A 230,686-nucleotide genomic window follows, 5' to 3' on the forward strand; every position below is an offset into this window, starting at 1 on the left:
ACCAGTTGTCGGTACTCTGCGTCCCTCTGACAACGTTATAGGCATAGAGACCAGCTTTGACCGAATTCGTTGGAGCCCAGAAGTCGGCACCAGCAGCGATAGTTGAGTTTGTGGTCTGTACGATCAGAATACCATCGCCCGTCGTCTGTGCACCCAGCCCACCGTCGTTATGAAGGCTGACCTGTGTCTTGCCAGAAACTGTTCCGTCAATGGTTTTGGGCAGCTTTGCGATCTTCTTATCAGATAGGAATTCTGGCTGTTTGAAAAAAGATTCAAAAAAAGTGAATTTCTTTGGAACCAATTTTCTGGTCATACGTTATCCATGCAACCCGACCTATTTCTGCCCCCACGGGTCGGCAACTTTTTATAAGCGTGATCCATAGTGATCACGCTTTTTTTTATACCCAGGATATTAAAAAAGGGAGCTTAGCTCCCTTTTTATGTCATATTATTTGAAGGTAATGTTTTCAGGATCCACATTCTCTTTGAGCTTGCGCAAGTCAAAGTAGATTATGGAGATTGAGATACAGAGTAATATCTGCGGAACAATTGAAAGAATAAGGGTAACAAACATGGCAAGCATGTAAAGGCCGATCATACCTAAAATTGCAGAGATCAGATAAATAATGAATGACGGGATAATCACCGCAAGCAACATGATGATGAAGACAGAAAGTCTGTTGCCTTCTGTCAGTTTAAAGCTACGTTTCAAAGCTGAGATTGCATTGATCTTTTCGACGACGATCACAGGTACGCTAAGCATCAAAACTGAAAAGACACCCATTACCACTATACCGACAATAGGTATGGAAATGGATTCGGGTATGCGAATGATGTTGAGAGGCAAGGCAATGATCACTATCAGGACAATAATAGTTACAAGTAATATCACGAGAGTAACCATCAGTTGTCCAAAATGATTGGACATTCCTGCAAAGGCTTCTTTGTAACTTACTTCTTTGCCTGTTAGTGAAGCGTGAACAGCATATGTACTTGCGGCGATAGCCATAAACATAATTGCAAAAATCAAGACAAAAACTGACTGACGCAAAAATATAGACATAATAATGCCTAGAACTGCAACAGAGAGCGCTAGTCCCGCAAATATAAATGGATTGGATTTAAAAATATTTATTGTTTTTTCGATAACTGATTTTGGATTTAGGCCTGGGTTTGAATTTATATTGAATTGTAGATCGTTCATAATTTCCCCTGAATGTGCTTTTGATAGATTTAAATCTATTTATTGTGCATATTAGGAGTGGGAATATGATTGTTGTATGTAAATATAGCAATAGTATATTTGATTTGTTCCCCGACTAATCCTGTCTAAATTGTTTTTTTTATTTTCTCAAATAAAAAAGGGGTGCCTTAGGCACCCCTTATATTAAAGTAATTTGTAACCTTGCTATTAGTAGCAGCCCCAACCGCGGCAGCGGTAGTAGTATGGGCGTGAGTAGTAAGGACGTGAGTTCGCACCCAGAACGGCCCCACCAACAACACCAGCGGCACCAGCAAGAACAGCAGCATTTGTTGCTTGCTCAGACTGACGGCGGCTATTGTTGTAGTTGGCGTCAACACAACGCTGGAAAGCATTTGTACCAGTCTTCAGACCTGCCTGACGGCATGCTGATTCTGCATTGTACATGGATTCAGAAGCAGACTGGCAACCAGCCAGCAATACAGATGCAACACCTGCAATAAGAACAAGACGCATAATTAGCCCCATAAATTAATGTGATGGCAGTTTTAATATACACCCTTTATATGCAAATCAATAAGGATAAAGATTAATGCCGTGGGTAACATGCATGATTTAGGAAAAAATTCCTATAATTTAATGATTTATTTACTATTTATTTTTTTTCGTGTTTCATTTTTTATGAATTTATTAACCGTAACATTAAAAAGCGCTCTATATTATGTGGAGATTGTTTCAGGTTTATAAGGCATGAAAGCCTGCTGTTTCTCCTTATTTTAAACAAAAATTTGCCAAAAAAAGAGGCCTTTGAATTAAGAGTTCCCATTCCCAGTTCAAAGTCTGGTGTTAAATCTTATTAAGTCCATGTCCGACATAGTCCAAAGTAATTGAATGGAGAGAAAGAGAGAGTTAGTGGCGGCAGTTGTTAAGAAATACGGGAAAGTCTTGGCTGCTTCCCTCTTTGCCTTGGCATGTACGTCACCGGTTATTTCTCAACCGGCGATGGCTTTTGACTTTTTTGGACTGTTTGGCTCATCCGATAACCCGCCGGATCCAAGTCCCAAGATCATATCCTATAAACCTGAAATTAAGGGCACTGATGACAAGAGCCTGAAACAGAGTATCAGTGATACCTCTTCTATATTCCGTCTGAAAAAGGAAGCACCTCCAGACGGAGAAGGCCTTGCCCGTCGTGCCAGTGCAGATATAGCCGCTCTGACCGATACATTATGGGGCTCTGGGTACTATGATGGCATTGCAACCGTTCTGATCGACGGTGTTGACATTAGCAAAGGTGATGGAGCGATCCGTCAGGCAGCGGCACGAGCAGAATATTATCGTAACAGATCAGCTGTCCCTGTCAGTATTGTTGTGACACCGGGAGAGCAGTTTAAACTGCGTGATGTTGTTGTAAAAGACACAAAGACAGGCAGGGCTTTTCCGGCAGATATCCTTCCTGAGAAGGTCATTAGCCTCAAAAATGGAGATGCCGCACCGACAGCTGGTATTCTGGCTGCAGAGGCCCGCATTGTTGACCGTTTCAGAAGTCTTGGGCACCCCTTTGCAAAGGTGGTTGGCCGACAGCCTGTTGTTGATCATCCCGCGCATGCGGTTGATATGACATTTGTCATTGATCCAGGCCCGAAGGCAGGGTTGGGAACTATCAGCATCAAGGGGTCATCAAGTGTTGATCCTGCTGTTATACGGTCATTTGTCTATACAGAAGAAGGTGATCCCTATTCACCTCAGGCTGTTAGCGAGATCAAGAAAACGGTCAGTAATATTTCTGCGCTTGGCTCTGTCCGGGTTCGGGAGAGCAAGCAGCTTGATGAGAACGGTAATCTGCCAATTGATGTCGAAGTTGCAGATCGTCCACCTAATCTGATCGGTTTTTCAACCAAATATTCAACGACGGATGGCCCGGGTGTCAAAGCCTATTGGGCAAACCGCAACCTGTTTGGTGGCGGCGAAGTGCTGCGTATTGATACCGATCTGTCATTCCTGACCTTGCCAAAAAGCTCTCCTAAGCGGGATGAGCTGGATTGGGCGCGTCTTGGCGGGAAGGTTTCTGTCAGTTTTGTAAAACCCGCCTTGTGGGGAACGCGTAATGACCTCTTGGCATCTATTACAGGTGCACGTGAGGCAACGGATGGTTATACCAGTCGCTGGGTTAATGGTACTGTTGCCATCAAACATAGATTTTCAGATAAGTTTTATGCGCAGGCTGGTATTGAGGTTGAGCGTGGGCAAACAAGTGATGCTTATGGTCGCCTTGATTATACACTTGTTGGAACACCCATATCCGTCAATTATGACAGTACGGATAATGCGCTGGATCCAACCAAGGGTATCAAGCTGAGCGCTTCTATTGCTCCGTATCCCACATTCCTGGGATCAAGCTCAGGCTTCGTTGTCGCTAAGGCACAAGGCTCTACGTATTACGCTCTTGATGAAGATGCCCGTTATATTCTGGCCGCCCGCCTTGGAATTGGCTCTATTATGGGCTCGGGTTTAATGAATATCCCGGCTAATAGGCGGTTCTACGCTGGTGGAGGCGGCTCTGTTCGCGGATACTCATATCGCTCGCTGAGCCCGAAGGGTGATAACGGCGATCCAGTTGGTGGGAAGAGCTTGTTGGAAGGCTCTGTTGAAGCCCGTATCAAAGTAACGGATACGATTGGTGTTGTACCGTTCTTTGATTTCGGAACCGCCTTTGCCGATAGTTATCCTGATTTTGGCGAGAACATGCAGTACGCTGCGGGTGTTGGCTTACGATATTACACGGCCATTGGGCCAATTCGTGCCGATGTCGCATTTCCTTTGAATAAGCGTCAGGGAGATAAGCCTGTCGTTTTCTATTTAAGTCTGGGGCAGGCTTTCTGATGATACAGCAACCAAAACGCAAGCCAAGGCGTAAACTGAAAATTACACTCTACAGCCTGCTCGTGCTTGTTGTGGCCATTGCTGGTGGTGCCTATATCTTTGCATCATGGCAGGGGAAGGACGGCTCGACCTATCTGAGTAATCTTATTGCATCAACATTGTCCGGCAATGGCAATAAGGTTGAGATTGGTTCCGTTGAAGGTGCGCTTTCATCCCGGATTGTCTTGCGCAATTTGAAGATGACGGACAAAGATGGTGTCTGGCTTAATCTTGATCAGGCTGAATTGAGGTGGAACCGTTCAACCCTGTTGACGGGGAAACTAAGCGTTGACGTGCTTGAGATCGGTAATCTTGAGGTTTTACGTAAACCTATTCTTGAAGCCTCTCACGAGGTGAAGGAAGAAGAGGAAACAACTTCTTCTTCAGGGTTCCCTGAGCTACCCGTTAAAGTTGTCGTAAAGAAATTTCGCCTTGCTGAGGCTGCGTTAGGCGAACCGGTTTTAGGGACTGAAGCACGGTTAACAATGGATGGTTTGGCCGAGCTTGGTGATCCATCAGAGGGCTTGTCACTGAGTCTGGCAATTCGCAGACTTGATGCGCCTGGTGTTATTGGCGCAGCTCTTTCCTATGTTCCGAATTCACAGACCCTTTCAATTGATCTGAGACATGATGAACCTGCCGGGGGGCTTGCTGCCCGATTGATGAACCTGGAGGGATTGCCGCCTGTAAAGCTGACTCTGCAAGGGCAGGGTGCGCTCGATAACTTCAAGGCAGACTTGAACTATGTTGCAGGAGATAAGCTCGGTGCAACCGGTGTTGCCACATTATTGCGAGCAGGTGCAGGAAGAAATCTTGCTATCCACTCAGAGGCCCGTATTGAGGCCCTCATGCCCCTGCCTGCATCTCTGCTGGTGGCTGGAACGACAAAAATTGATGGTGGTATTTTCTTTGGCGATGATAAATCTGTTTCTATCAACGGGTTTGATATTGTCTCGGACTTAGCAAGGTTTCAGCTTACTGGGCGTATTTCTCCGGAAAAAACTCTTGATCTGAAACTGACAGCTGGTGCTATCGTCGGAGCAGATGGAAAAACCAAAGCTGAGGGTGGTGAGCTTGAACGGCTGACTCTTGATACGACGATCAAAGGAGCGCTCACTGCTCCGGTTATTCAGACGCAGCTTGATATGGCAGGTCTGAAAACACCTGATGCCACGCTTGATAAGGGTCATCTGACGGTTGCCGCAGCTCCTGTTGGTGAGGCTGCAGCAGAACGATGGGCAATTAAGGCTGATATCGGGCTTGATGGCTTTGCAACGACACAGAAGCAATGGGCATCTGCAACTGGCTCATCGCTGAAACTGACCCTTGATGCAGAGCGCAATGAGAAGGGAATTTTTGACGTCAAAGTCTTTGATGTCACGACGCCTACCGTTAATGCCAATTATCTTGGGCGGGTTTCACCGAATGGTGCGAATGGAACGCTCAAAGTTAATGCATCCGACATGTCGGCCTTTTCTGGCGTAACGGGTAATCCCATGCGCGGGCAGGCCCAGCTTAATACGAAAATTTCAGGTCGATTTGCGAAAGGCATGACCATTGAAACAGATGGAAGCCTGAAAGATATATCTTTTGGTATTCCGGCAGTGGATGGTTTGCTGCTCGGTCAGGCAAGCCTGCGCGGGACAACGCATGTCGCTGGTCATAATATTGACGTCAGGGATATGCGTTTAGAGACGGCCAATCTGAAGACCGTTTTAAATGGTTTGATCTCCGAAGAAAAAGCAGATGCAAAGCTACAGCTTTCAATCGCCAATCTTGCAAAGGTTGACAGTAACCTTGCGGGTAGTTTGAAAGCCGAGGGAACTCTGACAGGAAAGGGTGAAAGCCCTGATCTGAAGCTCGTTGTCTCGACAGATAAAGCATTAGCAATGGGTCAGCCGGTTCGTGGATTGATGCTGGAGGCCAATGCGCTTGATCTTCTGGGAGCGTTGGATGCCAATCTGAAAATGAGTGGTGAAATCGGGCCGCGTAAGCTGAATGGTTATGCGAGCCTGAAACGTCCATCACCTGATACAATTAAGCTTGATGATATTAATTTCAGCTTTGGAAGCGCTTTGATTAATGGGGCTCTTTCTGCTGACAAAGGATTGGCTCAAGGGAAGATTAAAGTCCAGGCTGATAATCTTGATGAGCTGTCAACACTGGCTTTGACGAAGCTCTCTGGTTCGTTCAATGCAGATATTGAGCTAACGGCTGATAACGGCCAGCAAAGTGGACGTTTTATCGCTAAAGGCCGTGGAATTGATGCTGCAGGTATAAATATCAAAGTTCTTGATGCGGATATTTCCGCCAGTGATCTTTACAAGAAGCCGGTACTTAATGGTTATCTCACAGGTAATAACTGGTTGCTTAATGGTCAAAGTGTAGAGACTGTTTCGCTCAAGGCGACGGGTGATGCCAGTGCGAGTATTATTAATCTGCAAGCCAATGCACAGGGGCTGAATATCAGCAGTCAGGCCAAGGTAGAACCGGGTGAGGCGATTGATATTACGCTTGCAAATCTTGCTGTCAAAAGAGGCTCCAGAGCGATTACTCTTGCCAAGCCTGCAAAAATCTCAGTTGCGAACGATAATCTGAGTATCGCAGGACTGACCATTGCCAGTAACGGCGGACAGGTGGATGTTGATGGTGTGGTTGGCACAGCAAATAACAAAGCCAGTAATCTCAAGATTGATTTCAGAAAGTTGCCGCTTTCAATTGCAGGTTTAGCTGTCCCATCACTTGAACTTTCTGGTGCGATTGATGGGCAGGTGCAGATTACAGGGCCAATAGCCAAGCCGCAGGGGCACTATAACCTGAAGGTCAGTGGTGTAATGACCCCTGAAATTCGTCAGGCAGGGCTATCTGCGATTGATACAACCCTCAAAGGTCAGCTCAAAGGTAATGAAACGGCCTTTGATGCACTGGTTTCCATGGGGCGTGCAGGACAACTCTCTATTAACGGAACGGCACCTATCGACCCTGCCGCCAAAATGGCTATCAAGGTCAAAGGCCAGCTAAATGCTGCGGCTGCAAATTCAATGCTGTCTGCTTCCGGCCAGCAGGTGAATGGCAAGGTTGATGTTGATGCCTCCATTACTGGCACGGCCAGTAAGCCATCAATTGCCGGTCAGGCCGTTCTCTCAGGTGCCAGTTTTACGGATAACCTGAACGGTGTGAAGCTCAATAATATTCAGGGACGGATAACCGGGCAGGGAGATACCGTTGTTATTGAGCGTTTGACAGCCCAGACGCGTAACAATGGTTCTATTGATATCAGCGGTCGTGTTGAGGTTGCGCCGGCCAAGGGGTTCCCTGGAGCCTTCAAAATTAAAGCTAACCGTGCAGAGCTGGTATCCAGTGAGCTGGTGACCGCTGTCAGTAATATGGCGCTCGATATGAGCGGCCCGCTGGCGGAGAAGCCACAGATTACAGGGCGGCTGGATATTGTGAAGATGGAAGTAACGCTTCCAAACCGCCTTCCAGCAACGGCTCAGCCGTTACCGAATGCCAAACATATTGCACCGCCACCAAAGGTAAAAGCTCGTCTGGATGCTGAACGTAAGGCACGTGAGAAGGCAAAGAAGAGTGCTCCTTTTGATGCGCGTCTCGACCTGCTGGTTTCGGCACCAAACCAGATATTTATTCGTGGGCAGGGTGTTGATGCAGAAGTGGGTGGTGAATTACGTATCAGTGGTACATCACGCGACCCAAAGACACTGGGTGGTTTTGAGATGCGGCGTGGTAAGCTGACAATTATTGGCCAGCGACTTGATTTCACACGTGGGAAATTGACATTCTCGGGCGATCTGACTCCTGAACTTGATTTTCTTGCTCAGACACAGGCTGGTGAGGTGACGGCAAAGGTTGCTGTAACGGGGCCGGCCAATCAGCCGGAGTTTGATCTTTCTTCGACACCAGAGCTGCCAAGAGATGAAGTCTTATCTCGCTTGCTTTTTGCCAAATCCTCTGGCTCGCTTTCACCCTTTCAGGCACTCCAGCTTGCACAGGCTATTGCTCAGCTTTCAGGAGCCGGAGGCCCGGATGTCTTTGATGAAACCCGTAAGGCTCTGGGGCTGGACAGTCTTGATATTACGGCAGGGAGTAGCGGTGGCCCAGCAGTTGGGGCGTCCCGCTATATCAACGACCGCATCAGTGTTGGTGTTCGTGCTGGTGCTAAGCCAGAAGATAATGCTGCAACCATCAATGTTGATATTACTAAGCGCCTGAAGTTCCAGGGCGAGGTCGGTGCATCCGGGGATACATCGGTTGGTGTCGGTGCTGAGTGGGAATATTGATTCTCAATAGAACTGAAAGCGGCGTGTTTATCGCCGCTTTTTTTGTGCGCTGATCTATTTTTACTAAGTTTAAATGTATATGATCTGCAAATAATATTTTGATAAATCACGTTAATTTTAAAATCGGTTAGTAATTTCATTTTGCAATAGTAATATGGTTAATATGAAATTAAGTTCATCCGATTTTTTGTTTTTCTCAAACATTGCGAGGTGACTATGAGTAACGGTTTCTGGCCGCGCTGGACCCTGAAGACCGAAGGCGCAATCATGCCTGATGAGAGATTGCCCCTTGGACAGTCTTTAGTAGTTGGCTTGCAGCATGTGGTTGCCATGTTTGGCTCCACTGTCCTGGCTCCTATCATTATGGGGTTCAATCCGAATGTCGCGATACTGTTCTCTGGTATTGCAACACTGATTTTCTTTGTGATCGTCAAGGGTAAGGTTCCAAGTTATCTGGGCTCAAGCTTTGCTTTCATTGGGCCAGTAGCCGCGGCGGCGGGGTCTGGTCCGGAGGTTAATATTCCTCTGGCCCTTGGTGGCATTATTGCAGCCGGTGTTGTTTACGCAATCATCGGCTTTATTGTGCAGATTGTTGGCCATCGCTGGGTTGAAAAGGTTATGCCACCCATCGTGACCGGCTCAATTGTTGCTGCGATTGGTCTTGTTCTCGCTCCGCTTGCCGTACAGAGTGCTTCCGGGATTTCTGCGGCTAACCCGGGTGGAGATGCTTTCTCACGCTGGATTGCTCTGGCAACCGTTTTGGCCATCGGCTTAATCACGGTGTATGCGCCGGGCTCGCTTCGCCGGATTCCAATTCTTCTCGGGGGGGCTTTCGGGTATCTGTTTTATTATCTCCTGACCAATGTTGGTGGCTATGGCCCTGCAATTGATTTTACTGGTGTGCAAGCAGCACCCTGGTTTGGACTTCCAGCCTTCACCACACCCGAGTTTTCATGGAAGTCGGTTTCACTGATTGCACCTGTCGCAATTATTCTTGTGGCTGAAAATCTTGGACACATCAAAGCGATTGGAGCGATGACCGGACGCAGCTATGACTCGTATCTGGGACGTGCATTTATTGGTGATGGTATTGCAACCATTATTTCGGGCTCATTTGGCGGTACGGGTGTAACGACTTATGCCGAGAATATGGGCGTTATGGCCGTTACGCGCATCTACTCAACACTCATCTTCGTTATTGCTGCTTTCTTTGCCCTTATTCTTGGGTTCTCGCCAAAATTTGGTGCGGTTATTCAGACAATCCCGGGGCCGGTCTTAGGTGGTTTGGCAATTGTTGTATTCGGTCTGATTGCAGCAACAGCCGGACGTATATGGGTTGAAAATAACGTGAGTTTTGCGAACCCACGCAACCTGATTACAGCAGCCGTTACGCTCATTCTTGGTGCAGGTAACTTTAAACTTGATGTTTTCGGGTTTGAGCTGGAAGGAATTGGTACTGCAACTTTTGGTGCAATCATCCTTTATCATATCTTGAATGGCTTCCAGAATAAAAAGGAAGAGCCGATTTTATAAGGTATTGTTTTTAAATGATATTCAGTAAATCGTGTGTGGCTTTTAGGCTTTAGCCGGTGACGCACGCTAATATCTGAAAAGCCTGCTCCTTGTGTGGGGCAGGCTTTTTTATTAACACTGTCTGATAAAGGTTGGCGAAAAAACTACTATTGTACTTGCGGTTACGGCGCATACCGTGACAATAATAACCTATAGTAGATGCTGCTGATTTAAGTTTTGGTAGTAAACTCTGTTTAAGAGCCTATAAAAGGGTTCACTTGAGGAGACGTACGCATGTCAACGGCAGATTTGGTTGTCCAACAGTTGCCATACCTCCGGCGTTATGCCAGAGCCCTGACCGGCAACCAGACGGCAGGCGATGCCTATGTTGCGGCGACGCTTGAAGCTCTGGTCAATGAACCACGCATCATTCATGAGAATGATACCGCGCAGGTGAAAGTAGAGCTGTTTCAGGTTTTCACACGCATCTGGAATTCTCTGGCTGTTAATGGCCATAGTGAACTTGCAGAGCGTGGTATTCCTGCTGAAGCACGCATTGCACAGATCACGCCACTTCCACGACAGGCTTTTCTGTTGTCATGCCTTGAAGGTTTTATGGAGCAGGATATTGCAACCATCCTTGCTCTCAGCAAGCAGGAAGTACGCCAGCTGGTTGATGAGGCGGGGCGCGAGCTTGCAGCTGATATGGCAACCGAGATTCTGATTATTGAAGATGAATCCGTTATTGCCATGGATCTTGAGCATCTGGTTGAAAGTCTCGGACACAGCGTTATCGGCGTTGCACGTACCAGAACAGAGGCCCTGAAGATTGTTGATCAAAAGCGCCCTGGGCTTATTCTTGCAGATATCCAGCTTGCCGATGGTTCTTCTGGCCTAGATGCTGTCAATGATATGCTGAAGACTTTTTCGGTTCCTGTTATATTCATTACAGCTTATCCAGAGCGCTTCCTGACAGGTGAGCGCCCTGAGCCAGCCTTCCTGATTGCCAAGCCATTCCAGCCGGTTAATGTGTCTGCTGTTATCAGTCAGGCTCTGTTCTTCCAGCAGGCAGCCAGACAGAAGAAGTCTGCTACTGCCTGAATTTAAAAGACATTTCATGCTCAAAGCCGTCGGATTTTCTGACGGCTTTTTTATTTGTCTGTTTGTATTGATGTCTACCTATTGACGTTTTTGTGGGTCGATATACTATATTTTGTGTTCGAGGTTCTTTCGATTCGAAATCGGGAGCTAAGAGGGAATATGGTGCATCTGCTTGCAGATAATGCCATAACTGCCCCCGCAACTGTGAACGGAGAGTTGTTATCCGCTTAAGCCACTGGGAAACCGGGAAGGCCGGATGATAGCAAAGACCCGTAAGTCAGGAGACCTGCCTTGAATGAAACTGTCCACGGGCGGGGTGTCCGGTGCGCTGTTCATTCAGGTGTTGATCACCTTTGAACGCTCCCCGAATTTTCGCCTTTCTTTAACTTCGGGGTGAAGTCGTATGCATGTATCATTTCTATCTTTTCTGAGCTGATCTGAAAGGCTGCTTCAAGGCGGTCTGGTAATATTAATCTCAGTCGACACCTTCATTAGCTGTCGAAACGGGTAGTCGTGTCTTCATGCCTTCATTCCCTTCCGGGAATACTAAAGTGACGATTACAATCTATTCAAAGCCTGCATGCGTACAGTGCACTGCAACAATCCGTGCTGTTGAACGTAAAGGGATCAATTATCAGGTCGTAGACATTTCTGAAGATGCAGATGCCTATGCCTATGTGCGCCAGCTTGGATATATGCAGGTCCCGGTTGTTGTTGCCGGACAGGATCATTGGGCTGGTTTCCAGCCAGACCGGATTGGGGCTCTCGCTTGAGGGGGCTGTGATGGGTCTTATTGTCTATTTTTCTTCTTCAACGCGAAATACCGAGCGTTTTGTCGAGCGACTGGGTCTGCCTGCACAGCGTATCCCTGTAAGCCCTGATGAGCCCATGCTCAAAGCCTCTGAACCCTATGTTCTTTTTGCCCCGACATATGCGGGTGGAGATGGGGAAGGGGCTGTTCACAAGCAGGTTATCCGTTTTCTGAATAATACGGAAAACCGGAGCCTGATCCGTGGGGTCATTTCATCGGGAAATACTAATTTTGGGAAGTACTACGCAGTTGCGGGAGATGTTGTCGCGGCCAAATGTAAGGTGCCGCTTCTCTATAGATTTGAGCTTCTGGGTACTGCCGAAGACGTCGTAAATGTCAGATCAGGATTGGAAAGATTTTGGCTACAATAGAATTAGAAAAGCCGCAGCAGGATGCGGAAGATAGCGCCTATGATTATCATGCGCTCAATGCCATGCTTAATCTCTATGGTGAGGATGGCAGCATTCAGTTTGATAAGGATGTTCTGGCAGCGCGGCAGTTTTTTCTGCAGCATGTTAATCAGAATACCGTTTTCTTTCATAATCTGAAAGAGAAGATCGGTTATCTGGTTGAGAAGGGATATTATGAAGCTGAAGTTCTCGACCAGTATTCTTTCAACTTTGTAAAAAGCCTGTTTGAAGAAGCTTATGAACGTAAGTTCCGTTTTCCGACATTCCTGGGCGCTTTCAAATATTACACCAGTTACACGCTGAAAACCTTTGACGGAAAGCGTTATCTTGAACGTTATGAAGATCGGGTTTGTATGGTTGCTCTGGCCTTGGCTCAGGGAAATGAGGGACTTGCACGCTCTATCATGAATGAGGTGATCTCCGGGCGTTTTCAGCCTGCAACGCCAACGTTCCTCAATGCCGGCAAGAAACAAAGAGGTGAACTGGTTTCATGCTTCCTGCTTCGTATTGAAGACAACATGGAATCCATCGGCCGGTCAATCAACTCCGCTCTACAGCTTTCCAAGCGTGGCGGTGGTGTTGCATTCATGCTGACAAATATTCGCGAAGCAGGGGCACCGATCAAGCAGATCGAAAACCAGTCTTCAGGTGTCCTCCCCATTATGAAGCTGCTGGAAGATGCTTTCTCATATGCAAACCAGCTTGGTGCGCGTCAGGGAGCCGGAGCTGTTTACCTGCATGCGCATCACCCGGATATTATGCGTTTTCTCGATACAAAGCGTGAAAATGCTGATGAGAAGATACGTATCAAAACGTTGTCCCTTGGTGTCGTCGTTCCGGATATCACGTTTGAACTCGCCAAGAACAATGAGGATATGTATCTGTTCTCGCCGTATGACGTAGAGCGGGTATATGGCGTGCCTTTCTCTGAGATTTCGATCAGTGAGAAATATCGTGAGATGGCGGATGATCCGCATATACGGAAGAAGAAAATCAAGGCCCGTGAGTTCTTTCAGGTTCTGGCCGAAATCCAGTTTGAATCCGGCTACCCTTACATCATGTTTGAAGACACGGTGAACCGCTCCAACCCGATTGAGGGGCGCGTTACAATGAGTAATCTCTGCTCGGAAATTCTTCAGGTCAATGAGGCCTCAACCTATAATGCTGATCTTTCCTATCAGGATATGGGAAGTGATATCTCGTGTAATCTGGGATCGTTGAACATAGCCAAGGCCATGGATTCATCTGATTTTGGCTTAACGGTTGAGACCTCAATCCGGGCGCTGACAGCTGTATCTGATATGAGCCATATCAGCTCGGTTCCTTCCATTGAAAAAGGCAATGATGAATCTCATGCCATTGGTCTTGGGCAGATGAACCTGCACGGATATCTTGCTCGGGAGCGGATATTCTATGGCTCTGAGGAAGGTATCGATTTTACCAATATCTACTTCTATACGGTTGCTTACCACGCCATTCGGGCTTCAAACCTGATTGCTCGTGAGCGTGGTCAGACGTTCAAGGATTTTGAGAAATCAAAATATGCCTCTGGTGAGTTCTTCGACAAATATACGGAACAGGTTTGGGAACCATCAACGGAGCGTGTTCGTGAGCTTTTCGTGAATTCTGGAATAGCAATTCCAACGCAGGAAGATTGGCGTAAACTTAAAGATGATGTTGTAAAATATGGTCTTTATAACCGTTATCTGCAGGCTGTTCCGCCAACTGGCTCAATCTCCTACATCAATCATGCCACATCATCCATTCATCCGATTGTCTCCAAAATTGAGATACGGAAAGAAGGTAAGATCGGGCGTGTCTATTACCCTGCGCCCTTCATGACGAACGACAATCTTGAGTATTATCAGGATGCTTATGAGATTGGTCCGGAAAAGATCATTGATACCTATGCCGCTGCGACCCAACACGTCGATCAAGGGCTGTCTTTGACATTGTTCTTCCGTGATACGGCTACAACCCGTGATGTGAACCGTGCCCAGATCTATGCATGGAAAAAGGGCATCAAGACAATCTACTACATCCGCCTGCGCCAGATGGCACTGGAAGGCACCGAAGTACAGGGCTGCGTCTCCTGCAGTCTGTAATGTTTATGAAATTCAGGATAAGAAAATGAAAACACCTGTAAAGAAAACGGTATCAACAATCAGTGCCATTAACTGGAACCGGATTATTGATGATAAAGATCTGGAAGTTTGGAACCGGTTGACCGGCAACTTCTGGCTTCCGGAAAAAGTACCGCTTTCAAATGATATTCCGTCATGGGGAACATTGACCGCGGAAGAACAGCAACTGACAATTCGTGTGTTCACTGGTCTGACATTGCTCGATACCATCCAGAATACAGTTGGGGCTGTCAGCCTGATGGAAGATGCAGTGACACCACATGAAGAGGCGGTGCTCTCAAACATCAGCTTCATGGAAGCCGTTCATGCGCGTTCTTACTCATCAATCTTTTCAACATTGTGCCTGACACCGGATGTTGATGATGCCTATCGCTGGAGTGAAGAGAATGCGCACCTGCAAAAGAAGGCAGAGCTTATTCTTGAGCACTATCGTGGCAAGGATCCGTTAAAGCGCAAAATTGCCAGTGTGTTTCTTGAAAGCTTCCTGTTCTACTCGGGCTTCTATCTGCCCATGTACTGGTCAAGCCGAGCCAAACTGACCAATACGGCAGATCTTATTCGCCTCATCATCCGTGATGAAGCAGTGCACGGTTATTACATTGGCTACAAATTCCAGCGTGCCTTGGAAAAGCTCGGAGCAAAAGAACAGGAAGAATTAAAGGAATTTACCTTTGATCTTCTTCTTGAGCTTTATGATGTCGAGGCAAAATATACCGAGGAGCTTTATGATGGTGTGGGCTTGAGTGAAGACGTTAAAAAGTTTCTTCACTACAATGCAAACAAGGCTCTGATGAACTTGGGATTTGAAGCATTGTTCCCGGCCAGTGTCACCAATGTGAACCCGGCTATCCTGTCTGCATTGTCACCAAATGCCGATGAGAACCATGACTTCTTCTCAGGTTCTGGTTCATCCTATGTAATCGGCACTGCTCTGGCGACAGAGGATGAAGACTGGGATTTCTAAGTGATATAAGAGAGTGGCATACTCGTTATGCCACTCTTAACCGGCAAAGATTTCCTTCTGCCGTTCTTCCAGCTGTTGCTGGTACATTTTCAAAGCGTATTCTTCCGAGATTATCCCGAGCACGCGACGGTGTTCTTCAGTGTCCACCACAACCAGTATTTCGGTTGTGAGGCGTTCAAATTTTGGCATGACGCGGCTTAAAGATTCATGCGCTCCAATATAGGCGCTGGCATTTGTCAAAATATCACTGACATATTGTTCTGCGCCGCCTTCCTCTCTTGAACGGGCATGGGCCAGAGCAACGTCAATAATTCCAGAGAAGGCCTGTTCCTGATCAATCCCGATAACATAACGGGCAGAGGCTAGCGGAAACTGCTCGCAGAATTCGGCAATCGTTTGATCACTGCGCGCAACTGGCGGGCCACGACGCATGAGTTCCTGTGCTGATGTTTTATAGAGCCAGCCAATATCCTGCCCACCGAGTATCGCTTCACCACGTAAATGAAAACGCCATGTTGCGAAGGAGTAACCGAAGATACGGCGCACTGTCAGCATCGCTGCAATCACACCTATCATTGACGGGACAAGTGCACTCATCTGGCCGCTCATACCAACAGCCAGAGCAACCATTGTCATGGGTGCACCAACCACAGCAGCAGCAAAGCTTGCCATTCCAATAAGGGTATAGAGGCCGAAATCAGCATCAGACAAAACGCCTGCCCAGGTTCCGATCTGTGTAAAGGCGGCGCCTGCTAAGACACCTAAAAACAGTGATGCGGAAAACAGGCCACCACGAAAACCCGCGCCGATTGAAACCGCGCAGGCAATAATTTTAAGAAGCAAAACAGCCAGAATAATGGTCAGGGCAGGTGGGGTGCTCAGAATGATTTCCATACCACCATGGCCGGATGCCAGAATATTGGGACTGACGAGCGCAAATGTTGCCACAACCAGACCACCCAGCATTGGCCGCGACCAGATGGGAAAGTTGCTGGAGCGGAAGAATGATTCAATGCGCGTAACGCCACGCATGAGGAGAACAGCGAGCAGGGCAGACAAGACACCAAGAAAAATAATCCAGAACAGATTTGAAGACTGAATGGAAGGCAATGACTCAATAGGGAAACGATAGCCGTGACCTGCCAGAAGGCTTGCTGCAAAAACACCGCATATGGCAGCGGTCGTGATCGGAGCAAGGGTTGCAACGGTATAGCTGCCGATGATCAACTCGAAGCCATATGCGGCCCCTGCAAATGTTGAATCAAAGGCTCCTGCTATGGCACCCGCTGCTCCTGCACCAACCAGCATGCGTATGTCATTTCGACGGCGGTGAAGAAATATGCCGATCTTTGAACCGAGTGCCCCACCAGCCTGTGAGAAACCACCTTCAAGCCCGACAGATGCACCAACACCATCTGACATAATGCTCTGGAACATAACAAAGAGGCTGTCTCTGAAAGACATGCGCCCTCCGTGGAGGGCATTGGCTTCGACAGGGTCAACGATGTCGCCCGTTTTGCGCCACCAGCGCCACAGGGCCGTACTGATACCAACCAGCAGGCCTCCTAATATAAGGACAAGGAAGGTGCGTTTGATATCCAGTTCTGTTGCTGAACTGAGGCGCGTATTATGTTCGACGCCTAAGAGTATCTCATGTAAATACTGAGTGATTGCGCCCATCAGTGACGCAATGCTGCCGCCAAGAAAGCCCGCAATCCCAGCCGCAAATATCAGCAGCAGTCGACTTTCGCGTAAGATCGTCCGGTATGACGCCCGCGACTTGGCTAGAAAGCGCACAATTTTATTATCAAGGCGTGGCATATTTTCGATCAGCTATCGTGGCGAACTCAGTTTAACTTCGTTGTATTATGGCAGGCTTAGTACAACTGATAGGTTAACAATAGTACGATAAGCCTATCGCGTGACATATGTATACGTTTTACATATTATGCATTCGTTGAATTCAGGCGCTAAAAGGAGCGGAAAATGCCGGGTAGTTGGCGGTTAATGCGTAACAGTGACATGCAGGATGTCAGCCGTATTGCAGCTATCGTTCACCCTGATTTTCCTGAGGATGATGCAATATTCGCCGAGCGTCTGGAGCTGGCCCCGGAGGGATGCTTTATTCTTGAACTCGAGGGCGAGGCTTGTGGTTATATGTTCAGCCATCCATGGCTTGATTCAGATATTCCACCGCTGAATACTTTGCTGGGAAAGTTGCCAGCATCTCCGCAAACTTGGTATTTGCATGATATCGCCCTGATGCCTCAGGCGCGATCCCGCGGACAGACGTCACCTATTATTCGCCATTTATTCAGCATAGGGCAGGCTGCTGATCTGCCCACAGTCTCACTGGTTGCCGTCAATGGATCGCAAGGCTTTTGGCAGCATATGGGTTTTGAAGATGTTAGTTCTGAGAAGCTTAAAGAAAAGCTTCTCAGTTATGATGATGCCGCGCGTTATATGGTGCATCGCTAATTTTAAAGTGATGCCAGCTGTTGCAGGTGAGCGCTCATGTCAGATGAGGCACCTGCGGCATTGATAGTATCAAAGTAATCATGCCAACCAGTTGCGGCGATGCCCGCAAGCAAACTGTCAGCAGCTTCTTCATTGGGAAATTTCCAGAAAGCATAGAATTGCTGCGGTGCGGGATGAAGTTTATTCGATGCTACTTCACCAAAGGCAATTGGCTCTATACCAAAATCTGCAAGCTGCTGCATACCTGCGCCAATAGTTGCAAAGAACTGCTGGCGTTGCTGAGCTGACAGGGCAAGCCAGGCTGGTTTGGGGCTATAGAGCTCACTTAAGTAATAAGACATGATTTCCTCTTGGATTTGTGTGTCAGACTGTTTTGCCGCTATCCGTTTTCAGCCAGATACGATGAAGCAACTGGCTGAGAAGGGCTTTTTCCTCTTCGTCAAAACTACTGAGCAGATTTGAAATCCAGCTTGTGTGTTCATCAAACAGACGGTTTGCCAGCATCCATCCCTCAGGTGTGAGGTGAATAGTCACCATGCGTCTGTCATGGCCGGCATGAGTGCGTGTAATCAGAGACATTTTCTCAAGGCCATCGAGTAAGCCTGTGACTGTTGCTCTTGTTACGCCTGCCTGCTCCGCTATTTCAAAAGGCTGAAGGCCATTTTTAGATTTTTGGAGAAGGAAGAGCACAATGAAGCGTCCTTCAGAAAGATCATATTTGCTCAAACGTGTGGCGCAATCTCTGTCAATTGCCGATGCCAGAGAGAGAACCTCGAAACAAAGCCGAATATTATCTGCCTCTTCAGATAATGGCAGTGCTTCAAGCAGCGCTTTATGTTTCTGTTCTATATTCATAATAGGCGCCATATAATATGGTGCCTAACTAAATGTCAATATCCTGTGGGTTTTGTGCTGGGAATACGTATTTGCCGCTTTCTCACCTTAACTTCAGTGATTGTTTGAGATAGTACTAAAGTAGTCAAATGGCTGTTTTGTTGCCATTTGCTAAACTCAAGGAAGCTTTGAAATGTCAGATCAGAATGTTTCGCTAATCCCTAGTTTAAAAGGAAAAAAGGGATTGATCGTCGGTATTGCCAACGAACAATCCATCGCATGGGGATGTGCTAAAGCCTATAAAGCACTCGGTGCGGAGCTTGCTGTAACTTACCTGAACGAGAAGGCTGAGCGTTTTGTGCGCCCTCTGGCCGAGCAGATTGATGCATCCATCATATGTCAGGCAGACGTGACACGTCCGGGTGAAATGGAAGCTGTATTCGCAGAAGTTGAAAAAAAGTGGGGTAAGCTCGACTTCCTTCTGCATGCCATTGCTTTTGCCCCAATGGATGATCTGCATGGCCGTGTTGTTGACAGCTCCCGCGATGGCTTCCTGCTGGCAATGGATGTTTCCTGTCACTCGGTCATTCGTATGGCAAAAATGGCAGAGCCTCTGATGAAAGATGGCGGTGCTATTCAGACTGTCAGTTATCTTGGCTCTGAAAAGGTCGTCGATAACTACAACATGATGGGCCCGGTTAAGGCTGCCCTTGAAAGTGTCGTCCGTTACCTTGCCGCCGAGCTCGGCCCAAAGAGCATTCGCGTCAATACCATTTCACCCGGCCCACTCAAGACCCGTGCCGCAAGTGGTATTGGCAAGTTCGATGAACTGATCGAAAAGGTCATCGCCCGTACGCCAACACATAACCTGACAACCATCGAAGAAGTCGGCGCCATGTCAGCCTTCCTGATGACAGACCTCGCCCGTTCCGTAAACGGTGAGCTAATCTACATCGATGGTGGTTACAATATGATGGGCTGATGCCCAGCCATATCCGATGCTGTTGTCCTTGCTCTTGCAATGAGAGCAAGGATTAGAAAAATGGTGAGATCAGTACGAAAAACCACCTATCAAAATCATTTTTTCTAAAGTTGAAACGGGTGTTTTCTTTTTAACCGTAATGGGTTAATAGAGGGTCGGTTGAGGCGAGCACCCAAATGAGGGGTGACCAAACCTCCACTGAGATACTGCACCAAAACTCAACTGTTGAGGCGAGCACCCAAATGAGGGGTGACCAAACCCAAAAGCTTGAAAAAGAGCTGGCCGATCTGGTTGAGGCGAGCACCCAAATGAGGGGTGACCAAACCAGCCTCTAAACGCGGGTCGAGTTCATTGGGTTGAGGTGAGCACCCAAATGAGTTTTTGGCATCTTGATGCGTCGGGTTGGCAGAACTTTACGGTGTTGATCTGTTCGGAATGGCGATAAACATGGTTGCGTCGTGAGGAAAAATTGCTAGCATTCTCTTCGCTGTCTGGAGAGAGTGAATGCGCATAATCAAGCCTTATGGAAACTCTGATACTCACGTTGCAGGCCATGCCAGGACTGGCCCGCTCAAACGTTATCTCCATCAGCGCAAGCGTGACAGTAATGCCGGAAACCAGCCGGAAGAGGTTGAGGTTTACAGGTTTGCGCTTAATCATGATGAGCTGGTTATTGCGCAATGGATATCGGTTATTGATACGGTTTTCCGTAAACCCGCGATTGGCAAAATTCCATCACAAAAACAATATGATGATCGACTGGCTTTGGGAGATGCCTGCTGGGAGCTGATGCATCAAAAATCAGTTTTGAAGTGCTTTCGTGAGCGAGGAGAGCAAACCCAAATGAAAGCACTGTGGGATTGGAAAATCTCACCCTATAAAAAACCATTTCCTGCAAAGAAAAAACAACAGGGTTTCCGTGGGAAGCCTATTGCCGGTTATAAGGGACGATGGCACCATGTTTTTGTTGGTCAGTATGAAAAGCCAGTTGGAAGAGCGGGCCCGCATAATCGGCAACAGGATTCTCAGGTAAATTATTCCGCTGTCGCCCTCCGTATTTATCGGCATTTATACGAAGCAGAAATGCGTATCTGCAACAAGGGGAGTTACACGACCCGTAAACAGGGGCGTATTGAAGCGCGTGCAAAAAGCATTGAAAGCAATTACCTGAAGCAGGCAGACAGGGTTCATAATGACATTGGTAATACTCTGGCAGATGAGCAGCGTAGAAATCAGTTAAAAGCTGACTATCTTGGTGCGAGTAGTATGGATGTTGCACAAGAGATTGTCATACTCGCACAGGAAATTGTGAATGGCACTTCTGATAAAGCTCTGGATGCCCCGCGCCGTTTGAACATGCAGGTTGCGGCTATCATCTTGCGTCGCAAGTATGCCGAGCTCTTTGGCTCATGCAGCATTGCAGAGGCCAGAGCTCAATCTGAAGAGCTGCTGCTTCTACATATGGCAATACGGGATTATTACAGCCGCCTGCTAAAAAAACACTATCCGCGTGGAGGCAATGCCGATGCCGTGAAGAAAAATGAACTTCACTGGATTGCTACGGTTTTGCCGCAGGATATGGACAGCCTGTTGCGGCGTGTGGGTGGGCGTAGCCGTAACCGTGATCTGAACAGCCTGGTCAGATTGGGGCGCGTGGTTCACTATACTGCTCTCGCTCTAGGGGATACGGAGATTAGCCCTGATGTACTTGAGAGGGATGCAGGCTGGTGGACAAGTCAGGGGCAGGCACGCATCAAGCGGAGTGAAGCTTTCATCCGTATCTGGCGCCATACAATAACACTGGCAAGCCGTACCCTGACCGATTGGGCAGATCCTGAAAGGAAGGTAACAAGGGATATTCTAGGAAGTAACCAGCAGGCACAGGCCCTGAGCCATTTTCAGTCAGCAAACTTCAGGCAAAAGCTTCAGGCTCTGTTTGGGGTGCAGGCTGGTCTTTTCTTAGATGAACATAGGTCTGAATTTGAGCGCTGCGTTCTGAGCTTTGCATTGCAGGCTGTTGCCGGGCTTCGGAATACTGTTTTCCATTTCAGGGATTTGAAGAGTTTTACACAAAGCCTGAGAGAGCTCGAAAAAATAATTTGCAAGAATGAGAAAAAGGAAAAGATAACGCTTGAAACGTCACGGGTGAAACAGGCTGTTCTGACGCTGTGGCAACAGGATAATGCCGCCTACCATGCACGTACCCGCCAGCTTATGGAAGCTGCGGACATGCACTTCTTCTTTAACGGAAAGCAGCTTAACAAATTTGCGGCAGAGCTTGCCAGTTGGCGTGATGCCGAAGAGCATCCGGAATTATCTATTCCACTGCCTCGGTTTAGCGCAATTCTGTCCCGTTACAGTAATGCATGGTGCGGAAAAGGATCTGTTACACTTCCAGAAAAGCCAAATGCCAATGACCTTACCCAGCCATGGAGAAAATGCCAGTTTCATGCGCTGAAACTTTTATATGAGCGTCCATTTCGCTGCTGGTTTCAAAAGCTTGATAGAGATATCATCAATGAGTTGATCACCAAAGCTGTTGAACGCAGCACACATGATGCACGGGCCGCGAATAAACAAGCCCACGCCCTTAACCCCATCGAAGCACGTGCCTCTCGCCTGCCGGGTTTAGGAGTGAATGATACGATTGAAGATTTTTTCGCTACGCTTTCCCGGGAAACCGCATCAGATATTGGTGTGCAGAAGGGCTATGAAAGCGATGGTGCTAATGCCAGAAAACAGGCAAACTATCTGGAGAAATTGAAACAGGATATCGTTCTTCAGGCTTTCCAGCGATATATTAAAGAGCAGGCGTTTGGTTTTATTCTTGCCCTGTCAAACCGTGATGAAAAACCGGAACGACCATTAACTGAGCTGCCGGAAATAGCACCTCCGTCAGCATCAGGAGCTGCCTCCCTATGGCAGGCTATTCTATATTTTGTGCTACACCTTGTGCCCGTTGACGAGGCCGGGCAGCTTTTACACCAGATACGAAAATGGCAGGTGCTGGTTAATAAGGCCAATGATGGGCATATCTCCGAGCCTGCAAGTGATGCCATTGAAATAGCCAATGTGCTTGAGCTTTATCTTGCAATGCATGATGCAAAATCTGAAGGTGGTATTAGCCTTGAGAATGCGAAAAAGTACGCAGGGTTATATGTGCTGGACTCAGACTTCAGCCGGATATTTACCCATGCTGATGTTGAGGCAAAACTACTGGCACCGAAGAGGGGCTTGCGGGAAATTATCCGTTATGGTGACTTGGGCTTGCTGCTGCATCTGTCAGGCAATGCGAAAATAAAAACGGATGCGGTAGATACATTCCTCGATGAAACACGACAGAAGCAGGTTATCTCGTTGAGTGAGCAACGTGAGAAGCTACACGACACGTGGGTCAAGAGCGGAAGCCAGTTTTCTGAAGAGCAAAGGGTGGATTATGCCAAAGCCCTGCATGCTATTATTGCTCATCGTAATCTCTCTGCTCAGGTCACCTTGAGTGAGCATATTCGTGCGCACAGGCTTGTATTGAAAGTTCTTGGCAGGCTTGTTGATTTCTCTGGTTTGTGGGAGCGCGATCTTTACTTTGTCATGGTTGCGCTGGCGTATGAGGATGGTGTTTCGGTATATAGTTTGTTTAAAAAGGATGGAAAGAAAGCTCTAAGAAACGGCCAAATTATCAAAGCGTTGGAAAATATGGAGTCTCAAAAAGAAAAAAGTATTCACCAAAGACTGGCGCTTTATTTTGGAGATTCTTGGGATACAAACTCAAAGAATGCACGGAATGATTTTGCACATTTTAATATGCTTCAACCTGCCGCTATTAATCAGCTGAACCTGACACTCTGTGTGCAGAACGCCCGTCGACTGATGTTTTATGATCGCAAGCTTAAAAATGCGGTTGCCCATTCAATCATTAAACTTCTGCGTCGTGAAAATTTAGAGATTGAGTGGAAGGTGGCTGCCGATGGCGCTCTCACAGATGCAAAGGTTTCTGCCGTGCAGATAAGGCATTTGGAAAAGCAGAATAGCAGCACAAAGAAGGAAACGGTAAATCACGCGTTACACCTTAGCGAAAATCTGCATGGAGACAGTTTTATCAATATGATTGCCTGCGCTTTTGGCGGGAGGGCAGAAATGAAATCAAGTATTCTGGATAGTGATATCAATAATATCAGATTGCCGCGTGTGAAGCCGTATAATAAGGTGAACGGATTCAAAAAAAATGCTCAAAAACCTGCTGTGGAGGTATGAAAAATCTCATTTTTTCTGAAGTTGAATCGGGTGTTTTCTTTTTAATCAGAATGGGTTAATAGAGGGTCGGTTGAGGTAAGCACCCAAATGAGGGGTGACCAAACCATTATTAACCTGTTCTAAAGGAGTATTAGCGTTGAGGTAAGCACCCAAATGAGGGGTGACCAAACCATCAAGCCTAAATGGCCTTGCATCACGCCCGTTGAGGTAAGCACCCAAATGAGGGGTGACCAAACCACGGTTTGATCGGTTATGCGACAAGGTGAAGTTGAGGTAAGCACCCAAATGAGGGGTGACCAAACCCCCATACAGGACATTACGTGAGCCAAGTGGTTGAGGTAAGCACCCAAATGAGGTGGGTATGCTTTAGCTTCTGTTAGAGAAATTATGTTCGTTCCATAAGTCTTTGAAGTCTCTTTCAGAATGCATGAGTTTGTTGTTGTAAATTTCTGCATGCGTAATAGTGTTGAGGTTTATACAAAAAGGGGATTTCATTATGATTGGTTATATTACCTTAGGGACGAATGATTTTGATGGTGCGGTTGCGTTTTACGATAAACTGCTGGAGCAGGTTGGTGCGAAGCGTGTCATGGAAACGGATAGCTTTGTTGCCTGGGGGCCTGATTTCAATGTAACCAGTCTCTCCATCATCAAGCCATATGACAAGCAGCCCGCAACGGTTGGTAATGGTGTCATGGTTGCCCTGAATGTCGATAGCCCGGCGAAGGTTGATGCTGTTTACAAGAAGGCTCTGGAGCTTGGCGGTAGCGACGAGGGTAAGCCCGGTGATCGTGGTGGTGGATTCTATGCAGCCTATTTCCGTGATCTTGATGGTAACAAGCTGAACGTATTTCATTTCCCGCAGGGGTGAGACGGTTAAACAAGTAGATGGCATATGTAAAAGGCACTCAATGGAGTGCCTTTTTTAGTCTTAGTTCAACAGTTCCCTATATAACGAGAAATAAGTCGCTAAACATAAGGTGAATACAACGAACCAATAGGCCCTGGTATAGATAAAGTAGACATAATTTCTTCGTCGTTGGTGACAGGTCTTGTTTGCTATTTGAACCGATTTTGCGTTGATGGTATTCCTAATAAATATTTTGCTTGCTGGTGGAAAAATATTCCCTGATACTAAGTTTTATTTATGAGGGAAAATTCATGACAACTTGGCAATTTTTTGGATTGATTGCTCTTATTATCTGCGCATACAAATTTTGCCGTAATTATCCGATAAAAGCGGCGTAAAGAATTAATAGACAAATACGAAGATGCAGAAATTGTTGAACTAATAATGGCGCAACAAATATGGCAAGGCATGACTTTCGAAATGCTCCTTGACAGCCTAGGGATTCCTGAAGATTGCGACCATAAAGTTTATAAGACAAAAGAAACTTATGTCTTCAAATACCATAGGTTTGGCAAAGGCCGATATAAAACAAGAGTAAAATTTGAAAATAATATGGTAGTGGGCTGGGATTTAAAGTAATTAAGCCTCACTGCAGCAAGACTTAATTATTATTCTCATCGGTGACAGTGGTAACCACCTGTCTTACGATTATTGTGGCAACCCTCGCTATTCAAGCCTCCAGGGTGTGCGGCTGCTATTGAAGTAAGGGCTATCAGTGAGAGGATAATTGCTGCAATCTGCTTCATGATATCCCTATCAGCGACGACGATAATGGGAACGGACGCGCGTCTTTCCACCTGACTTCGTGCGACGGTAATGACTGCGAACATGTGTACGCGCCTCTTGATAGGATCCCTTATCAGAGCTTACGGTAATATTATTGGGTGCACTCTTTTCTGTGAAGAGAGCGCTATTGCCAGCTACTGTAGAAGCTAAAACTAACCCACCAGCTACAATCAATGATTTCCACATATTTCCCTCCTGCGATTATGCTGGAGAAATATATTCTATTTGAAAGAGTCTTTCAATATACGATTATGAAAATATATTATACAATTAAGTATGGTGTATTTTGCTAAAGCGCTCTTACGAGGAATTCCATGAAATAGACCGCTGTATGCGCTCTTGTTGATTCCAGTTATAGTTTTTACTGGGAAGGAATTAATGAGGAAGGAAACTCTGTAATTATAGAGTCTGAATAGACGCTTTGTTGTGGCGGTTTAGTTAATTAATATTAAGTCAGTAATTATGCCGTGGGCGCTGTCTATGTTATGAGTAGATATGTTTGTTTTACGAGTGATTACTTAAGCCTTCCAGTATCGGGCAATCCGGTCTGTCATCGCCGTGGCAGTGGCAGGAGAGGTGTTCGAGGGTGTCGACCATTTCCTGCATGGCCTGAATGCGTTGTTTCAGGTCATGGATATGTGTCTCGGTAATTGCCTTGACCTCCCGACTTGAGCGCTCACGATTGCGCCACAGGCTAATAAGTTTACCTATTTCCTCAATGGAGAAACCAAGCGACCGTGCACGGTGGATGAAACGTAAGGTGTGGATGTCTGACATATCGAAATCACGATAGTCATTTGTATGTCGCTGTGCTGGTGTGAGGAGACCAATGGACTCATAATAACGGATCATTTTGGCACTGACGCCACTTTGTTTGGAAGCTTCTCCGATACGCATGGTTATTCTCCCTGCTCAGGTTTCCAGCGCCGTAAGAGCAGGGCATTGGAAACAACACAGACACTTGATGCAGCCATGGCAGCGCCAGCAAAAACCGGGTTGAGCAGGCCGAGGGCTGCAAGTGGAATGCCGGCGACATTATAGATGAATGCCCAGAACAGGTTCTGACGGATTTTACTGCGTGTCCGGCTGGCAATATCCAGAGCATCTGCAACACTTGAAGGGTCTGAACGCATCAAGGTTATGCCAGCTGCTGCAATGGCGACATCCGTGCCGGAACCCATAGCAATTCCGAGGTCGGCTGTTGCAAGGGCGGGGGCATCATTGATGCCATCACCGACCATTGCAACCTGTCCGTATTGCTGCTTCAGGCTATCAATAATCTCTGCCTTTTCTTCTGGCAGAACATTGGCTTTGACCTGATCAATGCCAAGGTCATCTGCAATGTTGCGGGCGCTGTCAGGATTATCACCTGTGACCATGACCGCCGAAATATGTTTACGATGTAACTTGGCAATTGCGCTCTTTGCTGATGGGCGTGGTGTATCGGCAAAAGCCATGAGAGCAATGACTTCCGGCTGGGTTGTATTTGCAATCAGATATGAAACGGTGCGCCCCTGTTTCGTTTCATTATCCGTTACCTTTTCCAGATTAGCGAATGGGATACTGTTCTCTTCCAGATACCTCTGATTGCCAATGATATAAGTTTGGCCGTTAATGGTGCCAGAGACACCGCGGCCAGCTATGGCTTTCACATTCTCTGCTTTTTCGGCTGAAATGTTTTCTGCCTCTGCTGTTGCGAGAACGGCGCGGGCTAAAGGATGCTCAGAGCCAGATTGCAGGGCAGCCATGAGGCCAAGGTTTTGAGCCCTGTCACCTGTGAAGGATGTCAGGGTGACAAGCTCGGGCTTGCCAAGGGTCAATGTGCCTGTTTTGTCAAACGCAACGGCTTTGACTTCTGTTGCGCGTTCAAGCGTTTCAGCATCCTTGATCAGAATGCCAGCCCGTGCGGCAGCTCCCGTACCGGCAATGATTGCAGTTGGTGTCGCAAGTCCGAGCGCACAGGGGCAGGCGATAACCAAAACGGCAACAGCTGGCATCAAGGCCTGTGTTACATCACCTGTCAGGAAGAACCAGATTGCAAATGTCAAAACGGCAATCGCAACAACAACGGGTACAAATATTGCGGCGATCTGATCAACCAGCTTCTGAATTGGAGCCTTTGAACTCTGAGCGCCTTCGACCAGTTTAATGATTTTGGCGAGCGTTGTGTCAGAACCAATCGCTGCAGCTTTAGCCTGAATAAAACCGGAGCCGTTTAAGGAACCGCCGATGATCTTTTCACCAATATCACGATAGACTGGCAGGCTTTCACCCGTCAGCATGGATTCATCGAATTCAGAGGCGCCTTCCTGAATGATGGCATCTGTCGGGACGCGCTCTCCCGGGCGGATGAGCAGGATATCGCCAAGGATAACCTCTGATGCAGGGATTTCGATTTCCTGCCCGTTACGGCTGACGCGTACGGTTTCCGGTTTGAGATCAAGGAGAGCGCGTACCGCATCGGCTGTCTTACGCTTGGCGCGTGCTTCAAGATATTTGCCAAGCAGAACAAGCGTGATGACCACAGCTGAAGATTCAAAATAAAGATGTCCATGATCTCCATGGCTTGAAAGCAATGTATAGAGAGACAGGAAGTAGGCGGCACTTGTTCCGAGTGCCACTAGGAGATCCATGTTGCCAACACCATTGCGCAGCGCTTTCCAGCCACCACGGTAGAACCTGTAACCAAGCCAGAACTGAACAGGTGTTGCGAGCACAAATTGCAACCATCCAGGTAGCATCCAATCAATACCAAAAGGCATTGCCAGCATAGGAGCGACTAAAGGCAGACTGAGAATAGCACCAATAATCAGATGGTTTTGCTCATGACTGTCTGTTGGCAGGGGAGGAGAACCCGTTTGATCTGCAGGCTTTTCTCGTGCTTCAAACCCCGCTGCCTCAACAGCATCAATGAGTTGCGGCAGGAGGTTTTCGCCGAAATAGGATATCGTAGCTGTTTCATTTGCCAGATTAACACTGGCTTTTGTAACACCGGAAACGCGGGAAAGAACTTTTTCAAGACGTGAAACGCAGGCGGCGCACGTCATCCCGGTGATAAGTAAAACTGTCTGGTTTTCAACCGGTGTATAACCTGAATCACTCACTGCCTGAGCGATTTGGTCAGCAGAAACTTTGCCGGTTTCAGTTGTGATGTCTGCCTTCTCCAATGCCAGATTAACACTGACATCCACAACGCCTGGAACTGTTGCAATTGCTTTTTCAACATGGCGTACACAAGAGGCGCAAGTCATACCCTCAATATTGAGGGAGAGGTGATCTGTTGCAGCTTCTGTTTGAGACATGACATGACCTTTCGGGATATTTCCCCTCCTTAATAAACCTTCCCATTGTGTCAAGGTCAAGGCATCTCTGGGTGGAAATGTCACAGGAGGTCATAAAGGCCAACAGCCAAGATCGTGCTGACCGACACAGACATGATACGCTTAAAGACTAATCTGTAATATAAGTTATTGAACTTAGGTGTTTTAAAGTGTCATAAAAGGCATACGAATTTGCTTAAGTTGCTTTGGGCCGGAGGTTGTTTATGGGCTTTAAATACCGTTCTTATCTGATGGCCGTTACGCTATTGAGCACAGGCTTACTTTTCAGTACAGATTATCTGATCGCGTCAACACCTGCCCAAGCTCAGTCCAGACTTGAAACACTGATCAATCGACTTCGGAAAAAAGACCCGGAAGCCGGGATTGCCAAATCCAATGGGCGTATTGAAGCACAGCAGATTGATGTGTCGGCAAAATACGCAGGTAAGCTCCTCTCCGTTGATATTGAAGAGGGAGATACTGTTGAAGCCGGTCAGGTTATCGCTCGCCTTGATGATACGGAATATGTCGCCCAGTTAAGGGGAGCTGAGGCCAAGGTTCAGCAGGCAAAAGCATCCAAGGCTCAGGCTGAGGCAACCATCGCTCAGCGTGAGAGTGATCAGTCTTTCGCCAAGGCAGAACTCGATCGTGGTGAAGAGCTTTACAAGAATGGCCATTTTACTGGCCAGCAGCTTGATCTGCGGCGCAACAATATGAAGGTTGCAACGGCCGCACTTGAAGCTGCTCAGGCAAGCCAGAGGCAGGCTATTTCAGCGATCATTGCGGCAGAAGCGGATGTGGCCCGTTTGAAAGCTGTTGTAAATGATATGGTTCTGGTGGCCCCACGTCATGGACGTATCCAGTATAAACTGGCTCGGACAGGCGAGGTTATTGGCGCAGGCCAGCGTGTTGCAACACTGCTTGATCTTACAGATGTGTATCTGACAATCTTTCTACCTGCAAAGGATGCAGGGCGTCTGGCAATTGGTCAGGAGGCCCGGATTATTCTTGACCCGGCACCTGAGTACGTCATCCCGGCCAAGGTCAGTTTCGTTGCGGCTGATGCACAGTTCACGCCGAAGTCTGTTGAGACTCAGGAAGAGCGTGAGAAGCTGATGTTCCGGGTCAAGATACAGATCGATTCTGGCCTGCTGAAGGAATATGAGAAATACGTCAAAACAGGTGTCCGTGGACTTGGCTACGTTATGGTTGAGCGTAACGCTGACTGGCCAACTGACCTTGCTATAAAGCTGCCGAAATGAAGCAGGCTGCGATCGCTCATATCACGGGGCTCTCGCATAATTTCGGCAAGACGGGAGCGCTCAAGGATATCACCATTGATATTCCTGCCGGATGCATGACAGGGCTGATTGGGCCGGATGGTGTCGGAAAGTCGACCCTCCTGTCAATTTTGGCGGGTGTAAGAACTATTCAGACGGGTGATGTATCTGTTCTGGATGGTGACATGAAATCATCTGAGCACCGCCGGGTATGTTATGAGCGCGTTGCCTATATGCCTCAGGGTTTGGGCCGTAATCTTTACCCAACCTTGAGTGTTTATGAGAATGTTGATTTCTTTGGCCGCTTGTTTGGTCAGGGTGATGAAGAGCGTCGTGCGCGTATTTCTGAACTTTTAAAGGCAACGGATCTTGAGGCGTTCGCAGATCGACCGGCAGGTAAACTGTCTGGTGGTATGAAGCAGAAGCTCAGTTTGTGCTGTTCTTTGATACATGACCCGGATTTTCTCATTCTCGATGAGCCAACCACAGGCGTTGACCCGCTATCACGACGCCAGTTTTGGGATTTGATTGATACAATCCGCTCCCGTCGCCCGGGTATGAGTGTGATTGTTGCGACAGCCTATATGGAAGAGGCTGAGAACTTTGATTGGCTCTCTGCAATGAATGATGGCGAGATCATCGCCCATGGATCTCCTGATGATGTGCGGAAGCAGGCAAACTGTAAAACGCTGGAAGAAGCCTTTATCGCCATGTTGCCTGAAAAGGAACGGGCTGGGTATGAACCGGTTGTCGTTACACCGCGCACCGGTAATGATCGTATTGCCATTGAAGCGGAAGGGCTGACATGTCGGTTCGGCAGTTTCACCGCAGTTGATCATGTCAGCTTCAAAATTCCAGAAGGCGAAATTTTCGGATTTCTCGGCTCCAATGGCTGCGGTAAATCCACAACCATGAAAATGCTGACGGGCCTTTTGCCTGCAACAGAGGGCGAAGCTCGTCTGTTCGGTGAAGTGCTGGATGCCCGAAATATGAAAACGCGTTATCGCGTCGGCTATATGTCTCAGGCATTCTCTCTTTATGGTGAGCTGACAGTCTTTCAGAATCTCGAGCTCCACGCGCAGCTCTTCCATCTGCCGAAAGAAGATGCACCTCAGCGTATTAAAGAGCTGATGGAACGCTTCGATCTGGCCCATGTCGCCAATGAAGTGCCGGATGCCTTGCCACTTGGTATCCGTCAGCGTCTCCAGTTGGCTGTTGCCATTATTCACCGTCCGGAAGTTCTTATCCTTGATGAGCCGACTTCTGGTGTTGACCCGGTCGCACGGGATTCTTTCTGGCGTTATCTCATTCAGATGTCTCGTGAGGAAAATGTTACGATCTTCATTTCCACTCACTTTATGAATGAGGCTGAACGGTGTGATCGCATCTCCTTGATGCATGCGGGTAAGGTATTGGCAGTTGGGTCGCCAGAAGAATTATCGCAACAGAATGGCGGCAAGCCCTTAGAAGAAGTCTTTATCTCTTATCTGGCCGATGCTGCCGGTATTTCCCTTGCTGCCGATAAGGCCCACACAGAACAGAATGTCTCTGCCATCTCGACTGAAGAAGTAGAGAATACCCATACCGGGAAATCAAAGTATTTTGATTTCGGCAGATTATGGGCCTATGCCCGCCGGGAAACAATGGAGCTGATCCGTGACCCGATCCGTCTGGTATTTGCTCTGCTTGGCCCTGTTCTTTTGATGGTAACCTTTGGCTATGGCATTTCATTCGATGTCGAGAATCTGCCATTTGCCGTTTATGATCAGGACCAGTCTCTTGAGAGCCGGAATATTGTCGAGAGTTTTGAAGGCTCTCGATATTTTGTCAGGCGTCCAGACATCCGTTCAACCGACGAGATGGAGCGGCGGTTACGAAGTGGTGAGCTGAGTGTTGTCATAGAAATTCCACCGGATTTCGGCAGGAATCTGATCACTAACAACAAACCTGAAATTAATGTTTCAGTCGATGGTGCAATGCCTTTCAGAGCGGAAACGACAAAGGGTTATGTTACCGGTCTGGCACAGGAATATATCCAGAATATATCTCAGGAAAGTAAGGTTAAGCCCTCAGCTCAGGCCATCGATATCGAAGCCCGTTTTCGATATAATCAGGCATTCAAGAGTGTGTTTGCAATTGTTCCAAGCGTGATCATGTTGATGCTTGTCTTGATACCGGCCATCATGTCAGCGGTGAGTGTTGGCCGAGAGAAGGAAAGCGGTTCTATTGCCAACTTCCAGTCTACACCCGTAACCCGCCTTGAGTTCTTGCTCGGCAAGCAGGTACCCTATGCAACTGTTGCTTTCATGAGCTTTATCCTGTTGCTGATTTTGTCGATCTATTTGTTTGGTGTTCCGGTTAAGGGCTCATTCCTGTTGCTGCTGCTCGGCAGTATATTTTATATTCTGGCAACAACGGCATTTGGTCTGTTTGTCTCCTCTTTCACAAAGACACAGGTAGCGGCCATCTTCGCGACATCAATCATTACGATCATTCCTGCAGTTAATTTCTCTGGGTTGCTTGTGCCGGTTGCATCGCTCTCAGGTGGCGGTCGTCTGATTGGATTAGCATTTCCAGCAGCCTGGTATCAGCCAATCAGTATTGGGACTTTCACAAAAGGATTGGGCTTTATGGACCTGTGGCCCAATCTTTTTGTTCTGATACTATTTGCCATTGGCTTCATTACTGCCTCTGCTCTTGTTCTAAAGAAACAGGAGGCATGATGTCAGCACCGCTAAAACAGCCCAAATCACGCTGGCAGGAATTTAAAGAGCAGATTGCCAATATCTTGTGGCTGTCCATCAAGGAGCTGCGTAGTATCAAGGCAGATCCGATCCTGCTTATCTTGATCATCTATACCTTTACCTATGCAATCTATGCGGTCGCCAATGGTGCCAAGACGGAAGCGGTCGATATGGCGATTGGTATCGTCGATGAAGACCAGTCCATTCTTTCCAACCGGATTAAAGGTGCTTTTCTTCAGCCGCTGTTTAAGGAGCCTGTCGAGATTAGCGCGACGGAAATAGACGATGCGCTGGATACAAACCGTTTTGTATTTGTGCTTGATATTCCGAGTAACTTTGAGGCCGATGTTCTTTCTGGCAATCAGCCGACCGTCCAGCTGAATATTGATGCAACGGCAATGACACAGGCCGGTAATGGCTCCAATTATGCCGTGTCAATCATCAGTACGGAAGTCAGCAAGTTTCTCAGTCGTGATGAAGCGACAATGGCTATGCCAGTACAGGTTGTTGTCCGAACGAAATTTAATCCCAACCTGACATCATCATGGTTTACGTCTGCGATGCAGGTGATCAATAACATCACGATGCTGGCTATTATCCTGACAGGTGCAGCACTGATTAGAGAGCGCGAACATGGGACTATCGAACATCTGCTCGTGATGCCCGTTCTGCCAACAGAAATCATGCTTGCCAAAGTACTGGCTAATGGCTTGGTTATTGTAACGGCTGCGACTTTATCGCTGAATTTTGTTGTAAAATGGTGGATGGGCGTGCCTGTGGCCGGATCAATTCCCTTATTCGTTTTTGGCTCGTCTATTTACCTGTTTTCCATTGCCTCACTTGGCATATTACTGGCAACATTCTCGACATCCATGGCTCAGTTCGGTCTGTTGATTATGCCGGTTTTAGTGGTTCTCAATCTCCTCTCTGGTTCAACAACACCTCTGGAAAGTATGCCAGAATGGTTGCAGTATGCGGTACAGGTTTCGCCAACGACACAATTCGTCGCCTTTGCCCAAGGTGTCCTTTACCGAGGGGCTGACCTGTCAATTCTTTGGCCACGTTTAACTGCTCTCGTTGCCATTGGTGTGTTTTGTTTTGCTGTTTCGCTGATGCGTTTCAGGAAAGTTCTGTCCAGCTCTTAGTGGTCTTGACCTTACTATCGTTGGAAGGTTTATAGTCGATACACTCAATTTTGGAGTTTGGTTATGTCTATGCAATTTACCGTTCCTGACATGTGCTGCAATGGCTGTGTTAAATCGATTACAAAGATCGTGCAGTCTCTTGATAGTGATGCCAAGGTCGAAGCTGATCTGAGTATTAAAAAGCTTTCCATTGAAACGCAGGCTTCCAAGGATAAAGTTGTTGCGGCTCTGGAAAAAGGTGGCTTTCCGCCAGAATAGCTCGTTCATCTGTTCGCTTCTACTTGACAGGGCAGGGTAAAGCACGTCATCACCCTTTGAGATTTTCCTGCTCAAGCAGAGACTGAACGGATCCCATGAGTGAACAGAATAATCGGCCCGTGTCTGACCCGGTCGCGCGCCGCAGAACATTTGCCATCATCTCCCACCCGGACGCCGGTAAGACAACGCTTACCGAGAAGTTCCTGCTGTTTGGAGGTGCCATTCAGCTGGCAGGTGAAGTTAAGGCCAAACGCAACCGCGTCTCAACCCGTTCTGACTGGATGGGCATTGAAAAAGACCGTGGTATCTCTGTTGTCACATCGGTGATGACATTTGAGTACGGTGATTGCGTTTTTAATCTTCTTGATACCCCGGGCCACGAAGACTTTTCTGAAGATACCTATCGCACCTTAACAGCTGTTGATTCCGCGATCATGGTTATCGATGCTGCTAAGGGTATCGAAGATCGTACGCGCAAACTGTTCGAGGTTTGCCGGATGCGAGACATCCCGATCATTACCTTCATCAATAAGCTGGATCGTGAAAGCCAGAATCCGTTTGAGCTGCTTGATGAGATTGAAAAGACTCTTGCTCTTGATACATCACCTGTGACCTGGCCAATCGGGCAGGGTAAAAGCTTTGCCGGAACGTACTCCCTTCAGGACAAGAAAGTCCGCCACTTTAACGAAGGTGAAGCGGATGTGGTTGTCAGTGGTCCGGAAGACGCGCTGTTTGATAAACTTCTGCCAGCCAGTGATGTCGCCACATGGCGTGAAGAAACCGAGCTTGCAGCAGAAGCTCTCCAGCCTTTTGACTATAAAGCTTTTCTTGAAGGGCATTTGACACCGGTTTATTTCGGCAGTGCTTTGAAAAACTTCGGTGTTCGCGATCTGATGGATGCTATTGCAGCTCTTGCTCCGCCTCCAAGAGATCAGGAAGCTGATAGCCGTATGATCTCGGCCCGCGAAAAGAACATGTCTGGCTTCGTCTTCAAAATTCAGGCGAATATGGATCCAAACCACCGTGACCGTATTGCCTTTATGCGTGTCTGCTCAGGCAAGCTGTCTCGTGGCATGAAGGTAAAACTGGTTCGCACTGGCAAACAGATGAGTTTGAGTGCCCCCCAGTTCTTCTTTGCGCAGGACAGGGCCTTGGCTGATGAAGCCTATGCTGGTGATGTTGTTGGTATTCCAAACCACGGAACATTGCGTATTGGTGACACACTGACAGAAGGTGAAGAGATACTGTTCCGCGGTGTGCCAAGCTTTGCCCCTGAAATTCTGCGCCGCATTAAGTTGCAGGATGCCATGAAGGCTAAAAAGCTTCGTGAAGCCTTGCAGCAGATGGCTGAAGAAGGCGTTGTGCAGGTCTTTATTCCTCAGGATGGTTCTGCAGCAATTGTAGGTGTTGTTGGTGCACTTCAGCTCGACGTACTGGCCGAGCGTATGCGTATTGAATATTCACTGCCGATTGCTTTCGAGCCTGTGCGCTTCACTGTCTGCCGTTGGGTGACATGTAGTGAGAGTGCAGAGCTTGATAAATTCATGGCTGCTCACAGGTCATCGCTTTCATCTGATCTGGATGGCGCTCCGGTCTTCATGGCGACAAGCCCGTTCTCATTGCAGTATGAGGCCGAACGGTTCCCCAAAATTGAGTTCTCAGACGTGAAGGATTATCAAAAACGGGCTGAGAAGTAACAAATAGTGACTGGTTAAGTCTGGAATATTACTTCTCATTCAGAGAACAGGCTTGCCGATACACCCTATATGAAGCTAAAAGGCGTCAACGATAAGTTGCTGTTTCGGGCCAAAGCCCGCTTTATGCTTCTGATTTAACAAAGAACGTGCATTCTGCTATAATAGTGCCGTTCATGTCAGGCACCGGTTTGGTGCGAAAGGTTGTTTATGGCAAAAGAAGAGCTGATTACGTTTGAAGGTCTGGTAACAGAAATTCTCCCTGATGCCCGTTATCGCGTCGAACTGGAGAATGGCCACGAGGTTATTGCCTACACAGCAGGCAAGATGAAGAAGAACCGCATCAAGACCCTCGCAGGTGACCGCGTGACCGTTGAGATGTCTCCCTATGATCTTGAAAAGGGTCGTCTGATCTTCCGTCATAAGGATGACCGTGGGCCAACAGGGCCTCGTCCTCCTCAGCGTGGTGGCCCTCAGCGCCGTCGCTAATACCCAGTTCAGCTTGAGTTGTTTGCGTCTGTAGGAAACTTCAGGCGCAAAATCTTATATAAAAGCTGCTAAGGCTTTTCGCTTAAGTTTATCTATAAAAGATATCGGCGAACATCTGTTGGAAGTAAAATGAAAGACGTAATGAAGGGGCGCGATATCATTGCCCTTGGTTTCATGACGCTGTCGCTGTTTGTCGGGGCAGGGAATATTATTTATCCGCCAATTGTTGGTCTGCAAGCCGGAGCAAATGTCTGGATAACAGCGTTTGGCTTTCTCATTACCGCGGTCGGTCTGCCAATTTTAACAGTGATCGCTCTCGCCAAGGTTGGTGGAGAGATGACGGCTCTCAGCGCACCTATTGGTAAAGTTGCAAGTACAGTTCTGGCGGTTGTTTGCTACCTCTCGGTTGGCCCACTTTTCGCGGTGCCAAGAACTGCAACAGTCTCTTATGAAATTGGTGTTTTACCGTTTATGGGTGAGGGCTCAGGTGGCCATTCACTGATCATTTACAGCACATGCTATTTTCTCTTCACTATTCTGATCTCCCTTTACCCTACAAAACTGCTGGATGTTCTGGGTAATCTGTTGTCGCCATTGAAAATTCTGGCGCTGGCACTGCTTGGTGTTGCAGCCTTCCTATATCCAGCCGGGCCGGTTGGTGATATTGCAGCAAGCTATTCCAGCATGCCGATGGCAAAGGGATTTTCTGACGGCTATCTGACAATGGACACTCTGGGTGCCCTTGTTTTTGGTATTGTTATTGTGAACGCAATCCGTTCTCGTGATATTACAGATACACGGCAGATTATCCGTTATGCGTCTATTGCCGGGATGATGGCTTTTGTCGGTTTTGTCCTGATTTATATCAGTCTCTTCAAACTCGGGAATAACAGCTATTCATTGGCCCCGAATGCTGAAAATGGTGCTGTCATTCTGCATATGTATGTGCGTCATACATTTGGTGTCTACGGTGATATGTTCTTGGCCGGGTTGATTACATTGGCCTGTGTCGTAACAGCGATTGGCCTGACGACAGCATGTGCCACTTACTTTTCACAGTTGTGTCATATTCCCTATAAGCTGATGGTTGTTATCTTGGCTGTCTGTGGCTTCATGGTCTCCAACCTCGGGTTGACCAAGATTATTGAACTTTCAGTCTTTGCCCTGACAGCTATTTATCCGCCCTGTATTGCGCTAGTTGTTTTGAGTTTCATTTTGCGTTTCTTCCGTAATGCATCATTGGTATTCTCATCCGTTATGCTGACAGCACTTGTTTTTGGTATCTTTGATGCTCTCAAGCCTCTCAAGCTTACGGGCCTCTTCTGGTACGATACGTTACCTCTCGCGGCTTCAGGGCTGGCATGGCTTCTGCCGACATTACTGGTCTTTGTTTGTGCCGTTGTGTTTGACAGATTAGTACTCAAGCCACGTATGATTTGAGAAATAAAAAAGCCCTGCATCATTGCAGGGCTTTTTCTTATTTCTGTTCACGTGCAATCGCCCGCCATCCGATATCTTTACGACAGAAGCCCTTGGGCCAGTCTATCTTGCTGATCGCGGCATAGGCGTTTTTCTGGGCTTCCGAGACACTGTTTCCAATACCTGTCACGTTAAGGACACGACCGCCGGTTGCGACGAGCTTATCGCCTTGAAGGGCTGTTCCGGCATGGAAGACGAGCACATCAGGAAGGGCTTCTGCGGCTTCAATGTTTTTGATCTCTGAACCTTTCTCGACAGGCCCCGGATAACCTTCATTGGCGAGAACAACTGTTAAGGCTACCTTGTCACTCCATGTGATTTTGACCTTATCAAGATGACCATTTGCTGCTGCTGCCAGTACTGTGACGATATCGCTCTCCAGACGCGGCATAAGCACCTGACATTCAGGATCACCAAGGCGCGCGTTATACTCAATCAATTTGGGTGCGCCATCAGTATTGATCATCAAACCGGCATAGAGGATGCCAACATAAGGTGTGCCGCGGGATTTCATGCCTTCAACTGTTGGCATGATGATTTCACTCATGACACGAGCCTGTAAGGCGCTATCCAGAACAGGTGCAGGGGAATATGCGCCCATGCCACCAGTATTTGGGCCCTTGTCTCCATCAAATACGCGTTTGTGATCCTGCGCTGTACCGAAGGGTAGGGCGGTAGTGCCATCACAGATTGCAAAGAAGCTGGCTTCTTCACCATCAAGAAACTCTTCAATGACGATGGATGCGCCTGCAGAACCCAATCCACCACCAAGGATATCATTCACGGCAGCTTCTGCTTCTGGCAGAGACATGGCGACGACGACGCCTTTCCCAGCAGCAAGGCCGTCAGCTTTGATAACAATCGGAGCGCCCTGTTTGCGGACATAGGCAAGAGCACTTTCACGTTCTTCTGCTTCAAACCGGGCATAGGCTGCGGTTGGGATATTAAACTCAGTGCAGAGTTCTTTGGTAAAAGCTTTGGAGCCTTCGAGCTGGGCCGGAATCTTTGATGGACCAAATGCACGGATATGCGCTGAATTCAGGCTGTCAACGAGGCCATCAACAAGTGGGGCTTCAGGGCCGATCACCACCAGATCAATCTGGTAATCCCGGCAGAAAATGATAACGGCTTTATGATTGGTGATATCAAGATCAACGTTCTCGCCGCACTGGGCTGTGCCGGGATTGCCGGGAGAAATAAAAAGCCTGTCGCATTGAGCTGAACGCTGGATTGCCCAGGCAAGTGCGTGTTCACGACCACCAGAACCAATAAGCAGAATATTCATGAGTTCCCCTCTAATAGCTTCCTGAGGTCTTAAAGCATTTTCAAACCGACGTGTAGCCCCATAGTTCTAAGAAATAATACAAAGTCATATGGGAATGTTTCTCTCCAGCCATAGATAGGAATGTATCAACGTATAACACTGACTAGAGGGATGGAAGATGAAGTCACGTATTGCACTTTCCCTAAGCTTGGCAATCCTGCTTGCTGCCTGTTCTCAGGAACAGCAACTTGGAATCAGCGTATCTGAGGCAGAACAGGTGATTGCTGCGGCCGCTCGCCAGCATGGCAGTTCATTCTCAATTACTGAAAATGGTCAGACAAAACGTTCTGCTGAGACTATGGCTGAATGGTTGAGAAGTAATCCGCAACCGCCGGTTCCTTCAAAGAATAGTATTCCGAAAGAGGGACGCGGCTGTGAAGTGCTGACCGGACCGACACGTTTTGTAAATTATGTGCCACCATCCGTTAAAGCTGCCATTGAGGCAACGAACAGCAAACCTTGGGCCCTTGTACGCTATGACATCGACAAGATGGGCCATACCTATAATATCAGACCACTGAGAAACAGCGGTTATAAGGAGTTTGCAGATACTGCTCTGATTACCGTTGCCTTATGGAGCTACTCTGGACAATCAAAAGCCTATGGCTTGAAGAATTGTGTGGGTTGGCTGCGTGCGAACTGAATTTAGCAAGTCAGGTTGCCAGCTTATTTTAAAGGCTGGCAACTGGTGAGTTTTAGAAAATAATTCCAATTTTAGTTTATCTAATTTATATCGCCCCTGTGATTCAATTGTTATGGGGGAAGGTCTTATGAAGACATATGTTATTGTTTGCGCTGCTCTTGCCGTTTTGATTTCTGGCTGTTCGGGGAGCCACAGCGCTCGACGTCAAATTTCGACTAATGAAATGGTTGAGGCTTTCACTACTGTTATCCAGAAGCAAGGAAGTTCTTTCTCGCTTGATGCAGCTGCAAAACCAAAACGCACTTCCATTGAAATGGCTAAGTGGCTTAATAACCACCCACAACCACGAGTTCCTGCAAAAGCTAACCATCCTAAGGGTGGCCCTGGATGTGATTCATTGAAAAATCCAACACGGTTTATCAATTATATTCCGCGTGATGTTAAGGCGGCAATTATTATCTCCCAGAGTAAGCCTTGGGCTTTTGCTCGGTATGATATTGATGACCGCGGTAAGGCTTATAATATTCGACCAATTAAAAGTAGTGGTTACAAGGAATTTGCTGATGCAAGCTTACTGACCGTTGCTTTATGGAGCTACGCAGGGCAACCAGAAGCTTATGGTTTGAAAAATTGTGTTGGATTGGTACAGGTTGCGGACTGAAATATTTTTGAAGTCCTTTGCATTGTGAACCGAGACTGGCTACTTTCAGGGTATGAATCAGGATAGCCCGCAAACGAATGCCATTGAATGGTCAGTCTCGGAACTCTCCGGAGCGCTTAAACGCACTCTGGAGGATTCTTTTGGCTATGTGCGGTTGCGTGGTGAAATCTCCGGGTATCGCGGGCCGCATTCTTCCGGGCATGTTTATTTCAGCCTGAAAGACCAATCTGCCAAAATTGATGCTGTCATCTGGAAGGGCTCTTTCAGTCGTATGCGGTTTAAGCCTGAAGAGGGGCTTGAGGTTATTGCTACGGGAAAGATCACAACCTTCCCAGGGAAATCTTCTTACCAGATTATTATCGACTCCCTTGAACCTGCCGGTGTCGGTGCTCTTATGGCGCTTCTGGAAGAGCGTAAACAGAAGCTCGCGGCAGAAGGGTTGTTTGCGGCGGAACGTAAACAGGCTCTGCCTTATCTGCCGGAAGTCGTTGGTGTTGTAACGTCACCCACAGGGGCTGTTATTCGCGATATCCTCCATCGTCTTCAGGATCGTTTCCCGCGGCGGGTACTTGTCTGGCCGGTTCGGGTTCAGGGCGAAGGTTCGGCGGAAGAAGTAGCAGCTGCTATTCGTGGCTTTAATTCGATTTCCGGAATGGATGGCATTCCACGCCCCGATGTTTTGATTGTTGCCCGTGGTGGTGGATCTATTGAAGATCTCTGGGGCTTTAATGAAGAGATTGTTGTCAGGGCAGCTTCTGAAAGCGCTATCCCGCTGATTTCAGCAGTTGGTCATGAGACTGACTGGACGTTAATTGATTATGTGGCCGATGTACGTGCACCAACACCAACAGGGGCAGCTGAAATGGCAGTCCCTGTCAGAAGTGAGCTTCTGGCAACCGTCAATAATCTCTCTGCCCGCCATGGTGAAACGCTGCTGCGACTGGTAGATCGTCGACGTACAGAGTTACGCTCTGCTGCCCGTGCCTTGCCGCAACCGGATATGTTCCTGGCAATCCCGCGGCAGCGGCTTGATCTGGCAACGGCGAAACTGAAGCCTGCCTTGGCTACCAATCTGCGTAGTTTTGAAACGAAGCTGTCCCAGCTGCAAAATGTTTTGCAACGGTTTTCACCTGCCGCTCAGATTTCAAAAATTGCCGGGCAGTTTGATGCTATCGGAGATCGTCCGCATGATGCTCTGCTCAGGTTGTTTGAGCAGAAGAAGAGAGCACTGACTCAGAGCGTTGAGCGGCTCAATGCTGCACGCGGAACACTGCTGCGGGCCGAAAGCCAGCGCATTTCTCAACAGGGAGATATTCTTCGTAAAACTGCTGAGCGTGTGCCCGCTGCAATGGCGCAGCTCCTCACACGTAAAGCGGAACGTCTGGCGTCTTTGGTACAGCTGTTTGACAGTCTGAACTATAAGTCAGTGCTGTCACGGGGATACGCTCTTGTCAGGGATGCTTCTGGCGTACCTGTTCGGTTTGCTGCCAACACAATGTCAGGGCAGGGGCTTCAGCTTGAATTTGCAGATGGGGCGGTTGCCGTTACTGTGAATGGTGATCATGCAGATGAACCTCAGGTGGAACCAGTGCCTGTTGTACCAAAGCCATCTGTTGCAGATGTTCCGCCGCCACCGCGTAAAGTAACACCAACAAAAACATCAGGCGGCAACAGCAGTCAGGGAAGTCTTTTTTAAAGACGTATCTGTTTAGTTGAAGGTACCAAGGTACTCGTAAATATCTTTAATGATTTGTTCATTTGCGACATGTGGATTGAACTTTTTTGTTCCGGGAAACTTCTGCTTTGGATTTTTCAGATAAGCGGAAAATTCGGCTTCATTCCAAATAATATCTGCGTTCTTCAGCGCATCAGAGTACTTGTATCCTTCAACACTTCCTGCTTTCCTACCATGCAGATTATTAAGCTGTGGGCCAACACGGTTTTTGGCGTTCGGACCAACCGCATGGCATGCCTTGCATTGTACATTGAAAGTACGTTCTCCCGACGATAGGGGCTGCGCTCCTGACGGATGAGTTGCGAGAAACAGGCACAGTGCCATGAAAACCCGTATCATAACTGGCGGGCGGTCTCTGCAAAGAGTTCATCAAGGCGTTCTGCTGGAGGAGAGCCTATGAATTTCTTCACAAGCTTGCCATTGGCATCAATCATGTAAGATGTGGGTGTCCCCACAACCAGATAGCGCTCCTTCGTCATACCGAGAGAGTCGCGTAGCATGGCGTAGGTAACGCCCTGTTTTTCGATTACCCCTTCAAGTGGGGTGAACTCAGGGTCAATGTTGACTGCAACGACAGTTATCTTGTCAGCGTATTGTTTGCTCAATGCTTCCAGATGCGGCATCTCTGCAAGGCAGACGCCACAACTGAGAGACCAGAAGTTGAGATAAACGCTTTTGCCTTTCCAGCGATCAAGTTTGACAGGCTCTCCCTGAAGATCAACGGCTGCAATTTCGGGGGCTGCTTGTCCCACCTTTGCAAGTTCCTCTTTACAGGCTACCGCCAGTAGGGAAAAAGCCATAACAAACAGAAGTTTTCTCATGACACGATCTTCCCATGCTGCAACCTGATGATCCGCTCTGCACAGCCACCAAGAACCGGGTTATGGGTAACCATAATGATTGTCCGGCCCTCATCATGAAGGTGCTGGAATGTTTCGAGAACCTTCCTCTCATTCTCTTCATCCAGATTGCCGGTTGGCTCATCCGCGAATATGAGCGGTGGTTCATTCACAAGGGCACGCGCGATACAGACACGCTGTTGCTCGCCACCTGAAAGTTGATTAGGAAGATGCTCAAGCCTATGCCCCATTCCGACAAGCTCCAGTGCATGGCGTGCAGAGGGTTCATCAGGCACACTATGGTAGTATTGGGCTAACATCACATTCTCAAGAGCTGTGAGATAGGGAATGAGATGAAATTGCTGGAAGACCAGACCGATGTGCCTGGCGCGAAATTCCCGGCGCTCTTCTTCATTGAACGCAGTTGCATTGACCCCATCCAGCCAGACTTCACCAGAGCTTGCTGAATCAAGGCAGGTCAGAATATTCATCAGCGTTGTCTTGCCGGAACCAGAGGCCCCCATCAGGGCAACAAACTCGCCTTTTCTAACCGATATATTCGCATCATCAAGCGCAACAATATCACCGAATTTCCGGGTAAGATGCCGTGTTTCGATTGCAATTTTCGGTTGTGTCATTTTATTCGCCTTTCAACACAACAGCCGGCTGTATCTGTACGATACGTCGTAATGGAATGATTGCAGCAACTAGGGCCGCAAAAAGAGACATCGCAAAGGTTATAGGTACAACAACCAGGCGCGGGGTAATGCTGGAAGAGAAAACAGTCTGTCCCAATATCTGAGCCAGAAAAATACCTAAAATACAGCCCGCCAGAGTTGCCAAAACTGCGATGACCACTGTTTCTGAGAGAACCTGTGTAATGATGGAACGGTTGCTGGCACCCAGTGATTTTTGTAGCGCAAATTCCTTCTGGCGTTCGCGGATAATCGCTGTCAGTGAGGTATTAACGCACAGTGTTGAAAGCAGAAGGATGATAACCGATACGAGGCCCATCAGCCCTTGTATCTTAGAGAGGACTTCGCCTTCATTGGATGAAACTTTTCGGATGGGACGCACAGTCCATTCCGGGTGCTTTTCCTTAAGATCATGAGCGTAGTTTTCAACTTCGCCTTCCATGTTATTCATGCTGAAAAGTGCATGGGACATGGTATCCGGCTTCTCAAGCCACTCCTGAGCCAGATCAAGATTAACGAAAACCATATTGTCACTGGCATCTCCGGCATCAATGATGCCTTTTATTTTAAGAGCTTTCCTCTCTCTGTCTTTGACAAGATTGAGTGTGTCGCCGAGTTTAATGTTCAGACGGTTCGCCAGGGTTCGGCCGATCATCGCATTACGATTATCAAAGTCTACGCTGATCCAGTCGCCCTCAACCTGCCAATAGGGGACGAGTAACCCTATTGCAGAGAAGTTGACCCCAACCAGAACGACCTTTTCCAGCTCGCTTCTTGCCGTACCAAAGAGATAGGGACTTCCCGTTTCAATGAGATTATCAGGAGCGTTTGCCATAACGTCATTAAAAGCACTTATCGGCATTTCCTGACTGACGGTTGGGCCAATATAAAAATTGGCGCCAAAGGTCCGCAGTTCGCGGCTCATCTTGATATTGATGTCAAAGTATACGGAAGCCAGAGAATTGATAATGGCTGCACCCGTCATGAGAGCCAAAAAGACAACAATCAATCTTTGGTTACGACGTGACAGTGCCCGATAGAGCAGGCGCCATCTCATATTAACTGCGGCCATACAAAGCCTCCACTGGGTAGAGACGTGTAATGCGGCGTGCGGGGAACCATGTTCCGATAACAGCGATGATGATTGAGATTACCAGAACGCTTGGCACAACAATCCATGAGAACTGAAGAGGCTCACCAAAAAGCTGCCAGCCAATGAACTGGGCAATACTCCATCCGGCAAGGCAGCCAACAAGGCCACCAATCAGGCTGCTCAGAACAGCTTCGGCATAGAACAGAAGACCAATCATCCAGTTATGGGCGCCCAGAGCTTTCATCAGGCCGATCTCTTTAGAACGCTCCATAAAGATACTGGTCATCAGTGAGGCAACGCCCATGGCCGCAGCTAACAGTGCAGCCAGAGTTGCCATGACGAGCAGCCACTGGATCTTATCAATAATGACACCCTCGGATGCTGCAACCTGCCAGATTGGACGGGCAACAATACCGGGAATAGATTCTTCCAGCTGGTGGGAAATAGAAGAGACATAGGCCGTGCAATACCAGCGGTCGTAAGTCTCTGCGTCCAAAGCGTCCGGATTTTGGATCGCTTTTTTTGAAAGCTCATTTTCCGGAACTGTCAGCGCAGATACTTTTGCAGCGTGAACCTTACCTTCAAGGCCCAACCACTGCTGCGCCAGTTTAAGAGGTGCAATGATGGCATTTTCTTCATCACTGCCAGAACTGAGAATACCAGTGATGGTTACTGCCTGCCCGGAAATCGTCAGGTTTGTTCCCGGCTGCCAGTTATTCTGTTTTGCGAGTTGTGCTCCGGCAAGAAGTTCCGGCTTAGTATCATCTGGCCACGTGCCTGTGACCTGCCAGTAAGGGCTGATTGTCTTCTGACCAGTACGGTATTCCGGTTCATCCGGGACAGGAATATTCTGATCGAAGAATGTTCCGATCAGATGGACATTGTGCCCATCAAGCTGAATTTTGCCATCAAGGAGGGGCGCAAAGCCAAGGATATTATTGCGCCAGAAAATACCCATGATGGCGGGTAAGTCTTTTTCGTCCAGCGTACTCTTTACCGCGAGAGGATTATCATCATCGCCCATGAGGGCAGGCATGGCGGCCTGCTCTGCGGGCTCGATCAGGATGTTGGCTCCGTATGATTTCATTTCGCGTGCCATCTTGTCTCCGATGTCGATGGACACGGTCATCAGAGCAGAGAGCAGGCTGGCAGCCAGAAAGACGGTCAGAACTGTCAGGAGTTTCTGACGTGGGTTCCGCCTCCAGGACTGGCTGATCATACGGGTAATCATTGGGCAATCCCTTTGATGTATTTATCGGGATCATCACGGAAGGCATCGAGTGCCTGCTCATTGGCAAAGAAGTATGTCTTGCCGGCATAAGTGTAACGGTGTGGGGCACTGCTGTTGGTGAGTTTCTGCCCGGTAACCGGATCTGTGACATCAATGGTCAGAATAGTGTTGAACAGAGGAAGGCCAGCCTCAAGAGTTGATTTTGGAATAATGATGTCATCACCTTCAACCGTCCATCCCTCCATCGGTACAGGATTACAGCCCCCGGCCTTGCCAATTGTCGGTTTGAACAGGGAAACATCACAGGCAATACAAACAACCTGATCACCGCGCTGAATATAACCCTTGTCGCCACACAGAGTGCAGGCATCAAATACGACGGCAGGGGAGACACGTTCGTTAAGACGATTGATCACGAAAAAACGAACGACCTTGCCGTCATCTGCAACCCAGGCAAACCGATGCAGCTTTCCATCCATCAGGGGAGGCATCTGCAAACGTATTTTACCTTCAGCCATTTCAACGCGTTTTGCTTCTGAAAGCTGAGGAGGCTGGGATGCAACGGCATCCCAGTACCCCTGGCCTGCAAGCATGACCAGCAGAATACATAAGCCAGCCAGCTGAGGCGTGAGTGCCTGCTTATAAGATGCAAAGGCAATGCGCTTCTCGATGAGTTCGGATGTATTCTTCCAGACGGTTTTTCGGCTGCGAACAACTGTGACAAGTGCGGTAATGATCAGAAGAGCTGTAAGGAACAGAACGGCATAAGTGATCTGGTTCTCGAAGAATGTGCTTTTGGCGGCATAGGATAAACGAATTTTTGTCAGCTCAATAAGCTGCAGTTTCATCAACGATAGCAGGAACTTGCCACTCAGTGGGATAAGAACGAGAAGCCACGTGATAATCAGCAGAGGCCAGCGCCACTTTGGGAGTAGTTTGAGCGTATTATAAATCAGCCAGCCGAGAACCATACAGGCTGCAAATACAATAATCAGGTTTCCAAGATTGAGCAGAAGATCAGTATTGATGACATGAGTCGAGCTAATAGCCATCAGTGCCGGAGTTTTACCCCACTGCAAACCAGCTAAAAAAATCAGAATAATGTGCCAGAAGAAATCACGGACATGCGTGAATTGCCAGAGCATGAAGATAATTAAAACAGCCGTATTGATGGCCGTAATCGAAAAAACGAAGCTCTGTGTCTGAGGGGTGAGAAGTGCGAAGGTGATACCAGCCAGTAAAGCACCAAGACTGGAGAGAATATAGAACCAAAAACTATAGACAGGGCGCCCAGACCAGTGACTCGCTAATAAAAGAGTGACTGGTAGAAAAATGGAAAGGATGGAGGCCCAAAAATAGCTTAACACGGTATTCTATCGCTCTTTCTCAGATGCTCAGAACCTAACAGGTAAAAAGCATAAAGAAGGGTGTTGGCACACCCTTCTCGTTATCATGATGAAGGCTGAAGATTTATTTCTTCTTTTCGATGCCTGTGTATTTGAATTCAAAGGAAACATCAAAAGGCTTCCACCAGCGACCAACACCGGTGGATTCGTCTGTGTGACGATGCAGTCCAGCCTTGGATGGTGGTTCAATGTGGTAGGTAACCTTGTAGTTGCCAACACCCATCATCTTGACGTTCTGGCCGTAGTGTGGGCCGTCGCCCGCAACCATAGGCATGAAAGTGCCTTCCTGCTTTTCACCCGTGTCTGTATTGACCAGTGTGTAGCTGATTGTCAGGTATGGCATCCATTCGCCTGCGCCAAAGCCATTTTTATTACCTTCAATGGCGTGAATATCGGCTTCAAGATGGATATCTGCCTGTGCGGCGGAAAGGCCCATACCGCGCGGTTCCATATCAATTGGCTCAAGATAAACAGCCGCAATTTCCATTTCATTCATCTTAACCGGCTCACCGGCAGGATATTCCTGAAATGCATTGGCATTGGTGATAAATGCGCAGGCCCCCAAGGCGGCAAGCATCAAACGTAATTTCATAATCGGCTCCTATACGATTTTATGGTGCTTTTATGCTGTGACGGCTGCGATACTGGGGCGCTGGCGGTGCATGACCAGCCAGGCAACAATAGCTGCAACAATCAGAATGATTTGTGGAATGGTTGTTTCCATATACGGGTGGATACCCAGTACCGTTATTTCAGGCACCCAGGACCAGAGTGTTGGCTGGAACAGTTTGCCTTCGATCAGTTCCATCATGCTCTTGCCAGCAAAAATGAAGGCCATGAGATACATGAATGAACCTGTGAAAATGAAGAATGGCTTAAGCGGTAGTCTGACAATCGAGAAGCGCATGATGAAATAGGCGATTGCAAGAATAATGACGCCAATACCAATACCAGCCAGAAGGGCCAGATTATCAGCATAACCTTTCGAATCCGCGAGTAGAGCCTGATAGAAGAGCACTGTCTCTGCGCCTTCCCGGTAAACAGCAAGAAAGCTTGCAGACCAGAGCCCAAACATTGAGCCTTTGCTTAATGAGTTGGATATCTTTCCTTCAAGATAGGCTTTCCAATGTGAGGCTTCTGCCTTTGAAAGCAACCAGTAACTCATTGAGAACAGGAAGAAGACTGCGACCATCATCGTAAAGCCTTCCAGCAATTCACGCTGGGCACCTGCATTGGCAAAGATAAAGTAGAAGGCACCGGCTGTCGCAAAACTTGCAACCAGCGCTGCTACAACAGACTGACGAATGAGTGGGAGTTTGTCGTTATGATTATTCTTAACGAGATAGGCAACGATTGCCGCAACAATAAGGAGAGCTTCTAGACCTTCACGCAGGATGATGATCAGGCTCATCACGAACATGCTCCAGATGCTCTGCGAACCTGTTCCGAGTTGATCTGCAGCTATTGCAAGTTCTGCTGAGAGCTTGGCAGCCTGCTGCTCAAGTTCATCTACCGGATGACCGGCTTTCATGAGGCTGGAGAGCTTCGTGAAGTAACCTTCGATGGTCAGTTTTGCCGAGCTGTTACGTGCTCCGACCCGGTTTTCCATTCCGGTTGCTTCAAACAGATCAAAATACGTGTCCTGAATGGCAGCAATACCGGCCTGCGTATTTCCGTCTTTGTAAGAGCTGATGGCTTTTGCAACAGACGCATCAATATCGCTTACAACCTGTTTCCAGTCAGCTGATGAGGTATCGACACCATCATCGGCCATAACATTGACCTGTGCACTTGTTGGAATTGGTAAGTCCTCCAGCTGCTCTTCAATATCTTGTAGCAGGGTTGTAATGCGATAGCCCAGTTCAGTAATCTGCCCGGGGTTTTCGGTGAGACGCATAATTTCAGAAAACTGCTGATTGAGAACCTGTGTATTTTTCGCAGAACGGTTCTGACGGATCAGAATTTCCATTTCGGAATTTTTAAAGGCCTCATATTGTGCCTTCTGAATTGTCGAGCGGGCTTCCGCAAATTTGCCGTTCTGATAAAGGGTAATGCTTTCGGCAAGCATGTCATCCAGCAGCCGGAAGTAATCATGCCAGTAACGGTCAACCTTATCATTGTCATAGGTTCCGTGAGCACCTTGACCCTTGAGCACATGTCCGGCTTCAATTGCTGGCTGTACTTCTCTCAGCTGACCTTTCAGCCAGCCTATGCGGGCGTTGACCTCATCAAGGGATTTTCCCTGGATGATCATCCGACGGATTTCGCCAAAAGCGGCTTCCATTTCAGCGCTTTTCTGGGCTGAAATATTGATACGGATTGGGCCTTCAAGATTCTCAAAGACCTCAAAATAGGCCATCTGAACAGCCTTTTTGGCCTCTTCAATGTTGGCGTCCCGATATGTTTCGCTGGTTCGGTCAAGACGATTTTCGATATCCTTGATATAGCTTTCATAATCGCCCGGTGCAGCAGAAGCTGCGAAGGAAATTGTGCTAAAAAGGAAAGCAAAAACGAGACGTCTAAACATAATCAAACCGCTCCTGACAGGGCGGTGTAACGCTTTGAAAATAAAGTGTAAAGCAAAAACCAGTATCTTTTAATTGTTCTAAATTGGAATGATTAAAAGAACCAAATCTATGTCTCTAATATTACGACAATAAAGTGAAAATTACTATTGTGAGGTGTAAATAATAAAGTATTCAGGCAGTCATCATTTCTGCCTGCCAAGCTGATTTCCCAAGCATCATGTTTGTCATCCAGAGTTGCAGCGAGTGATTTTGTAGCGTATGTCGCTAAATATGTATTGATAGGTGCAGAGTGATGGCAGCTATCTGGAGAAGGTTATGAATTTTTTTGAGAATAAAGGCGAAGCGGTTGTGAAATTTTTTAGCGGTGACTTTCAGGTTATCCGCCCCGGCGCCTATGTAAAATGTGCGATATCAGGTGCTCACATCCCTTTAGATCATCTGCAGTATTGGGATGCAGACAAACAGGAAGCCTATGCCTCTTTTGAAGAATCTGCGAAAGCCCTGAGTATTAAGCTTCATAGCTCTGACAAAAAATAATGCCTGTCAGCTTTCTGGATGTGATTTTCGTAAGATGAAATCCAGTATTAGCGGGTCTGGTTTATGACCCGTGAAGCTAAGACTAACCGGAAGCATGGTAATTTTTGCTTTCAGATCAGCAGATTTGAGACGGATATAATCTTTCTCTGTGGTCACAAGCAGAACATCAAGCTTTTGTGCTTCGGAAAGTAATTCATTCAGTTCTGCATCCGTGAAGTCGTGGTGGTCAGGGAAGGGAATACCCTTTATGAGCCTGACACCATTATCACGTAATGTATTGAAGAATTTTTCAGGGCGGCCAATACCGGCAAACGCAAGAGCGGGGCGCTGTTGCAGCTGTTCAATAGTATTTTGATCTGGTTTCACTGTTGCTGCGTAAACAGGTTTGCCTTTGGCTATTGCAGTTTCTGCAATCTGCTGTCCTGCTTTGCCCTCTCCAAGAATGAATATTATGTCTGCTAATGGCCACTGATGTTTCATTGCCATGCGTAAGGGGCCGGCAGGTATGGACAGGCCATTGCCCAGACCTGTTTGCCCATCAATAACGGCAATAGTCAGATCCTTGGCAAGATATGGGTTCTGCATACCATCATCCATGATGATAACAGTTGCTCCATGAGCCTCAGCAAATTCGGCACCTTTAATGCGGTCTTGTGAGATGATGACCGGTGCATGCTTTGCCAGTATCAACGGCTCATCACCAACCATCTGTGACGTATGGTGCTCAGGCTTAACCAGAGTAGGGCCGGTTTCAGTGCCACCATAGCCACGGGAGAGAAAGAAAGGCTTCTCACCTTTCGCCTTCAGCATTTCGCAGATCGCGATGGTGGTTGGGGTTTTGCCAGCACCGCCTGCCGTGAAGTTGCCGATACAGATAACCGGAACAGAAACTTGTGTTGGGTGTTTTTTTAAACGGCGTGCTGCAATGGAGGAATAGAGCCATGCGACTGGAGACAACAGTCGGGAGAGTAAAGTTCTCTCTTGAGTAAGCCAGAAACCCGGCGTGCGCATTATTGTCTCGTTTCCAGTTTCAGTTGGGTGATGAATGGTTCGATCGTCATCATCGTCCGATCTACCGCTCCGCCCAGCTTATTCACCGTATCGCCCGCAGTGCGCGACATTTCACGCATCAATCCTGTGTCAGATAGAAGGTCTGCAACAACAGGTGCCAGATTTTCAGCAGATGCGAGTTTCAAGGCGCCGCCATCCTCATCCAGTGCGGTGTAGATATCTTTGAAGTTATGGACGTGTGGGCCATGAATGATTGCGGAACCCAGCTTGGCTGGTTCAATTGGGTTCTGTCCGCCATGGGGGACCAGAGAACCTCCAATATAGGCCAGAGGTGCAAGTCTGTAGAATAGTCCAAGTTCGCCGACTGTATCAGCAATATAGATGTCCGTTGCTCGGTCCGGATGTAAACCTTGGGAACGCAGGGCTGCTTTCAGTCCTGCCTGCTGGCAGAGTAACTGGATATCGGCGCCACGGCGTGGGTGGCGCGGAACGATAATCGTTAAAAGCTGCGGATGTCTTGCGAGAATAGCCTTGTGAGCTTGCAGGATGATCTCTTCTTCACCCGGATGCGTGCTGGCGGCAACCCAGACAGGCCGACCAGAAATCAGCCCTGTAAGCTGGGCAAATACATGTGGGTCGGCAGGTGGTGGCGGAGCATCAAATTTCAGGTTTCCGGCAACGGAAACCCGAGGTGCTCCAAGCATGGACATGCGCTCCGCATCACCAAGAGTCTGCGTCATGCATAAGGCAATTCGTTCCAGCAGGGCTGAAATGAATCCAGGAATTTTCTGCCAGCGTTTGAATGATCGCTCTGACATACGCCCATTAACAAGAATGAGTGGAATATTTCGGTCTGCCAGTTCCACAATCGTGTTAGGCCATAGTTCAGATTCCGCGACCAGAACAATATCAGGGCGCCAGTAATCCAGAAAACGTCGCGTATAGCGCGGTACATCAAGCGGAACAAATTGATGAAGAGCCCCCGGCGGGAGGCGGCGTGCTACCAATACGGCCGAAGTTTTTGTACCTGTCGTTACAAGTACGTGCAGCCCACGCTGGGTCAGGCGCTCAATGATCGGTAGAAGTGATAGAGCCTCACCGTTGGATGCGCCATGGACCCATGCCAGATGTCCAGCAGGTCTTGCTTTCCCCGGATACCCCTGCCGTTCGGCAAGCCGTGTCCTGTCTTCCAGACCACGCTTCCTTCTCCAGAGCAGGAGACTGAAGGCCATTGGTTCGAGAACTGATAAACCGCGTCGGTAGAGTTTAAGAAGGGGAGGAAGACGTTTTTTCATTACGCCTCTCCGGGGAGTTTCTGCACCAGGTGGGCCTTTGCTCCGGGGTCTTTGGAGCCAACGAGCTCATAGGCGCGTAGATGGATGGCATCAAGGCTGTCTTCAACCTGCTTGCGAAGGGTCTCCATGGTCTCAGAGTCAGCATCTTCCGGTACATAAACCGTAGGGCCCATGACAATGGCACCTTTGCCAAATGGCAAGCCGATGCTGGCATGATCCCAGCTGTTGAAATCAATCCGGCGGCTGGTTACAACGGCAACAGGAACGATCGGGCGTCCAGACATCTGTGCAAGTGTTATAATTCCCATTCCGCACACACGGGATTTCTTGGGCACATCAGCCGTCAGAACTACCATTTCATTACGTTTCAGGGCACGCAGCATTTTGCGCATTGCAGAAACGCCACCTTTGGCACGAATATCCCTGCCGCGTGCACCGGAGCCGCGGATACCCCTGACACCAAGATGTTTTAATGCAATCGCATTCAGCTCACCGTCACGTGAGCGGGAGATAAGACTGGCGGCTTTATCTTCCGGACGTTTCGCAAAATGAATCATGAAATGCTGCCCGTGCCACATGGCGGCAATAACAGGCATCATCGGCCCGATGCTGTCATAAGCATTCGGGGGCTCCATAACGAATTTATTCGTCCTGCGAACAAGGCCCAGATAACGCGCAATAATGTAGCCAACGGTTTCCTGAAAGGCCCTTGAGCGCGTAATTTTCTTCATCAATCCCATGTCGCTTCCTTTAGAGACTTTTGCTCATAGACGAAAGACTCTAAATTTTTCGTATTCGTTTTCTAAGCCTGACCCCAAACAGGTGAGATTCCCGTTTACAGCCTAGTTTATGAATGGGCTTGGATTTATGTCAATTGTAAGTCCGCAGACGCTTACGCTTCGGGGTTGAGCAGGCGGTGCAGATGCACAATAAAATAGCGCATGTGTGCATTATCTACTGAGCTTTGGGCCTTGGCTTTCCAGGCTGCATGGGCGGATTGATAATTGGGGTAGATGCCAACAATATCGAGGTCTGACAGATCTTTAAAGTGAACATCACTGAGATCAGTCAACTCACCACCAAAAACAAGATGTAAAAGTTGATTGTCTTTTTGATCGCTCATCGTGCTTTCTCTCATTCTTCAGAGTGGCAAAATCCGGCAGTCGTATCGACCGGCATTAGTCGAATATCCGGATGAGGGATGAATGCAACAGTTTTGAGGAAGCGGCAAGCTCTTCATGGGTTGTATCGGAGTTATTATAACGTATGACTTCACCTTTTATAGAAGTCATGATACCGCCAGCTTCCCGCAAGATAATATCAGCTGCCGCAATATCCCAGTCATGGGAATTGTCTGAGACAAGGCCCACATCAATTTCTCCCTCTGCAACGCGGGCAATGCGCAGTGCAAGTGAGGGAATACGCGGAACGGATATGAGCTGACCTGCAACTTCAGAAACTTCTCCAACCATAAATTTAGGACCGGATATCCGGCTTTCTTTGAGTGCTGCGTGTGGAGACACATGGATGATCTGATCGTTGCAATATGCGTTCTGATGCTCGGCTGCCCAATAGTGTTTATCGTGAACCGGAGCAAAGACATTTCCAAGAACAGGCTGGCCGTTTGCTAACAGAGCTACGGAAATACACCAGTCTGGATGGCCGGATAAAAATGCACGTGTCCCATCAATCGGGTCTACAACCCAGACGAGTTCGCGCGTCAAACGCTGGTTGTCATCGGCTGTTTCTTCAGAAAGCCAGCCTGCATCAGGAAGTAATTGGGTCAGTCTGGCCTGTAAAAAATTATTGGTTGCGATGTCTGTTTCTGTGACAGGGGAGTGACCGTTTTTGTACCAGATTTTTGAAGTCGTCTGTTCCCCGTATCTGAATTGCTTGGCCGCCAGTCGACCCGCTTCTTCAACAATGGCGGAGACTTTTGGCGCAAGATCACCGAAGTTCATTTTCCAAACCCTTAAAACCGTTTTTCTTTCTATAGACGTATTTTATTCTCAATTAATGAAGACATTCAGCAACATCCCGCACAAGAGCAGCAGGCCTGCATCTCTATTGGAGCGGAATAGTTTCAGGCAGGTAGCGCCATCATCGGTTTTGATATTAAACGTCTGAATACCCAGATGTGCAGCAAAGCCGATCAGGCCAATGTAACTGAACCAGCTGACACCGGCTAAATAAAAGCTGCCTGCTGCGCACAGAATGGCAATCAGGTAGCAGCCTGCAATTGAAGGGATGACCTGTTTCCCAAAGAAACGGGCGGAGGATTTAATACCGACGATTTCATCATCTTCAATATCCTGCAGAGCATAGATCGTATCATAGCCGATGGTCCAGAATATGCCGCAGATATAGAGCAGGATTGGGGCGGCAGAGAGAGAGCCTGTAACAGCTGTCCAACCAACAAGAGCGCCCCAGTTGAAGGCAAGACCGAGCACCAGTTGCGGAACCCAGAAAAAACGCTTCATCAATGGATAAATCAGCACAAGAAGAACAGATGCAAAGCCTGTAAAAATTGTGAAGCTGTTGAAAGAGAGCAAAACAGCAAGGCCGATCAGGCAAAGTAAGCCAGTGAAAAGTACAGCCTGCCAGACCTTGACCTGTCCAGAGGCTAGGGGGCGCATCTTTGTGCGCTCCACACTGGCATCAAGCTTTCTGTCTAAAATATCGTTATAGGTGCAGCCAGCACCGCGCATGACAACGGCCCCAATGAGAAACAGGGCCATGTATAGAAAATTTAATGATTGCGCGGTGGCTATAGCAGCAAGGGTCGCGGCCCACCAGCATGGTAAAAGAAGAAGCCACCAGCCGATTGGTCTGTCAAACCGGGCCATACGAGCGTATGGCCGCAGTTTTACGGGAATGACAGTATCGGCCCAGTGGTTTCTGACGGCATCCGGTAAATGTTCCGGGAGCCGTTCAGATGTCATTAGAGAGCGCCCTTAGGCATTCTGTATTGGCCGGAAATGCCACCACCCCATGCAGGGTTACCGCCGCCTTCCTGAGCCTGTTTACGGGCAGCTTCCATCTGGGCTGCAGCCTTACATGCCTGAACGCGAAGCTTGCTGACCTGATCATGGTCTTTCTTGAAGCCCTGAATAAAATCATCAGGAATCTGACACCATGCCTGATTTGCTTCAAACCATTTGGAAGTGGTTGTGCCGTTTGTTTCAAGCTTTTTGAAAACATTACAGGCAACTTGAGGATCGAGCTGCTTCTTCTTGGCGCTAGCCTTGTTCAGCTGTTCAACCAGTCCCTTACGCTCATCAAGCATCTTCTGGATGTCCTGACAGGATGATTGCTGCGCAGAAGCATTTGCAACAGCCCCGACAAGTGAAAAGACGGTGAAACCAGCCAAAAGGAATTGTTTGGCAAAACGCGACATTGAAAGAGTTCCTTTCCTCTCCGAGCAGCGCATTGTTTCACGCTATTCTCGTACAAACCAAGCTTTTACGAAGTTTTTAACCTCAAGCCCCCGCCTGTTAAGGCACCAGATTATGGTATATAATACCAAAAAACGGCATTAATGCGATTAAAATATATATCTGCGTACTTTTTAGAGCCGAAATTTTGCCTTTGCAACACAAAGCATTATGTTGCTCTACATAATTCGTAGCCAAAGCAAATTTATGTGCAAATTCAAAAGCCGGTGCTATAGAGACCATGGATTTTTCAAACGGGAAATAAATGTCACAGTACGATTTTAATGCGCCGAGACTTTTTCTGAATGAAGAGCTCGCCAAAGGGCGTAGCTATGAACTTGATCGTGCACAAAGCAATTATCTCCTGAATGTTCTGCGATTAAAGGCTGGCAGTAATGTGCTTGTCTTTAACGGACGGGATGGAGAGTGGAAGGCTGAAATCTCGGTTGAGGGACGAAAGTCTGCAAGCTTGCTTACAGTTGAACTTGCGCGCCCACAGACAGCTGCAGCTGATCTGTTGTATATGTTTGCGCCAATCAAACACGCCCGCCAAGATTATATGGTGCAGAAGGCCGTTGAAATGGGCATTTCTGCAATGATGCCGGTATTTACACAGAGAACACAAAGTGGCCGGGTCAATCTTGAGCGAATGCAAGCGAATGCTGTGGAGGCTGCAGAGCAATGTGGTATTCTGGTTATTCCTGAAATCAAACCAGAAATGAAACTGGCTGCTGCTTTGGATGCTCTGGAGGAAGATCGCCTGCTCATATTCTGTGACGAAGATGCTTCCGTCCAAAATCCGGTAGAAGCTTTGAAGGCTATTTCCGGCAATAAGCACCGTCTTGCAGTTCTCATTGGTCCAGAAGGCGGGTTTTCGGAGAGTGAGCGTGAAATGATTAAGGCGCGTAAGCCATGTCTTTCGCTTTCTCTGGGCCCACGTATTCTGCGTGCTGATACGGCAGCTGTTGCGGCTTTGGCTGTTATTCAGGCGTCGATTGGCGATTGGGGATAGAAACGATTTTCTGAGGCTTTGAATTTAAAAGCTTATTTTGCTCAATGTGTGCTCCTGCACAATGTCGAAACGTGGCAACATTGCGGCAAGACCAACTCATCACTATTTTCACGATCTCCCCGTGTACTTAACTTTCGGGGTTGTTTTCTAAAGAGGTTTCTATGGCCCGCGATGTTTCTGATTCAACGCCTGTCTGTTCCAAGGCAGATTTAATTAACTGGATTGCTGAAGGAGAAAAGCCGTCCAGTGATTGGCGTGTGGGTACAGAGCATGAGAAGGTACCCTTCTATCAGGCAGATTTCTCGCCAGTGCCATATGAGGGTGAAAATGGTATCCGCTCATTACTTGAGCAGCTTGCCAAAACTAAGCCCTGGGAAGAAATCACAGAGTTTGGCAAGATTATTGGTCTATTCGACGAGACTGGTGGAGATGCCGTTTCTCTGGAACCCGGTGGCCAGTTTGAGCTGTCTGGTGCGCCTCTTGCGAATATTCATCAGACCAAGGCAGAGCTTGATAAACATCTTGCCGATACCAAGAAGATTGGTGAAAAACTTGGCATCCGTTTTTTGACTCTGGGCACAAGCCCTAAGTGGTCACGTGCTGAAACACCGGTCATGCCTAAAGGGCGCTATAAAATCATGACAAACTATATGCCCAAGGTTGGGCAGCATGGTTTGGATATGATGTATCGCACTGCAACGGTTCAGGCCAATCTTGACTATTCATCCGAGCAGGACATGGTCAAGAAAATGCGTGTTTCCATTGCTCTGCAGCCAATTGCAACGGCACTGTTTGCCAATTCGCCTTTTATGGATGGAAAGCCGAACGGCTATCTCTCTATGCGCTCGGAAATATGGAAGGATACCGATAATAACAGGGCAGGTATGACGCCTTTCGTCTTTGAAGAAGGTTTTGGGTACGAGCGTTATGTGGATTGGGTTCTTGATGTCCCAATGTATTTCATCAAGCGCGGTGACACTTATCATGATGTTGCCGGGCAGTCTTTCAAAGACCTTCTTGCCGGTAATTTGCCCGGACATGCCGACGAAAAAGCCACCATGTCAGACTGGGCAAACCATGTTTCAACAGTTTTCCCGGAAGTTCGGCTGAAGCGCTATATTGAGATGCGGGGTGCGGATGTTGGCTCTCCGGAGTTCATTCTGGCCCTGCCAGCGCTCTGGATCGGTCTGCTATACGATTCTGATGTTCTGGATGCTGCATGGGATCTCGTCAAAGACTGGACTGCAGACGAGCGTCAGCAGCTTAGAGATGATGTGCCAAGCATTGCTCTCAAAGCAAAAATTGGCTCCCGCTCTGTTCAGGATATAGCCAAGGATGTGCTGGATCTGGCAGGTCGCGGGCTTGCACGCCGTGGTATCAAGAATGCTGATGGGCAGGATGAGAGCCATTATCTGAACCCACTTCGCACAATTGCCGAGAGCGGCAAGACATCGGCAGAGCTGCTTCTTGAGCGTTATAATGGCGTTTGGAATGGTAACCTTGATAACGCTTTCAAGGAATATGTTTTCTGAGTATCTGTCTGCGTGATAGATTAGGCTTCTGTTCTGTAACTTAATCAGAGCTTGACACTGACGTCAGGCTCTCGCAAATCCATATTATGAAAAAGCCTGATCTTGAGATTCTATTATGTTCGCCGCGCGGGTTTTGTGCCGGAGTTGTGCGCGCCATAGATGCCGTTGAGCGGGCTTTGGTTATCTATGGCCCTCCGGTTTATGTGCGGCATGAGATCGTGCATAACAAATACGTTGTCGACAATCTCAAGGCCAAAGGGGCGGTTTTCGTTAAAGAGCTTGACGAAGTACCAGATGGTGATGCCCCGGTTATCTTCTCGGCCCATGGTGTTCCCAAACAGATACCGTTAGATGCAAAGGCAAAGAACCTGTTGGCATTTGATGCGACCTGTCCGCTTGTGACAAAGGTTCACCGTGAAGCAGAAGTGCACTTTAAACGCGGCCGTCATGTACTTCTGGTCGGACATGCCCGTCACCCCGAAGTTGTTGGCACCATGGGGCAGTTGCCCGAGGGTGCTATTACTCTGGTTGAGACACGTGAAGATGTTGAGGCGCTGTCGTTTAACGATGGGCGGACCCTTGCCTTTGTGACACAGACAACCCTGTCTGTTGATGATACCAAGGATATTGTTCAGGCATTGATGGACAAGTTTCCGGCAATTGTAGCACCTCATAAAGAGGATATCTGCTATGCAACTACCAACAGGCAGGGAGCGGTTAAGGCTGTCGCGCCTCAGGTTGATGCAATGATTGTTATTGGCTCGCCCAATTCTTCAAATTCACAACGTTTGCGTGAGGTTGCCGAGAGGGAAGGGTGCAAGCTTGTTGAGCTTTTGCTGCGCGCAGATGATATTGACTGGGATAAATACGGAAATATCTCACGTCTGGGTTTAACGGCCGGCGCTTCTGCTCCCGAAGTTCTGGTTGAAGAAATCATAGATGCTTTTGCTGAGCGATATCAGATCAGCGTACAAACCGTTTCAACTGCGGATGAAAGCATGTTCTTCCCTCTGCCAAGGGAACTGCGTGAAACTGATAGCTAAAAACAGATGTAAACCGGGGTCAGGAGAGAGAATTGGCAGTTTATACAGACGTCAGCGATGAAGAACTTGAAGGACTTGTTGCCACTTATGATATTGGCGATGTGCTTTCCTTCAAAGGCATTGCCGAAGGTGTCGAAAATACAAATTATTTTCTGCGTACATCTGAAAGCTCTTTCATTCTGACACTCTATGAGAAACGCGTTAATGAGAAAGAACTGCCATTCTTTCTCAATCTGATGGAATATCTGTCTGATCGCGGTATCAACTGCCCTCAACCTGTTTCAAACAAGAGTGGTGAAAAGCTGTCTCATGTTGCTGGCCGGCCAGCAACGATTGTTACCTTTCTTGAAGGCCTCTCCATTCGTAAGCCTCAGGCAAAGCATTGTGAATCTTTAGGTAAGGCTCTGGCTCAGCTGCATCTGGCTGGGCAGGGCTTTGATATGCATAGAGAAAACAATCTGTCTGTGAGCGGCTGGGCTCCTCTGTTTGAAAAAGCCAAAGATCGTGCCAACAGCGTGGCTTCCGGTTTGAGAGAACGCACTGAAAGTGATCTGCTTTACCTTCAGGCAAATTGGCCCAAAGATCTGCCGCAGGGAATTATTCATGCCGATCTGTTTACCGATAACGTATTCTTTATTGGTGATGACGTTTCCGGGCTGATTGATTTCTATTTCGCCTGTACAGATGCGCTCGTTTATGATTTGGCGATCTGTCTGAATGCCTGGTGCTTTGAAAGTGATGGCTCATTCAATCTAACAAAAGGGCAGTCAATGATTGCAGGGTATCAATCATTGCGGCCTCTCAATAAAGAAGAGATTGATGCTCTGCCAATCCTTTGCCGTGGTGCTGCCCTGCGGTTCATGTTGACACGTCTTGTTGATTGGCTGAATGTCCCGCCCGGAGCATTGGTTAAACCAAAAGATCCTTTAGAATATGACCGGAAGCTTGGTTTCCATCGCCATGTCACGGATGCATCTGAATATGGGCTTGTACGGTGAGTAGCCGGGTTACGATTTATACAGATGGCGCCTGTTCAGGTAATCCCGGTCCCGGAGGCTGGGCTGCCATTCTGTTATACAAGGATAAGCAAAAAGAACTCTCAGGCGGAGAGGCCCATACAACCAACAATCGTATGGAGCTTATGGCCGCAATTGAGGCTTTACGTGCGCTGAAACGCTCTTGCGATATCGACCTGTTCACGGATTCCCAATACGTCCGTAACGGTATTACGGAATGGGTACATGGCTGGAAGCAAAGAGGTTGGAAAACCGCAGATAAGAAGCCGGTTAAAAATGAAGATTTATGGCGTCTTCTTGATGAGCTGACACAGCATCATAATGTGACATGGCACTGGGTTAAGGGGCATGCAGATAACCCGATGAACAATCGGGCTGATGAGCTGGCTGTTGCGGCTCTGGAGCCATTCAGAGGTACTGCTGTCAGTTCAGACGAATAAGCCGGGAAATGATCCCGGCTTTTCTTTTATCAGAGGTGCTTGAGAATATTCTCAGCAGTTGAGACATCTGCTTTTGACGGGACATCTTCAACTTCCAGAGCTTTGACAACACCATCTTCAACAATCATGGCATAACGCTGGGAGCGAATGCCTAAGCCATTTTGGCTGGCGTCAAGTGTGAGGCCGATTGCCTTTGCAAAATTGGCGCTACCATCGGCCAGAAATGTAATCTTGTCAGCAGCACCGGATGCATCAGCCCAAGCTTTCATGACAAAGACGTCATTAACAGCTGTAACGGCAACCGTTTCAATACCCTTTGCTTTAAAGGCATCAATATTCTGGACATACCCGGGCAAGTGATTGCGATGGCATGTTGGTGTAAATGCTCCGGGTACGGCAAAGAGCACAACCTTCTTACCCTTGAAAATATCATCTGTAGTCTTGGCGGCAGGGCCGTCAGACGTTGTTACCATAAAAGAAGTCTCTGGTAGACGGTCACCAACTTGGATTGTCATAATTTTTCCTTCCAAACTTCAGATAAATATCTACTTCAAGCTATATCTTTTAGGTTGCTGTAGAATAATTTGATAAACAGATAAAAGCGTATATTGTAATGCGCAAGTACTTTTAGAGCGTAAGTTCTTTTAGCTATGCTTTAAATAGCGCCTTGATTGAGCAAGTGAAAATCATTCAACTTGCACTTCTGTTTCAATGGACTGCGTACCGCTCTTAGCTGTCAATCGTATGAATGGCTTGGTCGTGAGCTCTGCTTTAGGAGCATATTCCACTTTGATCGTGAAATCAGACGTCCCGACTTCTGGCCCATTTCGTTCAAGAGAGGTTGAGAGTATCCACCCATCCAGACCTTCCGCAAACAGTTCTGTTGCCTGATTTTCAGGTGTCCGCAGGCGAGCAATATATTCATTCTCTTTGTCTGACCTGGTAACGGATAAAACAGATAAGGCTCCTGCCTCCGCCAACTTCTGCTTTACAGGCAGATTGCGGAATGCGCGTTGGACGACAACTGCATTGTCCCCTTTGCCGGTGAGGCTGGTAGAAATAGTATCCGTGCTTGGTATGCATATATCTTTGCAGACACCGAATTGTAATTCGAGGTTAAGCGTGACAGGTTTTCCTGTCTGCTTTGGTTTTATCCGAAGTGGGATGATGACCTGTTTATGAAAGCCATAAACGACGCTGTCAGCTTCTAGAACTCTCTCAGGAGCAGGCCATTCAACTGAAACTGTTTCAAGGTTTTCAGAGGCGGACCAGTTAAACGAGGGAGCAATACCGGCTTCACCCGGTGTGCGCCAATATGTGAGGTAACCACCTGCAAGTTTTAACTCAATGGCAGCAAGGTAACTCCCATCCTCTTGCCCGCCATCAAGAATATTTATTTTATAGGGACGTTCGGTCGCCTGTGCAGCAGATAACATCTGACCTATAATAAGAACCATAAATGTGATGAGAGCAAAAGCAGCAGTTTTGTATCTGTGGCCGATGTTGAGCACTGAAAATACCTGTTTTGTAAAAGTGTTTTCTCACACGTTATAGAATAATAAAATCATAAGTTGCCAAGCAATTCAGTGCGTTTACGCAATCTGCTATGGACAAGTTATTTACCGCTGGTAGCATACAAAAATGGAAATAGATTTTAAAAAACGTGACCATGAAAAACCGGGGTTTCTGGAAGGGCATCTTCTGATTGCCATGCCAACTATGGATGACCCGCGTTTTGAGCGTAGTGTTATCTATATGTGCTCGCATACGGATCAAGGTGCGATGGGCATTATTATCAACCGCCCGGCAGAACATATAGATTTTCCGGAGCTTCTGGTTCAGCTTGATATTATTTCCGAAAAAGACACTTTTGATCTGAACTCACGTTTGCATAACTTTGAGCTCATGATGGGTGGACCCGTCGAAAACACACGTGGTTTTGTTTTGCATTCACCCGATTACCGGACACCAGACAATACAATTGATATTGATGATGGTGTCTGTCTGACAGCAACGGTTGATATTCTCAGGGCTATTGCCCGAGGTGCCGGGCCGAAAGAGGCATTGCTTGCCCTTGGCTATGCTGGCTGGTCTCCGGGACAGATTGAAAGTGAAGTTCAGGCAAACTGCTGGCTGACGTGCCCGGCCACAGCAGATATTCTGTTCCATGAGGCTGTGGATTTACGTTACGAAATGGCGCTCCACAGCATCGGCGTTGATCTTGGCTTCCTGTCGAATGTGGCAGGTCGGGCCTGACCTATTTATGGCTTTGTTGCCAGTTGGGCCAAAGCAGGAAGGTCATCAATCGGGCCAATAGAAACAAGGGTTCTGTTGCCAGATATGGCGGTTCGTCCAGCCTGGCAGACTTCACCTGCCGTCAGTGCATCGACCTTGCGGACAACTTCGCTCACCGGGATGAGCCGCTTCCATGTGAGAAGCTGGCGGGCAATGCGCTCAATACGGCCGCCAGGTGACTCCAGAGCTGTGAGCATACCGACTTTCATCTGCCGTTTGGCGCGGGCCATTTCTTCTTCAGAAATATTTTCAGTCGCAAGCCATGCGCATTCGAGTGCAACATCAAGAAGCTCTGCCAGATCTTTTTGAGATGTCCCTGCACCAATGCCGAAAATACCGCAGTCTGAGAATGGCCAGTGGAAAGCATCAATAACATAGGCAAGCCCACGGGTTTCCCGAACCTCATGCCAAAGACGTGAAGTCAGGCCACCGCCAAGGATATGGGCAAACAGATGTAGGGCATAATAGTCTTTATGCTTGAAGGATAAGCCGGGCAGGCCAAAAACGATATTGGCCTGCTCCAGATCGCGGGGTAGACGTTTTTCGCCTCCCTTGTAGATGCCATCCTCAGAAGGCTGAATCTCATGCACTGGGAGATGTCCAAACAGACGTTCTGCCTGTTCAACGATTTGGGCATGCTGGATAGGCCCCGTTGCAACTAGGGCCATGTTAGCCGGGATATATTCCCTATCCAGGAAACGGCGAATGGCGGTTTCATCAAAACTGTTGATTGTTTCCGGTCGGCCAAGGATTGGTCGACCGATGGGCTGGCCTGAAAAAGCTGTCTCCTGAAAAACATCATAGATCAGGTCGTCAGGCGTATCCTCAACAGCTGCGTATTCCTGAAGGATGACACTCTTTTCACGAGCGAGTTCCTGCTTGTCAAAAACTGATTTTGTTAGCAGGTCACCAATAACGTCCAGTGCAACAGAAATATCCTCGCCAAGCAAGCGTGCTGCATAGCTGGTATATTCTACGCCTGTCGCAGCATTAATTTCACCACCGACATTTTCAATGTCTTCTGCAACCTGGCGTGCTGAACGGGATGTCGTTCCCTTGAACGCCATATGTTCAATCAGATGGGAGAGGCCATGTTCGGAGGCCTGCTCATTGCGGGAGCCGCTACCAACCCAGACGCCTAAAGAGGCTGTTGCAACATTTGGAGTTGCCTCTGTCGCAACCGTAAAGCCGTTCGAAAGTGTCGTGATTTCGACCGGGTTTTCGCTAAACAGATTTTGATTCATTTCAGGCTTTCAAAATCCGGGCGCGATCTTTGATCAAGGCCTCAACCGCTGTCAGGTCATTTTCGACATGACTGACCTTCTCCTTGCGATCCAACAGATCAGCAAGGTGAGGAGGAAGGGCAGGGGATACACCCGTTGCAGCTTTGACAGCATCAGGGAATTTGGCCGGATGTGCTGTTGAGAGCGCAACCACAGGCACTTCCGGCTGAGTGCGGAGGAGTTCACGAGCTGCCCTGACGCCAACTGCACTATGTGGATCAAGAATATAGCCTGTCTCGTTACGGACCGTTGCCATTTCTTCTGCAACAGCTTTCTCATCAACGGCTTGGGCAGAAAACTCAGAACGGATTTTTGCGAGTGCTTCCGGCGCAATTGTAAATGAACCAGCTTGTGACAGCTGTGCCATCGTATTGCGGACAGCTTCCGGATCACGTCCATAGGCATCAAACAGCAAACGTTCAAAGTTTGAAGATATCTGGATGTCCATAGATGGTGATGTTGTTGGAACAACACCGCGGATTTCGTAAGAACCTGTTTCCAAGGTTCTCGCCAGAATATCATTGGCATTGGTGCCAATCATCAGGCGCTCAATCGGCAGGCCCATCTTCTTGGCAGCCCAGCCAGCGAAGATATCGCCAAAGTTTCCGGTTGGGACCGAGAAGGAAACCTTACGGGCAGGGGAACCAAGTGCAACAGCTGCTGTGAAATAATAGACGGACTGCGCTGCAACACGGGCCCAGTTGATAGAGTTTACGCCAGAGAGATTAACCTGATCACGGAAAGCACCGTGATTGAACATGGCTTTAACCAGCGCCTGACAATCATCAAAAGTGCCATCAACAGCGATAGTATGAACATTCGGGCTATCGACCGTTGTCATCTGTCGACGCTGGACTTCTGAAACACGACCCTTTGGGAACAGGATAAAAATATCAACCTGATCAAGGCCTTTGAAAGCTTCTACTGCTGCACTGCCCGTGTCACCTGAGGTTGCACCGACAATTGTTGCACGGTGGCCCTTGGCTTTAAGAACATGATCCATCAATTTGCCAAGCAGCTGCATGGCAACATCCTTGAACGCAAGGGTTGGGCCATGGAAGAGTTCAAGCAGGAAGAGATTGTCATCAAGCTGAACCAAGGGGCAAATGGCTTTATGGCGGAAACCACTATAGGCTTCCTCGACCATTCGGCTAAGATCAGCCGGAGCGATATCATCACCCACGAGACGGCCTAGAACCTGCTTTGCAACATCTGCATAACGCTGGCCTGCAAACCCTTTGATAGTCGTTTCAGAAATCTGGGGCCAGCTCTGGGGTACGTATAGACCACTGTCTCTCGCCAACCCAGTCAGGAGAGCTTCTGAAAAACCGATGGAAGGTGCTTCGCCGCGTGTAGAAATATGGAGCATGACAAACCTCTTTGACGCATTGCTGATAAAGGCCTTGAGGCTTTGCTGCAAGCAAGAGTTTCATTTTTCTGCAATTCGGGTGTTATTTGCGGACTAAAGCATAACCTGTAATGCCTAAAAGTACAGTTGCTAAGCCAAACCATGTCAGGGCGTATTGGAGGTGATCGTTCTTCAAAGTGATCTCACGCGTTACACCACCACGAGGCCATGTGGTACTGGTTTCATTAAGCTTGGCATCAGCCTCGATATAGAAGGGGGCATTACGGGCCAGATTTTTATATGCTGCCATTGCCGGAGCATCACGGGTAAACCACTCACCTTTCTCAGGTTGGTTAGCCGGGACAAACCAGCCCTTCTGTTCCGGTGCGCGTAATATGCCTTCAACCGTGACAATGCCGATTGGCGGAGATGGGATTTTGATATCGTTAGGTACAAAACCACGATTGATAAAAACAGCAGTCCCGTTTTCGAGCAGAAGAGGCGAGAACAGATAATGCCCCTGAAGGGTATCTGATGTCTTCGGATCCTGCATTAGCCCGTATACGGCAATGTCATTGGTCTGTGCGTATGTTCCGGTAACGGTAACGTGCCGAAACTCATCCTTTGCAGGATCCCAGTTCACCCAATCTTTCTCAGGGCTGATTGCAACAGGTTGGGAATGCGCGCGTGCATTAATGTCAGCAATCAGGGCTTCCTTCCATGCCTTGCGCTGAAGTTGCCAGACACCAAGTGAAACCAGAATGGCCAAAGCACAAAGAACAAGAAAACCTGAGAGAATCTTTTTAACCGAAGGCGAAGATATGGACATTACCGAAAGCGGCCTTCCTGCGCATTGTTATGATATTGTATGGCAATCATCAAAGCTTTCGCCGGGCGAATAAGAAGCAGTGAGAGAATAATCGTCAGGGGAAACCATATGGCAATATGAAGCCAGATGGGGGGCTCAAATCTAAACTCAACCCAAAGAGCCAGGCCGACAACAATCAGCCCGACAATTGACATGACAAAGTAAGCCGGCCCATCCGCACTGTCTGACGCCAGAAAGTCGAGATGGCAGATGTCACATTCGGGCTGGAGGGTTAGAAATCCGGAAAACAGATGCCCTTGCCCACAACGAGGGCAACGGCATCTTAGACCAGCAGAGAGAACGCTTGGTTCCGTATCATTAGGGGCACTGCCCACGGTGTCTAATCCTTACTTGTAACTCCAGATATAGATACTGGCGAAAAGAAACAGCCAGACGACATCGACAAAGTGCCAATACCAGGCAGCAAATTCAAAACCGAGGTGTTGTTTGGATGTGAACTGACCAAGATACCCTCTGATCAGGCAGACAATCAGAAAGAGGGTACCAATAATGACGTGGGCACCATGAAAACCTGTCGCCATGAAGAAGGTAGAGCCGTAAATATGCCCGCCAAAATCAAATGTGGCGTGGCTATATTCAAACGCCTGAACAATACTAAAGAAGATGCCAAGGAAGATTGTTAAGGCAAGGCCATTGCGGAAGCCGGTTCTGTCGCCTTCCAGCAATGCGTGATGCGACCAGGTGATCGTTGTACCGGATGTCAGCAGAATGAGGGTATTCAGCAAAGGCAGATGCCAGGGGTCAAATGTTTCAATCCCTTTTGGTGGCCATGCAACAAGGAGCTCTGCTTTCTGGAATTGTACTGCGCTGTTGGGAAACAGGGCTGCATCGAAATAAGCCCAGAACCATGCAACGAAGAACATGACTTCTGAAGCGATGAACAGCATCATGCCATAGCGCAGGGAAAGCTGCACAACCTTGGTATGGAAGCCTCCGTGCTCAGCCTCGCGGATGACATCAAGCCACCAGCGGAACATGGTGAAGAGGACACCGATGACACCAGCACCAAAAATGTAGGTTCCGGAATGTGGTCCGAAAGGCTCCAGACTTTTCATCCAGCAGACGGCACCTGCTGCCATCACAAAGGCACTTAATGAGCCAAGCAATGGCCATGGGCTGGCATCAACCAGATGGAAATCATGTTGCTTGTTATGATGTACTGCGTCTGTTTGGGCCATTCGTGTCTCCATTCCTATTCAGAACAGGCGGGGATTCGATAAGTTGCTATAGCTTCGATTGCTTTGGTTCACTCGCTGCTGCGACAGGTGAGCCATTGCGTGACGGAAAAAATGTGTAAGAGAGTGTGATCGATTGTAGGTCACCAATGCTGGTATCTTTCACGAGATCCGGGTCAACATAGAAGACGACGGCTTCTTCTCGCTCTTCACCGGGTTGCAGCACTTGTTCGGTGAAACAGAAGCATTGGATTTTAACAAAATAAGAGCCTGCCAGATCGGGCTGGACATTATAGGTGGCAATACCTGTCTCCGGGGTCGAGCCAGTATTGCGAACGGTGTAATAGATTGTTTTGACCTCTCCCAATCGCAGCTCAACTTCCGGATTCTTCGCCGTAAAGTTCCAACTCAGAGCAGGAGCAACATTGGCGTCAAAACGAACAGAAATTTTGCGATCGAGAACCTTGTCTGACGGTATTGCGCTGGTGATGGGCCGACCGTCAAAGCCGGTTACGCGACAAAAGAGATCGTAAAGCGGCACACAGGCATAAGCCGCACCAACCATAGCAACGGCAAGACCGGCACAGAAGAGCGCGATTTTTGCGTTTTGGTTTTTATGGGGCTTACTATCCATTGCTCTATCTCTGTTCAGTGAATCTGGGCGCCCATTTTAATGAGCGTGACAATGAAGAAGATGATTGCAAGAACGCCTAATGAAATACCGATGGCATTGGAGCGTCGGCGGCGCAGCTTGAGGTCTTCTTTTGTCAGGGGGGCCGGGACTAGGTAATCTTCACGGGAATGAGCCATGACACTTTCCTCAAACCAGTTTCGGCAGAGCAATCAGTAAGCCTAATCCATGTTCAGCCAACAAAGCTGCAAACAGGGAAAAGAGATACAGAATAGAAAAGCGAAACATATTGCGAGGCCCCTCATTCGATAATGGGCCACTTTGATATTTATAAATCTGAAGGGCGAGTAGTAGCATTCCGATGCCACCAATCAGACTTACCGCTGCATAGAGCAGGCCACCGAACCCGGCAAAACACGGTGCTAAACCAAGGGGGGCAAGGATTAATGTATAATAGAGAATGGCACGGCGTGTTGCAGGCTTGCCAGCAACATTTGGCAGCATCGGGATACCCGCACGGTCATAGTCATCCGTTTTCAGAAGAGCCAATGCCCAGAAGTGTGGCGGTGTCCAGAAAAAGATGATCAGGAACAGAATGACTGTTTCCAAGCCAACGGACCCCGTGACTGCTGCCTGAGCAACCATAGGTGGAAATGCACCTGCGGCCCCTCCGATAACGATATTCTGTGGTGTCGAGCGCTTCAGCCAGACTGAATAGATAACCACATAATAAAGGATGGTCATCGCCAGAAGTGAAGCTGCCAGCCAGTTGGAAATCAGGCCGAGCATCAGAACGGAACCAACAGAAAGCCATGATCCGAAGATCAGGGCATCTCCTGCATCAATCCGTCCGGCAGGTATCGGACGGTTTCTCGTTCTGGACATCCGGGCATCGATATCACTGTCCCACCACATGTTGAGACAGCCAGAGGCACCGGCACCTAGGGCAATCATCAGCAATGATGCTGCTGCAATGAATGGGTGAACCGTTATGGGCTTAACCAGCATTCCAACCAGTGCCGTAAAAACCACCAGAGACATAACGCGGGGCTTGAGCAGAGCCACATAATCAATCACATCACCCTTTAAGATATCGGGTGCTGCTTTGCTCGTAAGCGGTAGGGTTGCGGTTCTGACGTTATGTCTTGGCATGATGATTACTTCTCGGCTGAGGCTGTAACGATCTCGCCGTTAGGCAGGACACGAGGCAGGATTTCGAACTGATGGAATGGTGGAGGGGAGCTTAATGTCCACTCAAGAGTTGTCGCGCCTTCACCCCATGGATTGTTGGGCGCAGGAACCTTCTTCACAAAAGCGTAGATGACGCCAAAGATGAAGACGAAGACACCGACGGCAAACATGTAGGAGCCGATTGAGGAGACAAAGTTCCAGCCAGAGAAGGCTTCCGGATAGTCTGCATAACGACGGGGCATTCCAGCAAGACCAAGGAAGTGCATCGGAAAGAACAGAACATTGGCGCCAATAAAGGCAATCCAGAAATGCAGCTTACCAATCCATTCAGGCATCATGTAGCCGGTCATTTTCGGGAACCAGTAGTACATGGCTCCGAAAATGATGAAGACGGCACCCAGTGACAGAACATAGTGGAAATGGGCGACGACATAGTAGGTGTCATGCATGTAACGATCGACGCCAGCATTGGCGAGGATAACGCCTGTGACACCACCAACCGTGAACAGGAAGATAAAGCCAATCGCCCAGTGCATAGCTGCCGTAAAGCGGATGGAACCACCCCACATCGTCGCAATCCATGAGAATATCTTGATGCCCGTCGGGACGGCAATGACCATTGTTGCAAAGACGAAGTAGGCCTGTGTCTGGAGGCTGAGACCAACTGTGTACATATGGTGAGCCCAGACAACGAAGCCGACAACCCCGATGGAGACCATGGCATAGGCCATGCCTAGGTAACCAAAGATCGGCTTTCGTGAGGCAGTGGAAATAATGTGACTGACAATTCCGAAGGCCGGAAGGATCATGATGTAAACTTCAGGATGACCAAAAAACCAGAACAGGTGCTGGTACAGAACCGGATCACCACCGCCCGATGGGTCAAAGAATGTCGTGCCGAAGTTGCGGTCCGTCAGCAGCATGGTAATGGCACCGGCCAGAACAGGCAGCGACAGAAGCAGCAGGAAGGATGTGACCAGCATGGCCCACGCGAACAGAGGCATGTTGTGAAGTGTCATCCCCGGGGCGCGCATGTTGAGAATGGTGGTAATAAAGTTGATTGCGCCCAGGATTGAACCAATACCAACAAGGTGAAGACCAAGGATGGCAAAGTCGAGCGCCGGGCCGGGATGCCCTGTTACCGACAATGGCGGGTACACTGTCCAACCGCCACCAAAGCCATTTGAGTTAGGTGCGCCTTCAGAAAACAGAGACAGAACCAGCAGTGCGTAACCGGCAACGGTGAGCCAGAAAGAGATATTGTTCAGCCGTGGGAAGGCCATATCAGGAGCGCCAACCATCAATGGCACGAACCAGTTGCCAAAGCCACCGATCAACGCCGGCATGACCATGAAGAACACCATAATCAAGCCGTGGGCTGTCACGAAGACGTTGAAAGCCTGTGCATTGGAGAAATACTGCAACCCGGGGTGCATCAGCTCCATACGCATCACAATTGATAATCCGCCACCGACAAGACCAGCACAGAAAGCGAAGATCAGATAAAGCGTTCCAATATCTTTATGGTTGGTTGAAAGAAACCAGCGCCGCCAGAAACCCGGATGGTCACTATGGTGCGGAGCGGGAGCAGTCAGGGTGGGGGTGACTTGGTCCATAATCTGTCTCTTTAATTGCTGCACGATCCTAGCGGGTGGATGCAATATTCATTGGGGAGGAGTTCAGGGCATATTTCTTCTTCGCGTCATCAAGCCACGCCGTGTAGGCGGCTTCATTGACGACACGAACAACAATCGGCATGAAGGCATGGCCATTGCCGCAAAGCTCTGAACACTGACCGTAGTAAACGCCTTCACGCTCGGCCTTGAACCACATTTCATTAAGGCGACCGGGGATGGCATCAATCTTGAGACCAAAAGCGGGAACTGCCCATGAGTGGATGACATCAGCTGATGTTGTCTGAAGTTTCACGACCTTATTCACCGGGACAACCATTTCATTGTCGACCGTTAAAAGGCGAAGATCTCCGGGCTTGAGATTCTCTTCGGGAACCATGATTGAATCAAACTTGAAGCCGCCCTGATCGCTTGGATATTCATAACCCCAGTACCAGGAATAACCTGTTGCTTTAACAACGATATCGGCTTTTGGAATAGTTAGCTGGTCACGAAGCAGCCGGAATGACGGAACTGAAATTGCAACAAGGATGAGAACCGGAATAATCGTCCATGCAATTTCCAGCCCTGTATGGTGGGTGGTCTTGGATGGAACCGGGTGCTTCTTCTCTCTGAATCTGAAAATAACAATCAGCAGAAGCACAGCAACAAACAGACAGATGACTGTCACAAGCAGCAGCAAGTTATGATGAAATGCGGACATTTCGCGCCCGAAACTGGTTACGGTTTCCTGCATGTTGATTTGCCATGGGCGGGGTAATCCGGCTGTTGCTTCTTGCGCTTGTGTGCCGCTGTTTGAAAATAGAACAGAGAGGAAAAAAGCGAGGGTAAGCAAAGGCCGATAAAAGCTTGGCATTTTTCTGACCGGCATAAAAAGCCTCATCCAGTTGCGATGCGGAGCAAGCGTCCGCAGTAAGATTTGAAACGACAATAACAGTAGAAATTTTTTATCGCCGTTGGGCTCGGAGAAACGCAATTTGATTTATGTCAAATATTTGTCGCAATCTTGGAAATGCTCAAGGGTGCAGAAGTGGTCAGAAGCACTTTTTTGTATTAGTAATTAGTTTGACAGTGTGATTTCTTGGTACTGCGCTTGACATTCAGCGTGTGGCGTGTTCCGAAAGTTGCCTGAAAATTTCGAGTCCGGTAAATCTGCCGGATCATAGCATTCTGCTGATCAAGAAGGGTTTTCATGTTGTTCAGGAAAGCAATCCGGACGCTCCTTTTAGGGCTTACCTTACCAGTACTTTTTAGTGCATCTGCTTATGCACAAGGGGCTGCCCCCGGTTCAGATATGAGCAATGGCAAGGCCTATGGCGCATGGAAGGTGAAGTGCGATACTCCACCCGGTTCCGCATCTGAACGCTGCATTGTGGTTCAGAATGTTGTTGATGATCAGAGCCCTGATATCACCCTTGTTGTGAGCATCTACAAGACGGCCGATGGTAAAAGCCAGATGATGCGCGTTGTTGCACCATTGGGTGTTTTGCTGCCGAGTGGTCTTGGGCTGCGTATTGATGAGACAGATATTGGCCGGGTTGGCTTTGTTCGCTGTTTCACAAGTGGCTGTGCTGCTGAGGTCCGTATTGAAGATGGTCTGCTTGACCAGCTGAAGAACGGCAAAACAGCAATGTTTATCGTTTTCAAGACGCCTGAGCAGGGTGTCGGGGTACCTATTGTTCTTGATGGGTTCTCTGCCGCTTATGATAATCTGCCGAATGTTGCGCAGTAATATTGACGGGGTTCTAGACTAATGAAAAAACTGATAGCTCTCGCAGGTCTCTCTCTTCTTGTTGCAGCTTGCAGCAGTGCAGAAGAAGGAACGAATACGGCAAGCAATCTTTTCTTCTTCAATAAGACAGAAGCTCCTGAGGTTGCCAAGCCTCCGACAGAGACAATTTATTGCCCCCGCGTGGATGTGTATGAGGGCGGTGGTTATACAACGACAAATGCCGGCGGTCAGGCCTCGATTATTGATACAGCGCGCGAGTGCCACCTTCGTGAAGATGGTTCTGTCCGTGTGAAAGTTGGTGTAGCCGGGCGTGTCGTTCTCGCATCTGGTAGTAGTGGTCGCTATTCTGTACCTGTTCACTACCGCATCAAGGTGGGTGATAGGGTTCTTGCCCAGCGTTCACAGACGGCAACCGCTCTGGTTGGTTCTGAACGCAGATCTGGTGAGTTTGCATCAGTTCAGGAGGGCTTTATCGTCCCTGCTGCACATCTTGATACTTTCACTATTGAGGTTGGTATCGGCGGTCGCCGCTAATATAAATCCTGATATTTTGACGAAAAGGCCGGTTCAATCATGACCGGCCTTTTTCGTAGGGTCGCCTTTAGTCTAGCTGACTAACTTACCTTCAGTAAGTTTTTCATGATAAGCCCCCGTTGACTCATGCGATCAGGAATATAAGAGTGATCCGGTCAAGTGATCCCTGCGGAAGAGTTCGATATTCTCCCATTTAATATCGACGCCGAAGGCGCAACCGCCCCGGAAACGCTCAGGCTAAAGGACCGCAAGTGATCTGGCACTCTGGAGAGCGGTAGTTTATTCTACCCACCGAAGGAAGCAGCCTGTCCACGGACAGGGAAATCTCTCAGGTTCTCAGACAGAGGGGGCATCTAACGGGCATTGGCCTGTCGATGTAACTCGTTCTGGACTGGGGACAATATGTCTGAGAGTAACAGTGATACACCTATCCTGAAAACCCCGCTCTATGCAGAGCATGTCGCACTTAGTGCACGTATGGTGCCATTCGCGGGTTATGATATGCCTGTCCAGTATCCGACCGGGATTTTGAATGAGCATCTGTGGACCAGAGAAAGTGCTGGTTTGTTTGATGTGTCCCATATGGGGCAGGCTGAACTGATAGGGAGCGATCATGCGACCGTCGCAAAAGCTCTTGAAACACTGGTTCCTGCCGATATTCTGAATATTAAGCCGGGACAGCAGCGGTATTCCCAGTTTTTGAATGAGCAGGGTAGTATTCTGGATGATCTTATGATCTCCCGTCCTGTTGAACCAGAAGCTGATGGAAAGCTTATTCTTGTGGTCAATGCTGGCTGCAAGGAGGCAGATTACAAGCATCTTGCTCAAAAACTTCCCGCAGGAATTACCCTTAAACGCCGTGATGATCTTGCGCTTTTTGCCCTTCAGGGACCGAAAGCAGAAGAGGTGCTCGGCACTTTTGCACCAGAAGCAAAAGAAATGGGCTTTATGTCTGTTCGTAGCTTTAAGGTTGCAGGGTTTGATTGCACGGTTTCCCGCTCCGGTTATACGGGCGAGGATGGTTATGAAATCTCTGTCTCCGCTGATCATGCCGGTGCTTTATGGAATAAGATATTAAGTAATCCTGTCGTTAAGCCTGTCGGGCTTGGCGCCCGTGATTCATTACGGCTTGAGGCCGGTCTTTGCCTTTATGGACATGACATTGATACCGGGACATCACCAATTGAGGCCGGGCTTAACTGGTCAATTCAGAAGCGCCGCCGCGAAGAGGGCGGCTTCCCCGGGTATGAGCGGATTGCGAAAGAACTTACTGATGGCACAAGCAAAATCCGTGTTGGTATTCTGCCGGAAGGACGCGCTCCTGCGCGTGAAGGCACAATCATTACAGATACGGATGGTAACGAAATCGGAGTCGTGACTTCCGGTGGTTTTGGCCCAAGTCTGAATGGCCCTCTGGCAATGGGTTATGTGGCCTCTGGATTCAAACAGGTCGATACGCCGGTTATCCTTGTTGTCCGTGGCAAGCCGGTGCCGGCAAAAATCGCGGCAATGCCATTTGTTCCTAATCATTACAAACGCTGAATTTGAACTTTTAAGTTTTCGGAGAAAATCATGACTACCTATTACAGCAAAGATCACGAATATATCCGTATTGAAGGCAACGTTGGAGTTGTTGGAATTACCGATCATGCCCAGAGCCAGCTTGGTGATGTGGTTTATGTTGAGCTTCCAAAAGTTGGATCAGATATTGCAAAAGGCGGCGAAGCAGCTGTTGTCGAAAGCGTTAAGGCTGCAAGTGATGTCTACACACCTGTCAGCGGCAAGATTGTTGAAGTTAATGGTGAACTTGAAGCCACACCAAATCTCGTCAATGAAGCCGCTGAACGTGATGGCTGGTTCTTCCGTATTGAACTGTCTGACAAGTCAGAACTGGACGGTCTTATGGATGAAGCAGGCTATAAGAAGTTTGTTGCTGAAAACGCCTGATCACTGAAATTGCAGGAAGGTATGTAACCATGCGCTATCTCCCGCTTTCTGATGCTGACCGGAGCCAGATGCTGGCCCGTATCGGTGTCAAGAATGTCAATGAGCTTTTTGCCGGTGTGCCGAAAGACAAGCTATTAACATCGCCTGTCAATCTGCCATCGCATAAAAGCGAACGTGAAGTTGAAGGTATGTTTCGCAAGATTTCTGCGAAGAATATGGCAGCTTCCTCAGTTCCGTTCTTTCTTGGGGCTGGTGCCTATAAGCACCATGTTCCAGCAACGGTTGATCACCTGATCCAGCGTTCAGAGTTTTTGACCAGTTACACACCTTACCAGCCTGAAATTGCGCAGGGCACATTGCAGTATCTGTTTGAGTTCCAGACACAGGTCGCAACTCTGACAGGCATGGATGTCGCTAACGCTTCTATGTACGATGGCTCAACCGCTACGGGAGAAGCGGTTCTGATGGCTCATCGCGTTACGAAACGCAACAAAGCCATTCTGGCTGGTGGCTTGCATCCGCAATACGCAGATGTCGTTCGCACTCTGTCAAAGCTTGCCAGTGACGAAGTCGTCTCCATGGCTGCGGATGTCAGTGGAGATGCTGATATTCTATCTCAGATTGACGATCAGACATCTTGCGTTGTGGTTCAGACACCTGACTTTTTTGGCAATCTGCATGACTTCAAGGCAATTGCTGATAAGGCTCATGAAAAAGGTGCACTTGTTATCGCTGTCTTTACAGAGGCCGTTTCGCTTGGCCTGTTGAAGGCTCCGGGTGAGATGGGTGCTGATATCGTTGTTGGTGAAGGCCAGTCTATCGGTAATGCCCTCAACTTCGGTGGCCCATACGTTGGGCTGTTTGCAACGCGTCAGCAGTATGTGCGGCAGATGCCGGGTCGGTTATGCGGTTTAACGGTTGATTCTGAAGGCCGCCGGGGCTTTGTATTGACACTCTCGACGCGTGAGCAGCATATTCGCCGTGAGAAGGCTACATCAAATATCTGCACCAACTCAGGGCTTTGTGCTTTGGCGTTCTCAATTCATATGAGTTTGCTGGGTGGTACGGGGCTGACACGACTGGCAAAGGTCAATCATGCCAATGCTCTCAAGCTGAGCCGCGAGTTGCAGGAAATTAAGGGGGTCTCTGTTCTCAATAAGACATTCTTCAATGAGTTTACGGTTCGCCTTTCCCAGAAGGCTGCTGATGTTGTCGAGCAACTGGCAAAGCGAGGCATTCTTGCCGGTGTTCCGGTATCTCGTCTTCTGCCAAATGCCGGGCTTGATGATCTGATGCTGGTTGCATCAACAGAAGTAAATACGGATGAAGACCGCGTTGCCCTTGTTACAGCCCTTAAGGAGGTACTGTGATGAATAATCAGGGACGTCCAACACATTCTGGAGAAGTCGGTCAGGGTAACCTGCACCCCACATTCACGGGTAATAAGGCGCTGTTGCAGATTGAGCCGCTTCTGTTTGAAGTTGGTCGCAATGATGTGACCGGTGTCGATATTGAAGATGTCGCAATCGATAGTAATTGCTTAGGCAATATGGGCCGTCAGGCGCAGGTTGAACTTCCGGCACTGACTGAACCAGAGGCCATGCGCCATTATGTACGCCTCAGCCAATGGAACTTCGGTATTGATACCGGCCTGTTCCCGCTTGGCTCCTGTACGATGAAGCATAACGCGCGTCTCAATGAGGCGATGGCGCGTTTGCCTGGCTTTGGTGACATTCACCCATTCCAGCCGCTGTCGACTGTACAGGGTGCGCTGGAGCTGATGCGTGAGCTTGGTCGTTATCTGATGACCCTGACCGGAATGGAAGCGGTTGCTCTGTCACCAAAGGCAGGAGCTCATGGTGAGCTTTGCGGCATGGCAGCCATTAAGGCAGCGGTTGACGCAAAAGGTGAAGGGGCAACCCGTACTGTGGTTCTGGTTCCTGAATCGGCTCATGGCACGAATCCGGCAACCGCCGTGATGCTTGGCTTCTCGGTCAAATCATTCCCGACACGGGAAGATGGTAAAGTCGATGTTGCAGACGTGAAGGCACTGCTTGGCCCGGATGTTGCTGCAATCATGCTGACCAACCCGAACACCTGCGGTCTGTTTGAGAGCCAGATGAAAGAAATTGCCGATGCCGTTCATGAGGCTGGTGGCTATTTCTATTGTGATGGCGCGAACTTCAACGCAATCGTCGGTAAGGCCCGTCCGGGTGATCTTGGCGCTGACGCCATGCACATCAACCTGCACAAAACCTTCTCCACACCACATGGTGGTGGTGGACCAGGTGGTGGTCCGGTTGTGTTCTCCAAGCTGTTGGCGCCTTTTGTACCTGTGCCACAGGTTCGGGTTGATGGGGATGACCTCACACTGGAAGAGCATGCTGATGACAAGAACTTTGGGCGTCTGACAGCCTTCCATGGACAGATGGGCGTCTACGTTCGCTCGCTCTCCTACATGCTGTCTCATGGTTCCGATGGCATGATGCAGGCTTCAGAGGATGCAGTTCTGTCTGCAAACTACATTAAGGCCTGTCTGTCGGATCTGATGTCTCTGCCTTATGGAGAACAGCCATGCATGCATGAAGTACTGTTTGATGACAGCTGGTTAAGCGATACCGGTGTCACGACACTTGATTTTGCAAAAGCCATGATTGACGAGGGATATCATCCAATGACGATGTATTTCCCGCTGGTTGTTCATGGAGCTATGCTGATTGAGCCCACAGAGTCTGAATCGAAAGCATCTCTTGATCTGTTCATTGCGGCATTGAGGGATCTGGCAATGGCCGCGAAGAATGGCGACAAGGAACGCTTTACAGGAGCGCCTTACCATGCACCGCGTCGTCGTCTCGATGAAACATCAGCGGCCAGAAATCCTGTCCTGAAATGGACAGAAAGCACCAAGCCTAACCATCATTGGTAAGGCTACTTATGTTAAGTTTTGGAAATCCCGCTTCGGCGGGATTTTCTTTGGCACTAGGCATACTGCTGAATATGCGTTATCCTGTGCGCGTTAGAAATCAGGAGTGAAGTTCAATGAACCAGAAAGAATACCAGCCAACCACGTGTTCTGTATTCTTTTCTATGGTGCTTCATGACGGATATTCTGACCTTAAAAGGTATTTCATATAATACGCCAAACGGGCGTCAGCTTTTCAATAAATTTGATTTTTCAATTGGGCGGGAACGTATAGCCCTCGTCGGTGCAAACGGCTGTGGCAAGACCACATTGCTGCAGCTTATCTCTGGTCAGCTGAAACCCGTAGAAGGGCAGATCATTGCCCATGGTAAAATTGGTTTCTTAAGGCAAATATTAGATCATGAGAGCAATCAATCGATTGCTGAAGTGCTCAATGTTCATGAGGGAATAGAGCGTCTCTCTCGAATAGAGCAAGGGAAGGCTGAAGATGATGATCTTGAGCTGGCTGACTGGTTTCTCGAAGCTGAGATAGGGGAAACCCTCACTAAACTTGGACTGGGCAATCTCGATATTACACAGCCTTTTGGCTCATTAAGCGGAGGGCAGAAAACACGAATTGAGATTGCGCGTCTGTTATTGGAAAAGCCTGATCTCATTCTGTTGGATGAACCAACAAATAATCTTGATGTTGAAGGTCGTGAGCTTGTTCAGAACCTGATGCTTAATTGGCAGGGAGGCGCGCTTATTGCGAGCCATGACAGAAAGCTTCTGTCGTCCGTGGATTGTATTGTTGAACTATCGGAGACCGGTGTAAGCCGTTTTGGCGGTAACTGGGATTTTTATAAGCAGCAGAAAGATCGTGAGGTTGCTGCAGCTGAACATGCGCTTGCACGTGCCCAGCTAGAACAATCACGTGCCGAGAAAGATGCACAGGAGCGGATAGAGCGACAGCAGCAAAGAGATGCAAGAGGTAAGAAAGCCCGAAGTAGCGGCGTGCCAAAAGTATTGCTTGATGCCCGAAAAGATAGGGCAGGGCGTACAAAGTCCAGAACAAGCCAGCTTTCAGGGCATATATTACAAAACACGGAACAGGAGATTCATAAGGCGCAGGAGCGTTTGGAAATTATTGCCCCCCGTAACTTTTCTTTGAAAAGTGGGTTTGCCAATAGTGGAAAAACTCTCATTGAGATTGCTAGCATCAGTGGCGGTTATGACCCGGGACAGGATATTATCTCAAACTTCTCCCTACGAGTTCATAACGGTGATCGTATTGCGCTTGTCGGCTCGAATGGCTCCGGTAAATCTACGCTTCTGCAAATGATTGCCGGAACATTGCCTGTTACTGCAGGTGAAATCAGGAGGTTCTCTCCTGTTTATGTTCTTGATCAGCATGTGCAGATATTAAACCCTGAAGAAAGCATCTTTGAAAACTTTAAGCGGTTAAAGCCTGATAGCAATGACAATGAATGCAGGGCTGCCCTGGCAAAGTTTATGTTTCGGGCAGATGCCAGTTTGAGGAAAGTTTCAGAGCTCAGTGGTGGCGAAAAAATGCGGGCAGCCATGGCCTGTATCTTCGGGCATGAGCCACTTGCCGGTTTACTCATCCTCGATGAGCCGACCAACCATCTGGATATTCAATCTATTGAGGAACTGGAGCGTGCCTTGCAGAGTTATGAAGGTGCACTCATTGTTGTCTCACATGATAAAGCATTTCTGGAGGCCATTGGTATCAAGCAGTTTGTCTCTCTTGATGGTATATCTTTCTAAAGTGTGAGGTATAACACGTTAGTTAATAAACATTTTTAAATGTGAATTTATTCAATTTACATTTAAAAATGATGCGACTATAAGGTCGGAACTCATAATAAGCCCAGTGTCATCTTAGAGTATTTACGGTATCCTATAGTTTGCTTGGGCAGAGGAAACTCCAGCAGGAAAGAGTACTTCCATGGAAGCATCAAGTTCTTCAGCCATGTTTCATGGCGTCTTCTTCGAGAAGTTTATCTCCATTACTTATTATCAGACGCTTATTGGTCTGGCTGCCATTCTGGTCAGTTTTTTTATTCTGAAATGGTTGCAGGATAGAAAAACCAGTTTTTCAATTCGTATGCTTGTCGCCTTGATTATTGGCGCTGCCCTTGGCCTTGGGATACAGGCCGTAGCAGGTTTCCCAGTCAAGGCAACAGGATGGATGAATGAGATTTCCATCTGGTATGGCTTACCCGGCCGTGCCTTTGTCGCCTTTATTCGGATGCTGGTCATTCCGCTGATCTTTGTATCTATCGTCAAGGTTGTCCTTGATTTCTCCGGTCAGGAAAATCTGCCGAAGATTGCGACCCGTGGTATTTTCTGGCTGCTGTTTACGACAGGCATTGCATGCGTTATCGGCATCGTCCTTGCCAATGCATTCGGGTTAGGTCTGGAAACAGCTGTTGTGACATCCAGCGAACAGGGTAAGGCCTACACCAATCTGGTTGAAACAATCCTGCGGTTGATCCCTAGCAATATCATCTCAGCAATGAGCGGTGAGAATATTGTTGGTCTGGTTATCTTCTCAGCATTAATTGGCGCAGGCGCCAACCGGATGGAGAAGAAGAATCCGGAAGTTATCGCTGTCTTCAAAAGCCTCATTGGAGCACTTTATAAGATCGTGATGTCCGTTGCCATGACGATCATCAAGTACATGCCTTATGCGGTTGTGGCGCTGTTGGCCCGCACGATTGTTCTCAACGGTATTCCAGCCATTATTGAAGTCTCAAGCTTTGTAGTTGCTATTTACGTGGCAACTATTCTGATGCTGCTTGTCCATGTGGTGATTGTTGCCATGCACGGTGTGTCACCTGTGATGTTCGTCCGGAAGGCGCTGAGTACCTGGCTGATGGCTTTTACGAGCCGTTCTTCAGTTGGGACACTGCCGGTCACCATTTCGACCCTGACAGGTCGTATGGGCGTTAATGACGGCACGGCTAACCTTGTCGGCTCTCTGGGTAGCACGATGGGTATGAACGGCTGTGCAGGCTTCTTCCCTGCGATGGTAGCCATCATGGTTGCCCATATGGTTGGTATTGAGGTTAACCTCCAGTTCTACATCATGCTGGTTATCGTTGTTGTCATTGGATCTATCGGTATCGCTGGTATTCCGGGTACAGCGACCGTTGCTGCAACGATTGTGCTGTCTGGTATGGGGATGGGGGAACATTTTCCACTGATTGGTATGGTTCTGGCTATTGATCCGATTATTGATATGGCTCGTACGCTTGCCAACGTATCTGGTACCATGGTTGCGGCTGTGGCAACGGAGAGGGAAATGGGTAGCATGGATATGGCTGTCTTCAATGATGCCGATGCCATTGCAGAACATGCCGAGGCTACCCTGTAAAAGCCTTGAGTGCGTAAATGCTTTTATACCCCTGCAAAATTCTGCAGGGGTATTTTTTTTGAACTCATTATTGTTCAGGAGTGAATCTTAACACGGAGCCATATCCCTATTGGTACAGGGTAAGGTAAGGAAGCCGCTAGATGTTGCCTGTAGAACCCAGGGCAAATAAAAACGGCCCTGACGGGCCGTTTAAAACAATCAACTGAGATAACAGTTATTAGGCGTTGAAGCGGCTCTTAACTTCATCGAGCCCTTTGGTAATGAGGGCTTCGGCTGTCTTGCCTTTAACTTCACCGCGTAAAACAACTTCTGATGCCTTAACAGCCGCTTCAATGGCAGCTGCCTTAACTTCAGCTGCCGCATCTGCTTCAGCCTGAGCAATCTTGGCTTCAGCAGCAGCCGTGCGGCGGGCAACAAAGTCGGCCATTTTCTGCTGTGTTTCTTCAGAGATACGTTTTGCTTCAGCTTTAGCAAGCGCAACAATGTCTTCTGCTTCTTTTTCGGCAGCAACACGTTTCGCTTCAAATTCTTTCAGCAGGTTTTCAGCGTCATCACGGAGCTGTTTTGCTTCCTGCAACTGGTCAGCAACGCCTTGAGTGCGCTTGTCCAGACCAGATGTGATAATCCCGGGAACCTTGTAGTAAACAAGGATGCCAACAAAGATGAGAAATGCAATTGCGACCCAGGTTTCTGCACTAGCAAGCATTGGTCTCTCCTCAGGCTTTGATCTGATCAAGAGCTGCTTCGACTGCGGTGTCGGACGGCGCTTTCTCGATAATGTGTTCGACGAGGGTTGAAGTTGTTTCCGCGGCAATTGCGCGGACATTTTTCATAGCCTTCGTTTTGGTTTTCTCAATCTTGCTATTGGCTTCCTGCATGCGAACAGCCAGCTCTTCCTCAAGTGCTTTGCGACGCTTTTCGGATTCTGCTGTCAGTTTGCTATGTGCTTCCTGAGCAAGATTTTGAGCATTTGAACGGGCTTCAGCCAATGATCTTTCATAGGCTTTCCCTGCTTCTTCAGCTTTAACGCGGGCCTCTTGGGCCTGCTGAAGATCGCGGTTCAGGATACCTTCACGCTCTTCGAAAATTGATTTGAAGCGCGGAACAATAACCTTGGACACCATGAAATAGAGAAGTCCAAAAGTGATTGCCAGCCAAAGAAGCTGTCCGCCGAAATGTGTCGTATCGAAAGCAGGAAAATTTCCGCCTTCTCCTGAAACTTCGGTTCCTGCGTGTGTATTCTGGGCCATACGAGAATATCCTGAAAAGTCCAGAGACGGCAGAGGTGCTGCCGTCACGGTTGCTCAAAGGCGGGAAAATCCCGCCTTCCGACCATCGAGCGGATAATTACACAACGAAGAGAAGGATGAGTGCAACAACGAGACAGAAAATGCCGAGACCTTCGGCAAGAGCTGCACCGATAAAGGCGCGGGCAAACTGGCTGTCAGCTGCAGATGGATTGCGAAGAGCGCCGGAGAGGTAGTTACCGAAAATGGTACCCACACCCATAGCAGCAAGACCCATACCGAGACAGGCCAGACCAGCGCCAAGGAACTTCAGTGTAGACAGATCCATCGTAATCTCCTTCAGAATGATGGTCGGTATTTTAAAAGAAACGTAGCCCTATCAGATCAGTGATCGATATGCAGGGCGTCGTTGAGGTAAATACAGGTAAGAATTGCAAAGACGTATGCCTGAAGACAGGCAACCAGCAGTTCAAGGGCCATCAGGGCAACAGCCATCACCAGTGGAAGAGGTGACAGGATTGCAAAGAAGCCGCTTGCACCCAGCATAACAACAAAGCCCGCAAAAATTTTCAGAGCAATGTGGCCAGCCATCATGTTTGCAAACAAACGAAGAGACAGGCTGATTGGACGTGAGATGAATGAGATGATCTCAATCAGCACAAGGAATGGAAGCAGCCAGCCTGGCACTCCTGATGGCACGAAAAGGTGCAGGAAGTGCGCGCCATGATGCATGAAACCGTAGACGATGACCGTTCCGATAACCAGAACAGCCAAGGCAAAGGTCACGATCAGATGGCTGGTGACTGTGAAGCTGTAAGGAATGAGGCCCACAAGGTTGGCCGTCAAAACGAACGTGAAAAGCGAGAAAACCAGCGGGAAGAAACGCATTCCGTCCTTACCGGTCGTTTCGTTCATCATGTTGAGAACGAAGTCATGCAGTCCTTCTGCAAAGGCCTGTGCTCTGCCAGGGACAAGAGACCGCTTACTTGTTGCCAGCAACAGGCCCCCTACGATGATTGCCAAGGCAATAACCATGAAAAGGGAAGCATTACTGAAAAGTATTTGCGGAATGAAATACTTGATCTCGAATTGTTCAATAGGGCTATGCATGTCCTGCGCTTTCGCCGGGAGAAACCACTACCTGACTTCAAAGGAGAGTTACGGTTTATCTTTGAGCCTCATCGTTTTCAGGGCACCGGAAGCTCTTAAGAGATTGAGCATCCCGGCACAGAAACCGAGGAGAAGAAAAACTATAAGCCCCCACGGAGCCGATCCGAATAACTTATCGACTAACCAACCTATCGCCCCACCAGCCAAGACACCGGAAACGAACTCAGCTGAAAGCCTGAAGGCTTGGGCAACTGCATTCTGGTTTATGGCCTGTTGCTCAGGAGGTTTTTCCTTGGTCTCTCGTTCCTGGTTGATGGAATTCAACCGTTTATCGAGAGAGGAAAGCCTCTCTGTCAGGTTGGCGTCAACGGAGTTATCCTTCTCTCCATCATCCGCTTTGTTTCGTTTGCTCTGGTTGGTCATCGCGACATCACCTCAAACGGCCCGCTACGGACACTGGAATCTGGCTCCGAAAGCCGGGGGCACCATATTGGCGCAAGACAAGGGTGTCAAGAATGTTCGACGAATGTATAATACATGAAAGCCAATGAAATTACGATGCTTTTCTAAAGTATTATAAACCAGCCATCAGAAAAGCTCCCTGAGAATAATCATCAGACGTTTTCAACGAGCTGCTCAGCGGCTTCTAGATCAACAGAAACAAGTTGTGAAACACCTTTTTCAGCCATGGTTACGCCGAAAAGACGATCCATCCGGGCCATCGTGATCGGGTTATGGGTAATAACCACAAAGCGCGTTTCAGTTTTCTGAGCCATTTCCGTCAGGAGGTCGCAATAACGTTCGACATTCGCATCATCCAGTGGTGCATCGACCTCATCAAGTACGCAAATTGGCGATGGATTCGTTAAAAATACCGCAAAAATAAGTGCGATTGCAGTTAAAGCCTGCTCTCCACCTGACAGAAGGGTCATTGTTTGCGGCTTTTTTCCTGGGGGGCGGGCAAGAATTTCTAGGCCTGCTTCAAGCGGATCATCCGAATCAACAAGAGTGAGCTCTGCTGTGCCGCCACTGAAGAGTGTTGTGAATAGATTCTGGAAGTGGGCATTTACGATATCAAAGGCTGCCAGAAGCCGCTCCCGGCCTTCTCGGTTCAGGCTGTAGATTGCCTGACGTAAACGCTTGATGGCCTCCTCCAGATCACCTTTCTCATTCAATATACCGGATTTCTTTTCTTCTATCTCGGTCAGCTCATCTTCTGCCCGCAGATTAACAGCGCCGAGACGTTCCCGGTCTACTTTTAAAGCTGTCAGCTTTCTTTCCACTTCCTCGGGAGGTGGCAGTGCATCCTGATTATTGAGACCAGCCAGTTCTATCAGGCCAGCAGGGCTGGTTTCGAGAGTTTCAGATATCTGATGCGTAATTTCCGCAAGACGACGAATGGAAGCCTCGTGACGGGCTTGAGAGCCTGCACGAGCTTCGCGGGCACTGGATAGCTGCTCCAATGCCAGCCGTGCCTGTCTATCCGTTTCAGCGAGAATATTCTCTGCTTCTGCCCGGATATCAGATGCTTCTTTCTGTTGGATTTCCGCTTTCTCAATTTCGGCAATGAGTGCCCTGCGGCGTATCAGATAGGTATCGGGAGCTTCTTGCAGCTCCTTCTGCTCCTTACGGGCGCGCTCAAGACGTTCATTTAAGGTGGAGGCGGCTTCTTCCGCCCGCTCCATTCGTTGAGACCATGATGTTATATCGGCAGAGATCATCTCGCTACGGCGGGTACGGCTTGCAGCTTCACTGAGCAATCTGTGTAATTCTGATTGAGCATCAGAAGTTGCGGTTCTTACTTCAGCAACTTTTATGCGTTGCTGGTTCAATTTACCTTCAAGTTCCGTGGCTGGCTCAAATTGGGCAAGAGCCGTATTTGCATTTTCAAGACGAACAGTTGCTTCTTTCTTATCGTTGTTGATACGATCAAGAGCAGCTTTAAGAGATGTAATGCGTGCTGAATTCTCGGTTTCCAGACGTTCAAGACGAGCGAGCTCTTCACGACTGCGATCAAGATGCTGACGATTTGAGCGCGTGGCATCAATTGCAGCACTTTCTTCCTGTGCTGCTTTTTTTACGGCAGCCTGAGCTGCTTCCATCTCATTAATACGTTTTTCGCGTATCGCTTCAGCCGTCGCAGCTGCTTTTTCCAGATCGCCAAGACGATTTTTCTCTGCAAGCCGGCGGGCTGCTGGAGTTGGTGCATCTGCTGCAGCCGTGAAACCATCCCAACGCCATAAACCACCTTCTTTTGAAACAAGTCTCTGTCCCGGCAGAAGTTGATCCTGCAATGAAAGTGCCGCAGCACTGTCTACCACGCCAATTTGGGAGAGCCGCCGTTTTAATGCTGCTGGTGCGGATACATATTTGGCTAAGGATGTTACACCTGTTGGCAGTGGTGCATTGATATCACCTTCAATAATGCTCCAGTGAACAGCTGCCTGAACATCAGAACTGGCATCAAGATCATCTCCGAGAGCAGCACCCAGAGCGATTTCATATCCCTTTTCTGTCGTGATCTCTTCCAGGATAGCAGTTCCGACCATTCCGGGAGCAGGGGCCAAGAGCTTTGCAAGGGTTCTGATCTCAGTCTCAAGCTTCTGAGCATTATTTTGAGCTTCCTGTAAGGGGGCTCGTAAATTAGCCTCAGCTTCTCTCGCTATAATTAGTGCTTGGCGGGCGGCTTCCTGTCTTTGCTCAGCCGCTGCCAGATTTTCTGCCAGAGCTGCTATATTATTCCTGAGTTCATCAATTGCGGCCTGATGACTGACAGCTGCCGTAAACTCAGAAAGTTTTTGCTCAAGTTGCTGTTGCTCGGTCACCAGTTTGTCATGCCTGAGCTGCTCATCCTGTCGGGAGCGTTCCAGGCTGCTGCGTTGGGCATTGAGATCAGATACTTCCGCCTGAAGTTTGGTTAGGGTTGCCTCTTCTTGAGCAAGAACTTCTTTGCATTGCGCAACGAGAGAGTGTGCCTTTTCATGAGAGCTTGCAGATTCAGCCTCCTCTTTGAAAAGCTGTTCTTTCTCATTTTTAAGACGCAGGATTGTTGCTGCCGCGTCTGCCCGCTCTGTTGCACCGCGGGTTATGTCCTGTTCAAGCTCCTGAATATGCCTCTCAAGATTTTCAAGCTTTTGTTTTGACTGCCGCTCTTCAGTATCAAGTTCCGTGCGCGCATGGGTCAGTCTCTGCACGGCTGCGGCGGTTTCTGCTTCTTTCTGTCTGAGAGGGGGCAGGTTATGGGCTGCGACTGCTTGAGCTGTTGCAGCCTTTGTCTGCTTTTCTGTCTCTTCTGCGACCTTCTTTAAATCTTCATCAGCCTGTAACCGGGCCGCATCTTCTTCTTCCCTTGCGTCAGCAAAGGATATGGCGAGAGACAGGGCTTCATATCGACGGATTTCAGCTGAGAGTGTGCGGTAGCGAGATGCTTGGCGACCCTGCTTTTTTAAGCTTTCAGACTGCGATTCAATTTCGCGCAAGACATCTTCAACGCGTAAAAGATTATCTTCCGCACCTTTCAGGCGCAGCTCAGCCTCATGGCGTCTGGCGTGTAAACCTGCAATGCCAGCCGCATCTTCCAGAATACGCCTGCGCGATTGTGGCTTGGCGGAAATGATTTCATTGATCTGGCCCTGACGTACAAGCGCTGGGGACCGTGCCCCCGTCGCTGCATCAGCAAAAAGAAGCTGAACATCGCGTGCCCTGACTTCCCTGCCATTGATGCGATAGGTAGACCCATCTGCGCGCTCAATACGGCGGGAGACTTCCAGAGTATCCGTATCGTTATGCCCCGCAGGTGCCGTCCGGTCTGTATTGTCAATGGAAACGGTGACTTCTGCGGTATTGCGAGCTGGTCGTTTGCCACTCCCGGAGAAGATGACATCATCCATGCCTGAGGCACGCATGCTCTTGTATGAGCTCTCACCCATGACCCAGCGCAGAGCTTCGACAAGGTTCGATTTGCCACAACCGTTCGGCCCGATAACGCCGGTCAGGCCGGGTTCAATCAGGAAGTCGGTTGGTTCAACAAAAGTTTTGAACCCTGAGATGCGTAGGCGCGTAAGCTTCATTCTCAGTCCCAAAGCCCATTCTTGAAAAGAATGAGCCGGAAACGATCAGATCAAAAAGAAACCGTCTCATATCGAGACGGTTTCAAAGACTTATACACCTTAGTCAAGCAGTGCGGGACTTGGAAGGGCTTATCTGCGTAAGTCGCATTATCCACGCTATCCACTGGCAAAATTATTTTGCAGCAGCGAGTGCCTCATCAATCTGCTTCTTGAATTCTTCAAGCGGGTAAGCACCAACAACGCGTTTGCCATTGATAAAGAAGGTTGGAGTTGCTTCAATTTTGAGAACTGTCTTGGCGCGGTTAACAACCGACTGAATACCATCAATGATGTCTTTGTTCTTCAGGCAGGCATCAAACTGCTCATCAGACATACCCGTCTGGCGCATAATTGCGCGAAGATTGTCAGCTGGGGTTGCTGTGAATGCCCATTTGTCCTGCATCTTGAAGAGCAGATCAGACACGGCATGGAACTTGGACTTGTCTGAACAGCGGGCCAGTACCGAGGCACCAATTGCAAGCTGGTCAAAACCAATTTCACGGCGAATATAACGAACCTTCCCAGTATCAACATAAAGCTTCTTCAGCTCTGGATAGGTTTTGTTATGAAAGTCAGCACAATGGCTGCAGGTGAAAGACGAGTATTCGTAGATGGTGACTTTGGCATCTTCAGGGCCAAGAGGCATATCACCTAATGGGCCAGCAACACCAAGCTCCATAATGGAGACACTGTCTTGAGCCTTAGCACCGTTCATTGGCAGAAAACTGGCCAAACCAGCGATAAGGCCCAGTACTGTCATGAGCGCACGACGATTAATCATCTACAATTACTCCATAAATAGGAAAAGTGTTCTAACTGCTTCGTGACGTAGAACGGAGTTCAAAATAAGGCAAGTGCGCTTGCTTACAATTGGTAATCTAGCGGCTTTGATTTTTATTCGATGTCAGAACGCTTTTTCCCAAACGTTCTAGAGCTTCACGTAATGGCTCGTCTTCAACATTGCCAATTGCTGTTTTGATTTGCTCACGTTCATTTTCAGAAATAGGGGGGCGCTGTTGCGGCTGTTTCTCTTCCCGGTGAACAGGTCCTTGTTTCAGGACGATTTTACCTACGCATCGCCATCCAAAATAGGTGTTTACCTTTTCAATGATTAGTGGCGACTGGTGCTGCATCTCGAGTGCAAAGGCACTTTCAACGCGAATGACCAGAGTTGCAGGCATCGGGCGCTCATCCGGGTCAAAAGAAGCCCTGCGTCTCGGCCATTCCAGCTTCATTGGCCGGGTAAAGGCTGCCAGCTTTTCACCAACAATATCAGGCCATGCAATCAGGACATCAGATGTCGCAAACCCCTGAGCTGCCAGAGAAGGGGATAAACATCCTTCTATCAGTTCAGCCAGTGGCTTGGCTTTGAGCCGGGCCTGTCTTGCCATGGTTTGATGCCTTAAATTTAAAATCCAAAATGCATACTTATATGCTCGGTGATTATCGTTGTTTTCTGAACTAATGCCAATGGGGTGGATAAAAAACATTTGGGCAGAAACGACCGGCCCCTTATAAGCGGTCTCTCTTAAGAGGATTCGTTAAACACCAATGATATCTGCACGCCAACCTGATAGTTCTGACTTATTGCAATGGTATGATCGCCATCAGCGTGTGTTGCCATGGCGCGCACGGCTTGGTGAAATTCCAGATCCCTATCGGGTATGGTTATCTGAAATTATGTTGCAGCAGACGACAGTCGTTGCCGTGAAGCCTTATTTTGAAAAATTTGTTACCCGTTTCCCGGACGTTTTTGCGCTTGCTGATGCGCCATCTGAAGAGGTCATGCAGGCATGGGCCGGGCTTGGCTACTACTCACGTGCCCGCAATCTTCACGCCTGCGCCAAACAGGTTGCATATGAGTTTGGGGGCGTTTTCCCTGACAATGAGGCTGAGCTTCTCAAGCTTCCTGGTATTGGCCCTTATACGGCGGGCGCAATCACCTCAATTGCTTTTAACAAGCCAGCTGTTGCTGTTGACGGCAATGTTGAGCGTGTGATGACGCGCCTGTTTGCTCTGACCGACCCATTGCCGGGCGTAAAAGGGCAGGTGCGTGAAAAGGCATTATCTCTTCTACCTGAAGGGCGCTCTGGAGACTTTGCGCAGGCATTGATGGATTTGGGGGCGACCATCTGTTCTCCCAAGAAACCAGCCTGTTCCATCTGCCCATGGATGGAGCTTTGCCTTGGCCGCCGTCAGGGAATTGCGGAGACCCTGCCGGTGAAAGCTCCAAAACAGGTTCGACCGACACGGCTAGGTGCTATCTTTGTGATCGAACGTAAAGACGGTGCCATTTTAGTTGAAACACGCCCACCATCTGGCCTGCTTGGTGGTATGGCTGCATTCCCTTCAAGCCAGTGGGCGGAGGATTATGATCTCTCCAAAGCCATGCTGGATGCGCCGATGGAGCTGCGTTGGAAACGTTTAATGGGGGAAGTCAAACATGTTTTCACCCACTTTCAGCTTTTGCTGACAGTTTATGTCGGGCGTGCAGCTTTGGATGCAGAAGCGCCAGAAGGGATGCGCTGGGTGCCTCGTAAGCATATTGATGACGAGGCTTTACCAAGTGTGATGCGTAAGGTTTTAAGCCACGCTATTTCTCAAATTTAAAGAAATTTTTTTGCGGGTTTCAAGAAAATCAAAGGCATGGATTATATATAATTAAATTACGTATTGAAAATGTGGTTTAATTGTACTCTTATGAGGTTTCAACTTATAAGGCGGAGCTTATTTTGATCTTAAAATCTCTTCTTGTATGGTTGTGTATCATTCCTCTTGCTATTTTAAATGGCGGTTTGCGGGAACTTGTACTTGAGCCATTGCTGGGTATAAAAATAGCGTTACCATTGAGTAGCTTTTCCCTTTGCTTATTGATTTTCTTTGTCTGTTTGTGGTTCTTCCCGCGCATGCAGGGCGGGCAAGCTAGAGATTATATCCTGATCGGTATCATTTGGGTCGCTTTGACTGTTTGTTTTGAAGCTGCATTTGGCATGTTCCGACAAGTATCCCTTCAGCAGATGCTGCAGGCTTATAACCCCCGAACCGGAAACCTCTGGTTATTGGTGGTGGTCTTTGTTGGCGTAGCCCCCTGGCTTGCCGGAAAAATAAAATGATAATCTGTGGTGCTCCGAACAAGAGGGGCGTTTGTTGGATGCCTATAACTTCCGAGGCGTAAGTTTGGTTAAGTGAGGAGATTACTCCTCACTTTCTCCAATTAATTTATCATAAGCCACCTTGAGGTCAGCGCGCTGGTCATCATTGATTTTTGGATATTCAATATCAGCGATACCTAGTCTTTCAGCTATGGCGGCAGCAACGATCAGGCGTGTATACCACTTGGCATTGGCCGGAACGACATACCAAGGAGCTTCCTCCGTTGCTGTCGCTTTAATCGCGGCCTCATAGTACTTCTGGTATTCATCCCAATGGGCCCGCTCTTTCAGATCAGCAGATGAGAACTTCCAGTTTTTCTCAGGTTTCTCAATGCGCTCCAGAAAGCGCTTTTTCTGCTCATCAGGGGAAACATTGAGGAAGAATTTTAAGACGATTGTTCCGTTACGGATCAGATGCTTCTCAAAGTTGGCAATATCTTCCAGCCGCTCATCCCAGATGTTTTTGGTAATCAGCTCGTCGGGAATACCAGATGTTCCCAGTTGTTCGGGGTGAACCCGAACAACAAGAACGTCTTCGTAATAGGAGCGGTTGAATATACCTATCCTGCCGCGCTCCGGTGTCTTTGAAGCGTAACGCCAGAGGAAACTGTGATTGAGTTCTTCTTTGGTGGGAACCTTGAAGGAGTGTACGTCGCAGCCCTGAGGGTTAATGCCAGACATGACATGCTTGATTGTACTGTCCTTGCCGGCGGCATCCATGGCCTGAACAATGATTAGAACAGACCACTTACCCTGTGCGTAGAGTTTATCCTGAAGAGCGGAGAGCCATTCTGTGCCTCGTGCCAGAAGTTCTTTGGCCTGAGGTTTATCTTCCGAACTGATTTTATGGGTATCGTTAGGATCAAAATTCTTGAGTTTGAATTTTTTGCCGCTGGTTACGCGGTAGGGAGAAACGAAATTTTCCAGTTTCTCGAGGACTTTCTTGTGAGATTTGTCCTTGGCCATATGATTTCCTCTCTACAGATATCACTCAATATAGAGACAGATATGATTAAAGTAGAGAGGAAATGAGTATTATTGTGTGTCGCGCATCTTGGCGCGAATATCACTGCGGAATACGTCGATTGAGACAAGCTTGTTGTCGCGTTTGACATTCCAGAATGACCAGCCATTGCAGGATGGCAGTCCTTGTGCCAGGGCACCGATCTTATGGATGGAACCAACAATGCCGGAGAGGGAGAGGGTACTATCTGCACGGACTGTTGCAGAGAAACGCTCTTTATCATCGACCAGAACTTCACCAGCCTTGATGTACCCACCCTCAATCACAGAGAGGAATGGAACACGCACTTCCGTACGTTTCGCTGGGGCAGCTGATACAGCTTCCGGATCAAGCGGAACAACATTATCAATGCGCTGGCGGGCAGCTTTTGCATAAACCTGTTCACGCTCAAGCCCAATGAAGTTGCGACCGAGTTTCTTGGCAACAGCACCTGTGGTGCCTGAGCCAAAGAACGGATCAAGGATCACATCACCCGGATTGCTGCATGACAGCATGATGCGGGCAAGCAGAGCCTCAGGCTTCTGGGTCGGATGAACCTTCTGGCCGTTATCATCTTTCAGACGTTCTTCACCCGTGCAAAGCGGGAAGAGCCAGTCAGAGCGCATCTGCGCATCTTCATTAGCGGCTTTCATGGCTTCGTAGTGGAACGTGTAATTCTTGGCTTCTGGGCTTTTTGAAGCCCAGATCATTGTTTCATGGGCGTTGGTAAAGCGACGACCACGAAAGTTCGGCATTGGGTTGGACTTACGCCAGACGATGTCATTCAGAATCCAGAAATCGAGATCCTGAAGCGCTGTACCGACACGGAAGATATTATGATAGGAACCGATGACCCAAAGGGTGGCGTTCTTTTTCATAACGCGGCGGCAGGCGTGCAGCCATTCACGTGTAAACCGGTCATATTCGGCAAAGCTGGCGAATTTATCCCAGTCATCATCGACAGCATCAACAAGGCTGTTGTCCGGACGAACCAGAGCATTTTCAAGCTGCAGGTTATACGGAGGATCGGCAAAAATCACATCCACACTTTCAGCCGGGAGGCTGTTAAGCGAGGCAATGCAATCTCCGACGAGAATCTCGTTGAGTGGAAGAGAGGCTGGTTCATTAACTGGACGCAGAGCGCGCCCTATCCGGGGTGCCGATGCAGTAGGCCCGGTACGCGAGACAAAACTCCGGGCTGTGGCATCGGCAACCCCGGTACGCAAGGTACCCATGGATTTTCACACCGATTACGCAACTGAATGTCCGGAGAATGATCTATTAAGGTAAACATACGGTTTCCAAATAGGAAACAAATTCCTAATTTTTGATTTTATTTCACTTTTTTTGGAAAATTTTTCAAAGAGCCAGAATTCCCTGCCGTAACGGAGCGAAACTCATGCGGTGAAATGGGCAGGGACCATTTGCTTCAATTGCAGCCAGATGTTCTGCCGTGCCGTAGCCAACATTTCTTTCAAAACCATAGGCTGGGTATTGTTTAGAAATCTCCGCCATGAAGCGGTCACGTGTGACTTTGGCAACAATTGAAGCAGCAGCAATAGAGGCAACTTTCGCGTCACCTTTAACAATCGTTGTAACCTTACATGATAAGGGTGGCGGGTCGTTGCCATCAACAAGAGCGATATCCGGTATAGACTTTAAACCGACTACAGCTCTTAACATTGACTGAAGTGTGGCTTGTCGGATGTTGATGCGATCAATCTCTTCATGTGAAACTTCTGCAACGGCAACCTGTGCGGTTTTCATGATCTCTTCATAGATTATTTCACGCCGTTTAGCAGGTATCGCTTTTGAATCTCCAAGACCTTCCGGGACATTATTCAGATCAAGGATGACAGCAGCGGCAACAACCGGGCCCGCAATTGGCCCCCGGCCAACCTCATCAATGCCGACGATACACTGGTAACCTTCTGCCATGAGCTGAAGTTCGATGTCGGGTTTTAATGATGGTTTAGGGAGGCGGGCCATAAATCTACTCTTATTTATGTTCGTTTAGGCGTGGCAGCAGTTCCACGAAGTTACTTGGTTTATGACGGGCATCCAGCTGTTTGGCAAGAATACCATCCCATGCATCTTTACAGGCTCCGGTCGAGCCAGGCAGCACAAAGATATAGGTGCCATTACTGACACCGGCTGTCGCCCGGGACTGAACGGTGCAGGTGCCGACATTTTCAAAAGAGATGCGGTGAAAGAGAATGGCAAAACCATCCATGGTCTTTTCAAACAGGGGGGCTATGGCCTCCGGTGTGACGTCACGCCCTGTTAATCCCGTTCCACCTGTCGTGATAACAACATGAATGGCAGGGTCATTAATCCATAAGCGCACCTGATTTCGGATGTCTTCGATATTATCCTGAACAATTGCGCGCGACGCCAGAACATGACCAGCGCTTTCAAGGCGGCTGACAAGTGTGTCACCAGATCGGTCATCTGACAGATTGCGTGTATCTGAGATTGTCAGAACAGCAATTGAAAGTGGGACGAAATCTGCCGTTTTTTCAGATATAGACACGCCGTTTCTCCACCAGCTTTTGAGATAGAAATACTGTACTTATCGTCCTATCCCATATCTGGCGAGAAAAACCTGCTTCAAGCTTTCAGGTTTTAAAGGTTATCAGCCTGAAATGTATTGCAGCTATTGACGTCACCCGTTTTCAGGCCCTGCTGTAACCAGCGTACGCGTTGTGCCGAGGAACCGTGCGTAAATGAATCCGGAACAGCGTATCCCTGAGACTGTTTCTGGAGGCGATCATCACCAATAGCTTCAGCTGCCGCAATTGCCTTTTCAATATCACCGGGTTCAAGGGACTTATATTGTGTATTGGAATGATGGGCCCAGACACCGGCGAGGCAGTCTGCCATCAGCTCAACACGAACAGAAATTTTGTTGGCTTCAGGGCCACCTAACTGACGTTGGCGCTGCTGTGCTGCATCCAGAACACCGAGTTGCTTTTCAACATGGTGACCAACCTCATGGGCAATGACATAGGCATAGGCGAAATCTCCCCCGGCCCGAAAGCGCTGCTGCATTTCCTGAAAGAAGGTGAGATCAATATAAACAGTCTGATCAAGCGGGCAGTAGAAAGGCCCCATCGCAGACTGGGCAAAGCCACAGCCTGAACGTGTTGCATTGCTGAAAAGAACCAGTTTTGGATTTTGGTACGGCTTACCGATCTGTTGGGGGAAAACCGTTTTCCAGACATCTTCAGTATTGCCGAGAACAGCAGACGCAAAACGACCAACCTGATCATCGGGTGCGCCTTGGCGACCAACCTGTTGTTGCTGCTGCTGGGAGCCGCCACCAGAAAGCATTTCGGCGCCGCCAATGAGAAGGCGGGGATCAATACCCAAACCCCAGCTTATCAGGAACAGGATGATGATTGTGCCAATACCCAAGCCACCTTTACCGCCTGGAATACGGCTGCCTCGTCTGTCTTCAACATTGCTGGAGGTTCGAAAGTTATCCCATCTCATGGGCAAAAAATCCTGAAGTCTGTATCTTTTAAAGTGAGGGGTACCGTGAAGTACCCTGTTAAGGTTCACATATAGGATAGAATAAGCTGCCGCCCAGCCTTATTAAATATAATTGTAGAATTATTTTGTGAACTTAGGTCTGTTCACGTGTTGCGCTTTTGTCAAACGCTTGCCGCAATGCCTGAAAATCCCGCCATGCCAGCCGTTTCTGCAAAGGCTGACGGAGTAGATAAGCAGGATGCAACGTTGCCAGTGCCTGAATGCTGCGATTGGGCAGGGCATAGGGGAACCAGCGCCCGCGGCTGCGCAGGATACCTTCTTTAACATTTAGAAGATTCTGAGTGGAAGGTCCGCCAAGCGTCACCAGCAAATCCGGATTTACCAATTCAATCTGGCGTTCAATAAACGGGCGGCAGATTGCGACTTCCTGTGGAGTTGGTGTGCGGTTTCCCGGAGGGCGCCAAGGTACGATATTGGCAATATACACCGATGAGCGGTCCATGCCGATAGCATGGAGCATGCGATCAAGTAACTGACCAGAGCGACCAACAAAGGGTTTGCCGATGCGATCTTCCTCTGCGCCTGGCGCTTCACCAATCAGCATGATTTTGGCTGTTGGAGAACCATCGGAGAAAACGAGATTCTTTGCACTTGTTTTGAGAGTACAGCCATCAAATTCGCTCAATAGATGATGGAGCTCATCAAGAGACTGCGCGTTTCTGGCAAGGTCACGCGCCATAAGCGCAACTTCATCAGGCGCTTTAGCTGCGTCTGCCTGTAAATGTCGGGGCATGGCAGGTTGAGTCTGAAATGCTGCAACAGCTCTTGGGGTATTCTGCTGAGCTGCGTTGGTTGCTGCCGATAATTCAGCTGCAACTTCCTGCTGAATCGCAAAGCGATCCTGTGGCTCTTCTTCTAGCGCACAGTCGACACCTGCCTCGAACTGAAAATCGAGCAGGGCATGCCAGACAGAATGATCGTGGAAGAGGTGTTGCATATAGTTATTTAGCCTTATTGGCTATGGTTTCACAAGGTGAATCTGCAATGTGGACTTGCAATTAGGGTAAAAGAAGGTGCAAACATACCTCTAGTTAAGGTTGATCTGAGTGCTGTCACTCCATTTGCCGTTCGGTCTAAATGCAACAGGCTAGGGGGATAATAAATATGTCAGAACGCGAATTTATGGAATTTGATGTTGTCGTTGTTGGTGCGGGCCCATCTGGCCTTTCCGCCGCTATCAAATTGAAACAGTTAGCTGCAGAACGTGGTTCTGACATTTCTGTTGTGGTTGTTGAAAAAGGCTCAGAAGTTGGAGCTCACACTCTATCGGGTGTTGTTGTTGATCCTGTCGGGCTTGACCGCCTTCTGCCAGAATGGCGTACAGATTCAGATACACCACTGACGACGCAGGTTAAGTCAGATAAGTTTTTTTACCTGACTGAAAAGTCAGCTGTTTCACTGCCTGTTATGTTGATGCCGCGCTTAATGAGTAACCACGGCTTTTTCATCGGCTCCCTTGGTAATGTGGTTAAATATCTTGGCCGGAAGGCTGAAGAACTCGGCGTTGAAATTTATCCGGGTTTTCCAGCGGCCGAGGTTCTTTATGATGATCAGAACCGTGTGATTGGTGTCGCAACCGGTGATATGGGTGTTGGTAAAGATGGTCAGCCAAAGGCAGACTTTACGCCCGGTATGGAACTGCGTGCGAAATATACTCTTTTTGCGGAAGGCGCGCGCGGTAGTCTCTCCAAGGAAATTATACAGCACTACAATTTGAGTGATGGCAAGGAGCCGCAGAAGTTTGGCCTTGGCGTTAAGGAACTTTGGGAAATCCCGGCTGAAAAACATAAGCCCGGTCAGATTGAACATAGCCTTGGCTGGCCTTTGAGTAATGATGCTGGTGGCGGTTCATTCATGTACCACTTTGGTGAAAATCTGGTGACTGTCGGTTTTGTGACGCATCTCAATTATTCAAACCCGACTTTATCACCATTTGAAGAACTGCAGCGTTTCAAAACACATCCACGTGTTCGTACTGTTTTGGAAGGTGGAAAGCGCATTGGTTATGGAGCGCGCACCATCTCTGAAGGTGGATGGCAGTCTGTTCCACGCTTGAGCTTTGCTGGGGGCTGCCTCATTGGTGATACAGCGGGCCTTGTCAACGTACCGCGCATTAAAGGGTCCCATAATGCCGTTTTATCCGGCATTCTGTGTGCCGAGCATGTCTTTGAGGCTCTGCAATCCGGCCGTGCTAATGACGAAGTAAGTTCCTACGAAGAAGCCTGGCGCAAGAGCTCCATTGGTAAGGACCTTTATCCGGTTCGTAACGTTAAGCCGCTGCTGGGCAAGTTTGGTACTTTTCTTGGAACTGCGCTGGGTGGTCTTGATATGTGGACGATGCAGCTGTTCGGCTTTTCGTTCTTCGGTACCATGTCTCACGGTCAAGCTGATAATGAGACATTCAAGCCAATTTCAGAGGTCACACCCATTGTTTATCCAAAACCTGATGGTGTTTTGACATTTGATCGCCTTTCCTCTGTCTTCCTCTCAAATACAAACCATGAGGAAGATCAGCCATGTCATCTGAAGCTTAAAGATGATTCCGTTCCGGTTGATTATAATCTGCCAGTATATGGCGAGCCGGCTCAGTACTATTGCCCTGCCGCCGTTTATGAAGTTGCTTATGATGATGAAGCAGCAAAATCCAATCCGCGCTTTGTCATAAACTTCCAGAACTGTGTCCATTGCAAGACTTGTGACATCAAAGATCCAAAGCAGAATATCACGTGGACGACACCGGAAGGTGGTGGCGGACCTAACTACGTGGACATGTAAGTTGGGTAAAATGATATGAATTTAAAAACGGCAGCTTTCGGGCTGCCGTTTTAATTTGAGTAAAAATATACGTTGTTAAAAAAAGATACTGCCAGTTGCGGAAAATATTTCCGTTAACTGTTCCGAGACAGAACACGTTTATAAGTATGTGTGGAACCATTGTTCCGCCGTAAATGTGATGATTTGTGTTGCTGTCATTCTTTGCTTTAAATTAACGAAAATGGCATTAAGACAAAACCAGTGATTATATCATTTGCAGCATCATTCAGATGCTGGGATGGCAAGTCGGAGCCGAATACGTGCCCAGTTTGATATTTGAAAAAGCTTCCCGCGGTCTTGCTACCGTTGCCCTTTCTTCCTTACTTTTATTGCCGTCTATCGGATGGGCCAATTCTCCAGAGCCGAAACAGGAAGAACATATCAACTACAGGTTAGCATTCAGTTTTGAGGGTAATTATCTGGCTGCCTATGTTGCGGGCTTATCCCGCGATACGGCCGCTGCTGCCACCTATTACCGGGAAGCTCTGCGTGATGATCCGAACAATAAGATGCTTGGGGAAAGAGCGTTTATTGCCTTCCTGACAAACGATAATATGGCAGAGGCCTTTCAGCTGGCCGAGCAGATACTGAAGCGTGATAAAAACAATGGTCTTGCCCGTTTGGCAATCGGCGTTCGTGATTTCCGCGCTAAGGAATATAAGGCTTCCCGCACGCGTTTCGCTTCTCAGGCAAAACAAACAAATCCTGATATTGCGAATATTCTGATGACCGCCTGGTCCTGGATTGCAGAAGGCAATTATGCAAAAGCGCAGTCAACAGTTGCACAGTTGAAGGGAACCAGAGGTCTTGATGTTTTCCGCGATTATCATGCCGGGTTGATGGCCCTTGCTGCCGGCAAGAAGGATGACGCTGAGCGCTTTCTGAAAACGGCATATGAACTCGACAGTCGTACACTGCGTATTGTGGAGGCTTATGGCCGTACGCTTTCTCAAAGTGGCAATAATGCACGGGCGACCTCCGTCTTCGAGTCATTCAAGAAAATTGCTCCGATGCAGACAACCGTGCGTTGGGCATTGAAGGAACTGAAGGACAACAAAACCCTGCCGGCTATGCTTCACAGTGCTAATGAAGGCGCCTCCGAAGTACTCTACAGCCTTGGCTCTGCTGGCAGTATGCAGGGTGAGGAGCTTCCAGCCGTCGTTTATCTGAGACTGGCTCTTTATCTTGACCCACAGAACATGATGGCGAAGATTGCTCTTGCTGACAATTATGAGCGTATCCAGCAGCTTGATCAGTCTGTCGAAATTCTCAAGACAATCCCAAAAGACTCCTTTCTTTATACTGACGCAGTAATCCAAAGAGCCTACGGTCTGGAGCAGCTTGATCGCGCACCTGAAGCAGAAGCCATCTTGGCTGAGCTTAACACCAGTAATGGTAAGAATGCCGAAGTTGCGCTTGCTCTTGGCAGTATTTTGCGCGTGCGTGGTGCTAAAGAAAAAGACCCTGAAAAGTCCAAACAGTTTTATCTTGCTTCAGCCGAGAGCTACACCAAAGCCCTTGATCTCATGAAAGATGAAGAGCGCAATAATTGGTACATCCTGTTCCTGCGTGGAACATGCTATGAGCGCGCCAAGAAATGGGATAAGGCTGAGGCTGATCTGAAACAGTCACTGGCTCTTGCCCCTGATGACCAACCGCAGGGGCGGGCTCAGGTTATGAACTATCTGGCCTATTCATGGGTTGATTCAAATACCAATATTGATGAGGCATTTAAGCTTCTGCAGGGTGCTATTGAGCTGTCACCACGTGATGGCATGATCATCGACAGTTTGGGTTGGGCCTATTATCGCCTCGGCCGGTATGATGATGCCGTGCGTGAGCTTGAAAAGGCTATCGAATATAAGCCTGGTGACCCCACCATCAATGACCATCTGGGCGATGCCTATTGGAAAGTTGGCCGTAAAACAGAGGCTGTATTCCAGTGGAACCATGCCCGGGATTCCAATCCGGAACCTGAAGATCTGGAAAAAATCCTGAAGAAGATTAAAGACGGTCTGCGCTAAGCCAGTGCAGGTGCGAGAGATCAGAGAAGCGGAGAGTTAATGCCTGCGTTCGCACAATCGTTGCCGCTTTACAGTTTTGCGCCTGCTAAAATAAATCTGTCACTGCATGTCTGTGGACGTCGCAGTGACGGTTACCATGATATTGAAAGTCTTGTCGCCTTCGCGTCTGAAGGTGATGGCCTGACGCTTGTACAGGGTGAGGCACTGGCTTTGGAAATTACCGGGCCGTTTGCGTTTGATCTTCAGGCCACAGACGATAATCTGATCTTTAAAGCCGTTAAGGCACTCCAGAAATATAAAAGTAATCTGAGGCTTGGCACTTTCCATCTGGAGAAAAGGCTACCTGTTTCATCTGGCATTGGTGGTGGTTCAACAGATGCAGCCGCTGCTTTACGGTTAATTGCACAGATCAATAATATCCCGTTTTCTGATCCTGACCTGATCCGGGCCGCATCCGAAACAGGTGCGGATGTGCCAGTCTGCCTTGAAACGCAAGCCCGCATTATGCGCGGTATTGGTGATCACTTAGAGGCCCCCGTACAGCTGCCCAGAATATCTGTATTACTGATTAATCCGGGCATATCTGTTTCAACGCCTGCTGTATTTTCTGCTCTTGGTCTTGAGAAAGGTCAGCAATATCGTTCGGCAGATGCGATGCAGTTACCAGTTGTCATTAAAACTCAGGAGCAGTTGATTTCTCTGCTCATGCAAACAGAGAATGATTTGCAGGCTCCTGCTATCTCGCAATGCCCGAAAATTGCAAAAGTATTGAATGCTCTGGAGGCTCTCTCAGGCTGTGAGTTTGCCCGTATGTCCGGCTCCGGCGCGACGGTATTTGGAATTTTTGATAATTTTGACCATGCAGAAAGCGCTGCCGCATCTGTCAGTGCTCAACATCCGCATTGGTGGGCAAAGCCAGCCTGGCTGAAGTAATCAGCTGGCGCGTGAAATACAGAAGTCAATTGTTTCAAAAAGGGCTTGCTTAATCTCGTTATCTGGAAAATCAGCAAGAGCATCGCGTGCCTTGTTGCCGTAAAGAATGGCACGCTCCAGGGTTCCTTCAAGAGCCTTATGGCTTTTCAAAATAGCCATTGCCTGCTCCAGGTCTCCCTCTTGGATATCTCGTTCGCCAAGGGTTCTCTGCCAGAACTCACGTTCAGGGTCTGTTGCCTTGGCAAAAGCAAGGATGATTGGAAGGGTAATTTTGCCCTCCCGGAAATCATCGCCAACATTCTTGCCAAGTTGTGCAGATGATCCGCCATAATCCAGTACATCATCAATCAGCTGGAAAACGATGCCAAGGTTCAGGCCATACTCGCGGCAAGCAATATGATCCTGCTCTGGACGTTCGGCAATAACTGGCCCAACTTCACAGGCGGCGGCAAAAAGCTCAGCTGTCTTGCTGCGGATGATGTGAAGATATGCGGCCTCATTGGTCTTTACATTCTGGGCCGCGGCAAGCTGTGCGACTTCCCCCTCTGCAATGATGCTGGCGGCCGTCGAGAGGATGTCGAGGGCGCGCAGGGAGCCAACTTCAACCATCATCTTAAATGCCTGCCCAAGCAAAAAGTCGCCAACGAGGACAGATGCCTCATTCCCCCAGCGGATGCGGGCTGCAACTTTACCACGACGCATGTCTGATTCATCAACGACATCATCATGGAGAAGGGTGGCTGTATGCATAAATTCAACGCTGGCAGCCAGTTTGATATGGCCTTCACCCTCATAGCCACACATTTTGGCCATGGCGAGTGTAAGCATGGGGCGTAATCGCTTGCCGCCAGAAGAAATAAGATGATTGGCGACTTCCGGAATCATCGTTACCTCGGAACCTGTCCGAGATAAGATCATGGCATTGACCCGCTCCATATCAGACGCCATTTGTCCGACGAGGTTCTCAATACCAGCCATCTTAGGCTTATCCTGTGTTATAGGAACGATGACGCCCACGCCTCTCTTCCCCAATTCATTCAAGAACCCTAACGGGTTACATTAATACTGATCTACAAACGCCTAGCGCAATGTGCGAATAATTACCAGTTCTATATCTTGTAATTTAGTCAAATAATTTGCCTGTCCATATTCTCCGGGAGGTGGAATGGCATGTTCATAATGCTGTCGAGATTGTTGCAAGTTATATGTTATATAAGTCATCTTTGCATTAGCATAAGGCATTAAGCTGCAATATGAATTCAGGATTTCCCGGTACATGACAGAAGTAACGCACGATCAACTGCTGGGAGAACGGCTTCAGCTTACACAATTACCCCGTGGACACAGGGTCGGCACAGATGCGGTTCTGCTTGCTGCGATGACTGCAGACATCAACGCAACAGATATTGTTGACGTCGGTGCGGCAACGGGTGCTATTGGCCTGATGCTTGGGCTGAAGAATACGAAAGCTCATCTGGTATTCATAGAACAGGATAAGCAGCTTGCAGAGTTATGTCTGAAAAATGTATCTCAAAATGGTTTTTCTGAGCGTGCGGAAGTCATCAACGCTGATATCTTTGACAAGAATTCTTTAAAAGCCCTTGGCATTAAAGCAGGCATCGCTGATCTTGTGGTGACAAATCCCCCATTTGTTGAGGAAGGCGAGGTGCGACTTTCCCCGGATATTGCAAAGCAAAAGGCGCATGCCTTGCCAAAGGGCGGCTTGGATTTATGGATTAAAGCTGCCGCTTATCTGCTGCGTGCGAAGGGGACAATGGCTCTCATCCAGAGAGCAGACAAATTATTGGAATGCCTTGAGGCATTTCCTAAAGACTTTGGGGCTTTCCGCATCAGGATGATTCATCCACGTGAAGGCGAAGCTGCGGTTCGTGTTGTGATCCGTGCAATCAAAGGGCGAAAAAGTCCAACGATTATTGAAGCGCCGCTATATTTACATGGAAGTGATGGTAAGTTCACGCTGGAAGCGGAGGTAATGCATAGAGGTGATTGGTCGGCGCAATAAAAAAGGGGCGAATAATCGCCCCTTAATATTTTTGTATTTTGGCTTAGCGGCAAACGCGACGTGATTTTGTTACGTGACGGAAGCCATTCCAGACGCGGACGCGCTCTGTGAAGCAACGTGGGCGATATGCTGGTGGACGGTGCACCTTACGTGGTGGGGCATAATGGCGTTGTGGGGCCGGACGGTAGCCATGTTCATGGCGTGGCTGGGCCTGTGCTTCTGATGCAATCAGGTTTGCAGAGCCAACGAAGAGTGCCAGTGCCCCAGCAATGGTCAAAAAGAGCTTACGCATAGTTTCTTCTCCTACTTGATACCGGATCGGCCTCTTGAATGATGAGAGTGCCGGGTAATCTGTTTCACGACGATTTCTTTCGTCCATGTTCAGAGACTACTCCCCCGAATCTGAACAAAATGGTATCAATGCTGTCAGGTTGTATTCATAAAGATAAACAAACCATTAATTGCTAAGGATAAGATTGTGCAGTTCGTCAAAAAAACTCTTGGAAACCTAGAGGCCTTACTTCCAAAGCGGTTTCGTTCGAAAGACCCAAGAGTGGCTGTTATTCGTATGAATGGTGCAATTGGTATGGCGCAACCTCTGCGTGCCGGTCTGTCTGCCGCAGGTGTTTCTCCCTTATTGGAAAAGGCCTTTAATCTACCACGTGCCAAGGCTGTTGCTATTATTATCAATTCTCCGGGCGGCGCTCCGGCTCAGGCTCATCTTATTTACCAGCGGATAAAATCTCTTGCTGCTGAGAAAGAACTGCCAGTTTTCATCTTTGTTGAGGATGTGGCAGCTTCTGGCGGTTACATGATTGCCTGTGCAGGTGATGAAATTTATGCAGATCCGACATCTATTGTTGGTTCCATTGGTGTCGTATCCGCAGGGTTTGGTTTCGATCGCTTTATTGAAAAGCACGGGATTGATCGCCGTGTACATACATCCGGTAAAAGCAAGGCGATGCTTGATCCTTTCCATCCTGAAAATCCTGATGATATTGCTCATCTTAAAAATCTTCAGGAGCAGATACATATCTTCTTTAAAGATCTCGTGCGTGAGGGCCGTAAGGATAAGCTGAAAGCTGATGAGGACTTCTTATTCTCGGGTTCCTTCTGGGTTGGGGCTGAAGCTCTCAATTATGGGCTGATTGATGGCTTAGGTAATATCCATCAGATTATGCGCGAAAAATATGGCGAGAAGGTCAAGCTTAATCTTCTGTCACCGCCAAAACCATCTTTGCTGGGGCGCTTGCTTGGTAAGGGGGCACAGGTGGAAATGTCGCTGATCCAGCCAGAAGCCCTCATTTCAGCTGTTGAAGAACGCTCACTTTGGGCGCGCTTTGGGCTTTGGAATTAAAATATCTGTTGCAAGTCTTTTGGGTTGGAAGCATTAACAGTCGTAATTTCTGACGGATTCCTGCCAGATATTTTTTCAAGAAGTGCCGATTTTAAAATGTCTCCGTCACATATTCTTCTGGCGTTACTGGTTGCTGTTATCTGGGGTATCAATTTCACGATTATCCGGATTGGTCTGGGAAGCTTTCCGCCCATTCTGCTGGTTGCGATACGATTTGTTGTGGTTGCGTTACCGGTTTTCCTGTTTCCGCGGCCAAATATCTCCTGGAAGCGCTTCTTTGCGTTGGGAATATTCTTATTCCTTGGGCAATTCACATTCCTGTTCACCAGCATGAGTGTTGGTATGCCAGCAGGGGTTGCATCTATTCTGATGCAGTCGCAGGTCTTTCTGACAATTCTGATTGCTGCTGTCTTCCTAAAAGAGATGCCAACCCGGATACAGGTGATCGGGATGGTCATCGCCTGTCTTGGCTTGTTCATTATCAGCGAGACTGTTGGTGGGGCTGACTTTACCTTGCTCGGGCTTCTTCTGTGTCTGACAGCAGCAGCCTTCTGGGCGACAGGGAACGTGCTTCTCCGTGGTATCGGCAAAGTGGATATGCTGGCCCTGGTGACATGGCTTAGTCTTATCCCACCAATTCCACTATTTGCCCTTTCATATGTGTTGGAAGGGCCAGATGCTATTGCCGGTGCATTCAGCTCCATTGACTGGGTGAGTATTGGCGTAATCCTGTATCTGGCTTTCCTCTCAACAACGGTCTGTTATGCCATCTGGAGCCGCCTGCTGGCACAATACTCGGCAGCAACTGTCGTACCGTTTGCTTTGCTTGTTCCAATTTTTGGTATGGGTAGCGCAATGATTTTTCTGGGTGAGCAGTTTGGGCCTTTACGTCTGACGGGCATGGCTTTGGTCTTTGTCGGGCTGGTTATTGCTGTCTTGCCAGTAAAACATTTTCGAAAGCTTTTAGCTAAATACTAGTGCTGAAATAAAAAGCGGAGCAAATGCTCCGCTTTTTATTACCCGTTATACCCGAGGCGTTGGTTAAGCTCTGTGATGAGGTTGTCGGCTGCTTCTGCAATAACTGTCCCGGGAGGGAAGATGGCCGTTGCGCCTGCCTTATAGAGAGCATCAAAGTCCTGTGGTGGGATAACACCGCCAACCACGATGAGGATATCCTCACGGCCTAGTTTGGCCAAGGCTTCTTTAAGCGCGGGTACCAGTGTCAGATGGCCTGCTGCAAGGGATGATACACCAACGATATGGACGTCATTTTCAACGGCCTGTCGTGCAGCTTCATCCGGGGTGGCAAACAACGGCCCGATATCAACGTCAAAGCCGAGATCTGCAAAAGCTGAGGCAATGATCTTCTGACCACGGTCATGTCCATCCTGGCCCATTTTGGCAACGAGAATACGTGGGCGGCGGCCTTCATTGCGCTCAAACTGAGTAACGCGTGCAAGGATTGCATCAATATTGCTGCCCATAGCTCCGGCCTCTCTTTTGTAGACACCTGAGATTGACTTGATTTCTGCCTGATGTCGACCCCAGACGCTTTCAAGAGCTGCTGATATTTCGCCAACGGTTGCTTTTGCTCTAGCTGCTTTGACAGCAAGGTCAAGCAGGTTGCCCTGACCATTCTTGGCAGAGGCCGCAAGGTTGTCGAGTGCAAGAGCAACCTCATCAGGATTACGCTCTGCCTTGAGGCGCTTGAGCTTTTCAAGCTGCTGTGCCCGTACTGCCGTGTTATCAACTTTAAGCACTTCAATTGGCATCTCATTGTGTGGCTTAAAGCAGTTAACGCCAATGATCTTCTGCTCACCACTATCAATCTTTGCCTGTGTTCTAGCTGCCGCTTCTTCAATACGGAGTTTGGGAAGGCCGGTTTCAATGGCTTTTGCCATACCACCCAGTTCTTCCACTTCCTTGATCAAAGCCCATGCCTTATTGGCGAGATCATTGGTCAGTTTTTCAACATAGTAGCTACCGCCCCATGGGTCGATGATCCGGCAGGTGCCGCTTTCCTGTTGCAGGAAGAGCTGTGTGTTACGGGCAATTCTGGCAGAAAAGGCTGTTGGTAGGGCTAATGCTTCATCAAGCGCATTTGTGTGCAGTGATTGCGTATGCCCCTGCGTTGCCGCCATCGCCTCAATGCACGTACGGGAGACATTATTGAAAACATCCTGAGCAGTCAGTGACCAGCCAGAAGTCTGGCTATGGGTGCGCAGTGCAAGTGACTTTGGATTTTTGGGATTGAACTCTTTTACTAGCTTAGCCCAGAGAATACGTGCAGCTCTCAGTTTGGCAACTTCCATAAAGAAATTCATGCCAATCGCCCAGAAGAAGGAGAGGCGTGGAGCAAACCGGTCAACATCCATCCCTGCCTGAATACCGGAGCGGATGTATTCAACACCATCTGCAAGGGTATAGGCGAGTTCAATATCCTGTGTCGCACCGGCTTCCTGCATGTGATAGCCGGAAATGGATATTGAGTTGAACTTCGGCATATTTTCAGCCGTAAAGGCGAAAATATCCGAGATAATCCGCATGGAGGCCTTGGGGGGATAGATATAGGTGTTGCGAACCATAAATTCTTTCAGGATATCATTCTGGATTGTGCCTGAAAGCTGCTCCTGTGAAACGCCCTGTTCTTCAGCGGCAACAATATAGAGAGCCATAATTGGTAAAACAGCGCCATTCATCGTCATGGAGACGCTCATTTTATCCAGTGGGATACCTGAGAATAATGTCCGCATGTCATAGATGGAGTCGATCGCAACACCTGCCATGCCGACATCACCAAGCACGCGAGGGTTGTCTGAATCATACCCCCTGTGCGTTGCCAGATCGAATGCAACCGACAGACCTTTCTGACCGGCAGCCAGATTGGCCCGATAAAAGGCATTTGAATCTTCGGCCGTTGAGAAGCCCGCATATTGACGGATTGTCCAGGGCTGATTGACATACATGGTCGGGTAGGGGCCACGTAAGAATGGAGCAGCCCCCGGGAAACTATCAATATAGCCTAAGCCTGCAAGATCATCTGAACTGTAGCTTGCATTAACAGCAATACCTTCAGGTGTAAGCCATTGGGCGTTGCTGCCATTGTGGGGAGAGGATGCCGACTGGGCAAAATCAACAGATGCAAAATTCGGGATTGATGTCATGGTTCTGATCCCCCCGTTCAAACCGTTGTCAAAGCATGCTTCACAGCATAATCAAGAATGCTGAATGCGTTGCTTTTAGGTGTGATTGCTTCAATGCGTGTGCGGATATTCCACTCAGGCATAAGCTCTTTGCTGCAAACCAGATAACATTTCTTCCCTGCTGCTGTTTCAAGCGCAGAGGCAATTGCACCAGCCTTTTCGCCGTAAACAGCGTCTGATGAAGCAAGGCAGATAATCTTAGCCTTACTGTCATTTACAAGTGCAGTGATATTTTCTGGTGTCAGTTCATGCTCTGGCAGAACAGTTTCAAACCCTGCAACTTCAAAGAAATTCCTGGCAAAGCCTGCGCGTCCTGCATAGGCGGCTGGTGGTCCGAGGGCGGCAATAAAGACCTTTTCTCTTTCGCCTGTTTTGGCCTTGCGTTCTTCCAGTCTGTCACGGATTGTTTCATAAGCCTGGGCATCGCGGATGGAGAGAAGTGCATCGCCTTTCAAGGAAAGAGGTGCTTCTGTCGGAATAGATGCCAAAACAGATACTTGGTCTGCTGTGATATCAGGAAATTCACTGATACCTGTAATCTTCTGCTTTTTGATCGCGAAATCATACTGACGCTTCTGCGCTGTCTTAGAAATTTCACTTTGCCAGGTGCCAGCTTTCAGGGCTACTAAAATGCCACCCTGCTTCTCAAGGTTTTGGAATATTTGCCATGCTTTTTCGCAAAGCGATGCCGTCAATGTTTCAAAGCTGCCAGCTCCTGCTGCCGGATCAATAACGCGCCAGAGGTTGGATTCATTGATGAGGACGTGCTGAATATTGCGAGCCATACGTCTTGCCATATTGTCGGGCAGACCGAGGGCATTGGTGAAGGGTAAAACGCTTAAAGTGTCACAACCACCAACACCGGCTGAGAATACAGCTGTGGTTGTTCTGAGGAGATTGGTCCATGGATCATATCTGGTCATCATTCGCCAGGCTGTTTCCGCATGAATATTGATAGGTTGGGGAACAAGGCTACAAGCCTCTTCAATATGTTTCCATAAACGTCTCAGGGCTCTGAATTTCGCAATTGTCATAAACTCGTCAGCATCAGCGACCAGCATAAATGAAATGCTGTCACGGGCTGTCTCAGGTTTTATTCCATGTTTCTCAAAGGCCCGCAGATAGTGCAGGGCCGTTGCAAGGACGGAGGCCAGTTCTTCCGCTTCTGATGCGCCTGCCTCATGGTAGGGGCGGCCATCAGCCATGAATAGTTTAATTGGTTTCGCAGCCTTGTCCTGAAATGCAATGGCATCAGAAACTGCTGTGTCAGGATCAATCTCAACACCACGGGCTTTTAAACCAACCGGATCAAATGCGATCTCAACGTTGCTTTGTGCTGAGAGAAGAGAGGCAACGTGAAGAGCCTGTGCTCCTGCCTCAATTCTTATGTCTTGAGCGTCAACTCCACGTAATAACTGCGCGATGTCGTCTTCAGTCTTCAGAGAAAGGCCGAAGCCCCGAGCCGTGGGCGCATCGTTGGTTACAATTACACAGCCGGTAGCGCCGCCTTCAATATCTTCTTTTAACTGAAGATTGGCTGCAGAAATATCTGAAAGGTCAATACGCTGGTAAACATCCCATGGATGCGCGCCTGTACGGCGTCCGTCTGCGACGACATCTTTTATACCTTGATAGAGTGGTTCAATAAGGATGTCGTCATAAGTTTTTGAAGTTAAAACTTTCCCGAAATCTGCCCCTTTTAGAACAGCTTCTACCATTTTCAGCCATTCGTGCTGAGAGACGACAGGAAACTCACCATCAAACCTTAAGACGCCCATATAATTATATCCTTGGAAATTGCAGACGGGATACTCCGATACTTTTAACATGGAGCCCGTGTATTCAAAATATTGGCGCGGTATTTTAGGGATGTGGTTTTTTTGATTTAACGTATTGATTTATATTGATTTTATAAAGATTTTGCAGGGCTATTATACTAAATGAGCTATACCTCATTAGGCTAAAAGGCCCCTTACTTTCGCTTCTTGCCGGAAAAGATGGTTGGTGGCGTTTCTTTCAAACTTTTCAGAAATGCATCAACAATAGGTTCCCGTCTGCTTTTGCTATAGATAACAGACATATCAATAACCGGACCAATGCCCGTAATGGGGCGATAAACGATATTGTCTGAAAGATTGACAGCCCGGATAGCGGTCGGAAGAACCGCAATACCAACACCAGCTGCAACGAGGCTGAGACTTGAAATATCTTCAGCCGTTGCCTGAGCAATTCTGGGCGTAAATCCCATTGTCATTTCGATCAGGGTAACGCTGTTGACCGGATTATCAGCAGAAATAACAATCAGCTTTTCCTGTTTCAGGTCATCAGCGCTGACGGCTTTCTGCTTGGCAAGGGAGTGGCCGATCGGCAAAGCCACCATAAGAGATAATTGGCGGAGCGGGATCATTTCAAGATCCGGATCAATATCCAGTTTCAGATAGCGAAGACGACTCGTAAAGGCGATATTTGCCCGACCTTCCAGAACACCGCTGAACTGATCCCAGAGAGAGACTTCTCTTGGCATAATGTCTACGTCAGGGTGCTTTTGTCTGAATGTGCTAAGTGCGCTAGCTAACATGCCGGAATAAGCAACGCTTCTCGGAAAATCGATATTGAGATGTCCGATTTCGCCGCGTCCGGCACGTCGTGCGACATTAATTGCGTGCTCTGCCTGCTCTAATGTGCGCTGTGCTTCAACCAAAAATAACTGTCCGGCTTCTGTGATGCGGACGTTGCGATTGTTGCGTTGTAAGAGTTTTGCGCCCAGCTCATCTTCAAGTGCCTTGATCTGAATCGAGAGTGCAGGCTGCGCAATGCCGATCCTTTGAGCTGCTTTTGCAAAGTGCAGCTCTTCGCACAGAATAGTGAAGTAGCGTAGGTGCCTGAGGTCCATTGATATATAAAATATATTAAATAAGAGAGTTAAATATATTGGATTTATGGTGAAGGGTCAACTACATTGATCTGCATCAACCCAAAAACAGAATGAAACACCCGGCGGGGAATGTCCGATGTCCGTCCCAGAAGCTAATGTTGTCCCTAAAGACAGCGAAGAATTAGATAAGTCCAAGACTACAGAAGGGCTTGCGCTTTCGCGTGAGCCTTGGAAGCTTGATAGAATAATCCGCCTCTCCCGGGCGGCGATGACAAGGTCTGCACCTGTTCTCGCGATTATTATCGTTTTGAGTGGTGTGCTGCTGGTGATGCATAACTGGAACCGCTGGGACGGTGCAGCTACCTATCAGAGAACGGATAACGCAACGATCAAAGCAAACCTCGCCAGCCTTGATGCCAAGGTCAGTGGTTATGTCAGTATTGTTGCGATCAAGGATTTTCAGGAAGTTCACAAAGGTGATCTGCTTGTCGAGATTGATGACCGCGAATATGTTGCTGCTGTTGATCAGGCAAAAGCTGCGGTTCTTTCTGCTGAGGCAAGTTTGGCTAATCTGAGTAATCAGGAAGAGTTGCAGAAAGCGACGATTCAACAGGCCGAGGCTTCACTGCAATCTGTTATTGCCCGTTATGATCAGGCAAAGCGTGATAGTGACCGTCAAAATGAGCTGATTAAGACAGGTTTCACATCAAAGCAGAATTATGAAAATGCCACGATGAATCTGCAAACCGCTGCTTCTAATAAAGAAGCAGCAAATGCCACCCTGTTAGCAGCCAGACGTCAGCTGGATGTTTTGCATGGTCAACGCGCCAGCCTCGAGGCCAATGTCGCTTCAGCGAAGGCACAGCTTGAACTTGCTGAAATTAAACTGAAAGATACGCGTATTGTGGCACCATTTGACGGTATTGTTGGTGAACGGAAAATTCAGGTTGGTGATTATGTAACGGCAGGCAAGCAGGTATCATCATTAGTGTCCCTGCCATCAATATATGTCATTGCAAATTTCAAAGAAACGCAGCTGACGCATATTGAAGTTGGACAGCCTGTATCAGTTGAAATTGATACTTTTCCCGGTGAAACCCTACGGGGGCGTGTTGAATCTATCGCACCGGCCAGTGGCTCAGAGTTTGCTCTGTTACCAGCGGATAATGCCACGGGTAACTTCACTAAAGTTGTCCAGCGTATTCCGGTCCGGATAGATTTTGAACCGGGGCAGAAGCTCCTGAGCCAGTTGCGGCCAGGTATGTCTGTCACGCCTGAAATTGATACGCGTGGGCAATTTGTTGCCTCCTATAATGCCAATAGTTCGACAGAAACAGCAGATGTCCGGTGATAACGGTTATGTTGCGTAAGGTTATTTCTGTCTTCGCATCAATCCGGGAGTTTTCTCAACGGGCGGCTGTCATGCGTCCGTTCATGGCGTCTGCGGCCGCGCTGGTTGCGGCCTTTATGACAACCTCGTTACTGCGGGCTGTTACGCTGAGTATCGCTGATCTGCGGGGGATTTATGGCCTGACTTACGACGAGGGAGCCTGGCTCACCTCAGCGATCAGTGTCCCTCAACTTCTTGTTGCGCCAGTTGTGCCGTATCTGAGTGCCGCACTTGGACCGCGGAGAATATATGTTATTCCGCTGTTCTGCCTGATGCTTATTCTGATCTTTCTGCCCTTTGCACGAGGGTTTCCATTTCTGATTGCAGCCCATATTCTGGTGTCATTATTCCTGGGCGTATTTCTGACCACAGCTGTCACGATTATGTTTCGCAGCTTGCATCCCAAATGGTGGATGCTGGCGATGGCACTTTATATGTTTCGGGCATTTGGTACGCCGAATTTCGATGTTCAGATGGCTGGTAATTATATCGAATATGATAACTGGCACTGGATCTACTGGCATGCTGCGGTCCTGGCCGGGATTGCCTGGATACTCTCCTTTTTTTCAATGCCACGGGAACTGGTCAATAAGCCTATGTTACGGGCAGCCGACTGGGGGGGCATTTCGATGTTCGGGCTTGCCCTGATGCTGATCTATGCCGGAATTGATCAGGGCAACCGGCTGGACTGGTTTCAGTCAGGATATGTAACGTCATGCATTGTTGGCGGGCTTGTTCTGCTGGTTGCGTTTGTGATTTACGAAGAAATTACACCACGCCCCTGGGCCAGAATTGGGGTTCTCTTCAGTAAACGAAATCTATGGCTGGCTATAGTGATCAATAGCGTTATGGCCTTTACGATGCTGGCAGATATCCTGCTCATTCCAAATTTTTTGCTGACGGTTAGCAAGCTGAAGTACTATCAATCCGGTGAGGTCCTGATAGTTGTTGTTGCCCTGCAGATTGTGATGGTACCGATCTGTGTCTTTATGGTGCAGAATCTGGATCCAAGGCTTTCGGTTATTCTCGGTTTATCGATTGTTGCGATCGGTATACTTTATGGCACACAGATAACCCATGATTGGGTGGATGCTAATTTTCTGCCGGTTGCTGTCATGATTGCGATTGGTTATCCGCTGGCATTTCTTGGATGTTTTGCAATATCCCTCGTGGCTAATGACCCCAAGCGGGCTCTTGAGTTTACGACCTATATCCAGATTGTCCGTGTCTTGTTTCCGGCACTTTGTTCTCAGATCATGACAACTTACATTCGCGTGCAGGAGCAGGTGCATTCATCCTATCTGATGGAATTCATCAGTAACGGTCGCAGGGCTGTATCAGATATTGTTGCGAGTAAAGGTTTAGCAGGTGTCAGTGCGCTGGTTCAGCGAGAAGCTTACGTTCTGGCTTATGCAGATGCTTACTGGTTTTGTTTCTGGATTGCCGTTCTTTGTATTCTGCTATGCTTTTTCTTAAAGGCTTCGCCTCCCAACCCCTTTGTTTATCCGCGCATTAAGCTCCCGCCACAATAGGCGGGAGCTTAATGGTTCTATCAGAGAAGGCTGGAAAGGCCGGGGATTGCCTTTGTCAGTTCTGCAACGCGCTCTTCACCAAGTTGCTGCTTACCGAACTCGATGACCTCCGTTGCGACTGTTTTTGCCTGTTCCATGGAGAGGCCTTCCCCCAGAAGCTGGGTGCCAAGAGCCATGAGGTTGCCGGTACTCCCGCCAATATTATTCAGTAAGCCACCAAGCATACCGGAGAGTCCGCCTGAAGCTTCCTGAGAAGCATTGGCAATAAGCTGTTCCGCTCCCGGGATATAGGAAAATAAAGCCTGAGCCTGCTCTGGGGCCTGCTTCTCAATGAAACTGAGGATCAGTCCGAGTGCATTTTGCGCTGTCTCAGGCGAAATATTTGCAGCCTGCGCAATACGGGTAACCAGCTCTTCCATAATAGTTTTCCTGTAAATAGATATTTTCATATGCTCGGCAGATAAGGGGCATTTTATATTTCTGCCGTCAATCCTGTAAGCGCAATAATAAAGCGTAGAGAATAAAAATGTTCCATCCAGATAATATTACAAACCATGTTGTGACATATTGCTCTGGTTCAGATAAAATATAGATAATGTACTGAATCGGTATGAGCCAGTATGTTGTATTAATAAGGAATAAGGTGCCCCAATGGTTGATGAAAATAGCATTCTAATTGGCAAAAGCCAGGATGCCTTTGAGAAAATTTTACTCAAATATGCCAATCGTCATGGGCTGATTGCGGGTGCAACAGGTACCGGTAAGACAGTGACACTTCAGGTTCTGGCAGAGGGCTTTTCAAACGCTGGTGTTCCAGTTTTTGCTGCAGATATTAAAGGTGACCTTTCAGGTATTGCGGCCAATGGTGAGGCCAAGGCTCCCTTTGTCAAACGTGCTGAAGAAATCGGCATTGAGTATGTGCCTGATCGTTTCCCGACAGTTTTCTGGGACATCTTTGGTGAGCAGGGCCATCCTGTACGCTCTACCGTTACGGAAATGGGACCAATCCTGCTTTCCCGTATGCTTGAGCTGAATGATACGCAGGAAGGTGTCCTGAATATTGCTTTCAAGGTTGCTGATGATAATGGTTTGCCACTTCTGGATATGAAAGATCTGCGCTCAATCCTGAACTTCCTTGTTGAGCAGGCCGCAGAGGTCAAAGAAAAATACGGTAACGTTACAAAGGATTCTGTTGCGACAATCCTGCGGCGCCTGCTGGTTCTTGAAAATCAGGGTGCTGAGCACTTCTTCGGTGAGCCTGCACTCAACATCAATGACTTCATGCATGTTGATCGCGATGGCCGTGGTGTCGTGAACATTCTGGCAGCTGACAAGCTGATGACCAAGCCACGTCTTTATGCTTCTTTCCTGCTATGGATGCTGTCCAGCCTGTTTGAAGCTCTGCCAGAAGTCGGTGATCCGGAAAAACCTAAACTCGTTTTCTTTTTTGATGAGGCACATCTGTTGTTTAATGATGCGCCAAAGGCTTTGCTGACTTCAATTGAACAGGTTGTGCGTTTGATCCGTTCAAAGGGCGTTGGCGTCTATTTCGTGACGCAGAACCCGGTCGATATTCCTGAGACTGTTCTGGCACAGCTGGGTAACCGCGTTCAGCATGCTTTGCGTGCTTTCACCCCGCGTGATCAGAAAGCCGTTCGCGCAGCTGCTGAAACATTCAGAAAGAACCCTGAGTTTTCAACCGAGCAGGCTATTACACAGCTTGCCGTTGGTGAGGCTCTGGTTTCGACCCTTGATGACAAGGGAACACCGACAGTTGTTCAGCGCACCCTTATTGCACCACCATCTGGCCGTGTCGGACCTCTGACCGATGCTGAGCGTGCTGCTCTTATCAAGTCCAGTGGGTTGATGGGACGCTACGAAGAAGCTTTTGACCGTGAAAGCGCTTATGAAATGTTGATTGAGCGTGCTGAGCTTGCAGCTCAGGAGCAGGATTCTGAAAACTCTGGTGGTGGTATCACCGGTTGGCTGGGTAGTATTCTCGGAATCAATCTTGGTGGTGGAACGCCAGCCAAAAGAGGCCCGGGCCGCCCACGTATGACGGTATCTGAGACGGTTATCCGGTCTACGACGACAAGCGTAGCGAACTCCGTTGGTCGTGAGATTGGTAAGGTTCTGACTGGCAGCACATCTACGCGTAAAGGCGCAAGCATCACTGATAAGGCTATCCAGTCTGCGACTTCGTCAGCGGTGCGGGCTATTGTCAGAAATATTCTTGGTGGACTGACGAAAAAGTAAGTCTTGTATGTATCATATTGCTTTTGTTGGTTTTTAAACCAATAGCTGTGTGAAATTTCTCAAAACAGAGGGGCAATGTGCTGATGAGTACATTGCCCCTTTCTTTGGTCGCATCAAAACCATATTCATGTAGTGTGAAGTTATATCTTTTAATGAAGAATGATAGGTTTTAGATGGATGTGATCTTACAGATGCTGAAGGGCGTGGGGCTCGGACTTGTAGTCATCCTGCCATTGGCGAACCCGCTAACGACAGTTGTGCTGATGCTCGGCCTTTCAGGCAAAATGAGCCGCGAAGAACGTGATCGTCAGTCTTTTATGGCATCCGTTTATGTTTTCATGATCATGGCTGTTTCCTTCTACAGCGGTCAGGTGATTATGAATACTTTTGGTATTTCCATTCCCGGGCTGAGGATTGCCGGTGGCTTGATCGTGGCCATTATTGGTTTTCGCATGCTTTTCCCTCAGCAACAGCTTGATGAAGAACCATTTGTTGAAACACGCGTTGAAGAAATCAAAAAGGAAAAAGCGCCCAATATTGCTTTCATTCCCCTGGCCATGCCAAGCACTGCTGGTCCCGGTACCATCGCGCTATTGATTTCGTCTGCTGCCACTTTGAAAAGTGAAAATCTGTCGCCATGGGTCTTTTATATCGGCCCGGTTCTGACGTTCTTCTGTGTTGCAGTTATTCTGTATGTCTGTCTTCTCAGTTCAACTGCGATCATGAAGTTTTTCGGCAAATCCGGCATTGAAGCAATTGCACGTTTGATGGGCTTTTTGCTGGTTTGCATTGGTGTTCAGTTTGTTATCAATGGACTTCTCGAAATCGTCCATCAGATACGTATTGAAACGCTGACATAAAAAAAGCAGTGTTCATTGAACGAAATATTATCTGTTAGCTTGCGTTGTTATACGTTTATTGTTTGAGTGGTGCTTCGGCAGTGTGAGTTTAACAACTCTCTCCATACTGCCGGTGCCTACCAATTTTCCGCCTTCAGTTTTGGTATGTGTTGCACATGAACTGCAGGTTTTTTCAAGAGGTTATCATGTCCCAGACTAATCCCGTCGTTGCAAAGGTTCTTGATCAGGTTGACAGCAATCTTGAGCTATCACTGGCGCGGTTGTTTGAATGGCTTCAGATACCTTCTATTTCTACGGATACGGCTTACCGGGCAGATTGCGTAAGGGCAGCTGAATGGCTGAATAAGGAACTGTCTGGTTTAGGCTTTGACGCTAAGGTTTGCCCAACTGAAGGCAACCCAATCGTTATGGGGCATGCGCGCCGTACTGATAAGCCGAATGTTCTGTTCTACGGCCACTATGATGTGCAGCCGGTTGATCCACTTGAGCTGTGGGATACACCTCCGTTTGAGCCTGTCATGATTACTTTGCCTGATGGGCGTAAAGCGATCCGTGCACGTGGTGCCTGTGACGACAAAGGTCAGGTTATGACATTTGTTGAAGCCTGTCGTGCATGGAAAGCTGTGACAGGTGAACTGCCAATTGGCATTACAGCGCTTGTTGAAGGTGCAGAAGAAGATGGCTCCCAATTTCTCCCAGAGTTTGTTGAAGCTCATAAGGAAGAACTGAAGGCTGATCTTGGTCTCGTTTGTGATACGGGCATGTGGGATAGCGATACACCGGCTATCACCTCATCTTTGCGTGGTCTGCTCTACTATGAAATTATCATTCGTGCCGCTGATATGGATCTGCACTCCGGTCATTTCGGTGGTGCTGCCAAAAACCCGATCCGTATTCTGTCTAATATCATTACTGATTTTCATGATGAAAACGGTCGCGTTACCATTCCGGGTTTCTATGAAGGTGTGCCTGAAATTCCGGCAGATATTCTGAAACAGTGGGAAGGTCTGAATCTTGATGCAGAGTCTTTCCTTGGTCCGATTGGTCTGAAAGAGCCAGCCGGTGAAAAGGATAAGATGATCATTGAGCAGATTCAGTCCCGTCCAACATGCGACGTGAATGGTATCATCGGTGGTTACACAGGTGAGGGCACAAAGACAGTTATTCCATCAGAGGCCCGCTGCAAGATTTCCTTCCGTCTTGTTGGTGATCAGGACCCTGATAAGATTACCGCGGCTTTCGATGAATTCGTAAAAGCGCGCGTTCCTTCTGACTGCAAGCTCGAAATCATTCACTATAAAGGCTCACGTGCACTTGCTCTGCCTTATGATATGCCAGCTCTTGGTGCTGCACGTAGCGCACTGAAAGACGAATGGGGTGTCGATGCTGTTATGATTGGCACGGGTGGTTCTATCCCGATCGTCGGTGATTTTAAAAGTATGCTTGGTCTCGATAGTTTGCTTGTTGGCTTCTCACTTGATGATGACCGCGTTCATTCTCCAAATGAGAAATATGATCTGAAGAGCTTCCATAAGGGTATTCGCTCATGGGTCCGTATTCTGGCCGCTCTTGCTGAGTAAATCACTGTTTAAAAGATGATAGGCGGGTAACCGCTCGAAAGTTTAAGGAAGTAAAATGTCTTGGTATTCAAAAACATGGAATTGGATTGACGGGGAATGGATTGAGGGCAATCCAATGATCATGGGGCCGCGTTCGCATGCTTCATGGATGGCATCATCGGTTTTTGATGGTGCCCGTATTTATGAAGGCGTGTCACCTGATCTCGATCTGCACTGTCAGCGCGTTAATCGCTCTGTAGACAGTGTTGGCCTGATGGCAACGATGAAGGCTGAAGATATTGAAGCTCTGGCTCTTGAAGGTGCCAAGAAGTTCGGTCCGGATGCAGCCATCTACGTTAAGCCGATGTATTGGGCTGAAGAGGAAGGTTATGGCACCGTGTCTCCGAAGGCGGAAGGAACACGTTTTTGCCTCTGTCTGTTTGATGCCCCAATGCCTTCACGAGATCAGGGCTTCACGGTGACCCTGTCTCCATTCCGTCGCCCAACCATGGAATGTATGCCAACAGATGCAAAGACGGGCGCACTTTACCCCAATAATGCACGTGCACTGCGTGAGGCAAAGTCTCGAGGCTTTGACAACGCACTTCTGCGCGACATGCTTGGTAATATTGCAGAAACAGCATCTTCCAATGTCTTTATGGTCAAGGGCGGAACTGTCTTTATGCCAGCAGCGAATGGCACATTCCTCAACGGCATTACCCGCCAGCGTGTGACCAAGCTGTTACGTGATGCAGGCGTTGAGGTTGTTGAGACAACCCTGCGTTATGAGGATTTTGAAACAGCTGAAGAAATTTTCTCGACAGGTAACTATTCCAAGGTCGTTCCCATTCTGAAGATTGATAACCGCAATCTTTCAATGGGCCCCGTTACCCGCAAGGCTTATGATCTTTATCGTGAGTTTGCTCATAGCAAATGAGTGTAATGTGGTTATGAAAAAAGGGCAGGTTTATCCTGCCCTTTTTTATTATCTGCGACGTAGTGATGTGCCGGATAATTTAAGCGTTCCAAGCAATGTAACGCCATAAAGAATGGCACCAGCCAGCCCCATCACAATCAGGGTAATCTCCTTGCGCCAATGGGGGAGTGAGGAAAGCATTTGAGTTATGGGGGCCCGTCCAAAGACGGCAAAAACAGCAAGAACAATGCTGGCAACAGCGATGGCAGCTATCATGACCAAAAGAGTGCGACTTGGAGCCATCCATTTTTTGCGGCAGGCAAGGAGTGTCAGGATACCAAGGTTTAACCAAGCGCCAACAGCTGTTGCGAATGCAAGACCGGCTATCCCGAATGGCTTCATCAGAACCAGCTTCAGAGCAACATTGACGACAACAGCTGTCAGTGAAGCATAAAGTGGTGTCTTCATATCAAGGCGGGATCGGAAGCTGGCAACTGCAGAACGGATCAGGATAATGGCAGGTAAGCCAAAGCCATAAGCCATCAGAACCGATGCCGAGAGTGAAACAGCCGTTGCATCAAACTGACCACGCATAAAAGCGGCGGCAATGATCATGTCGGGGATTGTCATGAAGGCAACAAAGAATGGCGCCGTCATGGCAAGTGCAAAAGAGATGGCCCTGTTTTGTGCGCGATGGGCTTCATCTGTTTTATTGCCAGCAACAAGCCGGGTCATTTCAGGAAGTAATACCGAGCCAACCGCAATGGCGATGACACCAAGAGGAAGCTGGAAAATACGATCGGCAAAATAGAGTGCTGAGAGTGATGCAACAGGCAGAAGAGTGCCGATAATCGTATCTGCGAACAGGGCAATCTGTGTGCCAGCTGAACCGATAATTGACGGGATCAGTGTCTTGAAGAACCGGTGCATTGCTGGGTCTAATGTTGGCTTGGCAAGATGAGGGGCAACATTTGCCTTTAAAGTGTCCAGCCAGACAAGGAGAAACTGTAAGACACCCGAGATGGAAACACCCCATGCCGCGGCATAAGCAGCATTAGGGAAAAACCATGCTACGGATAAAGCCGTAATCCAGCACAAAGATAAAAGAACAGGGGCAGCATTAAAAGCGGCGAAGCGTCCATGAGCAGCCAGGATACCGCCAAGAACCGTCTGGAGTGTGATGAACAGCAGATAAGGGAAGGTTATCCGTGTCAGAGAGACCGCAAGCTCAAAGCTCTCAGGTTTTGAGGAGAAGCCAGGGGCCAATAGGCGGACAACCCATGGCATTGCCATAAAAGCAACGACCAGCAGTACAATCTGAATAATCAGCATCAATGTGAAAATGCGATTGGCAAACTGGCGTGCAGATGCAGCTCCCTCCACTTCAAGTGCATTTGCGTAATTGGGCACAAAAGCGTCATTGAAAGCGCCTTCGCCAAAGATTGTACGGAAGTGGTTTGGAAGGCGGAAAGCAACGGTGAAGGCATCTGTGAGCGGGCCAGCTCCCATTACGGCAGCCGTTACCACGTCACGGATAAATCCGGCAACGCGTGAAACCAGCGTCCACCCACCTGCTGTCAGTATTTTACGATACACCCGGAACGACTCCCGTACTAAAGGGCATGCACTATTCAAAGCACGTTAAACCATAAAAGCGAACAGAGCCTTTACGAGTTATCCCAAATTCGTACAACCTGCGGCGCTTTGGATATTTGACGTGGAAATTTTTTTAATAAAACAGTGTCTTACGTAATGTAATTTAATACGACTTTATCTGGGGGATTATTATGAAAGCTTTATTTGGGATTGCTTTGTTGTCTACCGTCTTGCTTGCGGGCTGTGCCGCTCCGGGGGATACACATACAGCAAATGTAAAGATGAATACGCCTACAGCTATTTCGTCAATGAGCCTGATGGGGCCGGGATGTGAAGATTGGGGGGCTCCAACAGGGCATGTCGTAACACCGCCACGCCATGGTGAGGTAAAATTCCTTTATCATCGTGGGCCGCTACAAGCTAAAGACTCGAAATGTAATGGCGAGATGATGACAAGTCGAATTGCTGTCTATGTACCAAATAAGGGCTTCAAAGGTACTGATAGTACAAGTCTCAAGTTTGTATATATAAACAATGATGCAGGTGGAAGTGCCAATATGGGCCAGCAGTTTACGATTAATGTGCAATAAGTTTTAAATAGTGGGTGGAACTCGGGGTTAACTAATCCCGAGCTTCGACCATAGCTGGTCAACGCGCTCAACGACATCAGCCTTCATTTCCAGAACCTCACCCCATTCCCGATCTGTCTCAGGCGGCAGTTTATTGGTGGCATCAATGCCCATTTTCCCACCAAGGCCGGATTTTGGTGATGCAAAATCAAGATAATCGATGGGTGTGTCAGAGATCGTCATAATATCCCGTGATGGGTCTGAACGGGTTGAGACTGCCCACATCACATCTTCCCAGCTTTTCACATCGATATCGTCATCAACCACAATCAGCATCTTGGTGTAGGTAAATTGTGGGAGCATGGACCATAGCCCCATCATCAGGCGGCGGGCCTGACCGGGGTAGCGCTTATTAATTGAGACAACAGCCATCCGGTAAGAACAGGCTTCAGGTGGCAGCCATATATCTTTAATCTCAGGAAATTGTTTTTGTGCCAGTGGCCGGAAGATAACGTTGAGTGCTTCACCAATCCGGGATGGCTCATCAGGTGGGCGGCCTGTAAAGGTTGAAAGATAAACGGCCTTTTTACGCATAGTAATTGCGGTAACACGCATAACCGGGAAACGCTCAACTGAATTATAATAGCCAGTATGGTCACCATAAGGGCCTTCATCGGCTGTTTCGTTCGGCGATACAAAACCCTCAATAACGATTTCAGCATTTGAAGGGATGCAGAGTGGAATACTCACGCAAGGTGAAATGGACGGACGCTCCCCTCTGAGAAGGCCTGAAAACTTAAGCTCTGATAAAGTCTCAGGCAGGGGAAGGACCGATGAAAGAATGGTTGCCGGGTCAGAGCCGATAACAACAGCAACAGGCATTTCCTGTTTGATTTTCTGCCATTCATGATGATGTTTGGCACCGCCCCGATGGGCCAGCCAACGCATAATCAGTCGGTCCCTTCCAAGTACCTGCATACGATAGACGCCGATATTATCAGCCTCACCGGGGATACTATCCGGAGAGCGGGTAATCACCTTGCCCCATGTGATCAAGGGAGCGGGCTCTCCTGACCAATGTGTTTGTATCGGAAGGCTGAGGAGATCAATATCATTCCCCTGTAAAATAACCTCTTGTGCCTGACACTTCTTTGTCTCTTTCGGGCGCATGCTCAGTGCTGCGCGGGCTAACGGTAATTTAGAGAGGGCATCTTTAAAGTTCTTAGGCGGTGTCGGCTCCCGTAAACTGGCGAGAGTCTCTCCTAGATTAGCGAGATCATCCTGCTCAATTCCAAAGCCACGAGCAACGCGATCAACGGTTCCAAATATATTCGTCAGCACAGGAAGGGACGAAATCTCGCCATTATTTAAAACCGGTTTTTCAAAAAGAAGAGCCGGACCTCCCGCCTTCAGAACACGGCGGTGAATCTCGGTCATTTCATGCTGGACACTGACAGGCTCTGAAATACGGAGTAATTCTCCCTTGCTTTCGAGATAACCAACAAAATCTTGCAGATCATTAAAGCGGGGGAGAGTTCTATTTATCAATGATTTGACCTTTCTCCTGCTAAACCAGAAAAACTAACCTGTTGGCTATGCTGCATTTTTGAGGGAACTCAATGCAAAATGCTTCAAATAATATATTCCCGCAGGGTTGGATAACGTAAATGCGACAAATCGGCATCTGTCGGTTTTGCTCCAGTTGTCCCTAAGTCTTTTAAGATTGAGTCTTGAGATACTGGCTGTTCCCGGCCGGTTCCAGAGAAAGTAATACCGATGAATACAGCCATACCGGTCATTCCACCTCTTGTTGCTTTGGGCATGCGGCCTTTGCCGTTGCTCCCGCTTCAACCGATATTGGCTGCGATCATTCATTCAGTTGTAAAGCGCCATCCAGATATCTTTGATCGCCTTGGGGAGCATGCGGATAAAAGTTATGGCTTGAACCCGACTGATTTACCCTTTGCGTTTATCCTGAAGCCACAGAGTGGTAACCCCTCAGTCAAAGCTGTGCGGACATTGCCTGAGTGTCTGGATGTGCGCATCTCGGGCCCACTGGCAGGACTCATGGGCTTGCTTGACGGATCCTATGATGGAGACGCGCTTTTCTTTTCTCGGGATATCCTGATTGAAGGCGATATGGAAGCAACACTTGCGCTGAGAAATGCCGTTGATGATGCCCAGATTGATCTGGTTGGTGAGATTACTGCACGTCTTGGCCCGCTGTCGAACCCGGCAGAAAGTATTGTACGCAAGCTGAAAGACAACCTGATGTCTTTTGGGAGGGCCTGACGTGGAACTGATCTGCCCTGCCGGAACGCCGGCTGCTTTACGCGTTGCAGTTGATGCTGGTGCTGATGCTGTCTACTGCGGCTATCGTGATGAGACGAATGCGCGAAACTTTCCCGGTCTGAATTTCAGCCGTGAGGAGTTGAAAGACGGTATTGCTTATGCACATGCCCATAATTCAACGGTTTATGTTGCCATCAATACGTTTCCCCGGGCTGGTGCTCTTGAACTGTGGCATCAGGCTGTTGACGATGCTGTTGCGTTAAAAGCAGATGCCATCATTCTGGCTGATGTTGGTTTGCTGGCTTATGCAGCTGAGAAACATCCGCATCAAAGACTGCATCTTTCCGTGCAGGCGGCTGCCTCCAATCCCGATGCTATCCGGTTTTATGTTGAAGCATTTGGAGTGAAGCGTGTGGTGTTGCCACGTGTCCTGAGTGTGCCGGAGATTAAATCAATCTGCCAGAATATTACCTGTGAAACAGAGGTTTTTGTTTTTGGTGGTCTTTGTGTCATGGCTGAGGGCCGCTGTTCTCTTTCATCTTATGCCACAGGCAAATCTCCAAACATGAATGGCGTCTGCTCGCCTGCAAGTCATGTTACATATCGGGAAGATCGTTCCGGTATGGTCTCGCGGCTGGGGGATTTTACTATTAATAAGTTCGCCAAAAACGAAGCGGCTGCCTATCCGACCCTGTGTAAGGGGCGTTTTGTAACGGAGCAGGGCTCTGGTTATCTGTTTGAAGACCCGGTCAGTCTTGATGCATCTGATCTGCTGCCAGGGTTAAAGGATGCTGGTGTAACCTCGCTCAAGATTGAAGGGCGGCAACGTGGTCGCGCTTATATTGAAGGTGTTGTCCGTTACTTCAGGCAGGCCGTTGAAGATCTGGATGCAGGGCGTGCGATTCAGACAGCGGGCCTGATGCAGATGACCGAAGGCCAGACGACAACAGTTGGTGCTTATCGGAAGACGTGGCGTTAAATGGAACAGAATATGAAACTTACCCTTGGCCCTGTACAGTTCCATTGGGAGCCGGAAGAATGGCGCGATTTCTATTTCCGTATTGCAGATGAATCTCCCTTTGACACGGTTGTCACGGGAGAGGTGGTCTGTTCAAAACGCAAGCCGTTCTACGATCAATATCTGCCGGAAGTTATTGAGCGTCTCAAGGCTGCCGGCAAGGAAGTCTATCTTGGCTCACTATTGCTCGTCACATTAGAGCGTGAGCGGCGCCAGACACTGGAACTGATCGAGCAAAGCGGTGTTCCTGTTGAGGTTAATGACCTGACGTGCCTTGCCAGTATGCAGGGAAAAAGCCACGCAATTGGCCCGTATATTAATACCTATAATGAGGCAACAGCTGCTTATTTCGCCAGAAATGGCGCAACGCGTATCTGCCTGCCGCCAGAGCTGCCGGCAACATCTGTTGCGACAATTGTCCAAAATGCTCCGGAGGTTGCTATAGAGGTCTTTGCTTTTGGACGCCTGCCACTTGCAATTTCTGCACGCTGTTATCATGCACGTCTGCACAAATTATCAAAAGACAATTGTAAATTTGTCTGCAACCAAGATCCGGATGGTCTGACCGTTGACACAATGGATGGTGAGCATTTTCTTGCGATGAACGGCGTACAGACCATGTCGTTCACTGTTTCCAATTTACTGGGAGAGGCAAAAGACTTGGAGAGGATGGGCGTAAAATCGCTGCGTTTATCGCCCCAGCATTGCGACATGGTTGAGGTTGCCAGAATATTCAGGGATACACTTGACGGCAAAACAAGTGTTGAAGATGGACAGACCAAGCTGAAGGCGATTTATCCTGAGGCTTCATTCAGTAATGGATTTTCCCATGGCTCATCTGGTTCTAAATGGGTATCTGAACGGCTGGAAGATCAGATGGGCGCTGTCTGAGTATTAAGCTAACTTGATTTAAATACAGGTATATTTATACTGCGCGCTGTTGAATGAGATGGAAGCGTGGATGACGGCACCATGATGTGCCAGTCAGAACGCATATTATCGCACGCTTCCGAATAATTAGGTGATTTATGTTTATCAGTAAACGGTGGTTGAACTTAGCCATCGTCTCAAGTGCTCTTTTTCTTATTGTTGTTGATATTACAGTGCTTTATACGGCACTCCCACGCATCACACATGATTTGTCTGCAACCGCATCCGAGAAACTCTGGATTGTGAACGCCTATGGCCTCGTTGTTGCTGGGCTCCTGCCGGGAACAGGCTCGCTAAGTGATCGTGTCGGACACCGGCGCATGTTTCTGATTGGTCTGGTTATATTTGGCTTTGCGTCAATTATGGCAGCCTATGCTTTTAATCCGGAAATTCTGATCATTGCCCGGGTTGTTCTGGCAATTGGTGCTGCGGTTATGATGCCCGCTACCCTTTCAATTATCCGTCTGACTTTCAAAAGTGAGCAGGAGCAATCTGTTGCATTTGGTATCTGGTCATCTGTTGCTTCCGGTGGAGCTGCAATCGGGCCAGTATTTGGCGGTTTTCTGCTAAGTTATTTCTGGTGGGGTTCTGTCTTTCTGGTCAATGTTCCGGTTGTGATTATTGCATTTGTAATGACGCTATGGATTGTGCCTGAACATCAGGGAAACAAGCAGCGCAAGTGGGATATGGTCAGCTCTTTCCAGATTATGATCACACTTGTTGCGCTGGTCTATCTGATCAAAGCCATTGGTATGGGCAATGCCTCATCACTCACAATCATAGCTTCCGCAGGTATCTTTCTGTTTGCTGGTAGCCTGTTCCTTATGCGGCAGAGAAAATCTGAAGAACGATTGATTGATGCTTCGCTGTTTTGCGATGTTCGGTTTACAGCCGGTGTCGGCGCTGCTCTGATGGCTTCACTGGCGATGTCTGGTGTTGAGCTTGTCTTTACGCAGCGGTTGCAGCTTGTACTGGAGCTGACACCGTTACAGGCCGGGTTTGTTATTTTGCCGCTTCCTATAGCCGCTTTCGTTGCTGGGCCACTCAGTGGATATCTGATGACGAGGCTTGGCGGCCTGTTCATTATGTGGAGCGGCCTGTTAGTGACCGCTTTAGGGCTGCTTATCTTATGGATGACTTATGATGGTTATATGGTCGGGCAGGCGCTTGCGATGCTGATCCTTGGCTTTGGGATTGGTGCCGCAATGACAGCGGCGTCAGGGTCCATCATGATGTATGCACCAAAGGATAAGGCTGGAATGGCTGCATCCGTTCAGGAAGTATCCTTCGAGTTTGGCGGGGCCCTCGGTATCGCTATTCTTGGAAGCCTGATGACGGCGTTCTACTCGGCCTCGCTGACCCTATCCAATGCGGGAGCAATATCAGCGAAAGTCTTTGACAGTCTTGATCAGGCGCTAATGATTTCAGAAACGCTGGATACTGATATGGCAGAGACGCTTTTGCGCGAGGCAAGAGGAGCTTTTGATGCCTCGTTTTCGCTGGTTATTATTGTCGCTCTAGGTCTGACAGTCATTACGGCTTGTGCTGTTATGTGGGCTGCAAGAAGACAATAAAAAAGGGGCGGAAATCCGCCCCTTTTAAAAAATGAAATAGCTATTAGCGTGTAGCTTCAGCAAACATCTTTTCAACGTATTCCCAGTTCACGAGGCTATCAAGGAAAGCCTTGATGTAGTCTGCGCGACGGTTGCGGTAATCAATGTAGTAGGAGTGTTCCCATACGTCGCAACCGAGAATTGGCTTTGCACCATGGACAAGCGGATTTTCACCGTTGGCTGTCTTCATGATTGTGAGTTTGCCATCTTTGACAGCAAGCCATGCCCAGCCAGAACCAAACTGGCCAACACCAGCCTGCGTGAAATCTTCCTTCATCTTTTCGACAGAGCCAAGATCCGAGATAATTTTCTTTTCAAGAGCGCCAGGAATTGCACCACCACCATTTGGCTTCATCCACTGCCAGAAGTGCAGGTGGTTATAATGCTGACCGACATTGTTGAAGAGAGCCTGATTTTTACCGAATGAACCAACAACGATCTCTTCAAGACTTTTGCCTTCAAGGCCGGAGTCCTTCAGCAGGGTATTACCTGTATTAACATAGGCGGCATGATGCTTGTCATGGTGGAACTCAAGTGTTTCCTTAGACATGAATGGCTGAAGAGCGTCATAAGCATATGGAAGGTCTGGAAGTGTAAAGGCCATGGGAAACTCCTTTGAGAAATAGACCAGATAGGCATTTAAAAATTTATAGCCGGCTAGATATAGCATAAGCTACGAATATATATAATGCGACTATAGAGAGCCTGCTTCTAAGGTAAATTTTTAATGCAAGCACCAAAAATAATGCAGACTCACTTACATCCGATCTTTAGATTCTAGGCATATATTTTGGCGAGCAAGTGACAATTCACACGGGAAATCGTTCCTGGCTTTCCTGCTTTAGGCAGGAAATGGCAGAATTTCAGGGGAATACGGCTTGTTATGCTTAACAAAAAGTTAAAGTTCGCTTGCATTCATATTGTATGGAGAACTAGTATCACGCCGATTCATTAAGGAAGTTCCGGCTTCGGGTGGCATATGTTTATTGCTTTAGCGACTATTCTTTACATAAGCTCTTTTGCTGCTTTTGGCAGCGGAGCTTATATCTTTTTTGTCATTCTCGGATATGGCAAGTTTTATCTTGAGCAGGATCTCGCCAGTTTTCTGACTGGTTTTGGGCTGATGATGTTCGCGCTGGTCATGTTTGGTATGGCAACGCTTATTCTTTGCTTCGATAAGCTCGGTAAAATTGTCAAAACCGTTGCTGCACAAAATCAGATGAATGTTACCGCGGTTACAGCTGCCAATTCTGCAGTTCAAAGTGAGCCGCTTGATATTCCGGTTTATGATTATCTGAGGCCGACCCAACCCGTCAGTAATGGTGTTTCTGATTTTGAGTATCCTGCCTCTTCATATAGCGATGAGCAGGTTACTGAGAAAGCAGACGAGGTCTCCCAGCCTCTGGAAGAGACTATCGTTGCTGAAGAGAGTCTTGCTGTAGAAACTGAATCTTCGATTGAACCTAAAGTCAGAGAAAGTGCATTTGGCTTTTATTCATATTCACGCGAAGACGATGTTCGTGAAAATGAACCTGAAATTCGTGATGTTGGAACACAGGCAGTTGAAGCCGCTGCTTTGGAAGAAACGGATGTTTCTGAAGAGCCTGTCATCAGCGAAGCTGCTGTAGAGGAAGATACACCTGTTGCGGCGGCTGAAAGTGCGAAAGCTGATGAAGCTGTAACAGTCATCGGTAGCTATGAATCTGGTGGAAACCGTTATGTCATGTATTCTGACGGCTCAATTGAGGCTCATCTGCCAACAGGGCTGCGCACGTTTAACTCCCTCAATGAGCTGAAGCAGTTCGTTAGCGGGAGTGCCGTTTCAGCCTGATATCAGGCAAATAGAGATAAAAAACCGCACCTGAGAGTGCGGTTTTTTATTAGTAGCATCTTTATTTTATTAGAGCAGAAAGCGTTTTGAATTCAGGCGTTCCTGCTTTTTCAAGCCATTCAAAGACAACCATTTCGGTCGTCACCCATCGTCCGCCTGCTGCAATGAACCTTTCACGGGCTGCATCAATGCTGGCTTGCGTTCTGCTTGAGACGGCATCTGAAACCATAAAGACATCATATCCTGCCTCAAGAGCATCCAGAGCGGTCTGTAAAACGCATATGTGTGTTTCTGCGCCTGTTATAATCAGTTGGTGACGGTCTGCTTCATTATTGGTTTCAAGCACGTCATGAAATTTTTCTTCACGGAATGCTGAGAAAGTTATCTTTTCAATGATGTCCTCCGCCGGGATACGCTCCCTTAGAGGGGCAATCGTCAGCCCAAGCCCCTTGGGGTATTGCTCGGATACTGTGACAGGGATTTTAAGCATATGGGCAGCTTCAACCAGAATAGCAGCATTTCTAATGACCTGCTCCACATTCTGTACAACGGGCATGAGCCGTTCCTGAAAATCAATCAGCAGAAGATGAGAGTTTTGTGCTTTCAATGGCATATTGATATCCTTGATTGATGGCCCTGCTCAGGGATGCTTTGCTTTTTGAGCAACAGCTATTGCAAATGAATATACTAAGGCGACTTCTTCCAAACGGTCAAACCGTCCTGATGCGCCGCCATGTCCTGCATCCATGTTCGTTTGTAAAAAGATCGGACCGCCACCAGTCATGGTTGCTCGTAATTTGGCAACCCACTTGGCTGGTTCCCAGTAAGTGACGCGTGGATCCGTAAGACCACCGAGCGCAAGAATAGCTGGGTAATTCTGAGCTTTAATATTATCATATGGTGAATAGGCGAGGATTGTCTCGAACTCTTCCTTACTTGCCGCAGGATTTCCCCACTCTGGCCACTCTGGAGGGGTGAGGGGAAGCTCTGTATCAAGCATGGTATTGAGAACATCAACGAAGGGGACTTCGGCGATAATCCCTGCGAAGAGCTCCGGGGCAAGATTGGCAACCGCCCCCATGAGCATACCGCCCGCACTGCCACCCTGGGCAAGAATAGCGCCTTTAGAAGTGTAACCAGAACGGATGAGTTGTTCTGCGCAAGTAATGAAATCAGTAAAGGTGTTCATTTTCTTGTCGCGCTTGCCGTTTTGATACCAGTGCCAGCCTTTCTCGGTTCCGCCGCGAATATGTGCAATCGCATAAATAAAGCCACGGTCAACCAGAGAGAACAGGTTGGTACGAAAACCGGCAGAAATTGAATGACCATAAGAGCCGTAGCCATAGAGCAGGCAGGGAGCTGAACCATCAATTGGAGTATCTTTATGATGAATCAGGGAAACCGGCATTTCTGCGCCATCAGAGGCCACTGCCATTATTCTCGCGACAATGTAATCCTCAGGGTTATGGCCGCTTGGAACTTCCTGTCTTTTACGTAAAATCCGTTCTTGAGTATCAATGTTATAATCATAAACTTCGCTTGGAACGCGCATTGAAGAGTAAACAAAGCGAATTATGCTTGTATCAAATTCGCGACCTGCCTCAATGGAAAGGGCATAGGCTTCATCTTCAAAGACAATCTGCTGCTCTTGTGAGGTTTGCATATCGCGAATGATGATCTGTGTATTGGCATTCTCGCGTTCAGCCCTTATGAGATATTGAGCCAGAGGCAAAACTGAGAGCAGCATTACTCCGGGACGGTGCGGTACCAGATCCTGCCAGTTTGATTTATCCGGGGATGTAACAGGGGTGCTGATAATCTTGAAATCTTCAGCCCCATCTGCATTGGTCAGAATAATAAGATCATTTCCCCAGTGCTCTACTTCATACTGTACTCCCCGATTTCTTTTCGTAACAATCACTGGTGCTGAATTGGCATCATCTGCATCTAGTAACCACGCTTCTGAAGTTTCGTGATCATGCGAACCAATAATAATGAATCTTCCAGATTGCGTCTTTTCAATACTAATAAAGAAACCTGAATCCTTTTCTTCATAGATGACCGGGTCGCTGGTAATGGGTGTGCCAAGAATATGACGTTTAACACGTACTGGCCTGTGTTTGCTGTCTAGTTCAATATAGTAGAAACCTTTACTGTTATTAATCCAGACAATGTCGCCAGATGTTTTCTCAATTCTTTCCTCTTGATCTTGGCTCGTGGGTATATCGCGAATGGCAATGGTATAGAATTCAGAGCCATTCGTATCCGCACTCCATGCCAGTAAACTATGGTCTGGTGACACCTCGGTATCGCCTAAATCAAAGTAAGAAAGGTCTTTTGCCTCAATATCTGCATCAATGAGAACCTGTTCCTGTCCGGTTTGTCTGTTCTGACGACAGAACTGCCCATGCTGTGCACCTTCAGTAAAGCGTGTAAGATAGGCGTAAGGTCCGTCATTCTCCGGAACGGAAGTATCGTCTTCCTTTATTCTTGCTCGCATCTCGCTTTGAAGTAATGAGGCAAAAGGCTTTATTCTTGAAAAAGATTTTTCCGTAAATTTGTTTTCATCAAGAAGGTGTTCTTTAATATTTTCAGGAAGAAGCTTTGGATCTTCTAAAACTTCCTGCCAGTTCTTGGCTTTTAGCCAAGCATAGTTATCACTTATTTTCGTACCGAAAACAGAAAAATTAAATGGTTTTTTCTCCGTTATTGGCTCTGGAAAGCTTAATATTTCTAATTGGGGATTTTCTTTTACCATTTAACTTGTTCTCAGATGCTGGATGGCTGTGGTTTTTGTCAAACCAATTTTAATATGTATTCTATGTTTTAAAGCGTATAAATATGCGAGAGGCAATGAATTATACGCTTAAAATAACTGATAAGGCTAATTAAGGCGTCTAACTTACATGAACAAATTTAATAAAATTTCAATAACGCACTATTATTTTCAATAGTTAACTTGTCGGTAAGAGTAAATTGCTATATTTAGGCTTAGGACAGTTAATCGAAAGTCATTTTCGATTTAAGTGGCAAAAAATATAATTCCTGTGCCAATCCTTATTTTATCAGGGATTGCCGCAACGGGTAGTCACAGTAAATGGAACAGTAAATAAAGGACAGCGTTCAAATGAGCGATAATCTTGCAGCAGCGAGCTATATTGAATTGGCCGCAGATATTGTGTCTGCTTATGTTAGCAACAATTCGGTCCCATCCGGAGACTTGCCAAATCTTATTAATGATGTTCACTCAGCTCTTCTGCGCGTAACAACTGGTGCTGTTGAGCCTCAGACCGAAGCTCCAAAGCCAGCTGTTTCTGTCAAGAAGTCCATCACCCCAGATTATATTGTTTGCCTCGAAGACGGTAAGAAGTTCAAGTCTCTGAAGCGTCACCTGCGTACGCAGTACAATATGTCTCCTGAGCAGTACCGCGAAAAGTGGGGTCTGCCAGTTGATTACCCAATGGTTGCTCCAAACTATGCCAAGGCTCGTTCTGACCTGGCTAAGGAAATGGGTCTGGGTCAGCAGCGCCGTAAGCGTCGCGCTCGCTAAGACAAACTTTAAATAGTTTTTGAAAGGCCCGATTATTCGGGCCTTTTTTTATTGCAGCAAAGACTGTTTTTTACTCTATAGCTGCACGTGCATTATTCTGAATACGCTCAACCATAGATCTTAAACCATTGGAGCGCTGGGGGGTGAGGTGCTGCTCAAGACCAATTTCTGACAGTATCTGTATTGGATCTATTTCAAGTACTTCGGCAGGCGTTTTGTTTGAATACAAAGCAATCATGACAGCCACCAGCCCTCGAACAATATGGGCATCACTATCACCTTGCAGTTTTAGTGTTTTTTTATCTCCATCCTGTTGCCAGTGATGGAGAAGCCATACCTGACTTGCACAGCCTAAAACCTTATTCTCAGAGGTTCTGTCACTCTCAGGTAATTCAGGTAAAGCTTGCCCAAGCTCGATTAGATAACGATATCTTTCTTCCCAATCATCGATGAGTTGAAAGTTCTCGATGATCTCTTCAATCTTGAGTGACATGTCGCCTCACATATTATTTGCACCTCTATATATGAAAATAGAGCTGTGATGGCGAGCCTTACGAAAGAAGCCTGTCAATTTTTTTCAGGATTACCCGAAATCGGGAAGTTTTTTGGGGACTGTGATGCCCGTTCAGTATTGTTCGCAAAGGGTATTCGTGAAAGTGCTTCCTTCTTTGCTGCTTCTATTAACTGCTTCTGAACTTCATCACTGACCGTTTTCTTTGCATTGTCAGGTAAGCTTTTCCAGACAGCATCCGCCGCTCCTGAAACTGATAAATTATCAGGCTGGTGTAAAGGTTGGTCTGTTGTTGGCTGATCATATCTGAGAGGGGCCAGATATACGAGCGCGCCAATAACAATTGCACTTCGAACAAGAATACCCATCCCGTTACTTTATTCTGAAATTATAGAAAAATACTTAACCCGTTTACCGAAAATTCCATCCTGAAGCAGGGTGGGAAAGTATTTATGAGTAGTTAACTATAAAGCGATTTTTTAACTTTCATAAAATATGGAAAAACATGTTATCTCTTTGTAATAAAATATTATTTTTATTTTTCTGTGATGTTTAAAAAGATGAAATGTTTAAGTTTCGTTTAGATGCTTTCTGGCACGATAGGCCATGAGAAATTTAAACCTGTATGCGTGCTCTTTATTTCAAAGAACAGATTGTAGCAGGTCATTATAAGGAATGATTCTGATGCGATGAGGCCGCATTGGAAGTTGCTAGAGAAACAGGATGAGATCAGTGCGTAACGCCTATTATCAACCCGAGTATGATGACATGTATGCTCCGCCTAAACGTAATCCGACACCTCGGCGTAAAGCTGCTGCAGGTAAACGACTATTGGGTATGCTGGCCAAGAATCCTCAGAAGGTTTTTACAGGTGCTCTCTTTCTGGGAATTACAGCGGTTGTTTCGGTAAACGCTTTGGTTATGCAAACATCCCGGCATCCTGCTCCAATGTTCTCACCCATTCCAGTTGCGGCTCCTGTTCCGACACCGCGGCCTGTCGCTCAGGCAGTACCAGCACAGGAAGCATCAGTTGCCTCAACAGTCGAGGGAAATAATAACCAGACTGCAAATGTCAGCCCTGTATCGGTTCCTGTCCCGGTTGCGAGAACTGAAACGCAATCCAGGGACGAGATCGGTGATATTATCCGTACTGGTAGCACAGCACCTCAACCTGCAGCTTCAGTACCTGCGCCAGCACCACGTGCTGCCGTTGCTCCCCAGCCACCTGCACGCCGTGATGCAATTGCTGACTTAATCCGCAGTAATGGGAATGCTTCAGCAGCAGCTAGTCCGGGCGAAATGGATGCGCAGAAACGTAAGGTTATGGCAGGACAACAGGCCCTGAATAAATTGGGATATGGTCCGCTGACAACCGATGGTGTTATGGGAAGTGGTACCAAGAAAGCTATCGAGCGGTTTGAATTCGATAAGCGCTTGCCTGTCACAGGTACGCTGAACTCGCAAACGGTATCTGAACTCGCATCTTTGTCCAAGTTGCCAATCAGGTAATTTATACCCATGCCTCGCTTGACGTCAGAGTTCTGGGTTTCTGCCTACATCAGAAGATGTAATCTTGAAGGCATCCCTGCTGTCTTACGTCGGCGCGGCGCGAGTGAAGCGGGTGCTATATTTATAAAAATTGATAAGCTTGACGGTACTGGTGATCTATTCGGACCAGTTCCACAGTCTGGTTTTGATACAGAAGCAACCGATGATCGGCAGTTTAGTCTTATTCTGGAAGCAGCTGCATCTTTAGACATTGAAGAGAAAATGCAGCGCGAAATAAGATTTGATGAAGATTTATGGTGGGTGGAAATAGAGACTGCCCGTGATGAACATTTTCTCACAGTAGTCACATAAGTCATTATTTCACTTATTTATGGCGAGTGCGTCAATTTTACGCAAAAATACAGCCTGATATTACGAAAATTCCGGAAATTCAAAAAAACTAATATTTTCAGGGGGTAGGGGTAAAAACGCTCCCTGATACGGAAATATATTCTATTTTATATAGTGAAAACGCATAGCTCGGGCTTTATTTATTATGTTTGCCCTATAGATGATCATTGAAAGACTGCTATGCTGAAAGTGTGGAACGCGGTTCATTTTAAATGATTTGGTAACGGTTCGTTAACCATAATGCGGTTTTTGGAAGTCGCTCTGATATTGAAAAATAAAAATCAGAGGAGGACATGATGACCTGGAACAGGACGCATAAAGTAGAAGCGACAATCATACCGTTCCCCGTTGACCGGGCGAAAGAAAAGAAGGCTGAGCTGAGCAAAGCCGATAAGCTGGGGCAGATACTGTTTTTTACCGGTGTACGCTATGAGCGCTGGGATGAAAGCTATTATGACCATCAGGATGATGATCATATGCCACCACGTCGTGGAGGCAGCAGATCCTGAGGTATCGTCTCTTCCAGCTCCGGACTTTGACTACGTAGCTGGTCTTGTGCCGTTAAGCGATGGCATTCAGCTAAGGCGGCAGAGTTTTCTGATAGCTGTTTAGCGCTCGGGTAAGGCGTGAAAGATCGAAGGACGATGACACCTTTTGTTGTTGGTGAAAAAACTTTGATGGTATGTGAGTAATAACTGTCATAATCGCCGCTTTGTACCAGCTGAGCCATCTGATTATCCGTTGCAATTATAAATTCATTTCTCCCGTGAACCTGTGCCTGGTCAGTAACGGCAAAATAAACATTCCCCTTTTGCGCGTGAAATGAGACAGACTGAAAAGCAGTCTCTCCTGATACGGATAATAAGTAGGGGCCTTTTCTTAAGTCATATACACATACAGCCAGATTAACAGCCGGGTCTGCATGGGCCATCCAGGGCAAGCCACTCCCGCTTTCCGGCATGGATATAAAGTCTGGTGCATCATCATGGGATGTATGTTCCAGTAAGCCATAAACATCTCTGTCGGTAAAGGCAGGAATAGTCAGAATGATGACAATATGGATGATGGCTCCAAGTATCAGCCCGGCAAGAGTTGCCAGCAGGAAGCGATAGCGTGCTCTCATGAGCTGCATCCCTGTAGGGTAATCTCAGGTAATCGATACTGGCCAAGGCCAACACGGTCTTCAGTTGTTGGAAGATCGTACAAGCGTAGAACAATGAAAAACTTTCCACTTTTGGGGAGTTTAATCCAGTTACCTGAAGCGGCATCCCTTGAGAGATTGATCGTGAAAGCACCCTGTTCATTTCGAACAATCTCGCTTGATGTAAAGTTGGCTCGTGCAGCGTTGACATTGTGAAAGGCAGGAGTGCCAGTTCCGTAAACAGTTATCGTCCAATAACGGGCCTGAGAAATGCTGTTGCCTAATGTGTAATGGCAGGATGCGTAGAGAGCTCTGCCTGTACTATCAGTTGTTGCCAGAAGCTCCAGCCCTTCATTGACGCCAAGAGGGAGCCTGGCTTTCTGGGTAACAATTGCCATTGCATAGGGGTCAATGTCAGAGGAGCCGATTTCTGGCCAATAGACCCAAGGTCCATTGTGTTCTTTCCCAAATGGGTAAGGCGTACGTAGCATCCAGAGGGCGGAACCAAACCCAATAATGAGGGCAAGGAGCAAGGCATATAAAACCAGCCACTCAATAGATGGCGGCCATGCCGGAAGCCAGAATGGACGCTTGGGGATACTGCTTTGAAAAACTTCCTGCCGGATGAGCATTCAAATGCCTCCCATCTTTGCAGATTCTGCAACAGAGGCTGATTTGTCAGGGGCAAAGTCTGAGGAGGATACGTTTTTTCCGAGAGATTTGATGGCTGACAGGGCCTCAACGGATTTTTGCGATAAATCGCCTGAGGCTATCGTATTACTAACCGGATTTTTAGAAGGGGCGAGTTTCGCCAGAGGTTTTTCAGGTATCACGCCGGGCAATGGCTTCACATCAGTATTTTGAAGGGCAACCTCCATTGTATCGTGCCAGATCATTGCCGGGAGTATGCCGCCTGTCAGATTGTTCATTGAGGAATGATCATCATTCCCAAGCCAAACGGCGGCCGTCATCATCCCTGTGAAGCCAATGAACCATGCATCCCTATATTCATTGGTTGTGCCTGTTTTACCTCCGGTTGGGATGCCCTCAATCATGGCGCGTCGTGCGGTACCTGCTTCCACCACCTTGTTGAGCATGAAGTTCATGTCTGTGACTACATGCTGGGGCAGAACCTGCGCCCCCTTTTCCGCAAAATCATGCTGAAAAACTGATTTGCCATCAGGGGTGTAGATATTGAGTGCAAACAGAGGTGTTGTTTTAGTGCCGCCGTTGCCAAAGGCTGAATAAGCAGCTGCCATGTCAATTACATAGACTTCTCCCGAACCGATAGGGAGTGAAGCAGAATCTTTCAGTTCAGACGTGATCCCCATATTATGGGCCAAATCAACAATGCGTTTGCGGCCAAGTTTTGGATTACCCTGTCCGGCTTCAATAGAGAGGCGTACTGCAACAGTGTTGATCGAACGGGCCAATGCGCTCACCATTGGCATGGCTCCGGCATAAGATTTGCCATAGTTGGAAGGGCACCAGTTGCCAACACATATGGGAGCATCGACGACACGGGACGTAGGAGAGAGTTTCGGATTAGCCAGAAGTGCAGAGGCATACACAAAGGGTTTGAAGGATGAACCGGGCTGGCGCAGCGCATCAGTGGCCCTGTTGAACTGGCTTTGTCCATAATCCCGACCGCCTACGATCGCACGCACCTGACCGTCAACATCCATGACAACAACGGCACCCTGAGAAACACGATATTGTTTGCCGTACTGTTTTAGAGTGTTCTCTAACGCTTGCTCAGCTGCTGTCTGTATGGTTCGGTCAAATGGAGTTTTAATTATGAGAACATGCTCGTGTCCCAGAATGCCTGTTGCAACGAGCTTTCTTGTCTGGTCATAGGCCCAGTCAAGATAATACTCAGGTGCATTCTCAAGTTTTCTGTCAATTGGAGTTGCAGGGTTGCGAAGCGCCGTCTGTATCTGTCCTTCAGTCAGGTAACCGGCATCCACCATATTACGCAGAACATCGTTTGCCCGTCCGCGTGCAGCAGGCAGATTGACGAGAGGAGAGTATTTTGTTGGGGCCTTAAACAGTCCTGCAAGCATTGCTGCTTCGGCAAGAGACAGTTCTGGTAGCTTTTTACCAAAATAGTAATTAGCTGCCGCAACAATACCGTGAGAGCCGCCACCCATATAGGCGAGATCGAGATATTGCTTCAGTATTTCATTCTTTGAGTAATGCGTTTCCAGCCATAGAGCCAGAAATGCTTCCCGGATTTTCCGTTCAACAGAGCGTTCATTGGAGAGAAAGAGGTTCTTTGCAAGCTGTTGGGTGATCGTTGAACCGCCCTGAACAACGCCACCACCCGTCATGTTGACGGTCAAGGCACGGAAAGTCCCGATCGGATCAACGCCCCAATGGTGATAGAAGCGCCGGTCTTCGGTTGCGAGAACTGCATGGATCAGGAGCTGGGGGAAATCCTCAAACTTGATTGAATCATCAAAGCGGATGCCTCTGTGACCAATTTCATTTCCATACCGATCAAGATAGGTTGCTGTAACAACAGGACTGTTAGCCCATTTATTGGTGACATCCTGAAATGTTGGAATGGCAAGGATTGATAAAAAGCACAGGCCGACCAACCCTATAGTCAATGCTTCATCAGCAATATCAACGAACCAGCGCCATGGATGACGGACTTTAAGATGGTTGATAAAATCAGCATACCGTTTCCAGTTTCTGCTACAGATGCTCCAGAGCGAGAAAAGGGATGCATCTATCCATGCGTCTATTGCCAGCGCAATGCGCCTAAAGCCGTTAATTCCTTTTCGAAAAGGCGGCATACGCTTAGGCCTCATCCCTGCTTGTATAGGTGGATAGTCTGACATTTCAGAGAAACACGATGCGTTCTGGGCAGGTCCTGCTCGTATGCACATAGTCTTCCTGAAAAGAATATATGTCGGAAAAATTTCATAAATAGGGTATGATGTTATGAATCTTGCATACCTGCCGAGAGCAGATGAGATATGCAGGTTGTTTCACTCCGGAGAGTTTCATTGGACAAAGCCCCCAATCATAATGCTGTGCCGTTTTGGCAGCGAAAAAGCCTTGAAGAGCTGAATACGCAGGAATGGGAAAGTCTTTGTGATGGCTGCGGAAAATGCTGCCTTGTGAAGCTTGAGGATGAAGATACGGACGAAATCTATTACACGGATGTAGCCTGCACGTTATTTAATCCGGAAACCTGCACCTGCCGTGATTATACCAATAGGCAGAAGAAGGTCGCGGATTGCGTGAAGCTCACTCCAAAAGCCGTTAAAACGATTTCATGGTTGCCACCAAGCTGTGCTTATCGCCTTGTTGCCGATGGTAAGGATCTTCCATCATGGCACCCACTCGTAAGTGGCAATCGCAATGGCGCAACTATGGCTGGGGCTTCTGTTCATGGCAAAGTCGCAGGCATTGAGGATGACTACACAACAGAGGAACTTTTGGACCGCATTGTTGAGTGGCCATCTGAGTAATTTATCCTAAATAAAAATCTTGACATAAAATGAAAATTGAGGTCAGATAATAGTATATTTAAAGCCGGAGGTTAGAAAAATGACGCCGCCAGCATGTTGTGAAAGGTCGTAAGTTAAGTTGATCTTAAGTCAATTTCTTTCGATCCCATTAAATGACAATTTAAATATCTGTCCGAATATTTCGGAAATGATATAGCGTATCGCTAAATTTGGTTTTTACCAATGCGGGCCTTCGTATCACATGATCGAGGGCCTGTTTTATTTTATGAATATAAAAAATAAGCCGGAGAAAACTCCGGCTTATCTTGTTATTGTGTTAGTCGCTCTTTGTGCGGCGCTGACGGATCATAAAGTTGTCATAGGAGTATTCGGCAACTTGGAACCACAGATATTCTTCATTTCTGAAGGCTGTTGTTGATTCAATTACCTTCTTGAAGTCTTCATTCTTAGCTGAGATTTCAGCGAAGACTTCCTGAGAAGCTTTATATGAGGCTTCCATAATTTCCTGACTGAAAGCACGAAGTGTTGCACCTGAACCGAGCAGGCGGCGCAATGCACCTGGGTTACGGGCATCGTACTTGGCAATCATGTCCTGATTGACAACCGCAGCAGCTGCCTTGACAGCATCCTGATAGGTTTTCGGCAGTTCAGCAAACTTCTTGTCATTAATCATGAAGTGCAGACCGGCGCTACCTTCCCACCAACCTGGGTAGTAGTAGAATGGAGCGACCTTAACGAAGCCAAGCTTTTCGTCGTCATATGGGCCAACAAATTCCACGGCATCAATCGTGCCACGTTCCAGAGATGGATAAATATCTGCAGGTGGAATTTGCTGAGGCAGAACACCAAGCTTGCTGAGAATTTCACCACCAAGACCCGGAATACGCATCTTAAGACCTTTAAGGTCTTCAACGGTTTTAATTTCCTTGCGGAACCATCCACCCATCTGGGTGCCTGTGTTGCCACCCGGGAATGCAACAAGACCAAACTTCTTGAAGAAGTTGTCTGCGAGTTCCTGCCCGCCACCGGCGAGAATCCAGGCATTCAGCTGGCGGGTGTTCAGACCAAAAGGCTGAGCTGTAAACAGAGAAAATGTTGGGTCTTTACCAACGTAGTAGTATGACGCGGTGTGAATGATTTCGACAGTGCCGTTGATGGCAGCATCAAGAGCCTGTGCTGTACCTACAATCTCACCAGCCGGGAATGTCTGAATCTGGAATTTGCCATCTGTCAGGTCAGAAACGACTTTGGCAAATAGTTCTGATGCGCTCCAGAGAATATCGAGAGATGGCTGGAAAGCAGAGCTCAGGCGCCATTTAATCGTAGGGGCGTTCTGTGCAATGGCTGGTTTTGCAATGACACTTGTAGCAGCCGCAGCAGCGGCACCAGCGGTTGCAGCAGAAAGGAACTGACGACGTTTCATATATTAGTCTCCCGACTTTTAATGAGTACAGCAACAGATAACAGGGTCTTGTTTAGTCACAATAGCCTGAATAATCAGTAAGATAGCATAGAATGAGTTAATTAAGAAACTCTACTCAAAATGCTACTCTCCTTGGAAAAGCTCACTTTAGAAAGCTCAACCTTGGTTTAATGAGCACTTTAGTTTCTCGTATCGTCAATTGCATTGATGTAAAAGAATAATTTTTATTGTTTCCACGCATTAATGTTGCGCATTATCCAGAGAATGTTGGGCGCGAGTGGTGTAATGGCGGTAATACCTCCGCATGGAGATGAGTTTTTTTCTCCCAGTGCACTTGAGGACCAGCTCAATATGCCTCCCAGCCCGTAACCTTCTGGCCCGAAGACAAATGCCGGGCCGCCTGAATCTCCACGACAGGCACCAGCACCCGTTTTCATTGCATAAGACTTGGGGTCTGCCGCAATGACCAGATCATTGGGTGGCTGTTTGGTTTTGATGATGCTTAAGGAAACAACGCGTAATGTTCTGGCAGACTTTATATTGGCATAAGAGGTGCTGCCAAAACCAGCAACATAGATTTCATCACCCATGCGAACCGGAATATTGGCATGAATGGTCAGAGGTTCCATATCATCGGGAGCTGGTTCGGATAACCTGATGAGTGCAAGATCAACACCTGTCTGTTCTGTTGGTGCCAGCCGCACATCAAAGCTGGGTGAACGAACGATCTGCGCAATTGTGAGCTTTTTGGATTGGAATTTTCTATCCATTACTGTGACCCAGTAAGAACTTTTAACCGTCACGCAATGAGCAGCAGTTAACACAGCATTTGAAGAGACAAGAACGCCGCTGCATAATTCTCCGGCAGAGTTCTCAATCCGAACAACAGAACTTCTCAATCCGTCTTTATCACGCGCTGCTTTCCCTTGTGTGATGGCATTTGCGAGACCGGGAATAAGAAGTATTGCAAGTGTTGCTGCGAGAAGTTTTTTCATTGCTCATCAATCGTTGAAATATGAATGATATTAGTCTGCCCACTGAGCGGTTCTGCCCCAGCGTGCCATTGTCTGTTCAATCCATACTCTTTGTGGGCCAAGTAAAATACCCTGAGCCTGAGACCCGCATAGTGATGTCTTGGAAATTTCTGCCCATGCTGTAATGGCAAAAACTTTATCGTCTACCAACTGTGGGCCACCGGAGTCGCCGCTACAGATGCCTGTTCCTTGAGGTGCCTGCTCCCATATCAGGAGGCGACCCGGCCCATAAGGTTCCCGAACAGTCAGTGTAAGTGTATTCAATGTGCCCATAGAGCGCGGGTTGCCGTTTTGGGAGACACCAAACCCTGCGATGGTAATACGTTCTCCTTCTGTCGGGTGTCTGCTTGAGAGACGTGCAGAAGAGAAATCTGAGGGAAGAGGGTTGGATAATCTGAAAAGGGCAAGATCAACTGATGCCTTGCGTGCCTTGACAGCACCCGGGATATATCGCGGATGGACACGTTTTTCCGATGGTTCAAGCATAACCGGCTGGCTGTTTCTGTCGCGGTAGTGAATACGAAACTGATCTGCGCCACTGGCACAATGTGCTGCTGATAAAACGACATCATGAGCGACAACCAGTCCAGAGCATACACCACCATTTGATTTCAAAATCATGACCGTATTGCGTTGAAGGTGGGGCGCGGGGCTTCCGCCAGTAAGGGTGCTTGCCGGTGCGATGGACAGGGAGCTCCATGCCAGAAGAATAAAAGTCGTATTTTTAAATATTCTCAGCATTCCCTGCAGCCTGTATTGTATCTTTGTCATTCACCTTATGAACTAATATTCCTTTAGAAGGAATTGATTACAACAAAATATATATTGTTCAGCAATTATTCACGGGCGGTAGTACAGAGTGCGCCCATGCGTAAATTGATCATATTCCTCATTGCTATATTTTCAGCCTCTCCCAGCTTTGCGCAAGGGACGTTTGCGAATTGTGTGTCCCCCAAAGAAATGGGAGAGATCGTTGCTGCCAATAAGTTTGTTGCACCAACGACTGCTGTTATTACGGCTCGTAAAAAGGTTCCGAATGCGGATGTTGTACGTGCTGATTTATGTAAGCAGGAAAACAGTTTTATCTATGTCATTGTTGCTCTCAACAAGGAAGGCCGTGCTATGCATGTGCTTGTAAGCCCCGAATCCGGTAAGGTGACGGCAACAAAATAATCAGGGATTTAGACATTGCGCCTACTTGTCGTTGAGGATGATAAAGATCTGAATAAGCAGATCACCAGTTCGCTTGAACAGGCCGGTTACGTTGTAGACAAGGCTTTTGATGGTGAAGAAGGCCAGTTTCTTGGAGAAACCGAGCCCTATGATGCCATTATTCTAGACCTTGGTTTGCCGATTGTTGATGGTGTCTCGGTTCTGAATGCCTGGCGTAAGCAGGATATCAAGACACCTGTCATTATCCTGACAGCCCGTGATCGCTGGAGCGATAAGGTTCAGGGCTTTGATGCCGGTGCTGATGATTATGTGACGAAGCCATTTCATACAGAAGAGCTTCTGGCCCGTGTTCGCGCTCTGCTGCGCCGGGCCGCAGGTCATGCATCCAGTGAAATCGTTTGCGGAACCGTTCGTCTGGATACGAGATCAGGGCGTGTTATTGTTGATGGAATGCCGATTAAGCTGACATCACATGAATATCGTCTGCTCTCTTATCTGATGCATCATACCGGCCGTATTGTCTCTCGTGGTGAGCTGACAGAACATCTGTATGATCAGGATTTTGACCGCGACTCGAATACAATTGAAGTTTTCGTTGGCCGCCTTCGCAAGAAGCTTGGTGTTGATATTATCCAGACCATTCGTGGGCTGGGATATTTGATTGACGCGAATACATAAAGGTAGAACGTGTCCATAAAAGCTCTGCTTGGCCGCCGCTCTATTGCAGCCAGACTTGTGTTCTCGGCTGTATTCTGGAGCATACTGATCCTGCTGGTTGCAGGCGGTATTCTGACAACCCTTTACAGGGGAAATACCGAGCAGAGCTTTGACCAGCGCTTAATCGTCTATACCAATAATCTGACATCTGATCTGGTTGCTTTGGCTAACCCTGATAAGGATTTGCCATCAGTTGGTGATCCGCGGTTTGAGCTGCCTCTTTCCGGTTGGTACTGGCAGGTTGGTCGCCCGAATGGGGCTGTGCAGGAAATTCGCTCATCCAAGTCATTGTTTGGCGGTTCGTTACCAAGCCTTCTTAAGCCAAATGAAGAGGCACGCTTCGGTACAATCCGTAAAGGCTATGGTGCGGCACCCGATGAACGGCCATTACGTATTCTTGAACGTGATATTGATCTTGGAAAAGATGGCCGGTTTATCCTGCGTGTTGCAGGGCCGGCTGATGAGATTGATAATTCTGTCAGTCAATTTCGTTTTATGCTCACCGTTACCTTTATCATGCTTGGCCTTGCTCTTGGAGTCTCCGCATTGTTACAGGTCCGGTTCGGATTGCAGCCTTTGACAAAACTGCGTGCAGCTCTCAGCAATATCCGGAAAGGTGAGGCTGAACGTATTCGCGGGTTTTATCCCAAAGACATCGCTCCTCTGGCAGGTGAGATTAACCTTCTTCTTGATACCAATCAGGAGATTCTTGAGCGGGCACGTACACAGGTTGGCAATCTCGCGCATGCACTCAAAACACCCCTAAGCGTGATTGTGAATGAAGCAGAGACCGCGCCAAAAGATGTTTCTGTCAAGATACGTGAGCAGGCTGAGATTATGCATGATCAGGTGCGCCATTATCTTGATCGCGCACGGGCAGCTGCTCTGGTTGGCACCCTCGGGTCTCTTACTGAGATAGAGCCGATTGTTGCAGCTTTTGAGCGGACCTTTAATAAAATCTATCGCGATAAAAACCTTCAGATTAAGGTCAATGTTCCGGCAGAAATCCGCTTTCGCGGTGAGAAGCAGGATTTTGAGGAGATGGTTGGCAACCTTGTTGATAATGCCTGTAAATGGGCAAAAAGCGAGGTGACTATTGCGGCCCGTATTTCTGAAGACGAAGAACGCCTTCGCCTTCACCTGACGATAGATGATGATGGCCCGGGTGTACCGGAAGGAAAGCGTCAGGAAATGATCAAGCGTGGTCGACGTCTTGATGAAAGCAAACCAGGCTCCGGACTTGGTCTCTCAATCGTGGCGGAGTTAGCATCCCTCTACCGGGGAGACTTCCAACTGGGGACCTCTCCCCAGGGAGGGCTTCGTGCAGAGATAATTCTGCCAGGTGATGTGCAGGGCTAATCAATTGATAATCATGGATAATTATCATTTCAGTTACATAGGTAGCCGAATTGTGAAGTTTTCTTTGTCCATTTTGATTCCCAGAAGCATAAAAAGCCTTTAAAGCAATGCTGAATGAAAGCAGACGGCTGATGGCGTCGGCATAACTGTTATAACTGACATCACCGGGAAGTGGGAAAAGTTCACTGATGGGCATTTGGGTTATTTTCAGTCTGATGACAGTCGCGGTTGCGATTGTTCTTCTGTGGCCTTTGTCACGTCCACAGACAGTGGCACAAGCCCCGGATGAGGATGATGTGCTGTTCTATAGACAGCAGGCCGCTGAAATCAGCCGGGATTTGTCACGCGGGCTTCTCTCAAGTGAGGAGGCCGAGGCGGCTAAAGCAGAAGCTGCCAGACGACTGTTACGCTCCAGCCAAAGCAACTCTCAAACCTTAACGGATGAAACAACAGGCAAAGCTGCCCTGCTGCGCCGCCGTTGGGTTGCCATTCTGGTGTTGCTGATTGTTCCGCTGAGCGGTCTCGTACTTTATCAGGTCCACGGTGCTCCTGACTACAATGAGCAGTTCGCAACGCTCCAGAAGCTCAAGCAGGAAGAGGCGCAGAAAGAGGCTTCCCGCCAGCGTGAGGTACAGGATGCCGTCGAAAAGATGCAAACCTACCTTAAAACCAAGCCGGATGATGGCCGCGCTTGGGAGCTGATCGCGCCTGTCTATATGGGGCAGCGCCGTTTTGATGAAGCTGCTAATGCTTTTGAAAAAGCCAATAATATTCTGGGTGAAACACCGGCACGCCTGACAGCATATGCTGAAGCACTGATCTATGCCGGGCGTGGTATGATTTTTGATAAGGCTAAAACTGCCTTGGAAAAGGCAGTCAGTCTTGACCCCAAAGCGGACAAGGCTCGCTTCTATCTCGGCCTTGCTGCTGAGCAGGATTCTGACTTTGATAAGGCCGCTGAATATTATACGGCAGCTGCGAAAGTCGGTAACCCGCAGATTAAAGCTGAATCAGAAAAAAGGCTTGCTAATCTGGAAGCGGCAAAACAGCAGGCTGTTCCAGCAGTTGGCCCGGAAGCAATCAGGGGAATGGTTGGTGGATTGGAAGCCCGTCTTGAAGAAGAGAATGGTACACCTGAGGAGTGGTCACGTCTTGTGCGCTCCTATACTGTTCTCGGGCAAAAAGATAAGGCTATTGAAGCCTTAGCTAAAGCGCGTAAGGCTTTAGGCTTTGATAAAGCTAAATTGGCAGAATTTGAGACTGCCGTGAAACCTCTCAAGCTGGATAATGGTGCACAATGACAAGGAAACAACGCCGCTTAACGCTTATCGGGGCTGCAGGTTGTGTTATTGCTTTGGCTCTTGGGCTGGTTCTCTACGCCATGAGTGGAACGATCACCTTCTTCTTCAGTCCATCCGAGGCGGTGGCTGAGGGTGTTAAGCCGGGGACACGCTTTCGTTTGGGCGGCCTTGTAAAAGATGGAAGTATTCTGCGTGAAGATGGTGGCAAGGTCAGTTTTGTGATCATGGATGCCAATGAAGAGATCAGGGTCGATTATACGGGTATTTTGCCTGATCTGTTCCGTGAAGGGCAGGGAGTGATTGCTGAAGGCGCACTGGATATGGGCGGTGCTTTCAAGGCCGACAGTATTCTTGCAAAGCACGACGAAAACTATATGCCGCGAGAAGTTGCTGATAGCCTGAAAAAGCAGGGCCATTGGCAGGATCAATACGGAAACGACCAGACCAAGTAACAGGAGCTGTCAGTGTTTGTTGAAGCAGGACATTATGCACTGGCCCTTGCTTTGGGCGTATCAGTCATTCAGACGATTGTCCCGATCTGGGGAACGCGTACGAGCGATCATGATTTAATGGCAGTGGCTGTGCCTGCTGCAATTGTGACATTCCTCTGTATCGGCTTCGCTTATCTTGCACTGACCTATGCCTATGTTGCATCTGACTTTTCAGTATTGAACGTTATTGAGAATTCCCATTCTCTGAAACCACTGGTCTATAAGATGTCAGGTGTCTGGGCCAACCATGAGGGCTCAATGCTGTTATGGGTGCTGATCCTCGCACTTTTTGGGGCGATGGTTGCGGTGGCCCGAAAATCTGTACCAGAGCGTCTGCGTGCCAATACGCTGGCCGTACAAGGGGCGGTAACCTTTGCATTCCTCATCTTTATTCTGACGGTTTCAAATCCTTTTATCCGGGTTATGCCTCCCGTTGCTGAAGGTCAGGGGCTGAACCCAATTTTGCAAGACCCCGGCCTCGCAATTCATCCGCCGCTTTTATATCTCGGCTATGTTGGCTTCTCGATTTCCTTTGCCTTTGCTATTGCTGCTTTGATTGATGGCAAGATTGATGCCGCATGGGCCCGTATTGTGCGCCCCTGGACATTATCCGCATGGATATTCCTGACTCTTGGTATCGCGATGGGCTCATACTGGGCCTATTACGAATTAGGCTGGGGTGGCTGGTGGTTCTGGGATCCGGTTGAAAATGCTTCTCTAATGCCATGGCTCTCTGGAACCGCGCTGATCCACTCAACTGTTGTGATGGAGCGTCGGGACTCTTTGAAGGTCTGGACAATCCTGCTGGCAATCCTGACATTCTCACTGTCTCTGCTTGGGACCTTTATCGTCCGCTCCGGCATTCTGACATCAGTTCATTCGTTCGCGGTTGATCCGAAACGGGGTGTCTTCATTCTTGGTATTCTTATCCTCTTCATTGGTGGCTCTTTGGCATTGTTTGCATGGCGAGCACCGATGTTGAAGAAGGGTGGCATATTCGCGCCAATCTCACGTGAAGGTGGCTTGGTTATCAATAACCTGTTTCTGGCCGCAGCCTGTGCAACCGTTTTTATCGGCACATTATACCCGCTTGCTTTGGAAGCTTTGACTGGTGACAAAATTTCGGTTGGAGCGCCATTCTTCAATATGACCTTTCTGCCAATTATTATTCCGCTTCTGGCTTTTCTGCCGATGGGACAGACTCTGGCATGGAAGCGTGGTGATATTGCAGCGGCGGCTAAGCGTCTGATGTTCGTTTACGCCATTGCGATTGTTGTGACCGTTATCATGCTGTCTCTTACGAGTGGCGGGCCTGTCATGGCACCGATTGGTGTTGGTTTTGGCCTTTATCTGGTTTTGGGTTCCATCAATGAGATATTCACCCGCTGCTGGAAATCAGGCCAGAACATCAAAGTATTCTTTAGCAAAGCGCTTGGTTTACCCCTTTCAACATGGGGAACTGTACTTGCCCATGCTGGTGTTGGCTTAAGTGTTATGGGGGTTGCCGCGACAATCTGGGGTACTGAAACCATTGCCTCTGTCCGTGAAGGGGAGATGGTCAATGCTGGTCCGTATCAGGCAAAGCTTGAACGTGTTGTGCCGCGTAAAGGCCCCGATTACAATGAAATGGCTGCGATCTTCACTATTATGGATGGAGATAAAGTGGTTGGTACAACAGAAACGATGAAGCGTATCTTTGTGTCTCGTCAAAGCATGCCAACAACTGAAGCCGGTATCCTGACAAAGGGCTTAAGCCAGATTTATGTTAGCCTTGGTGAGTTACAGGAAAATGGCAGCATAGGTATTCGTGTCTATTATAAACCACTTGTCACGCTTATCTGGATTGGTTCACTTATTATGGCTCTGGGCGGCTTCTTCTCACTGGCTGATCGTAGATATCGGGTTGGTGCGCCAAAGCGTTCTCGCAACGCTCTGGAGATAGGTGCAACAGCAGGAGCACAGACATGATACGCAAGCTGTTCTCTGCTTTTGCAGTTATTGGCATTCTGGCTTCCATGTCGTTGGCTGCTCACGCTATTGGGCCTGACGAGCTGCTTAAAGATGAAAAGCTGGAACATCGTGCCCGTGAGATATCCGCTGAGCTCAGGTGTCTCGTCTGTCAGAACCAGTCAATTGATGATTCAGACGCAACGCTTGCCCGTGATCTGCGTATTCTGGTGCGTGAGCGTTTGCAGGAAGGTGATAGCAACGAGCAGGTTATGGATTATGTCGTCAGCCGCTATGGCGAGTTCGTCCTGCTCAAGCCGGTCTTCAAGCTGCATACTCTGGCCCTCTGGCTGACACCGCTGGTTGTGCTGCTACTTGGAGCTTTCGGTCTTTACCGTATGGCCAAACGCCGGAAACAGCAAACAGTTCAGCCACTCTCAAAAGAAGAGCAGGCAGCGCTTGATGCGCTCTTGAAGAAGTAATTTTGTAGAGTTTTAAATATTACAAATTTTTCATTCACCAGCCAAAATCCCGTAAGGCTGGTGGATGCATAGTCTCCATCGTTGAATACCAAAAGCCCCTATGTAGGCTGACGCGTGGAGATGAATATGTTGAACCAGAATAAAATTGAAAAAGGTAACCTGCCGATTGCAAACTCAGTTCGCAGTCGTCCGGTGAAATCAAAGAAACTGGTTTGTGCAGCATTGGCTGCGGTTCTCATGACAGGTGGTGCCTTGAGCAGTCTGGCTTTTGTGGCGTCAGAACCTGCCCATGCCGAGCTACGCTCATCTGATCAGCCTATTCAGGCTGCCCCCTCATTTGCTGATGTGATTGAACGCGTAAAGCCAGCTGTGGTTTCCGTACGTGTTAAAGTTCAGAATGCTTCGTTCTCTGGGTCTGGTGATAATAGTGATTTATCACAGATGCCTCCTGAAATGCGCCGCTTTTTCCAGCAGTTTAGCGATCAGAACCAGTTTTCAGGACGTCGCAGTGCGCCTGTCTCACAGGCTCAGGGTTCCGGATTTTTCATCTCTGCTGACGGCTATCTGGTTACAAATAACCATGTGGTCGATAATGCGGTCGATGTTCAGGTATTGATGGACGATGGCAAAACCCTTGAGGCTAAGGTTGTTGGAACTGATCCGAAGAGCGATCTGGCTTTGCTGAAGGTCGATGGTCAGAGTGATCTGCCATATGTCCGCCTTGCCAAAACAAAACCACGTGTTGGTGAATGGGTTTTGGCTGTCGGCAATCCGTTTGGCCTTGGTGGTACGGTCACATCCGGTATTGTTTCAGCAGAACATCGTGATATTGGCGAAGGTCCTTATGATGACTTCCTGCAGATTGATGCGTCCGTGAACCGGGGTAACTCAGGTGGCCCGACCTTTAATCTGTCCGGCGAAGTTGTTGGCGTAAATACGGCAATCTATTCACCATCAGGCGGCAGTGTCGGTATCGCCTTCGCTATCCCGGCCAGTACGGTAGAGAAAATTACCAATGACCTGAAAGATAAGGGTACCGTATCCCGCGGTTATATCGGTATCGCAATCCAACCGGTCTCTCCTGAAATTGCTGAGGCCATTGGTTTGAAAGACGGGAAGGGTGCGCTCGTTGCCCGTTCTGTTCTCAATGGCCCGGCAGCGAAAGCAGGCATTAAGACAGGCGACACGATCATTGCCGTGAATGGCGAGGCGATTAATGAGCCAAAAGATCTCTCGCGGAAAATTGCTTCTGTTTCTCCCGGGCAATCGGTGACTGTAAAGGTCTTCCGGGCGGGGCAGGAGCGTGAAGTAAAGCTCACAGTTGAGAGTCAGCCAAAAGGCGCATGATGAAATTGGAATGCAGAGCGTTCTCACTCCCGTCGCCCTGCATTTCCTGAGCATCCCGGTCGAGACTCCACACGATACTCCGGGATTAAGAATGGAACAGGCTCAATCTGTTCCATTAACAGCAAACCTGCCGTTCTCATTGCCCTCCAGAGAACGGCAGGTGCTGCTGTAAAGGCAAAGAGAATTAGATCATCGTTTAACCTGTTGGTTGAAGCCAAATTCTTCTCGCCATTCATGGATTCTTTTACGAGATGCAGTAAGATGACCCTTATGCGAATACTGATTATCGAAGACGATACCGAAGCGGGGCAGTACCTGCAGAAGGCTTTCAAGGAACAGGGCCATGTCGTGGATTATGCCGCTGATGGTCTGGATGGCTATGCCATGGCCGAAAGTGGTGACTATGATGTGCTGATCGTTGATCGGATGTTGCCAAAGCTTGATGGTCTGTCACTGATCCGCTCCTTGCGTGAGCAGGAAATTACAACACCGGTTTTGATCCTGTCTGCATTGGGGCAAGTTGATGATCGCGTGAAAGGGTTGCGTGCAGGTGGTGATGATTATCTGCCAAAGCCTTATGCGTTTTCAGAGCTTCTTGCCCGCGTTGAGGTGCTCGCACGTCGCCGCTCAGCTCCTGTCAGTTCTGAACAGACGAGTTATCAGGTCGCAAATCTGGTGCTTGACCGCTTATCCCATCGCGTATCCCGTGATGAAGAAGAAATTATGTTGCAACCGCGTGAGTTTCGCCTGCTTGAGTATTTAATGAAAAATGCCGGGCAGGTTGTGACGCGCACGATGCTGCTTGAAAATGTCTGGGATTATCACTTTGACCCTCAGACCAACGTGATTGACGTACATGTCTCCCGTCTGAGATCAAAAATTGATAAAGGCTTTGAGCCGCCATTGCTGCACACAATCCGTGGTGCTGGTTATATGATTAAGGTTGGTGGCGAGGCTGAGAGATGATTGCTCTTGGCAAAATTGCCCGCTCTACGGGGTTCAAGCTCTCCCTCCTCTATCTCATCATTTTTGCCTTCGTCGCTTCTGCTGCGATTAGTTATGTTTTCTTCAATGCCCGCCGTATTCTCGATGAGCAGATTTATTCAGCCATCGATAATGAAGTGCAGATGCTGACACGGGGATTTGAGCGTTTTGGCCCGGTTGGGGTGGCAAAAGCTATCGAACGCAGAAAGCAGCAGCCGGGCAGTTTCCTGTATCTTATGGTTGATCCGTTCGGCCGCAAGATGGCCGGGAATATTGAAGAGATTGAACCCAGACTTCTTGAGAAATCAGGTGTTTCAGAGGAAAGCTATAAACGGGTTGAAGATACGGATGCTGTTGAGCATCAGGCGATTATTCGTGTTCTGGTTTTTGATAGTGGTTTCCGGTTGCTGGTTGGCCGCGACGTTGAGGAGCGGGCACGTCTTGATGCAGCTGTAAAGCGTGCGTCGCAATTGGCTTTTCTTGTTATCTGTCTGTTTAGTGTCGCAGGTGGATGGTTCGTGATGCGCCGTGTTCTCAAGCGCGTCAGTGAAATGACGGAGACGACGAAGACGCTTGTTTCAGACAATCTTGATGGTCGGCTTAAGGTGACGGGCTCGGGCGATGAGCTTGATCGTCTGGCTGTTAATCTGAATGATATGCTTGACCGGATTAGCGAGCTGATGTCCGGCCTCAAGGAAGTATCCGATAATATTGCACATGACCTGAAAACACCTTTGACCAGATTGCGCAACCGGGCCGATGAAGCACTTCGCACTGCAACAAGCGAGGATGAGCTTCGTGAGGCACTGGAGGCCAATATCAATGAGAGTGATAACCTCATACGCGTGTTCAATGCGCTCCTGATGATTGCTCGTCTGGAAGCGGGTAATGCACAGGCCGATATGACGGACTTTGACGCATCTGAGATTGCCCGGGATGTTGCTGAGCTTTATGAGCCGCTGGTTGAGGATGCCGGTGCTTCACTGGAAATCAATGTTGCTGATAATTTATGGATTCATGGTAACCGGGAGCTGCTTGGCCAGGCAGTCTCAAACCTTATGGACAACGCGCTTAAATATGGCGTCGATGAAAATGGTGTCATGGGGGCGCTTGCAATTACTGCCATGCAGGATGGTGAGTTTATAGAGCTTATTGTTAGCGATAAGGGGCAGGGTATTCCGGAAGAAGATCGTGAGCGCGTATCTGAACGCTTCGTTCGTCTGGAAGGTTCGCGGACACAACCCGGTTTTGGGCTTGGTCTCAGTCTGGTTTCAGCTGTTGCCCAGTTGCATGAGGGTGCTCTTGTTCTAGGGGATAATAACCCCGGTCTGAAAGCTGTGTTACGTCTACCATTACGCAAACGGGTAGAGGAGGCAGAACATCGTGAAGTCTGATGCCAGTCGTGGAGCCTTGGTTGAACGCATTGTTTCAACTCCGTTTATCAGTGACGAGAAAAAGGCTCAGTCCCGTTTGGATGATTTGCAACAGCGCATTGCAAATAAAACGGAACTTTCCACTCTGGCAGAGCTCCTGCGGGGAGAGGCATTACAGAAGCTTGTTCTTGCTATTGCCGATCATTCAAACTTTCTGTGGCAGCTGGCCTATTCAGATCCGGAACGCTTGCAGCGGCTTGTGACAACGGCCCCTGAGGAGGCTGCAAAACAGGTTATAAGCGCACAGCGCAATTGCTATAAGCCATTTCTTAAAGGTGCGGTTACACGTGATGATATTGCGGCTAGTCTGCGCAAGTCACGCGGTGAGATGGCTCTGTTAGTGGCTCTGGCTGATATTGTCGGTGTCTGGGATGTTGAGACCGTAACAGATACACTAAGCCGTTTCGCAGATGCTTCGGTTGGTGGAGCGCTCGATGTCGTGTTGCATGAAGCCGCTTCCCTTGGACGGCTTAATCTGCCTGACCCTGAAAAACCCAGTACGGGTTGTGGTGTTGTTGTGCTGGCGTTCGGCAAGCACGGTTCGAATGAACTGAATTATTCATCAGATATTGATCTCGTTCTTTTCTTCGACCCGAAAAGCCCGGCTATTCCCGAAGAGGGAGAGCCTGCAACGATCTATAGCCGTATCGCACTGCAACTGGCACGTCTGTTGCAGGAGAGAACACCCTTTGGCTATGTCCACCGGGTTGATTACCGCTTGCGGCCAGACCCGGGTTCGACGCCTACAGCAATGGCTCTGCCGTCAGCCTATGCCTATTACGAGTCTGTTGGGCAAAACTGGGAACGTGCTGCCATGATCAAGGCACGCCCGGCTGCTGGTGAAATAGCTCTCGGTGAGAATTTCCTGAAAGAACTGACGCCATTTGTCTGGCGCAAGTATTTTGACTTTGCCTCTATTGCTGATGTCCATGCAATGAAACGCCAGATTCACGCTGTGCGGGGACATGAGGAAATTGCCGTTGCCGGGCATGACATTAAACTTGGCCGTGGCGGCATTCGCGAGATTGAGTTTTTCGTCCAGACACAGCAGCTGGTTTTCGGTGGTCGGCGCCCGGTTCTCAGAGGTAAAAAAACACTCGATATGCTGGTTGCCCTTCGGGATGAAAACTGGATTTCGCCTGAGGCTTGTGGCGAATTATCTGAAGCCTATAAATTTTTGAGAACGGTTGAGCATCGCCTGCAGATGGTCGCTGATGAGCAGACACAGCGACTGCCTGATGATGAGAAGACACTGACGAAGTTTGCCAAGTTCTGCGGTTATTCAAACTTAAAGGCATTCTCCAAAGCTTTGACTGGCTATGCCCATCAGGTGCAGAAGCATTATGCGCTTCTGTTTGAGGATGGGCCGGAGCTTGCAACAGATGTTGGCAGTCTTGTTTTTACGGGCTCCACTGATGACCCGGAGACACTCGCTTCGCTGAAGAAGATGGGTTTCAAGAATCCGGAAGCAGTTGCCGAGACAGTGCGTGGCTGGCATTTTGGTCGGCGCTCTGCCATCACTACGAAACGCGCTCGCGAAGTGCTGACGGAGATTACACCAGCACTGCTGGAGGCGCTTGGTGGCACGGCAGATCCCGATGCTGCCCTTGATAAGCTTGATCGTGCCTTTGGAACGATGCGGGCTTCTGCTGAGCTTCTGACGATACTCCAATCTCATGATCGTCTACGGTTTTTGTTTGCAGACCTGCTGGGCACGGCACCACGTCTAGCTGATACGGTTGCACAATCTCCGCATGTGCTTGACGCCATCATTGATCCGGCTTTTGCTGTACCGAAGAATGACGAAGCCTCCATTGAGAAGCAGATGCGACAGCTGCTTGGCAAGCCTGAAAACTACGAGGATTTCCTCGACCGGATCAGGGATGCTGCACGGCAGATGAAGTTTGTCGATGGTGCCCGGATGCTGTCGGGAGTTCTGTCTCCTGACCAGACAGGCCGGGTCTATTCGGCTATTGCACAGGCCGCTGTGCGTTGCTGCTTTGAATATACGCGCCGTGAGTTTGAGGAAGAATACGGTAAAATTTCCGGAGGACGTATCGCCATCCTCGGGCTTGGGCGGCTTGGTACATATGAACTGACGGCAAGCTCTGATCTTGATCTTATTGTTATCTATGATTTTGATGAAGAGAACCGTGAGAGTGATGGCGCCCGTTCACTGGATGCTATTCCATATCATGCCCGCCTGACCCAGCGTCTGGTTGGGGCACTGACTGTACCGACACGTCGTGGCAAACTCTATGATGTTGATCTGCGTTTACGCCCGCATGGTGGTAAGGGGCCGGTTGCTGTTCAGTTCAAGGGGTTCCTTGATTACCAGAGAACAGAAGCCGAGCTTTGGGAACATATGGCCTTAAGCCGGGCGCGTGTTATTGCAGGTGATGAAGGTTTTGTCGAAGAAGTTTCCGACACCTTAAGACAGATATTATCTGCCCCAAGAGACAAGAAATCAGTCTTTCATGAAGTGCGCACGATGCGTAATCTCATTGCCAAGGAAAAAGGCGATGCTGATCCGTGGGATCTGAAGCTTGCAGCCGGTGGCCTGACTGATCTTGATTTTATCGCGCAGGCCTACATTCTCACATATGCTGCTGACTACCCGTCTGTCATTGGGCAGCGTGCAGACAAGGTCTATGAAATTGCAGCAGGTGAGGGGCTGATGGAAGATGCAGAAGCCCATTATCTGGTGGAGGCCCATCGCCTGTTCGGCGATATTCTCCAGTGGCAGCGTCTGACCATTGAAAGCCACTTCAGTACAAAGACTGTTCCGCAGGCCATCTTTCGCCGACTGGCGGCTGTGGCAGGTTTGCCCAACGAGAAGGTTCTGCTCGCTCATCTTAATGATATGAGGAAGAAGGTTCGGGAGATTTATGATCGGTTGTTAGCGTGATATTTATTACCACGCTAACTTAGTGAACCGTATCCCCCAGAGCGATTTGTGTTGCAGATGTCTGATCACCTGTTGGCAGGTGGATGAGGGCGATGGTGCCAACGCCATCCTGTGAGCGCAGGCGTAATGAACCGCCGTGCATTTCTGTCAGGGAGCGGGCAATCGCAAGGCCAAGGCCTGAGCCTTTATAAGTCTTGGAGAATTCTGCCTCAACCTGCTCGAATGGACGGCCAATCTTTTGCAAGGCATGCTGCGGGATACCGATGCCGTTATCTTCAACGTAGATATTGATGGCGCCATGGGCCTGACGTGTACGGATGGTGATGCAACCGTTGTCATCAGTGAATTTGGCCGCATTCTGGAGCAGGTTGACGAGAATGCGGTGAAGCGCAGACTGATCAGCCGGGACGCAGATTTCTTCAGGGATAACGTCAACCGTGACAGAGAGGCCCTTGAGATCAACCTGTTCCTGAATGGAAGTCAGGGCAGTATGAATGGCTTCATTGACCTTAACGTCTGTCTTATTGAGTGTGAGGCGGCCATCTTCGATGCGTGACATTTCGAGAATGTCTTCAATGACTCCCAGAAGGCTCTGGCCGCTATTCAGGATATCCTGAGTATATTCTTCATAACGTTCTGAGCCGAGCTTTCCGAATACGCCAGCCTTCATCATATCAGCGAAACCGATGATGGCATTGAGTGGTGTACGGAGCTGGTGGCTCATGTTGGCAAGGAATTCAGACTTGGCACGATTAGCTGTTTCAGCTTTTGCCTTCTGTTCCAGATAACGCTCTGCAAGGTCAGCCATCTGCTGTGCCTGATCTTCGAGCTGCTCACGGGAAGCCTGAAGGTCAGAGATCGTTGCAATCAGGCGGCGCTCGGATTCAAGCAGTTGTTCTTCGTGTTTCTTAAGTGGTGTAATATCAACACCAACCGAGACATAGCCACCATCGCGTGTCCGGCGCTCATTAACCTGCAGCCAGCGGCCATCACCAAGTTCAGCTTCAAAGCTGTAAGGTGTATCGCTTGCGCCATTCTGCATGTTGCTGTGACGGATGACAGGCTCACGGGCATGCTGGATCACTTCTGCATAAGTCATGCCAGGTGCAACGGCGCTCATTGGCAGGTTGTAGAGGTGGCGGAACTTTGAGTTGCAAAGTACGAGACGGTTATTGTTATCCCAGAGAACAAAAGCTTCAGAGATGGCCTCAATTGCATCACGCAGGCGGGCATCATTGGCTTCTGTTTTTTCTTCCAGGCGGCGCTGTTCTGTTGTGTCGATAACAATGCCGACGAGATGGGCATCACGACCAGCCTCATTGTGCATCATCTCTGCACGGGCGCGCATCCATACCCAGTCAGAAGAAGCTGTACGCAGGCGGAACTCGTGATCAACCTGAGATGTCTCCTGATTGGCGAGCTGATCAGCAATCGCATAGAGATCAGGGTCTTCAGGGTGGATCATCGCATTGACCTCACCGAAGGAAAGGAATTCTTCGCCACGCTCATAACCAAGCATCTGGTACATGGAATCTGACCAGTAGATACGGCCACGGGCGATATCCCAATCCCAAAGGCCGCAGCGGCCACGGTTCAGGGCGGAGTCGATACGCTCACGGACACGCTCGCAGATATTGTCGGCAACTGTTGCGCGCTCTGCCTGCAGGAAGTAGGCAAGGCCGATACCGGACAGAACAATCATGATGGCGATGAGCAGAACAACCTGATTGATGGTGCGGGTATTCCAGCCAGCATAGAGATCGCTCATAGGCTGGACGATGGCGATATACCCACCAGAGGTCGTCAGATTACGGACAGTAGCGATCGCTTCTGAGCTGTCAGCCAGTTTGACTGTCATAACACCAGCGCGATCTGCAAACAGTGTAACAGGCTGGCCTGCGCCAAAGAGCGCTTCAAGAGTTAAAGGAATGTTCTGGGAAGTTGGATAGGATGCAAGAACAGCACCATCAACATTGGTGAGTAACAGTGTGCGGCCCTGTGTCAGGGAAGTGGCAGGAAGGAGCTTGGCAAAAGCCGTCAGCTTCGCCATCGCATCGGAAACTTCCGTCATTGCGCGGGTCTGGTCAAACTTCGTTGCAGACAATGTTGCAACGATATCAATGTTGCCGATTGCTTCATCAAGGATAGCCTGACGGGCTGCACGTGACTGCAGCCAGACACCTGTTGCAAGTGTCAGCAAGAAGCAGCCAACGAGCGCCGGAATCACATAACGGAGCCATGGCTCCATGCGTGCGATATGCCGAAATGCCGGGTTGGTTGCCGATCGGGCAATGCCAAGTATGGTCGCTGCGCGCACAGGCGCGACTGCGGTCTCCGCCTCCATGCGAAGTCCTTTCAGAATCCTAGTAAAACATCCCATCAGGAGGATGTGCCGCATCTCCCCGAATCGCCACTAATAGAATCATTGCCAGCTGATTTGTCCAGATGAAAACTGCAATTTGGTGATAAAAAATTAACTATATTTTATGAATTGTGGATATCGCTAAAATCAGCAGTAGCCGAAGTGTTTTACAGCCCTAGTTTGCGGTCTTGAGTTTGAAGTTGGAAAAATCTTTTAGTTAGAGTCAGTTGGCTGTTTTTGAATGCAGGATCGTTCATGGATGAGGGTAACTTGAGGGCTGTTGAAGCAAATATCCACATCCATGCGTAGAAAAAACAGATATGCCCGCTTAGAAATAATTATCGGATACGATCACCCAGTAAAAAGCCCCTCGCATGTACGAGGGGCTTTGTTGTTCTTATGCGAGAGAGCGCTGGACGATATCGCTCGTATCTCGTGAAAGGTCAGGTTGAGCGGCGATGCGTTTCAGAGCCGCCTCAGCATGAGCCTGTCTCACGCCATTCATTCGACGCCATGAGCCAAAAGCCGTCAGAAGGCGTGCTGTAATCTGCGGATTGATCTTATCAAGCTTTATGGCGAGATCAGCGAGAAGGTCATATCCTTTGCCGTCTGCACGGTTGAACTGTGTCAGGTTTGACATGGCAAAAGCGCCATAGACAGCACGAACCCTGTTTGGATTTGAGATTGCGTAAGCAGGATTCTGGGTAAGGCGTTCAATACGCCCCAGAACGCTTTCTTCAGGAATGACAGCTTGCAGGGCAAACCATTTATCCAGAACCAGTGGCTCATTGCTGTAGCGCTTGCCAAATTCTGTAAAGGCGTTTTCACGCGCATTACCAGGAATGTGGCTTAATACGCTAAGGGCTGCAAAGTGCTCTGTCATATTGGTAGCAGACTGGATTTGCGCCTGTGCAAGTTTTTCACCTTCAGCACTGTTGTTGCAGGCTATCAGGTCAAGCAACAGATTGCGTAGGGAGCGCTTGCCTGCGCTGGCGGCATCCGGGCTATAAGGGCCTGTATTTGCCAGAGAGTTATAAAGCGGTACCAGAACAGGCGAAAGGACGCTGGAAAGAATACGCTTCAAGATTGTCCGGCTCTTGAAAATAGCATCAGGATCGATATCCGAACCAATCTCCTGAATGATATCGCTTTCACCCGGCATTGTCAGGACAAGAGCCGTAAAGGCCGGGTCACTGGCAGCTGTCTCATTGGTGAACTCAAGGAGTGAGCTTGCGAAAGCTTCAATCTCTGCCTTGCAATCTTCCCCATTGACCATCCGTACCAGAAGGCGCGTTGCAATGGTTTGTGCAGCTTGCCAGCGGTTGAATGGGTCGCTGTCGTGAACAAGGAGTGTCAGGAGGTCTTTACTATCAAGCTCCAATGAGACTTTGACAGGGGCTGAGAAGTTCCGGAAGACGGAAGGTACAGGCTCTTCGCTTACATTGCTGAAGACGATGCTGTCGGAGGCCTTATCAAGTACGAAGACACCATTTTCATTCACACTGGAACAATCAAGTGGCAGATCACCCTTTGAAGTAACAAGCCCGAGAGAAACCGGAATAACCAGTGGCTCTTTGCTTGGCTGCCCGGGTGTTGGCTGGGTCACTTGTGTGAAATCAAGCTTATATGTTTTGGCTGTTGCGTCGTAATGGCCTTTGACGGTGATGTGTGGCGTACCGGCCTGTCCATACCATTTGGCAAAATGGGAGAGATCTTTGCCAGAGCTTTGCTCAAACGCACCGAGGAAGTCTTCCATGGTAGCGGCTGTGCCGTCACAGGAATCAAAATAGATATCCATGCCTTTGCGGAAGGCGTCCGCCCCGATCAGGGTTTTGAGCATACGGACGAGTTCTGCACCTTTTTCATAGACGGTTGCCGTATAGAAATTGTTGATTTCGCTATACTGCGGAGGCCGTACAGGATGGGCGAGAGGGCCTGCATCTTCAGGGAACTGACGGGCGCGTAACGTTTTGATGTCAGATATCCGGCAGACTGGACGTGAGCGCTCATCAGCAGAAAACTCCTGATCACGGAAAACCGTCAGGCCTTCCTTGAGGCATAGCTGGAACCAGTCACGACATGTAATGCGGTTGCCTGTCCAGTTATGGAAATACTCATGGGCAATGACGGATTCAATGCCGGCATAATCGCCATCAGTTGCGGTTTCACTCGAGGCAAGAACATATTTGTCATTGAAGATGTTCAGGCCTTTGTTTTCCATGGCGCCCATGTTGAAGTCCGAGACGGCGACAACATTGAAGACTTCCAGATCATATTCACGACCGAAGGTTTGTTCATCCCACCGCATGGAGCGTTCAAGTGCATCAAGGGCATAATCAGCCCGGTCACCTTTACCTTTTTCAACATAGACCGCGATATCAACATCACGACCACTCATAGTCTTGAATGTTTTACCAACATGGTCGAGGTTTCCGCCGACGACGGCAAACAGATAGGCAGGTTTAGGGAAGGGGTCATGCCAGATTGCATAATGTCTGTTGCTATCTGGTACATCTCCACGCTCATTCGGGTTGCCGTTACCAAGTAGCACGGGTGCATCGTTCCGATCTGCTTCAAGACGTGTCGTATAAACTGTCATGACATCCGGGCGGTCAAGGAAGTAGGTGATCCGGCGAAAACCTTCAGCTTCACACTGGGTGCAATAGATGCCGTTAGAGCGGTACAAGCCCATGAGCTTTGTATTGGCTGTGGGGTTGAGGGCTGTCTCAATGGTCAGGTCAAAGACGCGCTCAGGAAACTTGCGAATGACCAATGATTGTGGAGTAGCCTCATAATCTGAAGGAGAGACTTCTTCGCCTTCAATTTTGACAGACTTTAAAACCAGTTCATCACCATCAAGGGCCAGTGGCGCACTTGGGTTCCCCGCAGGATTACGCAGTAGCGTGATGGTACTGATGACGCGTGTCTCAGTTGGGTGAAGAGAAATATCCAGATGTACTTTCTCGATATGGAAATCACTGGGGCGATAATCTTCGAGACGAACGATTGGGGTGGTATCTGTTTTCATTTCTCTTCTTCCAGAAAGCTGGTCGGTAGATTGTTCCTGAAAGCTGGTATCTTTCAGGATGATTTCAATTAGCCGGTTGTTTAAGCTTTGCGCTTCGGTTCTGCGTGGCCCACAACACGGATGACATCAGGGTGCTGGCTTCTGAACATACGCTCAAGCTGATCAACGCATTTATGAACCGTGGTAACGTTTTCTGATGCATCAACATAGCAGTGATAATTCACAACCAGACCTGCATCAGATGTTCGTGCTCTGACAGAATGAATGTCTTCAATCAGGCCAATGGATTGAGCCATTTCTTTCAGGCAAAGGGCAATCTTCTCATTTTCCTTCGAGCGTAAATCACAAACGCTTAAAGGTTTGGGGTTCAGAGGTTCAATATGTGTATCGACTTCTGTGTCTTCGCCAAATTCGTTACGGATAGCCGTTTCAAGTTTGGTTGCCAGCATATGAGCTGCTCCCAGACTGAGACGTCCATCAACTTCAAGATCACAACTGACGCTAAGCTTGCCATCAATGTTTTGAATAATAACGTTGTGTAGTGGAAGGCGCTGTTTTGCAGAAATCAGCATGACACGTTCAAACATCGTTTCATCATCAAGCTGAGCAGGGTTGGCAATCACCGTCAGGTCGACGTTCGGTACGACCTTCTGAATTGCCTCTGTGATGTTGTCTTTGACTTTCACGACCTTATCGAGTGGTAATGTTCTTGAAACAAGCACATTAACTTCAGCAAAGACGTCGCCGCCTGCTGGTCGTGCCCTGACATTTTCAACGACGGCCACACCTGGAATATCTTCAACAGTGCGCTGGATCAGTTCAGAGATACCAGCGGGTGCCGTATCAATCAGTGTATTGATGGTGCGAATAGCCAGTCTGATACCTGAGACGGCAATGAAAGCAGCAACGATGAGGGCCGCGACCGCATCAGCCTGCTTAAAGCCAAGCCATACCCCGACAAGAGCGGCAAGAACCATTACTGAATTTACAAGATCTGATGCAAAGTGAAGGGCGTCAGCCTCCAGAGCTTCACTGTTGGTTGCTTTTGCAACGCGCTTCAGTGTGAACCAGCGCCATGCATCTAAGCCAATGGCTGCAAAAAGGATGGCAATTGCAAACCAGTGCGGGATGACTTCGCCTGAGCCTGTGCTCAGGCGCTTAACACCTTCAATGCCGATAATGCCTGCGAGTAAAAGAAGGAAAACAGTTTCGATAAGGGCTGCAACTGATTCTATTTTACCGTGACCAAACTGGTGATCTGCGTCTGCTGGCTGGTGTGCTTTGCGAATGGCCAGCCACGTGATTGTCGTGAAGACGACATCCAGCAGGCTGTGCAGTGCATCCGATATTAAAGCCAGAGAGCCGGTTAATACACCGCCTATTGCTTTGGCAATCGTAATGAAAGCGCTGACGAGAATTGAGCGGAATGCAACCGTCTCCTTTAGGTTGGAATGATCGTGTCCTGCATGAGCCATTGTTGATACCCGCTAATTAACTGCTATGTTCGCTTAAACGGTTTTACGTATAACGAAAAGTCATCTTAAGAGATTTAGAGAGCCTGTCGCATATCAGGTGTGTTAAAACGCGCTTTATCCTGTCATAGAGCAGGAGTACAGCTAGTGCATTATTCTTATAAGTGGAGATAATCCGGTGCAATACGCCCATTCCATGATCCGTGTATCCAATCTGGATGAAACAATTGCCTTCTTTGACAAGACGCTCGGTCTTATCGAGATCCGTCGTTATGATAGCGAAAAGGGCCAGTTCACAAACGTATTTCTGGCATCGGAAGATGATGTGAAAGCTCATAAAGATGGTGTCGTGCCTTGTATTGAGCTGACCTATAACTGGGGTGATCATACCTATACAGGTGGTCGTAATTTCGGGCATCTCGCCTTTTATGTTGATGATCTCTATGCCGCTTGCCAGCGTATTCTTGATGCAGGTGTTGAAGTAAACCGCCCACCACGTGATGGTCATCTGGCATTCTTCAAGACACCTGATGGTATCTCTATTGAGCTTATCCAGAAGAATGGTAGTTTGCCGGTACAGGAACCTTGGGTTTCCATGCCAAACTCTGGCACATGGTAATCACTGGTTCTGACTTCAGATAAAAGAAAGTCCCGTTATGCTTCGTGTTGTAAGTGTTACCCGTAAACCGGCTGTCAAAGCTGATCTCATAATTGATACTGTCGTTCTTGATCATGAGGCGCGGCAGCAGAAATCTATGAGCCTGTTTGGTGAAAACGGTACTAAAGCTGAGTTCGCTTCAGATAAGGCCCCGAACCTTAAGGACGGCGACGCGCTTAAGCTTGAAGACGGGAAACTGTTGCTGGTTAAGGCTGCGAATGAAAACCTGCTTAAGGTAACAGCTGAGAACCCGCTGCGTCTTGTGCGTCTGGCATGGCAGCTTGGTTCACAGCATGCTTTGGTTGAAGCAACAGCTGATGCATTGTTTGTCGAACGAAGTGCTGCTCTGGAAGAACTGGTACGCGGGCAGGGCTGCTCTTCGGAAGCTGTTGAGCGCCCATTCAATCCGGAACAGGCTGCCCATAGCCATGATTGCTGTCATCATGATCACGATCATGGGCATCACCACCATCATCATGACCATGGTGAGGGTTGTGGGTGCGGCGGTCACGGTCATGACCATAGCCACCATGCTGAGCACAAACATGACCACCATGATCATGGCGAATGCGGCTGCGGTGGGCATGGTAAACATGATCATCACCACGGGCATGATCACAAGCACGATTAAGCACAGGCTTAACCTTTAAAATAAATAAGCTGGCTATGGAAACATAGCCGGCTTTTTTCATGAATGAAGACCAACAGTAGTACTAAATTTGCATTTAGGTATGTGCTTAAAACTTTCCCATATTGAAAAGCCTACCGTTCAGCTCTCCATCATGGAGACGTAAAATAATCTCGTCATCAGCAAAGGTCACAATTTGGTCTTCCTCATCTCGAGGCAGATCAGAGGCAATGAGCGTCATGATATACTGCAGTTTTCTATGACTAACCTGTTCTCGTACAATCTCCAGAAAGGATAACTTCACACGATCATCAAGTGCTTCTAAAATACCATCGTGATAGACAAAATGAAAGAATGGGATATCCTCATAAACACGCAACAATGCAAGATCAAAGAGCGCACACGTTAGCTTCTTAAAGCTGGTTCCGTCACCTTGGCTTGACGCGACGCCTTTTTGACCAGTTAATCCCAAACTGATTTCATAATCAAGATTGTTGTTGGAGTTCACTCGGAAGTAGAAGATGCCATCATGGTTTAAAACCCTCTGGCAATACTCATTGAATATCCGTGTAAAGCGTTCATATATCTTAGTTGGCTTTGCAAGCATTGCCTTTATTTCATCAACGACACGTCCTCTGTCGCGCTCTGCTTCACGAACCTGTCTAGCTGTCTCAACAACAGAAGAAAGCTTTTTATGTTGCTCATCAAGGTAAACTAACTGAGCTCGCTGTTTAGCAATGTCTTTTTGAAGTGCCTTAAATTTCTCAAAAGTATCTGTCGATCGTAACACTTTAAGACGTTGCTCACGCTGTAGATCTAGTTCGGTTTTACGCTCCTCTGACTGCCGAAGACTAATCTCAAGTTCATTGCAACGCTTTCGGAGCGTTGCATTTCGCTCCTGAGTTACTTCCTTTTTAAATTTGACAAGATTCTCGTACTGATTTTTCAACTGATCTGGAAAGTGAAGTTTTGCCTCCATAAAGATGGATTGAACTTCGTTCAAGTCGAATTTATCTTTGTGCTTCAAAGAGCTTTTGATTTGACTAATATCGTATCTGTCAGCGTAGATTTTCTGGTTAAGTACAGCAATTTCGTGCTCAATATTTTCAACAAGCTCCCGCATGATATTACGTTCTTCGTTATCAAATCGGAATGCATCAAGTTGGGTTTCAATTTCTTCGACCTGCTGATGTAATACGCTGAGCTCAGCCGTAAGTTTGGGAAGGTCTTCCTCTTTGAATTGAACCTCCGCCTGTTGCTCGCTTTGCTTTACCTGCAATTTTTGGATTAAATCATCCAATTCATATTTCCGCATTATCGCAGTCTGATTGAAACCAAAGAGATGCGCAACAAATGGCTTCCAATGAAGATCGCGCCCAGCCTGAAATTTCTGCAGTTGGAGTTCATCCGCCCAATCGCCCTGAGCTCGCAAAAAATATGTAAGGGCCTTACGATAATCGTAAGGCTTCAGTGTGCGTAAGTCCAACCAAGCATCAAGAAGTTTGATCGCTTCTTCAATTGGTAAATCAGGGTGATCCCACGCATCATCATCAGCCTTATTAAGATTTTGATTGGCCTCTTTATGACGCGTTAATGCTATACGTGTGGGGCTTTTTACACTTCGCTTAATTGTCGCGTATTCACCGCTATTAAGGGCAATTTCTAGATAAAAAATAAAATTCTCGAAGCGATCACGATGCTTATGTAGAAAATTTTCTTTTGACCATCCCTTTAACATCATGAAGTCTATTAGATGCAAAAGAGTCGTCTTACCAAGATTGTGTGAACTTTTTTTACGATCCTTTGGATGCTTAACGTCACCAAGCACAACATTAAGCCGATTTGAATCTGCCCCATGATTGAAAACAATCGGGGCAAAAATATCTGGTTGATTTGAATACATATGACTGATTTGCATATTCAATCTGCTTTGTATTCGAGAGTGTCATTTTTGATATGGTATTCCACTCGCCCAAGCAAGAAAAGAAGGTCAAGTGCAGGTAGAAATGAGAGCTCACCGTCAGGCCCAACACGACGTATGACAAAGGCCCTCAACTTATCAAACTCATAGACACCCCGCTTCTGTAATTCGCGAAGGAGGAGACTAAACACTCGCAATAGCGAGGTATCAAGGTTAAGGTACTTCTTAGGCGTCAGCATAAGTGAGATCCTTGCTTTCGTCTTGTTGTTTGATACCAATATCACAATTGACATACATATAGTGAAGCAAGAGTGTGATTAGTCGCCGCTTGCCTCTAAGTGCGTCCTTTTTTTGCTGAATTTGTTCGTACATATACGTAAAAATATCATCAAAAGTATCAAATTGAGAGCGATTAGTTATAATTTTTTGCTTTAGCTCGTCTGCAGCATCATGATAAAGTGCTGCAAATTCTTCATTGCGCGGATTTTGTAGAAACTGCCCAACACGTTCAAAATGCTGCATGGATTGAGCAACAATCATTTGGCGGTAGTATTCGTCAGAAACTCCATTAAGCCTATTTTTCAACGGCGTCTTAAGTTTTCCAAAATCGATCGCGCTTTGAAAAACGCTATCCGTATGATCTTTCGTATACTCACTAAGTGCCCTGATAACCTCAACGAGATCGTCCGCATCAAAACGGAGCGGCGAAGGGGCTAGCTGATTAGGTAAAGTTTCCCGAATATCAGCATTATCATCAAGCGTAATGTGTAGCTTCTCAACCCCTATGATGTTTGCTGACGTTATACCCAGTGCAGAAAGTTCCTTCATATATTTTTCGTCAGTACCGCCTGAGTATTTCCTGTTCGTGAATAATAAATAATGATCACATATACCTTGGTTTTTCAGACGTTCGATTTTAGGGTGCTCTTTGCGAAGGAGTGTGGCGAAGTCAGAATCAGAGCATGATTTATTGGGTGCTCCAACATGCTTCGCCTGAAGAACAAAATGTCCCGAATACGGTGAAGTTTCGCTAGGAAATGAGTTCGCAGTGCCGTGAAACTTTCCATCACGACCACCATCCTTCCCTTTGGCGAATGGTGAAACACCTTCTCCAAGCCAACGCACACAGATGCGAACGACGAGTTTCTCAAACTCATCCTCATTTAATTCATGAAGTCTGTAGTCGCGTGGTGTCATAGTCTTAGAAATATAGAAAATTTTTATTTTCGCGAACCAACTAAACACAATGGCTCATGTATTGCAATCACAGGTTCGTCCTCATTTTAATATCTCCTCCTAATTACCTCTTACTTTGTAGGGGCAGGCTTAGGAATAGAACGAATGAACGAAGACCAACGATATTGTTAAGCTTGTGTTCAGTTGAAATTAACGAAAAAGACGCAACTAAGGCTGCTTTGTCACGATATGGTTAGAAACTTGTCATACTCCTGCCAAGGTCGCCTTTTAGAACTTCACCATGGATAGGGATTGAACCTAAGAGGGTCCCATGCATGAAAAGGAGGAAGACATGAACACATTCATTCTTTTTCGTCGCAAGTCGGAAGCCGATTTTTGCTGCGCTGTTCCTGAAGGTAAAGCCGTACCCGGCTTCCTGACAGAAGGCGCCTGGGAAATGTCCGGCAAGATTGGTGAAGGCGACAAGGCATGGCCAAGTGATTTCCATGCTGCGTCAGCGAATGCTTGCGTTAAACTGAATGGCTATTACCTGTTTCAGTCCTGCTGAAACCGGAGAGTCTAAGACTTATTTGTCTTAAACAGGTTTTAAAGGGCGTGAACAATGGGAGAATTCTCTCGTTCTTCACGCCCTTTGTTTTGCACGATCCATGAAAGCGGTTTATAGGTTTGCGAGAGTAAGGCTAAAGAGCGACAGGATAACTGTCAGGCTCTGCATTTGAATTATTAGACTACAATGACAAAGAATTATAGAGATGGTGGAATGCGCTTTTCTGTAGCGCCTATGCTGGATTGGACTGATCGTCACTGCCGGGCGTTTCACCGTGTCTTGAGTCGTCATGCACTGCTGTATACCGAAATGGTAACGACAGGCGCTATTCTGTATGGGCCACGCGAAAGACTGCTATCTTATGGAGAGACGGAGCATCCGGTTGCCGTGCAGCTTGGGGGCTCCAGCCCGAAAGATCTGGCGGAATGTGCCCGTATCTGTGCTGACTATGGCTATGATGAAATCAACCTGAATGTTGGTTGCCCGTCTGACCGGGTTCAAAATGGTGCTTTTGGCGCCTGTTTGATGCTTGAGCCTGAAATCGTTGCAGAATGCGTTTCTGCCATGAAGGCCGTCGTATCTCTTCCTGTCACAGTCAAGTGCCGTATTGGTGTGGATGATCAGGAGCCGGAAGTCGCTCTGTTTACGCTTGCTGAAAAGGTTGTTGCGGCTGGTGTGGATGCTCTCATTGTCCATGCCCGCAAGGCTTGGCTGAAAGGTTTATCACCTAAAGAGAACAGAGATGTTCCGCCACTCGATTATCCATTGGTTCATCGCTTGAAGCAGATGTATCCGGATATTCCCATGGCTATTAATGGTGGTATCGCAGACTGGGAAACGATTACCCAGCAGCTTGAGCATATGGATGGGGTCATGGTTGGCCGCGCAGCCTATCAGGAACCGGAAATGCTTTTAGAGGTTGATCAGCGTCTTTTCGAAGATGATAGGCCAGTCCGAAACTCTTTCGAGGCTGTTGAAGCTTATGAGCCTTATATCGCTTCGCAATTAGAACAGGGCCAGCGTTTAAGCCAGATGACGCGGCATATGCTTGGGTTGTTTGCGGGACAACCCGGTGCCCGGCTTTACCGCCGCCATCTGGCGACAGAAGCGGTTAAGCGTGAGGCTGGTCTGGAAGTTTTACATCAGGCTGTTGAACTTATCCGTCAGCAGACAATCCGCCAGCAGGAAATCCTTGAATCGGCGAACTGATTTTTAGTTCGCTTTCCTGAAAATAAGCCGATTACCCCGGACTTCATATGAAGAAAGCCGATTGAGGAAGGTCATTCCAAGCAGGTTTTCTGACAGATTTCCCTTTTGGGCAATGAGTGCCGGGACATCATATTCCGTAATTGAGCTGATGGTGATTGCCTTAATCCTGTAAGGGGAGGCCTTGGTTCTGCCATTTGCTGTATAGACGGGTTGAGAAAACTCAAGGTTGTCGACGTCTATTTTAAGCGCAACAGCCGTTTCATGCATGAGCACAACGGTTGTCGCCCCCGTATCGAAGGCAAAACGCGTCTGATAACCATCAATGTTGCCAACCAACGTGAAGCTATTCTCACCACTTTTGATTGTTACAAGCTCGCCAGCCTTATTCTCAGCAACACGACCGGGCTGAATATTGCTGATCCAGTTATCCATATAAGCGGCAAAATCATCTTGTCTGACATAAATAATGGCTGGCAGAAGCGCAAAGATCAGGGCGACAGCCGCGCTTAACTTCCATGGTTGATGGCGCCGGATATGAGTGAATACGCGGCCAGCAAGGGCAGAGAGTAGTGCGAGAAAGGCCAGAAAACACGCAATCTCCACAGGGCTAAAACCAAGCAGAGGTTGTTTCAGGTCTGTAAAGGCAAGTAAGGCCAGTGCCAGAAAGGCGATGGAGAGACTTGTCAAACTCCACATTGATTTACTGCTCCCTGATAACGTCCTGAGCTTTTGGGTTTCCAATCAGTGTTTTTCTATTGGGTAACATGCTCATAATTTTCTGACGTTCTGTATCTGATAGTTCGCGCCACGACGCAATTTCACGGAGGCTTCTATGGCAACCGCGACAGAGATTGCTGATTTTATCAATCTCGCAGATGTTGATGCATGGAGAGATTACTGCCATGCCAGACTTCCCAGTACACTGAGATAAACAGCAATTTCGCCAAGCAACTGGGCGGCTCCCGCAACATCGCCTGTCTGGCCATTAATCATTCGTTTGGAGAACCGGGCCATCAGATAACTGACTAATAAGGCACTCAAAGGTGCAAGATAGATACCAGCGAGTGGCAGACCACAAACATATCCCAGACAAAGCGCCAGGACCCATGCAATGACAAGGCCGGAAATATAATTGGGCCATGATGTCCTGCCAACAGATCGAGACATGCCATCCGAGCGGGCAGAAGGTAGGGCAACAAGAATATAGAGTGCCGAGATTCGGGAGAGGAAGGCAGCAATCACGATGCAGGTAGCACTGCCCAATAAGGTCAGGCCGCCTGATACACCAGCCAAAGCAGACACACGAACGATGAATGCAAGTACCAGTGCTGATGCCCCAAATGAGCCAATCAGACTGTCTTTCATGATGACAAGGCGTCGTTCAATTGTCGCTCCGCCACCAAACCCGTCAGCCGTATCTGCCAGTCCATCCTCATGAAAGGCACCGGTTATGAATGTCATAGCGGCAATCGCAAGCCCGGCAGCAACCATGTCATTCCTGAACAGCCAGCTTGTCAGGCAAAGTACCAGAGCACCAATTAACCCAATCAACATCCCAGCAAAAGGAAGGGCGCGGGGCATGTGGTCAAAGTTTGGAGCCCCATAAGGATCCGGCTCGCCGGGTAAGGGTGGAATAGGTAGCCGTGAGTAAAACCGAAGGCACTGAGCAACCGCCCATATAGGTGACAGATAGCCCTTGCTTTGTGGCGTTGTCTGGTCAGGTGTTTGATCTTTGTTGCTCAATTGACTTTTCCGAATCCAATCAAGGGGCTATAGCACATGCAGATTATTATTCTGCAAGTAGCTGTTGTTATCGGTTATACAGCTGCGTATCTGCAGTCGCTCACCTAAACCTGTATGACGGACAAAGCTATGCCTGACCAGTCAAAACACTCTCCATTTGAAGATATTCGCCAGATAATCAGTGCATTTCCATCGGTTGATGATCATGCTGTTGAAGCGGTTCGCAAACGCAATCAGCAGCTGACCAAGCCACCGGGAAGCATGGGGCGTCTTGAGTGGCTGGCAGAATGGCTGGCGGGCTGGCAGGGCAAGGCACAGCCGAGTATAGATCGCCCTCTGGTGGCCGTGTTTGCCGGTAGCCACGGTGTTGCTGAGCGTGGTGTATCGGCTTACCCATCTGAAGTTAATCACCAGATGCTGGCGAATTTTGCAGCAGGTGGCGCCGCTATTAATCAGATTTGCACGGCCTATGGCCTTGGCTTCAAGGTTTTTGATCTGGCAATTGATATGCCAACCAAAGATTTTGTTGAGGAGCCAGCAATGGATGAGAAGGCCTGTGTCGCAACAATGGCTTTTGGTATGGAAGCTTTGGCAGGTGAGACAGACGTTCTCGCTATTGGTGAGCTTGGTATCGGTAACACAACCTCGGCTGCGGCCATCTTTGCAGCCCTCTATGGTGGTAAGCCTGAGAGTTGGGTTGGTCGTGGAACAGGCGTTGATGATGCTGGTTTTGCACGTAAAGTTGCAGCTGTTGAAGCTGGTTTGAAGCGTCATGAAGCGCTCCTTTATGATCCGCTTGAGGTTCTGCGTTGCCTTGGTGGTCGTGAGATTGCAGCTATGGCAGGAGCCATTATTGCTGCACGCGTTCAGCGTATTCCTGTTGTTATTGATGGCTATGTTGCAACAGCAGCAGCAGCTGTTCTTCACGAGATTGATTCCTCTGCTCTAGATCATTGTGTTGCCGGACACATGTCCGCAGAAGGCAACCATCGTGATGTTCTGGAACGTCTAAATAAAATACCACTTCTGGCTTTAGGTCTGCATCTGGGTGAAGGAACGGGTGCTGCTATGGCAATGGGGGTTATTAAGGCTGCCGTGCAAATGCATAATGGTATGGCAACATTTGATCAGGCTGGTGTTTCAGGGGCAACGTCTGAACATACGCATTAATATACTGCGAGTGATTTGACGCACATTCAGTATGTATAGGTGGGTCTAGGTTAGTAGTTGTTGTTCCCAACCTCATCGAGACCCTTGGCGCGGCTATGCCGCGCCTTTTTTTATTTAAAATTCTGTTGCAGTGTCCTATAAGAAAAACGAGATAAAAAAGGATGTTGCATTGAATATTCGTATTCTGTCTATCGTTGCCCTGACACTGTGCGTGGTTTTTGTGCTGGTCAATGGCAATATTGATGGGCCATCAATAGAGGGGCCCTCGCCAGAAGCGAGAGAATATTTCAAGTATATCATTTCAGGTCTGCTGATTGCGTTTATTGGTTATCTTGCAATGACACGTCGTTAAGCAGGCTGGGGGTCACACTAGAAAAAAAAGAAATAACTTCTTGAGCAGGTTGGGTTCTAAGGGCTTTAGGCTCACTTCTTTATTGCGGCTGGTAATGCCTCAAACGTTACGTAGACGTATTGCGCTGCTGGTCGGCGTGATGATCTGCGTCCCTGTTATGATTATTGCCTATATCGTCGACATCCAGGGTCGTGATGCGCTGCTGGCAGAAAAGAGTGAAAAGCTATACGGCGCGACAAGGCTTCTCGATGACCTTCTGGCAGATGCCTATGTTCTGACGGATGAAGAGAAAAAGCTTAGCCGTCATGAAATCATTGAGCTTCTCAATCGGCGCACGTCACCTTTGGCTGAAAAAGTCGTCAATGCCTATCCAGGTCTAGGGGCCGGTTATTACCACCGTGGGCTTGATGTCATGATCACTTATGCACCTACGCGTGATTATGGCTATGTTGTTGGGCAGCCTATCAGTAAAGATCACATGGGCCGCTACGTGATGGAGGCCAATGAACCCGTACTGGCTTACGGCAGTCAGGTTCGTGGCAATATCATGAACTCCATGAAACCGATTGAGCGGAATGGAGAAGTTGTTGGCTATGTTTGGGCTAACGAGTTCTATGACAGTGTGCAGCTCCAGATGGCGCGAATGGACTGGAGCGTCATGGCTGTTATGGCCATAGGCTTGCTCATTAGTCTTGTCTTTGTTTTCTTTCTCTCAAGAAATTTTGGTCGGGAAGTCGACCAGATTAAAGGCGGTCTGCTCAAGCTGGAGTATGATCTGGGGAAGCCTTTGCCAGAGCTCCGTGGGGAACTTGGTGAAATTGCCGTCAGTGCCAATAAGATGGCTTCAGCTCTTATGGAGGCCCGCAGCCTCAACGAGAATATTCTGTCCAGTACGGGCGATGGCGTTCTCACAATCGATAATGACTTGCGCGTTACGATGATTAATCCGGCTGCTCAACGTATTATCGGGTTCGCGCCTGAGGAGATTTTACATCGCTCTTGTTATGAACTGTTCCCGCCATCAGAGGATACCCATAGCCCGATTGTGATTGAGGAGGGCTTTCTTGGCCCATTGCTCGATACTTTGCGTAACGGCACGAAATATACAGATATTGAAATTGATTACCCGTTGCATAACCGGATGGTGCACCTGATGGCTTCCACAGATGTAATCCGTAATGCACAGGGTGAAAATATTGGCGCTGCCATTTTTATGCGCGATATTTCCCAGACCAAGAATATGATGCGTCATATGGAAAGGGCAGAACAGCTCGCAGCTCTTGGTGAGCTTGTTGCCGGTGTTGCACATGAGGTGCGTAATCCATTGACAGCTATCCGTGGTTTTGTTCAGTTCCTTGATGAAGGCGCAAGTCCGGATGAACGTAAAGAATATACGGGGATCATTCTTAAGGAAGTTGATTCCATCAACCGCGTTATCCGGCAGTTGCTGAGCTTTGCGCGACCCACGCCGCAGCATTATCAGATGGCTAAACTGGGTGATCTGGTCAAGGATGCCCTTGTTCTGGTTAAAACGCGTAATGTTTCTGGGCGTATTGAGTTTATTCTTGATATCGATGAGAATGAGCCGGAAGTTGAAATTGACGGTGAATTGATCAAGCAGGTTCTGCTTAACCTTCTCCTCAACGCTGTGCAGGCGATTGAAACACAGGGCACGGTTACGGTTTCAGGAAAGCAATTGTCTGCTGATGAAGTTGAAATACGTATTTCTGATGATGGTTGCGGAATCTCGAAACGGAATCGCGAGAAGATATTCGCCCCATTCTATACAACGAAGCCAACGGGGACAGGCCTCGGTCTGTCGATCGTGCATCGCATTGTGACTGGCCATAACGGTGAAATAGATATTGAGAGTGTTGAAGGGCAGGGTACAACGGTTATCTTGCGTTTCCCGATAAAGCATAAGGAAGTGTAAGGTCATGAGCAGCAAAGATTGCAGTGTCCTTGTCGTTGATGATGAAGAGAATGTGCGCCGTTTATTGTCGGCTGTGCTGACACGTGAAGGCTACAACGTTGAGACAGCCAATGATGGGAAGGCTGGTCTTGCCCGTTTTTCTGAGTTGGTGCCGGATATCGTCTTAATGGATATCCGTATGCCGGAGTTAAGCGGTATTGATGCCCTGCGTGAAATGCGAGCCATCCGGCCTGATGCAACGGTTATTTTAATGACAGCTTATGCATCTGTTGAAACGGCCGTCGAGGCGATTAAACAGGGAGCTTATGACTATATCATCAAGCCGTTTGATCTTGAGGAAGTAAAGCTTCTGATTGATCGTGCGATGCAGATGCGGAGCATGAAGCAGGAAATCAACCTTCTGCATCGGGAGCTGTCCAATACTTTCCAATGGGGACGTTTTCTCACCAATAACCCCAAGATGATGGAGCTGTGTCGCGATACGGCAAAAATTGCCCAGAGCATGGCCACCGTGCTGGTCACGGGGGAAAGCGGGACGGGTAAAGAACTGATTGCCCGTGCCATCCATTATAATTCTCCACGTGCGCGTGGCCCTTTTATCAAGATCAATTGTGGGGCACTTCCTGAGACATTGCTGGAAAGTGAGCTTTTTGGTTACGAAAAGGGTGCTTTTACTGGGGCGCAGGTTCGCAAGATTGGTTTATTTGAAAGAGCACATGAAGGGACATTGCTTCTTGATGAAGTTGGAGAGATGTCGCAGAACCTTCAGGTCAAGCTCTTGCGCGTTATTCAGGAGCGTGAGTTTGAACGCGTTGGCGGAACGGAAACAATTAAGGCTGATATTCGTCTGATTGCTTCCACCAACCGTGACCTTGCGGCAATGGTGGAGGAAAAGACTTTCCGTCAGGATCTCTATTATCGTTTGAATGTTATTCATCTTCAAACTTTGCCATTACGTGAGCGACCAGAAGATATTGAGCTTTTGGCGAACCACTTTCTTCAGCATTTCTGCGATCAGAATAATCGCGAGATTTCCGGCCTTGATCCGGTCGCTCTTAAGTTAATGCAGGCGTATTCTTGGCCCGGAAACGTTCGTGAACTGGCTAATGCGATGGAACGTGCTGTCATCATGAGTCTCGGTAATATGATCTTTCCAGATGATCTGCCGACACAAATTGCTGAGAATGATGATCGTTATCTTGAAGCTGATCTTGAAGAGGATGCATCTGATGATATTGCGTTGGATGCCATTGATACAGATGAAGCAAGCCTGAAAGACAGTATGAAAGAATATGAGAAAGAGCTGATCCGTAAGGCTTTGCAACGCTCGGGTGGGAGCCGCATTAAAGCTGCCCAGCAGTTAGGTATCAGCCGTCGTTCCCTCATGTATAAATTGCAGGAATATCGGATCGACTGAATTGCAATAAATGGCAAAAGTGCAAAATTATGCACGCCCCGGGTGCAGAGAACTGCACCCGGGGCTTTTTTGTAAAACATTACACATCTGAATGATACTTTTGTTTAATTTTTAACTAATTGAAAACTATTTGAAAAAAGCGGTTCTCTCTTTATTTTTCAAGAAAATCTATTAGTTGGCACGATACTTGCAAGAGCTCTATTGGTTTAACCCGACCTTGTTTAATTTGGGGTGGAGTGAAAGCATGAAATCGAAAGTCATAAGCCTCTCGGATGCTAGCCGTCATTTTCGTGACGGAATGAGCATATTGTTTGGAGGCTTCATGGGGGTAGGAACACCTCCGTTACTGATCCAGGCAATTATGGACAGTGGCATCAAGGATCTGACGATTATCGGTAACGATACATCGTTTCCTGCCACGGGCGTTGGCCCGTTGGTTGTTGAGAAGCGCGTTCGCAAGATTATTGCTTCGCACATTGGTCTGAACCCTGAAGCAGGTCGTCAGATGATGGCGAAAGAGGTTGAGGTTGAGCTGGTTCCACAAGGTACCTTGGCCGAGCGTATTCGCGCAGGTGGTTCAGGTCTTGGAGGCGTTCTGACTCCAACAGGTATCGGTACGATCGTCGAAGAGGGCAAGCAGCGTGTTACGGTTCAGGGCAAGGATTACCTTCTTGAAGAACCAATCCGTGCCGATCTTGCGATTGTTCATGCGACCCGTGGTGATAAGGCCGGTAATCTTTACTACCGTCTGACGACCCGTAACTTCAATCCACTTGTTGCCCTGGCCGCCGATACGGTTCTGGCTCAGGTTGATGAACTTGTTGAGATTGGTTCGATGGATCCTGATCTTATCATGACACCAGCTGCGCTGGTTGATGGCGTCATCAAGGGGTAATGGCAATGAATGCAAAAGAATTGATTGCGCGCCGTGTGGCGCTTGAACTTCACGATGGTGACGTTGTTAATCTTGGCATTGGTTTGCCAACGATGGTTGCGAACTATCTTCCGGAAGGTGTGAGCATCACACTTCAGTCAGAGAACGGTTTCCTTGGTCTTGGTCCCAAGACAGAAGACGACAAGGATCTTGTGAATGCTGGTGGTCAGCTTGCAGGTATGATTGCTGGTGGTTCAACCTTTGACAGCTCATTCTCGTTTGCACTGATCCGCGGTGGTCACGTTGATGCCTGTGTTCTTGGCGGCCTTGAAGTTGCACAGAACGGCAATCTTGCGAACTGGATGGTTCCGGGCAAGATGGTTCCTGGCATGGGCGGCGCGATGGACCTTGTTGTTGGTTCGCGCAAAGTGATCGTTGCGATGGAACATTGTGCGAAGGACGGTTCCTCAAAATTCCTGAAGTCCTGCACACTTCCACTGACAGCTGTTGGTGTTGTGTCAGTTCTGGTGACAGAGCTTGCGCTGTTCACCTTTGAGCGTGGTGCAGAAAAGCCGGTTCTCCGTGAGCTTGCACCGGGTGTTGATCTCGAAACAGTCAAGGCAAAGACCGAAGCTGAGTTCGATGTCGCTCCTGACCTCAAAACTATGCCTATCAGCGAATAAATAACTAACCACAAAAATAGAGAACAACTATGATTCAAAGTATTGCAAAAGGCCTGACTTCTGTTGTCAGCAGATATCTGCCTGATCCTCTCATCTTTGCTATTCTTCTGACAATTATTGTCTTCTTCGCTTCATGGGGAATGACACCAACCGATCCGGCACAGCTTGTGACCATGTGGGGTGACGGTTTCTGGAGCCTGCTTGCCTTCGGTATGCAGATGGCTCTGATCGTCGTTACAGGCCATGCGCTTGCATCTTCCGGTCCTGTGAAGAATATTCTTCGCAGTACGGCAGCTATGGCAAACTCGCCAGCTAACGGTGTTATGCTTGTTACATTCGTTGGCAGCGTTTGCTGTGCCATTCAGTGGGGCTTCGGTCTCGTTGTTGGTGCTATGCTTGCCAAGGAAGTTGCACGTCGCGTTAAGGGTTCTGACTATCGTCTGCTTATCGCCTGTGCCTACATCTCGTTCTTGACATGGCACGGTGGTCTGTCTTCTTCCATCGCTCTGATGGCTGCGACACCAGGCAACCCGGTTGAAAGCATCACAGGTCTGATCCCAGTTAAGGATACTCTCCTGACAAGCTACAACCTGTTCATCACTTTCGGTCTGATTATCATTATGCCATTCGTTACACGCATGATGATGCCCAAGGCTGAAGATGTTGTTTCTGTTGATCCAGCTCTGCTTGCAGAAGATCCAGACTTCCAGAAGAAGCTTGGTCCGGACGCTTCCTTTGCAGAAAAGATCGAGGAAAGCCGCATCCTGTCATGGATCGTTGGTGCACTTGGTTTCGTTTATCTTGGCATGTATCTGTACAAGACAAACTTCAACGTCACCATCAACACCGTGAACCTTGCATTCCTTGTACTCGGTATCATGCTCCATAAGACGCCAATGGCTTACATGCGCGCTATTACAGCTGCTGCACGTAGTACAGCTGGTATCCTTGTCCAGTTCCCATTCTATGCAGGTATCCACCTGATGATGGAGAAGTCTGGTCTTGGTGGTCTGATCACACAGTGGTTCATCGACATTTCCAGCAAGGATACATTCCCGATCCTGACATTCTTCTCGTCCGCGATCATCAACTTTGCGATCCCATCAGGTGGTGGTCACTGGGTTGTTCAGGGTCCATTCGTCATGCCGGCAGCTCAGGCTCTGGGTGCAGACCTTGGCAAATCCGCTATGGCTATCGCTTACGGTGAAGCATGGATGAACATGGCTCAGCCATTCTGGGCTCTTCCTCCCCTGGCTATTGCTGGTCTTGGTGTGCGTGATATCATGGGATATTGTGTCACGGCCCTTATTTTCTCGATGTTTATCTTCCTCATAGGGCTAGCGTTCCTATAAGATGAAGTTTACTATGTTGTGGCGCTGATATTTGGCGCCACAATAATTTTGAACACGGTTATTATGGGGGAGTTCCCCCGAGACTGGGATTAAAACCAGTTTCGACATACCCGAGAAAACGGGAGCGGGCAGGTCATAAAACCAACTTACATAACCGGTTAAGTTCGAGGAGAACATTAATGAGCAATATCGTTATCGTCAGTGCAGTCCGCACGGCTATCGGTGCTTTCAATGGCTCGCTGGCTTCTGTTTCCGCTCCGGAACTGGGCACAATCGTCGCCAAGGAAGCCATTCAGCGTGCTGGCATTGCAAATGACGTTGTTGACGAAGCAATCATGGGTAACGTACTGCAGGCTGGTCTTGGTCAGAACACAACCCGTCAGGTTGTTGTCAATGCAGGTCTGCCACAGGTAACAGGCGCGACCACAATTAACATCGTCTGCGGTTCTGGTCTGAAGAGTGTTGCCATGGCAGCCCAGTCCATTCTTGCCGGTGATGCAGAAACAGTTCTGGCTGGTGGTATGGAAAACATGTCGGCTTCTCCTTACGTCCTCCAGAAGGCACGTTGGGGTTACCGCATGGGTGATGGCAAGATCATTGACACCATGGTCAATGACGGCCTGACAGATGCTTTCCAGCACTATCACATGGGTATTACAGCTGAGAACGTTGCAGAACGTTACAAGATCAGCCGTGAAGCTCAGGACGAAATCGCTCTGCGTTCGCAGCAGCGTGCTGTTGAAGCTATCAAGAATGGCGCTTTCAAGAAGGAAATCGTTCCGGTCACCATTAAGGGCCGTAAGGGCGATGTCGTTTTTGATACAGACGAATATCCACGTGCAGAAGCAAGTGCAGAAGGCTTTGCAAAGCTGCGTCCAGCATTCAAGGCTGACGGCTCTGTCACAGCTGGTAACGCATCCGGCATCAACGATGGTGCAGCAGCTCTCATCGTTATGAGCGAAGAAAAGGCAAAGGCTCTTGGCCTGAAGCCATTGGCTCGTATCCGCAGCTATGCAACTTGTGGTGTTGATCCGGCATACATGGGTATTGGTCCGGTTCCTGCAACACAGAAGGCTCTTGCCAAGGCTGGCCTGACAGTTGCTGATCTTGACCTGATCGAAGCCAATGAGGCTTTCGCAGCTCAGTTTGCTGCTGTTGGTAACGAACTCGGCTTTGATATGGAAAAGACCAACGTCAATGGCGGTGCTATCGCTCTTGGCCATCCAATTGGTGCTTCCGGTGCCCGTATCCTCGTTACACTGCTTCATGCTCTTGAAGCCCGTAACAAGACCCTCGGCCTTGCAACACTTTGCATTGGCGGTGGTCAGGGTACAGCTCTTATTGTTGAGCGCATCTAATCTGCCTAGAAAAGCCCGCTTCGGCGGGCTTTTTTATGCGCTGTAGGGTGTGGGTTATAGCCGCATATCTAAAGATGGGTAGAACTTGCCAGAGCTCTTAATTTATCAGTTTAATACTGGCATAATGAGCGGGATGGCAAAAGAACATCAAAATGCGTCGGTTTGCTGGGGTAATATCACTTAACTCAATAGACTGACTTGCCGTAACTGGTTTAACCCGACCTTGTTTAATTTGGGGTGGAGTGAAAGCATGAAATCGAAAGTCATAAGCCTCTCGGATGCTAGCCGTCATTTTCGTGACGGAATGAGCATATTGTTTGGAGGCTTCATGGGGGTAGGAACACCTCCGTTACTGATCCAGGCAATTATGGACAGTGGCATCAAGGATCTGACGATTATCGGTAACGATACATCGTTTCCTGCCACGGGCGTTGGCCCGTTGGTTGTTGAGAAGCGCGTTCGCAAGATTATTGCTTCGCACATTGGTCTGAACCCTGAAGCAGGTCGTCAGATGATGGCGAAAGAGGTTGAGGTTGAGCTGGTTCCACAAGGTACCTTGGCCGAGCGTATTCGCGCAGGTGGTTCAGGTCTTGGAGGCGTTCTGACTCCAACAGGTATCGGTACGATCGTCGAAGAGGGCAAGCAGCGTGTTACGGTTCAGGGCAAGGATTACCTTCTTGAAGAACCAATCCGTGCCGATCTTGCGATTGTTCATGCGACCCGTGGTGATAAGGCCGGTAATCTTTACTACCGTCTGACGACCCGTAACTTCAATCCACTTGTTGCCCTGGCCGCCGATACGGTTCTGGCTCAGGTTGATGAACTTGTTGAGATTGGTTCGATGGATCCTGATCTTATCATGACACCAGCTGCGCTGGTTGATGGCGTCATCAAGGGGTAATGGCAATGAATGCAAAAGAATTGATTGCGCGCCGTGTGGCGCTTGAACTTCACGATGGTGACGTTGTTAATCTTGGCATTGGTTTGCCAACGATGGTTGCGAACTATCTTCCGGAAGGTGTGAGCATCACACTTCAGTCAGAGAACGGTTTCCTTGGTCTTGGTCCCAAGACAGAAGACGACAAGGATCTTGTGAATGCTGGTGGTCAGCTTGCAGGTATGATTGCTGGTGGTTCAACCTTTGACAGCTCATTCTCGTTTGCACTGATCCGCGGTGGTCACGTTGATGCCTGTGTTCTTGGCGGCCTTGAAGTTGCACAGAACGGCAATCTTGCGAACTGGATGGTTCCGGGCAAGATGGTTCCTGGCATGGGCGGCGCGATGGACCTTGTTGTTGGTTCGCGCAAAGTGATCGTTGCGATGGAACATTGTGCGAAGGACGGTTCCTCAAAATTCCTGAAGTCCTGCACACTTCCACTGACAGCTGTTGGTGTTGTGTCAGTTCTGGTGACAGAGCTTGCGCTGTTCACCTTTGAGCGTGGTGCAGAAAAGCCGGTTCTCCGTGAGCTTGCACCGGGTGTTGATCTCGAAACAGTCAAGGCAAAGACCGAAGCTGAGTTCGATGTCGCTCCTGACCTCAAAACTATGCCTATCAGCGAATAAGTATCTGCTTGTTTGTCTTAACAAGACCGCGGCTCAATAGGCCGCGGTTTTTTATTGGCTATCCGCCAGTGTGACTCATGTGGCGGGAAACAGAAGGTTTGTTGTGGCGGTCGATGATGAAGTCGTGCCCTTTGGGTTTCAGTGCGATTGCACGATCTATGGCTTCATTAACAGCCTCATTGTTTTCTGAGGCCCGTAATGGCGTTCGCAGGTCTGCATCCACATTCTGCCCAAGACACATGAACAGTTCACCCTTGCAGGTGAGGCGCACGCGATTGCAGCTTTCGCAGAAATTATGGGTCATGGGTGTGATGAAGCCAAGTTTTCCGCCTGTTTCCTGAACCTGCACGTAACGAGCGGGCCCGCCGGTTTTTTCTGTCAGATCATGGAATGTATATCGGGTTTCCAGAGTTGTACGGAGTTCAGACAGGGGCAGATACTGGTCAAGCCGTAAAGCTCCCACATCTCCCATCGGCATGACTTCAATCAGGGTCATATCCATGTCACGACTGTGAGCCCACTGCATAAGTGAACTTATTTCTGTGTCATTGATCCCTTTAAGGGCGACGGTATTGATCTTGATTTTCAAGCCTGCTTTCTGGGCGGCATCAATTCCCAGAAGAACTTTGCTCAAATCGCCCCAACGCGTGATCTGATGAAACTTGTCTTTATCCAGTGTATCTAATGAAACGTTGATACGCTTGATACCGCAATTGGCCAATTCATCTGCAAAGCGTACAAGTTGAGAACCATTTGTTGTCAGCGTCAGCTCATCCAAAACACCAGCAGTAATATGGCGTGATAAGGATTTCAGAAGCCATGTGATGTTTTTTCTGACGAGGGGCTCTCCGCCTGTAAATCGTAATTTGCGGACACCACGTTCAATAAAGATGCTGCATAATCTATCAAGTTCTTCAAGGCTTAGAAGCTCTTTCCGGGGCAGGAAGTTCATATCTTCGGCCATACAGTAAACACAGCGAAAATCGCAACGGTCGGTTACAGAAACCCTGAGATAATTTATTTCACGATGAAATGGGTCAATAAGAGGTGACGCTTGAGAAAAGCTGTTGGTTTCGCTCAGAACGGGCTTGTTCAAATTCTCGGAAAGTTTCACAGGTGTTGCCCCGTCCATGACGAAAATAAATAGATACAGAATTTCAGATAAACTGATAAGCTTTATTGTAGCGTGTCACGTTCCTTGGGCAAGATGATTGTGCCAAAGTGATGAGGGTAGGCTACAGTGCAGGAGCAAAATAATGCCCGAAAAAGATACTATGGAAGCCCGCTGGCCTGTTGAGCTAAGATTAAGCCAAGATAAGAAACTGCTGACAGTTACATTTGATAATGCCGTCGCTTTTGCTTTGCCTGCCGAATATCTGCGTGTTTATAGCCCGTCTGCTGAAGTGAAGGGACATACACCTGCTGGTCGCAAGACCGTTTATGGTAAAAGTAATGTTGCGATCAGCTCGCTTGCTCAGGTTGGAAATTATGCTGTCCAGATTATCTTCGATGACGGGCATGATACCGGATATTATGAGTGGCAGTATCTTTACGACTTAGGTGACGATTATACCCGGAAATGGGCAGCTTATCTTGATGAGCTTGCCCAAAAACATCTACGTCGGGAACCTCTGTTTCCAGCTTGATATTCCTCTGGCAGAGCAATGCAAGGAACTCTGCCGGAAATCTTCATTTTAGCTTTAGGGCGCGTAGCTCAGCGGGAGAGCATTCGCTTCACACGCGAAAGGTCACAGGTTCAATCCCTGTCGCGCCCACCATTTTCCACCCGATGCTTTATCTTCTGCAGAAATTCCCTTCGGGAAGTTGCGCTTAAGACTTGCAATCAGCAGTTTTTCAACAGCGGCCGGTAAATCATTATAATGCGTCACAACCAGATCCGGGTTGAGCTGGTCAACCGGAGTATCCGTGTAACCGAATGGCACACCAATGACCGGAATTTCTGCACGCTTTGCCGTTGTGATATCTGTATTTGAATCGCCGACCATAACTGCAAGACGCGGGTCTGCTCCAGCCTTGGCAATTGTTTCCGTCAGATGACGCGGGTCAGGCTTGAAGAACGGGAAGGTGTCGCGTCCGGAAATGAAGGTGAACCGGTCCAGAATACCAAGAAGTTCAAGCAGTTTTAAGGATTGATCTTCAAACTTGTTCGTACAAACCGCAAGCAGAATACCTTCGCTTGAAAGCTTGTCCAATGCCTCAGGAACGCCCGGGAACAATTTTGAATCCACGCATAGACGGTTGTTATATTCAGCAACAAATTCCTGAAAGAGAACTTCTAAGCGATCTTCGCTTATACTCGTACCACTACGCTGAAAACCGCGTTCAATCAGAGCACGGGCACCTGCGCCAATAAGTTCTTTGGCTCCTTCGAGAGGGAGAGCCGGGAGATTTTCTTTGGCGAGGATCACATTGAGTGTCGAAATGAGATCAGGAGCCGTATCGGCAAGCGTACCATCAAGATCGAAAACAGCAATTGGTTGGAAATTCGCAGACATATTATCCCCGCTGGCGTTTAGAAGTCTGCTTATCTTAATAAGCAAGAGTCCAGCAAAGGGAAAGAATTAAGTCGCTCATGCGGCTTCTTGTTACTCTGTTTTATGTAACCTTTTGAGGAGGAAGCAGAAGTTCAGCTCTTTAGTCGTCCCATCCCCATTTTTTTGCCTCAATATGAGGTTCAGTTCATTTTGAAATGGTACAGTGCATTTGATTCGTTACTTGGTCAGGAAGTTTATGATTGCAGCTTCCCTTATGACAATGGAGATACTTGATGCTGCCTTTTACAGGTCATCTGGCCCGGAAATTTTCCGGTTATATTCTGGGTATGGCAATTCTTGCATGCCCTGCATCTGTTCTGGCTGCAAATTATGAATTTGTGCCTGCTCCACAAATCGATCTTAATCGTATGTACCGGATTGATAAGGTAACAGGTGAAGTTTCTGCCTGTCAGTATGGTGTTAATACCCGTGCTGATGGTGCTGTTGGTGTAACGCTTTGCTATCAGGTTGGTGAGGGTGCAGGGCCACAGACTCCGGGTGAATACGGCCTGGTTGCAACACGGCACGTTAAGGATGGCGGTATTTTCCGTGTGAATTACCGTACAGGACAAATGAGCGTTTGCTACGTTTTTGAAGGCTCTGAGCCTCAGAAAGTTGTCTGTACACCACCCGGCGCCGCACCTGGTGAAGCTGCCGGAAATGCTTCTGATAAAGCTGGCCCTTCCAGATAATTATTCTCCAGAGCTATACTTTAATCCAGAAGGCCTCTGAAATATGATGCCTTTTGGAAACTGGACTGATATGGAAAAAAGCTATAAAAACTAGAAGTATAACGGGAGATTTCCATTGAGTAATGCTATTGATCTGAAACAGGCTGCCGCTGCACGTGCTGCAGAACTCGTCGAAGATGGTATGAATGTTGGTCTTGGATCAGGTTCTACAGCATACAAGTTTGTTTCTCTCTTGGCTGAGCGTGTGCGCAATGGCTTGAAGATTGTTGGTGTGCCAACCTCTGAAATCACCCGCCAGCTTGCCATCAAGGAAGGGATTACAGTCTCTACCCTCGATGAGACACCAAGCCTTGATATGACAGTTGATGGTGCTGATGAGATGACACGCTCTCTGCATCTGATTAAAGGTGGCGGTGGCTGCCTTCTGTGGGAAAAAATCGTTGCCGTTGCCAGTAGCCGTAACGTTGTTATTGCTGATGGCTCCAAACTTGTTGAGACACTTGGACGTTTTCCACTTCCAATTGAAGTAAATAAGTTCGGTTTGGAGGCAACACGTCGTGCCATTATCAATACATTCACTAAATGTGGGTTAAATGGTGAAATAACAGTGCGGCAAACCGAAGATGGTCAAGTTTTCGTCACAGATGGCGGGCATTTGATTCTCGACGCTGCACTTAATTCTATTCCTGACCCGGAAAAGTTGTCTGTTCAGCTTAATCTGGTTCCCGGTGTGGTTGAAAACGGTTTGTTCGTTGGTATTTCAACCGATGCGATTATCGCAACGGAAACTGGTCTGGTTGAATGGAGCCGGGTGTAAGTCAGTTTTGTTTTTGTTTTCTGTTGGAGCTTTTACTATGCGTTTAACCTCTTCGCTCGCTGCTGTCACAGTAGCCTTTTCTCTTCTGACTGGGACAGCTATGGCTCAGGCTCCAGCTCCTGCCCAGCAGAACAGTGCTCCTGCTCTGGATCTGAGCAAGAAGCAGTTCACGGCAAGCCATCTGGCAATTGCCAAGGAAGTTGCTGATGCATCTGGTATTTCACGCTCCTTCAATGGTGTTGTTGATCAGATTCTGGATCAGGTTCGCCAGATCACAGTAACACGTCCTGAAATGAAGGATGACCTTGAGAAGGTTATTACAGCCCTGAAGCCAGAGCTTGAACTGCAGCAGGCACAGATTTCTAATGCTGCAACACGCGTTTTCGCAAACTTCCTGACTGAAGCAGAGCTGAAAGATATTGATGCTTTCTTCAAGACACCATCCGGGAAGAAGTATATCGAATCCCAGCCACAGATTCTTGATGCCTTTGTTAATGAGTTCCAGAACTGGAGCCGTAACCTCGGTGATTATATCATGATCCGGGTTCGCGCAGAGATGACAAAGCTTGGTCACAAGTTCTGATCAGAGCATAGTTTCAGAAAAGGCCCGGTTATCCGGGCCTTTTTTATGCATTAGTTTTCACTCTCTTCATCAAGAGTGGCTGCATTGATGATTTTTGTTCTGATAACCAGGCTCTGCTGATTATAGTTTTCACCTTTTTGTCCTTCGATAGATGAAGAGACAAAAAGGATGGTTCTTTTGCAGCGAGAGTAGAACAGTTTGTCCTTTGGGTTGCATCGCTCCGAGATAAGCTTTTTCTCTGAGGCAGGGGCAAGGTCGGGTGCCAAAACAATGATTCGGTTGTTTGTGGATGAGCATGCAAACCCATCAGAAACTTTCTGGCAAACTAAGCCGCTGAATGAGATAGGCTTATTCGCATAGAGACCCGGATTCATGTAAAAATCAGTGGTTTTAATGCGCTGATAATCAGAATAGGAAAATGATTTTTCAGGATTCTTGTTTGAATCTGCTGCATATAGCGGGCCTGAGATCATGGTAAGAGCGAGAGAGATCGCAATAGCGCGCATGGTCTCATCCTATTCTGGTTTAACGGAATCTATTTTAGCGGAAATATTCTCAGGCAGACAAGACATATAGTCCATCTATTTGTACTGCTTTTGTCTGTAAGTTATATGAACGACAGCGAATGACTGAAAAACATTATATTGGCACTTTTGATGTGTTAAGAGCACTGACCTGAGTGCTGTAGTAATTGAAATAATATGAGTTGGTATAAATGACAGTTCAGAAAAATGCCTTTCCAGTCGATAACAAACTGGCAGATGGTTTATGGAATGGCGCTTTTATAATGCTGGCATGCCTTCCGTTCGGAATGGCTCTCGTTCATCGCTCTGGAACACTACTGGTCGTGATAACAGCCGTTCTTGCTCTTGCTGCTACCATTGCTGAGGGTCGACTGGGCGTGCTTCTCAATAATATGAAGTCGAAACTGTTATCTGCACCTGGCATCCTGACCCTTGCTCTTTTGCTATGGATGCTGATCTCTCTCAGTTGGACATATTCACTCCGGATGGCGCTGTTTTTCTATGGTGAACTGATACTGTCGGCAACGGCAGGCTTTGTCTTGGCGATGGCTTTGCCAGAAAAAATGCCGCGTTGGCTGGCACCCGTGGCAGCAATCATTGCAATTATAGCTGCTGTTTTCATCTTTGCCGATATCACATCAGGAATGTACTTTCGGCAGCTCGTTGGTGCGAAAGCCTATTCTTTCATTTATAATCGTTCGGTCCTCACCCTTTTCCTGGTAGTGACGCCTCTGCTGTTCTTACTATGGCGAAGAGGTGAGAAAAGTTATCAGGTACTCGGCTCTCTGACAGCTTTAATTACTGTTGGAACGATTTTTAATTCATCAAGCGGTGCGGCAGTCATGGCTGTGCTCCTGTTTATTCCCGTCTATGTTTTTGCACGCTTCCTGCCAAAGGCTTCACTATGGATTGCGGCCGGGTGCTTTACTTTCCTTTTTGCTGTTGCCCCGTTTTACGGCTCCATGTTTTACGAGGTTCTGCCACAGAAAATTGTTGAGGTTTTTGAAAGTGATCACTCGATGGAACGCGTTGATCTCTGGCGGGCCTTTGAATACACGATTGCGCAGCAGCCAATCATTGGAGGCGGTTTTGCTGTCAGCCCTGTGATCATCAACACGCCGGAAGCAGCTGCCGTTCCTGTAGAGTTGCACGGTGATCTGAACATGGGGCATCCGCATAATGCTGCCATGCAGGTATGGGTTGAATTGGGGCTGGTTGGCGCTATTCTGGCACTGACAGTCTTATTTGCGATGCTCCGTGCATTGGCAGCCTTACCATCACGTTTGGTAGCAGAGCAGCTTGCCTGGATTGCCGGTATCACCTTTGTTGCAATCATCGGTCATGGTGCGTGGCAGGGATGGTGGCTTGCAGCTATTGGCGCCGGAATGGCCTGGTTCAGGGCTGAACGGAATGAAGCAGAAGGCGGCTGATAAAATCCCCGCCTTTGAAGGGAAAAGTAATGTCCGGATATGATGTAGACCTTTTCGTCATTGGTGCAGGCTCAGGTGGTGTTCGTGCGGCAAGAATTGCAGCAGGATATGGCGCTCGCGTTATGGTGGCAGAGGAGTTCCGTGTTGGTGGGACATGCGTGATCCGTGGATGTGTGCCTAAGAAAATTCTTGTGATGGCCAGCCGTTATGCCTCAGAGTTTGAAGCTGCAGAAAGTTTCGGATGGACTGTTGGTACCCGTTTTGACTGGTCAGTGCTGATCACTAACAAGAACAGGGAAATCTCTCGTCTGGAAGGGATTTACAGAACCAATCTCGAAAAGTCTGATGTTGAGATTATTGATAGCCGTGTTGTGGTTGAAGATGCGCATACGGTACGTATCATTAAAACCGGTGCCAGTATCCGTGCAGAGCGTATTCTGATTGCCACGGGCGGAAGTGTTGTGAAAGACAGTTTCCCCGGTGCAGAATACACCATTTCATCAAATGAGGTCTTTGATCTGCCGGAACTGCCAAAACGGATATTGATTATTGGTGGTGGCTATATTGCAGTGGAGTTTGCCGGTGTGTTTGCCGGACTGGGCTCTCAGGTAACGCTGGTTCATCGTCGTGACAAACTTTTGCGTGGGTTTGATGAAGATGTGCGGTCGGCCCTGACTGAAGCCTATGGTAAGCATGGCGTATCCCTGAAACTGTCTGCGACTGTCCAGCGGATTGATCATTCCGGAACCGGTTCGTTTATTGTCACGTTCTCGGATGGCATGACCTTAGAGGTTGATCAGGTGCTGTCAGCCACAGGGCGTAAGCCAAATACGGCAGGGCTTGGTTTGGAAGAGGCCGGTGTAGAGCTCGATAAGAAGGGTGCTGTTGTCGTCAATGCTTCTTCACAAAGTACTGTTCCGTCCATCTATGCTGTTGGGGATGTGACGAACAGGGCTAATCTGACCCCTGTTGCCATTCGTGAAGGGCATGCTTTTGCTGATCATGTTTTTGGTGGTCAGGAGCAGCGTACGCTGGATTATGATCTTATTCCAACAGCCGTATTCTCAAGCCCTGAGGTGGGAACTGTTGGCCTGAGCGAAGAAGAGGCACGTGTACAGTTTGCTGATGTCGATATTTATAAAACATCTTTCCGGCCGATGCGTGCTGCATTCGCCGGGCAGGATGAAAAGATGCTGATGAAGATTATCGTCGATAAAGCAACCGATAAGGTTCTTGGCGTTCATATTGTTGGTCCAGATGCTGGTGAAATGATCCAGCTTGCTGGAATTGCCATGACGATGGGCGCAACAAAAGCAGACTTCGACAGAACCGTTGCTGTTCATCCAACTGCTGCGGAGGAACTGGTTACGATGCGAACGCCTGTCTGAAGACGTTCAATACTGTGAAGTTCTGATTGATTTGGTATATAAAACCAATCATGATAGACGTTTATAACGAAATTGCGGTATAAACAACGCAGGCGTACAAAAATAACCTATATGTAGAGTTCAATCATCTTAACTACTGCCGGGCAGATAAGAATAGATGGAGGAGCGAGGAGAAGTATTATGAGTAAGCGGTGGACACCTGATAGCTGGAGAGCAATGCCCGTTCAGCAGATGCCGGAATATCCGGATATTGCTGAACTGAAGGATGTTGAAGGTCAGCTTAAGGCATTTCCTCCGCTCGTGTTTGCGGGTGAGGCCAGAAAGCTGAAAGCAGCCTTGGCAAAGGTTGCTAACGGTGAGGCATTCCTGCTGCAGGGTGGTGATTGTGCTGAGAGCTTTGAAGAGCATTCTGCTGATAACATCCGCGACTTCTTCCGCCTGTTTCTCCAGATGTCAGTTGTGCTGACATTCGCCGGTGGTTCGCCTGTTGTAAAAGTTGGGCGCGTGGCTGGCCAGTTTGCAAAGCCACGTTCTGCGCCAACTGAAACAATGGATGGCGTTGAGCTGCCAAGTTATCGCGGCGATATTATCAGTGATATCGCTTTCACTGAAGAAGGGCGTCGCCCTAATCCGCAGCGTCAGCTGATGGCCTATCGCCAGTCTGCCGCAACGCTGAACCTGCTGCGTGCGTTTGCAAATGGTGGCTATGCCAACCTTGAGAATGCCCATCGCTGGATGCTCGGCTTTGTTAAGGATAGCCCTCAGTCTTCACGTTATAACGGTATTGCCCAGCGCATTACGGAAACTATTGAGTTCATGCGTGCTATCGGTATTACACCTGATACGCAGCCTGAAATGCGTTCAACGGATTTCTATACCAGCCATGAAGCACTGCTTCTTGGTTACGAAGAAGCCCTCACACGCGTCGACTCGACAACAGGTGATTGGTACTCGACTTCCGGCCATATGCTCTGGATCGGTGACCGTACACGTCAGCCAGATCATGCACATATTGAATATATGCGTGGTGTTCAAAACCCAATTGGTTTGAAATGTGGTCCATCGCTTGATGCTGATGGTCTCCTGAAGCTGATCGACATTCTGAATCCACAGAATGAGCCCGGTCGTCTGACACTGATTGCCCGTTATGGTTCTGACAAGATCGGGGAACACTTCCCGGCTCTGCTTCGTGCGATCAAGAAGGAAGGCCGTTCTGTTGTCTGGTCATGTGATCCGATGCATGGCAACACAGTGAAAGCCGGCGCTTATAAAACACGCCCATTCGATATGATCATGAGTGAAGTTCGCTCATTCTTCGAGATTCACAGTGCTGAAGGGACGCATGCTGGTGGTATCCATCTTGAGATGACCGGTAAGAATGTCACTGAATGTACAGGTGGTGCGCGGGCTCTGACAGAAGCTGATCTGAGAGACCGTTATCACACCTACTGTGATCCGCGTCTGAATTCAGAACAGGCTCTGGAAATTGCCTTCCTCACAGCTGAGCTGATCCGCAAGGAACGTGAGGCAAAAGGTCCGAGAGTTTATGTTGCGGCCGAATAAAAAATAAGAGATTAATAAGAAGAGGAGCAATATTTGCTCCTCTTTTTTTGTGCTACGGTGGGGCGGTCAGAGGAGCCCCAAGATTTCGGAAGAGACATAATGCAGATACTCATGGTTATTCTTCCGGTTTTCTCTGTCTATGCTCTGGGCTATTTTGGTTATCATTATCTGAAACCTGATATTGCCGGGCTGGCACGTCTGAGCGTTTATCTGATGCTGCCGTTCCTGTGCTTTGATATGTTTTATCGGCATGAGCTATCTTTTTCTGACATCTATCTGATCATCTATACTGTCATTCTGACATACATACTGATTGCTATCATTTATGTTTTAGCGCGGCTGTTGAAGTACAACACCAAAGACGGCAGTGCACTGATTTTAAGCTCTGTCTTTATGAATAGTGGCAATTACGGAATTCCCGTTGTTCTTCTCGCTTTTGGCGAGGAAGGACGCCCTATTGTTATTTTTCTGACAGTTTTTCATGGTGTACTTCAGGCAACGATAGGCATCTATTATGCGGCCAAAGGGGGCGGTGCGGGAAGTGTCGGGATTAAGGCCCCATTACTTGCTGTCGTACGCATGCCGGTTATCCATGCCATCGTGCTTGGATTTCTGTTTCAGAAACTGGGTATTCATATTTCAGAAAACTTCATGGTCTGTATTGAGATGGTTGGAAACGCTTCAATTCCAACTGCTATGATTGTTCTCGGTATGCAGCTCGCTACAATTTCTTTGAAGCATGTTGATCTTTTGAAAACTGCTATTGCCGTTACACTCAAGCTTTTGATTTCTCCGGTTCTGGCTTATCTGCTTGTCTTTTTTATGCCAGTAGATCCCCTGATTAAGAAGGTGTTCGTTCTGACTGCTGGTATGCCAACTGCTGCAAATACAACTATTCTGGCTTTACAATTTGACACTGATGCCAAGTTTGTCTCAGCTGTAACATTTATTACGACGCTTCTCAGTCTTGTGACTGTTTCGGCCCTTTTATATTTTATGAAAACTGGGCTGATCGCTTTTTAATTATTATTTTTAGACTATCTTTTGGCTGGGACCTCTGCTGAAAAATTTCTTACAAAAATTTTCTAATACCGCAGTCTTGTCTTCTGATTTTATGCTCTAGATATCGAAGTGAAGTTCTTAGTTTTCTAGGTGTTGGCTCGCAACGTGCGCCTCATCAGAGAAATTTGAACTTTCGCTTATGAGGTAGTGTGTAATGTTCAGCTTAAAAAGCAATAGAATTAGCCATATAAATTATTTTGCAATTAGTTTTGTAATATTGAATGGCTTTTCCATCGCCGGGGCTATGGATTATACAAGTACAGTTGAAGCAACGACGACGCCAATTATGCTGCAAGGCGGAGATCGTGTTGCCGTAACAGGTAAAAAACCGGCTATGCACTCCGGTAATGTTTACGGTACTATTACTGTGCAAAATGGTGGTATCTACGCGACCAATCTCAACGGTACATCACAAGGCATCATTACTGTTGACGCTGCTGGTGGCGTTATTGATATTGGCACGGGCTCTATTCTGATTGGTGAGGGATATGGCACTGAAACGGGTACCATCGGTTCAACGGGTATTTATACTTATGGCGCCAACAGCCTTATCAGAGCGCGTAATGTCACCATCACAGTGACTTCTGATGACCCCTATGGTGCCTATACCAGAAATAGCAGCACGATTAATTTAACAGGACTGTCAACAATCAGCGTCACCGGACGGAGTGTTGGTCCATCCGGTCCGGTTCGTCATGCCTATGCACTTGCATCTTATAATTCAGGTATTCTGAATGCTGAGAATGTGAATGTAACGATTGCTCCAGCTGCCGGTAATGTTATTCCTGAAGCATATGCTGCCTGGACAACCTCTCAGGGGCTCATCAATGTTGCTGGCAATCTGGAGGCCTCAGTCAAGGGAACGCAAACAGCTTTTGCATATTCCTCCGGTACCTCTTCAGAGGTTAAGCTCAACAACGTAAGTGGTACATCAACAGCAACAGGTGGAGGTGCTTATGCACTCTATTCCTCATCGGGTGCACGTATTGCTGTTAGCGGCGCTATCAATGGTCAGGTGAGCAGTGATACCTCCACCGTATTGGTACGGGCTGGTTCAAATACAGCAATCTCCTGGCTCGGCGGTGGTACGGTTTCCGGTACTGGGCCAACAGGTGGTGCAATCCTTATGGACGGTAATGCCTCTACAATTGATGTTGCCAATATTAAAGCTGACTTTGTCGGACAAAATAGTGGCTATGCCATCAATAGTTCTATTACATCTTCCGGCGGCTCCACGATTAATGTTACAAACAGCGTTCTTTCCAGCAACTATGACGGTATTGTCATCAGCAGTGGTACGCTCAATCTGAATATGAATAGCGTCACATTAAACAACGGTTCTGGTAATGCCATTGTTGTTAACGACGCCAAGAAAGTACAGTCTGTCCTTAATCTCAATGCCGTCAGCTCACATTTTAAGGGGATTGCCACAACGGGTAGCAATAGCCTTTCCAATCTTGCTTTGACAGGCAGTGACTGGCTGATGACGGGTAACTCAGAAGTTACCTCAATTGCGAATAATGCCAGTACAATTACCTTTGCCCCTGCCGGAGCAAGTGCGTTCAAAACATTATCCGTTACGAACTATACGGGTGCGGGTGGTAATATTGTACTGAATACCGTTCTCGGTGGTACAGGGTCGCCTAGTGATCGGCTTGTTATTCTCAATGGCGGCTCCGCAAGTGGTACAACCAACTTATTCATTAATCAGGTTGGCGGTACCGGTTCTCAGATTGTCGGTGATGGTATTCTTGTCGTCGAGGCACAGGGAAGTGCGACGACAACAACTTCGGCTTTCCGCCTTGGACAGCGTGTTGCTGCTGGTGCTTATGAGTATTCACTTGTTCGTGGTGGATCAGCTTCAGCAGATAGCTGGTACCTGACAGATCGTTATGTCGGAGAGGAAACCGGTGGCGGTTTTGTTCCCGATGAAAATACCGAAGAAAAGACACCGAATTATCGTGCTGAAATGCCACTGGCCATGGCTATGCCACCCGTTGCCCTTGAATATGGCTATTCGGTTCTTGGAACATTGCACGAGCGTATCGGTGATCCACGCCCGAACCCGCTTAAGCCTGTTTATGAAGAACGTGTTGTTCGCGGTAAAAAGGGTAAGCTGGAGACAGTTAGAGTTCTGGCTGAGCCAACACTTGCTGATGAACAGAGATGGTTCTCAGGTGGCTGGGCGCGGGTTATTGGTGATCGTGGTATTCGCGATAACAATAATTTTAAGCGCCGTGGTCCGGATTATAACTATACCTTTGGTGCTGTTCAGGTCGGCATGGATATCTATGGCCGCCAGTCGGCGGCTGGTGATCTTGATAAGGCCGGTGTTTATTTTGCTTACGGTAATATTGATACAGACGTTAAGCGTGCTTCTAACAAAGGCAACGCTGGCTCTGTACTAATGGATGCCTATACAATCGGTGCTTATTGGACTCATATAGCTGCAGCAGGCTGGTATACTGATGCTGTTGTGCAGGGCACGTGGTATTCGACAGATGCCAAGTCCATCTATGGTCCGCGCCTTAAACCTGATGGTTTTGGTTTCCTTGCCTCTCTGGAAGGTGGTTACAGCTTCAAGCTGGATAATGGCTGGATTATTGAACCACAGGCACAGATTGCCTACCAGAGGGTTTCATTTGATAGCGTGTCTGATGCTTATGGACGCTTTAAATTTGATGATGGTGAATCAGTCAGAGGACGTATTGGCGTTCGCTTCTCAAAAGACTGGGAAGTTTCAATCGAAGGCAAGCCACGTTTGATAACAACTTGGCTGAGAGCAAACATATGGCATGAATTCGGAGGCAAACTGAAAACAACTGCGACAGACATTTATGGTCTTAACTCGGTAACTCTGGGCTCGTCTTTACAGGGCACCTGGGGTGAAATCGGGGCCGGTATCTCCGGTCAGGTGGCGGATCAGGTGTCTCTCTTCGGTACGGCTGCCTATAATCACTCGCTTGATAACAAGGGACGTGAATCATGGAATGGCCGGCTGGGCGTTGTTGTGAAGTGGTAAGTTGAAAGCTCCCAAGGTGAGTGCCAGATATTCCTCCGGCATAAGCCAGAAAGCGGTAATCTGTTGTATCAGGTTGCCGCTTTTTTTTTATTTGCTACAGGCCATCATAATGGCCAGATACCTGCTTGCATGAAAGCAAGATGCTCAGGCTTCTGATCAAGCCTTTCCAAATACCTTTTTGTATGGCAAAACAAACTGCTTGAACTATACGTCAGCTTTGATGCTAAGTAATGGAATTAAAAAATGAAATTAGCTATTGCGCTTGCTCAGCTAAACCCAATTGTTGGTGATCTTGCAGGTAATGCCGAAAAAGCAGTTTCAGCCAGAAATAAAGCAGCAGAAGCAGGCGCTGACCTTATCGCTTTTCCCGAATTGTTTTTGTCAGGTTATTCGCCTGAGGACTTGGTTCTTAAACCGGCATATCAGGATGCATGTCGCTCCGCCTGTGAAGAGCTGGCGAAAATCACTGCTGATGGTGGCCCTGCCATATTGATTGGCTTGCCATGGGTTGAGGAGGGGAAACTTTATAATGCTTACGCCCTGTTAGAGGGTGGTGTTGTCGCTGCCCTGAGATTTAAAGTTGCATTACCGAATTATGGTGTTTTTGATGAAAAGAGGGTGTTTTCATCAGGGGAGCTCTCCGGCCCGATCTCTTTTAAGGGCGTTCGCATTGGTGTTCCGATCTGTGAAGATATCTGGACTGATGAAGTTGTTGAATGCCTTACGGAAACAGGTGCTGAGCTGTTGCTGGTGCCTAATGGCTCTCCTTATTGGGGTGACAAGCAGAATGAGCGTCTGAATATCGCTGTTGCCCGTGTCACCGAGAGCCATCTACCCTTGATCTACCTGAACCAGATTGGTGGTCAGGATGAAGTTATCTATGACGGCGCATCCTTTATTCTGCAGTCGGATTGTCAGCTTGCCGGCCAACTGCCTTCTTTTCAGGAGAATGTGGCAATCACACAATGGGAAAAAACAGATCATGGCTGGCTTTGTACGGATGCACCAAAGCATGTGCCGGTAACAGGTCCTGAAGCAAATTATCAGGCCTGTGTATTAGGGTTGCGGGACTACGTTGAGAAGAACCGTTTTCCAAGTGTTATTCTGGGGTTGTCGGGCGGTATCGATTCCGCACTCTGTACGGCAATGGCTGTTGATGCTCTTGGGGCCGAGCGTGTGCGTTGTGTCATGCTGCCATATCATTATACATCCAAGGAATCGCTGATTGATGCGGAGCGGTGTGCCAAGCTGCTTGGTGTGCAATACGATATCGTGCCGATTGCGGCTGGTGTTGAAGGTGTTGAATCTGAGTTGGCTCCGCTCTTTAAAGGCGCACAGCGTGGTGTAACGGAAGAAAACATCCAGAGCCGAATTCGCGGTGTCATACTGATGTCACTCTCCAACAAGTTTGGCAGCATGGTTGTGACGACTGGTAATAAATCAGAGATGTCGGTTGGCTATGCAACACTTTATGGAGATATGAACGGTGGCTTTAATCCCATAAAAGATCTCTACAAGACAGAGGTTTACAGCTTGAGTGCGTTACGCAATAGCTGGAAGCCTCTTGACGCACTGGGGCCAGATGGAGAGGTTATTCCAGTTAATATTCTGACAAAAGCTCCAACGGCAGAGTTGCGTGAGAACCAGACCGATCAGGATAGTCTGCCGCCTTATGCTGTTCTGGATGATATTCTCGAATGTCTGGTTGAGCGTGAAATGCGGGTCAGTGAGATCATTGCCAGAGGTCATGTGCCAGAGGTTGTTCATAAAATTGAACACTTGCTTTATATGGCTGAATACAAACGCCGCCAATCAGCTCCAGGTGTTAAAGTGACAGAAAAGAATTTTGGTCGGGATCGCCGCTATCCGATTGTCAATCGATTTCGGGACCGCACCTAATACCTGACAGTCTTTCTGATACAAAAGTATCTGGAGGCTTCTTTTAAATTCAAATACAGTTGTTCTTAGTTGAGGATAAAGCTATGCCTTGCTTTCCAGCATAGGCTGAGGATTTTCCATGTCAGAAACTGTTATATCGACATCGCCCCCTCAAAATCGTTTGCCGCCAGTTCATGAGGTTAAGTGTCATGAACTGTTTATCGGATTCTTCCTGATTGGCATCGTTGGTTTTGGCGGCGTGATGCCATGGATTCGTCGTATGGTTGTTGAACAGAGACGTTGGCTTTCTGAGGAAGAATTCATCAATATGCTTTCAATCTGCCAGATACTTCCCGGCGCAAATGTGGGGAATATGGCTGTGTGTCTGGGCTCTCGCTTTGCCGGAATAAGAGGATCGGTGAGTGCAATTGCCGGGCTTTTTACGGCGCCATTCTTTATCGTTATTTTGTTCGCGATTTTCTATTCAAAATATGCTGGCGTTCCGTTTGTAGAGAATATATTCCGCGGTGTTTCTGCGGCGGCTTCCGGACTTGTGATTTCGATGGGCATCAAGATCATGCTGCCTGTTTGCCGAACGCCGCATGCGATCATCGTAACAATACTGGCTGTTATGGGTATTACGGTTCTCAAGCTGCCACTTCTGTGGGTTGTTGCGATTCTTGCGCCCGCAAGCATCCTTGTCTTGTGGCTGCTCGGGAGACGCTAATGGATCAGGGAAAAATACTGGGCCAGCTTGCTCTCAACTTCGGGCTTATTTCTCTCATTGCGTTTGGTGGAGCAAGTGCCGCTTTACCAGAGATGCACCGTATGGTTGTTGACCTGAACCACTGGATGGACAGCACGACCTTTACCCATCTCTTCGCTCTGGCTCAGGCGGCGCCGGGGCCAAATGTTATGGTGGTCACCCTGATTGGCTGGCAGGTTGCAGGTTTTATGGGGGCAGTTGTAGCAACAGTGGCGATGGTTTTACCTGCCTTCTGCCTGACCTATACCGTCTCGCGATTACTGCCACGCTGGGGCAGTAAATCATGGTATCGCTTGGCAGAGCGTGGGCTTGCACCTGTGACCGTTGGTCTGGTTCTTGCCAGTGCGTTTCTCTTAACAAAAACAACCAGCGACAGCATCGGAACAATCCTTATCACAATTGCTGCAGTACTCTATATACTGGTTGCAAAGAAAAACCCGCTTCACATTCTCGCCCTAGGTGCTCTGTTGGGGGCCTTTGGAGTCATTTGAGGTATTTAACTGGGAATTTCTATCGCTCCGTGTAAAAGGCGATTGTATTCATGAGAGCGCTTCGTCATAAGGCATAACATGACAAAACCTATCGTACGCTTTGCACCTTCACCTACTGGGCTCATTCATATCGGCAATGCCAGAACGGCTCTGCTCAATGCGCTGTTCGCACGACGCGAGGGCGGTAGCTTCATTTTGCGTTTTGATGATACCGATCTGGAGCGTTCCCGTCAGGAGTATATTGATGCAATAACCGTTGATTTAGGCTGGTTGGGTATAGAACCTGCTCGTGTTGAGTATCAGTCGAAACGATTTGGTATTTACGATGAGGTTGCAGAGCGTTTGCGTAAAGCCGGGCTGCTTTATGCCTGTTATGAAACGGCGGAAGAACTTGAAATGCGTCGTCGCCGCCAGCTGGCCCGTGGTTTGCCACCTGTCTATGACAGAGCAGCACTTAAACTGGCAGATGAAGACCGCAAGGATCTGGAAGCCCAGGGACGCCGCCCGCACTGGCGCTTCAAGCTCGATCATCGCGTTGTTACATGGAATGATCTGATCCGGGGTGAGTGTAAGGTTGATTGTGCTTCTCTGTCTGACCCTGTCCTGATCCGAGAAGATGGGACATATCTCTACACATTGCCATCGGTAACAGATGACGCAGATATGGGCGTAACCCATATTATTCGTGGTGAAGACCATGTCACCAATACAGCTGTGCAGGTGCAGATATTCGAAGCTCTGGGAGCTGATGTCCCTGTCTTTGGGCATCATAATCTTTTGACAACAGCACGCGGTGAGGGGCTTTCAAAACGTTTGGGCCACCTGTCTCTGTCTTCATTGCGTGAAGATGGTATGGAGCCGATGGCTGTTGCCTCTTTGGCTGTTCTGGTTGGCTCCGCTGAAGCTGTTCGTGCGATCCCGACACTGGATGAACTGGCTGCGCTTATTGATTTCTCGCATATTTCCCGTGCGCCAGCCAAATTTGATGAGCATGAACTTGAGCATCTGAATGCCCGGCTCGTGCATGAAATGCCTTATGCGGTTGCAGAAGCACGTCTTAAAGCACTTTCAATCGAAGGTGGTGAGGATTTCTGGTTAGCGGTTCGTACAAATCTTGTCCGTCTGCCACAGGCGCGTGAATGGTGGGATGTGGTCAATGGGCCTATTACACCGGTTATTGAGAACCCGGATTTCATTGCAAAAGCCGCTGCCGTGCTTCCAGAAGCTCCGTGGGATACAACAATATGGAAGCAGTGGACGGAAGCAGTGAAGGCAGAAACGGGTGCTAAGGGTAAAGACCTGTTTATGCCTTTGCGGCTTGCTGTAACGGGTGTTGGGCATGGCCCAGAACTTGCTGCTCTCCTTCCTCTGATTGGCCGGGATAAAACCCTGCAAAGACTGAGTGGCAAAAAGGCCTGAAGCAAGATTAGTGAATAGCCAAGATTAAAGACTTATTTCATATGCATCTGATGATAGTGTTGAGACACTATCATTCGATTCGGAGAAGAGTCTTTTAAGTATGGCTGATGTTTGCTCTGCCGGTGTTGACACAGGTTTTGTTGCACTTGGGTATTCTAAAATTGCAACACTTGGTGTCGTTCAGGGCATATCCGAGCTTTTACCCATCTCCTCAACTGCACATATGCGTATTGTCCCAGCAGCCTTTGGCTGGCAGGACCCGGGTTCAGCCTTCTCCGCTGTGATGCAACTGGCGGCACTTGTTGCGGTTGTCAGCTATTTCTGGCGTGATATCCGGAATATTGTGTTTGGTTCTGTTACAGCCATCCGCACGGGTGATTATTACAGCCCATGGTTACGCCTGGCGATTGGTATTGTTCTTGCGACACTCCCGATTGCGATTGTGGGCTTTGCAATGTCCCAAAGCCTGAATGCCTGCGGAACGTGGCTGCGCAGTATTGAGGTCATGGGTTTTAGCTGTATTGTCATGGCTGTACTGATGGCAGGGGCTGAAATTACCTGCAGTCATTATCGCAATACAGAGGGCATGGGTCTGCGTGATGCATTGATTGTTGGTCTGGCTCAGGTCGGGGCCCTTATTCCGGGTGTTTCGCGTTCAGGCTCCACGCTGACAGCAGCGTTGTTTTTAGGTTTCCGGCGCGAAGAGGCAGCACGCTTTTCATTCCTGATCGGTATGCCTGCGATTTTTCTGGCAGGGATGAAAGAGCTATGGGTTCTTTATAACGCTGAGCTCTCGCAGGAAGCATGGATGATGCTTGGCTGGGGGCTTCTGATTGGCAGTATTTCCGCTTTTGTTGCGGTTTGGGGTTTGATGCGCTTTCTTGAGAAATTCTCAACATGGCCCTTCATCATTTATCGCGGACTGCTTGGGCTTGTTTTACTGGGTGCTGCGTTTGGTGGTTTTATCAGTTGAAATAAAAAAGCCTGCGGGAAATATCACGCAGGCTTTTGATATTTGACTGTGAGAAAGTTTAATTACTTTCGCCTTCATCCGTCAGATTAGCTGGCAGTGATGATGGTGTAATAACGCGGATCGTGCGTTTGCTGCCATCGCTGGCCTTACCTTCAATCTTTACACCTTCATTCACTCCAACAACACGGCCACTTTCAATGGACTGTGGGCCGATACCGGCAGATTCACGACCTGCTGTCGGTGCCGATTCACCTTCTTTTGCAGCGGCCTGGGATTCTGCCGTTTCAGCCTGTTCAGCCTTTTTGGCGATTGCAGCCTGCTTACGCATTGCAGGTGCACGAGACATTTCAGCCGCGCGTTCTGCGCTGACAATGGTGTCGTGTCTGTCTAGAAGTTGTTCAGCGCCCTGTAAAACTTCAGACCATTTCTGGTTGTCTGCTTTGCAGTTACATGATGGGTCACGTACCTGAAGGAATTTGAAGGCATTTGGCAAGGATGTATACGGCGTATGGCCTGATACAGATGCCGCAAACTTCAGACCGTCATCTGAGGCTGGCATTGAGAAGGCGCGGGTATCTGCAGCAGGGCAGAGTGCCTGACACATTTCATCCGCGCTTCCACGCCCTGAATTTGAAAGTGGGAAATTATATCCATCACACAGGCGCACGCATACAACGCGGCTACCACCCAGACGTGGTGTAGAAGGATCTTCAGCAATAGGTGCATTCGGATCCTGCATCTGCTGCTGTCCCGGATCATTTCCAAACAGGCGATCAAAGAAATTACGGTTATCACCGCCACCAGAACAGCTGCGGTTGATTGCTGCGATCAGTTGCTGGCGACGTGCATCAACTTCTGCGCGGGATGGCTCCAGTCTTCCAAGGCTTGCTTCCATGCCCCGAATGCGCTGGGCAATAGCCGGGCATTCTTCAGGTGGAGGTGATGAGAAGAAGAAACCACGGCGGTTACACCCGATAGAGGTGTAATATCCTCTCATCCGCTCAAGTTCTTGCCTTTGACGAAGAACAGCCTGAGAAGCGCCACCGGTCCGGTTAAGATTATCCAGCTCGGCTCTGAAGCGGTTACATTCAGGGCTTTGTGCAAAAGCACTACCTGATATAATAAAAAGGCCTGCAACTAAAGCCGATGTGAGAAATGCACGAAAAGCCATAAAACAGCTTGTCCTAAAATTGGTTTCAATAATCAGGGCGGTATAGCATTGCCCTTTTGAAACGTAAAACGTGTCCGTATTGTGATTAACGTGAGTTGAAGCAAGTTGAAAGTGGCACTTTCCATATTTAACTTATTTATTGGAAGTTCAGAGAAAATGTTTATGAAATTTTTTCTGGGCTTGATATGCCAAGCTTGGGACATATCAATACAATGAGCAGATATCGGTAAGAGATGAGGACAGGAAATGATAACTGGTAAAATAACAGGAAAATGGCTGGCTATCGCAATAACTGTCACAGGCGCACTTCTCGCTCAGGCTTTGTTGACGAGTGCGCATGCTGCTGATGACCGTGACCTACTCTTTAAAAAGTCAATTGTCTGGCGTGCGCTGACGCCGAATGACAAGCTGGCGGTTTACGGTATGGACGACCCGGTTATTGAAGGTGTCGCCTGTCATTACACCCTGCCAGAAATTGGCGGGGTTTCCGGTACGCTTGGCATGGCGGAGGAAGTCTCTGATATCTCCATCTCTTGCCGCCAGTATGGTCAGGTAAAGTTCAAAGAGAAATTCGAACAGGGCTCAGAAGTTTTCAGAGAACGACGTTCTCTGGTTTTCAAACGGATGCACATTGTGCGCAGCTGTGACCCTAAACGTAATATCATGGTCTATATGGTTTATTCAGACAGACCGATTGAAGGATCACCTAAGAACTCAACATCAAGTTTTGCCATTCAGCCGTGGGGTGGAGAAGAGGCTCCCCAGCGCTGTTCTGACTGGCTGAAATAGTTTCAGCGTGCGCAAGTCACCAGAAACGGGATGTCTTTCATTCCCTGGACAAGGCTTCCCTTCTGTAGCTTCGTGATACTGGCCGTCATATCTTCAGCAGAGGCTTCTCCAAATGAGACCAGCTTGTTAAAGCCCTTTGAAGAGCAGATTGAGGTTGCTGCTGCCTGACCACATTCATTGTGCTCTGAAAGACATTCTGTAATTCCGCTGCCATGGTTGCGGGGAATAAAGAAAGTCTGCTCTGAGGTCTGTATCTCAGGCGTATTGTCCTGTTCGATGATGCTGGCAAAAGAACCAGCGGCAATCACAAGAAAGCTCAGGAAACCGGCAAAGAACAACACAGGGCGCATGGAAGACCTCGGCGCAACAGAAGATTTAGTTGAGATATAATGGTTTGCCGTACAGATTTGGCTGAAGCGTAAATCCGTACGAGGGCATTTAGGCACAGATGCATGAAGAAAGTTTAAACGCGATCTGCTTGTCAGAGCTTGACGTATGAATATTCAACAGCAATAGCTTTCGAAGGCTCTCAGAATAAACGTGAATAGGTTGATGATGCTGTCGGAACTGAAATTTTATAATACGCTGACACGTTCAAAGGATCGCTTTACTCCCATCGATCCGGAAAATGTACGCGTTTATGCATGTGGCCCGACAGTTTATGATTTTGCCCATATCGGTAACGCACGACCTATCATCGTTTTTGATCTTATGTTCCGTTTGCTCCGCCATGTTTATGGCGTTGAGCATGTTACCTATGTTCGGAATATTACGGATGTTGACGATAAAATTAATGCCCGTGCGATGGAGCGTGGTGTTTCCATTCGTGAGGTGACGGAAGAAACAGCCAGGCAGTTCCATGATGATATTCGGGAACTCGGCGTATTGATGCCGGAAGATGTCAATCTACCAGGGCAAAAACCATCCTTTATTGAGCCGCGTGCAACGGAGCATATCGCCGAAATGCGTGTGCTGATTGATAAGCTGGTAGAGAATGGCCATGCTTATGTTGCTGAAGATCATGTATTATTCAGTGTTCCATCCATGCAGGACTACGGTTCTCTGTCACGCCGCCCATTAGATGAAATGGAAGCCGGCGCCCGTGTCGATGTTGCGCCTTATAAGCGCTCACCAATGGATTTCGTCTTATGGAAGCCATCCAAGCCGGGTGAGCCGTCATGGGACTCGCCTGCCGGAATTACAGTTTGCGGACGTCCGGGATGGCATATTGAATGCTCGGCGATGTCGTGGAAACATCTGGGTGAAACATTTGATATCCACGGTGGTGGTATTGATCTGGTCTTTCCTCACCATGAGAATGAGATTGCCCAAAGCCGTTGCTGCTTTGGTACATCTGTTATGGCCAATGTATGGATGCATAACGGTTTCTTACAGGTTGAGGGTGAAAAGATGTCCAAGTCATTGGGCAACTTCATTACAATCCGTGAGGCGCTTGCTGACTGGCCGGGTGAGGTGCTTCGTTTTAATATGCTGCGCACTCATTACAGGCAGCCGTTTGACTGGACTGTTCGTGGGCTGGAGGAGAGCGAGAAGATACTCAATCGCTGGTATGCCTTGCTCAAGGAGTTTGATGTCTCGTCAATTAAGCCTTCATTGAGTGCGAAGGTGATTGAAGCACTTGCTGATGATCTCAATACACCTAAAGCCATTGCTGAACTGCATGGACTGGATTCTTCCGGCCAAAAGGAAGAGCTGATTGCCAACTTACGGGCTCTTGGTTTCCTCAAAGATACTCTGGAGCAGTGGGCAGCAAGGCGGGCATCTGTCGTTTCAGTTGATGCAGATGCTGTTGAGGCGCTGATCGCAGAGCGTAAACAGGCACGCGCGGATAAAAACTGGGCAGAGTCAGATCGTTTGCGTGATGCACTCGCTGCAATGGGTGTTGTTGTTAAAGACAACAAGGATGGCACCACAACATGGGAAGTTTCCCGCTAAAATTATATGTTCCCGGGCGGTTGTTTTATGACCGCCCGTTTCTTTTTCATTGACTTCAAGGCTTAATAGGCCCATATCGCACGGGTAAGCATTTTTAGATGCTCAGGGCAATGCCTGCGTGAAGCGCCTGTTTGTCAGGTCCGGTAAGCCCCTAAACAATTTCCTTAGACGCCATCTTGTCACGCGGATCGTCTCGTTACCTCCGCATTACAGACCCGGTTGGGATTCCAGCCGGGTGCGTCTGTTGTGCTATCTGAAAGTTTGTAATTTGACACAATTTAGTGACCTCGGTCTGGCTGCGCCTCTGCTTAAAGCATTAAGTGCAGAAGGCTATGAAAAGCCGACTCCAATTCAGCAGCAGGCTATTCCTCACGTTCTTGCAGGCCATGATCTTTGCGGTATTGCCCAGACCGGTACAGGCAAGACAGCTGCCTTTTCCCTGCCTTTGCTGCAGCATATTTCACAATCTTCCAAACCTTTGAAGCCAAAGCATTGTCGGGCACTCATTCTGAGCCCAACACGTGAGTTGGCAAGCCAGATTGCCGATAACGTCAAGAGCTATGGTCGTTTTCTGAAAGTATCAACCACGGTTATCTTTGGTGGTGTACCTGTACCGCGTCATGAAAAGCAGATGCTGCGCGGAACAGACGTGCTTGTTGCAACACCGGGCCGTCTGCTTGATCTGATTGATCGCAGAGCGCTTAATCTTTCAGATGTTGATTATCTTGTTCTGGATGAAGCTGACCAGATGCTTGATCTTGGCTTCATTCATGCACTGCGTCGTATCGTGACATTGTTGCCTAAGCAGCGTCAGACACTTTTCTTTTCGGCAACTATGCCAAAGACAATCGCATCACTTGCTGCGCAGTTTCTCAAAGATCCGATTGAAGTTTCTGTATCGCCAGTTTCATCAACTGCAGAGCGTGTCTCTCAGCAGGTTGTCTTCGTTGGAACACCACAGAAGCAGTCAATGCTTGAGCGTGTTCTGAATACCCATGCCATTGAGCGTGCATTGATCTTCACACGTACAAAACACGGTGCTGATCGTGTTGTGAAGCATCTTTCCCGCGTTAATGTGAAGGCATCCGCTATTCATGGTAACAAGTCTCAGGCCAAGCGTGAGCAGGCTCTGAAGGCATTCCGTGCCGGTGATGTTCCGATATTGATTGCAACAGATATTGCTGCACGTGGTATTGACGTAGATGGTGTCTCACACGTCATCAACTTCGATTTGCCAAACGTTCCTGAATCCTATGTTCACCGTATTGGCCGTACTGCTCGTGCAGGCGCTGAAGGTATGGCTATTTCCTTCTGTAATAAGGAAGAGCGGGCTTATCTGCGGGATATTGAGCGTCTGATTCGTCAGAAAGTACCGGTCATGCCAACACCGGCAGATCTTGAGAAAACAGCCTTTGAACCAGATGTTTCCGTCTTCACTGATGAAGAAGAAAAGAAACGTGGTGGCCGTCGTGGCAGTAAGCCACGTCCAGAGCGTGGTGCACATGAAAATACATCCCGTGCTCGTGATGGACAGAGCCGTGATGATCGTCCGAAGAAGAACAGGGACGAGCAATTTGGCAAGGCCACAGAATGGCAGAAAAAGGATAAGCCTTTCAAGAAGGGGCCTAAACCTGACAGTGCGAGAAAGTTTGACAAGCCAAAGAAGAGATCAGACTTTGAGCCACGTGCAACAGAGTTCTCCAGCTTTGAAGGTGAAGCTCGCAGAGCTCCAAAGTCTTCTGCACCAAGAAAGTCAGATTCTCCAAGAAAGTCGGATTCTTGGAAATCCGATTCCCGTAAGTCTGATCAGAAGAGATCAGAGCCACGGAAATTCGAAGGCAACAAAACTTCTGAAGTAAAAAGAAGTTCAGAAGGCAAAAAGTCTTTTGAAGGTAAGAGGTCTTTTGAGGGCAGAGGATTTGGTGACAAGAACTTTGCAGACAGAGGCTCTTCAAGAGGTGGCGAGGGCAGAAGCTTCAGCCGTCCATCTTCTGCGAAGAAGAAGTTTTCCGGTCGTAACAATCCGCGCAGTGCCGCACCAACCGGTGATGCAACCTTGAGAAAATCAAGCAAGCGCTAAAATTAAGAGGGAGCCACTGGCTCCCTTTTTTATTTGGTTCTGTTCTCAATCGCTTCCCTGATTTTGGGAATGACCTCCTCTGCGCTATTCGCAACGATATAGCTCAGCTCAAGGTTCGGACGAATAAAGCCCTGAGCCTGCATGTGTGAGAATAATTCTAACAGCGGCTCCCAGAAACCATTGATATTGAGAAGCACGATAGGGCAGTGATGGCGGCCAAGTTGCCCCCATGTGAGCATTTCAATTAGTTCTTCAAGAGTGCCAACCCCGCCGGGCATGGCAACAAAAGCATCAGCTCGTTCAAACATCATCCGCTTGCGGGTATGCATGTCTGGTACGACAAATATTTCCTGTGCCTGCTCGAAAGTCTGCTCTTTTGCGCGCAGAAATTCAGGAATGATTCCACAAACCCGACCGCCATTTTCAATGACTGATGTGGCAATAATCCCCATTAAACCGAGCTTTCCGCCCCCATAAACCAGTCTAATATTTTCATTTGCCATTTTCTGGCCAAGATATTGGGCTGCTTGTGTAAATTCAGGGTTATTTCCTGCAGATGAGCCGCAATATACGCAGATGGAATTTGGATTTTTCATTTCTTGTGCGCTTTTCAAGTGGGGATGATATGAGGCTGGTATAAATGGACAGCCGGTAATTTACACGTGTTTATTCTTACACCCTCTGGATTTCTATCGTATAAGCGGGTTTAAGAGCATATTGGCAGTTTTTTATTCTGAGGGAGAGATCATGAAGCAACAACAAGGCAACGGCATATATGCGCTGATGGGCGCTGCCGCTGTATTTGTTGTGGCAGTCATGGTTGGAACGCTCTATTGGGAGCCCGCTGGCAGCCAGAATGGTGGCTCTGAAACAAGCCAGAATAATTCGAAGCCTAATTCCGCTGGAGATGATTCACCAGAATCATCCAAACCACAGGGTGATAAGGGAGAAGTTTCCAAGGCCCCACAGGTTAAAACCAAGTCTCACAACACAGATGGAAGCACCACATCTGGTCAGGCTGCACCTTCAACGGGTACGGGTACAAAACCTGAAAGTGGAAATACTTTGTCATCAAGTGATACGGGCACTTCTAAGATGCCATCTTCTTCAGAGATGTCGTCTCCCGTTTCTAAACAGAACAGTGGTATTATATATCCGACATTCGGGCATGTCCGGATCGAACCAAATGGTGATAATGTCTTCTCAGGACGTGTTGCACCGGGTGCGACGGTTGAGCTGATGCGCGATGGTGAGGTTTATGCCCGTGCTGTGGCCGATACCTCAGGTCTGTTTGCTTTTTCTGCGCCAGCACTTCCTGCCGGCCCCAGCAGTATTTATCTGCAGTCCATTTCTCCTGACGGTACGCGTGAAAATTCCAAAGAGAGCGTTACTGTTATGATTAACCGTGACAAGAAGCGTCGACCATTGGTTGCTCTTGTTTCGCCGGATAAGCCAACAGTTGTGCTCTCAAATCCCGATAGTCCTGATAGCAGGCATGTCGAACAGTCAGATCAGCAGACACAGGAAGGCAAGTCCCCTGTGAATGCGCGGCCGAGTGTCCAGATATCTACCGTTGAAACCAGAAATAGTGGTCGACTGCTGGTTTCTGGCAGTGCTGCACCGGGTGCCTCTGTGAAGCTTTATCTGAATGGAACAATGGTTGCGCCAGGCGGAGCTGATAGTGAAGGCCGGGTATTCTTTGCTATTGCGAAAGGGATGGTTCCCGGAGATTATGTTGTTCGCATTGATGAGGTTGATCCGGTTTCCAATGCCGTCAAATCAAAATCAGAAGTGAAGTTTAATCTGCCGGATATCAATGGGCGTCGGGTACTGGCTGGTGATGGCAAGGCGGGTTCTGCCGAGAATTCACCTGCAAAAGTTATTGTAACCGCAATTGAGACAGAAACGGTTGGCTATGGTGACAGCCTTTGGAAGATTAGTGAGCGCCGTTATGGCAATGGCTATCTTTATCTGGAAATCTATGATGCCAACCTGCGTAAGATTAAAGACCCGGATGTAATCTACCCGGGGCAGATTCTTGTTCTGCCGCCTCTTGAAGCACCACAAAAATAATACCATCTGAATGGAAGGTGCGCTTTAGCATCGCTCTCTATGATTATCCGTTTTATGAGAATGTATTACGGCCAGTCTCAATGGCCGTTTTTCTTAAGAAGGCAAGTGTATAACAATGTCCCAATCCCAGCAGTCATCCTCTGGTCAACAACAGAAAAAATCAGGTTTGGGAGTAACACTGCGTAAACTTCAACCTTATCTGTGGCCAAGCAACCGACGTGATCTACAAATCAGAATTTACCTCGCCTTTGCTGTGCTGCTGGCCAGTAAAGTTGTGACAATGTTGACGCCCTTTACTTTTAAATGGGCAACGGATGCGTTGATTGCGGTGGCAAATTCAGTCAACCCGGCTGAAGCGCTGGCCAGTGCGGATGGTTCATGGCTCTGGAAAGCCCCGGTCATTATGACCATTGCCTATGGGCTATCACGTATTCTGACAGCAATTCTAACACAGATGCGCGATGCTATTTTTGCCAAAGTAGCAATGAATGCCGTTCGTAAGCTTGCTTTAGAGACGTTTGAGCATATTCATAAGCTATCACTGCGGTTCCATCTTGAGCGCAGAATGGGAGGTCTGACACGTATTCTTGAGCGTGGGCGTAAGGGGATCGAAGAGCTTTCACGTCTTGTCGTTGCGATGCTTATCTCAACAATTGTTGAGTTTGTGCTCGTTCTTGGCATTCTCGCCTGGCAGTTTAACTGGCTTTATTCATTGGTTGTTCTGGTAATGGTGACCGTCTATTTGGTCTATACCTATAAGGCGACCGAATGGCGTATGACGATCCGCAAGCGGATGAATGAATCTGACGTTGAAGCCAATACAAAAGCCGTTGATTCACTTCTCAATTATGAGACAGTTAAATACTTTAATGCCGAGCAAAGAGAGGCCGAGCGTTATGACGTATCGGTTGAACGCTATGAGCAGGCATCTGTTCAGACTTACACGTCGCTTGCTGTTCTGAATGCCGGGCAGGCAATCATCTTCAGCATTGGCATGATTGTTATCATGGTGATGTCTGTTATGGATATTGTAGCCGGTCGGGCATCTATCGGTAGCTTTGTTCTGGTCAATACGATGATGGTTCAGCTTTATATCCCACTGAACTTCATGGGGATGCTGTACCGTGAAATTAAGCAGGCTCTGACGGATATCGAGGATATGTTCAATATTCTTGAGCAGGATCCGGAAATTGAAGATACGGCGGATGCCAAACCACTACAGGTTGATAATGCGGTTGTCCGGTTTGAAGACATCCACTTCGCCTATATCAAAGAGCGCCCAATCTTACGGGGTATTTCGTTTGAAATTCCAGCTGGAAAAACGGTAGCAATCGTTGGTCCGTCAGGGGCTGGCAAATCGACATTGTCTCGTCTGCTGTTTCGTTTCTACGAGCCACAGCATGGCAGAATACTGATTGATGGGCAGAATATTTCTGAAGTGCAGCAGGGCTCGCTTCGCCGCGCGATTGGTATGGTGCCGCAGGATACAGTCTTGTTTAATGACACCATTGGCTACAATATCCGTTACGGCCGCTGGGATGCCAGTGAGCAGGAAATTGAAGAGGCTGCACGCCTTGCCCAGATTGATGGCTTCATCAATTCTCTGCCTGAAAAGTTCAATACGCCCGTTGGTGAGCGGGGTCTGAAGCTTTCAGGTGGTGAGAAGCAGCGTGTTGCCATTGCCCGCACTATTCTTAAGTCACCGCCAATTCTTGTTCTCGATGAGGCAACATCAGCACTTGATTCCTTCACAGAGAAGGAAATTCAGGATGCGCTCGATCGTGTCTCCCGTGACCGTACGACACTAGTAATTGCCCACAGATTGTCGACAGTGGTTGGGGCTGATGAAATCATTGTGCTTGATAAGGGTATTATTGTTGAACGTGGTTCTCATAATGAACTCCTTGCTGAGAGCGGCGTCTATGCTTCAATGTGGAACCGTCAGCGTGAGGCTGATGAAGCGCGTGAAACTCTGAAACGGGCTGAAGAAGAAGAGGGAACCTCTTTCCGCGTTGCTCTTGAAGGTTGACGCGGGCGGTAATGCCTGCCACACCTCTCGCCTCAGATTTATTAAAGGCTGAATTAGAAGATGTTTGATTCAATACGTGGCGCACTGGTGCCGATACATAAAGAAGGTTATCCCTTCATTCTGATCGCACTGATCCTCACGATCCTGCTTGGATGGCTCTGGTCCCCACTGGGCTGGATTGGGACAATACTGACCCTGTGGGTCTGCTATTTCTTCCGTGACCCGCCACGTGTAACACCTCAGGAAGAAGGCCTTGTTATTTCTCCGGCTGATGGCAAAGTCAGCCTGATTACGACGGCTGTTCCACCTTCAGAGCTTAATCTTCCAGCAGAGCCAATGACACGTATTTCCGTGTTCATGAACGTTTTCAACTGCCATGTGAACCGCAGTCCGATTGCTGGCAAGGTAACAGAGATTGTTTATACACCCGGCTTGTTCCTGAATGCAGAGATGGATAAGGCCAGTGATGATAATGAGCGCAATGCGCTGGTTATCGAAGGTAAAACGGCAACAATTGCTGTTGTTCAGATTGCCGGGCTGGTTGCCCGCCGTATTGTCAGCTTTGTCAAAGAAGGGGCTGAGCTTGACGCTGGTGAGCGTTTTGGGCTCATTCGCTTTGGATCACGTCTGGATATTTATGTTCCCCAGACATCAGAGGTTCTTGTTGGCCTTGGGCAAACAGCCGTTGCTGGTGAAACTGTGCTGGTTGATTTGCGCTCGAAAAAAACATCCCGCAATTACCAGACCGATTAAGGTTGGCAGAAGGGCCTGTTCAGCTGTATGAATAGGCTCTTGTTGCTTTTGTTCAAAGAACGATATGACCGACCTGTTTCCACCTTTTGCCCCTGAGGGCAATGAATCCAGAAAACGTCTTTTCCGTCCGATATCCTTCAGGGTTATCGTGCCGAATATCATAACGTTGCTTGCGTTGTGCCTTGGCTTGACGGCTATTCGTTTCTCGTTTGATGCACGTTGGGATATTGCCGTTTTCTCTATCTTGGGAGCCGCAGTCCTAGACGGTCTTGATGGGCGTGTTGCCCGCCTTCTTAAAGGAACAAGCCGCTTTGGTGCAGAGCTGGATTCTCTTGCGGATTTTATCAGCTTTGGTGTGGCCCCAGCTTTGCTGCTCTATTCTTTCAGCCTGTCCAATCTCAAATCAATCGGCTGGCTTGTGGCCTTGATTTTTGCGATGTCAATGGCGCTGCGTCTGGCCCGTTTCAATGCAATGATCGATGCGCCTTCGCGCCCGGACTGGCAGCATAACTTCTTTACCGGTGTTCCGGCTCCGGCTGGCGCTATGCTGGCTATGTTACCGGTTTATCTGTCCATGTTGACGGACATTTCAATTGGTGAAGCCGGTGCCGTTGTTATCACGGTTTATACGCTGCTGATTGCTTTCCTAACCATCAGTACAATCCCTGTCTACTCCGGCAAGAATCTGGGCTTGAGTGTCCCACGGCATGTCGTATTGCCTCTCTTTATTGCTCTGGTTGTCGCTATTGGACTGGTTCTCAGTTTCCCATTTACAATGATGACCCTGATTTCTCTTGGTTTTCTTTCCTCTATTCCATTTGGCTTTGTTCAGTATCGTCGTCTGGCACGTGAAGAAGCCAAACAGGGGAACGCGAATACCGCTTCAACCGTTGATACAACAGAGAACCAGGTGGGGAGCGAAAATTAATGCCTGAAACTGTGCGGCCAAAGCTTGTTCTTGCTTCTGCGTCTCCGAGAAGGCTTTCATTGCTGCAACAGATTGGTGTTGAGCCTGATAGGCTCCAGCCCGCTGATATGGACGAAACACCCGGGAAGTTTGAAACACCGCGTGAGCTTGCCGCACGCCTTGCTCTTGCGAAGGCGGTTGTTGCCTCTGAGCGCGTCAAAGCAAGGGCAGGGGATGAGAACTCTGTTATCCTTGCTGCCGATACTGTTGTTGCTGTCGGAAGGCGCATCCTGCCAAAAGCCGAGGTTTTGGAGGAGGCAGATGCATGTCTGCGTCTTCTATCAGGCCGGACGCACCGGGTTTATACTGGCTTGTGTCTTATCAACCAGCATGGCAAAGCAAGCCGGCGTTTAGTTGAAAGCAGGGTTCGCTTCAAACGTTTATCACGGCTTGATATCGAGAGTTATCTTGCGAGCCATGAATGGAAAGGTAAGGCCGGCGGTTATGCCATTCAGGGGCTTGCCGGTGCCTTTGTTATCAATATGGTTGGCTCTTTCCATGCTGTTGTTGGATTACCATTGTATGAAACGGTTTCTCTCCTTGAAGGAGCGGGCTATCCGGTTCATTCTGGATGGAATGGTACAAAATCCTGATTTATTACAGCGAATGACAATGAGTAAGCCTGTTCAGATAAAGTCACCAGAGGGAAAGTCCCGCTGTCCAATTTGTGATAAGCCAACAGCTGAGGATTTTCGACCATTCTGTTCAAAGCGTTGTGCAGATGTTGATCTTCACCGCTGGCTGAATTCTTCTTACGTCATCCAGACAGAGGAAGAAGCTGATGACAGCATGGCATCTGGCAGTTCCGAACAATAGATAACTCGGGGCTGATGACGTTGTAGGACGTCCTGCTACTGCTTTTTTTGCGTAGCGATATTATTCATTATTCCGTGATCAGTTACAGCTCTCATCGAGCTGAGCATTATGCGTATATTGGTTAGAACGGACAGAGCTATGCGGTAATGATCGTGTACAATTCTTTACACTAAGATTCACTAAATTGCGTTATAATGTACGGGTTATGTATATTGTATCTGAACCCGTATGGTCTCGCTTATTCAGCACAAAACTTAGAATTCAATAACAGCTTGCCTGAGTTGAGAAATCGTACAGATATCATTTTGTTTATATATTTTTAAAGAATTTATTTAAATTCGAATTTGGATTGTGTAGTATGATTTTCTACATTAATTTGTTTTGTTTTTGCTTTGTTTTTGTTCTATAAATATATTACGTAAAAATCTGTTTAAGCAAATACACATATTTTGGGTGGCATTCTTATGAACAATCAATCTCTCCGTATGGAGCGTGCACGCGCTTCCAATTTCAAATACCTTTGTTCTGTTGGTTTTTTGGCTGCTCTCGTGTACGGCGGGACAGGGAGTGCCTTGGCAGGTCAAATCTCTGTCACAGATGGTACGACAATCACTCAAAATGGTGGGACATTTTCTAATGTTGCTGGTACGCCACTGGGTGCTGCGCTTTATGCAGCAAACGCTGGCAGCCTTATTAAGGGAACAGATCTGATTATTGATGCAGATACGTTCACAACCATGGCAACTGTCAGAGTGGTGAATGGTGGCGTAATCAACCTGTTTGGCAATACAGTTATTAAAGGGCGTGGGCTTCATGCTAGCGGTGCAACATCTGCCATCTCGATGGAAGGTGGTTCGATCACCGTCAATATGAATGCCGTTGAAGTTACAAGTAATGCAAATGTCACGCTTAAGAATGTAACGATTGTAGATACGATTGGCACTGTCGGTGCCATTCAGGTAAGTAATAATAGTAACTTAAATATTACAGGTGGTTCTATCACCACCCAGAATACTTCCCGTGGTATCAATATTTATTCTGGAAGTACGGCCTACGTTGATGGAACAACAATCACAACAAGTGGAAGTAATGCCAGTGCCATTGTTAATATGCAGTCGGGCAAATCTGCAATAGTTACACTGGATGCCCGGAATTTCACGTTTAATACATTTGGTTCCGGTTCCTACGGTCTGGATGCTAATAGCTATGGCACATCTGTTCTGCAGAACGGCTCCATTCACACACGTGGCCAAAATGCCAATGGTATCTGGGCTGTCGGTAAATCTGGTGTGGCAGACGCAGTTCAGGTGACAGGTGATCGCCTGACAATTGAGACTGAAGGTACAAATGCTCATGGTGTTCTGGCTCAGATTAACGGAAGTGTTAAGCTGACGAATACAGATATCACTGTTAAGAGTGCTTTTGGGGTTTATGCTGACCAGATCGCCAATATTACTATGGATACCGGCACAATCAGACTGAATGGTTCTGGTGGTTCTGCTGTTATGACTTCGATGGCGAATAGCTTTGTTAATCTGAATAATGTCACTGTCAGCTCTGATTCATATAATGTTACGGGTTATAATTCCTATTCCCGGTCAGTCATTACAGTAACCAATGGTTCATTGACTTTGACTGGCTCTGGTAACAAGGGAATATTTGCCCAGTCACAGGGGACAGTTAATATAGAAAATACCAACATGCAGATCACAGGTGATGGCTCTGTTGGTATGGTCTTCTATGGAGTAACTGCACCCAATAATGTAACGGTGACAGGCGGTTCCCTGTATGTGCCGAAGGGTCTCGGGATTTACGCAGTCGGCGGAACTGATACGGCAACCCTTACCAATACTTCCGTTACAGGCGATGTGCTGGTTGGTGCTGAAGCTTATGTTTCGGGTGCAACCGAGGCAGGTTCCAAACTTCAGATTAATGCATCCGGTACCAAGTTATCCGGTGCTGCCTATGTTGACGAACTTTCATCATCCAATCTTGTTCTGAACTCTGGTTCAGAATGGATGCTTACAGATGCTTCTGTCGTGGATGTTCCTCAATCTGAGGTTTCAACGCTGACAGTTAATGACAGTACTATCGGTTTTGCTGCACCAGCTAACGATCGGTACCAGACACTTGTGATTGGTGCTGGTGTTGTCGATAGCAGTGTAACGGCTGTTTACACCGCAAATAATGCAACTTTACGTTTGAACACTCTCCTGAATGAGGGTGGGGCGCTTTCCAATCAGTTTACCGATCGTTTGCTGGTTAATGGTGATGTTGCAGGTATGACGACGGTTGTCGTGAATCCGGTTGTGGGGAGCCGTGGCGGGGCCACCTCTCTGGATGGTAACAATCAGGCTGCTGAAGGTATTTCAATTATTCAGGTATCGGGTAATTCTACTGCTGATTCTTTCAAGCTACATGGTGGTTATGTTACGGCTTTAGGGACACCCTATCAGTATTCGCTCTACGCTTATGGTCCGGGTTCAGTAAATGGCTCCGCAGATGAGCGCCAGCGCCTTGTTAGCGGTACGAATCCGTTCTGGGATTATCGGTTGCAGAGCGTGTATGTGGAGCCTGTCGATCCGATTGATCCGGTTAACCCGGTTGATCCCGGTAATCCGGATAAGTCTGGTGGCGGAAACACAGGTGGCCCTTCCATTACAACTCCCAAGGTTCGAGCTGTTGCTCCACAGGTTGCAAATTACCTGATTGGTCCAACCGCTCTGTTCCATGCCGGTTTGCAGGATATTGGTAACCTGCATAAACGCCTTGGCGAAATCCGCGATGATCGTGTGACAGGTCGTACTGGCGGGAAGGGTGAGTTCTTTATGCGTGCTTATGGCGGCGTGTATGATTACAAATCTAACCGCAATGCCTACTCTTACGGTTATGACGCCAATATCGATTATGCTGCCGTGCAGTTAGGTGGAAGCCTCTATGCGTTTGAGAGCAAGAACAGTGTCACCCGCTTTGGCGTTGCAGCCAGCATAGGTAGCCTGTCTTTTGATCCGAAGAATGTACGTGGTACAACATCTACGAAGCTCGATACATGGTCCGTCTCAGCTTACGGCACGTACTTGCATGATAGCGGCTGGTATGTTGATGGTATCCTGTCTTACGGTGCGTTTGATGGCAATGTCTCGACGACTTACCGTGGCAACACAGCCTCTCTGAGCGGGACAAGCTTCTCTGCATCTCTGGAGACAGGTTATCCCTTCCAGCTTGGAAATGGCCTTGTTCTGGAGCCACAGGCACAAGTGATCTATCAGCGTCTGATGTTTGACCGTAAGTTTGATACAGACATGTTTACGGTTTCACTTGGCACGCTTGATCAGGTAACCGCCCGTGTTGGCGCACGTCTGTCGAAGACATTTGCTCAGCCTGAGCAGGACCGTCTGATCACGGTTTATGCCAAGGCGAATGTTCTTCACACTTTTGGTAGCAACAACAAGGTCTTCCTTGGAGACACCTTCCGCATCGGTGATTTTGGCACATCGATTGAAGGTGGTGTTGGTATCAATGCCACATTGTCGAAGAACGTCTCGCTTTATGGTGAGGTCTCGTATCAGCACCGTATTGGCAAATCTGGTGTCTCCGGTGTCAGTGCAACCGGTGGATTGCGATACGCATTCTGAATGACATAATTAAGTAATGAAAAAGCCCCTGAGTATCTTCAGGGGCTTTTTTGTTTTTAATGCCTATATCGTAAAGCATTGACCAGAAGACTGAAGGCAGGGGACATATGCCACTCCAGAGCTGGCAAGAGCTGCTCCAAGAATGTGTGTCGTTGTATTGATAACATGCTCACCTGCTGAAATGCGGATATTACCAACTGGCCTGTCTCTGAATTCAGTAATCACTGGAGCTCTTCATCAATCTCGTCAAAACGTGGACCAATCGTCTGCAGCAACCGCTCACCAGCTTCTGTCAGCGCAACGCTTCTTGTGTGCGTGTCAGCGCTGGATTCCCAGTCGTGATTCAAGCTGTTTGATTGTATGGCTGAGAGCTGACTGGGAGACCCAATTTTTGCTGCTGTCGTTGCAGAATGTTTTCGTTTCTGCATCTTAATTTATATGAAAACAAAAATATGTATCTGTTTTTTGGAATTTTATTAATTATTGATTGAGTGTGTCATGGATATTTTGAATATAGATTTTATGTATTTTTATTTAATTTAAATAAGTTATTTATAATAAAATATAGTTTTTTTTATAAAATATTTTCTAATTGATAATAAAATTGTTGCCTTTTGAATAATGAATCTATTAAATTCTGTATAAAGTGAAATAAATTTCTATTTATTGTTGAATATAATGTGTTCCTTCTTCAGTGGAAGGCGCAGGGTTAAGGGGCTTTTAGCATATTATTTGCTGTTTCCAGCTTCCAGCTATCGGTTGGTGGTTAATTCTGTGTTTTCACAAGACGGTACGCCTTATGGATGGAGGGGGCTTCCCTCCTGACAATCTTTTGAGGGTATTATGAAGTCTACACGTAACGCGGTATTTTTATGTACCGTTCTGGCACTGATGTCTGCTGCGGCTTTGATCTATGTTTTGGCTTATGAGTCTAGCTTTATTGCTCATAACCTTATCATTAACGCCGCTATTGCCGCTTTGGCCGGGATAGCTGTTCTGTATGCTTTATATACTCTGCTAATAATATCTCGCGGTATGGCACAATGGCGCAAGATTGCCATTGAGTTTCCTCGCGGTGCAGAAGAGCCGAAGCTGAACGGCGCCATGCGTATTTTCAAGGGACGCCTTAAGCATCTGATCAGCTTTGATGAGCTTGAGCGTACAGCTGCCGTTCATATGCTTGATAAAGCGCTGGAATGGCGTGTCCGATTTCTTGATTATGCTGCAGGTCTTCTGATCGGCCTTGGTCTGCTTGGGACGTTCGTTGGTCTGACGACGACGATGGAAGGTATCAAGACATCTATCCAGATGTTGTCTGGTGGTGGTGATGTCGATGCCAAGCTTCTTGTGTCGAGCCTTGCAGCTCCGCTCGGTGGTATGTCGACGGCCTTCTCGTCTTCCATGTTTGGTCTGGCCTCATCCCTCATCAGTGGTGCGCTGAGCCACTTTCTTGGTCGTGCCTCAGAAGGCTGGGTTCATGAAATCGAAAAGTGGGCCAATGTTGCCCATTCAACAGATGCACCGCCAAGCTCAGCTGGTGAAGCGACACAGGCTTCCATTGATCGTCTGACCGGTATCATCAACAAGCATGCTATTTTTGCCGCTGAAGATCGCGTCAAGTTTGATGCCCGTCTGGACGCAATGATTGTTGCCCAGCAAAGCATGAGCACCCATATGCGCGAAGCAACCTCTCTGCTGGCCGATATGCAGGGTGGTCTGGTCAATCTGGGTACTCTGACTAAAGAAGCTCTGGAGATGCAGAGAGGGCTTGCCCCCATGCTCGCGGCCATTGCAGAGGCAACACGTGACAGTGCCGAGGCTGCGGGTGTCTTCAATCACAATATTTCCAAGGTCGTTGATGCTGTTGAGCGTAACAGTCTGTCCATGACGGAATGCGTCAGCAGCATTACGGATATGCGTGTCAATGTGACGGGTGCTGCTCAGGGGCTTCTGGGTAACCTTGCCCAGATCGAGCGCCACTCACAGTTTGCTTCGGATCAGCTGTCTAAACTCAATGACAATGATGGTGAACGTTCCGCGACACTGAATGCAGCAACCAACACGCTGCGTATGCAGCAGGAAGCTGTAATGGCCTGTGTGCGCGAATTAACTCAGGCAAAGGTTTCTATTGTTGCTGCTGTCAATGCTCCTCCTCGTCTGGAGACGCAAAAGCCCGTCCGCGAGACGGTTGCTGCCGAGTAACAGGGGGGAATTATGAAACGCTGGGTCAGACTTCTTGGGGTCGCATCAACTTTAACTATCGCTTGTCATTCTCTTGCGGCAGCACAGGAAACCTTACCTGCTGATCAGCAGAAGGTTACAACACGAAAAGCCAAGGCAAAACAGCCGAAGGCGCAGCGTGTCGTATCTCTGGAAGAAGCAATCAGGCTTGCCGCTGATTACTCCTGGCGCAGTAAAATCGCTGCGGCCCAGGTAGATGTTGCTCACGCACGTGTCGGACAGGCTGAGGCTGGTTATTATCCAAGTATCAAGGCACAGATACAGACACCGAATGGCCGTTATGATCATGGCTATAACTTCCGTGGCAGGGATTTTGACGATCTTTCCCAGGCAGGGGTGGAGCTGCGTTATAATCTGGTTGATTTCGGGCGGACGAAATACGCTGCTGCTGAAGCAATCAGCTCTTATCGCGCCAGTGACTGGGCCCGTCAGGGTGAGGATCTGACAGTTCTTTTTGAGACAGCCAAAGCCTATCTTGATGCCCAGCATTTCTCTTCTGCTGTGAGTGCAGCTGAAGCCTATGTCAGTGAAATTCAGCGGTTGAATGAAACCATCCGCGAAGGTGTTGCCGGAGGGATTGCCTCACAGTCAGAGACGGCCCGTGGTCGTCTTGCCCTGAGTAATGCTGTTAACAAGAAGAAGGCTTTGGAGCTGCAGCGCATCAGGGCAACGCAGCGTTTGATTGCTCTGGTCGGTCAGGATGTAAAGCCTGTAGCTGCCAAGAACGCAGCTCGATTGCCACGTGGGCATAATATTGATGAATTAACGGAAGTCGCTCAGGATCTGAACCCTGCTGTTCAGGCCCGTGATGCTGCCGTGTCCAGTGCTCGTGCGCGCATAGAAGCCGAAAAAGCTTCACGTATGCCACGGCTGGATGTCGTCGCCGATTATAAGCGTGCGTTGCAGGATGTACCAAGCAGTATCAATTCCTCCCGCTGGGATGGTGGTATCCGCTTGCAGCTCTCCGTTGATCTGTACGATCCTTCCAGATCGCCGAAAATTGCAGAGGCTCATGCCAATTATAATGTTGCATGGGCTCAGTGGCATCAGGAACAGGCTACAGTGATGGATAGTATCCGCGCACTGAAGGGGGATTACTCCATTGCCTCCGATCAGTGGGCCATCAGTAATGAGGCTCAGAAACAGGCTTCCCAGACACGTTCTTTCTATCTTGAGGAATTCCGTCTCGGACAGAGAAGCCTCTCCGACCTGATTACTGCCGAAACTGAATATTTCACATCGCGGGTGGAGGCGTTGTCTGCACGGTATGATTATTACCAGGCAATTCTCTCAATTTATTATCTGGCAGGTCAGCCGCGAGAAGGTCTTGAGGCCTTAAAACTTCTTTAAAAGACAGACTAAATACCAAGGGGCAAGAAATTGAGCGAGAAGGGCAACCATATATGGCCGGCCTACGTCGACATGATGACCGTTCTTCTGATGGTCTATCTGTTGTTGGCACTTTTGTTTCAGGTGGTCGTTGCCACCAGTAAAACGGCTATCAACCAGGTCGAAGCTGACGAGCTTGCAAAAGCCGAAGCCGGCAAGCAGGGGCAAGAGCAGATTATGCCGCAACAGCCCCCCAAGAAGGAACAACAGGCTTCTGCAGCTGGAGAACAGGCGAGTAATTCTGCTGAAAATCAGGATATGACTTTGGTGACCATAACGCCGACAGAGCTTGCTCAGAAGCAGGGTGATCTGCGCTTGAGGCTTGAAGCCCGCCGCAATTATCTCAATGCCTCTGAGATTCAGACAGTCAAGACCTGGGTTGAAGAGCACCGGAGTGAAATTGCCAGCAAAGGTATCCGTCTCTATTCGGTTGCGCCGAACAGCAATAATGTTCAGGTCGGCTCTCTGCTGAAAGTCCAGTTTGACCGGGCCCTGAGCGTCATGAGTGCCGTCAATGGCAGTGGTATCAGCCTCGAGAGTATCTCTTACGATAACGAGATTATTCAGGATGCAACGGAAGACTTCGTGATCCTGAGAGTGCGGAAAGATGCTCCAAAACCCTGATAGCGGAAAGATCAATAAATTCTGGCATTTCTGTCGGGTTTCACTGGTGAGCTCCAGTGGGGTTATTCTGCTGTGCGCTTTACTGGCATTTGTGTGGTCTGTTTTTATTCCACTTGATGTTCTTGTCCGCGGGAACGGTCTGATCCGCGTGGAAGGTCACAATATTGATCTGCAACACGCTGAAGGTGGCACAATTTCAGAGCTCTACGGTACCGTTGGCCAGACTGTGAAGGCAGGAGATATTCTGGCCAAGGTTATCAGCCCGGCCCTTATTGAGGACTTTGAGCGCAGCCGTATTGCCGTGGAAGCTCTGGAACTGCGTGAGGACCGTCTGAAAGCGGAAATCGACGGGCAGCCGTTCGAGCCTGCAATGGTTAAAGACCCTGAACTTGCCGAAATCATTGAAAGTGAACTGGCATTTTATAATGCCCGTGCACGTGCCCTCAATGAGGCAATTAATATTGCCAAATCGCAGCTGTCCCAGAAAGAATCCCAGATAACGGAACTTCAGGGCCGGATAGAAGATCTTGGTCAGGAGATGCAGCTTGCAGGCCAGCATGTTCGTCTGCTCGAACCCCTGGTTGCTAAAGGTGCAGCTGCTGAGGTTCTGCTTGTTCAGCGTAAACTGGAATACCAGAAGGTCTTCAGCGCACTGAGAGATGCCAAGGCACGCTTACCGCGCATTACTGCTGAAAAGGAAGAGACGCAGCTGAAAATGCAGCGTTTCCGGACAGAATTCATATCTGAAGCTAATAAAATGCTGTCACAGGTGCAGGTTGAGCTGCCTCAGGCACATGCAAAGCTGGTTTCCAGCCGCACGCGTATGGATAGCAGCAAGATTGTCTCGCCAGTTGATGGTGTCATTCAGCGTGTTCTGACAACCCATACCGGCGCTGTGATCAAGCCCGGTGAAATTGTTTTTGAAATTGCTCCCAGCAGTGTACCGCTTGTCGCTGATGTGAAGGTTTCACCTCAGGACAGGGACAGATTGTGGGTGGGCATGCAGACGCGTGTCCGGGTTGCAGCATTCGGCGGCTACTTCAGTAATACCCTTGATGGCACGGTCTCCCTGATCAGCGCTGATGCGCTCGGTGATGATGAGAAGGGGCGTTACTATCAGGTAACGATAGACATCACCTCATCCACCACCAAATCGAAGATTTTCCCGGGGATGTCGGTTGAAGCATTCATGCTCGCCGGGTCCCGTACCTTTGCCCAGTATTTATTCAAACCGTTTTTTGACGGTGTCTCTGTCGTGTTCAGCGAATGACGCTGGATATGTCAGTAAATGTAAGAGGAATGATATGAAACTACCTGCTCCCCAGAAATCCGGCCAGTCAATCATTATTGATACCTATGGCAAGAACGAGATTCCTGTCAGCTCGCGGGAAGCATCAATTATCATTCGCGGTCCGGATGTTGTTGTTCGTATGGCTGATGGTTCTGAACTGACGCTGACGATGGCCGCCCAGATTGCCTCAATTCAGAAAACGGTTTTTACACTTGTTTTCAGTGATGGTGTTGAGATCAACTCGGATGTATTGTTCCAGTCTGCCAGCGCCATTGAAATGCCTCCTGAAGTTGCTCAGGATAAAGGTGAGGAGACTAAGCAGTCTGCTGAGGGTGATCCGTTGCTTATTGTTGAGAAGACAGAAGCGACTCAGGCTACGGATAATTCTCTTGCCGAGAAAACCGTTGCTGCTTCCGAGTTCATTAAAGAGAATCCGTATCGGCAGGAAGTAACATCAACGATGTCTTCAACATCCGGTACAAGTGCTCCGGAAACGCAGAGTTCCACAACACCTATGGCATTGCCGGTTAGCAGCACGGAAGATTCCTCTTCGGATGCCAGCTCATCAGTACCGCCGGTGACGGATGCAGGTTCAGATTCAAATGCAGGTTCTAATACGGGCGGCAATTCAGATAACGGTAACGATTCGGATAATGGTAACGAAAACCCCGGAACACCGGGTATCGAAATCCCAAATTCAAACCCGATGATACTTTCCCTGAAAATACTTCAGCCTGCTGGCAGTGTGGATGAAGAAGCCCGTGTCTACTTAGGTGGAGCGGGTGCTGACGGCTCCCGTACAGATGGATCATCCTCTCTGCAATATGATTCAGAGGTTATTGATCTGACAGGTGAAACTGAAGACTGGACGATCCATGCTGATGGCGTTGACGGTCTTGAGGCCGGATATGTCAGCCGTATTATTCTGATCGGAGATGCAACAGGCGGGATTTCAATCCGTGGTCTTCCAGGCAGCTTTACCGTTATTTATGGTGATTCCGAAGAGGGACAGGCTCTCGGGCTGGCCGCCAATGAGCTGTATATCCGTTATCCGAGCGGCAATAAGGATGTCTATACGCTGGATATCTCATATATCAACCTCAAGGGCGAAAGCGTTACGTACGAGAGAAAGCTTTATATCGTTGATGCACCAGCAGGTATGGTGAACAGTGACGGTGATCTGCTGATGTCAACGCAGCCGAACGGAACAGAAATTCACGCAGGTTCCGGCAATGACACCATCATTGCAAGTATTGCTCCAAGCCAGATTTATGATGGTGGAGCTGGGGTTGATACTGTCGATTACAGCAGTGTTGATGCCGCAATCGTGGCTGACCTGCGAGCCGGTACTGTTTCCAAGGCCGGGCATTCTGTCGACAGCCTTCTGAATATCGAAAACATTATCGGAACGGTCTATGCCGATACACTGATCGGCGATGACAATGACAATGTTCTTGATGGTGGTGAAGGAAATGACAGACTGGTTGGTGGTGCAGGCAACAACACGCTGATTGGCGGTGCCGGAACAGATACCGCTGATTATTCACTGGCCACAGCAGGTATTGTGATTGATCTGGGTGACGGGACTGCAAGCAACAATGGTTATGGCGGAACGGACATCATTGTTGATGTCGAGAACGTTACCGGCAGTAACTATGCTGATATCATCGGTGGTAGTGATGTAAACAACTACCTCTCCGGTGGTGCTGGTGATGATACGTTCTATGGCAGTAAGGGTAACGATACGATCGTAGGCGGCTCTGGCACAAATACGGTCAATTACAGCAACCTAGATCAGGAAATCACCGTTAATCTGGCTGCAGGTTCAATCAGCAAGGGAACCAGTGGAACAGATGCTGTTTCCGGTATCACAAATGTTGTCGGGACAAACTATAACGATTACTTCCTCGATGGAACGGGTAACCAGTATTATAATGGTGGTGCAGGCAGTGATACCATCGATTTCAGTACACGTGTCAATTCTGGCGGTACCTTTACCGTCAACCTCCAAACCGGTGAGGCTTATTCTATTACAGGCAGCATCAGGCTTGGCGATACGGATACATTCACCAGTATCGAAAATATTATTGGTGTCACATCTCAGGCTGCCAGCTATATCGGTAACAGCTCTGACAACCGTATCATTGCCGGTAGTGGCAATGACTGGGTCGCTGGCTGGCAGGGCAATGATTATCTGGATGGCGGAGCCGGCATTGACTGGGTTGATTATCGTGGTGTGGCTGGTGCCGTTCACGTTGACCTGTCCCAGAACAAGGCCTTCAATGACGGTTATGGGACTGTCGATACACTGCTGAATTTTGAATATATCGCAGGTTCCAGCTATGGCGATACGCTGATAGGTAACAGCGGAACCAATTACTTTTATGGTGGTGCCGGTAACGATTATATCGATGGTGGTGCCGGTACCGACTATTACTACGTCTACAATTTTTCCAATGCCGGTGTATTCGTTGATCTGGCGGCTGGTATCGCTGAGGATGGCCAGGGCGGCATTGATACGCTGGTCAATATTGAAGGCGCCATGGGTAGCTACAACGGAGATAATACTTTCCGTGGCAACAGTGGTAATAATATCTTCTATGGCTACCTCGGCAACGACCTTTTCTATGGCAGTGGCGGTAGTGATACGTTCTACGGCAGCTCAGGTTCAGATACTGTCAACTACAGTGAAATGACTGCCAATGTCGTGGTTAACCTGACAACTGGTAAGGCAACAAAATCACAGGGTGGAACGGATACACTCAGCGCCATTGAAAACGTTTTCGGCAGTGATTTCGACGATGTGATTACAGGGAGCGTCGGTAGTAACACCATCAATGGTGGTGCCGGTAATGATCGTATCATTGGCGGAGCCGGCGCTGATATTCTCATCGGTGGTGATGGTTACGACACCGTTGATTACAGCACCGATACAGCCGGTATTATCGCCAATCTGGCCGGTATTGTTCAGGATGGTTCGGGCAGTACCGATACCATTCTTCAGTTCGAGGCCATCATTGGCTCGAACCACAATGACGTGTTCATCAATAACAGCACCACCGGCTGGAACATCAATGGTGGAGCCGGTACGGATACTTTCCAGAAATCGGGTGAGGGCGGAAGTTTTACGCTCTCCGGTGGTTTTATCAGTATTGAGGTCTTTGATTTTGCAGATGGCAAGACAGATAATATTCAGGCTAACTTGAATTCGCTGTTTGCTGATCTTGGAGCAGGTGTTCATGCAACCCTGAATATTGATGCTGCCGATACTTTCTCTGTTGCCGATAACTCCGGCTGGACGCATTCAACCGTTGATGGAAATGACGTCTGGTCGAACAGCAGCGGTGGCAGCCTGACGGTTGTTGCGGCCTGATTATCTGACGGGTCTGGATTGCTTTTATGAGTACCTTTTCGGAGAGCATCGTTACTGCTGTTGCCCATGTTCAAGGGGCAGCAGCGCCATGGCGCTGGCAACGGATTCTGGCCGCAAGTGCGGATGACCGTGAAGCTGTCACGTCACTTATGCGCTCTGAATTCAGGCTGGACCTTATTCGTGTCGGCAAGCATGTTTCTCTGGAGCCCGGAGAGACGTGTGTCGTTGAAGTTGAAGAGGGGAAGTGGGAAGCTGTTGTCGCTCTGGAAGATGGTAGTTTCCAGTCTCTGGTAACAGATGCAAACGTTACCAGAAAAGATGCTCTGCTTTGCTACCACCTGACACCAGTAAAAGACGTTACAGGACTGAGTACTGAAGTTTTTCTTCCGCGAAACGGTGAAGAGCGCAGGATTGTCAGAAAAATTCTGCTGGCGACACTTGCCATCAATCTGATGGTCGTCGTTATGCCGCTCTATATGAATGCGCTTTATGATCGCGTACTCCCGGCCAAGGCATCAGCTTCATTATGGGCTTTGTCTCTTGGTGTGGTTTTTGCGATCATTGGCGAGTTTCTGGTGCGTGGTGAACGCAGGAAGCTGTTTAGCCGACTGGCGGATATTATTCATGCCCGTGTTGAGCCGACAGTTTTAAGACAGGTTCTGGGGATACCGGCATCCCGTCTGACAAACTGGGGAATGAAACAATATCAGGCTTTGCAGGACTGGCAGAAACTGCGCTCCTGTTACTGGCTGTTTGCCAACAGCAACATTATCGATATTCCGTTTGTTATTCTTTATCTGCTTGCCATCCTCATTCTGTCCGGATGGCTGGTTTTGGTACCGATAGCGGGGCTCGGGGTTTACGCATTTATTGTCTGGCGTTTCTGGCGTACGGAAGCAGGTCGGGAAGACAGAAGATTCCCTGTGATGCCTGTTATCAGCCCCAGCGAAATCAATGTTGCGCGCACGCTGGCCCGTACAGATCTTTTGCATGATCGGCTGATGTATGGCTCTGAAACTGTTCTCAGGGCTGAGGATAGCCGCTTCACACGCCAGTCATCACGCCAGACCCTGCTGACAGCAATCATCAGCAGCCAGACGGTTGTGATTGTCGTTGCCGCTTTTTATCTCAGCATAAATGGCCTGATGAACCCGGCCGCTCTTTTTGCCGTAATCCTTCTGGCAAGCCGGTTGGCACAGCCCTTCATGTCGCTTTCCATGCTTGTTGGCAGCCTTCAGGAAGCTGTTTTGTCCTACCACAGGTTTGATGACCTTCTGGTGAAGAATGCGGCTGCCATTCAGGTAGACGGCATTGATCAGGAAAACAAGATCGCAGCCCTCTCCAGCCGTATTCCACTTTGGGACATTCATAAGGGTAATTTCCGTTATGATGATGACAGGGCGATACTGGAGAACCTGACGCTGGCTATTGCCAGAGGTGAAAAGGTTGCTCTGGTCGGAAATGCCGGAAGCGGTAAAAGCACGATTATGCGCCTGCTGGCTGGTACGATTAATCTGGATACCGGTTCTATCCGTTTCTCGGGTCTCAACATGCCGAAAGGCCAGTCCGTCGTTGCAGAGAAGGTGCACTACCTGTGGCAGGGTGATACGCTGCTGGCAGATACGGCCTATGAGTATCTCTGCCTGGATGTCAGCCGGACACGTCAGCAATGTGAGCAGGTTCTGGAGAAGCTGGGGCTGATTGATAATCGTCAGGTTGGTTCCATTGATCTTGACCGCTTCTGGAACCAGAGCGGGAGGGCCCCTACACCTGAGCAACGGCAGATGCTGGCCATTGCCCGACTGACCCTGACAGACAGAAACATCTTCCTGCTGGATGAGCCAACTGAGCATCTCAATCAGCGCCATGAAATGCTTCTGGTCAATACGTTGAAAGAAAAGCTGAACACGGAAAGCAGTATGGTTCTTTCGACCGACCGTTTTGAGCTTCTGAAGCTGGTTGACCGTGTGATTCATATTGAACGCGGGAATATCATTTTCGATGGTCCGCGGGATGCTTTCCTGAAGCGTGTAAGTTCATAATCCAGTGAATGCCTAGGCCAAAATAGCGCAATTTATTTTCTGATTATTCGCGTATAGTAACCCGTAAACTAGCCATATACTGACCCCTTGCAATGCAGGAGAGGTTCTTGGGCTGAAGAGGGTAGAAGCTGAAAAGATCGGCGTCATAGGCTCTGGCACTAGGGAGCATGGTATTGCGCAACCCTGTTGGTCATTCCGTCTTTACGTAAAGGTCTCATGAAGGACAGAGACGCAGATTGTCTCTATGAAAATTCACACCTGCAGAACCACATGAAAGCCAGAATTCCATTATAAACTAATATGAATAGAGAGCGTTTCTGTCCAATTTCAGGCGCCGGTCAGATACAGGTGGTTGTGATGGAAAAATCACTAGCTGAAATAAAAGCAATTGAAGACAGAATAGAGTACCTTGAAAGTCTTCAGGATGCTGAATCTGAGTGTGAAGAGACAGCCGAGCAAAGCGACAAAGGTAAAGGATTGCCGATACCTCTCGCCATAGGAGCCGGTGCCATTCTCGGTGGTGTTCTGCTTTTCAACGCAACACATAACAGTGCCTTCATTATCGCGTCCCTTCTTATCTTTATCGTAGCCGGTATCCGATGGAATTCTTCCCGAACAAACAACAAGAAGGAAGTACAGGCATATTATGAGCGACGGGCCGAAATAGATATTTTGAAGCAGAGGCTTAAAGTTATGAAAGCTGGTAAAGAGTAAATGAGGTCAGTACATTGTTAGATGAAAATTTATTTGGCGTTGATATTGCATCTAGGTAATCGTGTAGGTTGTGCTCTACAACTTCCGCCCCATTACTCTTACTGGTTGTTTTTTTAAGAGTAATAGTCTCCTATATAAGGTAATACGAGAGCAGACAAACGTATTGGGACTGATCGAAGCACGTAAACCGCTAAAGTCGTTTATCCCTAGCTCTTTGATGGGGGCGGGGCGTCTTCTGGCACATAGAGAAGATTGCATAGCTTGCTGGTTGGGTTGCATCCGGTGAGTGGAATACATCAGTCATGCTCTTGACCGTTTGGAGGAGTGGGTTAGCTCATCATTGGTGCTTAGATAAGCAATCATGAATTAGATGTAGGATTTTTATAAAAATATAATATTCATTTCTCAAAGATCAATTTAAACCCCAGTTTATCAAGGTCTTGTTTCATAGATTGGCAGAATATCTTTTCAGAATTTTGCGCTAATTCACCCATTGCGTTAATTTTATTTATTGTATCTCTGTCAAATGCTTGTATATCTTGATATCTAGCGTCTAACTTAGAAATTAAATTCTTTGTTTTTTTCATAAGATCAAGGGTATAATCAGCATTCACATTATCACAATACAAAAGAACGGATGCCATAACAGAGTATGATTCTAAAAAGGAATCAACTGAGACTTTATGTTCGTCAATTACCCTTTTCTTTATAATAG

207 protein-coding genes, 1 tRNA gene, 1 pseudogene and 2 riboswitches (1 of these 211 cut by a window edge) are annotated in these 230,686 nt (G+C 48.2%); of the genes and pseudogenes, 119 read left to right on the top strand and 90 right to left on the bottom strand.

Going from position 1 to position 230,686, the window contains the following annotated elements; genetic code table 11:
• The 3 genes from WJT86_RS04390 to WJT86_RS04400 form a co-directional block, all read right to left on the bottom strand.
• Positions 1 to 313, bottom strand: a 313-nt coding sequence (locus WJT86_RS04390) for an autotransporter outer membrane beta-barrel domain-containing protein (RefSeq protein ID WP_346336307.1), incomplete at its 3' end; no start/stop codon positions are given.
• Positions 314 to 448: 135 nt separating this feature from the next.
• Positions 449 to 1,204 (bottom strand): hypothetical protein, encoded by a 756-nt coding sequence (locus WJT86_RS04395; protein ID WP_346336308.1) that lies wholly within the window; start codon positions 1,202 to 1,204, stop codon positions 449 to 451.
• A gap of 207 nt (positions 1,205 to 1,411) precedes the next feature.
• Positions 1,412 to 1,717: a hypothetical protein gene (locus tag WJT86_RS04400; protein WP_346336309.1), complete on the bottom strand. Its 306-nt coding sequence runs from the start codon at positions 1,715 to 1,717 to the stop codon at positions 1,412 to 1,414.
• Between the two features lie 486 nt (positions 1,718 to 2,203).
• Here WJT86_RS04400 and WJT86_RS04405 point away from each other — a divergent pair, with 486 nt between their 5' ends.
• From WJT86_RS04405 to nrdF, 8 genes are all read left to right on the top strand, one after another.
• Entirely contained in the window at positions 2,204 to 4,084 is a 1,881-nt protein-coding gene (locus WJT86_RS04405; RefSeq protein ID WP_407066926.1) for an autotransporter assembly complex protein TamA, read from the top strand.
• The gene (locus WJT86_RS04410) at positions 4,084 to 8,421 is read left to right on the top strand and encodes a translocation/assembly module TamB domain-containing protein (RefSeq protein WP_346336311.1); all 4,338 of its coding nucleotides are present in this window, start codon (positions 4,084 to 4,086) and stop codon (positions 8,419 to 8,421) included. Before WJT86_RS04405 ends, WJT86_RS04410 begins: the two co-directional genes overlap by 1 nt.
• A gap of 216 nt (positions 8,422 to 8,637) precedes the next feature.
• Positions 8,638 to 9,954: a solute carrier family 23 protein gene (locus tag WJT86_RS04415; protein ID WP_407066908.1), complete on the top strand. Its 1,317-nt coding sequence runs from the start codon at positions 8,638 to 8,640 to the stop codon at positions 9,952 to 9,954.
• A 273-nt stretch (positions 9,955 to 10,227) separates the two neighbouring features.
• Positions 10,228 to 11,034 (top strand): response regulator, encoded by an 807-nt coding sequence (locus WJT86_RS04420; protein WP_346336313.1) that lies wholly within the window; start codon positions 10,228 to 10,230, stop codon positions 11,032 to 11,034.
• Positions 11,035 to 11,138: 104 nt separating this feature from the next.
• Positions 11,139 to 11,342: riboswitch (cobalamin riboswitch) on the top strand.
• Between the two features lie 243 nt (positions 11,343 to 11,585).
• Complete coding sequence (nrdH, locus tag WJT86_RS04425; protein ID WP_346337047.1) at positions 11,586 to 11,807, top strand: glutaredoxin-like protein NrdH; 222 nt, start codon at positions 11,586 to 11,588, stop codon at positions 11,805 to 11,807.
• 10 nt (positions 11,808 to 11,817) lie between these two features.
• Positions 11,818 to 12,216: a class Ib ribonucleoside-diphosphate reductase assembly flavoprotein NrdI gene (gene nrdI, locus WJT86_RS04430; protein ID WP_346336314.1), complete on the top strand. Its 399-nt coding sequence runs from the start codon at positions 11,818 to 11,820 to the stop codon at positions 12,214 to 12,216.
• On the top strand, positions 12,204 to 14,360 hold the full coding sequence (gene nrdE, locus WJT86_RS04435) for a class 1b ribonucleoside-diphosphate reductase subunit alpha (RefSeq protein ID WP_346336315.1): 2,157 nt from the start codon (positions 12,204 to 12,206) through the stop codon (positions 14,358 to 14,360). Before nrdI ends, nrdE begins: the two co-directional genes overlap by 13 nt.
• Positions 14,361 to 14,385: 25 nt before the next feature.
• Entirely contained in the window at positions 14,386 to 15,363 is a 978-nt protein-coding gene (gene nrdF / locus WJT86_RS04440; RefSeq protein ID WP_346336316.1) for a class 1b ribonucleoside-diphosphate reductase subunit beta, read from the top strand.
• A 36-nt stretch (positions 15,364 to 15,399) separates the two neighbouring features.
• On the opposite strand, the gene WJT86_RS04445 is transcribed toward nrdF, so the two are convergent.
• Complete coding sequence (locus WJT86_RS04445; RefSeq protein ID WP_346336317.1) at positions 15,400 to 17,184, bottom strand: chloride channel protein; 1,785 nt, start codon at positions 17,182 to 17,184, stop codon at positions 15,400 to 15,402.
• Positions 17,185 to 17,349: 165 nt separating this feature from the next.
• Between WJT86_RS04445 and WJT86_RS04450 the strand changes: the two genes are divergently transcribed.
• On the top strand, positions 17,350 to 17,841 hold the full coding sequence (locus WJT86_RS04450) for a GNAT family N-acetyltransferase (RefSeq protein ID WP_346336318.1): 492 nt from the start codon (positions 17,350 to 17,352) through the stop codon (positions 17,839 to 17,841).
• Between the two features lie 2 nt (positions 17,842 to 17,843).
• Here WJT86_RS04450 and WJT86_RS04455 read toward each other — a convergent pair whose 3' ends face one another.
• Both WJT86_RS04455 and WJT86_RS04460 read right to left on the bottom strand, forming a co-directional pair.
• Positions 17,844 to 18,182: a DUF6616 family protein gene (locus WJT86_RS04455; RefSeq protein WP_346336319.1), complete on the bottom strand. Its 339-nt coding sequence runs from the start codon at positions 18,180 to 18,182 to the stop codon at positions 17,844 to 17,846.
• Positions 18,183 to 18,204: 22 nt separating this feature from the next.
• Entirely contained in the window at positions 18,205 to 18,696 is a 492-nt protein-coding gene (locus tag WJT86_RS04460; protein WP_346336320.1) for a MarR family winged helix-turn-helix transcriptional regulator, read from the bottom strand.
• 172 nt (positions 18,697 to 18,868) lie between these two features.
• On the opposite strand from WJT86_RS04460, the gene fabI reads away from it, so the two are divergent.
• From fabI to WJT86_RS04475, 3 genes are all read left to right on the top strand, one after another.
• The gene (gene fabI / locus WJT86_RS04465) at positions 18,869 to 19,657 is read left to right on the top strand and encodes an enoyl-ACP reductase FabI (protein ID WP_346336321.1); all 789 of its coding nucleotides are present in this window, start codon (positions 18,869 to 18,871) and stop codon (positions 19,655 to 19,657) included.
• Between the two features lie 504 nt (positions 19,658 to 20,161).
• On the top strand, positions 20,162 to 23,908 hold the full coding sequence (gene cas13a, locus WJT86_RS04470) for a type VI-A CRISPR-associated RNA-guided ribonuclease Cas13a (protein ID WP_346336322.1): 3,747 nt from the start codon (positions 20,162 to 20,164) through the stop codon (positions 23,906 to 23,908).
• 496 nt (positions 23,909 to 24,404) lie between these two features.
• Positions 24,405 to 24,779, top strand: a complete 375-nt coding sequence (locus WJT86_RS04475; RefSeq protein ID WP_346336323.1) for a VOC family protein — start codon at positions 24,405 to 24,407, stop codon at positions 24,777 to 24,779.
• Between the two features lie 653 nt (positions 24,780 to 25,432).
• Here WJT86_RS04475 and WJT86_RS12280 read toward each other — a convergent pair.
• From WJT86_RS12280 to WJT86_RS04490, 4 genes are all read right to left on the bottom strand, one after another.
• Positions 25,433 to 25,648, bottom strand: coding sequence for a YHYH domain-containing protein (locus WJT86_RS12280; RefSeq protein ID WP_407066909.1), 216 nt, complete (start codon positions 25,646 to 25,648; stop codon positions 25,433 to 25,435).
• The gene (locus WJT86_RS04480; protein ID WP_346336324.1) at positions 25,575 to 25,790 is read right to left on the bottom strand and encodes a hypothetical protein; all 216 of its coding nucleotides are present in this window, start codon (positions 25,788 to 25,790) and stop codon (positions 25,575 to 25,577) included. Before WJT86_RS04480 ends, WJT86_RS12280 begins: the two co-directional genes overlap by 74 nt.
• Positions 25,791 to 26,108: 318 nt before the next feature.
• A complete protein-coding gene (cueR, locus tag WJT86_RS04485; protein WP_346336325.1) occupies positions 26,109 to 26,501 on the bottom strand; it encodes a Cu(I)-responsive transcriptional regulator in 393 nt (130 codons plus the stop codon).
• Positions 26,502 to 26,503: 2 nt separating this feature from the next.
• On the bottom strand, positions 26,504 to 28,906 hold the full coding sequence (locus tag WJT86_RS04490) for a heavy metal translocating P-type ATPase (RefSeq protein ID WP_346336326.1): 2,403 nt from the start codon (positions 28,904 to 28,906) through the stop codon (positions 26,504 to 26,506).
• Between the two features lie 242 nt (positions 28,907 to 29,148).
• Here WJT86_RS04490 and WJT86_RS04495 point away from each other — a divergent pair, with 242 nt between their 5' ends.
• The 7 genes from WJT86_RS04495 (at position 29,149) to brnQ (ending at position 37,974) form a co-directional block, all read left to right on the top strand.
• Positions 29,149 to 30,186 (top strand): HlyD family secretion protein, encoded by a 1,038-nt coding sequence (locus tag WJT86_RS04495; protein WP_346336327.1) that lies wholly within the window; start codon positions 29,149 to 29,151, stop codon positions 30,184 to 30,186.
• Positions 30,183 to 32,927, top strand: a complete 2,745-nt coding sequence (gene rbbA, locus WJT86_RS04500) for a ribosome-associated ATPase/putative transporter RbbA (RefSeq protein ID WP_346336328.1) — start codon at positions 30,183 to 30,185, stop codon at positions 32,925 to 32,927. Before WJT86_RS04495 ends, rbbA begins: the two co-directional genes overlap by 4 nt.
• On the top strand, positions 32,927 to 34,093 hold the full coding sequence (locus WJT86_RS04505) for an ABC transporter permease (RefSeq protein WP_346336329.1): 1,167 nt from the start codon (positions 32,927 to 32,929) through the stop codon (positions 34,091 to 34,093). The genes rbbA and WJT86_RS04505 overlap by 1 nt, the downstream gene beginning before the upstream one ends.
• A gap of 63 nt (positions 34,094 to 34,156) precedes the next feature.
• Positions 34,157 to 34,351, top strand: coding sequence for a heavy-metal-associated domain-containing protein (locus WJT86_RS04510; protein ID WP_346336330.1), 195 nt, complete (start codon positions 34,157 to 34,159; stop codon positions 34,349 to 34,351).
• A gap of 95 nt (positions 34,352 to 34,446) precedes the next feature.
• Positions 34,447 to 36,048: a peptide chain release factor 3 gene (locus WJT86_RS04515; RefSeq protein ID WP_346336331.1), complete on the top strand. Its 1,602-nt coding sequence runs from the start codon at positions 34,447 to 34,449 to the stop codon at positions 36,046 to 36,048.
• Positions 36,049 to 36,255: 207 nt separating this feature from the next.
• Entirely contained in the window at positions 36,256 to 36,534 is a 279-nt protein-coding gene (gene infA / locus WJT86_RS04520; RefSeq protein ID WP_346336332.1) for a translation initiation factor IF-1, read from the top strand.
• Between the two features lie 129 nt (positions 36,535 to 36,663).
• Positions 36,664 to 37,974, top strand: coding sequence for a branched-chain amino acid transport system II carrier protein (brnQ, locus tag WJT86_RS04525; RefSeq protein ID WP_346336333.1), 1,311 nt, complete (start codon positions 36,664 to 36,666; stop codon positions 37,972 to 37,974).
• Positions 37,975 to 38,011: 37 nt separating this feature from the next.
• Here brnQ and purD read toward each other — a convergent pair whose 3' ends face one another.
• Positions 38,012 to 39,298 (bottom strand): phosphoribosylamine--glycine ligase, encoded by a 1,287-nt coding sequence (purD, locus tag WJT86_RS04530; protein ID WP_346336334.1) that lies wholly within the window; start codon positions 39,296 to 39,298, stop codon positions 38,012 to 38,014.
• A 157-nt stretch (positions 39,299 to 39,455) separates the two neighbouring features.
• On the opposite strand from purD, the gene WJT86_RS04535 reads away from it, so the two are divergent.
• The 3 genes from WJT86_RS04535 (at position 39,456) to xseA (ending at position 42,337) form a co-directional block, all read left to right on the top strand.
• Complete coding sequence (locus tag WJT86_RS04535; protein WP_346336335.1) at positions 39,456 to 39,980, top strand: energy transducer TonB; 525 nt, start codon at positions 39,456 to 39,458, stop codon at positions 39,978 to 39,980.
• 127 nt (positions 39,981 to 40,107) lie between these two features.
• Positions 40,108 to 40,641 carry an energy transducer TonB gene (locus tag WJT86_RS04540; protein WP_346336336.1) on the top strand — a complete coding sequence of 178 codons (534 nt, stop codon included), beginning with the start codon at positions 40,108 to 40,110 and terminating at the stop codon, positions 40,639 to 40,641.
• A gap of 52 nt (positions 40,642 to 40,693) precedes the next feature.
• Positions 40,694 to 42,337 (top strand): exodeoxyribonuclease VII large subunit, encoded by a 1,644-nt coding sequence (gene xseA / locus WJT86_RS04545; protein WP_346336337.1) that lies wholly within the window; start codon positions 40,694 to 40,696, stop codon positions 42,335 to 42,337.
• A 12-nt stretch (positions 42,338 to 42,349) separates the two neighbouring features.
• Here the strand turns inward: xseA and WJT86_RS04550 are convergent, their stop codons facing one another.
• The 8 genes from WJT86_RS04550 to WJT86_RS04585 form a co-directional block, all read right to left on the bottom strand.
• Complete coding sequence (locus WJT86_RS04550) at positions 42,350 to 42,700, bottom strand: c-type cytochrome (protein WP_346336338.1); 351 nt, start codon at positions 42,698 to 42,700, stop codon at positions 42,350 to 42,352.
• Between the two features lie 11 nt (positions 42,701 to 42,711).
• Positions 42,712 to 43,197 (bottom strand): TlpA family protein disulfide reductase, encoded by a 486-nt coding sequence (locus WJT86_RS04555; RefSeq protein WP_346336339.1) that lies wholly within the window; start codon positions 43,195 to 43,197, stop codon positions 42,712 to 42,714.
• Positions 43,194 to 43,853 carry an ABC transporter ATP-binding protein gene (locus tag WJT86_RS04560; RefSeq protein WP_346336340.1) on the bottom strand — a complete coding sequence of 220 codons (660 nt, stop codon included), beginning with the start codon at positions 43,851 to 43,853 and terminating at the stop codon, positions 43,194 to 43,196. Before WJT86_RS04560 ends, WJT86_RS04555 begins: the two co-directional genes overlap by 4 nt.
• 1 nt (position 43,854) lies before the next feature.
• The gene (locus tag WJT86_RS04565; RefSeq protein WP_346336342.1) at positions 43,855 to 44,982 is read right to left on the bottom strand and encodes an ABC transporter permease; all 1,128 of its coding nucleotides are present in this window, start codon (positions 44,980 to 44,982) and stop codon (positions 43,855 to 43,857) included.
• On the bottom strand, positions 44,969 to 46,234 hold the full coding sequence (locus tag WJT86_RS04570) for an ABC transporter permease (protein WP_346336343.1): 1,266 nt from the start codon (positions 46,232 to 46,234) through the stop codon (positions 44,969 to 44,971). Before WJT86_RS04570 ends, WJT86_RS04565 begins: the two co-directional genes overlap by 14 nt.
• Positions 46,231 to 47,601: a Fe-S-containing protein gene (locus WJT86_RS04575; RefSeq protein WP_346336344.1), complete on the bottom strand. Its 1,371-nt coding sequence runs from the start codon at positions 47,599 to 47,601 to the stop codon at positions 46,231 to 46,233. The genes WJT86_RS04570 and WJT86_RS04575 overlap by 4 nt, the downstream gene beginning before the upstream one ends.
• 103 nt (positions 47,602 to 47,704) lie before the next feature.
• The gene (locus WJT86_RS04580; protein WP_346336345.1) at positions 47,705 to 48,232 is read right to left on the bottom strand and encodes an iron transporter; all 528 of its coding nucleotides are present in this window, start codon (positions 48,230 to 48,232) and stop codon (positions 47,705 to 47,707) included.
• Between the two features lie 30 nt (positions 48,233 to 48,262).
• Entirely contained in the window at positions 48,263 to 50,167 is a 1,905-nt protein-coding gene (locus WJT86_RS04585; RefSeq protein ID WP_346336346.1) for an FTR1 family iron permease, read from the bottom strand.
• 316 nt (positions 50,168 to 50,483) lie between these two features.
• On the opposite strand from WJT86_RS04585, the gene WJT86_RS04590 reads away from it, so the two are divergent.
• Positions 50,484 to 50,705, top strand: coding sequence for a DUF2093 domain-containing protein (locus WJT86_RS04590; protein ID WP_346336347.1), 222 nt, complete (start codon positions 50,484 to 50,486; stop codon positions 50,703 to 50,705).
• A 6-nt stretch (positions 50,706 to 50,711) separates the two neighbouring features.
• Here WJT86_RS04590 and lpxK read toward each other — a convergent pair whose 3' ends face one another.
• The 7 genes from lpxK to WJT86_RS04625 all read right to left on the bottom strand — a co-directional run bounded on the left by lpxK (position 50,712) and on the right by WJT86_RS04625 (position 56,408).
• Complete coding sequence (gene lpxK / locus WJT86_RS04595; protein ID WP_346336348.1) at positions 50,712 to 51,716, bottom strand: tetraacyldisaccharide 4'-kinase; 1,005 nt, start codon at positions 51,714 to 51,716, stop codon at positions 50,712 to 50,714.
• Complete coding sequence (locus WJT86_RS04600; protein WP_346336349.1) at positions 51,716 to 53,011, bottom strand: 3-deoxy-D-manno-octulosonic acid transferase; 1,296 nt, start codon at positions 53,009 to 53,011, stop codon at positions 51,716 to 51,718. Before WJT86_RS04600 ends, lpxK begins: the two co-directional genes overlap by 1 nt.
• Positions 53,011 to 53,751, bottom strand: a complete 741-nt coding sequence (locus WJT86_RS04605) for a lysophospholipid acyltransferase family protein (protein ID WP_346336350.1) — start codon at positions 53,749 to 53,751, stop codon at positions 53,011 to 53,013. The genes WJT86_RS04600 and WJT86_RS04605 overlap by 1 nt, the downstream gene beginning before the upstream one ends.
• A gap of 152 nt (positions 53,752 to 53,903) precedes the next feature.
• Entirely contained in the window at positions 53,904 to 54,134 is a 231-nt protein-coding gene (locus tag WJT86_RS04610; protein WP_346336351.1) for a DUF4170 domain-containing protein, read from the bottom strand.
• A 55-nt stretch (positions 54,135 to 54,189) separates the two neighbouring features.
• Positions 54,190 to 54,972 (bottom strand): inositol monophosphatase family protein, encoded by a 783-nt coding sequence (locus WJT86_RS04615; RefSeq protein WP_346336352.1) that lies wholly within the window; start codon positions 54,970 to 54,972, stop codon positions 54,190 to 54,192.
• A gap of 48 nt (positions 54,973 to 55,020) precedes the next feature.
• Positions 55,021 to 55,953: a 4-hydroxybenzoate octaprenyltransferase gene (gene ubiA, locus WJT86_RS04620; RefSeq protein WP_346336353.1), complete on the bottom strand. Its 933-nt coding sequence runs from the start codon at positions 55,951 to 55,953 to the stop codon at positions 55,021 to 55,023.
• A complete protein-coding gene (locus WJT86_RS04625; protein WP_346336354.1) occupies positions 55,953 to 56,408 on the bottom strand; it encodes a hypothetical protein in 456 nt (151 codons plus the stop codon). Before WJT86_RS04625 ends, ubiA begins: the two co-directional genes overlap by 1 nt.
• 302 nt (positions 56,409 to 56,710) lie before the next feature.
• Between WJT86_RS04625 and WJT86_RS04630 the strand changes: the two genes are divergently transcribed.
• The 5 genes from WJT86_RS04630 to rnhA all read left to right on the top strand — a co-directional run bounded on the left by WJT86_RS04630 (position 56,711) and on the right by rnhA (position 61,488).
• Entirely contained in the window at positions 56,711 to 57,457 is a 747-nt protein-coding gene (locus WJT86_RS04630; protein ID WP_346336355.1) for a 16S rRNA (uracil(1498)-N(3))-methyltransferase, read from the top strand.
• Between the two features lie 161 nt (positions 57,458 to 57,618).
• Entirely contained in the window at positions 57,619 to 58,989 is a 1,371-nt protein-coding gene (locus WJT86_RS04635) for a glutamate--cysteine ligase (RefSeq protein WP_346336356.1), read from the top strand.
• Between the two features lie 86 nt (positions 58,990 to 59,075).
• A complete protein-coding gene (gene ispH, locus WJT86_RS04640) occupies positions 59,076 to 60,032 on the top strand; it encodes a 4-hydroxy-3-methylbut-2-enyl diphosphate reductase (protein ID WP_346336357.1) in 957 nt (318 codons plus the stop codon).
• Between the two features lie 32 nt (positions 60,033 to 60,064).
• Entirely contained in the window at positions 60,065 to 61,030 is a 966-nt protein-coding gene (gene thrB, locus WJT86_RS04645) for a homoserine kinase (RefSeq protein WP_346336358.1), read from the top strand.
• Positions 61,027 to 61,488: a ribonuclease HI gene (gene rnhA, locus WJT86_RS04650; protein ID WP_346336360.1), complete on the top strand. Its 462-nt coding sequence runs from the start codon at positions 61,027 to 61,029 to the stop codon at positions 61,486 to 61,488. The genes thrB and rnhA overlap by 4 nt, the downstream gene beginning before the upstream one ends.
• Positions 61,489 to 61,517: 29 nt before the next feature.
• Here rnhA and WJT86_RS04655 read toward each other — a convergent pair whose 3' ends face one another.
• Both WJT86_RS04655 and WJT86_RS04660 read right to left on the bottom strand, forming a co-directional pair.
• Positions 61,518 to 62,003: a peroxiredoxin gene (locus WJT86_RS04655; protein ID WP_346336361.1), complete on the bottom strand. Its 486-nt coding sequence runs from the start codon at positions 62,001 to 62,003 to the stop codon at positions 61,518 to 61,520.
• Positions 62,004 to 62,174: 171 nt separating this feature from the next.
• Entirely contained in the window at positions 62,175 to 62,999 is an 825-nt protein-coding gene (locus WJT86_RS04660) for a protein-disulfide reductase DsbD domain-containing protein (RefSeq protein WP_346336362.1), read from the bottom strand.
• 130 nt (positions 63,000 to 63,129) lie between these two features.
• Here WJT86_RS04660 and WJT86_RS04665 point away from each other — a divergent pair, with 130 nt between their 5' ends.
• Positions 63,130 to 63,744, top strand: a complete 615-nt coding sequence (locus tag WJT86_RS04665) for a YqgE/AlgH family protein (RefSeq protein ID WP_346336363.1) — start codon at positions 63,130 to 63,132, stop codon at positions 63,742 to 63,744.
• A 5-nt stretch (positions 63,745 to 63,749) separates the two neighbouring features.
• Here WJT86_RS04665 and WJT86_RS04670 read toward each other — a convergent pair whose 3' ends face one another.
• The 10 genes from WJT86_RS04670 to coxB all read right to left on the bottom strand — a co-directional run bounded on the left by WJT86_RS04670 (position 63,750) and on the right by coxB (position 72,805).
• Complete coding sequence (locus WJT86_RS04670; RefSeq protein WP_346336364.1) at positions 63,750 to 65,027, bottom strand: M16 family metallopeptidase; 1,278 nt, start codon at positions 65,025 to 65,027, stop codon at positions 63,750 to 63,752.
• A gap of 1 nt (position 65,028) precedes the next feature.
• Positions 65,029 to 66,435, bottom strand: coding sequence for a threonine synthase (gene thrC / locus WJT86_RS04675; protein ID WP_346336365.1), 1,407 nt, complete (start codon positions 66,433 to 66,435; stop codon positions 65,029 to 65,031).
• An 82-nt stretch (positions 66,436 to 66,517) separates the two neighbouring features.
• Positions 66,518 to 67,243: an SURF1 family protein gene (locus WJT86_RS04680; RefSeq protein WP_346336367.1), complete on the bottom strand. Its 726-nt coding sequence runs from the start codon at positions 67,241 to 67,243 to the stop codon at positions 66,518 to 66,520.
• Entirely contained in the window at positions 67,243 to 67,617 is a 375-nt protein-coding gene (locus WJT86_RS04685; RefSeq protein ID WP_346336368.1) for a DUF983 domain-containing protein, read from the bottom strand. The genes WJT86_RS04680 and WJT86_RS04685 overlap by 1 nt, the downstream gene beginning before the upstream one ends.
• Before the next feature lie 12 nt (positions 67,618 to 67,629).
• On the bottom strand, positions 67,630 to 68,481 hold the full coding sequence (locus WJT86_RS04690; protein ID WP_346336369.1) for a cytochrome c oxidase subunit 3: 852 nt from the start codon (positions 68,479 to 68,481) through the stop codon (positions 67,630 to 67,632).
• Positions 68,482 to 68,527: 46 nt separating this feature from the next.
• On the bottom strand, positions 68,528 to 69,112 hold the full coding sequence (locus tag WJT86_RS04695; protein ID WP_346336370.1) for a cytochrome c oxidase assembly protein: 585 nt from the start codon (positions 69,110 to 69,112) through the stop codon (positions 68,528 to 68,530).
• A gap of 14 nt (positions 69,113 to 69,126) precedes the next feature.
• Complete coding sequence (locus WJT86_RS04700) at positions 69,127 to 69,288, bottom strand: hypothetical protein (RefSeq protein ID WP_346336371.1); 162 nt, start codon at positions 69,286 to 69,288, stop codon at positions 69,127 to 69,129.
• A 10-nt stretch (positions 69,289 to 69,298) separates the two neighbouring features.
• Positions 69,299 to 70,261: a heme o synthase gene (locus WJT86_RS04705; RefSeq protein ID WP_346336372.1), complete on the bottom strand. Its 963-nt coding sequence runs from the start codon at positions 70,259 to 70,261 to the stop codon at positions 69,299 to 69,301.
• A gap of 5 nt (positions 70,262 to 70,266) precedes the next feature.
• Complete coding sequence (gene ctaD / locus WJT86_RS04710) at positions 70,267 to 71,916, bottom strand: cytochrome c oxidase subunit I (RefSeq protein ID WP_346336373.1); 1,650 nt, start codon at positions 71,914 to 71,916, stop codon at positions 70,267 to 70,269.
• A gap of 28 nt (positions 71,917 to 71,944) precedes the next feature.
• The gene (coxB, locus tag WJT86_RS04715; protein ID WP_346336374.1) at positions 71,945 to 72,805 is read right to left on the bottom strand and encodes a cytochrome c oxidase subunit II; all 861 of its coding nucleotides are present in this window, start codon (positions 72,803 to 72,805) and stop codon (positions 71,945 to 71,947) included.
• Positions 72,806 to 73,126: 321 nt separating this feature from the next.
• Between coxB and WJT86_RS04720 the strand changes: the two genes are divergently transcribed.
• The 8 genes from WJT86_RS04720 to WJT86_RS04755 all read left to right on the top strand — a co-directional run bounded on the left by WJT86_RS04720 (position 73,127) and on the right by WJT86_RS04755 (position 82,449).
• On the top strand, positions 73,127 to 73,666 hold the full coding sequence (locus WJT86_RS04720; protein ID WP_346336375.1) for an invasion associated locus B family protein: 540 nt from the start codon (positions 73,127 to 73,129) through the stop codon (positions 73,664 to 73,666).
• Between the two features lie 21 nt (positions 73,667 to 73,687).
• The gene (locus WJT86_RS04725) at positions 73,688 to 74,200 is read left to right on the top strand and encodes a hypothetical protein (RefSeq protein ID WP_346336376.1); all 513 of its coding nucleotides are present in this window, start codon (positions 73,688 to 73,690) and stop codon (positions 74,198 to 74,200) included.
• A 159-nt stretch (positions 74,201 to 74,359) separates the two neighbouring features.
• Positions 74,360 to 74,458, top strand: a riboswitch (glycine riboswitch).
• Positions 74,459 to 74,602: 144 nt separating this feature from the next.
• Positions 74,603 to 75,742, top strand: coding sequence for a glycine cleavage system aminomethyltransferase GcvT (gcvT, locus tag WJT86_RS04730; RefSeq protein WP_346336377.1), 1,140 nt, complete (start codon positions 74,603 to 74,605; stop codon positions 75,740 to 75,742).
• A gap of 30 nt (positions 75,743 to 75,772) precedes the next feature.
• On the top strand, positions 75,773 to 76,147 hold the full coding sequence (gcvH, locus tag WJT86_RS04735) for a glycine cleavage system protein GcvH (RefSeq protein WP_346336378.1): 375 nt from the start codon (positions 75,773 to 75,775) through the stop codon (positions 76,145 to 76,147).
• 29 nt (positions 76,148 to 76,176) lie between these two features.
• Entirely contained in the window at positions 76,177 to 77,517 is a 1,341-nt protein-coding gene (gene gcvPA / locus WJT86_RS04740) for an aminomethyl-transferring glycine dehydrogenase subunit GcvPA (RefSeq protein WP_346336379.1), read from the top strand.
• Positions 77,517 to 79,073 (top strand): aminomethyl-transferring glycine dehydrogenase subunit GcvPB, encoded by a 1,557-nt coding sequence (gcvPB, locus tag WJT86_RS04745; RefSeq protein WP_346336380.1) that lies wholly within the window; start codon positions 77,517 to 77,519, stop codon positions 79,071 to 79,073. Before gcvPA ends, gcvPB begins: the two co-directional genes overlap by 1 nt.
• Before the next feature lie 171 nt (positions 79,074 to 79,244).
• Positions 79,245 to 80,837, top strand: a complete 1,593-nt coding sequence (abc-f, locus tag WJT86_RS04750; RefSeq protein ID WP_346336381.1) for a ribosomal protection-like ABC-F family protein — start codon at positions 79,245 to 79,247, stop codon at positions 80,835 to 80,837.
• A gap of 181 nt (positions 80,838 to 81,018) precedes the next feature.
• Positions 81,019 to 82,449 (top strand): cation:dicarboxylate symporter family transporter, encoded by a 1,431-nt coding sequence (locus WJT86_RS04755; protein WP_346336382.1) that lies wholly within the window; start codon positions 81,019 to 81,021, stop codon positions 82,447 to 82,449.
• A 217-nt stretch (positions 82,450 to 82,666) separates the two neighbouring features.
• Here the strand turns inward: WJT86_RS04755 and WJT86_RS04760 are convergent, their stop codons facing one another.
• From WJT86_RS04760 to WJT86_RS04795, 8 genes are all read right to left on the bottom strand, one after another.
• Positions 82,667 to 83,155, bottom strand: a complete 489-nt coding sequence (locus WJT86_RS04760; protein WP_346336383.1) for a F0F1 ATP synthase subunit B family protein — start codon at positions 83,153 to 83,155, stop codon at positions 82,667 to 82,669.
• 10 nt (positions 83,156 to 83,165) lie between these two features.
• Complete coding sequence (locus tag WJT86_RS04765) at positions 83,166 to 83,699, bottom strand: F0F1 ATP synthase subunit B family protein (RefSeq protein ID WP_346336384.1); 534 nt, start codon at positions 83,697 to 83,699, stop codon at positions 83,166 to 83,168.
• 97 nt (positions 83,700 to 83,796) lie between these two features.
• Positions 83,797 to 84,024, bottom strand: a complete 228-nt coding sequence (locus WJT86_RS04770; protein ID WP_346336385.1) for a F0F1 ATP synthase subunit C — start codon at positions 84,022 to 84,024, stop codon at positions 83,797 to 83,799.
• A gap of 56 nt (positions 84,025 to 84,080) precedes the next feature.
• Positions 84,081 to 84,806, bottom strand: coding sequence for a F0F1 ATP synthase subunit A (locus tag WJT86_RS04775; RefSeq protein WP_346336386.1), 726 nt, complete (start codon positions 84,804 to 84,806; stop codon positions 84,081 to 84,083).
• Between the two features lie 48 nt (positions 84,807 to 84,854).
• A complete protein-coding gene (locus WJT86_RS04780) occupies positions 84,855 to 85,229 on the bottom strand; it encodes an AtpZ/AtpI family protein (protein WP_346336388.1) in 375 nt (124 codons plus the stop codon).
• A 191-nt stretch (positions 85,230 to 85,420) separates the two neighbouring features.
• The gene (gene smc, locus WJT86_RS04785; protein ID WP_346336389.1) at positions 85,421 to 88,876 is read right to left on the bottom strand and encodes a chromosome segregation protein SMC; all 3,456 of its coding nucleotides are present in this window, start codon (positions 88,874 to 88,876) and stop codon (positions 85,421 to 85,423) included.
• 172 nt (positions 88,877 to 89,048) lie between these two features.
• Positions 89,049 to 89,696, bottom strand: a complete 648-nt coding sequence (locus WJT86_RS04790) for a DsbA family protein (protein ID WP_346336390.1) — start codon at positions 89,694 to 89,696, stop codon at positions 89,049 to 89,051.
• A 97-nt stretch (positions 89,697 to 89,793) separates the two neighbouring features.
• A complete protein-coding gene (locus WJT86_RS04795; RefSeq protein WP_346336391.1) occupies positions 89,794 to 90,306 on the bottom strand; it encodes a DUF721 domain-containing protein in 513 nt (170 codons plus the stop codon).
• Between the two features lie 160 nt (positions 90,307 to 90,466).
• On the opposite strand from WJT86_RS04795, the gene mutY reads away from it, so the two are divergent.
• Positions 90,467 to 91,525 carry an A/G-specific adenine glycosylase gene (mutY, locus tag WJT86_RS04800; RefSeq protein WP_346336392.1) on the top strand — a complete coding sequence of 353 codons (1,059 nt, stop codon included), beginning with the start codon at positions 90,467 to 90,469 and terminating at the stop codon, positions 91,523 to 91,525.
• A 122-nt stretch (positions 91,526 to 91,647) separates the two neighbouring features.
• A complete protein-coding gene (locus WJT86_RS04805; RefSeq protein WP_346336393.1) occupies positions 91,648 to 92,028 on the top strand; it encodes a hypothetical protein in 381 nt (126 codons plus the stop codon).
• 81 nt (positions 92,029 to 92,109) lie between these two features.
• On the opposite strand, the gene WJT86_RS04810 is transcribed toward WJT86_RS04805, so the two are convergent.
• From WJT86_RS04810 to WJT86_RS04835, 6 genes are all read right to left on the bottom strand, one after another.
• A complete protein-coding gene (locus WJT86_RS04810; RefSeq protein WP_346336394.1) occupies positions 92,110 to 93,033 on the bottom strand; it encodes a polyphosphate kinase 2 family protein in 924 nt (307 codons plus the stop codon).
• Positions 93,034 to 93,102: 69 nt separating this feature from the next.
• A complete protein-coding gene (locus WJT86_RS04815; protein ID WP_346336395.1) occupies positions 93,103 to 94,305 on the bottom strand; it encodes a site-specific DNA-methyltransferase in 1,203 nt (400 codons plus the stop codon).
• A gap of 124 nt (positions 94,306 to 94,429) precedes the next feature.
• On the bottom strand, positions 94,430 to 95,059 hold the full coding sequence (locus tag WJT86_RS04820) for a ribonuclease HII (RefSeq protein WP_346336396.1): 630 nt from the start codon (positions 95,057 to 95,059) through the stop codon (positions 94,430 to 94,432).
• A gap of 10 nt (positions 95,060 to 95,069) precedes the next feature.
• Complete coding sequence (moaB, locus tag WJT86_RS04825) at positions 95,070 to 95,603, bottom strand: molybdenum cofactor biosynthesis protein B (RefSeq protein ID WP_346336397.1); 534 nt, start codon at positions 95,601 to 95,603, stop codon at positions 95,070 to 95,072.
• A 92-nt stretch (positions 95,604 to 95,695) separates the two neighbouring features.
• Positions 95,696 to 96,565, bottom strand: coding sequence for a KPN_02809 family neutral zinc metallopeptidase (gene ypfJ / locus WJT86_RS04830; protein WP_346336398.1), 870 nt, complete (start codon positions 96,563 to 96,565; stop codon positions 95,696 to 95,698).
• Between the two features lie 133 nt (positions 96,566 to 96,698).
• Positions 96,699 to 97,562: a uracil-DNA glycosylase gene (locus tag WJT86_RS04835; RefSeq protein ID WP_346336399.1), complete on the bottom strand. Its 864-nt coding sequence runs from the start codon at positions 97,560 to 97,562 to the stop codon at positions 96,699 to 96,701.
• A 167-nt stretch (positions 97,563 to 97,729) separates the two neighbouring features.
• Here WJT86_RS04835 and WJT86_RS04840 point away from each other — a divergent pair, with 167 nt between their 5' ends.
• From WJT86_RS04840 to WJT86_RS04850, 3 genes are all read left to right on the top strand, one after another.
• Entirely contained in the window at positions 97,730 to 99,400 is a 1,671-nt protein-coding gene (locus WJT86_RS04840) for an electron transfer flavoprotein-ubiquinone oxidoreductase (protein WP_346336400.1), read from the top strand.
• Between the two features lie 299 nt (positions 99,401 to 99,699).
• Positions 99,700 to 101,463 carry a tetratricopeptide repeat protein gene (locus tag WJT86_RS04845; protein WP_346336401.1) on the top strand — a complete coding sequence of 588 codons (1,764 nt, stop codon included), beginning with the start codon at positions 99,700 to 99,702 and terminating at the stop codon, positions 101,461 to 101,463.
• 39 nt (positions 101,464 to 101,502) lie between these two features.
• A complete protein-coding gene (locus WJT86_RS04850; protein ID WP_346336402.1) occupies positions 101,503 to 102,396 on the top strand; it encodes a 4-(cytidine 5'-diphospho)-2-C-methyl-D-erythritol kinase in 894 nt (297 codons plus the stop codon).
• Here the strand turns inward: WJT86_RS04850 and WJT86_RS04855 are convergent, their stop codons facing one another.
• Positions 102,397 to 103,413: a polyprenyl synthetase family protein gene (locus WJT86_RS04855; protein WP_346336403.1), complete on the bottom strand. Its 1,017-nt coding sequence runs from the start codon at positions 103,411 to 103,413 to the stop codon at positions 102,397 to 102,399.
• Between the two features lie 259 nt (positions 103,414 to 103,672).
• Between WJT86_RS04855 and WJT86_RS04860 the strand changes: the two genes are divergently transcribed.
• On the top strand, positions 103,673 to 104,419 hold the full coding sequence (locus WJT86_RS04860; RefSeq protein WP_346336404.1) for a tRNA1(Val) (adenine(37)-N6)-methyltransferase: 747 nt from the start codon (positions 103,673 to 103,675) through the stop codon (positions 104,417 to 104,419).
• A gap of 43 nt (positions 104,420 to 104,462) precedes the next feature.
• On the opposite strand, the gene WJT86_RS04865 is transcribed toward WJT86_RS04860, so the two are convergent.
• Positions 104,463 to 104,798: a hypothetical protein gene (locus tag WJT86_RS04865; RefSeq protein ID WP_346336405.1), complete on the bottom strand. Its 336-nt coding sequence runs from the start codon at positions 104,796 to 104,798 to the stop codon at positions 104,463 to 104,465.
• Between the two features lie 99 nt (positions 104,799 to 104,897).
• Between WJT86_RS04865 and WJT86_RS04870 the strand changes: the two genes are divergently transcribed.
• Both WJT86_RS04870 and WJT86_RS04875 read left to right on the top strand, forming a co-directional pair.
• Positions 104,898 to 105,776, top strand: coding sequence for a S49 family peptidase (locus WJT86_RS04870; RefSeq protein ID WP_346336406.1), 879 nt, complete (start codon positions 104,898 to 104,900; stop codon positions 105,774 to 105,776).
• Positions 105,777 to 105,872: 96 nt separating this feature from the next.
• Positions 105,873 to 106,754, top strand: coding sequence for an EamA family transporter (locus tag WJT86_RS04875; RefSeq protein WP_346336407.1), 882 nt, complete (start codon positions 105,873 to 105,875; stop codon positions 106,752 to 106,754).
• A 38-nt stretch (positions 106,755 to 106,792) separates the two neighbouring features.
• Here the strand turns inward: WJT86_RS04875 and scpA are convergent, their stop codons facing one another.
• The 3 genes from scpA to WJT86_RS04890 all read right to left on the bottom strand — a co-directional run bounded on the left by scpA (position 106,793) and on the right by WJT86_RS04890 (position 111,872).
• Positions 106,793 to 108,940, bottom strand: a complete 2,148-nt coding sequence (gene scpA, locus WJT86_RS04880) for a methylmalonyl-CoA mutase (protein WP_346336408.1) — start codon at positions 108,938 to 108,940, stop codon at positions 106,793 to 106,795.
• Between the two features lie 17 nt (positions 108,941 to 108,957).
• Complete coding sequence (locus WJT86_RS04885) at positions 108,958 to 110,757, bottom strand: methylmalonyl-CoA mutase family protein (protein WP_346336409.1); 1,800 nt, start codon at positions 110,755 to 110,757, stop codon at positions 108,958 to 108,960.
• Between the two features lie 194 nt (positions 110,758 to 110,951).
• Complete coding sequence (locus WJT86_RS04890) at positions 110,952 to 111,872, bottom strand: LysR family transcriptional regulator (protein ID WP_346336410.1); 921 nt, start codon at positions 111,870 to 111,872, stop codon at positions 110,952 to 110,954.
• A gap of 118 nt (positions 111,873 to 111,990) precedes the next feature.
• Here WJT86_RS04890 and WJT86_RS04895 point away from each other — a divergent pair, with 118 nt between their 5' ends.
• Both WJT86_RS04895 and WJT86_RS04900 read left to right on the top strand, forming a co-directional pair.
• Positions 111,991 to 113,205, top strand: a complete 1,215-nt coding sequence (locus WJT86_RS04895; RefSeq protein ID WP_346336411.1) for an HlyD family secretion protein — start codon at positions 111,991 to 111,993, stop codon at positions 113,203 to 113,205.
• Between the two features lie 8 nt (positions 113,206 to 113,213).
• Positions 113,214 to 114,776, top strand: coding sequence for an MFS transporter (locus WJT86_RS04900; protein ID WP_346336412.1), 1,563 nt, complete (start codon positions 113,214 to 113,216; stop codon positions 114,774 to 114,776).
• A gap of 20 nt (positions 114,777 to 114,796) precedes the next feature.
• On the opposite strand, the gene WJT86_RS04905 is transcribed toward WJT86_RS04900, so the two are convergent.
• A complete protein-coding gene (locus WJT86_RS04905; RefSeq protein ID WP_346336413.1) occupies positions 114,797 to 115,195 on the bottom strand; it encodes a hypothetical protein in 399 nt (132 codons plus the stop codon).
• Positions 115,196 to 115,427: 232 nt separating this feature from the next.
• Between WJT86_RS04905 and WJT86_RS04910 the strand changes: the two genes are divergently transcribed.
• The 4 genes from WJT86_RS04910 to WJT86_RS04925 all read left to right on the top strand — a co-directional run bounded on the left by WJT86_RS04910 (position 115,428) and on the right by WJT86_RS04925 (position 120,388).
• Entirely contained in the window at positions 115,428 to 117,032 is a 1,605-nt protein-coding gene (locus tag WJT86_RS04910) for a helicase HerA-like C-terminal domain-containing protein (RefSeq protein ID WP_346336414.1), read from the top strand.
• A gap of 173 nt (positions 117,033 to 117,205) precedes the next feature.
• Positions 117,206 to 117,892, top strand: coding sequence for a MarC family NAAT transporter (locus WJT86_RS04915; RefSeq protein ID WP_346336415.1), 687 nt, complete (start codon positions 117,206 to 117,208; stop codon positions 117,890 to 117,892).
• Positions 117,893 to 118,077: 185 nt separating this feature from the next.
• Positions 118,078 to 119,472, top strand: a complete 1,395-nt coding sequence (locus WJT86_RS04920) for a M20/M25/M40 family metallo-hydrolase (protein ID WP_346336416.1) — start codon at positions 118,078 to 118,080, stop codon at positions 119,470 to 119,472.
• A 55-nt stretch (positions 119,473 to 119,527) separates the two neighbouring features.
• Positions 119,528 to 120,388 carry a branched-chain amino acid aminotransferase gene (locus WJT86_RS04925; protein WP_346336417.1) on the top strand — a complete coding sequence of 287 codons (861 nt, stop codon included), beginning with the start codon at positions 119,528 to 119,530 and terminating at the stop codon, positions 120,386 to 120,388.
• Positions 120,389 to 120,436: 48 nt separating this feature from the next.
• On the opposite strand, the gene murJ is transcribed toward WJT86_RS04925, so the two are convergent.
• Positions 120,437 to 121,963 (bottom strand): murein biosynthesis integral membrane protein MurJ, encoded by a 1,527-nt coding sequence (murJ, locus tag WJT86_RS04930; RefSeq protein WP_346336418.1) that lies wholly within the window; start codon positions 121,961 to 121,963, stop codon positions 120,437 to 120,439.
• Positions 121,964 to 122,154: 191 nt separating this feature from the next.
• Here murJ and WJT86_RS04935 point away from each other — a divergent pair, with 191 nt between their 5' ends.
• Entirely contained in the window at positions 122,155 to 122,553 is a 399-nt protein-coding gene (locus WJT86_RS04935; protein WP_346336419.1) for a hypothetical protein, read from the top strand.
• A 27-nt stretch (positions 122,554 to 122,580) separates the two neighbouring features.
• Here the strand turns inward: WJT86_RS04935 and WJT86_RS04940 are convergent, their stop codons facing one another.
• The gene (locus WJT86_RS04940) at positions 122,581 to 124,080 is read right to left on the bottom strand and encodes a UbiD family decarboxylase (RefSeq protein ID WP_346336420.1); all 1,500 of its coding nucleotides are present in this window, start codon (positions 124,078 to 124,080) and stop codon (positions 122,581 to 122,583) included.
• Positions 124,081 to 124,163: 83 nt separating this feature from the next.
• Entirely contained in the window at positions 124,164 to 124,322 is a 159-nt protein-coding gene (locus tag WJT86_RS04945) for a hypothetical protein (RefSeq protein ID WP_346336421.1), read from the bottom strand.
• On the opposite strand from WJT86_RS04945, the gene ubiT reads away from it, so the two are divergent.
• The 4 genes from ubiT to WJT86_RS04965 all read left to right on the top strand — a co-directional run bounded on the left by ubiT (position 124,309) and on the right by WJT86_RS04965 (position 128,346).
• Entirely contained in the window at positions 124,309 to 124,824 is a 516-nt protein-coding gene (ubiT, locus tag WJT86_RS04950) for a ubiquinone anaerobic biosynthesis accessory factor UbiT (RefSeq protein WP_346336422.1), read from the top strand. The two genes, WJT86_RS04945 and ubiT, sit on opposite strands and share 14 nt — an antisense overlap.
• Before the next feature lies 1 nt (position 124,825).
• Positions 124,826 to 125,803: a ubiquinone anaerobic biosynthesis protein UbiU gene (gene ubiU / locus WJT86_RS04955; RefSeq protein ID WP_346336423.1), complete on the top strand. Its 978-nt coding sequence runs from the start codon at positions 124,826 to 124,828 to the stop codon at positions 125,801 to 125,803.
• A 12-nt stretch (positions 125,804 to 125,815) separates the two neighbouring features.
• Positions 125,816 to 126,733, top strand: a complete 918-nt coding sequence (gene ubiV, locus WJT86_RS04960; protein WP_346336424.1) for a ubiquinone anaerobic biosynthesis protein UbiV — start codon at positions 125,816 to 125,818, stop codon at positions 126,731 to 126,733.
• 137 nt (positions 126,734 to 126,870) lie between these two features.
• Positions 126,871 to 128,346 (top strand): MFS transporter, encoded by a 1,476-nt coding sequence (locus WJT86_RS04965; protein WP_346336425.1) that lies wholly within the window; start codon positions 126,871 to 126,873, stop codon positions 128,344 to 128,346.
• Between the two features lie 43 nt (positions 128,347 to 128,389).
• On the opposite strand, the gene WJT86_RS04970 is transcribed toward WJT86_RS04965, so the two are convergent.
• Positions 128,390 to 128,989 carry a superoxide dismutase gene (locus WJT86_RS04970; RefSeq protein WP_346336426.1) on the bottom strand — a complete coding sequence of 200 codons (600 nt, stop codon included), beginning with the start codon at positions 128,987 to 128,989 and terminating at the stop codon, positions 128,390 to 128,392.
• Between the two features lie 375 nt (positions 128,990 to 129,364).
• On the opposite strand from WJT86_RS04970, the gene WJT86_RS04975 reads away from it, so the two are divergent.
• On the top strand, positions 129,365 to 130,216 hold the full coding sequence (locus WJT86_RS04975; RefSeq protein ID WP_346336427.1) for a hypothetical protein: 852 nt from the start codon (positions 129,365 to 129,367) through the stop codon (positions 130,214 to 130,216).
• A 61-nt stretch (positions 130,217 to 130,277) separates the two neighbouring features.
• Here WJT86_RS04975 and WJT86_RS04980 read toward each other — a convergent pair whose 3' ends face one another.
• The gene (locus WJT86_RS04980; RefSeq protein WP_346336428.1) at positions 130,278 to 130,829 is read right to left on the bottom strand and encodes a hydrolase; all 552 of its coding nucleotides are present in this window, start codon (positions 130,827 to 130,829) and stop codon (positions 130,278 to 130,280) included.
• A gap of 27 nt (positions 130,830 to 130,856) precedes the next feature.
• Positions 130,857 to 132,974 carry a S9 family peptidase gene (locus WJT86_RS04985; RefSeq protein WP_346336429.1) on the bottom strand — a complete coding sequence of 706 codons (2,118 nt, stop codon included), beginning with the start codon at positions 132,972 to 132,974 and terminating at the stop codon, positions 130,857 to 130,859.
• A gap of 369 nt (positions 132,975 to 133,343) precedes the next feature.
• Here WJT86_RS04985 and WJT86_RS04990 point away from each other — a divergent pair, with 369 nt between their 5' ends.
• Positions 133,344 to 133,766, top strand: a complete 423-nt coding sequence (locus tag WJT86_RS04990) for a MucR family transcriptional regulator (RefSeq protein ID WP_346336430.1) — start codon at positions 133,344 to 133,346, stop codon at positions 133,764 to 133,766.
• Between the two features lie 70 nt (positions 133,767 to 133,836).
• Here WJT86_RS04990 and WJT86_RS04995 read toward each other — a convergent pair whose 3' ends face one another.
• Together WJT86_RS04995 and WJT86_RS05000 are read right to left on the bottom strand one after the other, a co-directional pair.
• Positions 133,837 to 134,259: a SufE family protein gene (locus tag WJT86_RS04995; protein WP_346336431.1), complete on the bottom strand. Its 423-nt coding sequence runs from the start codon at positions 134,257 to 134,259 to the stop codon at positions 133,837 to 133,839.
• Between the two features lie 74 nt (positions 134,260 to 134,333).
• Positions 134,334 to 134,645 (bottom strand): hypothetical protein, encoded by a 312-nt coding sequence (locus tag WJT86_RS05000; protein ID WP_346336432.1) that lies wholly within the window; start codon positions 134,643 to 134,645, stop codon positions 134,334 to 134,336.
• Between the two features lie 355 nt (positions 134,646 to 135,000).
• On the opposite strand from WJT86_RS05000, the gene WJT86_RS05005 reads away from it, so the two are divergent.
• The 3 genes from WJT86_RS05005 to WJT86_RS05015 all read left to right on the top strand — a co-directional run bounded on the left by WJT86_RS05005 (position 135,001) and on the right by WJT86_RS05015 (position 136,685).
• Positions 135,001 to 135,786, top strand: coding sequence for a peptidoglycan-binding protein (locus WJT86_RS05005; protein ID WP_346336433.1), 786 nt, complete (start codon positions 135,001 to 135,003; stop codon positions 135,784 to 135,786).
• 9 nt (positions 135,787 to 135,795) lie between these two features.
• Positions 135,796 to 136,137, top strand: a complete 342-nt coding sequence (locus tag WJT86_RS05010) for a DUF1491 family protein (RefSeq protein ID WP_346336434.1) — start codon at positions 135,796 to 135,798, stop codon at positions 136,135 to 136,137.
• Positions 136,138 to 136,472: 335 nt separating this feature from the next.
• Entirely contained in the window at positions 136,473 to 136,685 is a 213-nt protein-coding gene (locus tag WJT86_RS05015; RefSeq protein WP_346336435.1) for a hypothetical protein, read from the top strand.
• Here WJT86_RS05015 and WJT86_RS05020 read toward each other — a convergent pair.
• From WJT86_RS05020 to WJT86_RS05030, 3 genes are read right to left on the bottom strand one after another with little or no spacing between them, the layout of a single operon-like run.
• Positions 136,649 to 137,299, bottom strand: coding sequence for a DUF1254 domain-containing protein (locus WJT86_RS05020; protein WP_346336436.1), 651 nt, complete (start codon positions 137,297 to 137,299; stop codon positions 136,649 to 136,651). The two genes, WJT86_RS05015 and WJT86_RS05020, sit on opposite strands and share 37 nt — an antisense overlap.
• Positions 137,296 to 137,949: a DUF1214 domain-containing protein gene (locus tag WJT86_RS05025; RefSeq protein WP_346336437.1), complete on the bottom strand. Its 654-nt coding sequence runs from the start codon at positions 137,947 to 137,949 to the stop codon at positions 137,296 to 137,298. The genes WJT86_RS05020 and WJT86_RS05025 overlap by 4 nt, the downstream gene beginning before the upstream one ends.
• Positions 137,950 to 140,118 carry a transglycosylase domain-containing protein gene (locus WJT86_RS05030; RefSeq protein WP_346336438.1) on the bottom strand — a complete coding sequence of 723 codons (2,169 nt, stop codon included), beginning with the start codon at positions 140,116 to 140,118 and terminating at the stop codon, positions 137,950 to 137,952.
• Between the two features lie 183 nt (positions 140,119 to 140,301).
• Between WJT86_RS05030 and WJT86_RS05035 the strand changes: the two genes are divergently transcribed.
• Positions 140,302 to 140,799, top strand: a complete 498-nt coding sequence (locus WJT86_RS05035) for a YcgN family cysteine cluster protein (protein WP_346336439.1) — start codon at positions 140,302 to 140,304, stop codon at positions 140,797 to 140,799.
• A 316-nt stretch (positions 140,800 to 141,115) separates the two neighbouring features.
• Here WJT86_RS05035 and WJT86_RS05040 read toward each other — a convergent pair whose 3' ends face one another.
• From WJT86_RS05040 to WJT86_RS05050, 3 genes are all read right to left on the bottom strand, one after another.
• Positions 141,116 to 142,222, bottom strand: coding sequence for a TRAP transporter substrate-binding protein (locus WJT86_RS05040; protein WP_346336440.1), 1,107 nt, complete (start codon positions 142,220 to 142,222; stop codon positions 141,116 to 141,118).
• Positions 142,223 to 142,446: 224 nt separating this feature from the next.
• A complete protein-coding gene (locus WJT86_RS05045; protein ID WP_346336441.1) occupies positions 142,447 to 143,217 on the bottom strand; it encodes a S1 family peptidase in 771 nt (256 codons plus the stop codon).
• A 30-nt stretch (positions 143,218 to 143,247) separates the two neighbouring features.
• Positions 143,248 to 144,027: a S1 family peptidase gene (locus WJT86_RS05050; RefSeq protein ID WP_346336442.1), complete on the bottom strand. Its 780-nt coding sequence runs from the start codon at positions 144,025 to 144,027 to the stop codon at positions 143,248 to 143,250.
• A 96-nt stretch (positions 144,028 to 144,123) separates the two neighbouring features.
• On the opposite strand from WJT86_RS05050, the gene WJT86_RS05055 reads away from it, so the two are divergent.
• The 11 genes from WJT86_RS05055 to WJT86_RS05105 all read left to right on the top strand — a co-directional run bounded on the left by WJT86_RS05055 (position 144,124) and on the right by WJT86_RS05105 (position 157,398).
• On the top strand, positions 144,124 to 144,429 hold the full coding sequence (locus tag WJT86_RS05055; RefSeq protein ID WP_346336443.1) for a hypothetical protein: 306 nt from the start codon (positions 144,124 to 144,126) through the stop codon (positions 144,427 to 144,429).
• A gap of 15 nt (positions 144,430 to 144,444) precedes the next feature.
• Complete coding sequence (locus WJT86_RS05060) at positions 144,445 to 145,107, top strand: response regulator transcription factor (RefSeq protein ID WP_346336444.1); 663 nt, start codon at positions 144,445 to 144,447, stop codon at positions 145,105 to 145,107.
• A 9-nt stretch (positions 145,108 to 145,116) separates the two neighbouring features.
• Complete coding sequence (locus WJT86_RS05065) at positions 145,117 to 146,505, top strand: ATP-binding protein (RefSeq protein ID WP_346336445.1); 1,389 nt, start codon at positions 145,117 to 145,119, stop codon at positions 146,503 to 146,505.
• Positions 146,506 to 146,693: 188 nt separating this feature from the next.
• Positions 146,694 to 147,806: a c-type cytochrome biogenesis protein CcmI gene (gene ccmI / locus WJT86_RS05070; RefSeq protein WP_346336446.1), complete on the top strand. Its 1,113-nt coding sequence runs from the start codon at positions 146,694 to 146,696 to the stop codon at positions 147,804 to 147,806.
• The gene (gene ccmE, locus WJT86_RS05075) at positions 147,803 to 148,258 is read left to right on the top strand and encodes a cytochrome c maturation protein CcmE (protein ID WP_346336447.1); all 456 of its coding nucleotides are present in this window, start codon (positions 147,803 to 147,805) and stop codon (positions 148,256 to 148,258) included. The genes ccmI and ccmE overlap by 4 nt, the downstream gene beginning before the upstream one ends.
• Before the next feature lie 12 nt (positions 148,259 to 148,270).
• Positions 148,271 to 150,265 carry a heme lyase CcmF/NrfE family subunit gene (locus tag WJT86_RS05080; protein WP_346336448.1) on the top strand — a complete coding sequence of 665 codons (1,995 nt, stop codon included), beginning with the start codon at positions 148,271 to 148,273 and terminating at the stop codon, positions 150,263 to 150,265.
• Positions 150,262 to 150,726, top strand: coding sequence for a cytochrome c-type biogenesis protein (locus WJT86_RS05085; protein WP_407066910.1), 465 nt, complete (start codon positions 150,262 to 150,264; stop codon positions 150,724 to 150,726). Before WJT86_RS05080 ends, WJT86_RS05085 begins: the two co-directional genes overlap by 4 nt.
• A gap of 126 nt (positions 150,727 to 150,852) precedes the next feature.
• Positions 150,853 to 152,073 carry a S1C family serine protease gene (locus WJT86_RS05090; protein ID WP_346336449.1) on the top strand — a complete coding sequence of 407 codons (1,221 nt, stop codon included), beginning with the start codon at positions 150,853 to 150,855 and terminating at the stop codon, positions 152,071 to 152,073.
• 270 nt (positions 152,074 to 152,343) lie between these two features.
• Positions 152,344 to 153,039, top strand: coding sequence for a response regulator transcription factor (locus WJT86_RS05095; RefSeq protein ID WP_346336450.1), 696 nt, complete (start codon positions 152,344 to 152,346; stop codon positions 153,037 to 153,039).
• Complete coding sequence (locus WJT86_RS05100; protein WP_346336451.1) at positions 153,036 to 154,451, top strand: ATP-binding protein; 1,416 nt, start codon at positions 153,036 to 153,038, stop codon at positions 154,449 to 154,451. Before WJT86_RS05095 ends, WJT86_RS05100 begins: the two co-directional genes overlap by 4 nt.
• Positions 154,441 to 157,398 carry a bifunctional [glutamine synthetase] adenylyltransferase/[glutamine synthetase]-adenylyl-L-tyrosine phosphorylase gene (locus WJT86_RS05105; RefSeq protein WP_346336452.1) on the top strand — a complete coding sequence of 986 codons (2,958 nt, stop codon included), beginning with the start codon at positions 154,441 to 154,443 and terminating at the stop codon, positions 157,396 to 157,398. The genes WJT86_RS05100 and WJT86_RS05105 overlap by 11 nt, the downstream gene beginning before the upstream one ends.
• Before the next feature lie 19 nt (positions 157,399 to 157,417).
• Here the strand turns inward: WJT86_RS05105 and WJT86_RS05110 are convergent, their stop codons facing one another.
• The 3 genes from WJT86_RS05110 to WJT86_RS05120 all read right to left on the bottom strand — a co-directional run bounded on the left by WJT86_RS05110 (position 157,418) and on the right by WJT86_RS05120 (position 164,263).
• A complete protein-coding gene (locus WJT86_RS05110; protein ID WP_346336453.1) occupies positions 157,418 to 159,742 on the bottom strand; it encodes a sensor histidine kinase in 2,325 nt (774 codons plus the stop codon).
• Positions 159,743 to 160,157: 415 nt separating this feature from the next.
• The gene (gene pepN, locus WJT86_RS05115; protein ID WP_346336454.1) at positions 160,158 to 162,788 is read right to left on the bottom strand and encodes an aminopeptidase N; all 2,631 of its coding nucleotides are present in this window, start codon (positions 162,786 to 162,788) and stop codon (positions 160,158 to 160,160) included.
• Between the two features lie 80 nt (positions 162,789 to 162,868).
• The gene (locus WJT86_RS05120) at positions 162,869 to 164,263 is read right to left on the bottom strand and encodes a cation diffusion facilitator family transporter (protein ID WP_346336455.1); all 1,395 of its coding nucleotides are present in this window, start codon (positions 164,261 to 164,263) and stop codon (positions 162,869 to 162,871) included.
• 175 nt (positions 164,264 to 164,438) lie between these two features.
• Here WJT86_RS05120 and WJT86_RS05125 point away from each other — a divergent pair, with 175 nt between their 5' ends.
• Positions 164,439 to 164,879: a VOC family protein gene (locus WJT86_RS05125; protein ID WP_346336456.1), complete on the top strand. Its 441-nt coding sequence runs from the start codon at positions 164,439 to 164,441 to the stop codon at positions 164,877 to 164,879.
• Between the two features lie 37 nt (positions 164,880 to 164,916).
• Positions 164,917 to 165,549, top strand: coding sequence for an urease accessory protein UreE (locus WJT86_RS05130; protein WP_346336457.1), 633 nt, complete (start codon positions 164,917 to 164,919; stop codon positions 165,547 to 165,549).
• 106 nt (positions 165,550 to 165,655) lie between these two features.
• Here the strand turns inward: WJT86_RS05130 and WJT86_RS05135 are convergent, their stop codons facing one another.
• From WJT86_RS05135 to WJT86_RS05140, 3 genes are read right to left on the bottom strand one after another with little or no spacing between them, the layout of a single operon-like run.
• Positions 165,656 to 167,464, bottom strand: coding sequence for a DUF2326 domain-containing protein (locus WJT86_RS05135; RefSeq protein WP_346336458.1), 1,809 nt, complete (start codon positions 167,462 to 167,464; stop codon positions 165,656 to 165,658).
• A 2-nt stretch (positions 167,465 to 167,466) separates the two neighbouring features.
• Complete coding sequence (locus WJT86_RS12285) at positions 167,467 to 167,760, bottom strand: ABC-three component system middle component 8 (RefSeq protein WP_407066911.1); 294 nt, start codon at positions 167,758 to 167,760, stop codon at positions 167,467 to 167,469.
• The gene (locus WJT86_RS05140) at positions 167,693 to 168,712 is read right to left on the bottom strand and encodes an ABC-three component system protein (protein WP_346336459.1); all 1,020 of its coding nucleotides are present in this window, start codon (positions 168,710 to 168,712) and stop codon (positions 167,693 to 167,695) included. Before WJT86_RS05140 ends, WJT86_RS12285 begins: the two co-directional genes overlap by 68 nt.
• Before the next feature lie 283 nt (positions 168,713 to 168,995).
• Here WJT86_RS05140 and WJT86_RS05145 point away from each other — a divergent pair, with 283 nt between their 5' ends.
• Both WJT86_RS05145 and dusA read left to right on the top strand, forming a co-directional pair.
• Positions 168,996 to 169,211 carry a hypothetical protein gene (locus WJT86_RS05145; protein WP_346336460.1) on the top strand — a complete coding sequence of 72 codons (216 nt, stop codon included), beginning with the start codon at positions 168,996 to 168,998 and terminating at the stop codon, positions 169,209 to 169,211.
• Between the two features lie 186 nt (positions 169,212 to 169,397).
• On the top strand, positions 169,398 to 170,420 hold the full coding sequence (gene dusA, locus WJT86_RS05150) for a tRNA dihydrouridine(20/20a) synthase DusA (RefSeq protein WP_346336461.1): 1,023 nt from the start codon (positions 169,398 to 169,400) through the stop codon (positions 170,418 to 170,420).
• A 3-nt stretch (positions 170,421 to 170,423) separates the two neighbouring features.
• Here the strand turns inward: dusA and WJT86_RS05155 are convergent, their stop codons facing one another.
• Genes WJT86_RS05155 through cobS form a run of 3 tightly spaced genes read right to left on the bottom strand, consistent with a single transcriptional unit; the run spans position 170,424 to position 172,163 of the window.
• Positions 170,424 to 171,116 (bottom strand): TIGR02281 family clan AA aspartic protease, encoded by a 693-nt coding sequence (locus WJT86_RS05155; protein WP_346336462.1) that lies wholly within the window; start codon positions 171,114 to 171,116, stop codon positions 170,424 to 170,426.
• A 4-nt stretch (positions 171,117 to 171,120) separates the two neighbouring features.
• Entirely contained in the window at positions 171,121 to 171,324 is a 204-nt protein-coding gene (locus WJT86_RS05160; protein ID WP_346336463.1) for a DUF1289 domain-containing protein, read from the bottom strand.
• Complete coding sequence (cobS, locus tag WJT86_RS05165) at positions 171,315 to 172,163, bottom strand: adenosylcobinamide-GDP ribazoletransferase (protein WP_346336464.1); 849 nt, start codon at positions 172,161 to 172,163, stop codon at positions 171,315 to 171,317. The genes WJT86_RS05160 and cobS overlap by 10 nt, the downstream gene beginning before the upstream one ends.
• Before the next feature lie 129 nt (positions 172,164 to 172,292).
• Here cobS and cobT point away from each other — a divergent pair, with 129 nt between their 5' ends.
• From cobT to WJT86_RS05215, 10 genes are all read left to right on the top strand, one after another.
• Positions 172,293 to 173,333, top strand: a complete 1,041-nt coding sequence (gene cobT / locus WJT86_RS05170) for a nicotinate-nucleotide--dimethylbenzimidazole phosphoribosyltransferase (protein ID WP_346336465.1) — start codon at positions 172,293 to 172,295, stop codon at positions 173,331 to 173,333.
• Between the two features lie 169 nt (positions 173,334 to 173,502).
• A complete protein-coding gene (locus tag WJT86_RS05175; RefSeq protein ID WP_346336466.1) occupies positions 173,503 to 173,685 on the top strand; it encodes a hypothetical protein in 183 nt (60 codons plus the stop codon).
• A 94-nt stretch (positions 173,686 to 173,779) separates the two neighbouring features.
• Positions 173,780 to 175,618 (top strand): two-component system sensor histidine kinase AtoS, encoded by a 1,839-nt coding sequence (gene atoS / locus WJT86_RS05180; RefSeq protein WP_346336467.1) that lies wholly within the window; start codon positions 173,780 to 173,782, stop codon positions 175,616 to 175,618.
• A gap of 4 nt (positions 175,619 to 175,622) precedes the next feature.
• Complete coding sequence (gene atoC, locus WJT86_RS05185) at positions 175,623 to 177,035, top strand: acetoacetate metabolism transcriptional regulator AtoC (RefSeq protein WP_346336468.1); 1,413 nt, start codon at positions 175,623 to 175,625, stop codon at positions 177,033 to 177,035.
• A 244-nt stretch (positions 177,036 to 177,279) separates the two neighbouring features.
• Positions 177,280 to 177,930, top strand: coding sequence for an acetate CoA-transferase subunit alpha (gene atoD / locus WJT86_RS05190; protein ID WP_346336469.1), 651 nt, complete (start codon positions 177,280 to 177,282; stop codon positions 177,928 to 177,930).
• Between the two features lie 5 nt (positions 177,931 to 177,935).
• A complete protein-coding gene (locus tag WJT86_RS05195; RefSeq protein ID WP_407066912.1) occupies positions 177,936 to 178,592 on the top strand; it encodes a 3-oxoacid CoA-transferase subunit B in 657 nt (218 codons plus the stop codon).
• A gap of 29 nt (positions 178,593 to 178,621) precedes the next feature.
• Positions 178,622 to 179,944 carry a TIGR00366 family protein gene (locus WJT86_RS05200; RefSeq protein WP_346336471.1) on the top strand — a complete coding sequence of 441 codons (1,323 nt, stop codon included), beginning with the start codon at positions 178,622 to 178,624 and terminating at the stop codon, positions 179,942 to 179,944.
• A 179-nt stretch (positions 179,945 to 180,123) separates the two neighbouring features.
• A complete protein-coding gene (locus tag WJT86_RS05205; protein WP_346336472.1) occupies positions 180,124 to 181,302 on the top strand; it encodes an acetyl-CoA C-acetyltransferase in 1,179 nt (392 codons plus the stop codon).
• A 250-nt stretch (positions 181,303 to 181,552) separates the two neighbouring features.
• Positions 181,553 to 182,203, top strand: a complete 651-nt coding sequence (atoD, locus tag WJT86_RS05210; RefSeq protein ID WP_346336469.1) for an acetate CoA-transferase subunit alpha — start codon at positions 181,553 to 181,555, stop codon at positions 182,201 to 182,203.
• A gap of 5 nt (positions 182,204 to 182,208) precedes the next feature.
• The gene (locus WJT86_RS05215; RefSeq protein WP_407066912.1) at positions 182,209 to 182,865 is read left to right on the top strand and encodes a 3-oxoacid CoA-transferase subunit B; all 657 of its coding nucleotides are present in this window, start codon (positions 182,209 to 182,211) and stop codon (positions 182,863 to 182,865) included.
• 58 nt (positions 182,866 to 182,923) lie between these two features.
• Here WJT86_RS05215 and moaA read toward each other — a convergent pair whose 3' ends face one another.
• Positions 182,924 to 183,997, bottom strand: coding sequence for a GTP 3',8-cyclase MoaA (gene moaA, locus WJT86_RS05220; RefSeq protein WP_407066913.1), 1,074 nt, complete (start codon positions 183,995 to 183,997; stop codon positions 182,924 to 182,926).
• 124 nt (positions 183,998 to 184,121) lie between these two features.
• On the opposite strand from moaA, the gene WJT86_RS05225 reads away from it, so the two are divergent.
• The gene (locus tag WJT86_RS05225) at positions 184,122 to 184,511 is read left to right on the top strand and encodes a DUF971 domain-containing protein (protein ID WP_346336473.1); all 390 of its coding nucleotides are present in this window, start codon (positions 184,122 to 184,124) and stop codon (positions 184,509 to 184,511) included.
• Positions 184,512 to 184,568: 57 nt separating this feature from the next.
• A tRNA-Val gene (locus WJT86_RS05230) sits at positions 184,569 to 184,643 on the top strand.
• Here WJT86_RS05230 and WJT86_RS05235 read toward each other — a convergent pair.
• Complete coding sequence (locus WJT86_RS05235; protein ID WP_346336474.1) at positions 184,614 to 185,381, bottom strand: HAD-IA family hydrolase; 768 nt, start codon at positions 185,379 to 185,381, stop codon at positions 184,614 to 184,616. The two genes, WJT86_RS05230 and WJT86_RS05235, sit on opposite strands and share 30 nt — an antisense overlap.
• A 272-nt stretch (positions 185,382 to 185,653) precedes the next feature.
• On the opposite strand from WJT86_RS05235, the gene WJT86_RS05240 reads away from it, so the two are divergent.
• From WJT86_RS05240 to WJT86_RS05250, 3 genes are all read left to right on the top strand, one after another.
• The gene (locus WJT86_RS05240) at positions 185,654 to 186,112 is read left to right on the top strand and encodes a hypothetical protein (RefSeq protein ID WP_346336475.1); all 459 of its coding nucleotides are present in this window, start codon (positions 185,654 to 185,656) and stop codon (positions 186,110 to 186,112) included.
• Between the two features lie 115 nt (positions 186,113 to 186,227).
• Entirely contained in the window at positions 186,228 to 186,929 is a 702-nt protein-coding gene (gene rpiA, locus WJT86_RS05245; RefSeq protein WP_346336476.1) for a ribose-5-phosphate isomerase RpiA, read from the top strand.
• 37 nt (positions 186,930 to 186,966) lie between these two features.
• A complete protein-coding gene (locus WJT86_RS05250; RefSeq protein WP_346336477.1) occupies positions 186,967 to 187,512 on the top strand; it encodes a DUF2059 domain-containing protein in 546 nt (181 codons plus the stop codon).
• Positions 187,513 to 187,562: 50 nt separating this feature from the next.
• Here the strand turns inward: WJT86_RS05250 and WJT86_RS05255 are convergent, their stop codons facing one another.
• A complete protein-coding gene (locus WJT86_RS05255) occupies positions 187,563 to 187,985 on the bottom strand; it encodes a hypothetical protein (RefSeq protein WP_346336478.1) in 423 nt (140 codons plus the stop codon).
• Between the two features lie 242 nt (positions 187,986 to 188,227).
• Here WJT86_RS05255 and WJT86_RS05260 point away from each other — a divergent pair, with 242 nt between their 5' ends.
• From WJT86_RS05260 to WJT86_RS05305, 10 genes are all read left to right on the top strand, one after another.
• Positions 188,228 to 189,466, top strand: a complete 1,239-nt coding sequence (locus tag WJT86_RS05260) for an O-antigen ligase family protein (protein ID WP_346336479.1) — start codon at positions 188,228 to 188,230, stop codon at positions 189,464 to 189,466.
• 29 nt (positions 189,467 to 189,495) lie between these two features.
• The gene (gene gor, locus WJT86_RS05265) at positions 189,496 to 190,854 is read left to right on the top strand and encodes a glutathione-disulfide reductase (protein ID WP_346336480.1); all 1,359 of its coding nucleotides are present in this window, start codon (positions 189,496 to 189,498) and stop codon (positions 190,852 to 190,854) included.
• Between the two features lie 180 nt (positions 190,855 to 191,034).
• Entirely contained in the window at positions 191,035 to 192,417 is a 1,383-nt protein-coding gene (locus WJT86_RS05270; RefSeq protein WP_346336481.1) for a class II 3-deoxy-7-phosphoheptulonate synthase, read from the top strand.
• A gap of 99 nt (positions 192,418 to 192,516) precedes the next feature.
• Entirely contained in the window at positions 192,517 to 193,440 is a 924-nt protein-coding gene (locus WJT86_RS05275; RefSeq protein ID WP_346336482.1) for an AEC family transporter, read from the top strand.
• A gap of 283 nt (positions 193,441 to 193,723) precedes the next feature.
• A complete protein-coding gene (locus WJT86_RS05280) occupies positions 193,724 to 196,501 on the top strand; it encodes an autotransporter family protein (RefSeq protein ID WP_346336483.1) in 2,778 nt (925 codons plus the stop codon).
• Between the two features lie 243 nt (positions 196,502 to 196,744).
• Entirely contained in the window at positions 196,745 to 198,400 is a 1,656-nt protein-coding gene (locus WJT86_RS05285; RefSeq protein ID WP_346336484.1) for an NAD+ synthase, read from the top strand.
• Positions 198,401 to 198,518: 118 nt separating this feature from the next.
• Positions 198,519 to 199,106, top strand: coding sequence for a chromate transporter (locus WJT86_RS05290; RefSeq protein WP_346336485.1), 588 nt, complete (start codon positions 198,519 to 198,521; stop codon positions 199,104 to 199,106).
• Positions 199,106 to 199,636: a chromate transporter gene (locus tag WJT86_RS05295; RefSeq protein WP_346336486.1), complete on the top strand. Its 531-nt coding sequence runs from the start codon at positions 199,106 to 199,108 to the stop codon at positions 199,634 to 199,636. Before WJT86_RS05290 ends, WJT86_RS05295 begins: the two co-directional genes overlap by 1 nt.
• Before the next feature lie 78 nt (positions 199,637 to 199,714).
• Positions 199,715 to 201,055 carry a glutamate--tRNA ligase gene (gltX, locus tag WJT86_RS05300; protein ID WP_346336487.1) on the top strand — a complete coding sequence of 447 codons (1,341 nt, stop codon included), beginning with the start codon at positions 199,715 to 199,717 and terminating at the stop codon, positions 201,053 to 201,055.
• A 100-nt stretch (positions 201,056 to 201,155) separates the two neighbouring features.
• Positions 201,156 to 202,028, top strand: coding sequence for an undecaprenyl-diphosphate phosphatase (locus WJT86_RS05305; protein WP_346336488.1), 873 nt, complete (start codon positions 201,156 to 201,158; stop codon positions 202,026 to 202,028).
• Positions 202,029 to 202,086: 58 nt separating this feature from the next.
• Here the strand turns inward: WJT86_RS05305 and WJT86_RS05310 are convergent, their stop codons facing one another.
• Positions 202,087 to 203,199, bottom strand: coding sequence for a DUF2865 domain-containing protein (locus tag WJT86_RS05310; RefSeq protein ID WP_346336489.1), 1,113 nt, complete (start codon positions 203,197 to 203,199; stop codon positions 202,087 to 202,089).
• Positions 203,200 to 203,448: 249 nt separating this feature from the next.
• On the opposite strand from WJT86_RS05310, the gene WJT86_RS05315 reads away from it, so the two are divergent.
• On the top strand, positions 203,449 to 203,988 hold the full coding sequence (locus tag WJT86_RS05315; protein WP_407066927.1) for a CreA family protein: 540 nt from the start codon (positions 203,449 to 203,451) through the stop codon (positions 203,986 to 203,988).
• A gap of 2 nt (positions 203,989 to 203,990) precedes the next feature.
• On the opposite strand, the gene WJT86_RS05320 is transcribed toward WJT86_RS05315, so the two are convergent.
• Entirely contained in the window at positions 203,991 to 204,338 is a 348-nt protein-coding gene (locus tag WJT86_RS05320; RefSeq protein ID WP_346336491.1) for a hypothetical protein, read from the bottom strand.
• A gap of 205 nt (positions 204,339 to 204,543) precedes the next feature.
• On the opposite strand from WJT86_RS05320, the gene cysS reads away from it, so the two are divergent.
• Positions 204,544 to 205,944: a cysteine--tRNA ligase gene (gene cysS, locus WJT86_RS05325; RefSeq protein WP_346337050.1), complete on the top strand. Its 1,401-nt coding sequence runs from the start codon at positions 204,544 to 204,546 to the stop codon at positions 205,942 to 205,944.
• Positions 205,945 to 206,212: 268 nt separating this feature from the next.
• Positions 206,213 to 207,718: pseudogene (locus WJT86_RS05330) on the top strand (DEAD/DEAH box helicase); the annotation flags it as partial.
• Positions 207,719 to 208,053: 335 nt separating this feature from the next.
• Here the strand turns inward: WJT86_RS05330 and WJT86_RS05335 are convergent.
• The gene (locus WJT86_RS05335) at positions 208,054 to 208,620 is read right to left on the bottom strand and encodes an LOG family protein (protein WP_346336493.1); all 567 of its coding nucleotides are present in this window, start codon (positions 208,618 to 208,620) and stop codon (positions 208,054 to 208,056) included.
• A 151-nt stretch (positions 208,621 to 208,771) separates the two neighbouring features.
• On the opposite strand from WJT86_RS05335, the gene WJT86_RS05340 reads away from it, so the two are divergent.
• The 7 genes from WJT86_RS05340 (at position 208,772) to WJT86_RS05370 (ending at position 218,297) form a co-directional block, all read left to right on the top strand.
• The gene (locus WJT86_RS05340) at positions 208,772 to 210,097 is read left to right on the top strand and encodes a LysM peptidoglycan-binding domain-containing protein (RefSeq protein WP_346336494.1); all 1,326 of its coding nucleotides are present in this window, start codon (positions 208,772 to 208,774) and stop codon (positions 210,095 to 210,097) included.
• A gap of 115 nt (positions 210,098 to 210,212) precedes the next feature.
• Positions 210,213 to 212,126, top strand: a complete 1,914-nt coding sequence (locus WJT86_RS05345) for an ABCB family ABC transporter ATP-binding protein/permease (protein WP_346336495.1) — start codon at positions 210,213 to 210,215, stop codon at positions 212,124 to 212,126.
• Positions 212,127 to 212,186: 60 nt separating this feature from the next.
• A complete protein-coding gene (locus WJT86_RS05350) occupies positions 212,187 to 212,879 on the top strand; it encodes a phosphatidylserine decarboxylase (RefSeq protein WP_346336496.1) in 693 nt (230 codons plus the stop codon).
• Between the two features lie 64 nt (positions 212,880 to 212,943).
• On the top strand, positions 212,944 to 213,807 hold the full coding sequence (pssA, locus tag WJT86_RS05355; protein ID WP_346336497.1) for a CDP-diacylglycerol--serine O-phosphatidyltransferase: 864 nt from the start codon (positions 212,944 to 212,946) through the stop codon (positions 213,805 to 213,807).
• Positions 213,807 to 214,439, top strand: a complete 633-nt coding sequence (locus tag WJT86_RS05360) for a Maf family nucleotide pyrophosphatase (RefSeq protein ID WP_346336498.1) — start codon at positions 213,807 to 213,809, stop codon at positions 214,437 to 214,439. Before pssA ends, WJT86_RS05360 begins: the two co-directional genes overlap by 1 nt.
• 19 nt (positions 214,440 to 214,458) lie before the next feature.
• Complete coding sequence (locus tag WJT86_RS05365) at positions 214,459 to 214,662, top strand: DNA gyrase inhibitor YacG (protein WP_346336499.1); 204 nt, start codon at positions 214,459 to 214,461, stop codon at positions 214,660 to 214,662.
• 464 nt (positions 214,663 to 215,126) lie between these two features.
• Positions 215,127 to 218,297: an autotransporter family protein gene (locus tag WJT86_RS05370; protein WP_346336500.1), complete on the top strand. Its 3,171-nt coding sequence runs from the start codon at positions 215,127 to 215,129 to the stop codon at positions 218,295 to 218,297.
• A gap of 63 nt (positions 218,298 to 218,360) precedes the next feature.
• Here the strand turns inward: WJT86_RS05370 and WJT86_RS05375 are convergent, their stop codons facing one another.
• Together WJT86_RS05375 and WJT86_RS05380 are read right to left on the bottom strand one after the other, a co-directional pair.
• Positions 218,361 to 218,522 (bottom strand): hypothetical protein, encoded by a 162-nt coding sequence (locus WJT86_RS05375; RefSeq protein WP_346336501.1) that lies wholly within the window; start codon positions 218,520 to 218,522, stop codon positions 218,361 to 218,363.
• Positions 218,519 to 218,725 carry a hypothetical protein gene (locus WJT86_RS05380; protein ID WP_346336502.1) on the bottom strand — a complete coding sequence of 69 codons (207 nt, stop codon included), beginning with the start codon at positions 218,723 to 218,725 and terminating at the stop codon, positions 218,519 to 218,521. Before WJT86_RS05380 ends, WJT86_RS05375 begins: the two co-directional genes overlap by 4 nt.
• A gap of 415 nt (positions 218,726 to 219,140) precedes the next feature.
• Between WJT86_RS05380 and WJT86_RS05385 the strand changes: the two genes are divergently transcribed.
• The 7 genes from WJT86_RS05385 to WJT86_RS05415 all read left to right on the top strand — a co-directional run bounded on the left by WJT86_RS05385 (position 219,141) and on the right by WJT86_RS05415 (position 229,971).
• Positions 219,141 to 220,499, top strand: a complete 1,359-nt coding sequence (locus WJT86_RS05385) for a MotA/TolQ/ExbB proton channel family protein (RefSeq protein ID WP_346336503.1) — start codon at positions 219,141 to 219,143, stop codon at positions 220,497 to 220,499.
• Between the two features lie 12 nt (positions 220,500 to 220,511).
• Entirely contained in the window at positions 220,512 to 221,888 is a 1,377-nt protein-coding gene (locus WJT86_RS05390; RefSeq protein WP_346336504.1) for a TolC family protein, read from the top strand.
• Between the two features lie 30 nt (positions 221,889 to 221,918).
• Positions 221,919 to 222,551 (top strand): hypothetical protein, encoded by a 633-nt coding sequence (locus tag WJT86_RS05395; RefSeq protein WP_346336505.1) that lies wholly within the window; start codon positions 221,919 to 221,921, stop codon positions 222,549 to 222,551.
• Positions 222,535 to 223,821, top strand: a complete 1,287-nt coding sequence (locus tag WJT86_RS05400; RefSeq protein WP_346336506.1) for an HlyD family type I secretion periplasmic adaptor subunit — start codon at positions 222,535 to 222,537, stop codon at positions 223,819 to 223,821. The genes WJT86_RS05395 and WJT86_RS05400 overlap by 17 nt, the downstream gene beginning before the upstream one ends.
• Positions 223,822 to 223,855: 34 nt before the next feature.
• On the top strand, positions 223,856 to 227,215 hold the full coding sequence (locus tag WJT86_RS05405; protein ID WP_346336507.1) for a beta strand repeat-containing protein: 3,360 nt from the start codon (positions 223,856 to 223,858) through the stop codon (positions 227,213 to 227,215).
• 26 nt (positions 227,216 to 227,241) lie between these two features.
• Positions 227,242 to 229,257 carry an ATP-binding cassette domain-containing protein gene (locus WJT86_RS05410; protein ID WP_346336508.1) on the top strand — a complete coding sequence of 672 codons (2,016 nt, stop codon included), beginning with the start codon at positions 227,242 to 227,244 and terminating at the stop codon, positions 229,255 to 229,257.
• 357 nt (positions 229,258 to 229,614) lie between these two features.
• Positions 229,615 to 229,971: a hypothetical protein gene (locus WJT86_RS05415; protein WP_346336509.1), complete on the top strand. Its 357-nt coding sequence runs from the start codon at positions 229,615 to 229,617 to the stop codon at positions 229,969 to 229,971.
• A 398-nt stretch (positions 229,972 to 230,369) separates the two neighbouring features.
• On the opposite strand, the gene WJT86_RS05420 is transcribed toward WJT86_RS05415, so the two are convergent.
• Positions 230,370 to 230,686, bottom strand: partial view of a hypothetical protein gene (locus tag WJT86_RS05420; RefSeq protein ID WP_346336510.1) — the 3' portion only. The gene runs 265 nt beyond the window's last position; the window shows 317 of its 582 coding nt (coding positions 266-582); its start codon lies off the right edge, out of view — the gene reads right to left on this strand; its stop codon occupies positions 230,370 to 230,372.

The organism is Hohaiivirga grylli (assembly GCF_039655745.1).
GTDB lineage: Bacteria > Pseudomonadota > Alphaproteobacteria > Rhizobiales > Beijerinckiaceae > Hohaiivirga > Hohaiivirga grylli.

Coding starts and splice junctions, on each gene's coding strand:
- WJT86_RS04395 (WP_346336308.1), bottom strand. CDS start 1,204: ATGAACGATCTACAATTCAATATAAATTCAAACCCAGGCCTAAATCCA.
- WJT86_RS04400 (WP_346336309.1), bottom strand. CDS start 1,717: ATGCGTCTTGTTCTTATTGCAGGTGTTGCATCTGTATTGCTGGCTGGT.
- WJT86_RS04405 (WP_407066926.1), top strand. CDS start 2,204: ATGGCTTTTGACTTTTTTGGACTGTTTGGCTCATCCGATAACCCGCCG.
- WJT86_RS04410 (WP_346336311.1), top strand. CDS start 4,084: ATGATACAGCAACCAAAACGCAAGCCAAGGCGTAAACTGAAAATTACA.
- WJT86_RS04415 (WP_407066908.1), top strand. CDS start 8,638: ATGAGTAACGGTTTCTGGCCGCGCTGGACCCTGAAGACCGAAGGCGCA.
- WJT86_RS04420 (WP_346336313.1), top strand. CDS start 10,228: ATGTCAACGGCAGATTTGGTTGTCCAACAGTTGCCATACCTCCGGCGT.
- nrdI (WP_346336314.1), top strand. CDS start 11,818: ATGGGTCTTATTGTCTATTTTTCTTCTTCAACGCGAAATACCGAGCGT.
- nrdF (WP_346336316.1), top strand. CDS start 14,386: ATGAAAACACCTGTAAAGAAAACGGTATCAACAATCAGTGCCATTAAC.
- WJT86_RS04445 (WP_346336317.1), bottom strand. CDS start 17,184: ATGCCACGCCTTGATAATAAAATTGTGCGCTTTCTAGCCAAGTCGCGG.
- WJT86_RS04450 (WP_346336318.1), top strand. CDS start 17,350: ATGCCGGGTAGTTGGCGGTTAATGCGTAACAGTGACATGCAGGATGTC.
- WJT86_RS04455 (WP_346336319.1), bottom strand. CDS start 18,182: ATGTCTTATTACTTAAGTGAGCTCTATAGCCCCAAACCAGCCTGGCTT.
- WJT86_RS04460 (WP_346336320.1), bottom strand. CDS start 18,696: ATGAATATAGAACAGAAACATAAAGCGCTGCTTGAAGCACTGCCATTA.
- fabI (WP_346336321.1), top strand. CDS start 18,869: ATGTCAGATCAGAATGTTTCGCTAATCCCTAGTTTAAAAGGAAAAAAG.
- cas13a (WP_346336322.1), top strand. CDS start 20,162: ATGCGCATAATCAAGCCTTATGGAAACTCTGATACTCACGTTGCAGGC.
- WJT86_RS04475 (WP_346336323.1), top strand. CDS start 24,405: ATGATTGGTTATATTACCTTAGGGACGAATGATTTTGATGGTGCGGTT.
- WJT86_RS12280 (WP_407066909.1), bottom strand. CDS start 25,648: ATGTTCGCAGTCATTACCGTCGCACGAAGTCAGGTGGAAAGACGCGCG.
- WJT86_RS04480 (WP_346336324.1), bottom strand. CDS start 25,790: ATGTGGAAATCATTGATTGTAGCTGGTGGGTTAGTTTTAGCTTCTACA.
- cueR (WP_346336325.1), bottom strand. CDS start 26,501: ATGCGTATCGGAGAAGCTTCCAAACAAAGTGGCGTCAGTGCCAAAATG.
- WJT86_RS04490 (WP_346336326.1), bottom strand. CDS start 28,906: ATGTCTCAAACAGAAGCTGCAACAGATCACCTCTCCCTCAATATTGAG.
- WJT86_RS04495 (WP_346336327.1), top strand. CDS start 29,149: ATGGGCTTTAAATACCGTTCTTATCTGATGGCCGTTACGCTATTGAGC.
- rbbA (WP_346336328.1), top strand. CDS start 30,183: ATGAAGCAGGCTGCGATCGCTCATATCACGGGGCTCTCGCATAATTTC.
- WJT86_RS04505 (WP_346336329.1), top strand. CDS start 32,927: ATGTCAGCACCGCTAAAACAGCCCAAATCACGCTGGCAGGAATTTAAA.
- WJT86_RS04510 (WP_346336330.1), top strand. CDS start 34,157: ATGTCTATGCAATTTACCGTTCCTGACATGTGCTGCAATGGCTGTGTT.
- WJT86_RS04515 (WP_346336331.1), top strand. CDS start 34,447: ATGAGTGAACAGAATAATCGGCCCGTGTCTGACCCGGTCGCGCGCCGC.
- infA (WP_346336332.1), top strand. CDS start 36,256: ATGGCAAAAGAAGAGCTGATTACGTTTGAAGGTCTGGTAACAGAAATT.
- brnQ (WP_346336333.1), top strand. CDS start 36,664: ATGAAAGACGTAATGAAGGGGCGCGATATCATTGCCCTTGGTTTCATG.
- purD (WP_346336334.1), bottom strand. CDS start 39,298: ATGAATATTCTGCTTATTGGTTCTGGTGGTCGTGAACACGCACTTGCC.
- WJT86_RS04535 (WP_346336335.1), top strand. CDS start 39,456: ATGAAGTCACGTATTGCACTTTCCCTAAGCTTGGCAATCCTGCTTGCT.
- WJT86_RS04540 (WP_346336336.1), top strand. CDS start 40,108: ATGAAGACATATGTTATTGTTTGCGCTGCTCTTGCCGTTTTGATTTCT.
- xseA (WP_346336337.1), top strand. CDS start 40,694: ATGAATCAGGATAGCCCGCAAACGAATGCCATTGAATGGTCAGTCTCG.
- WJT86_RS04550 (WP_346336338.1), bottom strand. CDS start 42,700: ATGGCACTGTGCCTGTTTCTCGCAACTCATCCGTCAGGAGCGCAGCCC.
- WJT86_RS04555 (WP_346336339.1), bottom strand. CDS start 43,197: ATGAGAAAACTTCTGTTTGTTATGGCTTTTTCCCTACTGGCGGTAGCC.
- WJT86_RS04560 (WP_346336340.1), bottom strand. CDS start 43,853: ATGACACAACCGAAAATTGCAATCGAAACACGGCATCTTACCCGGAAA.
- WJT86_RS04565 (WP_346336342.1), bottom strand. CDS start 44,982: ATGGCCGCAGTTAATATGAGATGGCGCCTGCTCTATCGGGCACTGTCA.
- WJT86_RS04570 (WP_346336343.1), bottom strand. CDS start 46,234: ATGATTACCCGTATGATCAGCCAGTCCTGGAGGCGGAACCCACGTCAG.
- WJT86_RS04580 (WP_346336345.1), bottom strand. CDS start 48,232: ATGAAATTACGTTTGATGCTTGCCGCCTTGGGGGCCTGCGCATTTATC.
- WJT86_RS04585 (WP_346336346.1), bottom strand. CDS start 50,167: ATGTTTAGACGTCTCGTTTTTGCTTTCCTTTTTAGCACAATTTCCTTC.
- WJT86_RS04590 (WP_346336347.1), top strand. CDS start 50,484: ATGAATTTTTTTGAGAATAAAGGCGAAGCGGTTGTGAAATTTTTTAGC.
- lpxK (WP_346336348.1), bottom strand. CDS start 51,716: ATGCGCACGCCGGGTTTCTGGCTTACTCAAGAGAGAACTTTACTCTCC.
- WJT86_RS04600 (WP_346336349.1), bottom strand. CDS start 53,011: ATGAAAAAACGTCTTCCTCCCCTTCTTAAACTCTACCGACGCGGTTTA.
- WJT86_RS04605 (WP_346336350.1), bottom strand. CDS start 53,751: ATGGGATTGATGAAGAAAATTACGCGCTCAAGGGCCTTTCAGGAAACC.
- WJT86_RS04610 (WP_346336351.1), bottom strand. CDS start 54,134: ATGAGCGATCAAAAAGACAATCAACTTTTACATCTTGTTTTTGGTGGT.
- WJT86_RS04615 (WP_346336352.1), bottom strand. CDS start 54,972: ATGAACTTCGGTGATCTTGCGCCAAAAGTCTCCGCCATTGTTGAAGAA.
- ubiA (WP_346336353.1), bottom strand. CDS start 55,953: ATGACATCTGAACGGCTCCCGGAACATTTACCGGATGCCGTCAGAAAC.
- WJT86_RS04625 (WP_346336354.1), bottom strand. CDS start 56,408: ATGTCGCGTTTTGCCAAACAATTCCTTTTGGCTGGTTTCACCGTCTTT.
- WJT86_RS04630 (WP_346336355.1), top strand. CDS start 56,711: ATGTCACAGTACGATTTTAATGCGCCGAGACTTTTTCTGAATGAAGAG.
- WJT86_RS04635 (WP_346336356.1), top strand. CDS start 57,619: ATGGCCCGCGATGTTTCTGATTCAACGCCTGTCTGTTCCAAGGCAGAT.
- ispH (WP_346336357.1), top strand. CDS start 59,076: ATGAAAAAGCCTGATCTTGAGATTCTATTATGTTCGCCGCGCGGGTTT.
- WJT86_RS04655 (WP_346336361.1), bottom strand. CDS start 62,003: ATGACAATCCAAGTTGGTGACCGTCTACCAGAGACTTCTTTTATGGTA.
- WJT86_RS04665 (WP_346336363.1), top strand. CDS start 63,130: ATGGAAATAGATTTTAAAAAACGTGACCATGAAAAACCGGGGTTTCTG.
- WJT86_RS04670 (WP_346336364.1), bottom strand. CDS start 65,027: ATGAATCAAAATCTGTTTAGCGAAAACCCGGTCGAAATCACGACACTT.
- thrC (WP_346336365.1), bottom strand. CDS start 66,435: ATGCTCCATATTTCTACACGCGGCGAAGCACCTTCCATCGGTTTTTCA.
- WJT86_RS04680 (WP_346336367.1), bottom strand. CDS start 67,243: ATGTCCATATCTTCGCCTTCGGTTAAAAAGATTCTCTCAGGTTTTCTT.
- WJT86_RS04690 (WP_346336369.1), bottom strand. CDS start 68,481: ATGGCCCAAACAGACGCAGTACATCATAACAAGCAACATGATTTCCAT.
- WJT86_RS04695 (WP_346336370.1), bottom strand. CDS start 69,112: ATGGATAGTAAGCCCCATAAAAACCAAAACGCAAAAATCGCGCTCTTC.
- WJT86_RS04700 (WP_346336371.1), bottom strand. CDS start 69,288: ATGGCTCATTCCCGTGAAGATTACCTAGTCCCGGCCCCCCTGACAAAA.
- WJT86_RS04705 (WP_346336372.1), bottom strand. CDS start 70,261: ATGCCAAGACATAACGTCAGAACCGCAACCCTACCGCTTACGAGCAAA.
- ctaD (WP_346336373.1), bottom strand. CDS start 71,916: ATGGACCAAGTCACCCCCACCCTGACTGCTCCCGCTCCGCACCATAGT.
- coxB (WP_346336374.1), bottom strand. CDS start 72,805: ATGCCGGTCAGAAAAATGCCAAGCTTTTATCGGCCTTTGCTTACCCTC.
- WJT86_RS04720 (WP_346336375.1), top strand. CDS start 73,127: ATGTTGTTCAGGAAAGCAATCCGGACGCTCCTTTTAGGGCTTACCTTA.
- WJT86_RS04725 (WP_346336376.1), top strand. CDS start 73,688: ATGAAAAAACTGATAGCTCTCGCAGGTCTCTCTCTTCTTGTTGCAGCT.
- gcvT (WP_346336377.1), top strand. CDS start 74,603: ATGTCTGAGAGTAACAGTGATACACCTATCCTGAAAACCCCGCTCTAT.
- gcvH (WP_346336378.1), top strand. CDS start 75,773: ATGACTACCTATTACAGCAAAGATCACGAATATATCCGTATTGAAGGC.
- gcvPA (WP_346336379.1), top strand. CDS start 76,177: ATGCGCTATCTCCCGCTTTCTGATGCTGACCGGAGCCAGATGCTGGCC.
- gcvPB (WP_346336380.1), top strand. CDS start 77,517: ATGAATAATCAGGGACGTCCAACACATTCTGGAGAAGTCGGTCAGGGT.
- abc-f (WP_346336381.1), top strand. CDS start 79,245: ATGACGGATATTCTGACCTTAAAAGGTATTTCATATAATACGCCAAAC.
- WJT86_RS04755 (WP_346336382.1), top strand. CDS start 81,019: ATGGAAGCATCAAGTTCTTCAGCCATGTTTCATGGCGTCTTCTTCGAG.
- WJT86_RS04760 (WP_346336383.1), bottom strand. CDS start 83,155: ATGCTTGCTAGTGCAGAAACCTGGGTCGCAATTGCATTTCTCATCTTT.
- WJT86_RS04765 (WP_346336384.1), bottom strand. CDS start 83,699: ATGGCCCAGAATACACACGCAGGAACCGAAGTTTCAGGAGAAGGCGGA.
- WJT86_RS04770 (WP_346336385.1), bottom strand. CDS start 84,024: ATGGATCTGTCTACACTGAAGTTCCTTGGCGCTGGTCTGGCCTGTCTC.
- WJT86_RS04775 (WP_346336386.1), bottom strand. CDS start 84,806: ATGCATAGCCCTATTGAACAATTCGAGATCAAGTATTTCATTCCGCAA.
- WJT86_RS04780 (WP_346336388.1), bottom strand. CDS start 85,229: ATGACCAACCAGAGCAAACGAAACAAAGCGGATGATGGAGAGAAGGAT.
- smc (WP_346336389.1), bottom strand. CDS start 88,876: ATGAAGCTTACGCGCCTACGCATCTCAGGGTTCAAAACTTTTGTTGAA.
- WJT86_RS04790 (WP_346336390.1), bottom strand. CDS start 89,696: ATGATTAATCGTCGTGCGCTCATGACAGTACTGGGCCTTATCGCTGGT.
- WJT86_RS04795 (WP_346336391.1), bottom strand. CDS start 90,306: ATGGCAAGACAGGCCCGGCTCAAAGCCAAGCCACTGGCTGAACTGATA.
- mutY (WP_346336392.1), top strand. CDS start 90,467: ATGATATCTGCACGCCAACCTGATAGTTCTGACTTATTGCAATGGTAT.
- WJT86_RS04810 (WP_346336394.1), bottom strand. CDS start 93,033: ATGGCCAAGGACAAATCTCACAAGAAAGTCCTCGAGAAACTGGAAAAT.
- WJT86_RS04815 (WP_346336395.1), bottom strand. CDS start 94,305: ATGGGTACCTTGCGTACCGGGGTTGCCGATGCCACAGCCCGGAGTTTT.
- WJT86_RS04820 (WP_346336396.1), bottom strand. CDS start 95,059: ATGGCCCGCCTCCCTAAACCATCATTAAAACCCGACATCGAACTTCAG.
- ypfJ (WP_346336398.1), bottom strand. CDS start 96,565: ATGAGATGGGATAACTTTCGAACCTCCAGCAATGTTGAAGACAGACGA.
- WJT86_RS04835 (WP_346336399.1), bottom strand. CDS start 97,562: ATGCAACACCTCTTCCACGATCATTCTGTCTGGCATGCCCTGCTCGAT.
- WJT86_RS04840 (WP_346336400.1), top strand. CDS start 97,730: ATGTCAGAACGCGAATTTATGGAATTTGATGTTGTCGTTGTTGGTGCG.
- WJT86_RS04850 (WP_346336402.1), top strand. CDS start 101,503: ATGCCTGCGTTCGCACAATCGTTGCCGCTTTACAGTTTTGCGCCTGCT.
- WJT86_RS04860 (WP_346336404.1), top strand. CDS start 103,673: ATGACAGAAGTAACGCACGATCAACTGCTGGGAGAACGGCTTCAGCTT.
- WJT86_RS04865 (WP_346336405.1), bottom strand. CDS start 104,798: ATGGACGAAAGAAATCGTCGTGAAACAGATTACCCGGCACTCTCATCA.
- WJT86_RS04875 (WP_346336407.1), top strand. CDS start 105,873: ATGTCTCCGTCACATATTCTTCTGGCGTTACTGGTTGCTGTTATCTGG.
- scpA (WP_346336408.1), bottom strand. CDS start 108,940: ATGACATCAATCCCGAATTTTGCATCTGTTGATTTTGCCCAGTCGGCA.
- WJT86_RS04885 (WP_346336409.1), bottom strand. CDS start 110,757: ATGGGCGTCTTAAGGTTTGATGGTGAGTTTCCTGTCGTCTCTCAGCAC.
- WJT86_RS04890 (WP_346336410.1), bottom strand. CDS start 111,872: ATGGACCTCAGGCACCTACGCTACTTCACTATTCTGTGCGAAGAGCTG.
- WJT86_RS04895 (WP_346336411.1), top strand. CDS start 111,991: ATGTCCGTCCCAGAAGCTAATGTTGTCCCTAAAGACAGCGAAGAATTA.
- WJT86_RS04900 (WP_346336412.1), top strand. CDS start 113,214: ATGTTGCGTAAGGTTATTTCTGTCTTCGCATCAATCCGGGAGTTTTCT.
- WJT86_RS04905 (WP_346336413.1), bottom strand. CDS start 115,195: ATGGAAGAGCTGGTTACCCGTATTGCGCAGGCTGCAAATATTTCGCCT.
- WJT86_RS04910 (WP_346336414.1), top strand. CDS start 115,428: ATGGTTGATGAAAATAGCATTCTAATTGGCAAAAGCCAGGATGCCTTT.
- WJT86_RS04915 (WP_346336415.1), top strand. CDS start 117,206: ATGGATGTGATCTTACAGATGCTGAAGGGCGTGGGGCTCGGACTTGTA.
- WJT86_RS04920 (WP_346336416.1), top strand. CDS start 118,078: ATGTCCCAGACTAATCCCGTCGTTGCAAAGGTTCTTGATCAGGTTGAC.
- WJT86_RS04925 (WP_346336417.1), top strand. CDS start 119,528: ATGTCTTGGTATTCAAAAACATGGAATTGGATTGACGGGGAATGGATT.
- WJT86_RS04935 (WP_346336419.1), top strand. CDS start 122,155: ATGAAAGCTTTATTTGGGATTGCTTTGTTGTCTACCGTCTTGCTTGCG.
- ubiT (WP_346336422.1), top strand. CDS start 124,309: ATGAATACAGCCATACCGGTCATTCCACCTCTTGTTGCTTTGGGCATG.
- WJT86_RS04945 (WP_346336421.1), bottom strand. CDS start 124,322: ATGGCTGTATTCATCGGTATTACTTTCTCTGGAACCGGCCGGGAACAG.
- ubiV (WP_346336424.1), top strand. CDS start 125,816: ATGAAACTTACCCTTGGCCCTGTACAGTTCCATTGGGAGCCGGAAGAA.
- WJT86_RS04965 (WP_346336425.1), top strand. CDS start 126,871: ATGTTTATCAGTAAACGGTGGTTGAACTTAGCCATCGTCTCAAGTGCT.
- WJT86_RS04970 (WP_346336426.1), bottom strand. CDS start 128,989: ATGGCCTTTACACTTCCAGACCTTCCATATGCTTATGACGCTCTTCAG.
- WJT86_RS04975 (WP_346336427.1), top strand. CDS start 129,365: ATGTTTATTGCTTTAGCGACTATTCTTTACATAAGCTCTTTTGCTGCT.
- WJT86_RS04980 (WP_346336428.1), bottom strand. CDS start 130,829: ATGCCATTGAAAGCACAAAACTCTCATCTTCTGCTGATTGATTTTCAG.
- WJT86_RS04985 (WP_346336429.1), bottom strand. CDS start 132,974: ATGGTAAAAGAAAATCCCCAATTAGAAATATTAAGCTTTCCAGAGCCA.
- WJT86_RS04990 (WP_346336430.1), top strand. CDS start 133,344: ATGAGCGATAATCTTGCAGCAGCGAGCTATATTGAATTGGCCGCAGAT.
- WJT86_RS04995 (WP_346336431.1), bottom strand. CDS start 134,259: ATGTCACTCAAGATTGAAGAGATCATCGAGAACTTTCAACTCATCGAT.
- WJT86_RS05000 (WP_346336432.1), bottom strand. CDS start 134,645: ATGGGTATTCTTGTTCGAAGTGCAATTGTTATTGGCGCGCTCGTATAT.
- WJT86_RS05005 (WP_346336433.1), top strand. CDS start 135,001: ATGAGATCAGTGCGTAACGCCTATTATCAACCCGAGTATGATGACATG.
- WJT86_RS05010 (WP_346336434.1), top strand. CDS start 135,796: ATGCCTCGCTTGACGTCAGAGTTCTGGGTTTCTGCCTACATCAGAAGA.
- WJT86_RS05015 (WP_346336435.1), top strand. CDS start 136,473: ATGACCTGGAACAGGACGCATAAAGTAGAAGCGACAATCATACCGTTC.
- WJT86_RS05020 (WP_346336436.1), bottom strand. CDS start 137,299: ATGAGAGCACGCTATCGCTTCCTGCTGGCAACTCTTGCCGGGCTGATA.
- WJT86_RS05025 (WP_346336437.1), bottom strand. CDS start 137,949: ATGCTCATCCGGCAGGAAGTTTTTCAAAGCAGTATCCCCAAGCGTCCA.
- WJT86_RS05030 (WP_346336438.1), bottom strand. CDS start 140,118: ATGCCGCCTTTTCGAAAAGGAATTAACGGCTTTAGGCGCATTGCGCTG.
- WJT86_RS05035 (WP_346336439.1), top strand. CDS start 140,302: ATGCAGGTTGTTTCACTCCGGAGAGTTTCATTGGACAAAGCCCCCAAT.
- WJT86_RS05040 (WP_346336440.1), bottom strand. CDS start 142,222: ATGAAACGTCGTCAGTTCCTTTCTGCTGCAACCGCTGGTGCCGCTGCT.
- WJT86_RS05045 (WP_346336441.1), bottom strand. CDS start 143,217: ATGAAAAAACTTCTCGCAGCAACACTTGCAATACTTCTTATTCCCGGT.
- WJT86_RS05050 (WP_346336442.1), bottom strand. CDS start 144,027: ATGACAAAGATACAATACAGGCTGCAGGGAATGCTGAGAATATTTAAA.
- WJT86_RS05055 (WP_346336443.1), top strand. CDS start 144,124: ATGCGTAAATTGATCATATTCCTCATTGCTATATTTTCAGCCTCTCCC.
- ccmI (WP_346336446.1), top strand. CDS start 146,694: ATGGGCATTTGGGTTATTTTCAGTCTGATGACAGTCGCGGTTGCGATT.
- ccmE (WP_346336447.1), top strand. CDS start 147,803: ATGACAAGGAAACAACGCCGCTTAACGCTTATCGGGGCTGCAGGTTGT.
- WJT86_RS05085 (WP_407066910.1), top strand. CDS start 150,262: ATGATACGCAAGCTGTTCTCTGCTTTTGCAGTTATTGGCATTCTGGCT.
- WJT86_RS05090 (WP_346336449.1), top strand. CDS start 150,853: ATGTTGAACCAGAATAAAATTGAAAAAGGTAACCTGCCGATTGCAAAC.
- WJT86_RS05095 (WP_346336450.1), top strand. CDS start 152,344: ATGCGAATACTGATTATCGAAGACGATACCGAAGCGGGGCAGTACCTG.
- WJT86_RS05100 (WP_346336451.1), top strand. CDS start 153,036: ATGATTGCTCTTGGCAAAATTGCCCGCTCTACGGGGTTCAAGCTCTCC.
- WJT86_RS05110 (WP_346336453.1), bottom strand. CDS start 159,742: ATGGAGGCGGAGACCGCAGTCGCGCCTGTGCGCGCAGCGACCATACTT.
- pepN (WP_346336454.1), bottom strand. CDS start 162,788: ATGAAAACAGATACCACCCCAATCGTTCGTCTCGAAGATTATCGCCCC.
- WJT86_RS05120 (WP_346336455.1), bottom strand. CDS start 164,263: ATGGCTCATGCAGGACACGATCATTCCAACCTAAAGGAGACGGTTGCA.
- WJT86_RS05130 (WP_346336457.1), top strand. CDS start 164,917: ATGCTTCGTGTTGTAAGTGTTACCCGTAAACCGGCTGTCAAAGCTGAT.
- WJT86_RS05135 (WP_346336458.1), bottom strand. CDS start 167,464: ATGCAAATCAGTCATATGTATTCAAATCAACCAGATATTTTTGCCCCG.
- WJT86_RS12285 (WP_407066911.1), bottom strand. CDS start 167,760: ATGTCAATTGTGATATTGGTATCAAACAACAAGACGAAAGCAAGGATC.
- WJT86_RS05145 (WP_346336460.1), top strand. CDS start 168,996: ATGAACACATTCATTCTTTTTCGTCGCAAGTCGGAAGCCGATTTTTGC.
- dusA (WP_346336461.1), top strand. CDS start 169,398: ATGACAAAGAATTATAGAGATGGTGGAATGCGCTTTTCTGTAGCGCCT.
- WJT86_RS05155 (WP_346336462.1), bottom strand. CDS start 171,116: ATGTGGAGTTTGACAAGTCTCTCCATCGCCTTTCTGGCACTGGCCTTA.
- WJT86_RS05160 (WP_346336463.1), bottom strand. CDS start 171,324: ATGGCAGTAATCTCTCCATGCATCAACATCTGCGAGATTGATAAAATC.
- cobT (WP_346336465.1), top strand. CDS start 172,293: ATGCCTGACCAGTCAAAACACTCTCCATTTGAAGATATTCGCCAGATA.
- atoS (WP_346336467.1), top strand. CDS start 173,780: ATGCCTCAAACGTTACGTAGACGTATTGCGCTGCTGGTCGGCGTGATG.
- atoC (WP_346336468.1), top strand. CDS start 175,623: ATGAGCAGCAAAGATTGCAGTGTCCTTGTCGTTGATGATGAAGAGAAT.
- atoD (WP_346336469.1), top strand. CDS start 177,280: ATGAAATCGAAAGTCATAAGCCTCTCGGATGCTAGCCGTCATTTTCGT.
- WJT86_RS05195 (WP_407066912.1), top strand. CDS start 177,936: ATGAATGCAAAAGAATTGATTGCGCGCCGTGTGGCGCTTGAACTTCAC.
- WJT86_RS05200 (WP_346336471.1), top strand. CDS start 178,622: ATGATTCAAAGTATTGCAAAAGGCCTGACTTCTGTTGTCAGCAGATAT.
- WJT86_RS05205 (WP_346336472.1), top strand. CDS start 180,124: ATGAGCAATATCGTTATCGTCAGTGCAGTCCGCACGGCTATCGGTGCT.
- atoD (WP_346336469.1), top strand. CDS start 181,553: ATGAAATCGAAAGTCATAAGCCTCTCGGATGCTAGCCGTCATTTTCGT.
- WJT86_RS05215 (WP_407066912.1), top strand. CDS start 182,209: ATGAATGCAAAAGAATTGATTGCGCGCCGTGTGGCGCTTGAACTTCAC.
- moaA (WP_407066913.1), bottom strand. CDS start 183,997: ATGGACGGGGCAACACCTGTGAAACTTTCCGAGAATTTGAACAAGCCC.
- WJT86_RS05225 (WP_346336473.1), top strand. CDS start 184,122: ATGCCCGAAAAAGATACTATGGAAGCCCGCTGGCCTGTTGAGCTAAGA.
- WJT86_RS05235 (WP_346336474.1), bottom strand. CDS start 185,381: ATGTCTGCGAATTTCCAACCAATTGCTGTTTTCGATCTTGATGGTACG.
- WJT86_RS05240 (WP_346336475.1), top strand. CDS start 185,654: ATGCTGCCTTTTACAGGTCATCTGGCCCGGAAATTTTCCGGTTATATT.
- WJT86_RS05250 (WP_346336477.1), top strand. CDS start 186,967: ATGCGTTTAACCTCTTCGCTCGCTGCTGTCACAGTAGCCTTTTCTCTT.
- WJT86_RS05255 (WP_346336478.1), bottom strand. CDS start 187,985: ATGATCTCAGGCCCGCTATATGCAGCAGATTCAAACAAGAATCCTGAA.
- WJT86_RS05260 (WP_346336479.1), top strand. CDS start 188,228: ATGACAGTTCAGAAAAATGCCTTTCCAGTCGATAACAAACTGGCAGAT.
- gor (WP_346336480.1), top strand. CDS start 189,496: ATGTCCGGATATGATGTAGACCTTTTCGTCATTGGTGCAGGCTCAGGT.
- WJT86_RS05270 (WP_346336481.1), top strand. CDS start 191,035: ATGAGTAAGCGGTGGACACCTGATAGCTGGAGAGCAATGCCCGTTCAG.
- WJT86_RS05275 (WP_346336482.1), top strand. CDS start 192,517: ATGCAGATACTCATGGTTATTCTTCCGGTTTTCTCTGTCTATGCTCTG.
- WJT86_RS05280 (WP_346336483.1), top strand. CDS start 193,724: ATGGATTATACAAGTACAGTTGAAGCAACGACGACGCCAATTATGCTG.
- WJT86_RS05285 (WP_346336484.1), top strand. CDS start 196,745: ATGAAATTAGCTATTGCGCTTGCTCAGCTAAACCCAATTGTTGGTGAT.
- WJT86_RS05290 (WP_346336485.1), top strand. CDS start 198,519: ATGTCAGAAACTGTTATATCGACATCGCCCCCTCAAAATCGTTTGCCG.
- WJT86_RS05295 (WP_346336486.1), top strand. CDS start 199,106: ATGGATCAGGGAAAAATACTGGGCCAGCTTGCTCTCAACTTCGGGCTT.
- gltX (WP_346336487.1), top strand. CDS start 199,715: ATGACAAAACCTATCGTACGCTTTGCACCTTCACCTACTGGGCTCATT.
- WJT86_RS05305 (WP_346336488.1), top strand. CDS start 201,156: ATGGCTGATGTTTGCTCTGCCGGTGTTGACACAGGTTTTGTTGCACTT.
- WJT86_RS05310 (WP_346336489.1), bottom strand. CDS start 203,199: ATGGCTTTTCGTGCATTTCTCACATCGGCTTTAGTTGCAGGCCTTTTT.
- WJT86_RS05320 (WP_346336491.1), bottom strand. CDS start 204,338: ATGCGCCCTGTGTTGTTCTTTGCCGGTTTCCTGAGCTTTCTTGTGATT.
- cysS (WP_346337050.1), top strand. CDS start 204,544: ATGCTGTCGGAACTGAAATTTTATAATACGCTGACACGTTCAAAGGAT.
- WJT86_RS05335 (WP_346336493.1), bottom strand. CDS start 208,620: ATGAAAAATCCAAATTCCATCTGCGTATATTGCGGCTCATCTGCAGGA.
- WJT86_RS05340 (WP_346336494.1), top strand. CDS start 208,772: ATGAAGCAACAACAAGGCAACGGCATATATGCGCTGATGGGCGCTGCC.
- WJT86_RS05345 (WP_346336495.1), top strand. CDS start 210,213: ATGTCCCAATCCCAGCAGTCATCCTCTGGTCAACAACAGAAAAAATCA.
- WJT86_RS05350 (WP_346336496.1), top strand. CDS start 212,187: ATGTTTGATTCAATACGTGGCGCACTGGTGCCGATACATAAAGAAGGT.
- pssA (WP_346336497.1), top strand. CDS start 212,944: ATGACCGACCTGTTTCCACCTTTTGCCCCTGAGGGCAATGAATCCAGA.
- WJT86_RS05360 (WP_346336498.1), top strand. CDS start 213,807: ATGCCTGAAACTGTGCGGCCAAAGCTTGTTCTTGCTTCTGCGTCTCCG.
- WJT86_RS05365 (WP_346336499.1), top strand. CDS start 214,459: ATGAGTAAGCCTGTTCAGATAAAGTCACCAGAGGGAAAGTCCCGCTGT.
- WJT86_RS05370 (WP_346336500.1), top strand. CDS start 215,127: ATGAACAATCAATCTCTCCGTATGGAGCGTGCACGCGCTTCCAATTTC.
- WJT86_RS05380 (WP_346336502.1), bottom strand. CDS start 218,725: ATGCAGAAACGAAAACATTCTGCAACGACAGCAGCAAAAATTGGGTCT.
- WJT86_RS05385 (WP_346336503.1), top strand. CDS start 219,141: ATGAAGTCTACACGTAACGCGGTATTTTTATGTACCGTTCTGGCACTG.
- WJT86_RS05390 (WP_346336504.1), top strand. CDS start 220,512: ATGAAACGCTGGGTCAGACTTCTTGGGGTCGCATCAACTTTAACTATC.
- WJT86_RS05400 (WP_346336506.1), top strand. CDS start 222,535: ATGCTCCAAAACCCTGATAGCGGAAAGATCAATAAATTCTGGCATTTC.
- WJT86_RS05405 (WP_346336507.1), top strand. CDS start 223,856: ATGAAACTACCTGCTCCCCAGAAATCCGGCCAGTCAATCATTATTGAT.
- WJT86_RS05410 (WP_346336508.1), top strand. CDS start 227,242: ATGAGTACCTTTTCGGAGAGCATCGTTACTGCTGTTGCCCATGTTCAA.
- WJT86_RS05415 (WP_346336509.1), top strand. CDS start 229,615: ATGGAAAAATCACTAGCTGAAATAAAAGCAATTGAAGACAGAATAGAG.